Annotated in this window: 202 protein-coding genes and 1 tRNA gene (2 of these 203 running past the window's edge); 119 read left to right on the top strand and 84 right to left on the bottom strand. The window is 70.7% G+C overall.

Annotated elements, in window-relative coordinates:
- Positions 1–267, top strand: the end of a protein-coding gene (locus tag ACFC1W_RS14470; protein WP_375993863.1) for an ATP-binding protein. It extends 1059 nt beyond the left edge of the window; only the last 267 of its 1326 coding nucleotides appear in the window; its start codon lies beyond the left edge, outside the window; the stop codon is at positions 265–267.
- 67 nt (positions 268–334) lie between these two features.
- Positions 335–1015, top strand: coding sequence for a PepSY domain-containing protein (locus ACFC1W_RS14465; protein ID WP_375993860.1), 681 nt, complete (start codon positions 335–337; stop codon positions 1013–1015).
- 181 nt (positions 1016–1196) lie between these two features.
- Here the strand turns inward: ACFC1W_RS14465 and ACFC1W_RS14460 are convergent, their stop codons facing one another.
- Positions 1197–2399, bottom strand: coding sequence for a pyridoxal phosphate-dependent aminotransferase (locus ACFC1W_RS14460; protein WP_375993858.1), 1203 nt, complete (start codon positions 2397–2399; stop codon positions 1197–1199).
- 189 nt (positions 2400–2588) lie between these two features.
- On the opposite strand from ACFC1W_RS14460, the gene ACFC1W_RS14455 reads away from it, so the two are divergent.
- The 4 genes from ACFC1W_RS14455 to ACFC1W_RS14440 are packed head-to-tail and all read left to right on the top strand — an operon-like array spanning position 2589 to position 6184.
- Positions 2589–3470: an ABC transporter ATP-binding protein gene (locus ACFC1W_RS14455; protein WP_375993855.1), complete on the top strand. Its 882-nt coding sequence runs from the start codon at positions 2589–2591 to the stop codon at positions 3468–3470.
- Positions 3467–4300: an ABC transporter permease gene (locus tag ACFC1W_RS14450; RefSeq protein WP_375993852.1), complete on the top strand. Its 834-nt coding sequence runs from the start codon at positions 3467–3469 to the stop codon at positions 4298–4300. Before ACFC1W_RS14455 ends, ACFC1W_RS14450 begins: the two co-directional genes overlap by 4 nt.
- Positions 4301–4325: 25 nt before the next feature.
- Positions 4326–5552, top strand: coding sequence for a sensor histidine kinase (locus ACFC1W_RS14445; protein WP_375993849.1), 1227 nt, complete (start codon positions 4326–4328; stop codon positions 5550–5552).
- Positions 5549–6184, top strand: a complete 636-nt coding sequence (locus tag ACFC1W_RS14440; RefSeq protein ID WP_375993846.1) for a response regulator — start codon at positions 5549–5551, stop codon at positions 6182–6184. Before ACFC1W_RS14445 ends, ACFC1W_RS14440 begins: the two co-directional genes overlap by 4 nt.
- 63 nt (positions 6185–6247) lie before the next feature.
- Here ACFC1W_RS14440 and ACFC1W_RS14435 read toward each other — a convergent pair whose 3' ends face one another.
- Complete coding sequence (locus ACFC1W_RS14435; RefSeq protein WP_241111977.1) at positions 6248–7843, bottom strand: isocitrate lyase; 1596 nt, start codon at positions 7841–7843, stop codon at positions 6248–6250.
- Positions 7844–7868: 25 nt separating this feature from the next.
- The gene (gene aceB, locus ACFC1W_RS14430) at positions 7869–9509 is read right to left on the bottom strand and encodes a malate synthase A (RefSeq protein ID WP_375994011.1); all 1641 of its coding nucleotides are present in this window, start codon (positions 9507–9509) and stop codon (positions 7869–7871) included.
- 230 nt (positions 9510–9739) lie between these two features.
- Between aceB and ACFC1W_RS14425 the strand changes: the two genes are divergently transcribed.
- The 3 genes from ACFC1W_RS14425 to ACFC1W_RS14415 all read left to right on the top strand — a co-directional run bounded on the left by ACFC1W_RS14425 (position 9740) and on the right by ACFC1W_RS14415 (position 14015).
- On the top strand, positions 9740–11218 hold the full coding sequence (locus ACFC1W_RS14425; protein WP_375993843.1) for a helix-turn-helix domain-containing protein: 1479 nt from the start codon (positions 9740–9742) through the stop codon (positions 11216–11218).
- Between the two features lie 590 nt (positions 11219–11808).
- Entirely contained in the window at positions 11809–13362 is a 1554-nt protein-coding gene (locus ACFC1W_RS14420; RefSeq protein WP_375993840.1) for a glucoamylase family protein, read from the top strand.
- Complete coding sequence (locus ACFC1W_RS14415) at positions 13359–14015, top strand: TetR/AcrR family transcriptional regulator (protein WP_375993838.1); 657 nt, start codon at positions 13359–13361, stop codon at positions 14013–14015. The genes ACFC1W_RS14420 and ACFC1W_RS14415 overlap by 4 nt, the downstream gene beginning before the upstream one ends.
- 235 nt (positions 14016–14250) lie before the next feature.
- Here the strand turns inward: ACFC1W_RS14415 and ACFC1W_RS14410 are convergent, their stop codons facing one another.
- The 6 genes from ACFC1W_RS14410 to ACFC1W_RS14385 form a co-directional block, all read right to left on the bottom strand.
- Complete coding sequence (locus ACFC1W_RS14410; protein ID WP_375993835.1) at positions 14251–15402, bottom strand: glycoside hydrolase family 1 protein; 1152 nt, start codon at positions 15400–15402, stop codon at positions 14251–14253.
- 52 nt (positions 15403–15454) lie between these two features.
- Positions 15455–16408, bottom strand: a complete 954-nt coding sequence (locus ACFC1W_RS14405; RefSeq protein ID WP_375993832.1) for a carbohydrate ABC transporter permease — start codon at positions 16406–16408, stop codon at positions 15455–15457.
- 1 nt (position 16409) lies between these two features.
- Positions 16410–17345, bottom strand: coding sequence for a carbohydrate ABC transporter permease (locus tag ACFC1W_RS14400; RefSeq protein ID WP_374200459.1), 936 nt, complete (start codon positions 17343–17345; stop codon positions 16410–16412).
- 11 nt (positions 17346–17356) lie between these two features.
- Positions 17357–18661 carry a sugar ABC transporter substrate-binding protein gene (locus tag ACFC1W_RS14395; protein ID WP_375993830.1) on the bottom strand — a complete coding sequence of 435 codons (1305 nt, stop codon included), beginning with the start codon at positions 18659–18661 and terminating at the stop codon, positions 17357–17359.
- 342 nt (positions 18662–19003) lie between these two features.
- Complete coding sequence (locus ACFC1W_RS14390) at positions 19004–20395, bottom strand: NAD(P)/FAD-dependent oxidoreductase (protein ID WP_375993828.1); 1392 nt, start codon at positions 20393–20395, stop codon at positions 19004–19006.
- Positions 20396–21166: 771 nt separating this feature from the next.
- A complete protein-coding gene (locus ACFC1W_RS14385; protein ID WP_375993825.1) occupies positions 21167–22696 on the bottom strand; it encodes a PucR family transcriptional regulator in 1530 nt (509 codons plus the stop codon).
- Positions 22697–22790: 94 nt separating this feature from the next.
- Here ACFC1W_RS14385 and gabT point away from each other — a divergent pair, with 94 nt between their 5' ends.
- The 5 genes from gabT to ACFC1W_RS14360 all read left to right on the top strand — a co-directional run bounded on the left by gabT (position 22791) and on the right by ACFC1W_RS14360 (position 29478).
- Positions 22791–24149, top strand: coding sequence for a 4-aminobutyrate--2-oxoglutarate transaminase (gabT, locus tag ACFC1W_RS14380; RefSeq protein WP_375993822.1), 1359 nt, complete (start codon positions 22791–22793; stop codon positions 24147–24149).
- Between the two features lie 132 nt (positions 24150–24281).
- Entirely contained in the window at positions 24282–25643 is a 1362-nt protein-coding gene (locus ACFC1W_RS14375; protein WP_375993820.1) for a flavin monoamine oxidase family protein, read from the top strand.
- Complete coding sequence (locus ACFC1W_RS14370; protein ID WP_375993818.1) at positions 25640–26521, top strand: universal stress protein; 882 nt, start codon at positions 25640–25642, stop codon at positions 26519–26521. The genes ACFC1W_RS14375 and ACFC1W_RS14370 overlap by 4 nt, the downstream gene beginning before the upstream one ends.
- A complete protein-coding gene (locus tag ACFC1W_RS14365; protein WP_375993815.1) occupies positions 26518–28074 on the top strand; it encodes an APC family permease in 1557 nt (518 codons plus the stop codon). Before ACFC1W_RS14370 ends, ACFC1W_RS14365 begins: the two co-directional genes overlap by 4 nt.
- A gap of 39 nt (positions 28075–28113) precedes the next feature.
- Positions 28114–29478: an NAD-dependent succinate-semialdehyde dehydrogenase gene (locus ACFC1W_RS14360; RefSeq protein ID WP_375993812.1), complete on the top strand. Its 1365-nt coding sequence runs from the start codon at positions 28114–28116 to the stop codon at positions 29476–29478.
- A 115-nt stretch (positions 29479–29593) separates the two neighbouring features.
- Here the strand turns inward: ACFC1W_RS14360 and ACFC1W_RS14355 are convergent, their stop codons facing one another.
- Positions 29594–30208 carry a hypothetical protein gene (locus ACFC1W_RS14355; RefSeq protein WP_375993810.1) on the bottom strand — a complete coding sequence of 205 codons (615 nt, stop codon included), beginning with the start codon at positions 30206–30208 and terminating at the stop codon, positions 29594–29596.
- A 64-nt stretch (positions 30209–30272) separates the two neighbouring features.
- On the opposite strand from ACFC1W_RS14355, the gene ACFC1W_RS14350 reads away from it, so the two are divergent.
- From ACFC1W_RS14350 to ACFC1W_RS14300, 11 genes are all read left to right on the top strand, one after another.
- Complete coding sequence (locus tag ACFC1W_RS14350) at positions 30273–30710, top strand: pyridoxamine 5'-phosphate oxidase family protein (protein WP_375993808.1); 438 nt, start codon at positions 30273–30275, stop codon at positions 30708–30710.
- A 143-nt stretch (positions 30711–30853) separates the two neighbouring features.
- Positions 30854–30926 (top strand) — tRNA-Trp (locus ACFC1W_RS14345).
- 94 nt (positions 30927–31020) lie between these two features.
- Positions 31021–31284, top strand: a complete 264-nt coding sequence (secE, locus tag ACFC1W_RS14340) for a preprotein translocase subunit SecE (protein WP_191765528.1) — start codon at positions 31021–31023, stop codon at positions 31282–31284.
- Positions 31285–31363: 79 nt separating this feature from the next.
- Entirely contained in the window at positions 31364–32389 is a 1026-nt protein-coding gene (nusG, locus tag ACFC1W_RS14335) for a transcription termination/antitermination protein NusG (protein ID WP_375993806.1), read from the top strand.
- 100 nt (positions 32390–32489) lie between these two features.
- Positions 32490–32921, top strand: a complete 432-nt coding sequence (gene rplK, locus ACFC1W_RS14330) for a 50S ribosomal protein L11 (RefSeq protein ID WP_055959966.1) — start codon at positions 32490–32492, stop codon at positions 32919–32921.
- A 14-nt stretch (positions 32922–32935) separates the two neighbouring features.
- The gene (gene rplA / locus ACFC1W_RS14325) at positions 32936–33625 is read left to right on the top strand and encodes a 50S ribosomal protein L1 (RefSeq protein ID WP_375993802.1); all 690 of its coding nucleotides are present in this window, start codon (positions 32936–32938) and stop codon (positions 33623–33625) included.
- Between the two features lie 336 nt (positions 33626–33961).
- Positions 33962–34291 (top strand): hypothetical protein, encoded by a 330-nt coding sequence (locus ACFC1W_RS14320; RefSeq protein ID WP_375993800.1) that lies wholly within the window; start codon positions 33962–33964, stop codon positions 34289–34291.
- A gap of 9 nt (positions 34292–34300) precedes the next feature.
- Complete coding sequence (locus ACFC1W_RS14315) at positions 34301–35362, top strand: NAD(P)H-dependent flavin oxidoreductase (protein WP_375993797.1); 1062 nt, start codon at positions 34301–34303, stop codon at positions 35360–35362.
- A 106-nt stretch (positions 35363–35468) separates the two neighbouring features.
- Entirely contained in the window at positions 35469–36272 is an 804-nt protein-coding gene (locus ACFC1W_RS14310) for an amino acid ABC transporter substrate-binding protein (protein WP_375993794.1), read from the top strand.
- A 71-nt stretch (positions 36273–36343) separates the two neighbouring features.
- Positions 36344–37075, top strand: a complete 732-nt coding sequence (locus ACFC1W_RS14305; RefSeq protein ID WP_375993791.1) for an amino acid ABC transporter permease — start codon at positions 36344–36346, stop codon at positions 37073–37075.
- Entirely contained in the window at positions 37062–37880 is an 819-nt protein-coding gene (locus ACFC1W_RS14300; protein ID WP_375993788.1) for an amino acid ABC transporter ATP-binding protein, read from the top strand. The genes ACFC1W_RS14305 and ACFC1W_RS14300 overlap by 14 nt, the downstream gene beginning before the upstream one ends.
- A gap of 103 nt (positions 37881–37983) precedes the next feature.
- Here the strand turns inward: ACFC1W_RS14300 and ACFC1W_RS14295 are convergent, their stop codons facing one another.
- Positions 37984–38259 carry an acylphosphatase gene (locus ACFC1W_RS14295; protein ID WP_375993786.1) on the bottom strand — a complete coding sequence of 92 codons (276 nt, stop codon included), beginning with the start codon at positions 38257–38259 and terminating at the stop codon, positions 37984–37986.
- A gap of 60 nt (positions 38260–38319) precedes the next feature.
- On the opposite strand from ACFC1W_RS14295, the gene ACFC1W_RS14290 reads away from it, so the two are divergent.
- Positions 38320–38673: an iron chaperone gene (locus tag ACFC1W_RS14290; RefSeq protein ID WP_375993783.1), complete on the top strand. Its 354-nt coding sequence runs from the start codon at positions 38320–38322 to the stop codon at positions 38671–38673.
- Between the two features lie 11 nt (positions 38674–38684).
- Here the strand turns inward: ACFC1W_RS14290 and lysE are convergent, their stop codons facing one another.
- Entirely contained in the window at positions 38685–39338 is a 654-nt protein-coding gene (gene lysE, locus ACFC1W_RS14285; protein ID WP_375993781.1) for an L-lysine exporter, read from the bottom strand.
- A 70-nt stretch (positions 39339–39408) separates the two neighbouring features.
- Between lysE and ACFC1W_RS14280 the strand changes: the two genes are divergently transcribed.
- Positions 39409–40299: a LysR family transcriptional regulator ArgP gene (locus tag ACFC1W_RS14280; RefSeq protein WP_375993780.1), complete on the top strand. Its 891-nt coding sequence runs from the start codon at positions 39409–39411 to the stop codon at positions 40297–40299.
- 30 nt (positions 40300–40329) lie between these two features.
- Here ACFC1W_RS14280 and ACFC1W_RS14275 read toward each other — a convergent pair whose 3' ends face one another.
- From ACFC1W_RS14275 to ACFC1W_RS14265, 3 genes are all read right to left on the bottom strand, one after another.
- Positions 40330–41361: an NADP-dependent oxidoreductase gene (locus ACFC1W_RS14275; protein ID WP_375993777.1), complete on the bottom strand. Its 1032-nt coding sequence runs from the start codon at positions 41359–41361 to the stop codon at positions 40330–40332.
- 129 nt (positions 41362–41490) lie between these two features.
- Positions 41491–41967, bottom strand: a complete 477-nt coding sequence (locus ACFC1W_RS14270) for a MarR family winged helix-turn-helix transcriptional regulator (RefSeq protein ID WP_375993775.1) — start codon at positions 41965–41967, stop codon at positions 41491–41493.
- A gap of 11 nt (positions 41968–41978) precedes the next feature.
- Entirely contained in the window at positions 41979–43616 is a 1638-nt protein-coding gene (locus ACFC1W_RS14265; protein WP_375994008.1) for an MDR family MFS transporter, read from the bottom strand.
- Positions 43617–43891: 275 nt separating this feature from the next.
- Between ACFC1W_RS14265 and ACFC1W_RS14260 the strand changes: the two genes are divergently transcribed.
- Entirely contained in the window at positions 43892–44395 is a 504-nt protein-coding gene (locus tag ACFC1W_RS14260) for a 2'-5' RNA ligase family protein (protein ID WP_375993773.1), read from the top strand.
- A 24-nt stretch (positions 44396–44419) separates the two neighbouring features.
- Here ACFC1W_RS14260 and ACFC1W_RS14255 read toward each other — a convergent pair whose 3' ends face one another.
- Both ACFC1W_RS14255 and ACFC1W_RS14250 read right to left on the bottom strand, forming a co-directional pair.
- Complete coding sequence (locus ACFC1W_RS14255; protein WP_375993770.1) at positions 44420–45082, bottom strand: YqaJ viral recombinase family protein; 663 nt, start codon at positions 45080–45082, stop codon at positions 44420–44422.
- A 63-nt stretch (positions 45083–45145) separates the two neighbouring features.
- Complete coding sequence (locus ACFC1W_RS14250) at positions 45146–46582, bottom strand: helix-turn-helix domain-containing protein (RefSeq protein WP_375993768.1); 1437 nt, start codon at positions 46580–46582, stop codon at positions 45146–45148.
- Between the two features lie 122 nt (positions 46583–46704).
- On the opposite strand from ACFC1W_RS14250, the gene ACFC1W_RS14245 reads away from it, so the two are divergent.
- Positions 46705–48588: a phosphoenolpyruvate carboxykinase (GTP) gene (locus tag ACFC1W_RS14245; RefSeq protein ID WP_375993765.1), complete on the top strand. Its 1884-nt coding sequence runs from the start codon at positions 46705–46707 to the stop codon at positions 48586–48588.
- A gap of 131 nt (positions 48589–48719) precedes the next feature.
- Here ACFC1W_RS14245 and ACFC1W_RS14240 read toward each other — a convergent pair whose 3' ends face one another.
- On the bottom strand, positions 48720–50690 hold the full coding sequence (locus ACFC1W_RS14240; protein ID WP_375993763.1) for an ABC transporter ATP-binding protein: 1971 nt from the start codon (positions 50688–50690) through the stop codon (positions 48720–48722).
- A gap of 26 nt (positions 50691–50716) precedes the next feature.
- Positions 50717–50932: an AsnC family protein gene (locus tag ACFC1W_RS14235; RefSeq protein WP_241112440.1), complete on the bottom strand. Its 216-nt coding sequence runs from the start codon at positions 50930–50932 to the stop codon at positions 50717–50719.
- Between the two features lie 231 nt (positions 50933–51163).
- Here ACFC1W_RS14235 and ACFC1W_RS14230 point away from each other — a divergent pair, with 231 nt between their 5' ends.
- The 3 genes from ACFC1W_RS14230 to ACFC1W_RS14220 are packed head-to-tail and all read left to right on the top strand — an operon-like array spanning position 51164 to position 53843.
- Positions 51164–52105: an ABC transporter ATP-binding protein gene (locus ACFC1W_RS14230; protein ID WP_241112439.1), complete on the top strand. Its 942-nt coding sequence runs from the start codon at positions 51164–51166 to the stop codon at positions 52103–52105.
- Between the two features lie 32 nt (positions 52106–52137).
- Positions 52138–53022: an ABC transporter permease gene (locus tag ACFC1W_RS14225; protein WP_375994006.1), complete on the top strand. Its 885-nt coding sequence runs from the start codon at positions 52138–52140 to the stop codon at positions 53020–53022.
- Positions 53019–53843 carry an ABC transporter permease gene (locus tag ACFC1W_RS14220; protein ID WP_375993760.1) on the top strand — a complete coding sequence of 275 codons (825 nt, stop codon included), beginning with the start codon at positions 53019–53021 and terminating at the stop codon, positions 53841–53843. The genes ACFC1W_RS14225 and ACFC1W_RS14220 overlap by 4 nt, the downstream gene beginning before the upstream one ends.
- Positions 53844–53952: 109 nt before the next feature.
- On the opposite strand, the gene ACFC1W_RS14215 is transcribed toward ACFC1W_RS14220, so the two are convergent.
- The 7 genes from ACFC1W_RS14215 to ACFC1W_RS14185 all read right to left on the bottom strand — a co-directional run bounded on the left by ACFC1W_RS14215 (position 53953) and on the right by ACFC1W_RS14185 (position 60859).
- Positions 53953–55410 (bottom strand): MFS transporter, encoded by a 1458-nt coding sequence (locus tag ACFC1W_RS14215; protein ID WP_375993758.1) that lies wholly within the window; start codon positions 55408–55410, stop codon positions 53953–53955.
- Positions 55411–55653: 243 nt separating this feature from the next.
- Positions 55654–56007 (bottom strand): Fe-S protein, encoded by a 354-nt coding sequence (locus tag ACFC1W_RS14210; protein WP_375993755.1) that lies wholly within the window; start codon positions 56005–56007, stop codon positions 55654–55656.
- Between the two features lie 118 nt (positions 56008–56125).
- Positions 56126–56605: a 6,7-dimethyl-8-ribityllumazine synthase gene (ribH, locus tag ACFC1W_RS14205; protein WP_375993753.1), complete on the bottom strand. Its 480-nt coding sequence runs from the start codon at positions 56603–56605 to the stop codon at positions 56126–56128.
- Positions 56602–57882 (bottom strand): GTP cyclohydrolase II, encoded by a 1281-nt coding sequence (gene ribA, locus ACFC1W_RS14200; RefSeq protein ID WP_375993750.1) that lies wholly within the window; start codon positions 57880–57882, stop codon positions 56602–56604. Before ribA ends, ribH begins: the two co-directional genes overlap by 4 nt.
- Positions 57879–58565, bottom strand: a complete 687-nt coding sequence (locus ACFC1W_RS14195; RefSeq protein ID WP_375993747.1) for a riboflavin synthase — start codon at positions 58563–58565, stop codon at positions 57879–57881. Before ACFC1W_RS14195 ends, ribA begins: the two co-directional genes overlap by 4 nt.
- Positions 58565–59590, bottom strand: a complete 1026-nt coding sequence (gene ribD / locus ACFC1W_RS14190; protein ID WP_375993744.1) for a bifunctional diaminohydroxyphosphoribosylaminopyrimidine deaminase/5-amino-6-(5-phosphoribosylamino)uracil reductase RibD — start codon at positions 59588–59590, stop codon at positions 58565–58567. The genes ACFC1W_RS14195 and ribD overlap by 1 nt, the downstream gene beginning before the upstream one ends.
- A gap of 309 nt (positions 59591–59899) precedes the next feature.
- Complete coding sequence (locus ACFC1W_RS14185) at positions 59900–60859, bottom strand: sugar-binding transcriptional regulator (protein ID WP_375993741.1); 960 nt, start codon at positions 60857–60859, stop codon at positions 59900–59902.
- 95 nt (positions 60860–60954) lie between these two features.
- On the opposite strand from ACFC1W_RS14185, the gene ACFC1W_RS14180 reads away from it, so the two are divergent.
- Both ACFC1W_RS14180 and glpK read left to right on the top strand, forming a co-directional pair.
- A complete protein-coding gene (locus ACFC1W_RS14180; RefSeq protein WP_375993739.1) occupies positions 60955–62670 on the top strand; it encodes a glycerol-3-phosphate dehydrogenase/oxidase in 1716 nt (571 codons plus the stop codon).
- Between the two features lie 78 nt (positions 62671–62748).
- A complete protein-coding gene (glpK, locus tag ACFC1W_RS14175) occupies positions 62749–64344 on the top strand; it encodes a glycerol kinase GlpK (RefSeq protein ID WP_375993736.1) in 1596 nt (531 codons plus the stop codon).
- 50 nt (positions 64345–64394) lie between these two features.
- Here glpK and ACFC1W_RS14170 read toward each other — a convergent pair whose 3' ends face one another.
- Together ACFC1W_RS14170 and ACFC1W_RS14165 are read right to left on the bottom strand one after the other, a co-directional pair.
- Positions 64395–65267: an Fpg/Nei family DNA glycosylase gene (locus ACFC1W_RS14170; protein WP_375993734.1), complete on the bottom strand. Its 873-nt coding sequence runs from the start codon at positions 65265–65267 to the stop codon at positions 64395–64397.
- Positions 65268–65400: 133 nt separating this feature from the next.
- Positions 65401–65967 (bottom strand): GNAT family N-acetyltransferase, encoded by a 567-nt coding sequence (locus ACFC1W_RS14165; RefSeq protein ID WP_375993731.1) that lies wholly within the window; start codon positions 65965–65967, stop codon positions 65401–65403.
- 242 nt (positions 65968–66209) lie between these two features.
- Between ACFC1W_RS14165 and ACFC1W_RS14160 the strand changes: the two genes are divergently transcribed.
- Positions 66210–67076: a type IV toxin-antitoxin system AbiEi family antitoxin domain-containing protein gene (locus tag ACFC1W_RS14160; protein WP_375993728.1), complete on the top strand. Its 867-nt coding sequence runs from the start codon at positions 66210–66212 to the stop codon at positions 67074–67076.
- Positions 67077–67354: 278 nt separating this feature from the next.
- Here ACFC1W_RS14160 and trpS read toward each other — a convergent pair whose 3' ends face one another.
- The 8 genes from trpS to sdhC all read right to left on the bottom strand — a co-directional run bounded on the left by trpS (position 67355) and on the right by sdhC (position 75473).
- Entirely contained in the window at positions 67355–68359 is a 1005-nt protein-coding gene (trpS, locus tag ACFC1W_RS14155) for a tryptophan--tRNA ligase (RefSeq protein WP_375993726.1), read from the bottom strand.
- A 92-nt stretch (positions 68360–68451) separates the two neighbouring features.
- Positions 68452–69300, bottom strand: coding sequence for an exodeoxyribonuclease III (locus ACFC1W_RS14150; protein WP_375993724.1), 849 nt, complete (start codon positions 69298–69300; stop codon positions 68452–68454).
- A 64-nt stretch (positions 69301–69364) separates the two neighbouring features.
- Positions 69365–70681: a YihY/virulence factor BrkB family protein gene (locus ACFC1W_RS14145; protein WP_375993722.1), complete on the bottom strand. Its 1317-nt coding sequence runs from the start codon at positions 70679–70681 to the stop codon at positions 69365–69367.
- Between the two features lie 9 nt (positions 70682–70690).
- Positions 70691–71935: an MFS transporter gene (locus ACFC1W_RS14140; protein WP_375993720.1), complete on the bottom strand. Its 1245-nt coding sequence runs from the start codon at positions 71933–71935 to the stop codon at positions 70691–70693.
- Positions 71936–71945: 10 nt separating this feature from the next.
- Positions 71946–72734: a succinate dehydrogenase iron-sulfur subunit gene (locus ACFC1W_RS14135; protein ID WP_241112422.1), complete on the bottom strand. Its 789-nt coding sequence runs from the start codon at positions 72732–72734 to the stop codon at positions 71946–71948.
- Positions 72734–74560 (bottom strand): succinate dehydrogenase flavoprotein subunit, encoded by a 1827-nt coding sequence (gene sdhA, locus ACFC1W_RS14130; protein WP_375993718.1) that lies wholly within the window; start codon positions 74558–74560, stop codon positions 72734–72736. The genes ACFC1W_RS14135 and sdhA overlap by 1 nt, the downstream gene beginning before the upstream one ends.
- 26 nt (positions 74561–74586) lie before the next feature.
- Positions 74587–75039 (bottom strand): succinate dehydrogenase hydrophobic membrane anchor subunit, encoded by a 453-nt coding sequence (locus ACFC1W_RS14125; RefSeq protein ID WP_375993716.1) that lies wholly within the window; start codon positions 75037–75039, stop codon positions 74587–74589.
- The gene (sdhC, locus tag ACFC1W_RS14120; protein ID WP_241112419.1) at positions 75039–75473 is read right to left on the bottom strand and encodes a succinate dehydrogenase, cytochrome b556 subunit; all 435 of its coding nucleotides are present in this window, start codon (positions 75471–75473) and stop codon (positions 75039–75041) included. Before sdhC ends, ACFC1W_RS14125 begins: the two co-directional genes overlap by 1 nt.
- Positions 75474–75709: 236 nt before the next feature.
- Here sdhC and ACFC1W_RS14115 point away from each other — a divergent pair, with 236 nt between their 5' ends.
- From ACFC1W_RS14115 to ACFC1W_RS14080, 8 genes are all read left to right on the top strand, one after another.
- Positions 75710–76825, top strand: coding sequence for a mannose-1-phosphate guanylyltransferase (locus tag ACFC1W_RS14115; RefSeq protein ID WP_375993713.1), 1116 nt, complete (start codon positions 75710–75712; stop codon positions 76823–76825).
- A gap of 151 nt (positions 76826–76976) precedes the next feature.
- Positions 76977–78104, top strand: coding sequence for a BMP family protein (locus ACFC1W_RS14110; RefSeq protein ID WP_375993710.1), 1128 nt, complete (start codon positions 76977–76979; stop codon positions 78102–78104).
- A gap of 99 nt (positions 78105–78203) precedes the next feature.
- Positions 78204–79724 carry an ABC transporter ATP-binding protein gene (locus ACFC1W_RS14105; RefSeq protein ID WP_375993708.1) on the top strand — a complete coding sequence of 507 codons (1521 nt, stop codon included), beginning with the start codon at positions 78204–78206 and terminating at the stop codon, positions 79722–79724.
- Positions 79721–81112, top strand: a complete 1392-nt coding sequence (locus ACFC1W_RS14100) for an ABC transporter permease (RefSeq protein ID WP_375993706.1) — start codon at positions 79721–79723, stop codon at positions 81110–81112. Before ACFC1W_RS14105 ends, ACFC1W_RS14100 begins: the two co-directional genes overlap by 4 nt.
- The gene (locus ACFC1W_RS14095; RefSeq protein ID WP_375993704.1) at positions 81109–82395 is read left to right on the top strand and encodes an ABC transporter permease; all 1287 of its coding nucleotides are present in this window, start codon (positions 81109–81111) and stop codon (positions 82393–82395) included. The genes ACFC1W_RS14100 and ACFC1W_RS14095 overlap by 4 nt, the downstream gene beginning before the upstream one ends.
- A gap of 53 nt (positions 82396–82448) precedes the next feature.
- On the top strand, positions 82449–82850 hold the full coding sequence (locus ACFC1W_RS14090) for a cytidine deaminase (protein ID WP_241112413.1): 402 nt from the start codon (positions 82449–82451) through the stop codon (positions 82848–82850).
- Positions 82847–84139, top strand: coding sequence for a thymidine phosphorylase (locus ACFC1W_RS14085; protein ID WP_375993701.1), 1293 nt, complete (start codon positions 82847–82849; stop codon positions 84137–84139). Before ACFC1W_RS14090 ends, ACFC1W_RS14085 begins: the two co-directional genes overlap by 4 nt.
- A gap of 55 nt (positions 84140–84194) precedes the next feature.
- The gene (locus tag ACFC1W_RS14080) at positions 84195–85310 is read left to right on the top strand and encodes an adenosine deaminase (protein ID WP_375993699.1); all 1116 of its coding nucleotides are present in this window, start codon (positions 84195–84197) and stop codon (positions 85308–85310) included.
- A gap of 631 nt (positions 85311–85941) precedes the next feature.
- Here ACFC1W_RS14080 and ACFC1W_RS14075 read toward each other — a convergent pair.
- From ACFC1W_RS14075 to ACFC1W_RS14025, 11 genes are all read right to left on the bottom strand, one after another.
- Positions 85942–86898: an SDR family oxidoreductase gene (locus ACFC1W_RS14075; protein ID WP_375993696.1), complete on the bottom strand. Its 957-nt coding sequence runs from the start codon at positions 86896–86898 to the stop codon at positions 85942–85944.
- Between the two features lie 85 nt (positions 86899–86983).
- Positions 86984–88081: a bile acid:sodium symporter family protein gene (locus ACFC1W_RS14070; RefSeq protein ID WP_375993694.1), complete on the bottom strand. Its 1098-nt coding sequence runs from the start codon at positions 88079–88081 to the stop codon at positions 86984–86986.
- Positions 88078–89442, bottom strand: coding sequence for a flavin-containing monooxygenase (locus ACFC1W_RS14065; protein WP_375993691.1), 1365 nt, complete (start codon positions 89440–89442; stop codon positions 88078–88080). Before ACFC1W_RS14065 ends, ACFC1W_RS14070 begins: the two co-directional genes overlap by 4 nt.
- 108 nt (positions 89443–89550) lie before the next feature.
- The gene (locus ACFC1W_RS14060; RefSeq protein ID WP_375993688.1) at positions 89551–90273 is read right to left on the bottom strand and encodes a TSUP family transporter; all 723 of its coding nucleotides are present in this window, start codon (positions 90271–90273) and stop codon (positions 89551–89553) included.
- A complete protein-coding gene (locus ACFC1W_RS14055; RefSeq protein WP_375993685.1) occupies positions 90270–91070 on the bottom strand; it encodes an alpha/beta hydrolase in 801 nt (266 codons plus the stop codon). Before ACFC1W_RS14055 ends, ACFC1W_RS14060 begins: the two co-directional genes overlap by 4 nt.
- A 68-nt stretch (positions 91071–91138) precedes the next feature.
- Positions 91139–92296 carry a mannitol-1-phosphate 5-dehydrogenase gene (locus ACFC1W_RS14050; protein ID WP_375993683.1) on the bottom strand — a complete coding sequence of 386 codons (1158 nt, stop codon included), beginning with the start codon at positions 92294–92296 and terminating at the stop codon, positions 91139–91141.
- A complete protein-coding gene (locus ACFC1W_RS14045) occupies positions 92296–92733 on the bottom strand; it encodes a PTS sugar transporter subunit IIA (RefSeq protein WP_375993680.1) in 438 nt (145 codons plus the stop codon). Before ACFC1W_RS14045 ends, ACFC1W_RS14050 begins: the two co-directional genes overlap by 1 nt.
- A 93-nt stretch (positions 92734–92826) precedes the next feature.
- A complete protein-coding gene (locus tag ACFC1W_RS14040; protein WP_375993677.1) occupies positions 92827–94509 on the bottom strand; it encodes a PTS mannitol transporter subunit IICB in 1683 nt (560 codons plus the stop codon).
- Positions 94510–94550: 41 nt separating this feature from the next.
- Positions 94551–96224, bottom strand: coding sequence for a phosphoenolpyruvate--protein phosphotransferase (ptsP, locus tag ACFC1W_RS14035; protein ID WP_375993674.1), 1674 nt, complete (start codon positions 96222–96224; stop codon positions 94551–94553).
- 3 nt (positions 96225–96227) lie between these two features.
- The gene (locus ACFC1W_RS14030; RefSeq protein WP_375993671.1) at positions 96228–96503 is read right to left on the bottom strand and encodes an HPr family phosphocarrier protein; all 276 of its coding nucleotides are present in this window, start codon (positions 96501–96503) and stop codon (positions 96228–96230) included.
- A gap of 18 nt (positions 96504–96521) precedes the next feature.
- On the bottom strand, positions 96522–96911 hold the full coding sequence (locus ACFC1W_RS14025; RefSeq protein ID WP_375993669.1) for a PTS sugar transporter subunit IIB: 390 nt from the start codon (positions 96909–96911) through the stop codon (positions 96522–96524).
- A gap of 176 nt (positions 96912–97087) precedes the next feature.
- Between ACFC1W_RS14025 and ACFC1W_RS14020 the strand changes: the two genes are divergently transcribed.
- Positions 97088–99013 carry a BglG family transcription antiterminator gene (locus ACFC1W_RS14020; RefSeq protein WP_375993666.1) on the top strand — a complete coding sequence of 642 codons (1926 nt, stop codon included), beginning with the start codon at positions 97088–97090 and terminating at the stop codon, positions 99011–99013.
- Between the two features lie 453 nt (positions 99014–99466).
- On the opposite strand, the gene ACFC1W_RS14015 is transcribed toward ACFC1W_RS14020, so the two are convergent.
- The 4 genes from ACFC1W_RS14015 to ACFC1W_RS14000 form a co-directional block, all read right to left on the bottom strand.
- Positions 99467–100051, bottom strand: a complete 585-nt coding sequence (locus ACFC1W_RS14015) for a GNAT family N-acetyltransferase (RefSeq protein ID WP_375993664.1) — start codon at positions 100049–100051, stop codon at positions 99467–99469.
- 36 nt (positions 100052–100087) lie between these two features.
- Positions 100088–101464, bottom strand: a complete 1377-nt coding sequence (locus tag ACFC1W_RS14010; RefSeq protein ID WP_375993661.1) for an MFS transporter — start codon at positions 101462–101464, stop codon at positions 100088–100090.
- Between the two features lie 197 nt (positions 101465–101661).
- Positions 101662–103353 (bottom strand): phospho-sugar mutase, encoded by a 1692-nt coding sequence (locus tag ACFC1W_RS14005; RefSeq protein WP_375994003.1) that lies wholly within the window; start codon positions 103351–103353, stop codon positions 101662–101664.
- Between the two features lie 68 nt (positions 103354–103421).
- Entirely contained in the window at positions 103422–104255 is an 834-nt protein-coding gene (locus ACFC1W_RS14000; protein ID WP_375993658.1) for a purine-nucleoside phosphorylase, read from the bottom strand.
- 95 nt (positions 104256–104350) lie between these two features.
- Between ACFC1W_RS14000 and ACFC1W_RS13995 the strand changes: the two genes are divergently transcribed.
- A complete protein-coding gene (locus ACFC1W_RS13995; protein WP_375993656.1) occupies positions 104351–105799 on the top strand; it encodes an NAD(P)H-quinone dehydrogenase in 1449 nt (482 codons plus the stop codon).
- Between the two features lie 222 nt (positions 105800–106021).
- Here ACFC1W_RS13995 and ACFC1W_RS13990 read toward each other — a convergent pair whose 3' ends face one another.
- Both ACFC1W_RS13990 and ACFC1W_RS13985 read right to left on the bottom strand, forming a co-directional pair.
- The gene (locus tag ACFC1W_RS13990) at positions 106022–107788 is read right to left on the bottom strand and encodes an acetyl/propionyl/methylcrotonyl-CoA carboxylase subunit alpha (protein WP_375993653.1); all 1767 of its coding nucleotides are present in this window, start codon (positions 107786–107788) and stop codon (positions 106022–106024) included.
- Between the two features lie 90 nt (positions 107789–107878).
- Complete coding sequence (locus tag ACFC1W_RS13985; protein WP_375993650.1) at positions 107879–108589, bottom strand: Maf family protein; 711 nt, start codon at positions 108587–108589, stop codon at positions 107879–107881.
- A 23-nt stretch (positions 108590–108612) separates the two neighbouring features.
- Here ACFC1W_RS13985 and ACFC1W_RS13980 point away from each other — a divergent pair, with 23 nt between their 5' ends.
- The 4 genes from ACFC1W_RS13980 to ACFC1W_RS13965 are packed head-to-tail and all read left to right on the top strand — an operon-like array spanning position 108613 to position 112983.
- Positions 108613–110004 (top strand): class I SAM-dependent RNA methyltransferase, encoded by a 1392-nt coding sequence (locus ACFC1W_RS13980; protein ID WP_375993648.1) that lies wholly within the window; start codon positions 108613–108615, stop codon positions 110002–110004.
- Positions 110005–110013: 9 nt separating this feature from the next.
- A complete protein-coding gene (locus tag ACFC1W_RS13975; protein WP_241112391.1) occupies positions 110014–110685 on the top strand; it encodes a response regulator in 672 nt (223 codons plus the stop codon).
- A complete protein-coding gene (locus ACFC1W_RS13970) occupies positions 110675–111919 on the top strand; it encodes a sensor histidine kinase (protein WP_375993644.1) in 1245 nt (414 codons plus the stop codon). The genes ACFC1W_RS13975 and ACFC1W_RS13970 overlap by 11 nt, the downstream gene beginning before the upstream one ends.
- On the top strand, positions 111916–112983 hold the full coding sequence (locus ACFC1W_RS13965) for a hypothetical protein (protein WP_375993641.1): 1068 nt from the start codon (positions 111916–111918) through the stop codon (positions 112981–112983). Before ACFC1W_RS13970 ends, ACFC1W_RS13965 begins: the two co-directional genes overlap by 4 nt.
- Before the next feature lie 599 nt (positions 112984–113582).
- On the opposite strand, the gene ACFC1W_RS13960 is transcribed toward ACFC1W_RS13965, so the two are convergent.
- Together ACFC1W_RS13960 and ACFC1W_RS13955 are read right to left on the bottom strand one after the other, a co-directional pair.
- Entirely contained in the window at positions 113583–113813 is a 231-nt protein-coding gene (locus ACFC1W_RS13960; protein ID WP_375993639.1) for an acyl-CoA carboxylase subunit epsilon, read from the bottom strand.
- On the bottom strand, positions 113810–115408 hold the full coding sequence (locus ACFC1W_RS13955; RefSeq protein ID WP_375993637.1) for an acyl-CoA carboxylase subunit beta: 1599 nt from the start codon (positions 115406–115408) through the stop codon (positions 113810–113812). Before ACFC1W_RS13955 ends, ACFC1W_RS13960 begins: the two co-directional genes overlap by 4 nt.
- 191 nt (positions 115409–115599) lie before the next feature.
- On the opposite strand from ACFC1W_RS13955, the gene ACFC1W_RS13950 reads away from it, so the two are divergent.
- The 28 genes from ACFC1W_RS13950 (at position 115600) to ACFC1W_RS13815 (ending at position 147957) form a co-directional block, all read left to right on the top strand.
- Positions 115600–117831, top strand: a complete 2232-nt coding sequence (locus ACFC1W_RS13950) for a serine hydrolase (protein WP_375993635.1) — start codon at positions 115600–115602, stop codon at positions 117829–117831.
- A 22-nt stretch (positions 117832–117853) separates the two neighbouring features.
- Positions 117854–118651: a biotin--[acetyl-CoA-carboxylase] ligase gene (locus tag ACFC1W_RS13945; RefSeq protein WP_241112385.1), complete on the top strand. Its 798-nt coding sequence runs from the start codon at positions 117854–117856 to the stop codon at positions 118649–118651.
- A 67-nt stretch (positions 118652–118718) separates the two neighbouring features.
- The gene (locus tag ACFC1W_RS13940) at positions 118719–119285 is read left to right on the top strand and encodes a PH domain-containing protein (RefSeq protein ID WP_375993632.1); all 567 of its coding nucleotides are present in this window, start codon (positions 118719–118721) and stop codon (positions 119283–119285) included.
- 60 nt (positions 119286–119345) lie between these two features.
- Complete coding sequence (locus ACFC1W_RS13935; RefSeq protein ID WP_375993630.1) at positions 119346–120482, top strand: 5-(carboxyamino)imidazole ribonucleotide synthase; 1137 nt, start codon at positions 119346–119348, stop codon at positions 120480–120482.
- 113 nt (positions 120483–120595) lie between these two features.
- Positions 120596–121063 carry a 5-(carboxyamino)imidazole ribonucleotide mutase gene (gene purE / locus ACFC1W_RS13930; RefSeq protein WP_241112474.1) on the top strand — a complete coding sequence of 156 codons (468 nt, stop codon included), beginning with the start codon at positions 120596–120598 and terminating at the stop codon, positions 121061–121063.
- Positions 121060–122502 carry an LCP family protein gene (locus tag ACFC1W_RS13925; protein WP_375993628.1) on the top strand — a complete coding sequence of 481 codons (1443 nt, stop codon included), beginning with the start codon at positions 121060–121062 and terminating at the stop codon, positions 122500–122502. The genes purE and ACFC1W_RS13925 overlap by 4 nt, the downstream gene beginning before the upstream one ends.
- A gap of 1 nt (position 122503) precedes the next feature.
- Positions 122504–123622 carry a glycosyltransferase gene (locus tag ACFC1W_RS13920; protein WP_375993625.1) on the top strand — a complete coding sequence of 373 codons (1119 nt, stop codon included), beginning with the start codon at positions 122504–122506 and terminating at the stop codon, positions 123620–123622.
- A 133-nt stretch (positions 123623–123755) separates the two neighbouring features.
- Complete coding sequence (locus ACFC1W_RS13915; protein ID WP_375993622.1) at positions 123756–126596, top strand: LGFP repeat-containing protein; 2841 nt, start codon at positions 123756–123758, stop codon at positions 126594–126596.
- A gap of 31 nt (positions 126597–126627) precedes the next feature.
- Entirely contained in the window at positions 126628–127623 is a 996-nt protein-coding gene (locus tag ACFC1W_RS13910) for a GDP-mannose 4,6-dehydratase (protein ID WP_375993619.1), read from the top strand.
- The gene (locus ACFC1W_RS13905; protein WP_375993616.1) at positions 127620–128777 is read left to right on the top strand and encodes a LegC family aminotransferase; all 1158 of its coding nucleotides are present in this window, start codon (positions 127620–127622) and stop codon (positions 128775–128777) included. Before ACFC1W_RS13910 ends, ACFC1W_RS13905 begins: the two co-directional genes overlap by 4 nt.
- Positions 128774–129937 carry a UDP-N-acetylglucosamine 2-epimerase gene (gene neuC / locus ACFC1W_RS13900; protein WP_375993614.1) on the top strand — a complete coding sequence of 388 codons (1164 nt, stop codon included), beginning with the start codon at positions 128774–128776 and terminating at the stop codon, positions 129935–129937. Before ACFC1W_RS13905 ends, neuC begins: the two co-directional genes overlap by 4 nt.
- Positions 129934–131031, top strand: a complete 1098-nt coding sequence (locus ACFC1W_RS13895) for an N-acetylneuraminate synthase family protein (RefSeq protein ID WP_375993612.1) — start codon at positions 129934–129936, stop codon at positions 131029–131031. The genes neuC and ACFC1W_RS13895 overlap by 4 nt, the downstream gene beginning before the upstream one ends.
- A complete protein-coding gene (locus ACFC1W_RS13890; protein ID WP_375993609.1) occupies positions 131024–131662 on the top strand; it encodes a NeuD/PglB/VioB family sugar acetyltransferase in 639 nt (212 codons plus the stop codon). The genes ACFC1W_RS13895 and ACFC1W_RS13890 overlap by 8 nt, the downstream gene beginning before the upstream one ends.
- A complete protein-coding gene (locus ACFC1W_RS13885) occupies positions 131659–132705 on the top strand; it encodes a nucleotidyltransferase family protein (RefSeq protein WP_375993607.1) in 1047 nt (348 codons plus the stop codon). The genes ACFC1W_RS13890 and ACFC1W_RS13885 overlap by 4 nt, the downstream gene beginning before the upstream one ends.
- On the top strand, positions 132702–133400 hold the full coding sequence (locus tag ACFC1W_RS13880; RefSeq protein WP_375993605.1) for a cytidylyltransferase domain-containing protein: 699 nt from the start codon (positions 132702–132704) through the stop codon (positions 133398–133400). Before ACFC1W_RS13885 ends, ACFC1W_RS13880 begins: the two co-directional genes overlap by 4 nt.
- Positions 133401–133471: 71 nt before the next feature.
- Positions 133472–134854: a hypothetical protein gene (locus ACFC1W_RS13875; RefSeq protein ID WP_375993603.1), complete on the top strand. Its 1383-nt coding sequence runs from the start codon at positions 133472–133474 to the stop codon at positions 134852–134854.
- A 106-nt stretch (positions 134855–134960) separates the two neighbouring features.
- The gene (locus ACFC1W_RS13870) at positions 134961–135866 is read left to right on the top strand and encodes an ABC transporter permease (protein ID WP_375993600.1); all 906 of its coding nucleotides are present in this window, start codon (positions 134961–134963) and stop codon (positions 135864–135866) included.
- On the top strand, positions 135863–136600 hold the full coding sequence (locus tag ACFC1W_RS13865; protein WP_375993597.1) for an ABC transporter ATP-binding protein: 738 nt from the start codon (positions 135863–135865) through the stop codon (positions 136598–136600). The genes ACFC1W_RS13870 and ACFC1W_RS13865 overlap by 4 nt, the downstream gene beginning before the upstream one ends.
- Positions 136597–138558: a DUF6541 family protein gene (locus tag ACFC1W_RS13860; protein ID WP_375993594.1), complete on the top strand. Its 1962-nt coding sequence runs from the start codon at positions 136597–136599 to the stop codon at positions 138556–138558. The genes ACFC1W_RS13865 and ACFC1W_RS13860 overlap by 4 nt, the downstream gene beginning before the upstream one ends.
- A 32-nt stretch (positions 138559–138590) precedes the next feature.
- On the top strand, positions 138591–139325 hold the full coding sequence (locus tag ACFC1W_RS13855) for a glycosyltransferase family 2 protein (RefSeq protein WP_375993591.1): 735 nt from the start codon (positions 138591–138593) through the stop codon (positions 139323–139325).
- Positions 139322–139777, top strand: coding sequence for a DUF2304 domain-containing protein (locus tag ACFC1W_RS13850; protein WP_375993588.1), 456 nt, complete (start codon positions 139322–139324; stop codon positions 139775–139777). Before ACFC1W_RS13855 ends, ACFC1W_RS13850 begins: the two co-directional genes overlap by 4 nt.
- Complete coding sequence (locus tag ACFC1W_RS13845; RefSeq protein ID WP_375993585.1) at positions 139774–140961, top strand: glycosyltransferase family 4 protein; 1188 nt, start codon at positions 139774–139776, stop codon at positions 140959–140961. The genes ACFC1W_RS13850 and ACFC1W_RS13845 overlap by 4 nt, the downstream gene beginning before the upstream one ends.
- Positions 140962–141025: 64 nt before the next feature.
- Entirely contained in the window at positions 141026–141637 is a 612-nt protein-coding gene (locus ACFC1W_RS13840; protein ID WP_375993582.1) for an acyltransferase, read from the top strand.
- Positions 141634–142731, top strand: coding sequence for a DegT/DnrJ/EryC1/StrS family aminotransferase (locus ACFC1W_RS13835; protein ID WP_375993579.1), 1098 nt, complete (start codon positions 141634–141636; stop codon positions 142729–142731). Before ACFC1W_RS13840 ends, ACFC1W_RS13835 begins: the two co-directional genes overlap by 4 nt.
- A complete protein-coding gene (locus tag ACFC1W_RS13830; RefSeq protein WP_375993576.1) occupies positions 142731–143717 on the top strand; it encodes a Gfo/Idh/MocA family oxidoreductase in 987 nt (328 codons plus the stop codon). Before ACFC1W_RS13835 ends, ACFC1W_RS13830 begins: the two co-directional genes overlap by 1 nt.
- 3 nt (positions 143718–143720) lie before the next feature.
- On the top strand, positions 143721–145502 hold the full coding sequence (locus tag ACFC1W_RS13825) for an ABC transporter ATP-binding protein (protein WP_375993573.1): 1782 nt from the start codon (positions 143721–143723) through the stop codon (positions 145500–145502).
- A 14-nt stretch (positions 145503–145516) separates the two neighbouring features.
- The gene (locus ACFC1W_RS13820; RefSeq protein WP_375993570.1) at positions 145517–146731 is read left to right on the top strand and encodes a glycosyltransferase; all 1215 of its coding nucleotides are present in this window, start codon (positions 145517–145519) and stop codon (positions 146729–146731) included.
- A 65-nt stretch (positions 146732–146796) separates the two neighbouring features.
- Positions 146797–147957, top strand: a complete 1161-nt coding sequence (locus tag ACFC1W_RS13815) for a hypothetical protein (protein WP_375993568.1) — start codon at positions 146797–146799, stop codon at positions 147955–147957.
- Between the two features lie 42 nt (positions 147958–147999).
- On the opposite strand, the gene ACFC1W_RS13810 is transcribed toward ACFC1W_RS13815, so the two are convergent.
- Together ACFC1W_RS13810 and ACFC1W_RS13805 are read right to left on the bottom strand one after the other, a co-directional pair.
- Entirely contained in the window at positions 148000–148440 is a 441-nt protein-coding gene (locus tag ACFC1W_RS13810; protein WP_375993566.1) for a hypothetical protein, read from the bottom strand.
- A complete protein-coding gene (locus ACFC1W_RS13805; RefSeq protein ID WP_375993563.1) occupies positions 148437–149792 on the bottom strand; it encodes a glycosyltransferase in 1356 nt (451 codons plus the stop codon). Before ACFC1W_RS13805 ends, ACFC1W_RS13810 begins: the two co-directional genes overlap by 4 nt.
- Positions 149793–149904: 112 nt before the next feature.
- Between ACFC1W_RS13805 and wecB the strand changes: the two genes are divergently transcribed.
- Positions 149905–150984, top strand: coding sequence for a non-hydrolyzing UDP-N-acetylglucosamine 2-epimerase (gene wecB, locus ACFC1W_RS13800; protein WP_375993561.1), 1080 nt, complete (start codon positions 149905–149907; stop codon positions 150982–150984).
- Between the two features lie 95 nt (positions 150985–151079).
- Positions 151080–152375, top strand: coding sequence for a nucleotide sugar dehydrogenase (locus ACFC1W_RS13795; RefSeq protein ID WP_375993558.1), 1296 nt, complete (start codon positions 151080–151082; stop codon positions 152373–152375).
- Between the two features lie 88 nt (positions 152376–152463).
- Here the strand turns inward: ACFC1W_RS13795 and ACFC1W_RS13790 are convergent, their stop codons facing one another.
- Positions 152464–153690, bottom strand: a complete 1227-nt coding sequence (locus tag ACFC1W_RS13790) for an FG-GAP-like repeat-containing protein (RefSeq protein ID WP_375993556.1) — start codon at positions 153688–153690, stop codon at positions 152464–152466.
- Positions 153691–154016: 326 nt separating this feature from the next.
- Between ACFC1W_RS13790 and glf the strand changes: the two genes are divergently transcribed.
- Genes glf through ACFC1W_RS13775 form a run of 3 tightly spaced genes read left to right on the top strand, consistent with a single transcriptional unit; the run spans position 154017 to position 156728 of the window.
- Positions 154017–155153, top strand: coding sequence for a UDP-galactopyranose mutase (gene glf / locus ACFC1W_RS13785; protein WP_375993554.1), 1137 nt, complete (start codon positions 154017–154019; stop codon positions 155151–155153).
- Positions 155154–155175: 22 nt separating this feature from the next.
- Positions 155176–155982, top strand: coding sequence for an ABC transporter permease (locus ACFC1W_RS13780; protein ID WP_375993552.1), 807 nt, complete (start codon positions 155176–155178; stop codon positions 155980–155982).
- Complete coding sequence (locus ACFC1W_RS13775) at positions 155982–156728, top strand: ABC transporter ATP-binding protein (protein WP_375993550.1); 747 nt, start codon at positions 155982–155984, stop codon at positions 156726–156728. The genes ACFC1W_RS13780 and ACFC1W_RS13775 overlap by 1 nt, the downstream gene beginning before the upstream one ends.
- Here ACFC1W_RS13775 and ACFC1W_RS13770 read toward each other — a convergent pair.
- From ACFC1W_RS13770 to ACFC1W_RS13755, 4 genes are all read right to left on the bottom strand, one after another.
- Complete coding sequence (locus ACFC1W_RS13770; protein ID WP_375993547.1) at positions 156713–157717, bottom strand: glycosyltransferase; 1005 nt, start codon at positions 157715–157717, stop codon at positions 156713–156715. The genes ACFC1W_RS13775 and ACFC1W_RS13770 overlap by 16 nt on opposite strands.
- Complete coding sequence (locus tag ACFC1W_RS13765) at positions 157714–159624, bottom strand: glycosyltransferase (RefSeq protein ID WP_375993545.1); 1911 nt, start codon at positions 159622–159624, stop codon at positions 157714–157716. Before ACFC1W_RS13765 ends, ACFC1W_RS13770 begins: the two co-directional genes overlap by 4 nt.
- A 104-nt stretch (positions 159625–159728) precedes the next feature.
- Positions 159729–161051, bottom strand: coding sequence for an O-antigen ligase family protein (locus tag ACFC1W_RS13760; RefSeq protein ID WP_375993543.1), 1323 nt, complete (start codon positions 161049–161051; stop codon positions 159729–159731).
- Positions 161048–162448 carry an O-antigen ligase family protein gene (locus ACFC1W_RS13755; RefSeq protein WP_375993540.1) on the bottom strand — a complete coding sequence of 467 codons (1401 nt, stop codon included), beginning with the start codon at positions 162446–162448 and terminating at the stop codon, positions 161048–161050. The genes ACFC1W_RS13760 and ACFC1W_RS13755 overlap by 4 nt, the downstream gene beginning before the upstream one ends.
- Positions 162449–162526: 78 nt before the next feature.
- Here ACFC1W_RS13755 and manA point away from each other — a divergent pair, with 78 nt between their 5' ends.
- From manA to ACFC1W_RS13735, 4 genes are all read left to right on the top strand, one after another.
- Entirely contained in the window at positions 162527–163690 is a 1164-nt protein-coding gene (manA, locus tag ACFC1W_RS13750) for a mannose-6-phosphate isomerase, class I (RefSeq protein ID WP_375993537.1), read from the top strand.
- Positions 163691–163872: 182 nt separating this feature from the next.
- Positions 163873–164196 (top strand): WhiB family transcriptional regulator, encoded by a 324-nt coding sequence (locus tag ACFC1W_RS13745; protein ID WP_241112346.1) that lies wholly within the window; start codon positions 163873–163875, stop codon positions 164194–164196.
- Positions 164197–164283: 87 nt separating this feature from the next.
- Positions 164284–167139 carry a glycosyltransferase gene (locus ACFC1W_RS13740; RefSeq protein WP_375993533.1) on the top strand — a complete coding sequence of 952 codons (2856 nt, stop codon included), beginning with the start codon at positions 164284–164286 and terminating at the stop codon, positions 167137–167139.
- Positions 167136–168554, top strand: a complete 1419-nt coding sequence (locus tag ACFC1W_RS13735) for a DUF5719 family protein (protein ID WP_375993530.1) — start codon at positions 167136–167138, stop codon at positions 168552–168554. The genes ACFC1W_RS13740 and ACFC1W_RS13735 overlap by 4 nt, the downstream gene beginning before the upstream one ends.
- A 10-nt stretch (positions 168555–168564) precedes the next feature.
- Here the strand turns inward: ACFC1W_RS13735 and ACFC1W_RS13730 are convergent, their stop codons facing one another.
- Entirely contained in the window at positions 168565–168915 is a 351-nt protein-coding gene (locus tag ACFC1W_RS13730; protein ID WP_375993527.1) for a metallopeptidase family protein, read from the bottom strand.
- A 188-nt stretch (positions 168916–169103) separates the two neighbouring features.
- Here ACFC1W_RS13730 and ACFC1W_RS13725 point away from each other — a divergent pair, with 188 nt between their 5' ends.
- The 5 genes from ACFC1W_RS13725 to ahcY all read left to right on the top strand — a co-directional run bounded on the left by ACFC1W_RS13725 (position 169104) and on the right by ahcY (position 174210).
- Positions 169104–169310 (top strand): DUF3499 family protein, encoded by a 207-nt coding sequence (locus ACFC1W_RS13725; RefSeq protein ID WP_241112342.1) that lies wholly within the window; start codon positions 169104–169106, stop codon positions 169308–169310.
- A 67-nt stretch (positions 169311–169377) separates the two neighbouring features.
- On the top strand, positions 169378–170250 hold the full coding sequence (gene rfbA / locus ACFC1W_RS13720; protein WP_375993524.1) for a glucose-1-phosphate thymidylyltransferase RfbA: 873 nt from the start codon (positions 169378–169380) through the stop codon (positions 170248–170250).
- On the top strand, positions 170247–171257 hold the full coding sequence (gene rfbB, locus ACFC1W_RS13715; protein ID WP_375993521.1) for a dTDP-glucose 4,6-dehydratase: 1011 nt from the start codon (positions 170247–170249) through the stop codon (positions 171255–171257). The genes rfbA and rfbB overlap by 4 nt, the downstream gene beginning before the upstream one ends.
- Positions 171247–172674 carry a dTDP-4-dehydrorhamnose reductase gene (gene rfbD / locus ACFC1W_RS13710; protein WP_375993519.1) on the top strand — a complete coding sequence of 476 codons (1428 nt, stop codon included), beginning with the start codon at positions 171247–171249 and terminating at the stop codon, positions 172672–172674. The genes rfbB and rfbD overlap by 11 nt, the downstream gene beginning before the upstream one ends.
- A 60-nt stretch (positions 172675–172734) precedes the next feature.
- Entirely contained in the window at positions 172735–174210 is a 1476-nt protein-coding gene (gene ahcY, locus ACFC1W_RS13705) for an adenosylhomocysteinase (protein WP_375993516.1), read from the top strand.
- Between the two features lie 4 nt (positions 174211–174214).
- Here ahcY and ACFC1W_RS13700 read toward each other — a convergent pair whose 3' ends face one another.
- A complete protein-coding gene (locus ACFC1W_RS13700; RefSeq protein WP_375993514.1) occupies positions 174215–175060 on the bottom strand; it encodes an RDD family protein in 846 nt (281 codons plus the stop codon).
- A gap of 16 nt (positions 175061–175076) precedes the next feature.
- Between ACFC1W_RS13700 and ACFC1W_RS13695 the strand changes: the two genes are divergently transcribed.
- From ACFC1W_RS13695 to katG, 3 genes are read left to right on the top strand one after another with little or no spacing between them, the layout of a single operon-like run.
- The gene (locus tag ACFC1W_RS13695) at positions 175077–176072 is read left to right on the top strand and encodes a stage II sporulation protein M (RefSeq protein ID WP_375993511.1); all 996 of its coding nucleotides are present in this window, start codon (positions 175077–175079) and stop codon (positions 176070–176072) included.
- Positions 176073–176120: 48 nt separating this feature from the next.
- On the top strand, positions 176121–176561 hold the full coding sequence (locus tag ACFC1W_RS13690) for a Fur family transcriptional regulator (RefSeq protein WP_375993509.1): 441 nt from the start codon (positions 176121–176123) through the stop codon (positions 176559–176561).
- Between the two features lie 33 nt (positions 176562–176594).
- Positions 176595–178904 carry a catalase/peroxidase HPI gene (gene katG / locus ACFC1W_RS13685; RefSeq protein WP_375993507.1) on the top strand — a complete coding sequence of 770 codons (2310 nt, stop codon included), beginning with the start codon at positions 176595–176597 and terminating at the stop codon, positions 178902–178904.
- A gap of 65 nt (positions 178905–178969) precedes the next feature.
- Here the strand turns inward: katG and aqpZ are convergent, their stop codons facing one another.
- From aqpZ to ACFC1W_RS13655, 6 genes are all read right to left on the bottom strand, one after another.
- The gene (gene aqpZ, locus ACFC1W_RS13680; protein WP_375993504.1) at positions 178970–179758 is read right to left on the bottom strand and encodes an aquaporin Z; all 789 of its coding nucleotides are present in this window, start codon (positions 179756–179758) and stop codon (positions 178970–178972) included.
- Between the two features lie 124 nt (positions 179759–179882).
- Positions 179883–181184: a DUF58 domain-containing protein gene (locus ACFC1W_RS13675; RefSeq protein WP_375993501.1), complete on the bottom strand. Its 1302-nt coding sequence runs from the start codon at positions 181182–181184 to the stop codon at positions 179883–179885.
- 9 nt (positions 181185–181193) lie between these two features.
- Complete coding sequence (locus tag ACFC1W_RS13670; RefSeq protein ID WP_375993498.1) at positions 181194–182183, bottom strand: AAA family ATPase; 990 nt, start codon at positions 182181–182183, stop codon at positions 181194–181196.
- On the bottom strand, positions 182180–183394 hold the full coding sequence (locus ACFC1W_RS13665; RefSeq protein ID WP_375993495.1) for a DUF4350 domain-containing protein: 1215 nt from the start codon (positions 183392–183394) through the stop codon (positions 182180–182182). The genes ACFC1W_RS13670 and ACFC1W_RS13665 overlap by 4 nt, the downstream gene beginning before the upstream one ends.
- A complete protein-coding gene (locus ACFC1W_RS13660) occupies positions 183391–184089 on the bottom strand; it encodes a DUF4129 domain-containing protein (protein WP_375993492.1) in 699 nt (232 codons plus the stop codon). Before ACFC1W_RS13660 ends, ACFC1W_RS13665 begins: the two co-directional genes overlap by 4 nt.
- Entirely contained in the window at positions 184086–185390 is a 1305-nt protein-coding gene (locus ACFC1W_RS13655) for a glycerophosphoryl diester phosphodiesterase membrane domain-containing protein (protein ID WP_375993489.1), read from the bottom strand. The genes ACFC1W_RS13660 and ACFC1W_RS13655 overlap by 4 nt, the downstream gene beginning before the upstream one ends.
- A 232-nt stretch (positions 185391–185622) precedes the next feature.
- Between ACFC1W_RS13655 and mtrA the strand changes: the two genes are divergently transcribed.
- From mtrA to hpf, 5 genes are all read left to right on the top strand, one after another.
- Positions 185623–186303 carry an MtrAB system response regulator MtrA gene (gene mtrA / locus ACFC1W_RS13650; RefSeq protein WP_191763466.1) on the top strand — a complete coding sequence of 227 codons (681 nt, stop codon included), beginning with the start codon at positions 185623–185625 and terminating at the stop codon, positions 186301–186303.
- A gap of 7 nt (positions 186304–186310) precedes the next feature.
- Complete coding sequence (gene mtrB, locus ACFC1W_RS13645) at positions 186311–188026, top strand: MtrAB system histidine kinase MtrB (protein WP_375993485.1); 1716 nt, start codon at positions 186311–186313, stop codon at positions 188024–188026.
- On the top strand, positions 188023–189705 hold the full coding sequence (locus ACFC1W_RS13640) for an LpqB family beta-propeller domain-containing protein (protein WP_375993483.1): 1683 nt from the start codon (positions 188023–188025) through the stop codon (positions 189703–189705). Before mtrB ends, ACFC1W_RS13640 begins: the two co-directional genes overlap by 4 nt.
- A 91-nt stretch (positions 189706–189796) precedes the next feature.
- Positions 189797–190495 carry a ComF family protein gene (locus tag ACFC1W_RS13635; protein ID WP_375993480.1) on the top strand — a complete coding sequence of 233 codons (699 nt, stop codon included), beginning with the start codon at positions 189797–189799 and terminating at the stop codon, positions 190493–190495.
- Between the two features lie 88 nt (positions 190496–190583).
- Positions 190584–191243, top strand: a complete 660-nt coding sequence (gene hpf / locus ACFC1W_RS13630; RefSeq protein ID WP_375993478.1) for a ribosome hibernation-promoting factor, HPF/YfiA family — start codon at positions 190584–190586, stop codon at positions 191241–191243.
- Positions 191244–191309: 66 nt separating this feature from the next.
- Here the strand turns inward: hpf and ACFC1W_RS13625 are convergent, their stop codons facing one another.
- The 3 genes from ACFC1W_RS13625 to ACFC1W_RS13615 form a co-directional block, all read right to left on the bottom strand.
- Complete coding sequence (locus tag ACFC1W_RS13625; protein ID WP_375993475.1) at positions 191310–192662, bottom strand: hypothetical protein; 1353 nt, start codon at positions 192660–192662, stop codon at positions 191310–191312.
- Between the two features lie 126 nt (positions 192663–192788).
- Positions 192789–194558 carry a DEAD/DEAH box helicase gene (locus ACFC1W_RS13620; protein ID WP_375993473.1) on the bottom strand — a complete coding sequence of 590 codons (1770 nt, stop codon included), beginning with the start codon at positions 194556–194558 and terminating at the stop codon, positions 192789–192791.
- Positions 194559–194867: 309 nt separating this feature from the next.
- Positions 194868–195470 (bottom strand): PadR family transcriptional regulator, encoded by a 603-nt coding sequence (locus ACFC1W_RS13615; protein WP_375993471.1) that lies wholly within the window; start codon positions 195468–195470, stop codon positions 194868–194870.
- Positions 195471–195664: 194 nt separating this feature from the next.
- On the opposite strand from ACFC1W_RS13615, the gene secA reads away from it, so the two are divergent.
- From secA to ACFC1W_RS13600, 3 genes are all read left to right on the top strand, one after another.
- Positions 195665–198496: a preprotein translocase subunit SecA gene (secA, locus tag ACFC1W_RS13610; protein ID WP_375993468.1), complete on the top strand. Its 2832-nt coding sequence runs from the start codon at positions 195665–195667 to the stop codon at positions 198494–198496.
- Positions 198497–198740: 244 nt separating this feature from the next.
- On the top strand, positions 198741–199967 hold the full coding sequence (locus ACFC1W_RS13605) for a pyridoxal phosphate-dependent aminotransferase (RefSeq protein ID WP_375993465.1): 1227 nt from the start codon (positions 198741–198743) through the stop codon (positions 199965–199967).
- Between the two features lie 69 nt (positions 199968–200036).
- A complete protein-coding gene (locus ACFC1W_RS13600) occupies positions 200037–200390 on the top strand; it encodes a hypothetical protein (RefSeq protein WP_375993462.1) in 354 nt (117 codons plus the stop codon).
- A gap of 61 nt (positions 200391–200451) precedes the next feature.
- Here ACFC1W_RS13600 and ACFC1W_RS13595 read toward each other — a convergent pair whose 3' ends face one another.
- Positions 200452–200892, bottom strand: a complete 441-nt coding sequence (locus ACFC1W_RS13595; protein ID WP_241112317.1) for an Rv3235 family protein — start codon at positions 200890–200892, stop codon at positions 200452–200454.
- A gap of 129 nt (positions 200893–201021) precedes the next feature.
- Here ACFC1W_RS13595 and ACFC1W_RS13590 point away from each other — a divergent pair, with 129 nt between their 5' ends.
- Positions 201022–201627 (top strand): hypothetical protein, encoded by a 606-nt coding sequence (locus tag ACFC1W_RS13590; RefSeq protein WP_375993460.1) that lies wholly within the window; start codon positions 201022–201024, stop codon positions 201625–201627.
- Between the two features lie 68 nt (positions 201628–201695).
- On the opposite strand, the gene ACFC1W_RS13585 is transcribed toward ACFC1W_RS13590, so the two are convergent.
- The gene (locus tag ACFC1W_RS13585) at positions 201696–201977 is read right to left on the bottom strand and encodes a helix-turn-helix domain-containing protein (RefSeq protein ID WP_375993457.1); all 282 of its coding nucleotides are present in this window, start codon (positions 201975–201977) and stop codon (positions 201696–201698) included.
- 98 nt (positions 201978–202075) lie between these two features.
- Between ACFC1W_RS13585 and ACFC1W_RS13580 the strand changes: the two genes are divergently transcribed.
- From ACFC1W_RS13580 to ACFC1W_RS13570, 3 genes are read left to right on the top strand one after another with little or no spacing between them, the layout of a single operon-like run.
- The gene (locus tag ACFC1W_RS13580; protein WP_375993455.1) at positions 202076–202705 is read left to right on the top strand and encodes an SAF domain-containing protein; all 630 of its coding nucleotides are present in this window, start codon (positions 202076–202078) and stop codon (positions 202703–202705) included.
- Positions 202702–203973 (top strand): CpaE family protein, encoded by a 1272-nt coding sequence (locus ACFC1W_RS13575; RefSeq protein WP_375993453.1) that lies wholly within the window; start codon positions 202702–202704, stop codon positions 203971–203973. The genes ACFC1W_RS13580 and ACFC1W_RS13575 overlap by 4 nt, the downstream gene beginning before the upstream one ends.
- Before the next feature lie 9 nt (positions 203974–203982).
- A complete protein-coding gene (locus ACFC1W_RS13570) occupies positions 203983–205470 on the top strand; it encodes a sensor histidine kinase (protein WP_375993450.1) in 1488 nt (495 codons plus the stop codon).
- 240 nt (positions 205471–205710) lie between these two features.
- On the opposite strand, the gene ACFC1W_RS13565 is transcribed toward ACFC1W_RS13570, so the two are convergent.
- Entirely contained in the window at positions 205711–205959 is a 249-nt protein-coding gene (locus ACFC1W_RS13565; protein WP_018171995.1) for a WhiB family transcriptional regulator, read from the bottom strand.
- 252 nt (positions 205960–206211) lie between these two features.
- On the opposite strand from ACFC1W_RS13565, the gene ACFC1W_RS13560 reads away from it, so the two are divergent.
- On the top strand, positions 206212–206619 hold the full coding sequence (locus tag ACFC1W_RS13560) for a histidine kinase (RefSeq protein ID WP_375993447.1): 408 nt from the start codon (positions 206212–206214) through the stop codon (positions 206617–206619).
- A gap of 70 nt (positions 206620–206689) precedes the next feature.
- On the opposite strand, the gene bcp is transcribed toward ACFC1W_RS13560, so the two are convergent.
- Genes bcp through aroA form a run of 3 tightly spaced genes read right to left on the bottom strand, consistent with a single transcriptional unit; the run spans position 206690 to position 209640 of the window.
- A complete protein-coding gene (bcp, locus tag ACFC1W_RS13555) occupies positions 206690–207166 on the bottom strand; it encodes a thioredoxin-dependent thiol peroxidase (RefSeq protein ID WP_375993444.1) in 477 nt (158 codons plus the stop codon).
- 9 nt (positions 207167–207175) lie between these two features.
- On the bottom strand, positions 207176–208267 hold the full coding sequence (gene rsgA, locus ACFC1W_RS13550) for a ribosome small subunit-dependent GTPase A (RefSeq protein WP_375993441.1): 1092 nt from the start codon (positions 208265–208267) through the stop codon (positions 207176–207178).
- Entirely contained in the window at positions 208264–209640 is a 1377-nt protein-coding gene (gene aroA, locus ACFC1W_RS13545) for a 3-phosphoshikimate 1-carboxyvinyltransferase (protein ID WP_375993439.1), read from the bottom strand. Before aroA ends, rsgA begins: the two co-directional genes overlap by 4 nt.
- 153 nt (positions 209641–209793) lie before the next feature.
- Here aroA and ACFC1W_RS13540 point away from each other — a divergent pair, with 153 nt between their 5' ends.
- Both ACFC1W_RS13540 and ACFC1W_RS13535 read left to right on the top strand, forming a co-directional pair.
- Positions 209794–210393 (top strand): sigma-70 family RNA polymerase sigma factor, encoded by a 600-nt coding sequence (locus ACFC1W_RS13540; RefSeq protein WP_375994001.1) that lies wholly within the window; start codon positions 209794–209796, stop codon positions 210391–210393.
- Positions 210390–210632 carry an alpha-ketoglutarate decarboxylase gene (locus tag ACFC1W_RS13535; protein WP_241112306.1) on the top strand — a complete coding sequence of 81 codons (243 nt, stop codon included), beginning with the start codon at positions 210390–210392 and terminating at the stop codon, positions 210630–210632. The genes ACFC1W_RS13540 and ACFC1W_RS13535 overlap by 4 nt, the downstream gene beginning before the upstream one ends.
- A gap of 28 nt (positions 210633–210660) precedes the next feature.
- On the opposite strand, the gene ACFC1W_RS13530 is transcribed toward ACFC1W_RS13535, so the two are convergent.
- Both ACFC1W_RS13530 and ACFC1W_RS13525 read right to left on the bottom strand, forming a co-directional pair.
- A complete protein-coding gene (locus tag ACFC1W_RS13530) occupies positions 210661–211581 on the bottom strand; it encodes a diacylglycerol kinase (RefSeq protein WP_375993437.1) in 921 nt (306 codons plus the stop codon).
- On the bottom strand, positions 211578–213230 hold the full coding sequence (locus ACFC1W_RS13525; protein WP_375993434.1) for an FAD-binding oxidoreductase: 1653 nt from the start codon (positions 213228–213230) through the stop codon (positions 211578–211580). Before ACFC1W_RS13525 ends, ACFC1W_RS13530 begins: the two co-directional genes overlap by 4 nt.
- 34 nt (positions 213231–213264) lie before the next feature.
- Here ACFC1W_RS13525 and ACFC1W_RS13520 point away from each other — a divergent pair, with 34 nt between their 5' ends.
- From ACFC1W_RS13520 to ACFC1W_RS13510, 3 genes are all read left to right on the top strand, one after another.
- Complete coding sequence (locus ACFC1W_RS13520) at positions 213265–213843, top strand: TetR/AcrR family transcriptional regulator (protein WP_375993432.1); 579 nt, start codon at positions 213265–213267, stop codon at positions 213841–213843.
- A complete protein-coding gene (locus ACFC1W_RS13515; protein ID WP_375993429.1) occupies positions 213843–215441 on the top strand; it encodes a glycerol-3-phosphate dehydrogenase/oxidase in 1599 nt (532 codons plus the stop codon). Before ACFC1W_RS13520 ends, ACFC1W_RS13515 begins: the two co-directional genes overlap by 1 nt.
- A gap of 74 nt (positions 215442–215515) precedes the next feature.
- On the top strand, positions 215516–216910 hold the full coding sequence (locus ACFC1W_RS13510; RefSeq protein WP_375993427.1) for an APC family permease: 1395 nt from the start codon (positions 215516–215518) through the stop codon (positions 216908–216910).
- Here ACFC1W_RS13510 and ACFC1W_RS13505 read toward each other — a convergent pair whose 3' ends face one another.
- Positions 216911–220633: a multifunctional oxoglutarate decarboxylase/oxoglutarate dehydrogenase thiamine pyrophosphate-binding subunit/dihydrolipoyllysine-residue succinyltransferase subunit gene (locus ACFC1W_RS13505; protein WP_375993424.1), complete on the bottom strand. Its 3723-nt coding sequence runs from the start codon at positions 220631–220633 to the stop codon at positions 216911–216913. It lies immediately after the preceding gene.
- Positions 220634–220811: 178 nt separating this feature from the next.
- Between ACFC1W_RS13505 and ACFC1W_RS13500 the strand changes: the two genes are divergently transcribed.
- Positions 220812–222269, top strand: coding sequence for a GuaB1 family IMP dehydrogenase-related protein (locus tag ACFC1W_RS13500; RefSeq protein WP_375993421.1), 1458 nt, complete (start codon positions 220812–220814; stop codon positions 222267–222269).
- A 146-nt stretch (positions 222270–222415) separates the two neighbouring features.
- On the opposite strand, the gene ACFC1W_RS13495 is transcribed toward ACFC1W_RS13500, so the two are convergent.
- Positions 222416–223372 (bottom strand): hypothetical protein, encoded by a 957-nt coding sequence (locus ACFC1W_RS13495; RefSeq protein WP_375993418.1) that lies wholly within the window; start codon positions 223370–223372, stop codon positions 222416–222418.
- Between the two features lie 561 nt (positions 223373–223933).
- Between ACFC1W_RS13495 and ACFC1W_RS13490 the strand changes: the two genes are divergently transcribed.
- Together ACFC1W_RS13490 and ACFC1W_RS13485 are read left to right on the top strand one after the other, a co-directional pair.
- A complete protein-coding gene (locus ACFC1W_RS13490) occupies positions 223934–225265 on the top strand; it encodes a hemolysin family protein (RefSeq protein WP_375993416.1) in 1332 nt (443 codons plus the stop codon).
- Positions 225262–226320 carry a hemolysin family protein gene (locus ACFC1W_RS13485; RefSeq protein ID WP_375993414.1) on the top strand — a complete coding sequence of 353 codons (1059 nt, stop codon included), beginning with the start codon at positions 225262–225264 and terminating at the stop codon, positions 226318–226320. The genes ACFC1W_RS13490 and ACFC1W_RS13485 overlap by 4 nt, the downstream gene beginning before the upstream one ends.
- A gap of 102 nt (positions 226321–226422) precedes the next feature.
- Here ACFC1W_RS13485 and ACFC1W_RS13480 read toward each other — a convergent pair whose 3' ends face one another.
- A complete protein-coding gene (locus ACFC1W_RS13480; protein WP_375993411.1) occupies positions 226423–227487 on the bottom strand; it encodes an NADH:flavin oxidoreductase/NADH oxidase in 1065 nt (354 codons plus the stop codon).
- 31 nt (positions 227488–227518) lie between these two features.
- On the opposite strand from ACFC1W_RS13480, the gene ACFC1W_RS13475 reads away from it, so the two are divergent.
- The 4 genes from ACFC1W_RS13475 to ACFC1W_RS13460 form a co-directional block, all read left to right on the top strand.
- A complete protein-coding gene (locus ACFC1W_RS13475) occupies positions 227519–228352 on the top strand; it encodes an NAD(P)H-hydrate dehydratase (RefSeq protein ID WP_375993409.1) in 834 nt (277 codons plus the stop codon).
- 96 nt (positions 228353–228448) lie between these two features.
- Entirely contained in the window at positions 228449–229666 is a 1218-nt protein-coding gene (locus ACFC1W_RS13470) for a hypothetical protein (RefSeq protein WP_375993406.1), read from the top strand.
- Positions 229667–229682: 16 nt separating this feature from the next.
- Entirely contained in the window at positions 229683–230009 is a 327-nt protein-coding gene (locus tag ACFC1W_RS13465) for an MTH1187 family thiamine-binding protein (protein WP_375993404.1), read from the top strand.
- Between the two features lie 30 nt (positions 230010–230039).
- On the top strand, positions 230040–230686 hold the 5' portion of the coding sequence (locus tag ACFC1W_RS13460; RefSeq protein WP_375993402.1) for an NUDIX domain-containing protein. The gene runs 106 nt beyond the window's last position; the window shows 647 of its 753 coding nt (coding positions 1–647); the start codon lies at positions 230040–230042; its stop codon lies beyond the right edge, outside the window.

Below are 230686 nucleotides of genomic sequence, written 5' to 3'. Positions count from 1 at the left end.
TCGGGTCGCATCACGCTGTCGACGGCGCTGGCCGACGGGATGGCTGCGGTCGTGGTCGAGGACGACGGGCCCGGCGTGCCGCCGGCCGAGCGGGAGCGCGTGTGGGAGCGGTTCGTGCGACTCGACGAGGCGCGGTCGCGGGATGCCGGCGGAAGTGGCCTCGGGCTGGCGATAGTGGCGGAGATCGCGCGGGCGCACGGCGGGAGCGTGCGGCTCGACGACGCCGCCCTCGGCGGCGCGCGGTTCACGCTCAGCCTGCCGGCATGATCTTCGCCGGCTTCAGGCTGGCTTCAGCATCCACTCGCGAAGGTGGAGTCCTACCCAGGAGGACACCATGCGAAAGAGCGCCATCATCATCACGTCCGCGGCGGTCGTCGCCTCGCTGGCCGGCGGAGCAGCGGCATTCGCCGCGAGCACCGCGCCGCGGGCGACTCTCGCCACCACCAGTGCGGCGACTCCCGGCGCCACCCCCGACACCGACCCGCTCGGGGGCGCGACCCCGGGCAGCGGATCCGTCGGCGTGACATCGGGCGACCCGGCTGATCTCGACGCCGCCATCGCGGCCGCTCTCGAAGAGACCGGCCCCGGGACGGTCGTCGAGGCCGACATCGACGACGACCCGACCCACGCCTACGAGATCGACATCCGCCTCGACGCCGGCGGGTTCGTCGAGGTCAAGCTCGACGCTGACTTCGGCATCGTCTCCGTGATGTCCGACCACGGCTCCTCCGGCGACGGCTCCTCCGACCACGGCTCCTCGGACGACGGCTCCTCGGACGACGCGTCGGGCGACGCGTCGGGCGAGTCGACGGGCGACGACCAGCCGGTCACGGACGAGGCGGTCCGCACGAAGGCGGCCGACGCGGCACTCGCCGCAGTCGGCACCGGAACCGTCACCAGCGTCGAGTTCAGCGACGACGCCGACCACGAGTACGAGGTCGAGATCGACCTCGGCAACGGCGAGGACGCCGACGTCGAGCTCGACGCGGCCTTCGTCGTCGTGAAGGTCGACTGACTCTCCCCGGGGAGTCGGAACCGCCCACCGCCCCGATGCGGCGGGCGGTTCCCTCTTGCGGGCGCTCACTCGCGGGCGGCGAGTTGCCGGTTGTGGTGGGGACAACTGCTGCAGACCCGCCACCAGTGGCAACTCGTCGGGTTACGGCGCGGAACCGCCCCGGGCAGCGGGGTGCCTCGGCCTACGAGGCGAAGAGCTGCTGCAGGCGCTGGACGCCCTCGAGCAGGGCATCGTCGCCGAGGGCGTACGACAGCCGGAGATAGCCGCTCGGGCCGAACGCTTCGCCCGGGACGACCGCGACCTCGGCTTCTTCGAGGATCAGATCTGCGAGCTCGAGCGTCGTCGTCGGAGTCTTGCCCCGCCATTCACGGCCGAGCAGCCCGCGCACGTCGGGGTATACGTAGAACGCGCCGAGCGGGTTCGGCACCGTGACGCCCTGGATCTTCGACAGCTCGGCGACGATCAGGCGACGCCGGCGGTCGAACGCGAGACGCATCTGCTCCGCCTCGTCCTGCGGCCCAGACAGCGCCGCGAGCGCCGCGCGCTGCGCGATGTTGTTGACGTTGCTGCACAGGTGCGACTGAAGGTTCGCCGCGACCTTGATGGCGTCCTTCGGCCCGACCATCCAGCCGAGACGCCAGCCGGTCATGGCGTAGGTCTTGGCCACGCCGTTCACGAGGATCGTCTGGGCCGCGGCATCCGGAACCGCCTCCACGATCGAGACGGCGCGCACGCCTTCGTAGACGAGGTTCTGGTAGATCTCGTCGGTGATGATCCAGATGCCGTTCTCGACGGCCCACTCGCCGATCGCCCGGGTCTCTTCGGGCGTGTAGACCGAGCCGGTCGGGTTCGAGGGCGACACGAAGACGAGCGCCGTCGTCCTGTCGGTGCGCGCAGCCTCGAGCTGGTCGACCGTGACCTTGTAGTCCTGCTCCGCGGGCGCGAAGACCTCGACGGGGACGCCGTCGGCGAGGGCGATCGCCTCGGGGTAGGTCGTCCAGTAGGGAGCGGGCAGCAGCACCTCGTCACCGGGGTTCACGACGGCTTGGAAGGCCTGATACACGGCCTGCTTGCCGCCGTTCGTGACGATGATCTGCGACGGGTCGACCTCGAGACCCGAATCGCGCAGCGTCTTGGCCGCGATCGCCTCGCGCAGCACGGGAAGGCCGACGGCGGGCGTGTAGCGGTAGTTCGCGGGGTCGTGCAGCGCCGCGGCGGCGGCGTCGACGATGAACTGCGGCGTGGCGAAGTCCGGTTCGCCCGCCGCGTACGAGATCACGGGGCGGCCGGCGGCCTGCAGTGCTTTCGCCTTCGCGTCGACCTTGAGGGTCGCGGACTCGGCGATGGCGGAGAGCTTGCGGGAGAGCGGGGCGCGGTCTGTCACGCCTACGAGCGTAGTGCGAGCCGGCGTTCTGCACTGTCCGGAATCGGTGGGCCGCCCGACAGTCCGTGGACCGCACGACGGTGTGTGGACGCCGGTCTGCCGGTCGACGCCGGCCTCCACCGAATGGGGGATGCCTCCTCCTGCGGACGACGGCTGGGGCGGCCTCCTCGCCGGCGCGAGGCTGGAGGCATGAGAACTCCAGCAGTGCAGGTGCGCAACCTGCGGAAGACGTATGACGGCCGTGCCGTCGTCGACGGCGTGAGCTTCGACATCGAGCGCGGCGAGACGTTCGCCCTGCTCGGCCCCAACGGCGCCGGCAAGTCCACGACCGTCGAGATCCTCGAGGGCTACCGCCGTCGCGGCGGCGGCGAGGTGAGCGTGCTGGGGGTCGACCCTGAGCAGGGCGGCCTCGAGTGGAAGGCGCGCCTGGGCATCGTGCTGCAGACGTGCGGTCAGAGCGGCCTGCTCACCGTGCGCGAGCAGCTCAAGCAGTACGCCGGGTTCTACCCCGATGCGCGCGATGTGGACGAGGTGATCGCCGCCGTGGGCCTGACGGCGCAGGCGAAGATGCGCACCTCGAAGCTGTCGGGCGGGCAGCAGCGCCGGGTCGACGTCGCCATGGGCATCATCGGACGACCCGAGCTGCTGTTCCTCGACGAGCCGACGACCGGTTTCGACCCCGAGGCGCGGCGCGAGTTCTGGGAGCTGATCCGCGGACTCAAGGCGGAGGGCACGACGATCCTCCTCACGACCCACTACCTCGACGAGGCGGCGCAGCTCGCCGACCGGGTCGCGGTCATCGCCGACGGCCGGCTGCAGGCGCTCGGTCCGGTCGACACCTTCGGCGGCCCGGATGCGCGCGTGCCCGTTGTGCGCTGGTACGAGGGCGGCGTGCAGCGCGAGGAGCGCTCCACCACGCCTCTCGCTCTCGCGGGCGAGTTGAGCGCTCGGCTGGGCGGTGAGCCGGAGCGGCTCGAGATCGTCCGGCCCAGCCTCGAGGACATCTATCTGGAACTGGTCGCGCGCGCATCGGGCGCGGCGGCCGAGCTGGCGAAGGAGACCGTGCGATGAGCATGACAGCGATCAAGGTGCCCGGCATCGTCCCCACCGGGCTGTGGCGGGCGCGTTTCGAGCTGACGCAGTACTTCCGCTCGGGCGACACGCTCTTCTTCACCTTCCTGTTCCCGGTCTTCATGCTGGGGCTGTTCAGCGTCGCCTTCGGCGCGGACGGTGATGTGCAGATGGCACCCGGTCTGCCGGCACTGCCGATGGCGCAGCTCTATCTGCCGGGAATGATGGCCGCCGGACTCCTGCTGTCGGGCTTCCAGAACCTGGCGATCGACATCGCGCTGGAGCGCGCGGACGGCACCCTCAAGCGACTCGGCGGGTCGCCGCTCTCGCCGGTGAGCTACTTCCTCGGCAAGATCGCGCAGGTGCTGGTCACCGGCGTGCTGCAGGCGGCGCTGCTGCTCGCCGTGGCCGGGCTCGCCCTGGGAGTGCCGCTGCCCACCGAGCCGTCGCAGTGGTTCACCTTCGCGTGGGTCTTCGTGTTCGGCATCGCGACCTCGGCGCTGCTCGGCATCGCCCTGTCGGCCCTGCCCCGCAGCGCGAAGAGCGCCACGGCCGTCGTGATCCCGATCGGGCTCGTGCTGCAGTTCATCTCGGGGGTGTACTTGATGTTCTGGCAGCTCCCGGAGTGGCTGCAGAACGTCGCCTCGCTGTTCCCGCTCAAGTGGATGGCGCAGGGGATGCGCGCGGTGTTCCTCCCCGAGGAGTACGCGGCGCTCGAGCCGGGCGGCGAGTGGAACCTGGTCGGCGTGGCGGCGGCCCTCGGCATCTGGCTCGTCGTGGGGCTGATCATGTCGCTCGTCACCTTCCGGTGGATCCGCCGCAACGCGTAGCCTCACCAGGAGGACCAGGAGGATCATGCTCGACAAGCGCTGGTGGGACATCGCGGTCGTCGCCGGATCGGCGTCGATCGCGATGGCCATCGCGTTCGGCCTCGGACCAGGAGGCGCAGCCGAGCGCGCGGTCGCGTATGCCGCGATCACGGCGTTCGCTCTGGCGTACTTCCTGATCGCGCGGCCGGCGCTCGGGACCGCGTCGACTGTGCGGTTCGCGACGTTCCTGACGATCACCGCCGTCATCCTGGCGATCGGGACCGCGTCGACCGAGTTCCTCGCCACCCTGCAGGTGCTCGCGTACCCGCTGGCGTGGGTGCTCGGCGACACGCGCCGTCGTGGGGTCATCGGATCAGCCGTCATCGCCCTCGCGGTGATGGTCGGCTACACCTTCGGCGGGGGCTTCAGCATCGGCGCGTTCGTGGCCGGGGTGACGACCGCCGGGTTCTCGTTCGCGTTCGCCACCGCGTTCGGGCTCTGGATCTCGGGGATCGCAGAGTACGGGGAGGAACGGGCGCGTCTGCTCGATGAACTGACGGCGGCCCAGGCCGAGGTGCGCGCGCTGAGTCATGAGCGCGGCGCCTCGGAGGAGCGTGAGCGACTGGCGCGCGACATCCACGACACCCTCGCCCAGAGTCTCGCCGGCCTCGTGATCCTCGCGGAGCGCGCCGGGCGGCAGTCGCGGGAGGGGGCAGCGGATGCTGCGACCGCGACCCTGGCGACCGTCGAGCAGGTCGCGCGCGACGCGCTGGACGAAGCCCGTGCCCTCGTCGCGCGCACGGCAGCCGTGCCCGACGAGGCGGCGCTCGGCGCGGCGATCGAGCGGTTGGCCGAGCGCTTCCGCGCCCAGTCGGGAGCCGCCATCGACGTCTCCGTCGATGCGACCGCCGAGGCGCTCGACCGCGACCGTCAGGTCGTGCTGCTGCGCTGCGCGCAGGAGGGGCTGTCCAACGTCGCCCGGCACGCGCAGGCGACGCTCGCCACGGTGGCGGTGCGCGTGGCCGATGGAGCCGCGACGCTGGAGATCACCGACGATGGGCGTGGGTTCGACCCCGCAGCCAGCGGCACCGGGTTCGGCATCGACGGCATGGGAGATCGCGTCGCGCTCGCGGGCGGCACGTTCGAAGTCGACTCGGCGCCGGGCGCCGGCACGACCGTGCGGGTGCGGCTTCCGCTGAGCTCGGGTGCGGTCGCGGGCGCGGTCGCCGGCAGCGCGCCGGCGGACGAGGCGCGCACGGAGGTCACGCCATGATCCGGCTGCTCATCGCCGACGACCATCCCGTCGTGCGCGCGGGTCTCGCCGGACTGCTGTCCGACGAACCCGGCTTCGAGGTCGTGGCCGAGGCATCCGACGGCGACGAAGCGGTCACGCTGGCGCGGGCGACCTCGCCCGACGTCGTGCTCATGGACCTGCGCATGCCCCGGGTCGACGGCGTCTCGGCGACCGCGCGGATCGCCGGGGGCGAGGCGGGCAGCCCGCCGCCGCGGGTGCTGATCCTCACGACGTACGAGTCGGACGACCAGATCCTCGCCGCGATCGAGGCGGGAGCCTCGGGCTACCTGCTCAAGGCGGCGCCGCAGGCTGAGATCGTGGCGGGCATCCGCTCGGTCGCCGCCGGTCAGTCGGCGCTCTCGCCGCAGGTCGCCGTGCGCCTCGTCGAGCGGATGCGGCGGCCCGGACCCGACGCGGTCGCGCTCACGGCGCGCGAGCTCGACGTGCTGCGGCTGGTCGCCACCGGACACAGCAACAAGCAGATCGCGGTGACGCTCGGCATCGGCGAGTCGACGGTCAAGACGCACCTGCTCAAGGTCTTCGACAAGCTCGGCGTCGCCGACCGCACCAGGGCGGTCACCCTCGCCATGGAGCGCGGCCTGCTGCCCTGACGCCGGATGCCGAAGACGACGGATGCGCGGACCGTGCGGCCCGCGCATCCGTCGTCATAGAGATCAGCCGAACTGGTTCATCGTGTTGTCCTTGCCGCCGGCCTTCAGGGCCGCGTCGCCGGCGAAGTACTCCTTGTGGTTGTCGCCGATGTCGCTGCCGGCCATGTTCTGGTGCTTCACCGTCGCGATGCCCTCGCGGATCTCGCGGCGCTGGACGCCCTTCACGTAGGCGAGCATGCCCTCGTCGCCGAAGTAGCCCTTGGCGAGGGTGTCGGTCGACAGCGCCGCCGTGTGATACGTCGGCAGGGTGATCAGGTGGTGGAAGATGCCGGCGCGCGCCGAGCCGTCGGCCTGGAACGTGCGGATCTTCTCGTCGGCCAGCTGCGCCAGCTCGGTGTCGTCGTACTCCACGCTCATCAGACTGCTGCGGTCGTATGCCGAGACGTCCGCGCCCTCGGCTGCGAGCTGGTCGTAGGCCTGCTGGCGGAAGTTGAGCGTCCAGTTGAACGACGGGCTGTTGTTGTAGACCAGCTTCGCGTTCGGGACGGCCTCGCGGATGCGGTCGACCATGCCGGCGATCTGCTCGACGTGCGGCTTCTCGGTCTCGATCCACAGCAGGTCGGCGCCGTTCTGCAGCGACGTGACGCAGTCCAGCACGACGCGATCCTCGCCGGTGCCGGGACGGAACTGGTACAGGTTGCTGGCGAGGCGCTTCGGGCGCAGCAGCCGACCCTCGCGACGGATCACCACGTCGCCGTCGCTGAGCTCGGACTCGGAGATCGTCTCGACGTCGAGGAACGCGTTGTACTGGTCGCCCAGGTCGCCCGGCTCGCTCGAGACGGCCAGCTTCTGCGTCAGTCCGGCGCCGAGCGAGTCGGTGCGGGCGACGATGACGCCGTTGTCGATGCCGAGCTCGAGGAACGCGTAGCGCACCGCGTTGATCTTCGCGAGGAAGTCCTCGTGCGGCACCGTGACCTTGCCGTCCTGGTGGCCGCACTGCTTCTCGTCGGAGACCTGGTTCTCGATCTGGATCGCGCAGGCGCCCGCTTCGATCATCTTCTTCGCCAGGAGATACGTCGCCTCGGGGTTGCCGAAGCCGGCGTCGATGTCGGCGATGATCGGCACGACGTGCGTCTCGTGGTTGTCGATCTGCGACTGGATGAACTCGACGGCGGTCTCGTCACCCGCGCGGCGCGCGTCGTCGAGCTGGGTGAAGAGCAGATCGAGCTCACGGGCGTCGGCCTGGCGGAGGAACGTGTACAGCTCTTCGATGAGGGCCGGCACCGCCGTCTTCTCGTGCATCGACTGGTCGGGCAGCGGGCCGAACTCCGAGCGGAGCGCCGCGACCATCCAGCCCGAGAGGTACAGGTACCGCTTGTTCGTGCTCTTCAGGTGCTTCTTGATCGAGATCAGCTTCTGCTGCCCGATGAAGCCGTGCCAGACGCCGAGCGACTGGGTGTACAGCGACGAGTCGCCGTCGTACTCGGCCATGTCGCGACGCATGATGTCGGCCGTGTACTGCGCGATCTCGAGTCCGGTCCTGAACCGGTTCTGCGCGCGCATCCGGGCGACGTACTCGGGGTTGACGGCATCCCAGGGAGATCCGTACTGCTTCTTCAGGGCCTCGACGGCCTCGATGTCATCGGTGTAGGTGGTCATGTCGTTGTCCTTCGGTGGAGATGCGTCAGTCGGTCTCGACGAGGAAGCGCGCGTAGGCGGGCAGGGTGAGGAAGGCCGGGAAGTCGGTGCCGAGGGCGACCTCGCGGAACACCTCGGCCGCGTCGTCGAACCGGTCGCCGTCGCGCCGCTCGACCTCGTCGAGCACCTGCGCGATGAGCCTCTCGACGTAGTCGCGCGTGATCGGCGTGCCGTCCTCGGTGGAGCGGTCCTGGTGGATCCACTGCCACACCTGCGAGCGCGAGATCTCGGCGGTCGCGGCATCCTCCATGAGGTTGTCGATCGCCACGGCGCCGAGGCCCCGCAGCCAGGCTTCGATGTAGCGGATCGCCACCGACACGTTGCCGTGGACGCCCGCAGCCGTGATCGGACGCCCGATGTGCACGTCGATCAGGTCGGCCGCCTTCACGTCGACCTCGGGGCGCTGGCGGTCCAGCTGGTTCGGCCGGTCGCCGAGCACTGCGTCGAACTCGGCGCGGGCGACGGGGATCAGGTCGGGGTGGGCCACCCACGTGCCGTCGAAGCCGTCGCCGGCCTCGCGCTTCTTGTCGGCGGCGACCTTCTCGAACGCGCGCTGGGTCACCTCGGGGTCGCGTCGGTTCGGGATGAAGGCGCTCATGCCGCCGATCGCGAAGGCGCCGCGCTTGTGACACGTCTGCACGAGCAGTTCGGTGTAGGCCCGCATGAACGGCACGGTCATCGTGACCTCGCTGCGGTCGGGGAGCACGAAGCGAGCCCCGCGGCCGCGGTAGTTCTTGATGATGGAGAAGATGTAGTCCCAGCGGCCGGCGTTGAGGCCGGCGCAGTGGTCGCGCAGTTCGAAGAGGATCTCCTCCATCTCGAACGCCGCAGGCAGCGTCTCGATGAGCACGGTCGCGCGGATCGTGCCGTGGGGGATGCCCACGTACTGCTCGCTGAACGAGAAGACGTCGTCCCACAGCTTCGCCTCTTCGCTCGACTCGAGCTTGGCGATGTAGAAGTACGGTCCGCGCCCGTTCGCGATGAGCTGCTGGGCGTTGTGGAAGAAGTACAGGCCGAAGTCGACGAGCGAGCCGGATGCCGCCATCGTGCGGCCGGTGCGGTCGGTGAAGCGGATGTGGTGCTCGGTGAGGTGCCAGCCGCGGGGTCGCATCACGATCGTGGGCGTCTCGGTCGCCGTCACCTCGTACCGCTTGCCCTCGGGGCTCGTGAACGAGAGCTCGCCGCGGATCGCGTCGCGCAGCGACAGCTGGCCCTCGATGACGTTCCTCCAGGTGGGGCTGGTGGCATCCTCCTGGTCGGCCAGCCACACCTTCGCGCCGGAGTTCAGCGCGTTGATGGTCATCTTCGGGTCGGTCGGACCGGTGATCTCGACACGGCGGTCCTCGAGGCCCGGGCCTGCACCGGCGACGCGCCACTCCGCGTCCTCCCGGATGTGGCGCGTGTCGTCGCGGAATTGCGGGTCGTGCCCGTTGCCGACCTGGAACCGCCGGCGCATGCGGTCGGCCAGGCGGTCGTGACGGCGGGCACCGAACCGGTGGTGCAGCTCGGTGAGGAAGGCGAGCGCCTCCGGAGTGAGGATCTCGTCGTAGCGAGGGGCGAGGCGTCCGGCGACCTCGATCGCCGGCTCGTGGATCTGCGTGGGGATGGGGCCGGTGCGCGTGCGCATCGGGGTGGCGGTTGCAGGTGTCATATCCCTGTCTTCCTGTGAACGAATGTGAAGTGCCTCTGGGGGATGCTCCGACCCGACGTGTGCGTCGGTTCCGGCATCCCGAGATCTGCGTTCTGGATCAACCGGTGGTGGTCGTGTGTCCACTCTGGGGTGAAGATCACCCCTTCGCCTGACCAATTCGACTGTGAAGTTTTCGCTTATTTCTGCTTTCGTGACAGAATCGCGCCATGACGACGTCCTTCACCCACGATTCCGTCGCAGAAGTCTCCGACCATGAAGACGTGGACTCCCTGACCATCGGCCGCCGCATCCGGCAGCTGCGCGCCGAGCGCGGCATGACGCTGGAAGAGCTCGCGGCGGCGGTCGATCGGGCGCCGAGCCAGCTGTCGATGATCGAGAACGGCCGGCGCGAGCCGAAGCTCACGCTGTTGCAGGCGATCGCCCGCGCGCTGGGCTCCTCCCTCGACGCGATCCTCGAGTCCGAGCCGCTCGACGAGCGTGCGACCCTCGAGATCTCGCTCGAGCGGGCGATGCGCGGGCAGACGTTCCAGGCGCTCGGCATCCCGCCGTTCCGGATCGGCAAGACCATCCCCGATGAAGCGCTCAAGACGATGCTGGCGCTGCAGTCCGAGATCGAGCGGCTGCGCGACGAGCGGGCGGCGACGCCGGAAGAGGCGCGTCGCGCCAACGTTGCGCTGCGCCGGCTCATGCGCACGCAGAACAACTACTTCGCCGAGCTCGAGGAGCACGCGCGTGCGGTGCTCGACGCGGTCGACCACCCGGGCGGCCCGCTCACGCAGCGCACCGCATCCGACATCGCCGCCCATCTCGGATTCACGCTGCACTACGTGCCAGACCTGCCCCAGACCACCCGCAGCGTCGCCGACCTCAAGCACGGGCGCCTCTACCTGTCGAGCCGCGTCACGGCCAAGGGCGACCCGCGCGCGGCGGTGCTGCAGGCGCTGTCGAGCCGCATCCTCGGGCACCGCGAGCCCACGTCTTACGCGGAGTTCCTGCGCCAGCGCGTCGAGACGAACTACCTCACCGGTGCGCTGCTCATCCCCGAGCAGCACGTCGTGCCGTTCCTGCAGGAGGCCAAGAAGGACCGTGCGATCTCGATCGAAGACCTCCGCGACGCGTACTCGGTCTCGTACGAGACGGCCGCGCACCGCTTCACCAACCTGGCGACCGTGCACCTGGGCATCCCGGTCCACTTCCTCAAGGTGCACGAGTCGGGCACGATCACGAAGGCGTACGAGAACGACGACGTGAACTTCCCGACCGACCGCATCGGCTCGATCGAGGGCCAGATGTGCTGCCGCAAGTGGACCTCGCGCGCGGTCTTCGACGTCGACGACCACTTCAACCCTTACTACCAGTACACCGACACCGGCAACGGCACCTACTGGTGCACGGCCCGCGTCGAGCAGTCGAGCGAGGGCGCGCACTCGGTGAGCGTGGGTGTTCGCTTCGATGACACCAAGTGGTTCCTCGGGCGCGACACCCCGCACCGCGGCGTCTCGACGCACTCCGTGGAAGCGTGCTGCCGGCGCGCGCCGGCCGATCTCGAGGCCGCCTGGCGCGACAATTCCTGGCCGAACGTCCGCACGCCGCGCACGCTGCTCGCGACCCTGCCGACCGGTGCCTTCCCCGGCGTCGACACGACCGACGTGTACGAGTTCCTCGCCGCGCACGCCCCGCGCTGACGGCTGAGCCGCCCGCTCGTCGCCGGCGGTGCCGGGGCCGCTGGCCGGCTCCGGTCGCCGGGCGTCCCCGGCTCGCCGGCCGCGGGTCTCTGGGTCGCAATCCGGGCGTCCCCGGGTCCAAGCCGGGCGTCCCTGGGGCCAAGCCGGGCGTCCCTGGCTCGTCGGCCTCCTGCTCGCCTGTCACGAAGTGCTGGGGCGGGCGGCGTGTCGTGACAGGTGAGCGTTCCCCGGTGTTGAGCCCTCCTGCTCGCCGGTCACGAAGCGCTGGGGTGAGGGGCGTGTCGTGACAGGTGAGCGTTCCTCGGTGTTGAGGCATCCTGCGTTCCTCGGGGTCGCCGGCCTCCTGCTCGCCTGTCGCGAAGTGCTGGGGCGGGCGGCGTGTCGTGACAGGTGAGCGTTCCTCGGGGTTGAGGCCTCCTGCTCGCCTGTCACGAAGTGCTGGGGCGGGCGGCGTGTCGTGACAGGTGAGCGTGGGTGCGTGAGAGACGCGTGAGAGAGCGGATGCCGGGGTTCCGCCAATACCTGGCAGGTGTTAGGTTTTCCGGACCGACGGCTCCGCCCGCGGAGCCGCTTTCGACGAGGAGAGCGCGATGAGACGATGGCTGAGCACGGCGACCGTGGCGGGATTGATAGCGGCAGGAGTGGCGCTGGCGCCACCGGCGGCGGCGACCGTCGGTCCGGGTCACGGCAAGCCCGGCAACGAGACCCTGCAGCGCTACGCCGAAGACACCTGGGCGTCGCTGGACGCGATGACCGATGAAGCGACGGGCCTGCCGTCCGACAACGTCACCGGCGACCTGGTCACCGCTGGCGCGTACACGTCCCCGACGAACATCGGCGGCTACCTCTGGTCGACGGTCACGGCGCGCGATCTGGGCATCATCTCGAAGGGCGATGCCCGCGATCGCATGGCGACGACGCTCGACACCCTCGAGGATCTCGAGCGCAACGATGCGAGCGGCATGTACTACAACTGGTACGACCCGGCCACGGGAGCGCAGCTGACGACCTGGCCGGACTCCGGCGACCCGGTGTACCCGTTCCTCAGCACGGTCGACAACGGCTGGCTCGCAGCATCCCTCCGCATCGTCCGCGAGGCGGAGCCGAGCCTTGCCGAGCAGGCGGACGCCCTGTACGACTCGATGGAGTTCTCGGCGTTCTTCAACCCGGAGGGCGCGCCCGGTCTGCCGGCCGGAACGAATCGCGGCGGGTTCTGGGAGGCGCCGCCGCCGGACTGCAGCGTCGAGGCGCCGATGTACAACGGATCGGGTGAGACGGCGTTCTACACCTGTCACCACTACGACACGACCGTGAGCGAGAGCCGGATCGCGACCTACCTGGGCATCTCGAACGGCGAGATCCCGGCGACCGCGCTGTACGGCACGCACCGCACCATGCCGCCCGGCTGCGACTGGGCGTGGCAGGAGCAGCTGCCGACCGGCACCTACCGCACGTACCAGGGCTTCGAGGTGTGGGAGGGCGTCTACACCTACGCCGGCATGAGCTTCGTGCCGAGTTGGGGCGGCAGCATGTTCGAGGCGCTCATGCCCGACCTGCTGGTGCCCGAGACGACGTGGGGGCCGCGGTCGTGGCGGCTGAACCATCCGATCACCGTCGCGGTGCAGAAGCACCACGGGCTCGAGGACGCCGGCTACGGTGCCTGGGGCTTTTCGCCGGCGAGCAACCCGTTCGGCGGCTACGCCGAGTACGGCGTCGACCTCGCGGGTATGCGCTCCGACGGGTACACGTCGGACGTCGAGAAGACGGATGTCGACATCGACCGGCCCGGATGCAGCGAGGGCACGAACCCCGATCCCGAGTTCGGCGACGGGGTCGTGACGCCGCACGCGAGCTTCCTCGCCCTGCCCTACGACCGCCGCGGCGTGCTCGAGAACCTCGCCCACCTCGAGGACGATCTCGGCGCTTACGGACCCGGTGGATTCTACGACTCGGTGGCGGTCGGCAGCGGCACCGTCGCCGAGCGCTACCTCTCGCTGGACCAGTCGATGATCATGGCGGCCATCGGCAATGAGCTGACCGGCGATACGCTGAAGCGGTACTTCGTCGACAAGGAGATGGAGAAGCGCCTGCGGCCGGCGATGAAGGCGCAGGTGTTCAGCTCCGAGGAGAAAGCGCGCGAGTGAGCAGCGAAGCCGCCGAGACCGCAGCCGGGGCACCCACGTCGGGTGCCCCGGCTCGCGGTGCACGCGCGCGGCGCGGCAGCTACGCCAAGGGCCAGGCGCGCCGCCAGGCGATCGTCGATGAGGCGCTCATCGTCTTCGGCCGCAGCGGCTACCACAGCGGGTCGCTGCGCGAGATCGCGAAGCGCGTCGGGCTCACCCCCACGGGACTCATGCACCACTTCGCCAACAAGGAGGAGCTCTTCACCGAGGTGCTCCGCCAGCGCGACGAGGCGATCCGCGCGGCCGCAGGCGACCCTGCCGAGCACACGCTGATCGAGCAGGCGACCAAGGTCGTCGCCTACAACCAGGAGTCCCGCGGCCTCACGTCGCTGTACGCCACGGTGTCGGCCGAGGCGACCGATTCGGAGCACCCCGCGCATGCGGAGTTCGCGCGGCGGTACCGCGACGGCGCCGAGAGCGCGACGCCGATCCTCGTCGCCGCACAAGCCGACGGCGAGGTGCGGGCCGACATCGACCCCGCGCTCGCCGCACGTCTCATCAGCGCGGTGATGGACGGGATCCAGCAGCAGTGGCTGCTCGACGACACCGTCGACATGAACGCGCTGTTCGCCGAGTTCGTGCGCGGGTACCTGCTGCCCCGCGACGACGCGTAGGGCGGCGCTGCGACGACGCGTAGGTCGGCGCTGGGACGACGCGTAGGGCGCCGCCCCGCGACGACGCGTAGGGCGGCGCTGGGACGACGCGTAGGGCGCCGCCCCGCGACGACGCGTAAGGCGGCGGGCGCGGGTCGCACCGCCCGATCTCGGCCCAGAGTCAGGAGACACTCCGTCGCAGCCGCCCCGAGGCGCCCGGTGCGCGACGTGTCTCCTGACTGTGGCGCGTCCGGCGTCAGAGGGCGTTCGCGCGGGCCACGTCGCCGAGCCAGGCCAGGCTGGGCTTCGGGCGGCGTTCGAACGTCTCACGGTCCCATGCGATGAGTCCGAAGGTCGGCCGGTAGCTGCCCCACTCGTAGTTGTCGAGCAGGCTCCAGTGCAGGTAGCCCCGCACGTCCACGCCCTCGGCGATGCACGCGTGCACCGCCTCGAGCGCCCCGCGCGTGTAGTCGATGCGCCGGGGGTCGTCGGCCGTGGCCATGCCGTTCTCGGTGATGTAGACCGGCGCGCCGGCCCGGGCCCAGGCGTTGCGGATGCCGTCGCCCACGGCGGGCGGGTAGTACTCCCACCCGGTCAGCGTGCGCTCGGCGTCGTCCGGGATGGGCAGCGGGCCGTCGGGGCCGATCTTCGTGCGCGTGTACGCCTGCACGCCCACCCAGTCGTCGCCGGTCGCGGCGTCGAGGAACACGTCCTCGCGCGAGGCGCCGTACTCGGCCGCGACGGTCTCGCCGCCGTCGACCGGCTGGTACGCCTGGGTCGCCACCGACCACCCGGCGCGCCCGCCTGCGCCGCGCACGAGCTCGACCGCGCGCTTGTGCGCGTCGACCAGCCGGTCGGTGACCGCCGGGACCCCCGGAGGCAGCCCGATCGACGGGAACCCGACCTCGGGGTCGGCGAGCACCGACACCATGTTCGGCTCGTTGATCGTGCACACGAGGTCGACACCCTCGAGCACCGGCAGGGCGGCTTCGACGTACCGGGCGAACCGGTCGGCCGCGGCATCCGAGTGCCATCCTCCCTCACGGGCGAACCACACCGGATTCGTGAAGTGGTGCAGGGTGATCATCGGCTGCAGCCCGAGTTCGCGGGCGGTCGACACCATCCGGCGGTAGTGGTCGATCGCCGCGCGCGAGACGAAGCCTTCCTCCGGTTCGATGCGCGCCCACTCGATGCTGAAGCGGTAGGTGTCGAGCCCTGCATCGGCGAGGAGCGCCATGTCCTCGCCGTAGCGGTGATAGCTGTCGGCGGCATCGCCGGACGGTGTCTCGACGGGGGCACCGGGCAGGTGCCCCCACTCGCGCTGCCACCAGTCCGAGTTGACGTTGCCGCCCTCGATCTGGTGCGCCGCCGTCGACGCACCCCACAGGAAGCCTTCGGGGAAGTCCATCGTTCGATGGTCCTTTCTGTCGGAGGATCGGATGCCGCGGCATCCGCTCAGGTCATTTGATGCCGGTGAGCGCGATGCCCTGCACGAAGTAGCGCTGCAGGAAGAGGAACAGCAGCAGCATCGGCAGCACGACGACCACGGCGCCGGCCATCATCAGGCCGTACCGTGCCGCGTTCTGGCCCACCGAGTACAGAGCGAGCGCCACCGGGAGGGTGTACATGTCCTCGGTCGTGGCGACCACGAGGGGCCACAGGAAGTTGTTCCAGCTCGCGAGGAACGTGAGGATCGTGAGCGTCGCGACCGCCGGACCGCACAGCGGCATGATGACGCGCAGGAAGATGCGCCACTCGCTCGCACCGTCGATGCGGGCCGCTTCGATCAGCTCGTCGGGCAGGCTCAGCATGAACTGCCGCATCAGGAAGACGCCCAGCGGCGAAATGAGGAACGGCAGGATGAGACCCGGATACGAGTTGACGAGGCCGAGGTTGGCGGTCAGCACGAACAGGGGCACGAACGTCACGACGCCCGGCACCATGAGCGTGCCGATCACGATGACGAACAGCAGCTTCTTGCCGCGGAACTGCAGCTTCGCCAGTGCATAGCCGATCATCGAGCAGAACACGATGTTGCCGAGCGTCACGAAGACCGCGACCACGATGCTGTTGATGAAGAACGTGGTGAAGTCGAGCCGGCCGAACAGCGTCTCGAAGTTCTCGATCGTCGGCTGCTCCGGCAGGAAGCCCGTCGGGTTGCGGCGGATCTCCGCGTCGGTCTTGAAGGCGCCGAGGATCATCCACACGAAAGGCATGATCATGGCGACCAGGCCCACCGTCAGGACGATGTACAGCCACCAGCGGGGGCGCTCGCCGCGGCCTCGGCGACCGGCGGGGTGAGGGTCCCGCTCGATCACGTCGGTGTCGGCGACCGACGCCGAGGCGAGCACGGGTCCGAGGCGCCGCGGCGGTTCGCCGGGTGCGTCCGCGGTGCGCGGGGGAGTGACGGTCATGTCAGTCCCTCCTTCCGAGGAACCGGAACTGGATGAGCGACAGCACCACGATCGCGAGGAACAGCACGTAGCTCGCCGCCGACGCGTAGGCGTAGTTGCCGAAGCCGAACTGGTCGTAGGTGTACATCGCCGTCGACAGGGTGGCGTCGAGCGGTCCGCCCTGAGTCATGACGTACGGCTCCTCGAAGAACTGCAGGAACCCGATGCCGGTGATGACCGCGGCGAACAGGATCGCCGGGCGCATCGCCGGCACGGTGATGTTCCAGAAGCGCTGCCAGGCGTTCGCGCCGTCGACCATCGCGGCCTCGTGGTGCTCGCGGGGCACACCCTGGAGCGCGGCGAGGAAGATCACCATGATGGTGCCGATGTTGCGCCAGACCGCCATGACGATGAGCGACGGCAGTGCCCAGGTCGTGGACTGCAGCCAGTCCGGACCCTGGATGCCGAAGATCGCGAGGAACCCGTTGAGCAGGCCGTCCGGCTGCAGGATGAACCTCCACACCAGCGCGATCGCGACGATGCTCGTCACGACCGGGGCGTAGTACCCGACGCGGTACACCGTGCGGAAGCGACGGATGCCCTTGTCCAGTGCCAGCGCGACCGCCAGGGCGAGCGCGATCGTCAGCGGCACCGCGACGATCACGAAGGTGAAGGTGTTCAGGAGCGATCGCAGGAAGCGGGGATCCTGGAACAGCCGGAGGTAGTTGTCGAACCCGACGACGTTCACCTGGAACGGCGTCTGCAGGTCGCGGGTCGTCATGTCGGTGAAGCTCATGAGCAGTGACCCGATGATCGGGCCGGCCATGAAGATCACCCACAGGATCACGAACGGCGCGGCGAAGAGCCAGGCGTTGCGTGTCATGCGGCGCTCCCGCCGCGTCGCCTTCACACGGGGTGCGGGGCGACGCGGCGGGGCCGCGGGAGCGATGGCGGTCATCGGAGGGTCGCTTACTGACCCGTGCCGATCGACGCGGCCTGCTGCTGGATCGTGGCGATCGCGTCTGCCGGCGTCGTGTCGCCGCGCGTGGCCTTCTCCAGCTCCTGGTCGATCACGGCGGACACCTGCGCCCACGTGGGGATCGCGGGCGGCGCCTTCGAGTCCTGCAGCTGCTCGCCGAACACGCTCAGGTACGGGTCGTCGCTGAAGGTCGGGTCGTCCCACGCTTCCTGCACGCTCGGCAGGTCGGTCGAGATCTCGTACCAGGCCAGCTGCGTCTCGGGCTGGCTCAGCCAGCGCACGAACTTCCACGACGCGTCGCGGTTCTCGGCGTCGTCGAACACGGCGAGGTTGCCACCGCCGGTGAAGCTGGTGCGGCTGTCGGCACCCGGCACCATTGCGACTCCGAACTTGTCGGCGAACTCCTCGCCGCCCTGGTCGAGGAGCAGCCCGACGTGGAACGGGCCGCTGTAGAACGCGCCGACCTCACCCGTGATGAAGGCCTGCTCGATCTCGCCGCCCTCCAGGCGCCGGGGCTCGGCGATGCCGTCCTCGAAGAAGCTGGTGTAGAAGGAGAACGCCTCCTCCCACTCCGGGGTGTCGAAGGTGAACTCGGTGCCCTCCTCGTTGAGGATGTCGCCGCCCTGCTGCCAGGCGAGCGGGGTGACGTACTGCCACGAGTCGAAGCCGCCCGGCGGGAGCGAGACGCCCCACTCGGCGCCGGCCTCCTGAAGGCCCTTCGTGAACGCGGTGTACTCCTCCCACGTCGCGGGCGGCTCGAGGCCGGCCTGCTCGGCGAGGTCGGTGCGGTAGTAGAGGACGCGGGTGTCGACGTACCACGGCACGCCGTAGGCGACCCCGTCGACGACGGCGGTCTCCCACGAGCCCTCGAAGAACGAGGACTCGTCGACGAGGCCGTCGGGGGTGGGCTCGAACGCGCCGGTCGCGGCGAACTCGCCGACCCACGTGGTGCCGAGCATCGTGACATCCGGCGTCTGGCCGCCTGCGATCGCCGTGGCGATGCGGTCGTGGGCGCTCTCCCACGGCACGGCGGTCACCTCGATCGAGACGTCGGGGTTCTCCTCCTCGAACTGGGCGGCGAGCTCGTCGAGGACTTCGCCCTCGTTGCCCATCGCCCATACCTCGACCGTGCCGCTGGCGGGCGAGTCGTCGATGGCGTCGCCGCCTCCGCCGTCGCCGCCGCCGCCCGTGGGCGCGTCGCTGCGCCCGCAGCCGGCGAGCACGAGCGCGCCGACGAGCGTCAGCGCTCCGGCCGCAGCCCATCGGGAGGTTCTGCGTGTGAATGTTCTGGTCATCGGTCTGACGCCTCCATCGGTCGTCGCCGCCTCCGTGGCGGCCCTGCCTCGGCTGTGTTCGCGACGCGGGGGCGTCGCGGTCCTCGACTGTACGCCAAAAACCTGACACATGAAAGGTATTGGCGATGAGAGTCATCTCATCGACGGCAGGATGCCTCTCGACAGGAGTGCAGCCAATGACCTGGCGCGGGCCTCGTCGAAGTGCTACCCGAGGAGTGCGGAAGCGGCGGCACGGCGCGCGGAAGCGGCCGGCACGGCCCCGCGGAAGCGGCGACACGGCGCGCGGACCGCCGCTCCGGGCCAGCAGGCGAGCGGCGCCGGGCGGGGAGCGGATGGAGCGCGTCAGTGTCGCCCGGCGACGAAGTCGGCGACGTGCGCGGGCCACGCCGTGCCGCTGCCCGACCCGGATGCCTCGAACCGATCCGCCGTGCGGTACGCGGCATAAATCGCGTTCACCGCGAGCCAGCGCAGCGGTTCGGGCTCCCACTTCTTGGCCCGATGACCCACCCAGGGCAGACGCACCAGGTCGGTGTCGCGCCCGAGCACGAGGTCGGCCAGCGTCCGGCCCGCGAGGTTGGTCGCGGTGACGCCGGTGCCGACATATCCGCCCGCCCAGCCGAGTCCGGTGGCGCGGTCGAGGCCGACGGTCGCGGCCCAGTCGCGCGGAACGCCGAGCACGCCCGCCCAGGCGTGCGCGATCGGCACGTCCGCCGCATCCGGGAAGAAGCTCCGCAGCAGGTCCGTCAGCGACGCGATCGTGCGTTCCTGCGTCGTGCCGTCGGCGTCGACGCGCGAGGCGTAGCGGTACGGCACTCCGCGCCCGCCGAAGGCGATGCGGTCGTCGGCGGTGCGCTGGGCGTACATGTACACGTGGGCGAAGTCGCCGAGCGTCTCGCGGCCCTCCCAGCCGATCGACGCCCAGGCCGCCGCGGGCAGCGGGTCCGTGACGATCATCGACGAGTTCATGGGCAGCCACGTGCGGTGCTCGCCCCGCAGGTCGGCGGTGAATCCCTCGGTCGCGCGCAGCACGTGCGTCGCGCGCACCGTCCCGCGGTCGGTGAGTGCGCGACCCGGCGCGATCTCGGAGACGTGCGTCTGCTCGTAGATCGTCGCGCCCGCGCGCTCGACGGCGGCGGCGAGTCCTGCGACGAGCTTGGCGGGGTGCAACCGGGCGCAGTGCGGATGCCACATGCCCCCGAGTGCGCCGTCCACGGCGATGCGGGATGCCGCGGCCGAGGCATCCAACTCCTCCACATCGGTGTGCGGCCAGGACTTCTCATCCGCCACAGCGGCACGCAGCCGCGCGAGCTGCGACGGTGTGCGGGCGACGCCGAACTCGCCCCCCTTGACGATGTCGGCCTTGATGCCTTCGCGGGCGGCGACGGCGATGACCTCGTCGACCGTCTCATTGAGGGCGCGCTGCTGCGCGATCGCCGCGTCGCGGCCGTGGGATGCCGCGTACCTGTCGCGTCCGCCGGTGACGGTGTTCGTCAGCCAGCCGCCGTTGCGACCCGACGCGCCGAATCCGGCGAACCGCTGCTCGAGCACCGCCACGCGCAGATCGGGCTGCAGGGTCGTCAGGTAGTACGCCGCCCACAGTCCGGTGTAGCCGCCGCCGACGATGGCGACGTCCACGTCGAGGTCGCGGTCGAGCGGCGGACGCGGCGACGGCGTGCCGCCGAGCTGCCTCCACCACCATGAGACGTCTCCGTTGGGCACGCGCGCATCCGCCATGCGTCCATCCTCCCGGTGACGGGTTGGAGGCGGTGCGGGCGATCTGTCCCGAACCTGGTCGCGCCCCGGCGGATTCGCCCGGGCGCTGCGGCGCAGCGACGGAGATCGTGCGCGACGCGCGGGGAGCGGATGCTGCGGCTCGGCGTGTCGCCGGAGATCTCCGATTCTGCGACGCGAGGCCGCCCCCGACGTCGGTCGAGGGTGCTCAGCGGCGGCGCGGGGCTCTTCGCCCGGGCGCCGCGGCGCAGTGTCGGAGATCGTGTGCGACGCGCGGGGAACCGGATGCTGCGGCTCGGCGTGTCGCCGATGATCTCCGATTCTGCGACGCGAGGCCGCCCCGAGGCGTCGGTCGAGGGCGCTCAGCGCCGGCCCGGAGCTCTTCGCCCGGCTGCCCCGGTGCAGTGTCGGAGATCGTGGGCGACGCGCGGGGAGCGGATGCTGCGGCTCGGCGTGTCGCCGATGATCTCCGATTCTGCGACGCGACGCCGGCCCCAGACGCCGGTCGAGGGTGCGCAGCGCCGGCTTGGGGCTCTTCGCCCGGCCGCTGCGGTGCAGTGTCGGAGATCGTGTGCGACGCGCGGGGAGCGGATGCTGCGGCTCGGCGTGGCGCTGCGGCGCAGTGTCGGAGATCGTGTGCGACGCGCGGGGTGCGGATGCTGCGGCTCGGCGTGTCGCCGAAGATCTCCGATTCTGCGACGCGACGCCGGCCCCCGAGGCGTCGGTCGAGGGCGCGCAGCGCGGCCCAGGGCGACGCCACCCGCCCCCGGACGGTCAGTCGAGGGCGCGCAGCGCGGCCCAGAGCTCGGCGCGCGTGGCGAACGACGACAGGTCGCGCCCGAGCACGCGCTCGGCCTGAGCCAGCCGCGTGCGCACGGTATGCCGGTGCACGCCGAGAGAGCGAGCGGATGCCTCGTGCGAGCAGTCGTTCTCGAGCCACGCGCGAAGCGTCTCGACGAGCCGCGTGCCCTCATCGGCGTCGTGCGTCGCGAGCGGCGCGAGCTCCGCCCGGGCCAGGGTGCGCGCTTCGTCCGTCAGCGCCGAGAGCACGCCCGAGCGGGCGATTTCGGCGAACGCCGTGACGGGTCCGGCGCCACGGTCGCGTGCGACACGCGCCTGGCCGATGGCCGCGGCGAAGCCGTCGTAGCCGGTCGGGTCGGACACCCCGATCCTCACTCCGAAGCGCTCGGCGAGCTCGTCGACGGGCGCGTGCTCGCCCGCCGGCACCACGAGCACGAGCCCGTCATCGCCGCGTCCGAAGAACAGCGAGCCGCGCCGCTCGTCGACGCGCAGCTCGAGGACCTCGGCGATCGCGTCGACGCGCGACGCCGCGGCATCCGTCACCGCCACCTGGATCGGTGCCGCCGGAAGCGGCCCCCAGACCTCCCGCGCGATGCGGCGCGCGAGCGACGGCTCATCGGTCATCAGGGTGTGGAGCAGCCCGGCCCGCAGCGCCCCGCGGGCACGGCCGAGGCCCTGCTGCTGCTCGAGCGCGAGCCCGGCCATCGCGATCACCGAGGTCACGACGCCCCGGCCCTCCTGGTCGAGGTCGCCCGCCGCGATGGCGATCACCCCGCGAAGGTGCCCGCCGCGGCCGAGGGTCTGCAGAGTGAACGGGGTCTCGTCGATCCGCAGCGACGATCCGGCGCGCGCCCCGCGGTTGAGCACTCCGGTGACCTCGTGGCGCAGGGCGGCGGCCGTCGCCGCGCCGAGTCCGCCGACGGGATGCTCGCGCGACAGCTCGCCCGCCGCGTCGAACATCCCGACCCAGGTGTCGAGCTGCTTCGCGAGCTCCGAGACGGTGGCGCCCAGGCCGTCCGGGCGCAGTGCCGCGAGCGCGATCGCGCGCTGCGCCGCGAGGGCCCAGCTCCGCCGCGCGTAGGCCTGCGCGGCGATGGCCTCGGCGTTCGCCCGCGCCACGGCGATGAACGGCGTGCGGTACGGCACCTCGAACAGCGGCATCCGCTCGTCCCGGCAGGCCTGGGCAAGCGCCGGCGGCAGACCCGCGCGCACCACCTCGGTGCCGAACCCGAGCCCGACCACCCCGCGGGCCGCGAGGCGGTGCACGTACGCCCGGTACGGCGCGACGTCGTCGCTCGTGTCGGTGAACTGCGTGCCGGTGGTCAGCAGCACCAGGCCCTCCGAGAGGAATGGGGTGGGGTCCGACAGATCCGAGCTGTGCACCCAGCGCACCGCGCGGTCGAGCGCCGCGGGGTCGAGACCGTCGTCTTCGGCGAGCGTCAGGCGGAGGTCGCCGCGGGTGAGGAGCGCGCGCAGGGTCGGGGCGTCGGCGGGAGCGTTCACGGGTCCTCCGGGATATACCACCTGTACAGCGGGCTAGGGAGAATGTACAGCGAGGAGGGTGCGGGCGCGCGAAGCCAGCGCCTACGCTCACCCCATGATCCCCGTCGACACCGTTGCCACCACGCCCCTGGGCGGTCCGTCCCTGCCGCAGGAGCGGCGCCTGGTCACCAGCATCCCGGGTCCCCGCTCGCAGGAGCTCATCGATCGCAAGGCGTCGGCCGTCGCCGCGGGGGTGGGCCACACGGCTCCGGTCCACGCTGTCGCCGCGGGCGGCGGTGTGATCGTCGACGCCGACGGCAACTCGCTCATCGATCTGGGCTCGGGGATCGCCGTCACGACGATCGGCAACGCGCACCCCAAGGTGGTCGCCGCGGTGCAGGAGCAGGTCGCGCAGTTCACCCACACGTGCTTCATGATCGCCCCGTACGAGTCGTACGTCGGCGTGGCCGAGGCGCTCAACCGGATCACGCCCGGCGACCACGCCAAGAAGAGCGCGCTGTTCAACTCCGGCGCCGAGGCCGTCGAGAACGCGGTCAAGATCGCCCGCAAGTTCACCGGCAAGCAGGCGGTCGTCGCGTTCGACCACGGCTACCACGGCCGCACCAACCTCACGATGGCGCTCACCGCCAAGTCGATGCCGTACAAGAGCGGCTTCGGCCCGTTCGCGTCCGAGGTCTACCGCGCGCCGCTGTCGTACCCGTTCCGCGACGGGCTGAGCGGAGCGGATGCCGCCAAGAAGGCCATCTCGGTCATCGAGAAGCAGGTCGGCGCCGACAACCTCGCAGCGGTCATCATCGAGCCCATTCAGGGCGAGGGCGGGTTCATCGTGCCCGCCGACGGCTTCCTGCCGGCGCTCGTCGAGTGGTGCCGCGCCAACGACGTGGTCTTCATCGCCGACGAGATCCAGACCGGTTTCGCACGGACCGGCGAGATGTTCGCGAGCGATATCTTCGGCATCGTTCCCGACCTGATCACGACCGCCAAGGGCATCGCGGGGGGCCTGCCCTTGGCGGCCGTCACCGGGCGTGCCGAGATCATGGACGCGTCGCACGCCGGCGGTCTCGGCGGCACGTACGGGGGCAATCCCATCGCCTGCGCTGCCGCGCTCGCCGCGATCGACGTGTTCGAGAACGACGGCATGGTCGAGCGCGCCCGCGCGATCGGCGCGGTCCTGAAGGACCGTCTCGGCGCGCTGCAGGCGTCCGACCCCCGCGTCGGCGACGTCCGCGGGCACGGCGCGATGATCGCAGCCGAGTTCGTCGACGCCGAGACCGGGGAGCCGGATGCCGCGCTCACCGCCGCCGTGGCGAAGGCATGCATCGCCGAGGGCGTCATCGTGCTCACCTGCGGCACCTACGGAAACGTGATCCGCTTCCTCCCGCCGCTGTCCATCACCGACGATCTGCTCCACGAGGGCCTCGACGTCGTCGCCGCCGCGCTCGCGGCTCACTGACCGCGTTCCGTCGCGCTCCGTCCGGTCGAGACCGAGAAGTCGCCGACCGGGCGAGGACGAGCGAGACGAAAACGCCCCGAAACCTGACGCGATCGCGCGACGCGCGCGGAGCGAACGAGACGAAGGAGTCCCATGACCGAGCTGACCCGTGACGTCGTCATCGTCGGCGCCGGCGCTGCCGGCCTGACTGCGGCGAACGAGCTCAAGAAGGCGGGGCTGTCGGTCGTCGTGCTCGAAGCCCGCGACCGCGTGGGCGGGCGCCTGTGGACCGATGTGGTCGACGGCGCGATGCTCGAGATCGGCGGACAGTGGGTCTCGCCCGACCAGGAGGCGCTCAAGGAGACGATCGCCGAGCTCGGGCTCGAGACGTACAGCCGCTACCGCGAGGGGGAATCGGTCTACATCAACCGCGACGGCGATCTCACCCGCTTCACGGGCGAGATCTTCCCGGTGCCGCCGGCCACCGAAAAGGTGATGGTCGAGCTGATCGAGAAGCTCGACGCGATGGTCGCCGAGGTGGATCCCGACCGGCCGTGGGAGCACCCCGACGCCGAGGCGCTCGACCGGATCTCGTTCGAGGCATGGCTCGAGCAGCAGACCGACGACCAGGAGGCCCGCGACAACATCGCGCTCTTCATCGCCGGCGCGATGCTCACCAAGCCCGCGTACGCGTTCTCCGCACTCCAGGCGCTTCTCATGGCCGCGAGCGCCGGCAGCTTCTCGAATCTCGTCGACGCCGACTACATCCTCGACGAGCGCGTCGTGGGCGGGCTGCAGCAGGTTCCACTGCTCCTCGCCGAGCGGCTCGGCGACGACGTGCTGCTCGGGCAGCCGGTCATCGAGGTGCGCACCGACGACGACGGCGTGACGGTCGTCACCGACGACGGGGTCACCGTGCGGGCCCGGTTCGTCATCCTGGCGCACGCTCCGATCCTCTACCCGTGGATCGACTTCGACCCGCCGCTGCCCCGCCTCAAGCAGCAGATGCACCAGCACCTCTCGATGGGCTTCGTCATCAAGGTGCACGCCGTGTACGACCGCCCGTTCTGGCGTGAGCACGGGCTCTCGGGCACGGCGTTCAGCCCGTACGAGATCTCGCACGAGGCGTACGACAACACCAACCACGGCGACGAGCGCGGCACCCTCGTCGGCTTCGTGTCCGACCGCAACGCCGATGACCTCTTCCGCGTCTCCGCGGAGGAGCGCAAGGCCCGCATCCTCGAGTCGCTGTCGCACTACTACGGGCCCGAGGCGCTCCACCCGATCGTGTACTTCGAGAGCGACTGGGGCGCCGAGGAATGGACGCGGGGCGCCTACGCGGCGAGCTTCGATCTCGGCGGCCTCGCCCGCTACGGCGCAGACCTGCGCACCCCCGTCGGCCCGATCCACTTCGCGTGCAGCGACATGGCGGGTGCGGGCTATCAGCACGTCGACGGCGCGATCCGCATGGGTCGCCTCGTCGCTGCGAACATCGTCGAGGAGACCCGCGCATGAGCTCTCGCATCGTCGTCGGCTACACCGCGACCGACGCCGGGGCCGACGCCCTGGCACTCGGAGCGCGTCTGGCGCTGGCATCCGATTCCTCCCTCCACGTCGTCGTGGTGCTGCCCGGGGAGGAACGCAGCGTCATCACGCCGCCCGACGCCGGCTATGACCGCTACCTGCGCGAGCAGGCCGAGGAATGGCTGGCGCAGGCCGCGGCCGCCGTCCCCGACGCGGTGCGCGTGCGCACCCACGTGCGCTTCGGCGAGTCGTTCGCCGCCGGCCTCCTCGACACCGCGCACGACGTCACCGCCTCGCACATCGTCGTCGGCGCCGCCAACGGCGGCCGGCGCGGGCGTCACCGCCTCGGCACGGTCGCGAGCGAGCTGCTCCACTCGGCCGACGTGCCGGTCGTTCTCGCTCCGGAAGGGGCGCGACGCATCGACCCGACCAGCGGAATCACGCGCATCACCGCGGCGATCGGCCTGCGCCCGGGCGCCGACCTGCTGCTCGAGGAGAGCGTCGCGCTGGCGGCTGCCACCGGAGCGGAGCTGCGCCTCGTCTCGCTCGTGGCCATCGACCTTCCGGCAGGCATCGCCGGCAACGAGTCGGCCGCGTCGCACGCCGACGAGGTGTTCGTGCATGCCCGCCGCAGCCTGCCGAAGGGTGTGGACGCCGAGGCGGTGGTCGGACTGGGCGACAGCGTCGAGGACGCCGTCGCCCACCTCAGCTGGGAGCCGGGCGAGATCGCGGTCGTCGGCTCGAGCCGGCTCGCGCGGCCGCGGCGACTGTTCCTCGGGTCGACGGCGGCGAAGATGTTGCACGAGCTGCCCGTTCCCATGATCGTCGTGCCGCGCACGCGGAAGAAGAAGAAGGGGGCAGAAGCATGAGCGAGCAGGATCGTGACGCCGCTGTCTTGACCGGCGAGCCTCTGACGGGTGGCCTGTCCAAGAAGGGCCTGAGCGCCGGCACCATCGGCCTGATCGGTGCGGTGGTCATCGGGATCTCGTGCATCGCCCCCGCCTACACCTTCACGGCGGCGATCGGACCGACGGCCTCCGTCGTCGGGCAGCAGATCCCCGCGATCATCCTCATCGGGTTCATCCCGATGCTCCTGGTCGCCTTCGGCTATCGGGAGCTCAACAACCGGATGCCCGACGCCGGCACATCGTTCACATGGGCCAGTCGCGCGTTCGGCCCCTGGGTCGGCTGGATGGCGGGCTGGGGACTCATCGTCGCGACGATCCTCGTGCTCTCGAACCTCGCCGGCGTGGCCGTGGACTTCCTCTTCCTGCTCATCGCGCAGATCACGGGCAACGAGGGCATCGCGGATCTCGCCGCGGTCACCTGGATCAACATCGCGGTCTGCCTCCTGTTCGTGCTCGGTGCCACCTACATCTCGTATCGCGACATGCAGACGACCCAGAAGCTGCAGTACGTGCTGGTGACCTTCCAGGTCGCGGTGCTGCTGTTCTTCGCCGTCGCGGCGATCGTCCAGGCACTGAACGGCCAGGCGTTCGATTTCATGCCGTTCGACTGGTCCTGGTTCAACCCCTTCGCGGTCACCTCGTTCGGAGCGGTCGCCGCAGGGCTCTCGCTCTCGATCTTCATCTTCTGGGGATGGGACGTCACCCTCACGATGAACGAGGAGACGAAGGATCCCGAGCGCACGCCCGGTCGGGCGGCGACGCTCACGGTGCTGACGATCGTGTCGCTGTACCTCCTCCTCGCCGTGGCGATGATCATGTTCGCCGGCGTCGGCACGGGCGAGCTCGGTCTCGGCAACGAGGACATCCAGGCGAACGTGTTCTTCTTCCTCTCCGGGCCGATCCTCGGACCGCTGGCGTTCCTGGTCTCCCTCGCGGTGCTCACCAGCTCCGCCTCGTCGCTGCAGTCCACGTTCGTCGGTCCCGCGCGCACGCTTCTCTCGATGGGTCACTACGGGGCGCTCCCGCCCGCCTTCGCCAAGGTCAGCCCCCGCTTCTTCACCCCCGGGTTCGCGACGATCGTCTCGGCGATCGTGGCCTCCGCGTTCTATGCGGTGATGCGCGTGGTGAGCGAAGACACCCTGTGGGACACGATCCTCACCCTCGGCATGATGATCTGCTTCTACTACGGCATCACCGCGTTCGCCTGCGTGTGGTACTTCCGCCGGCAGTGGTTCGACTCGGTGCGCACTGTGTTCTTCACGTTCCTCTTCCCGCTGGTGGGCGGCGTGATCCTGGCGGTCCTGTTCTTCACCACCCTCATCGACTCGATGGACCCGGCTTACGGCAGCGGCTCGCAGATCGGCGGCGTCGGCATCGTCTTCATCCTGGGGATGCTGATCATCGTCGTGGGCGTGGTGATCATGGTCTGGCAGGCGATCAAACGTCCGGCATTCTTCCGCGGCGAGACACTCGGGATGGATGCGCCGGAAAGCCTTCGACGTAAGCGCCGCTGAGCGGCAGACTGTCACCACCACCCGATCGGAGAGAACACCATGAGTGAGTACGCCGTCGTCAACCCCGCCACGGGCGAGACCCTGGCCACCTACCCGACGATCACCGACGACGCCCTCGAGGCGGTCGTCGCCGGAGCGGATGCCGCGTTCCGCACGTGGCGCACGACGCCCGTCGCCGAGCGCGCCGCGCGCATCCGGAAGGTCGCCGAACTGCACCGTGAGCGCCGCGACGAGCTCGCCGCCATCATCGTGCGCGAGATGGGCAAGCCGCTGGAGGCAGCCCTCGGCGAGGTCGACTTCGCCGCCGACATCACCGAGTACTACGCCGATCACGCCGACAAGATCACCGGCGACCAGCCGATCGACATCGAGGGAGAAGGCACCGCGGTCATCCGCCGCTCGGCGCTCGGGCCGCTCCTGGGCATCATGCCGTGGAACTTCCCGTACTACCAGGTCGCCCGCTTCGCGGCGCCGAACATCGTGATCGGGAACACGATCATCCTCAAGCACGCCGGTCAGTGTCCCGAATCCGCCGCGGCGATCGAGAAGATGTACGCGGATGCCGGACTCGGTGACGGCGTCTACACCAACGTCTACGCGTCCAACGAGCAGGCTGCGACGGTCATCGCCGACCGCCGCGTGCAGGGCGTCTCGGTCACCGGATCGGAGCGCGCGGGTGCCGCCGTGGCCGAGGTCGCGGGTCGCAACCTGAAGAAGGTCGCGCTCGAGCTCGGCGGTTCCGACCCGTTCATCCTGCTGTCGACGGACGACCTCGACGCGGCCGTGCAGGCCGCCGTCGACGCCCGCCTCGACAACACCGGCCAGTCGTGCAACGCGGCGAAGCGGTTCATCGTGGTCGACGGACTCTACGACGCGTTCGTCGAGAAGTTCACCGCGAAGATGACCGAGGCCAAGGTCGGCGACCCGTTCGCCGAAGACACGGTCCTCGGCCCGCTGTCGTCACTCACGGCGGCCGAGCGCCTCGCCGAGCAGGTCGACAAGGCCGTCGCGCAGGGCGCGACGCTCGTCGCCGGCGGCACGCGCGACGGCGCGTTCTACCCCGGCACCGTCCTCACCGACGTGACGCCGGAGATGGACGCCTACGGCGAAGAGTTCTTCGGGCCGGTCGGCATCGTCTTCAAGGTGGCCGACGAGGACGAAGCGGTGAAGATCGCCAACGACACGAGCTTCGGTCTCGGGTCGTACGTCTTCACGACCGACGAGGACCAGGCCGCCCGCGTAGCCGACAAGATCGACGCCGGCATGGTCTACGTCAACGTCGTGCTCGCCGACGAGCCGGGTCTGCCGTTCGGCGGCGTGAAGCGCTCCGGCACGTCGCGCGAGATGGGCCTGCTGGCCGCCGACGAGTTCGTGAACAAGAAGCTGATCCGCATCGGCGCCTGATCGTCCCTCGCCGGGACCGGGGATTCCCGTCGAGACCGGGGCACCGCCCCGGGTTCTCGCTGGGAATCCCCGGTTGCGCGTCCGTGCGCCGGCGTCAGCCCGCCGTGCGCCGGCGTCAGCCCGCCGGGCGCACTTCGGCGAGCGCCTCGTCGGCCCACCGGACCTGCTGCGGCGTGCCCCAGCGGATTGCGGCATCCCGAGCCTTCTCGAACTCCGATACGGCCTCGTCGGTGCGCCCCGCCTCGTGGTGAGCCCACCCGGCGTTGTTGTGCAGCGACACGGTCCACCGCAGGGTGCGCGGGTCGGTCGTGCCCTCGAGGACGTCCAGCGCACACGCGGTCCACTCCGCGGAGCGCGCGGGATCGGCGATCGCGAGCATGTGGAGCGCGTCGACGTGGAGGAACGTGAGATGAGCGGATGCCGCGGCCTCCGCAGCCAGCTCGAACAGTCCGACTGCGGCACCGGCGTCGCCGGCTGAGTTGCGCAGGCGCCCGCGTTCGAGCGTGACACGCACCGCGGCCTCGGCCGACGTGATCGGTGTCGTGCTGAGCACGGCCTCCGCGTCGGCGTACCGCTCCTGCAGGCCCAGGGCCCGCGCGACCTGCGTGGCGAGCTCGGCGCGGGTCGCGGCATCCGTCTCCGCCTCTGCCGCCGTCCGCAGGCGTGCCTCCGATCCGGCCGGATCGCCGAAGTCCCACAGCTCGTCGAGCAGCGCCTGCGAGAGTGCCATGACCGCATGGTAGACCCGGCATGCGGGGGTGTCGCCGGGCGGCCCGGCGCGAGAGGATGGAGGCATGGCAGACACACCGGATCCCGTCGTCGCACTGAGCGACGAACAGTGCTGGGAACGCCTGCGCACGCAGGAGCTCGGCAGGCTCGTGACCCACGTCGGCAACGTGCTCGACGTCTTCCCCGTGAACTACGTGGTGGACGACGAGACTCTGCTGTTCCGCACCGCGCAGGGCAGCAAGCTGTTCGAGCTGACGGTGAACGACGAAGTGCTCTTCGAGGTCGACGACCACACCGACACCGACGCCTGGAGCGTCATCGTGCGGGGCCGCGCGCACGCGCTCGACACGTCCGCCGAGGTCGAACGCGCCGATGGGCTGGGCCTTCGCCCGTGGATCCCCACGCTGAAGTACACCTACGTGCGCGTAGAGCCGACGTCGCTCTCGGGCCGCGCGTTCCAGCGTGCTCCGGAACCCGACCGCTACGGCGTGCAGCCGTACTGACCGATTCGCGGGGCTTCAGACCATGCCGTACACTGGAACGTGCAGTTGAAGTCTGCATTCTTTCGCCGTGCCCATCGTCGGTGCGGCTCCCTTTCGCTCAGGTGACGGGGGAGTGTGCGGGCATCCGAGGTCTCCGGACCTCTAGGGCGGTAGCTCAATTGGCAGAGCAGCGGTCTCCAAAACCGCAGGTTGCAGGTTCGATTCCTGTCCGCCCTGCGCGTCAGCGCAACGTCGACAAGCCAAGGTCGACGGTTGACAACACAGTGAGTCGGCCCACGCCGGCGCACGGAAGGTAAATCAGGTGGCATCGATGGTTCAGGACGAGCCGGGCGAGGTCGTCCCCGCGGGCGGCCCCCGCGAGAAGAAGCCCAACGTCTTCGCGCGGATCGCCATGTTCATCCGTCAGGTCTTCGCCGAGCTCCGCAAGGTCGTCACTCCGACGCGCCAGGAGCTGCTGAAGTACACGGCTGTCGTCCTCGGGTTCGTCGTCATCATGATGGCGATCGTCTACGGCCTCGACGTGCTGTTCGTGTGGATCACGGCGTACGTCTTCGGAGTGCCCGGCGCAGCCTGAGCCGCCTGACGGCCCCGATCAAGCTGGGGTCCCGCGGATGGGGTCTCAACCCACCGCACACGGAACGGAAGAGAACGCAGTGTCTGAAAGATTCATCGACGACGCCGACTGGGCGACGGCGGCTGAGCAGTCGTCCGAGGACGACGAAGCCCAGGAGGGCAACGTCCTCGCAGAAGAGGATGCCGCCAACACTCCCGCCGAGCACGTCGCGATCCACATCGTGGACGACGCTGCCGAGGACGACGCCGACCTGGACGACATCGACATCGACGACCCGGAGGCAGACGCCATCGTGAACGACGCCCTGAACCTGGACGAGGCCGCTGAGACCGAGGCTGCCGCCGAGGTCATCAACGACTCGATCGCCGAGGAGGTCGCCGAGCTCGAGGCCGAGGCCGCCGAGGAGGTCACCCCCTACGACGGCCCCGACGTGAACGGCGACGACGACGAGGCGTCCGACGACGACTCCGACGACGAAGAGGAAGACCCGTACGAGGCGTTCCGAGCCGAGCTGCGGTCGCTCCCCGGCAAGTGGTACGTCATCCACTCCTACGCCGGCTTCGAGCGCAAGGTGAAGGCCAACATCGAGCAGCGCAAGTCGACGCTCGAGGTGGAGGACGACATCTTCCAGGTCGAGGTCCCGATGGAGGACGTCGTCGAGATCAAGAACGGCCAGCGCAAGATGGTCACGCGCGTCCGGATCCCCGGCTACGTGCTCGTGCGCATGGACCTCAACGAGGACACCTGGTCGGTCGTGCGTCACACGCCGGGCGTGACCGGCTTCGTCGGCAACGCCCACAACCCCACCCCCCTCCGCTTCGAGGAGGCCTTCAACATGCTGAAGAGCCTCGTCGAGATCAAGGAGACGGCGCCCGCCAAGGCCGGTGCCGCGAAGAAGGGTGCTGCGGCTGCCGCGCGCGTCATCCCCGCCGAGGTCGACTTCGAGGTCGGCGAGACCATCACGATCAAGGAGGGCTCGTTCGCGGGTCTTCCCGGCACGATCAGCGAGATCAAGCCCGAGAGCGGCAAGCTCACGGTCCTCGTGTCGCTGTTCGAGCGCGAGACTCCGGTCGAGCTCAGCTTCGACCAGGTCACCAAGCTTTAAGACTTCCCGGGTCCGTCCCGGGGGAACCGCTGTCCGGAGATGCCGGATGTGCGGGAGAACGGATGCCTCGCGGCATCCGCTCGATTGAGAGGAAACAAGAATGGCACCGAAGAAGAAGGTGACCGGCCTGATCAAGCTTCAGATCAACGCCGGTGCAGCCAACCCGGCGCCGCCGATCGGCCCCGCGCTCGGTCAGCATGGCGTCAACATCATGGAGTTCTGCAAGGCGTACAACGCCGCGACCGAGTCGCAGCGCGGCAACGTCATCCCCGTGGAGATCACCGTCTACGAGGACCGCAGCTTCACCTTCATCCTGAAGACCCCGCCGGCCGCTGAGCTCATCAAGAAGGCCGCGGGCGTGCAGAAGGGCTCGTCGACTCCGCACACGACCAAGGTGGCCAAGCTCACCAAGGAGCAGGTGCGACAGATCGCCGAGACGAAGCAGCCCGACCTGAACGCGAATGACATCGAGGCCGCCTCGAAGATCATCGCCGGCACCGCCCGTTCCATGGGCATCACGGTCGAGGACTGAGGGGGAGAGTAACCATGGCAACCAAGTCCAAGGCCTTCCGGGCCGCTGCCGCCAAGATCGAGGCGGACAAGTTCTACACTCCCACCGAGGCTGTCGCGCTCGCGAAGCAGACCGGTTCGGCGAAGTTCGACTCGACCGTCGAGGTCGCGCTGAAGCTCGCCGTCGACCCGCGCAAGGCGGACCAGATGGTGCGCGGCACCGTCATCCTCCCGCACGGCACCGGCAAGACCGCCCGCGTCATCGTGTTCGCGACCGGTCCGGCCGCTGAGGCCGCGATCGCCGCGGGTGCGGACGAGGTCGGCGGCGCCGAGCTCATCGAGAAGGTCGCCGGCGGCTGGACCGCGTTCGACGCGGCCGTCTCGACGCCCGAGCTCATGGGCCAGGTCGGTCGCCTGGGTAAGGTGCTGGGTCCCCGTGGCCTCATGCCCAACCCCAAGACCGGCACCGTGACCCCCAACCCGGCCAAGGCCGTCGAGGAGATCAAGGGCGGCAAGATCGAGTTCCGCGTCGACAAGCACGCCAACGTGCACTTCGTCGTCGGCAAGGCGTCGTTCTCGGCCGAGCAGCTCGACGAGAACCTCAAGGCCGCGCTCGAGGAGATCGTGCGCCTCAAGCCGTCGAGCTCGAAGGGCCGTTACATCCAGAAGGGCGCCGTGTCGACCACGTTCGGCCCCGGCATCCCGCTGGACGTCAACTCCATCTGATCCACGGATCAGCACGAACGGGGCTCCACCTTCGGGTGGGGCCCCGTTTCCTGTGTGCGGCGCGGCGCGCGGCGCGCGGGCGGTTCGGTCGCAACGGCGGAGATCGTGGGGGACGCGCCGGTGTGGGATGCCGTGCCCCGGCGTGTTGCGGAGGATCTCCGATTCTGCGGCGCGGGCGCGCGCCAGCGCCTGGCGCGCCAGCGGCCAGCGGTCAGGGCCCCCGCCCGCACAGCGCCCGCGGCCTGCATCTGCATGGTTCTGCCCATGCCGGTCGCGGGGGAAGTTGGGCCATTCGGTCGACGCGACGGCTCGGCACCCGTTCGTAACGTGGGATGCATGGACGTCCCCCTGCTGGCGGGCACGATCGCGACGGTGGTCTTCGCGATCAGCAACCTGCCGATGCTGCGCAAGGCGCTGCGCACGCGGGACGTCTCGTCGTACAGCCTCCCGAGCATCGTCATGATCAACTCGGCGAACGCCGTGTACTCGCTCTACGTGTTCACCCTGCCGTTCGGGCCCATCTGGGTGCTGCACACGTTCTACGTCGTCTCCTGCGGGATCATGCTGGCGCTGTGCGTGCGGCAGCGTCGGAGCGCCGCGTCCCCGCCGAAAGCCGGCCCCGACCAGTCTCGACTCATCGGCGCCCGGCGGGCGTCCGGTGCGTAGCGTAGGAGCATGTCGCTCACACAGATGCTCGGGATCGATGCGCCGATCGTCCTCGGGCCCTTCGGCGGACTGTCCTCGGTCGAGCTCACCGCCGCGGTGAGCAACCGCGGCGGGCTCGGCTCATATGGGCTCTACGGGTACTCCGCTGAGCGCATCCACGACACGATCGGGGCGCTGCATGCCGCCACCGGCAAGCCGTTCGCGGTCAACGTGTGGCTGCCGACCGGCGACGAGGTCACTCCGTCCGACGTCGACCTCGAGCCCGCCCGTCACGTGCTGGCGCCGCTGTTCGAGGCTGCGGGCGTCGCCCTCCCCGAGGCGCCGGCCCGGTTCCTGCCCGATCCGGCCGAGCAGCTGGAGGCGATCATGGATGCTGCGCCCGCCGTGCTGAGCCTCGTGTTCGGCGCGCCCGACCCGCGCCTGGTCGAGACCGCCCACCACCGCGGCATCCGCGTCATCGGCACGGCCACGACGGTCGCCGAAGCGGTCGAACTCGAGCGCGCAGGGGTGGATGCCGTCGTGGCGAGCGGAGCGGAGGCCGGCGGACACCGCATCTCGTTCCTCGAGTCGGCCGAGCGGTCGCTCATCGGCACGTTCGCTCTGGTGCCGCAGGTCGTGGACGCGGTGAGGGTGCCGGTGATCGCCGCGGGCGGGATCGCCGACCGTCGCGGCGTCGCGGCCGCCTTCGCGCTGGGCGGCGCCGGAGTGCAGGTCGGGACGGCCTTCCTCCGCACGAACGAGTCGGCCGCCACCGAGGCTCACCGGCGCGCGATCGCCGGTGCGACCGACACCGACACCGTGCTGACCCGGGCGATGAGCGGGAGGCTGGCACGCGGCATCCCGAATCGTGCCCTCCGCGCGATCGAGGAGGCGGGAGTGATCCTGCCGTTCCCGGCGCAGAACTGGCTCACCGGGGTCTTCCGGGCCGCGGCGGCGAAGAACGGCGACGGCGACCTCGTCTCGCTGTGGGCGGGGCAGGCGGCCGGTCTCGCGACGAGGGATGCCGCGGCCGACGTGTTCGACGAGCTCGCCGCCGGACTGCCCGAGGGCTCAGGAGGCAATGCGGCGTAACGCGATGAAATTCCTGGCGGCGCTCCGTGTTGTACTGGGGAGTCCTTCCCGGGACCGCGGCGAACCCGCCGCTTCGTCCCCCGCACCGACCCACCAGGAACGCACCATGTCACGCCGCAGTCTCACCGCCATCGCCCTCGCCGCCACCGCCGCCCTCACCCTCGCGGCGTGCAGCTCCGCCGCGCCCGAGTCTTCCGAGCCGGCGGGCGGCGACGAGTTCGGGCTCGTCAGCGAGGGCACGCTGACCGTCGCGACCGAGGGCACCTACCGGCCGTTCAGCTTCCACGACGAGACCGGTGAGCTCGTCGGCTTCGACGTCGAGATCGCCGAGGCGGTCGCCGAGAAGCTCGGACTCGAGGTCGCCTTCGAGGAGACCCAGTGGGACGCCATCTTCGCCGGGCTCGACGCCGGCCGATTCGACGTCATCGCCAACCAGGTCTCGATCAACCCGGAGCGTGAGGCGAAGTACCTCTTCAGCGAGCCGTACACCGTCTCGCCGGGCGTCATCGTCGTGCCCGAGGAAGACGACTCGATCACGAGCTTCGACGACCTCGCCGGCAAGACGACCGCGCAGTCGCTGACGAGCAACTGGTACGAGCTCGCGCAGTCCAGCGGCGCCACGGTCGAGGCCGTCGAGGGCTGGGCCCAGGCGGTCGCCCTCCTGCAGCAGGGCCGCGTCGACGCCACCATCAACGACAACCTCACCTTCCTCGACTACGAGAAGACCGACGGCCCCACCGGCCTCAAGATCGCGGCCGAGACCGATGACCCCGGCTACAGCGCGCTCACGTTCACCCAGGACAAGGAGGAGCTCGTCGCCGCCGTCGACCAGGCCCTCGCCGAGCTGCGCGACGAGGGCGTCCTCGCTGAGATCAGCGAGAAGTACTTCGGCGCGGACGTCACGGAGTAGAACTTCCGACCAGCCCGCCATAGCGTGGGCGGGCGGCGGCGTGCGCCGCCGCCCGGTCGGAAGGATCATCCATGGATGATGTCTTGTCTCACCTGACGAGTGCGCTCGCCCTCGTGCCGGCCGGCGTCGGCGACGGCGGCGACGACACGTGGACGCTCATCGTCGACTCGTTCTGGCCGCTCCTGCTGGCAGGGCTCACGGCGACGATCCCGCTCGCGCTGCTGTCGTTCGTCCTCGGGCTCGTCATCGCGCTGGGTGTGGCGCTGCTGCGCCTGTCGCCCAATCCGGTGCTGTCTGGGATCGCGAGGTTCTACATCTCCGTGATCCGCGGAACGCCCTTGCTGGTGCAGCTGTTCGTGATCTTCTACGGCCTGCCGTCGATCGGCCTGGTCATCGATCCGTGGCCCGCGGCGATCATCGCGTTCTCGCTGAACGTGGGCGGCTACGCGGCCGAGATCATCCGCGCGGCGATCCTCTCGGTGCCGAAGGGCCAGTGGGAGGCCGGGCACACCGTCGGGTTCTCCCAGGCGCAGACCCTGACGCGCATCGTCCTGCCGCAGGCGACACGCGTCTCGGTGCCGCCCCTGTCCAACACGTTCATCTCGCTCGTGAAGGACACCTCGCTCGCGTCGCTCATCCTCGTGACGGAGCTCTTCCGGCGCGCCCAGCAGATCGCCGCGTTCACGTACGAGTTCATGATCATCTACCTCGAGGCGGCTCTGATCTACTGGATGTTCTGCCTCGTGCTGTCGGCCGGGCAGAACGCGCTGGAGAGGAGGCTCGACCGCTATGTCGCCCACTGACGTACCCGACGGCGATGCGCTCGCTCCGCCGGCTCCGGCCGACGACCTGCCGCTGCTGCAGGTCAGCGGCCTCACCAAGAGCTTCGGCACGAACACGGTGCTGCACGGCGTGGACTTCGAGGTGCGCCGCGGCGAGGTCGTCGCCCTCATCGGGCCCAGCGGCTCGGGCAAGACGACGGTGCTGCGCTGCCTGAACGGACTCGAGACCCCTGACAGCGGAACGCTCGAGTTCGAGGGCGGGCCGTCGATCGACTTCTCCCAGCCGGTGCCGAAGGCGACCCGCACTCAGCTGCGCGACCGCTCGGCGATGGTGTTCCAGCACCACAATCTGTTCCCGCATCGCACGGTGCTGCAGAACGTGATCGAGGGGCCGGTGCATGCGCACAAGGTCCCGAAGACCGAGGCGATCGCGCGGGCCGAGGCGCTCCTCGACCGAGTGGGGCTCAGCGAGAAACGCGACGCGTACCCGTTCGAGCTCTCGGGCGGCCAGCAGCAGCGGGTGGGGATCGTCCGCGCCCTCGCACTGCAGCCGTCGCTGCTGCTGTTCGACGAGCCGACGAGCGCGCTCGACTCGGAGCTGGTGGGCGAGGTGCTCTTGGTTCTGAAGGAGCTCGCAGAGGAGGGCTGGACGATGGTCATCGTCACCCACGAGCTCGCCTTCGCCCGGCAGGTCGCCGACGAGGTGCTGTTCTTCGACGACGGCGTGATCCTCGAGCGCGGCGCTCCGAAGGACCTCTTCACCCGACCGCAGCACGAGCGCACGCGCCGCTTCATAGACAGGATCCTGCGCCCCTTCGACGACTGACCCCGGCCTCCTGGGTTCGGTGTCCACAGATGCCGGGTGGGGACGGCTGCCGAACCCGCGTCCGTGGACACCGAACCAAGCGGGCGAAGGGAGATGAACCGGGTCAGCCGGTCGGGCGGACCTCGAAGGTCCCGCCACCGGAGGGTGCGGCATCCGTCACCGTCGCGTCCGCCACCCGCGACCCTGGTGGGCCTTCGGCCATCCATGCGAGCACCTCGTCGATCTGGTCGTCGGTGCCCTCGACCTCCGCCTCGACGGAGCCGTCGGCGCGGTTGCGCACCCAGCCGGTGACGCCCGACTCGCGCGCGATCATGCGCAGCGTGTAGCGATAGCCGACCCCCTGGACCTCGCCGCGCACGACGACGTGAACGCGCTTCATGCCCTCCATCGTGCCGTGGACGGGGTGCCGATCGCGAGCGGTCGATGACAGGATGCCTGCATGGGAACCGTCGACGACCTGCTGGCCGAGCTCGAACCCGCCGACCGGCGAGCGATCGCGCACGTGTACGACCTTGCGCGTGACGTGGTGCCCGACGCAGAGCAGGGCCTCGGCTACGGCATGCCTGCGCTCGTCTACCGGGGCAAGCCGCTCATCTCGATCATGCGCGCGAAGAAGCACATCGGCGTCTACCCGTTCAGCCCCGATGCCGTGAGCGCGGTCTCGGGCGCGCTCGCCGATCACCCTGGCATCGGACTCGACAAGGGCACCATCCGGTTCCAGCCCGAGCACCCGCTTCCCGACGACGTCGTGCGAGTGCTCGTCGCCGCCCGACGGGATCAGATCGACGGCTGACCTCGTCGAGGTCAGTGGGGGAGGACGAGGCTCACCCCCAGCCCGATCATGACGACCGCGATCACGGCATCGAGGATCCGCCACGCGCGCGGCGTGGAGAGCCAGCGCCCGAGGAAGCGTGCGCCGAGGGCGAGCCCGAAGAACCAGACGACGCTCGCGGCCATGGCACCGGCCGCGAAGAGCCAGCGCTGATCGCCGTGGGTGCTCGCGACGGTGCCCAGCAGGAAGACCGTATCGAGGTAGACGTGGGGGTTCAGCCACGTCAGCGCGAGGCAGGTGAGCACCACCGGCAGCAGACGGGTGCGGGTGGCGAGGCCGGCCCGGGTGCTGCCGGGAGCCGGGACGGAGTCGGCATCGTCGGACGCGTCGAGGCCCTGGTCGGATCCGCGCCACGCGCGTCGCGCGGCGAGCAGTCCGTACACGACCAGGAATGCGGCGCCGGCCCAGCGGACCACGTCGACGAGCCACGGCACCGCCTGCAGCACGAGCCCGACGCCCGAGACGCCCAGTGCGATGAGGAGCGCATCGGATGCCGCGCAGATCGCCGCGACGGCGACGACGTGCTCACGCCGGAGCCCCTGGCGCAGCACGAAGAGGTTCTGCGCGCCGATCGCGATGATGAGCGAGAGGCCGAGGCCGAAGCCTGAGAGGACGGAGGAGAGCACTCTTCGACGCTAGGCGTGCGCGCATCTTCAGTCCAGCTCACTATTCTTCAGGTGCATTAGCCTGGCTGATGTGAAGATCCCGTTCGAGCTGGCCGAGACCGTCGCAGCGGTCGTGGACGAGGGCACGCTCGATGCCGCCGCCCGACGACTGCACATCACTCCGTCCGCGGTGAGCCAGCGGATCAAGGCCCTGGAGGAGCAGCTGGGGCGCGTCGTGCTCGTGCGGTCCAAGCCGGTGCGCGCGACCGAGGCGGGCGCGGCGGTCATCCGCCTGGCCCGTCAGGCGGCGCTGCTCGAGCATGACACGCTCGCCGCGCTCGGTGCCGACCCGGATGCCGGCGGCCGCACGTCGGTCCCGCTCGCGGTGAACGCGGACTCCCTGGCCACCTGGTTCCTCGAGCCGCTCGCGCGGCTGTCGCAGCGGCATCCCGTCGTCTTCGAACTGCATCGCGACGACCAGGACTTCACGGCCGGACTCCTCGAGTCGGGCACCGTGATGGGGGCTGTCACGTCGCGGGCGACGCCGGTGGCGGGATGCCGCGTGAGCAGCCTCGGTGCGATGCGGTACGAAGCGGTGGCGACCCCCGCGTTCGTCGAGCGCTGGCTGGGCGGCGACCGGCGGACCTCTCTCGAGACGGCGCCGATCGTGGACTTCGACCGACGCGACGACCTGCAGAAGGAGTGGCTGGCGGCGGAGGGGATCGATCCGGCGCTGCCGCCGCGCCACTACGTGCCCGCGTCGAACGATTTCGCCACCGCTGTGCGCCTCGGCCTCGGCTGGGCGCTGCTGCCCACCTTCCAGTCCCACGCACCGCTCGCGAGCGGTGAGCTCGTGCGTCTCGGCGGGCGCCCCGTGGATGTGGCACTGCACTGGCAGCAGTGGAATCTGCGCTCGCCGCTCCTCGACGCCATCGCGGACGACATCGTCACCGAGGGCAGGCGGGTGCTCCGCCGGGCGTGAGCCCGCCGGGACTGCGCCGGCCACGCACCCTCAGTCGTCGCTGACGCGCAGCACGATCTTGCCGCGGGTATGGCCCTCCTCGAGCATGCGGTGCGCCGCGGCGGCCTCGTCGAGCGGGAAGACCCTATCGATGTAGACCTGCACCGCCCCGGAGTCGAGCAGCCGGGCGATCGTGGAGAGTGAGCCGCCGTCGGGGATGACCTTGTAGCTCGTGGCCCGCACGCCCGCCGCTGCGGCGGCCGCGGCATACTCCGGCCATGAGTCGGTCGCGACGACGACGTACAGGCCGCCGGGCCGCAGCACGTCGAGCGACCGACTGCCGGTGCTCGCGTGCACGTTGCCGATCAGGTCGATCACCACGTCGACGTCGGCGATGACCTCTTCGAATCGGGTGGTGGTGTGGTCGATGACGACAGCCGCGCCGAGCTCGCGCAGCCACGCGGCGTTGCGTCCCGACGCGGTCGCGGTCACGTGCGCCCCGAAGTGCGCGGCGAACTGCACGGCGAAGTGCCCCACGCCGCCGCCGCCGGCATGGATCAGGATGCGCTGTCCCTCGTGTGCATGGGCCGTCTCGACGATGAGCCCCCACGCCGTGAGGGCGGCCAGCGGCACCCCGGCCGCCTCGACGTGCGAGAGCGAGGCCGGCTTGCGCGCAACGGAGAGGGAGGGCACGACGGCGTACTCGCCGTAGGTCCCGCCGGACCGCGGGAAGGCGGTCATGCCGAAGACGGGCGTGCCCGGTGCGAGCGGGTGCGCCTCGTAGGGGCTCTTCACCACCACGCCGCTGAAATCGAAGCCGAGGGTCGATGGGTAGCCGGGGATCTGGGCCGACACCCCGGCACCGCGCCGCGACTTCGCATCGATGGGGTTGACCCCGGCGGCGACGATGCGCACGAGCAGCTCGCTGATCACCGGTGAGGGGACGGGAGCCTGCGCGAGGCGCAGCGCCTCCGGCTCGCCGGGAGAATCGAACACGACGGCGTTCATCGTGGTGGGCGGGGCGGTGACGGCCACCCGTTCGACATCGGAGGCAGAGGCTGATCGCAGCGGCCGGAATCTCATCGGACGCCCCCTTCGGCGCTACATCATCGTCGTCGGCACTCGCGGCCGCAGTCACGCCAGTCAAGCGCGAGATTGTCTCGCCCGTGTTACGCGGGTGCTACCACGCCGAGAAACCCCGCCGGGCGGATGTCAGGAGGTGGACGACTCGTCGGGCGTCACGCCCGCCGTGAGCGCGTGCAGCAAACGCGACAGATTGCGGATGTCGTCGAGGTCCCACTCCTCGAGCGCGGCCACGAGCGATCGCTCCTGCGGCGCCCGCGCCTCGGCGAGCCGCGTCAGACCCTCGGCGGTCGGCGAGAGCAGACTCGAGCGCCCGTCGTCGGGGTCGGGCGTGCGCTGGATGAGCCCGAGCTGCTCGAGCTCGCGGACGGTGCGGCTGATCTGGCCTTTGTCGGCCATGAGGCTGTCGGCGAGAGCGGACAGCGTGATCGACTCGCGGCGCACGATCGTCGTGAAGACCTTGTATGCCCCGGGAAGCATGCCGGGGCTGACACGGCTCGCGTTCTCGGAGATGACGCGCCGGAAACGGTTGATCAGCTCGCCGAACTCCGCCTCGAGGGCGCGCACCGCTTCGGTGCGCGCCTCTCGGGTCTCGTCATCCGTCATCGTGATCGACATTAGCGCCGGTGGGCGGATGCCTCGTCCGCGTGCGCCTCGGCGGTCTCGGCGGAGCCGCGCGGTGCGGCATCCGTCCTCTCCTCTGCTCCCGTCGCCTCGAGAGCCGACATGCCCTCGGCCGTCGTGATCGTGGCGAGGTCGGCCTCGCTCGCGGCCGCGCGCTCGCTGGTCGTCATGCGGTTCAGCGGGATGTTCGGCAGGAAGACGATCGCGATGAGGCTGATCACGGCCAGCGGCACGGCGATGAGGAACGAGTGGGCGATCGCCTGCGCGTAGATGTCCTCGACGATCACGCGGATCGACTCGGGCAGCTTCGACACCTGCGGGATGGTGCCCGACTGGAGCTGCTCCGCGATGGCCGCCCCCTTCTCGCCGAGCTTCGCGATGGCGGAGCCGATGTCTTCCTTCCGCACGCCGAACAGGTCGGTGGCCGACGTCGCGAGGGCCGCGCCCATGACCGAGACGCCGACTGTGCCGCCGAGGCTGCGGAAGAACGCGACACCGGAGCTGGCGACGCCGATCTCACTGGGCTTCGAGGTGTTCTGCACGATGAGCACCAGGTTCTGCATCGTCATTCCGACGCCCGAGCCGAGCAGGAACATGTACAGCGACACGAGCACGAAGTGGGTGTCGTAGTGGATCGTCGACAGCAGGTACGAGCCGGCGATGAGCAGGACGCCGCCGACGCTGAGGTACGGCTTCCAGTGGCCGTGACGGGTGACGAGGCCGCCGATGACGATGGAGGCGATCAGCAGGCCCGCGATCATCGGAATGGTCATGAGGCCGGCCTCGGTGGGGGTCGCGCCGCGCGCGAGCTGCATGTACTGGCTGAGGTAGACCGACGTGCCGAACATCGCGATGCCGATGGAGATCGATGCGATCACGGCGAGCGTGAACGTGCGGTCGCGGAACAGGGTGAGCGGGATGAGCGGCTCCGTCGAGCGCAGCTCGACGATGACGAAGGCGACCGCGGCCAGCAGCGCGCCGCCGACCATGAGGATCGTCTCGGTGCTCCACCAGTCGTAGTCCGAGCCGGCGTTGGTGACCCAGATGAGCACCAGTGAGACGGCGGTCGACAGCAGCACGATACCGAGGTAGTCGATGCGCGCCTTGGTCTTCGGGCGTACGGGCAGGTGAAGTGTGCGCTGGAGCATGATGAGCGCGGCGACGGCGAACGGCACGGCGATGTAGAAGTTCCAGCGCCAGTCGATCGTGTCGGTGATGAAGCCGCCGAGCAGGGGCCCACCGACGGTCGCGACCGCCATGACGGCGCCGAAGAGGCCCATGTACCGGCCGCGCTCACGCGGGCTGATGATGTCGGCCATGATGATCTGGCTGAGCGCCGCGAGACCGCCCGCGCCGATACCCTGCACCGCGCGGAACGCGATGAGCGTGCCCGGGTCCTGCGAGAATCCGGCGGCCGCCGTGGCGACGACGAAGATCACGATCGAGAGCTGGATGAGCAGCTTGCGATTGAAGAGGTCGGCGAGCTTTCCCCAGATCGGGGTCGAGATCGCCGTGGTCAGCAGAGTGGCGGTGACGACCCAGGTGAACGCCGCCTGGTCGCCGCCGAGGTCGTGGACGATGACGGGGAGCGAGGTCGAGACCACGGTCGATGCGAGCATCGACACGAACATGCCGAGCAGCAGGCCCGTGAGCGCCTGCAGGATGCGGCGGTGCCGGCGCACGTCGTCGGCGCCGGGTGCGCCGGGGGCGGTGTCGACCGATCCGGTCGCGGCAGGAGATGCCATGGAGAGTCCTTTTGTGCAGCGGAAGAAAGGGAGGTGTACGCGGCGCGCGACCGCGAATGGTTGACGGAAGTCAAAAGTTGATAAGAGTCAACTATACGCTTAATCGTTGATATCAGTCAACTATTCCCTGACGTGTGAGCCGAGACGGGGAGGATGGGGCCATGTTCAGTGTCGAACTGGTGCCGGATGCCGTGATCGAGGCCGCCGTCCGCGATGACTGGGCGCGGCTCCAGCATGCAGACCTGCCGAACTCGGGTCGCAACCCGTCCCCGAGCAACCGTCCTCACGTCACGCTCGCGGTCCGCGACGAGCTCGCAGCCGAGATCGTCCGCGGGGCGGAGGAGCACCTGCCGCTGCCGCTCGAACTGAGCGGGATCCTGCTCTTCCCGCGGCGGCGCGGAGTCGTCGTGGCGCGCCACGTGGTCGTCTCCGCTGCGCTCCTGGCGCTTCATCGAGACATCGCAGGGCGGCTGGGCGCCCCGCCCCCGCGCTACGCCAACACGGCGATCGGACGCTGGACCCCGCATGTCACCCTCGCACGCAGCGTGCCGCCCGCCGAGGTCGCGTCGGTGCTCGCCACGATCGAGGCCGAGCACGTCGTCGGCGAGGCGGTCGGTCTGCGCGTATGGGATGCCACGGCCAAGACGATCACGACCCTGCGCTGAGGCGTGGGCGGAGCCCCGGCGGCGCTAGTCGGCCAGGGCCAGCGCGCGGAAGGGCTGACGCGGAGCCGCGGGCTGCGGCATCCGCTCTCCCACCGGAGGGCGCGTCCTGGTCGTGCGGTGGTAGAGCTCGTCGATGAGAGCGGTCGCCAGCGTCACCAGCTTGGCGATCTCGGCCTCATCGCGGTCGACCCAGGCGCACCGCGGCTCATCGTCGACGGGGACGAAGCCGTCGTGCTGCTCCCACGCGACGAGGGTGCGCTCTGCGCCGAGCACATGCTGCTGCCACCACACCTGACGAAGATACGAGCGGGGGATGCTGCGCCAGGGCTTGTTCGTCGTCTTGATCTCGCTGAGGGTGACGCGCCCGCCGGCGTCGACGCCGATGCCGTCGGGCGTCGCGAGGTGGCGCTTCTCGACCACCGCGTGGAACAGCGCCGACGACGGCCGGATGCCGTGCGTCGCGGCGACCCACGCCGCGATCTCGGGCTCGCGCGCGCGCCCGTGGGCGGTGTAGGCGTTGCCCGAGAACCCCGACCCCATCAGCTTGGCGTCGGCGGCGCGGGCGATGGCCCGCTCGGATGTCAGGGCCGCGACATCGGTCGCCGTGATTCCGCGTGATCGCGCCCGCACCCAGGCCACCCGGTCGCGGGAGTCCGCGACGATGCGGGCGGCGAGTTCCGGGGTCACCACACGAGGCTACGCCGCCGGCGCGACATCCGCCGCCACGACCCGCGTCTGCGGCGAGGCTGGTCAGGCGTGGCGTTCGAGGAACGCGTAGACCTCGTTGTCGTCGACGCCGGGGAACGTGCCGCGGGGGAGCGGCGAGAACATCTGCATGTGCACGCGGGCGCTCGGCCAGGCCTTGCCCGCCCAGCGCTCGGCGACGTCGGCGGCGGGACGGCGGCAGCACGACTCGTCGGGGCAGGTCGACGTCGCGCGCTTTTGCGTCTCGCGGCCGCGGAACCACCGCGCGTCATCGAACGGGACGCCGACGGTGATCGAGAACTCGCCCTCGGACGTGGTGCCCGTCTGCGTGGAGCACCAGTACGTCCCTGCCGGGGTGTCGGTGTACTGGTAGTGCTCGGTCGTGCGGTTCTGCTCCGAGAACGCCGCCCGTGCCGAGAACTTGCGGCACGCGATCTGGCCGTCGACGGCCCCCGTGACGTCGGCCGGAAGCGGCAGGTCGTCGTTCTCGTACACGCGCGTGATGGCGCCTGAACCGTCGACGCGGAGGAAGTGCAGCCGGATGCCGAGGTGCTGCGTCGCGAGGTTGGTCAGGCGCATGCCCGCCGCCTCGTGCGTCACGCCGAACGCGTCGCGGAAGTCCTCGACCGCGAGGTTGCGGTCCTTCTTCGCCTGCTGAAGGAACGCGACCGACGCGGTCTCGGGCATGAGACAGCACGCCGCGTAGTAGTTGATCTCGAGGCGCTGCTGCAGGAAGTCGGCGTAGTCGGTGGGGCGCTTGTGGCCGAGCAGGCGGTGTGCCATCGCCTGCAGTGCCATCGAGCGCAGACCGTGGCCGCCCGGGATGGACGCCGGCGGAAGGTAGATGCGGCCGTGCTCGAGGTCGGTGACCGAGCGCGCCGAGTGGGGGAGGTCGTTCACGTAGATCAGCTCGAAGCCGAGCTTCTCGGCCATGATGCTGACGGTGCGATGCGTCAGGGCGCCCGACACGTGCCCCGCGGCCTTGAGCTGCTTCTCGGCCAGCTTCTCGATGTCAGGGAGGTAGTTGTCGAGGTCGCGCATCTTGAGGCGGAGCTCGGTGTTCGCGCGACGCGCCTCCTCGGGGGTCGCGATGGCTTCGCGCTCGCGGCGCTGCAGCTCGCGGTGGAGGCCGAGGATCGACTCGATGGTGTCGTCGGCCATGCCCTTGGTGACCTTCACGGGCGCGATGCCGAGCTGACGGAACACCGAGCTCGCCTGTGCGCGCTCCAGCTCGATCTCGAGCGCGGCCCGTCGGTTCGGGGGCTCGGACGACAGCAGATCACCGACCTCGACGCCGGTCGCCGTGGCGATCGCCTGAAGCAGGGAGAGCTTGGGCTCGCGCTTGCCGTTCTCGATCAAGCTGAGCTGACTGCCGGCGACGCCGACGCGCTCGCCCAGCTCATCGAGGGTGAAGCCGTGCGAGATGCGCTGATGCCGGATGCGGTGGCCCAGGGTCGACAGTTCGAGAGCGGTAGGGGGCATTCCTTGATGATAGCGAAAGAATCGAAAGTCTTGACATGCCTGACGCTGCGAAGACGTCATGTATTGCAACGAAAGTAGAGGAAGACCTCAGTTCTGAACGTCTCATCGAAGAGGAGCGACCCATGGCCCTTGCGGACATCTTCACCCGGCCCGAAGGTTCGAGCGCGACACGCCCTGATGCCGTGAGCCGCAGCTACGGTCAGCTGCCCACGATCCAGGGGCCCGGAATGGCCGAGCTGGCGGCGTGGGTCGACGAGATCACTGCGCTGACCAAGCCCGACCGGGTGCACTGGGTCGACGGCAGCCGCGCCGAGAACGACGCGCTCCTGCGCGAGATGGTCGACGAGGGCAAGCTGATCAAGCTCAACCCCGAGTGGCGTCCGGGCTCGTACCTCGCGAGGTCGCACCCCAGTGACGTCGCCCGCACCGAGGCGCGCACCTACATCGCCTCGGAGCGCGAGGAGGACGCGGGTCCCACGAACAACTGGGCCGCCCCCGACGAGATCCGCGCGACCATCACCCCGCTCTTCGACGGGTCGATGCGCGGTCGCACGATGTACGTGGTCCCCTTCTCGATGGGCGCCGTCGGCGGCCCGCTCTCGCACATCGGCGTGCAGATCACCGACAGCGCGTACGCCGTCGCCTCGATCGAGATCATGACGCGCGTGGGCACCGAGGTGCTGCGCGAGATCGCCGGAGGGGCCCCCTGGGTCAAGACGGTCCACTCGGTCGGCGCCCCGCTCGAACCCGGCGAGGCCGACGTCGCGTGGCCGTGCAACGACGAGAAGTACATCGTCCACTTCCCCGACACGCTCGAGGTGTGGTCGTACGGCTCCGGCTACGGCGGCAACGCGATCCTTGCCAAGAAGTGCTTCGCGCTGCGCATCGCCTCGGTGATCGGCCGCAACGAGGGCTGGCTCGCCGAGCACATGCTGCTCATCCGCGTCATCGATCCGGCCGGCCGTGCTTACCACCTGGCCGCGGCGTTCCCGTCGGCGTGCGGCAAGACCAACCTCGCGATGCTGCGTCCGACGATCCCCGGCTGGCGCGTCGAGACGCTCGGCGACGACATCGCGTGGCTGCGCCCCGGCGAGGACGGCCGCCTGTGGGCCATCAACCCCGAGGCTGGCTTCTTCGGCGTCGCGCCGGGCACCGGCGAGTCGACGAATGTCACCGCGGTCGAGACGCTGTGGGGCAACACGATCTTCACCAACGTCGCGCTCCGTCCGGACGGCGACGTGTGGTGGGAAGGGCTCACCGACGAGGCGCCGGCCGAGCTCATCGACTGGGAGGGCAACCCGTGGACGCCGGCATCCGGTCGACCCGCCGCCCACCCCAACTCGCGCTTCACGGTCGCTGCGGCCCAGTGCCCGCAGATCGCGCCCGATTGGGACGCGCCCGAGGGCGTGCCGCTCGACGCGATCCTCTTCGGCGGTCGCCGCGCCACGAACGTGCCGCTCGTCGTCGAGGCCACGGACTGGACGCACGGCGTCTTCCTCGGCTCGAACATCTCGTCTGAGCGCACCGCGGCCGCGGAAGGCACCGTCGGCGAGCTGCGCCGCGACCCGTTCGCGATGCTGCCCTTCTGCGGCTACAACATGGCGGACTACTTCGGCCACTGGCTGAAGGTCGGGCAGAAGCTGCGCTTCGACCGTGCTCCGCGGATCTTCCAGGTCAACTGGTTCCGCAAGGGCACGGACGGCCGGTTCCTGTGGCCGGGCTTCGGCGACAACTCGCGCGTCATCGACTGGATCATCCGTCGCCTCGACAACGAGGTGGGCGCCGTCGAGAGCCCGATCGGCCGCCTGCCCCGTTCCGAGGACCTCGACCTCGACGGCATCGAGGTGTCGCAGGCCGACCTCGACGAGCTGTTCGCGATCGACCCTGCACTGTGGCTCCACGAGGCAGATCTGACCGAGGAGTTCTACCGCACGTTCGACGGCCGTGTGCCGGCGCCGCTGTGGGCCGAGCTCGCCGCACTGCGGTACCGCCTGCAACGCGCCTGAGCGGTCTTGGAGGATGCCCCGGCCCCGCACCTGTGCGGCGGGTCCGGGGCATCCGCCTGTCCCGTGTCCGCTCCGGGGTGATCCCCACACTCAGCCGACCGCTCGAGGCGGGCGCAGTCGACCGAGACAGGTCACACCAGGAGCTGGTGCTTCGCGAGGTCGCGGTAGAGCGGCGTCGACGCGACGAGCTCGGAATGCGTGCCCTCTCCCACCACGCGGCCGTGCTCCATCACGACGATGTGGTCGCTGTCCACGACGGTCGACAGGCGGTGCGCGATCACGATGAGCGTTCGGCCGGTGGCCACAGCGTCGATCGCCTCGCGCATGCGCTGCTCGTTCAGGCCGTCGAGCGACGAGGTCGACTCGTCGAGCAGCAGGATCGGCGGCGCGGCCAGCAGCGCTCGCGCGATCGCGAGGCGCTGGCGCTCGCCGCCCGACAGCATCACTCCGCTCTCGCCGACCGGAGCGTCCAGGCCCAGGGGATTGCGGTCGAGCACCTCGCCGAGGTTCACCGCACGCAGCACCGCGTCGCATTCCTCGTCCGTCGCGTCGGGCGAGGCGAGGCGCAGGTTGTCGCCGATGGTTCCGGCGAGGGTCGGAGCGTCCTGCTCCACATAGCCGAGCCGGGCCCGCAGGTCCGTTCGGTCGAGGGCGCGCACGTCCGTCCCCTCGAGGAGGATCGCCCCACCGGTCGGGTCGTAGAAGCGCTCGATGAGCGCCAGCGTCGTGCTCTTGCCCGCGCCCGACGGCCCGACGAGAGCCACCCGGGCGCCGCGGGGCACCGAGAACGAGACGCCGCGCAGCACCTCGGCCGCGGCATCCGATTCCCGCCCTCCGTCGAGGGATGCGTCGTCGCGCACGATCGCGCGCGTGTCGACGTGCGCGTTCTCGAGCACCGCGAGGGCCTCGGTCTCGGCCTTGCGGCGGGCCGCCACGACGGCCTCGGGGTAGCGGAAGCGCACATCACGGAACTCGATCGCGGGGGTGTCGGCCGGGGACGCGGCATCCGTCGATCGCTCGATGGCGCGGGCGATCGCCGCGTCGTCCTGCGACTCGGTCGGGAGGTCGAGCACCTCCTGGATGCGCCCGAGCGCGCCGAGGGCCTGGTTGACCGAGGTGATCGCGCCGAAGAACGAGCCGAGCGGCGCGATCAGCATGAAGAGGAACATGATGAAGGTCACGAGGCTGGCGATGCCGATGGCGCCGGACGCGACGCGGTAGCCACCGAGCCCGATGACGACCAAGAGGGACACCTGCAGGGCGATGCCGGCGATCGGCACGACCAGCGCCGATACCTTCGCGATGCGCACGCCGACCCCGTAGGCCTCGGTCGCGCGCTCGGTGACCGCTGCGACCTCGCGCTCCGTCGCGCCCGAGGCGCGGACGGTGCGGATCGAGCCGACGGCGCGCTCCACGCCGGACGCCAGTTCGCCGACTTTCTCCTGCTGCTCGGTGGAGGCGGTGCGGATGCGTCCGCTCAGCGCCGTGACCGCGAGCACCGAGATCCCGATCACGAGCACGATCAGGGCGAGCAGCACCCAGTCGATGAGGGCCATCGCGATGAGGGCGCCGACGAAGAGCAGCGCGTTGCCGATCGCGTCGGCCAGCCCCTGGGTGAGCACTGCGTAGAGCAGTGTGGTGTCGCTCCCGACGCGCGACACGAGGTCGCCGGTGCGACGGGCGTCGAACTCGCTGACGGGCAGGTGGAAGATGCGCGCGATGAGCTTGCGCCGGCTCGAGTAGACGACGGCGGTGCCGGTGCGCTGCAACAGGTAGTGCTGCCAGCCCGAGATGAGCGAGGCGGCGATGACGAATCCGACGAGCGCCCACAGCAGCATCCCGAGCGGGAGGCTATTCTGCACCCGCTCGATCACGAGGCCGACGAGCAGCGGCTGCGCGAGCATGGCCACCGCGCTCAGCACGCTGAGCACCGCGACCACGACGAGCGTGCGCTTGTGCTCGAAGAGGAACGGCAGCAGCTGGCCGAAGGTCGCGCGCGGGCCGTCGTCCTTCGCGCGGCGGCGGCCGCGTCCGGGGCGGCCGCGGGTCGGCGCGGCCGAGGGTGCGGGCGCGGGCGCGTCGTCGAGTTCGGCGGAGGGCATGGCGGTACCTCGTTCGTGCGTGGGGGTCACCTTCGACCGTACTTCCTGTGGACGGCCTGCTTCGTCACGCCCAGGGCGCCGGCGATGGCCTGCCAGGAGTACCCGAGGTTGCGCGCCTTGCGCACCTGCACCTCTTCGGCGCGGGCCAGTTCACGGCGCACATCGGCGAGCCGGTGCAGCTCGGCGATGGGTTCGCGCTCGGGGGCCGAGCCGATGAGGATGCGCAGGTCGTCGCCGCTCACGGGTCTCCTTCGATGAGGGATGCCTCGGGGCGGGCGTCCCGCGTCAACAATAGTTGACAAGTTCCCGGGATGTCAACATACGTTGACGTCGGTGGGCGAGTGCGGCCGGGTCGCCCGTTCCACCATCAGGAGACACGCCGCGCGGGACCTTCGGGTGGCGCGCGAAGGTCGGCGAGTCGCCTGACTGCGGACCCGTGTGTGGGTGTCCGCGCGCGGGGTTAGGGTTGTCCGGTGCCTGCCCCCGTGATCGATGCGAAGAACCTCGTCAAGGCCTACAAGGTCAAAGGAAAGCCCGACTTCCTGGCTGTCGACGGCCTGTCGTTCGAGGTGGCTCCGGGCGAATCGTTCGGCCTCCTCGGGCCCAACGGAGCGGGCAAGTCCACGACGATGAAGATGATCGGCGCGGTGTCGACGCGCACCGACGGCGACCTGTCGATCCTCGGGCTCGACCCCGACCGCTACGGGCCCGAGATCCGGTCCCGGCTCGGCGTCGTGCCGCAGCAGGACAACCTCGACGGCGAGCTCAACGCCCGCGAGAACCTCTACATCTACGGCCGGTACTTCGGCCTGCCCGGAAAGGTCTGCGCACAGAAGGCCGACGAGCTGCTCGCGTTCGCCGCGCTCGAAGACAAGGCAAAGAGCAAGGTCGACGCACTCTCGGGCGGTATGAAGCGACGCCTGACGATCGCGCGCGGCCTGATCAACGACCCGCGCATCCTGCTGCTCGACGAGCCGACCACGGGCCTCGACCCGCAGGCCCGCCACGTGCTGTGGGACCGCCTGTTCCGGCTCAAGGAGCGCGGCACCACGCTCGTGCTCACGACGCACTACATGGACGAGGCCGAGCAGCTCTGCGACCGACTGATCGTGGTCGACAAGGGACGCATCATGGCCGAGGGCACGCCGGCCTCGCTCATCCGCGACCACTCCAGCCGCGAAGTGCTCGAGGTGCGCTTCGGCTCCGATCGCAACGAGCAGGTCGCCCCGCAGCTGCAGGGCATCGGGGATCGCGTCGAGGTGCTGCCCGACCGGGTGCTCGTCTACGCCGGCGACGGCGAGGCGGCACTCGAGCAGGTGACCCAGCGCGGACTGCATCCCGTCACGAGCCTCGTGCGCCGCTCGAGCCTCGAAGACGTCTTCCTGCGCCTCACCGGACGGTCGCTGATCGAATGAGCGGCGCACTTCCTCCGGATGACGGCGAGCGGATGCCGCAGCCGACGCACGCCGCTGTCACCACCGACGCGAGCCTCGACGAGCTTCGCGCCGAGGCGATGGAGTGGGGTCGCAAGCCCCGCGGCCTCGGCACGTTCTACGTCACCGAGCACATGGTGCGCGCGATGCGCGCCTACGGCTGGACGATCATCATCGGCGCGCTCGGGCAGCCCGTGCTGTATCTCCTCGGGCTCGCGGTCGGGCTCGCGGCACTGATCGATGCGCCCATCGACGTGGGAGGACAGCAGGTTCCCTACCTCGTGTTCGTGGCGCCGGCCCTGCTCATGACGTCCGCCGTCGCGGTGGCCTCCGAGGAATTCACGTATCCGGTCATGGCCGGGTTCAAGTGGCGCCGGTACTTCTACGGCTTCAACGCCTCGCCGCTGTCGTCGGGGCAGATCGCCAACGGCGTCGTCGCCGGCGCCGCCGCCCGCATGGGCGTGACGGTGGTGCTCTACTTCCTCTTCATCGTGTTGTTCTTCGCGTGGCTGCAGCCCGACGCGACGCGCCCCGGCACGGCGTGGCTGGCGATCTTCATCGCGCTGCTCGGCGGGCTCTCGTTCGGCACGCCGCTGTTGGCGTACGCCGCATCGATCGAAGACGACAAGGGTCAGTTCGCCCTCGTGCAGCGGTTCGTCTTCATGCCGATGTTCCTGTTCTCGGGCACGTTCTACCCGTTGAGCGCGCTGCCCGACTGGCTCGAGTGGATCGGCTGGGTATCGCCGCTGTGGCACGCGACCGAGCTCGGCCGCGTCGTGACCTACGGCCAGCCGTCGCCGCCGATCCTGATCGTCGCGCACGTGGGCTACCTGCTGGCCCTGGCGATCGGCGGACTCGTCGTCGGCCGCCGGCTGTTCGAACGGAGGCTCGCGAAGTGAGCGTGGCGACGGCGACCGAAGCGCCCATCCGAGCCGGCGGCGTGCGCGCGTTGTGGGCGGGCAACCCCCACTCCGTGGTCCAGCGGGGGCTCATCGCGGCGCGTTCGTCGAGCTGGATCGTCGTCCTCTCGGGCTTCTTCGAGCCGGTGTTCTACCTCGCGTCGATGGGGATCGGGCTGGGCTCGATCATCGGAGCCGTCGAGACGTCGAGCGGCGCCCAGGTCTCGTATGCGGCGTTCATCGCACCGGCGCTGCTGGCCGTCTCGGCCATGAACGGCGCGATCTACGACTCCACGTGGAACGTGTTCTTCAAGCTGAACTACGGCAAGCTCTACGAGGGCATGCTGGCGACGTCGCTCGGCCCGCTCGATGTGGCGCTCGGCGAGATCATGTACGCCTTGCTGCGCGGCCTGCTCTACGCGACGGGCTTCATGATCATCATGCAGATCCTCGGGCTGAACCTCGCGTGGACGGCCATCCTGGCGATCCCCGCGGTGCTCCTCATCGCGTTCGGCTTCGCGAGTCTCGGCATGGCGGTGACGAGCTACATGAAGACCTTCCAGCACATGGACTGGATCAACTTCGTGCTGCTGCCGATGTTCCTGTTCTCGGCGACGCTGTACCCGATCTCGGTCTACCCCGAGTGGATCCAGCACGTCATCATGGCGTTCCCGCTCTGGCACGGCGTCGAGCTCGTGCGCGGTCTCACGACCGGCATCCTCGCGCCCGAGATGTGGTGGCACGTGCTGTACTTCGTCGTCATGATCGGCATCGGCTTGGTCTTCACCACGAAGCGCCTGCGCGCCCTCTTCCTGGACTGACAGACGCGAGCGGATGCCGCGCCCGCGCGACTCGATCGAGTGAGAGAGGGATGCCGCGGGCCAGGCCCGCGGCATCCCTCCTTCACGAATCGTGGTGGACGAACGCCGCCTACAGCGAGCCGGTCTCGCCGAGCCCGAGGTTGTCGTCGTAGTCGACGTCCTTGGTCTCCTTCGACAGCGCCAGCGCGATGATCGTCAGCACGGCGGAGCCGGTGAGATAGACGCCGACCAGCCATGGCTGGCCGCCGGTCGCCGCCCACAGGGCGACCGCGACGATCGGTGCGAGCGCGGCGCCGAGGATGGACGACACGTTGTACGAGATCGCCGATCCGGTGTAGCGGACGTTCGTCGGGAAGAGCTCGGGCAGGATCGCCCCCATCGGGCCGAAGGTGGCGCCCATGAGCATGAAGCCGAAGATCAGGAACGCCTGCACGAGCGCGCCCGTGAACATCGGATCGAGCTGCGGCAGCAGGAAGACGTTGAACGTCAGGCCGAACACCGCGATCGCGGCCGTCACCCAGAGCAGGAGCTTGCGGCGCCCGATCGCGTCGGCGACGGGGCCGGACAGCAGCGTGAAGATGCCGAAGAACACCACGCCGACGATCTGCATGATGACGAAGTCGGTGTAGCCGAAGCCGAGTCCGGGAATGTACGTCGCGGCGTCGAACGGTGTGCCGGCGGCCTCGGCGGCTGCCCGGGCTGTCTCGGTCGCCGCCTTCGTGCCGTACGACAGCGTGAAGCTCGTCATCAGGTAGAAGAGCACGTACGTCGCCAGCATGATGAACGTGCCGAGGATGAGCTGCCACCAGTGCTTGCGGATGGTCTCGCCCAGCGGGAACTTGCGGATCGCGCCCTTCGCCTCGGCCTTCGTGAACGTCTCGGACTCGACCAGGCGCAGACGCACCCAGAGGCCGATGATCACCATGACGGCGGAGAACAGGAACGGCACGCGCCATCCCCACGCGAGGAAGGCCTCGGAGCGCTGCGCGGCGCCCTCGGGGTGCGGGAGGGCGAAGTTGATCAGCAGGAAGATCGTGTTGGCGATGATGAAGCCGAGCGGGGCGCCGAGCTGGGGGAACGTGCCGTACCAGGCGCGCTTGCCGGCCGGCGCGTTCTCGGTGGCGACCAGCGCCGCTCCCGACCATTCGCCGCCGAGCGCGAAGCCCTGCGCGAGGCGGAGGATGAGCAGGAGGAGCGCGGCCCAGAGGCCGATCTCGTTGAACGTGGGCAGAAATCCGATGAGGAAGGTCGCGATGCCCATCGTGAGCAGCGAGGCGACGAGCGTCGCCTTGCGGCCGAACTTGTCGCCGAAGTGCCCGAAGACGACAGCGCCCAGTGGGCGGGCGACCATGGCCGCACCGAACACGCCGAACGAGGCGAGCAGCGCGGTGGTCTCGTTACCGGTGGGGAAGAAGAGGATCGGGAAGACCAGCACGGCGGCGGTCGCGTAGACGTAGAAGTCGTAGAACTCGATCGTCGTGCCGACCAGGCTTGCGGTGATGACCCTCGAACGGGGATTCGCGGGGGTGGTCGTGGGGGAGGGTGCGGGTGCAGTGGGGGAAGACATTCAATACCTGTGGAGCGCGAAGCGGAGCATCCTCGTGGGACGAGTGGTGGGCAGGCGCTCGACGCAGGGTGACGCATCAGGCGGCTCTGCACTGGGTCACCGGGAGCAGGGACTGATCACCCGACTCCGAAGAACAACCCTAACCCGCGTGCATCGATACGAGGGGGCGGCTGCCACCGGAAGACAGCGATCGGATGCCGCGGCCGGGCCGCGACATCCGATCGATGGGTGTCTGCTTCCGGTTCAGCGCCAGAGCACGGCGATCGCGGCGTTGACGAGCGTGAGCAGGCCGATCGACCAGAAGATCACCGGCGGCACGGAGCCGCTCTTGCGCTGGCGGCCGGCACCGATGCCGAGCAGGGCGCCGATGATCAGCAGGATGACGAGCTTCACGCCGATCTTGGTGTAGTTCAGGTCGTAATCGATGCCCCACGGCGCGGCCAGGATGAGTCCGGCGACGCCGGCGATCGCAAGGCCCCAGTGCATCAGGCGCGTGATGCCCCGGTGCCCGTTGACGAGTTCGACGACCCACGCTCCGAAGAGGATCGCGAACCCGACGAGGTGGAACAGCAGGACGAGGTGGCGAAGGAACTCCATGGACGTCACGGTATGCCCGTCCTGCCCCGACCGCCAGCAAGGCGCGCCTCACCGGGGCTCACCGGTGCGGCATCCGAGCAGATCGATGCGCGACGGTGGTCGCCGGTCGACGGGCCGGTCAGCCCGCGCGCAGCTCGCGGAGCACCAGAGCCGTGCGGATCGCCGCATCCGCTGCTTCGTGGCCCTTGTCCTCCTCGGAGTCGGCGAAGCCGGCGCGCGCGATGCCCTGGGCCTCGTCGTCGAGCGTGAGCACGCCGAACCCGACCGGCTTGCCGGTGTCGAGCGCGACGCGGGTCAGGCCGTCGGTCGCCGCCGACGACACGAACTCGAAGTGGGGCGTGCCGCCGCGGATGATCACGCCGAGCGCGACGACCGCGTCGGCCCCCGCCTCGAGCGCGGTCTTCGCGGCGACGGGCAGCTCGAACGATCCGGGGACGCGCACGAGGCGCCACGTCGCCCCGGCGGCATCGAGAGCGCGCTTCGCGCCGGCGATGAGCCCGTCGGTGATCACGTCGTGCCACATGCCGGCGATCACGACGACGTCGAGACCGGAGGCGTCGACGGTCTCGACAGCCTGGGGAGCGCCCTTGCCGCTCATCGCTCTGCTCCTTCGTGCATCTGCGCCAGCGCGTCGGCGAGGTCGCCCTCGTCGATGAGGTGGCCCATCCGGTCGCGCTTGGTCTCGAGGTACTGGTGGTTGTTCGGTCCGACACCCACGAGCAGCGGCACCTGCTCGACGATGTCGAGTCCGAACTCGCGCAGCTGCTTCACCTTGTCGGCGTTGTTCGTGAGGAGGCGCACCTTGTCGACCCCCAGGTCGGCGAGGATCCCGGCGGCGGCCGCGTAGTCGCGCGCGTCGGCGGGCAGGCCGAGCGCGAGGTTCGCGTCGACGGTGTCGAGGCCGCGCTCCTGCAGCGAGTAGGCACGCAGCTTGTTGATGAGGCCGATGCCGCGCCCTTCGTGGCCGCGCATGTAGACGACCACGCCGCCGTCCTGCTCGATCGCGTCGAGCGCGGCGTCCAGCTGGGGGCCGCACTCGCACTTGAGCGAGCCGAATGCCTCACCCGTCAGGCACTCCGAGTGCACGCGCACGAGCGGTGCCTCGCTCAGCTCGCCCGACACGACGGCGAGGTGGTCGGTGCCGGTGATCCGATCCTTGTAGGCGAGGAAGCGGAACTCGCCGTGCGAGGTCGGCACGAGGGCCTCGGCGCGCAGGCTCACGCGCCGCTTGTGGGCGGCGTGCGCCGAGGTGGCGGAATCGCGCGGCTCGTGCTCGTTCAGGTAGGCGATGAGCTGCTCGATCGTGATGACGGGCACGCCGTCGCGTGCGCCGAGCTCCTGAAGCCCGGGCAGCCGCATCATCGAGCCGTCCTCAGCCACGACCTCGGCGATCGCGCCCACCGGCTGCACCCCGGCGAGGCGCATGAGCTCGACGGCCGCCTCGGTGTGGCCGCCGCGCTCGCGCACGCCGCCGTCCACCGCGCGCAGCGGCAGGATGTGGCCGGGACGGATGACGCTCGTCGGACCCGACTCCGGGTTCGCGAGCACGTTCAGCGTGTGGGCGCGGTCGGAGGCGCTGATGCCGGTCGACACGCGATCGGCGGCGTCGACGCTCACGGTGTAGGCCGTCGAGCGGGCGTCCTGGTTGACCTCGACCATCGGCGGCAGGTCCAGCCGGTCCGCCCAGTCGGCCGGCATCGGCGCGCAGATGAAGCCGCTGGACCAGCGCACGGTCCACGCCAGCCACTCGGGCGTCGCGAGCTCGGCGGAGAGGACGACGTCGCCCTCGTTCTCCCGGTTCTCGTCGTCGGCGACGATGACGGGCTTGCCGGCGCGGATCGCGTCCAGCGCCTCGGGGATGGTGGAAAGGCTCACTTCGAGCCTCCTTCCGTGGGTGCGGCGGCGGCCGCAGGGTACTCGGGGACGGCGGGAGCGGCCGGAGCCGCGGAGGCGAACGCGTGGAGACGCTGCACGTGGCGGGCGAGGATGTCGGTCTCGAGGTTGATGCGGTCGCCGGCGACCCGGCGGCCGAGCGTCGTCGCCTCGAGCGTCTCGGGGATGAGCGAGACCTCGAACCAGTGGATGCCGTCGGCCGGCGCCGCCGGGCTGGCCGCGCTCACGGTCAGCGAGACACCGTCCACGGCGATCGAGCCCTTGTCGACGACGAGCGGGGCGAGGTCGGCGGGGAGCGCGATGCGCAGGACACGCCACTGCGCACCCGGACGCACCTCGAGCACCTCGCCGGTGCCGTCGATGTGGCCCTGCACGATGTGGCCGCCGAGGCGGCCGTGCGCGACGGTCGCACGCTCGAGGTTGACGGGGCGCCCGGCCTCGACCGCGAGCAGCGTCGACATGTCGAGCGTCTGGCGCATGACGTCCGCGGTGAACCAGTCGGCTCCCTGGTCGACGACGGTGAGGCACACGCCGCTGACCGAGATGGAGTCGCCGTGCGCGGCATCCGACACCGCCTTCGGCGCGCGGACCGTGAGGCGCACCCCGTCGCCGGAGGCCTCGACCGCGGTGACCTCGCCGATCTCCTCGACGATTCCGGTGAACATCAACTGACTCCTTCTGTGGCAGGGGCGGCGACGACCAGCAGATCGTCGCCGAGCTTCTCGACGTCGCGCACGGCGAGGCGGCGCGCTTCGCCGATGGTCGTGACGCCGACGTCGCGCAGGGCGAGCATGTCGCCGCCGATCAGCGCGGGCGCGATGTAGACGAGGAACTCGTCGGCGAAGCCGGCGCGCACGAACGAGGCCGCGACGGCGGGGCCGCCTTCGACGAAGACGCGGTGCACGCCGCGCTTGCGCAGGTCGTCGAGCGCGGCGGCGAGGTCTCCCGGGTACTGCACGAAGGGGAGTGGATGCTGTCGCACGGCCGCGCCCTCGGGCACGGAGCGCTCGCCGAGCACGACCGGCAGGGGCTGATGCGCCAGCAGGGAGCCGTCGACGTCGCGCGCGGTGAGGGCGGGATCGTCGGCGAGGAGCGTGCCCATGCCGACGACGATGGCGTCGGCGGCCGCGCGACGCCGGTGGACATCCGCGCGCGCAACGGGTCCGGTGATCCACTTGCTCGTGCCGTCTGCCGCCGCAGCGCGGCCGTCGAGGCTCTGCGCCCACTTGACCGTGACGTGCGGTCGACCGAGGCGCTGGACGGTGAGCCATGAGTCGAGCAGTGCGTGCGCGTCGTCGGCGAGCACTCCCGACTCGACCGCGACGCCGGCGTCGCGCAGGCGCCGCGCGCCGCCGGATGAGATGTCGTTGGGGTCGTCGATGGCATAGACCACGCGTGCGACGCCCGCGGCGATGAGCGCCTCGGCGCAGGGGCCGGTGCGGCCGGTGTGGTTGCAGGGCTCGAGGGTGACGATCGCGGTCGCCCCGGCGGCGTCGCCCGGGGAGAGGTGCGAGAGCGCATCGACCTCGGCGTGCGGAGTGCCGGCGCCACGGTGCCAGCCCTCGGCGAGGATCTCGCCGGCGGGGGAGAGGATCACGGCACCGACCTGCGGGTTGATCCCGCGCGGGCCGCGGCGGGCGGCGTCGAGCGCCCGACGCATCGCGTCGTGCTCAGCCGGTGTCGCCGTCATCCGTGTCCTCCGTGTCGGTCGCGGTGATCCGGGGCACGGGAGACCGGCGACGCGCATGGCGTCGCCCGTGCTGCCTCCCATCCGGACTAGCGACAGATACCTGTCGCATCACCGTCGGTTCCGGATTTCCACCGGATCAGCCGTGGCGGCACCCGTTCGGGTGCTGATGCCGCGGCTCGCGGACTGTCACCGCCGGTTCGGATTCTCACCGACCCCGGAGCACGTTGATGCTCTCGAGTCTACTCAACGTCCCCGACGCGAGTTCATTCCATGTGTTCGCATGAAACGCTCCGTCACGCAGCAGGCAGGTCACTCGGTCAGCGCGCGTGCGACCGCCTCGTCGACGACGAGCTCGGTCGCAAGGCCGGCCGCGAGGGCTCCCCGCAGGCTGGCGAGCTTGGAGACCCCCGACACGACGCAGAGTCGTCGCGGCACCGCGCGCAGCACATCGAACCGCGGTCCGGTGGCGCGTTCGTTGAGCGGGATGCCGTCGCTCGAGCCGTCGGCACGGAAGAAGACCGTCGCCACGTCGCCGACGACGCCCTCGGCCTCGAGCGACGCGAGCTCCTGCGCCTCGAGGTATCCGCCCGAGTAGACGTGGCTGGGCACACGCGAGTCGGCGGAGCCGGTGCTGAACACCACGAGGTCCATGGCCGCCTGCATCGCGAGAATGCGCCGCGTGCTGCGCTCCCGCCACATCGCGCTCTTCGTGCGCGGGTCGTCGAAGAACGCGGGCACCGGGAACTGCTGCGCACTGCCGCCGTAGGCCGCGGCGAACCGGCTCAGGATCTCGCTCGCGTAGAGAAGGCCCGTCGTGTGCGTGTTGCCCGATCCGTTCAACTGCACGAACGTCGTGCCGTGCGCCGGCTTCGGCGCGAGCCGCCGGCTGATCGCTGCCGTCGTCGACCCCCAGGCGACGCCGATCGTCATACCCTCGCCGACGAGGTCTCCCAGCAGGTGGGCCGCGGCGACCGAGACGCGTTCGAGGCGCTCCACCTCGTTCGCGTCGTCCGGGACGGGAACGACGTGGGCGGCCACGCCGAAGCGCTCGGCCAGGTGCTCCTCGAGCAGCTGTGGCGCCGCGAACGGGGAGCGGATGCGGATGTCGACGATGCCGGTGGCGCGCGCCTGCGTGAGCAGCCGCGAGACCGTCGATCGCGACGTGCCCAGTTCGCGCGCGATCGCCTCCATGGTGCGGTCCTGCACGTAATAGAGGTGCGCGGCGGTCAGTGCCCGCTGAACCGTGCGGGCGTCGAGGATCTCTTCCACGTACCCATCGTTGCACATATGTGCATTCGACCTGCAAGGACGTCCAGCGATGCCATCATGGATGGACAGCCGGACGAACACGACGGGGGACGACGATGGGCTCACGCACCGCACCAGGATTCGACGCACTGGCCGAGCGCCCCTACGCCGACGTCCTGATCGTCGGCGGGGGCATCAACGGGCTCGCCACGTTCCGTGACCTCGCGATGCAAGGCGTAGACGTCGCCCTCGTCGAGCGCGACGACTTCATCAGCGGGGCGTCGGCGGCGTCATCCCACATGATCCACGGCGGCATCCGCTACCTCGAGAACGGCGAGTTCCGGCTGGTGCACGAGGCCGTCACCGAGCGCAACGCACTGCTGCGCATCGCCCCGCATTACGTGCGTCCGCTGCAGACCACCATCCCGATCTTCTCGACATTCTCGGGTGTGCTGAGCGCGCCGCTGCGGTTCCTGCGGCACGGCGGCGGGAAGCACACCGAACGCGGGGCGGCGCTGATCAAGATCGGCCTCGTGATCTACGACTCGTTCTCGCGCGGCGGCGGTCGCGTGCCGCGGCACGCCTTCCGCGGCCGCAAGCGCTCGCTGCAGGAGCTTCCCGCACTGAACCCCGACGTGAAGTACACCGCGACCTACTGGGACGCCTCGCTCCACGACCCCGAGCGGCTCGCGATCGACGTGCTCCGCGACGGCCGCCGGGCGGGTGGCGACCAGGCGCGCGCCGCGAACTACACAGCCGCGGTCGGGGTCCAGGACGGCCGCGTCGTGCTGCGCGACATGGTGTCGGGTGAGGAGCTGCCGTTCGCGGCATCCGTCGTCATCAACGCGTCCGGGCCGTGGACCGACCTCACCAACCTCGCCCTCGGCGACCCCACGAGCTACATGGGCGGCACCAAGGGCTCGCACATCGTGCTGGACAACCCCGAACTGCTCGCGGCGACCGGCGGGCGCGAGCTGTTCTTCGAGAACGCCGACGGCCGGATCGTGCTGATCTACCCGCTCAAGGGTCGCGTGCTCGTCGGCACCACCGACCTCGAGCACCGCATGGGCGACCCGATCGTGTGCACCGAGGACGAGGTGGACTACTTCATCGACCTCATCGGGCAGGTGCTGCCGGCGATCGGGGTGGACCGCTCGCAGATCGTCTACCGCTTCTCGGGCGTGCGCCCCCTGCCCGGCCACGGCGACCTCGCACCCGGATTCGTGTCGCGCGACTACCGCGTCGAGGCTGCGCCGCTGGTGGGAGGGGATGCCACGGTGCTGAGCCTCGTCGGCGGCAAGTGGACCACGTTCCGTGCGTCGGCCGAGCACCTCGCGGACCGCGCTCTCGAGTTGCTCGCGCGTCCGCGCCGGCGGTCGACCAAGGGCGTCGCCATCGGCGGCGGCAGCGGCTTCCCGACCACCGAGCGTGCCCGGCAGCAGTGGATCGCCGGGCATGCCGACGGGCTGCCCCCCGCTCGCGTCGCCACGCTGCTCGACCGGTACGGCACGGTGGCGGCGGACCTCGTCGCGGCGATCATCGACGACGCGGACGACACGGCGCTCGTGCACACCCCCGGCTACAGCAGCGCCGAGCTGCGCCACCTCGCGCTGACGGAGGACGCTGTGCACCTCGACGACCTGCTCATGCGGCGCACGAGCATCGCCTTCGTGGGCGGCGCGACCGAGGACGCCGTCGGCGAGATCGCTGCGGTCGTCGCGCCGGTGCTCGGGTGGGATGCCGCGCACACGGCGGCAGAGGTCGAGCGCGCGATCGCGAAGGTGCACGCGGCCGATCCGTCGTGGGCCGAGGCATCCGCCACCCCGCGATAACCTGACCGCAGCCGGACGCACGCGAGCACGCGCCGGCGATGCACGCGGGCGGTGCCGCCCGTGAGGAAGGAGCCGGCGTTGGCCGACCACGTTCTGGCGATCGATCAGGGCACGACCTCGACCCGGGCCATCGTGTTCGACTCGTCGGGGGCCGTCGTGTCGGTCGCCCAGCGAGAGCACGAGCAGATCTTCCCCCGCGCGGGGTGGGTCGAGCACGACCCCGTCGAGATCTGGACCAACACCGAATGGGTGATCGCTTCGTGCCTGTCGCGGGCGCGGGTCGCGGCATCCGATATCGCCGCCGTCGGCGTGACCAACCAGCGCGAGACTGCGATCGTGTGGGACCGCCGCACCGGACGCCCCGTGCACAACGCCCTGGTGTGGCAGGACACCCGCACGCAGCCTCGCATCGACGAGCTCATCCGGACGGGCGACGCGGGCGCTGCGGGTTCGAGTTCGGGCGAGGCTTCGGGCGAGGGCTCGGGCGAGGGCGCTTACCGCTTCGCCGAGACCACCGGGCTGCCGCTCGCGACGTACTTCTCGGCCTCGAAGGTCGCATGGATCCTCGACCACGTGCCGGGTGCGCGTGAAGACGCGGAGGCCGGTCACCTCGTGTTCGGCACGCCCGACACGTGGGTCATCTGGAACCTGACGGGCGGGGCTCGTGGCGGCATCCATGTGACCGATGTCACGAACGCCTCGCGCACGCTGCTGATGGACCTGCGCACGCTCGGCTGGTCCGACGATCTGCTCGCGGTATGGGGCATCCCGCGCTCGATGATGCCCGAGATCCGCTCGTCGTCCGAGGTCGTCGGCACCTCACAGCTGCCCGACGTCCTGCACGGCACGCCGATCGCCGGCATCCTGGGCGATCAGCAGGCCGCGACATTCGGGCAGGCGGCCTTCGATGCAGGCGAGTCGAAGAACACCTACGGCACCGGCAACTTCCTGCTGGTCAACACCGGTACCGAGATCGTGCGCTCCGGCAGCGGGCTGATCACGACCGTCGCGTACCGCTGCGGCGACGAACCGGCGCGGTACGCGCTCGAGGGGTCGATCGCCGTGACCGGATCGCTCGTGCAGTGGCTGCGCGACAACCTCGGCATCATCCAGCGCTCGGAAGACGTCGAATCGCTGGCCGCCACCGTCGACGACAACGGCGGCGCGTACTTCGTGCCCGCGTTCTCGGGTCTGTACGCGCCGTATTGGCGCCCCGACGCGCGCGGCGCACTCGTGGGCATGACCCGCTACGTCAACAAAGGCCATATCGCCCGCGCCGCCCTCGAGTCGACCGCGTTCCAGACGCGCGACGTCATCGAGGCGGTGGTCGCCGACACCGGCCGGGGGCTCGACGAACTGCGCGTCGACGGCGGTATGACGCGGAACGACGCGCTCATGCAGTTCCAGGCGGACATCCTCGGCATCCCGGTCGTGCGCCCGAAGGTCGTCGAGACCACGGCGCTCGGCGCGGCGTACGCGGCCGGGCTGGCGACGGGCGTGTGGAACACGCGCGACTCGCTGCGCGCCCACTGGCAGGAGGACGTGCGCTTCGAGCCCCGGATGACCGAAGACGAGCGCGAGCGCCGCTACCGCCTGTGGAAGAAGGCGGTGTCGAAGTCGCTCGACTGGGTCGACGACGACGCCCGCACGCTCATGGGCACGACCAACGGCTGATCACTTGAGCAGGCGCGACAGGCGACAGACGGTGCGCGTTCCCTGCCCGGCTACTTGAGCAGGCGCGACAGCCGCCGGTCCGCGAGGATCTTTCCGCCGGTCTGACACGTCGGGCAGTACTCGAGCGAGTTGTCGGCGAAGAACACGCTGCGCACCTCGTCACCGCACACCGGGCACGTCTCACCCCGTCGTCCGTGTACCTTCATGCCGCGACGCTTGGCATCCTTCAGCTCGGCAGGGGGCTTGCCGGAGGCCTCGGCCACCGCCTCGGCGAGGGTGTCGGTCATCGCCTGGAACAGGCGGTCGATGTCTGCGTCGTCGAGGCTCGACGCCAGGGCGTACGGCGACATCTTCGCGGCGTGCAGGATCTCGTCGGAGTAGGCGTTTCCGACGCCGGCGATCGTGGCCTGGTCGCGCAGCACGCCTTTGATCTGCGTGCGGCGGCCAGCGAGCAGGCCGGCGAGCGTCTCGCGCGTGAATGAGGGGTCGAGCGGGTCGGGCCCCAGCCGGGCGACGCCGGGGACGTCGGCCGGGTCGCGCACGACGTAGACGGCGAGCGACTTCTTCGTGCCCGCCTCGGTGAGGTCGAAGCCCGAGCCGTCGGAGAGGGCGACGCGCAGGGCGATCGGCGTCTTGCCGGGGCGGATGAGCGTCGTCGGCAGCTGGTCGTAGAACCTCAGCCACCCCGCCTTGGCGAGGTGGAAGACGAGATGGGGTGCGGCATCCGTCCCCGTCGTCGCCAGGTCGACGAACTTGCCGTGGCGCGCGACCCCGGCGATGCGGGCGCCGGTGAGGGCGTCGACCGGGGGGTCGTAGGTCTTCAGCGCCGCGATGTTCGCCACCGAGACGCGCGTGACCTCGAGTCCGGTCACGCGTCCGCGAAGGAACTCGACGAGACCCTGCACCTCGGGCATCTCGGGCATGGGGACATCCTGCCACGGGCGGCCGACGGGCGGGCCGGGGCTTGACGCCGACGCGCGGGGCTCGACGCTCGTCGCCGAGGAACGGCGTGGGTGATCGGCGCCACTCGTCTCGGACCGGCGTGCGTGCTCGGCGCTACTCGTCGAGGACCGGCCAGGGCTGCGGCATCCGCTCGTCCGTTCTGAGCAGTGCGGCGATCCAGCCGTCGTCGCGGTACTTCGCGTTCGCGAGCGCCTGGCGCAGCAGTCCCTCGTAGCGGAAGCCGAGGGTGCGGGCGACCCGCGCAGAGGCGATGTTGCCGACCACCGCGCGCCATTCGATGCGCGTCAGATCGAGGCCATCGGCGGCGAAGCCCCAGTCGATCACCGCGTTCGCGGCCTCGGCCAGCCGCCCGCCGCCGCGCGCCCACGGCGCCATCCAGAACCCGATCTCGCCGCTGCCGATGCCGTCGACGCGGTACATGCCGATCGTGCCGACGAGGGCGCCCTGCTCGCGCACGGCCCACGTCAGGTTCTTGCCCGCCTCCCAGTCCCGGGGCACCTGCGCGACGAAGCCCTCGGCGTGCGCGCGCTCATAGGGCACCGGCACGGGCGTGTAGCGCTGGATGCCGGCGTCCTGACAGGCCTCGAGGATGGCGTCGACGTCGGCCCCGGTCGGCAGCGACAGCTCGAGCCGCGCCGTGCGCAGCGTCACCGGTTCCATTGGCTCAGGCTACCCGCGGGCGGGGGTGACCGGTGTCTGTACGGGGACGGCGAGCTCCCACTCCGCCTGGATTGCGTCCCGGAGCCGGTTTCGAGGTCGATCGCGGCATCCGGCGCGATCGAGGCGGAGTTGCGGCACGGTGAGGTCGTCGCCGTTCCTCCCCAGCGACCCGCAGCGGCTGTCGGCGCACAGTACAGCGCTGGGTGACCGACGTTGCCGGCGCGGAGCCTCAGAGTCGCGACATGCTGAAGGAGCACGAGGTTGCCACCCGAGCCGAGCTGGCTGCACGGGGGATAACCCGTCGGAAGCTGTCTCGCGCCCTTGCCTCAGGCGAGATCGTTCGTGTGCGGCGCGACCGGTACGTGGCGGCCACCATGCCGGCGGACGCTGTGCAGGCGATCCGCGTCGGGGGCCGGCTCGCATGCCTGTCGGTTCTGCGCATGCTCGACGTGTTCGTGTTCCGGTGCGACCGCGTGCATCTTCATGTGCTGCGCGGCGCAAGCCGGCTACGCTCGCCGCTCGACCGGGCCGAGTGTCTGCCGTGCCGGTCGGAGCGAACCGTGCGCCTGCACTGGATGCCCCTCATACGTCCCGAGTCGGCATCGACCTCGCGTGTCGGAATCGTCGATGCGCTCGCGCAGTCGGTGCTGTGCCAGCTGCCCCGGCACGCGGTGGCGACGCTCGACAGCGCGCTGAACAAGCGGCTGATCGCACCGCGGCAGCTGGCGGAGGTGTTCGCTGCGCTGCCCCCTCGCTTCGCGGCGCTTCTGCCGATGGTGGACGGACGCGCGGAGTCGGGGCCGGAGACACTGGTGCGGCTCATGCTGCTCGCGCTCGGGTGCATCGTGGACCTGCAGGTGACGTTCGACGGGATCGGCCGGGTCGACATGGTCGTGGATGGATGGCTCGTCGTCGAGTGCGACAGCAAAGCGTTTCACGCGGGCTGGAAGCAGCAGCTGAATGACCGTCGACGGGATGCCGCGCTCGCGGCTCTCGGCTTCGTCACCCTCCGGCTGACCGCCGAGGACATCATGTACAACCCCCAGTTCGTGCTCGCCGCCGTGAAGGGGCTGCTGGCGTCGCGGTTGGCCCGACACGCGGTGCTGTAACTCCGCCCGCAGGGCGAAGTGTGCCGCAACCCCACCGGCAGGGCGAGGTGCGCCGTAACTCCGCCCGCCCGCCGCCGGAGCCGGGGCATCGGCCTGCAGCTCCGGGCTGCGCGTTCCAAGTCACGGCGGCGCAGGCGGAACTGAGGGACGCGACCGCGCTATCCCACCCGGACGCGGCGGGCCGGGGATCGGTGCGGCGGGAAGCCCGACACGACGTACAGGCGGAGTTACCGCACGCTCCGAGGCCGCACAGCCCGAAACCGGAGCCCGAGCCGCCCTCAGACCCGGCGGAGGAGGCCGACTCTGTCGTAGACGTCGCCGAGCGTGCGGTCGGCGACCTCGTCGGCCTTCGCGGCGTTCGAAGCGAGCACCCGGTCGAGCTCCGCCGGATCGTCGAGCATGTCGAGGGCGCGCTGGCGTACCGGACCGAACTCCTCGACCACGACCTCGGCGAGGCCCTTCTTGAAGTCGCCGTAGCCGCGGCCCGCGTACTCGTCCTCGAGGGCCGGGATCTGGCGCCCGGTGAGGGCGGCGTAGATCACGAGCAGGTTCGAGACGCCCGGCTTGTTCTCGCGGTCGTAGCGGACGGTGCCCTCACTGTCGGTGACGGCGCGCATGATCTTCTTCGCGTTCTTCGCCGGGTCGTCGAGCAGCCACAGCACGCCCGCGTCGGTCTCGGCCGACTTCGACATCTTGGCGGTCGGGTTCTGCAGGTCGTAGATGCGCGCGGTCTCCTTCTGAATCACGGGCATCGGCACCGTGAACGTCTCGCCGAAGCGGCTGTTGAACCGCTCGGCCAGATCGCGCGTCAGCTCGACGTGCTGCTTCTGGTCGTCGCCGACCGGCACGATGTCGGTCTGGTACAGCAGGATGTCGGCTGCCATCAGCACCGGGTAGGTGAAGAGGCCGACCGATGTGGCGTCGGCGCCGTAGCGCTGCGACTTGTCCTTGAACTGCGTCATGCGGCCGGCTTCGCCGAAACCGGTGATCGTCGAGAGGATCCAGGCGAGCTCGGCGTGTGCGCGCACGTGCGACTGCACGTACAGCGTCGACTTCGACGGCTCGATGCCGGCGGCGATGTACTGCGCGGCGGTGCGGCGCGTCTTCTCACGGAGGTGCTCCGGATCCTGCGCGACCGTGATCGCGTGGAGGTCGACAACGGAGAAGAACGCGTCGTACGCGAGCTGCAGGTCACGCCACTGCATGAGCGCCCCGATGTAGTTGCCGATCTGGAGGGAGTCGGCTGAGGGCTGCATGCCGGAGTACAGACGGGGTTTGCTCACCAGACAATCCTAGGGGCCGTCGTCGGCGGGCTTCCGGCAGCCGTCGGCGGAGCCGGCGAGCCACGACGACGGATGCCGCGGCCTGCGCCTCGTCAGACCCCGAGCGTGTAGTCGGCGACGACGGGGGAGTGGTCGCTCCACCGGGTGTCCCAGGAGGGCGCCCGGACGACCTGATAGTTCGTCGCGCGAGCTGCCAGCGCGGGGGTGGCGAGGTGGTAGTCGATCCGCCAGCCGCTGTCGTTGTCGAACGCGCGTCCGCGCATCGACCACCACGTGTACGGACCGTCGACGTCGCCGTGCGCGACGCGTCCGACGTCGACCCAGCCGAGGCCGGTACCCGTGGTTCCGTCCACGGCCGTGACCTGCTCGCCCGCGGCGCCGAGGAACCGGTCGAAGTACGCACGCTCGCGGGGGAGGAAGCCGGCCTTCTTGACGTTGCCCTTCCAATTGCGGATGTCGAGCTCGCGGTGGCCGACGTTGAGGTCGCCCATGATGAGCGCGAACGGGGACGCCTGCTCGAGCTGCGGCATCCGCTTCTCCATCGCATCGAGGAAGGCCCACTTGGCATCCTGCCGGGGCGTGTCGGCCTCGCCGGTGTGGACATACGCGCTCACGACCGTCAGGCGCTCGCCGTCGATGTCGAAGTCGGCCTCGATCCAGCGCCCGGCGGAGTCCAGCGGCTCGGGGCCGAGCACTCGGCGCACCTCGACGGCGGGCATGCGGGTCGCGACGGCGACACCCGCGCGTCCCTTGGCCAGCGCCTCGTCGTTGACGATCTCCCAGCCCGGAAGCACGGCCTGCATCTCATCGAGGGTCGCCCGCACCTCCTGCAGTGCGAGGACATCGACGTCGGCGGCGTCGAGCCACTCGATCATGCCCTTCCGGGTGGCGGCGCGAATGCCGTTGACGTTGACGGAGGCGATGCGAACTCGGCGGGGCACGCCCGCCAGCCTATCCGCGACCGCAGACACGATCGGCCGCGAAGCGACCCGTCCGGATCCGCGCTCAGGGAGGGCCCGGCTTCTCACCCTTCGCCGCGTCCGATGCCTTCGGAGAGCGCCTCGACGGCTTGCGCGGAACCTTCGGCGGCGGGGACGTCAGAGCCCTCGCCGCGTGTGGAGGAGGAGGTGGAGCGGATGCCTCGACCTGCCGCAGCTCCTCCGCCGCTTCGCGGACGGCACGGTCGGCGAAGGGACGGCGGAACCAGGATGCCTGCGCTCGCGCGTCCTTCGCGGTGCGCAGCCGCACGCGCGCCGCGAGGAGCAGCGCGGCATGCTCGGCCGCGATGCGCTCGGCTTCGGTCTGCGGAAGGATCGCGACGTCGCGGTCGCGGGCGGCGACGGCGACCCACGACGCGGCGACCAGCATGACGATGCCCATGAGCCGGAACCACAGCAGCATCCCGACGAAGAAGGCGAATCCTGCGAGCAGCGGATTCGACGGCGTGTAGCTCAGCAGCAGGCCCGCGCCGAGCTGCAGCAGCGAGAGCCCGATGCCGCCGATGATCGCGCCCGGCCAGATGCGCCGCCACGGCAGCTTCGTGCCGGTCAGGAACCGGAAGAGGCCGGCCAGCGCGGCCGACGTCACGGTGAATCCGATCAGCAGGGACCCGGCGCTGACGGTCAGCTCGGTGGCTCTGGTCGCCACCCCCCAGCCGATGAGCGACACCAGCCACTCGACAGCGTAGGCGCCGATCGTGCTCAGCGCGGCGCCGAGGATCAGCACGGCGCCGAACAGCAGCGCGGCGAGCAGATCGCGCGCTTTCAGCAGGAAGTAGCTGCGGCGGTCGGGCGGGATCGCGAACAGCTCGCGCACGGCGCGCCGCGTGTAGGTCACCCAGTCGATGGCCGTCCAGATGAGGACGCCGAGCGCGATGACGCCCGTCCAGCCGAGCACACCCGAGTTCTGGGAGGCGATCGCCTGCACCTGCTCCGGCGTCGCGAATGCGCTGTCCGGCGAGATGAGGTCGGGGATGTAGCTGTTGATCAGCGTGATGAGGGCGTTCACCGCCTCGGGGTTGCCGCCGAGCCACAGCCCCGTGATCGCGAACGCGAGGTAGATCGCGGCGAAGCACGCGAACAGCGCGACGTAGCTGACTCCGGCCGAGAGCAGGAAGCCGTTCTCGATGAGGAAGTTGCGCCAGACGCGCACGGGGAACCATGCCAGCGTCGCCTCGGTCAGCTGCGTAGCGCGACTGAGGGGAACATCGAACCGCTGCCGCAGGTGGGCTTCGGTCACCTCCCACCGCTCGCGCAGCGATTCCTCCTCGCGCTGGGCGGCGTCGGCCGCCGACTGCGCGTCCGGCGAGGGCGTCTGCGTCACGGTGTCAGATTAGCGACTGAGGCCGGTGCCGGTCGCCTGGGTGCCCGGCGATGCGACCTCTGCGACGTGCGAGGGGGAACGGAACCGCCGCACGGCCAGCAGGATCGCCGCGAGGGCGACGGCGGGGATCAGGAACGCAGGGCCGTAGCCGGTGACGTCGGCGAGCAGCCCCACGACGACCGCGCCCAGGATCGCGCCGGCGTAGTTGAACAGGTTCACGCGGGCGATGACCTGGTCGCTGTGTGCGGGGGAGAGCTCGCCGGCTGCGCCGAACGTCACCGGGATCAGCACGCCCGCGCTCACGCCCGCGAGCGCGAAGCCGATGATCGCCGCGACCGGGAGCGGCACCAGCGCGACCACGGCGCAGCCGATCGCCGACGTCACGGCGGCGATCGCGACGAGTCGCGGACGCCCGAGCGCCGGGATCAGGCGGTCGGTCACCAGCCGGGTGACCAGCACGACCGCCTGGTATGCCGCGTAGCCGAGCGGCGCGATCCACGCGAGCGTCTCGAGGTCGAGCTGGAGGTACTGGGTGCTCCAGGTGCTGACCGCCGAGTCGGCGATGAAGACCGCGAGGATGACCAGGCCGAAGATCCAGATCCCGGCGCGCGGCAGGTTCGCGCGCTCGCCGGGCGGCAGCGCCTCGTCGATCGGGACCTCACGGAGGAGGAATCGGATGCCGATCACGGCCGCGCCGAGGGCGATCACGGCCGCGCACATCAGCGCGATGCCGGCGGCCGTCGCGGTGAGGGCGACGGCGGAGACGAGGAGCGCGCCGGCGATCGCGGCGGCCGTCGCCGCGGCGAAGAACGAGCCGAGCAGGTGGCGCCCGTACGCGCGCTGCACCGCCACGCCCTGCATGGCGGCGGCGGCGTCGACGCAACCCAGGCCGACGCCGAACACGCCGAAGGCGCCGGCGAACACCGCGAACGGCGTCGGGAGAGCGATCACCGGCAGCGCGACGGCTTGGATGATCAGGCCGAGGGTCAGCGCGGTGCGGCTGCCCCACCGCACGGCGACCGCGTTGGCGATCACCGAGCCGAGGGCGGCCGCGACGGCCACGCCCAACACGAGGAGCGACACGATCGCGGCATCCCGGATGTCCTGTCGCTGCTGCAGCGCGGGCAGGGAGGTCACGATCACCGCGTAACCCAGGCCCTGCGCCACGTAGGCGGCCGTCACCGCACCGCGGGCGCGCCGGAGCGAAGGGTCGAGCGGAGCGGTCGGCGCGTCGTCGCGCAGGGGCTCTGTCACACAGGGAAGCCTAGGGGCGTCCGCGCAGAACCGCCTGCTTGACTTCGGCGATCGCCTTCGTCACCTCGATGCCACGCGGGCACGCCTCGGTGCAGTTGAAGGTCGTGCGGCAGCGCCACACACCCTCTTTGTCGTTGAGGATGTCGAGGCGGACGTCGCCGGCATCGTCGCGCGAGTCGAAGATGAACCGGTGCGCGTTGACGATCGCGGCCGGGCCGAAGTACTGGCCGTCGGTCCAGAAGACCGGGCACGACGAGGTGCACGCGGCGCACAGGATGCACTTGGTCGTGTCGTCGAAGACCTCGCGGTCGACGATCGACTGGATGCGCTCCTTGCCCGGCTCGGGCGTCGAGTTCGCGATGAGGAACGGCTGCACCTCGCGGTAGGAGGCGAAGAACGGCTCCATGTCGACGACGAGGTCCTTCTCGAGAGGCAGCCCCTTGATCGCCTCGACGTAGATCGGCTGCGAGATGTCGAGATCCTTGATCAGCGTCTTGCAGGCCAGGCGGTTGCGGCCGTTGATGCGCATCGCGTCGGAGCCGCAGATGCCGTGCGCGCACGAACGGCGGAAGGTCAGCGAGCCGTCGACCTCCCACTTGATCTTGTGCAGCGCGTCGAGGACGCGGTCGGTGGAGTACAGCTCGACGTCGTAGTCGACCCAGCGCGGCTCCTCGTCGACTTCGGGGTCGAAGCGACGGATGATGAACGTGACGAGGAACGACTGGATGCCGGTGTCTGCCGGTGTCTCGACCTGGGTGGGGGCGTCGGTGGACGCGTCCGCAGCGATGACGGTGGTCATCAGTACTTCCTCTCCATCGGCGGGTAGTTCAACTCGCCCTTGTCGTTCCGCGTGAAGACGACCGGTTTCCAGTCCAGCTCGATGTGGTCCTCGGCGTGGGACGAGTGCGGGTCGCCGGTGAGGTACGCCATCGTGTGCTGCATGTAGTTCTCGTCGTCGCGGTGCGGGAAGTCGTCGCGCATGTGGCCGCCGCGGCTCTCCTTGCGGTTGCGGGCGGTGACGACGACGACCTCGGCGATGTCGAGGAGGAACCCGAGCTCGACCGCCTCGAGCAGGTCGGTGTTGTACCGCTTGCCCTTGTCGTCGACGTGCACGTTCTTGAACCGCTCGCGCAGCTCTTCGATGACCTCGAGCACCTCGCCGAGAGACTCCTCGGTGCGGAACACCTGAGCCTTGCGGTCCATCTCATCCTGCAGCTGCTTGCGCAGGACGGCGATGCGCTCGGTGCCCTGGTTGTCGCGCAGCCCCTCGATGAGCCCGCGCACCTCGGCGGCGGGGTCGTCGGGCAGCGGGACGAAGTCGGCCGTCTTGACGTACTCGACGGCGTTGCGGCCGGCGCGCTTGCCGAAGACGTTGATGTCGAGCAGCGAGTTCGTGCCGAGGCGGTTCGACCCGTGCACCGACACGCACGCGCACTCCCCGGCGGCGTAGAGGCCGGGGACGACGGTCGTGTTGTCGCTCAGCACCTGTGCGTCGTTGTTCGTCGGGATGCCGCCCATGGCGTAGTGCGCCGTCGGCATGACCGGAACCGGCTCGACGACCGGGTCGACGCCCAGGTACGTGCGGGCGAACTCGGTGATGTCGGGGAGCTTCGTCTCGAGCACCTCGGCGCCGAGGTGCGTGCAGTCGAGCAGCACGTAGTCGCGATGCGGCCCTGCGCCACGGCCCTCGGCGACCTCCTGGACCATGCAGCGACTCACGATGTCGCGCGGGGCGAGGTCCTTGATCGTCGGGGCATAGCGCTCCATGAAGCGCTCACCCGAGGCGTTGCGCAGGATCGCGCCCTCACCGCGGGCGCCTTCGGTGAGCAGGATGCCGAGGCCGGCGAGACCGGTCGGGTGGAACTGGAAGAACTCCATGTCCTCGAGCGGCAGGCCCTTGCGCCAGATGATCCCGACGCCGTCGCCCGTGAGCGTGTGGGCGTTCGACGTCGTCTTGAAGATCTTGCCGAACCCGCCGGTGGCGAAGATGACGGCCTTCGAGTGGAAGACGTGCAGGTCACCGGTGGCCAGCTCGTAGGCGACCACGCCCGCGATCTCCGTCTTGCCGTCGGCATCCTTCACCGTGATCAGGTCGAGCACGTAGAACTCGTTGAAGAAGTTGATGCCGAGCTTGACGCAGTTCTGGAACAGCGTCTGGAGGATCATGTGTCCCGTGCGGTCGGCGGCGTAGCACGCGCGGCGCACCGGCGTCTTGCCGTGGTCGGCCGTGTGACCGCCGAAGCGGCGCTGGTCGATCTTGCCCTCGGGAGTGCGGTTGAACGGCAGACCCATGTTCTCGAGGTCGATGACCGCGTCGATCGCCTCTTTCGCGAGGATCTCGGCGGCGTCCTGGTCGACGAGGTAGTCGCCGCCCTTGACGGTGTCGAACGTGTGCCACTCCCACGAGTCCTCTTCGACGTTGGCGAGTGCGGCGGCCATGCCGCCCTGCGCCGCACCCGTGTGGGAACGCGTCGGATAGAGCTTCGAGATGACCGCCGTCCGGGCGCCCGGCCCTGCCTCGATCGCGGCTCGCATGCCGGCGCCGCCGGCGCCCACGATGACGATGTCGAACTGGTGGTAGTGGACGCCGTCCTTGACGTAGCTGTCCGGGGTCTGAGTGCTCACGTAAGAGTGCTTTCGTTCTCTGTCGGTCAGTTGGCGACGCTCTGGCACATCTCCCACAGCGAGCTGTCGGAGGTCACGCCCAGGCAGGGATCGAATGTGAAGACCACGAGCGTGCCGAGGACGATGAGGAAGCCCGCCGACAGCCACAGCGCCCACACCAGCACCTTGCGGGTGGTCTCGTGGCCGACGTAGTCGTTGACGATCGTGCGCATGCCGTTCGCGCCGTGGATGAGCGCGAGCCAGAGCATGATCACGTCCCACCACTGCCAGAACGGCGTGGCGAACTTCCCGGCGACGAAGGCGAAGTCGATCTGGTGGATCCCTGTGTTCGTCAGCAGGTTGATGAAGAGGTGCCCGAAGATCAGCACGATCAGCAGCACGCCCGAGACGCGCATGTAGATCCAGCCCCACTTTTCGAGGTTGGGCCCCTTGCGGCGGACGGTGGCGCGCGGGGCGCGCGGTTCGGCGATGGTGGTCATCAGTGTCCGCCTCCGATCTCGGCGAAGACGTTCATGAGGTGACGCGGAGCGAAGCCGAGCATCGTCACGGCCCAGAGTCCGAGCACGCCCCACCACAGCTGGCGCTGGTGGCGGGTGGCCCACGACCACATGTCGACCAGGATGATGCGCAGCCCGTTGTAGGCGTGGTAGGCGACCGCGCCGACCAGCGCGACCTCGCCGATACCCATCACCGGGTTCTTGTACGTGCCGATCACCGCGTCGTACGCCTCGGGGGAGACCCGGATGAGTGCCGTATCGAGGACGTGGACCAGCAGGAAGAAGAAGATCGCAATGCCGGTGATGCGGTGCAGCACCCACGACCACATGCCTTCGTTCCCGCGGTACAGAGTTCCGCGGGGGACTCGGGACGTGGTCTCGGATACCGACGGTGTGACGCGTGCTGGTGCAGACACGGCCGTCCTCCCTGAATCGAACATGGCGGGGCGGGAAACGTTGCCCCTGAGGTGGTCCGGCACTGGAGGCTCGGGCCATCGGCGTCACGCGGGCGCTTCTCCCATCCTATTGCCGGTTTGAACAGGGCGGCGACGAAGGGGAGCCTTACCGGCCGCCTTCCCGTGAGGTCCTTCCCAGGAAGAAAGAACCAAAGTTCTTTCGGACGCGCACAGCCGTCGCGGATACGCTGTTCGTCATGCCTGAACCCATCGAGGACTTCTACGCTGTGATCCCCGCGGGGGGCATCGGCAGTCGGCTGTGGCCCCTCTCGCGCGCCGATGCGCCGAAGTTCCTCCACGACCTGACCGGGTCCGGTCAGACCCTGCTGCGCGACACGTGGGATCGGCTGGAGCCGCTCGCCGGGCCCGACCGCATCGCGGTGGTGACCGGCCGCGCGCATCGCGCCGCCGTCGAGGGCGAGCTGCCGGGCATCCCCGATCTCAACGTCTTCCTGGAGTCGGAACCGCGCGACTCGACCGCTGCCATCGGTCTCGCCGCCGCGGTCCTCCTCCGCCGCGAGCCGGACGTCATCATCGGATCGTTCGCCGCCGACCATGTGATCCGCGTGCCCCACCTCTTCGACTGGGCGGTGCGCCAGGCCGTGGCCACAGCGCGCGCCGGCTACATCTGCACCATCGGCATCCAGCCGTCCGAGCCGTCAGTCGGATTCGGCTACATCCGCAAGGGGGCCGAGCTGGTCGTGGACGGCGCGCCCGAGGCGGCGCTCGTCGACAGCTTCGTCGAGAAGCCCGACCTCGACACGGCGAAGGAGTACTTCGCCGACCGCTCCTACCTGTGGAACGCCGGCATGTTCATCAGCCGGGCGGACGTGCTGCTCGGCGAGATCGCGGCGAACGAGCCCGAGCTGCACGCCGGGCTCATGGAGCTCGCCGAGGCCTGGGACGACCGCGAGCGCCGCGGTCCCGTCGTCGACCGGGTCTGGCCGGAGCTCAAGAAGATCGCGATCGACTACGCGGTGGCGGAGCCCGCCGCGGCGCGCGGCCGGCTCACCGTCATCCCGGGCCACTTCGACTGGGACGACGTGGGGGACTTCGCCAGCCTCGCCAAGCTCAACTCGCACGGACGCAAGAACGACCTGGCGATCCTCGGCGAGAATGCGCGAGTGCTGTCGGATGCCGCGAGCGGCATCGTCGTCAGTCAGACCTCGCGCGTCATCAGCCTGATCGGGGTGCGCGACATCGTCGTGGTCGACACCGACGACGCGCTGCTGGTCACCACGAGCGAGCACGCGCAGCGGGTGAAAGGCGTCGTCGACGCCCTGAAGCTCAACGGCCGCGGCGACGTCCTCTGAATCCCGCGGCGATCACGCCTCCGTCTCGCCACATTGCGTCTTTGTAACCATTCGGCACCGACCCCCCGCCGCGACTGCAAGCATCGCGTCACAGTGGGTAACTTTGTGCAGTCCCCGTGAAGGACGCGGGGCGATACAAGTGGAGGCTGAGTTGACCATCTCACGCACCAAGAAGCTCGTCGGCGTCGTCGCTGCCGCGGGCCTTCTCGTCGCCCTCGCGGGCTGTGGCTCCGCCCCGGAGGCGACCCCGACGAACTCCGAGTCCGAAGGACCCGTCGCGGTCGAGGGCTTCAAGCCCTGCCTCGTCTCGGACGACGGCGGCTTCAACGACAAGTCGTTCAACCAGTCCGCTCTGATGGGCATGGAGAAGGCCTCGGACGAGCTCGGCGTCGAGTTCATCGAGGTCGAGTCGGCTTCGGCGAACGACTACGCGCCGAACCTCGAGAACCTCGTCGCCGAAGGCTGCACGTTCATCGTGGCCGTCGGCTTCAAGCTCTCGGCCGACACGATCGCCTCGGCGACCGCGAACCCCGACATCGACTACGCGATCATCGACGACATCGCCGACGCCGACGGCGACGGCGCCCCTGACGCGGAGAACATCAAGCCGCTCCAGTTCGACACGGTCCAGGCCGCGTACCTCGGCGGCTACGCCGCGGCCGCCTGGTCGGCCGAGCAGGGCGTCAACAAGATCGGCACGTTCGGCGGCATCCCGATCCCGCCCGTCACGATCTTCATGGACGGCTTCGTCGACGGCGCCGCCAAGTACAACGAGGACAAGGGCGCCGCAGTCGAGACGTTCGGCTGGGACGTCGAGGCTCAGGAGGGCTCGTTCACCGGTGGCTTCGCCGCGAACGACACCGCCAAGCAGACCGCGCAGGGCATCCTCGACCAGGGCGTCGACGTCGTCCTGCCCGTCGGCGGCCCGATCTACCAGAGCGCCGCTGCGGCGATCACCGACGCCAGCTCGGACTCGCTGCTCATCGGCGTGGACTCCGACCTCGCCGTCGTCGACCCGTCGGTCGCCGACCTGGTGCTCTTCTCGATCATGAAGCGCATCGATGCGGCCGTGTACGACGCCACCATGCAGGCCGCGACCGGTGAGTTCGACGCGTCGCCGTACGTCGGCACGCTCGAGAACGAGGGCGTCGGCCTCTCCGGCTTCGGCGCGTTCGAGTCGGAGCTGCCCGAGGGCCTGACCGACGAGCTCGCTGCGCTGCAGGAGCAGATCATCTCGGGTGAGCTCGAGGTGACCTCGCCCAGCTCGCCCCAGCAGTGATCTCGGCGTAGTCGAACGACTGCTGACCGCGGCCGGGTGGATGAGTCCACCCGGCCGCGGTTCTTCCAGCCCGATGGAGACAGTGGATAAGGTGCACATATGAAGCTCGAGCTCCGTGGGATCACGAAGCGTTTCGGGTCCCTCGTCGCGAACGACCACATCGATCTGGTGGTCCAGCCGGGAGAGATCCACGCCCTCCTGGGCGAGAACGGCGCAGGCAAATCAACGCTGATGAACGTCCTCTACGGCCTGTACCAGGCCGATGAGGGGGAGATCCTCCTCGACGACGTCGTGCAGCACTTCCGTGGCCCCGGTGACGCGATGGCCGCCGGCATCGGCATGGTGCACCAGCACTTCATGCTCATCCCCGTCTTCACCGTCGCCGAGAACGTCATGCTCGGCCATGAGGACACCAAGGGCCTCGGCGCGCTCGATCTGCCCAAAGCCCGCCAGCACGTGCGCGACGTCGCGCAGCGCTTCGGCTTCCAGGTCGACCCCGACGCGATCGTCGGCGACCTGCCGGTCGGTGTCCAGCAGCGCGTCGAGATCATCAAGGCCCTCTCGCGCGACGCCAAGGTGCTCGTGTTCGACGAGCCGACCGCGGTGCTGACGCCGCAGGAGACCGACGAGCTCATGGCGATCATGCGCCAGCTGCGCGACGAGGGCACCTCCATCGTCTTCATCACCCACAAGCTCCGTGAGGTCCGCGCCGTCGCCGACCGCATCACCGTCATCCGGCTCGGCAAGGTCGTGGGCGAAGCGGCCCCCACGGCCACCAACGCCGAGCTGGCCTCTCTCATGGTGGGACGCGCGGTCGAGCTGACCGTGCACAAGGGCCCGCCGAAGGTCGGCGACGCCGGCGGTCTCGAGGTCAAGGACCTCCGCGTCCTCACGCCGACCGGCGCGGTCGTCGTCGACAACGTGAGCTTCGACGTCAAGCCCGGTGAGGTGGTCGCCCTCGCCGGCGTGCAGGGCAACGGTCAGACCGAACTCGTGGAGGCCATCGTCGGCCTCGCCGACCGCGCCTCCGGTTCGGTCACGCTCGACGGCGTCGAACTCATCGGCAAGAGCGTGCGCGGCATCCTCGATGAAGGCGTGGGCTTCGTGCCCGAGGACCGCACCGAGGACGGTCTCGTCGGCGGGTTCACGGTTGCTGAGAACCTGATCCTCGACCGCTCGGGCGACTCGGAGTTCGTGCGAGGCGGCACGGTCATGCGGGGCGTGCTGCACGAGTTCGCACAGGCACGCATCGCCGAGTACGACATCCGCACCCAGGGCCCTGACGTGCCCGCCGGCACGCTCTCGGGCGGCAACCAGCAGAAGGTGGTGATCGCGCGCGAGATGAGCCGCGATCTCAAGCTGCTGGTGGCTGCCCAGCCGACCCGCGGTGTGGACGTGGGCTCCATCGAGTTCATCCACACGCGCATCGTCGAGACGCGCGACTCGGGGGTGCCGGTGCTCGTGGTCTCGACCGAACTCGACGAGGTCGCCGCCCTCGCCGACCGCATCGCCGTGATGTACCGCGGCGCGATCGTCGGAATCGTACCGGGTGACACCCCGCGCGATGTTCTGGGACTGATGATGGCCGGCGAGACGCCGGGAGACGGGGTGGCCGCGTGAACGACGACGCCAAGGGGACGACGCCGGGTGCGCCGGACCCCACCAGCGGGCTTCCGCCCGAGCAGCTCCCGCCGATCTCCGGCCCGCTGACCGGGACTCCGGTCACCGCTGCCGCGCCCGTGACACCCGCGGAGTCCGCGACCCCCGCCACGGCCGACGGCGATGTTCCGCCGCCGCCGCGCCAGAACGCGTTCATCAAGGACCTGCTGCGCAGCAACTGGGTGACGACCGTCCTCGCGATCGTCGCGGCGATGATCGTCGGCGGCATTCTCATGGCCGTGACCGACGAGGACGTCCGCGCGGCATCCGCCTACTTCTTCGCCCGCCCCGGCGACACGCTCATCGCGATCTGGAACTCGGTGTACGGCGGCTATGAGGCTCTGTTCCGCGGTGCGGTGTTCAATCCGCGCGCCCCCGACTTCCTGACGCAGATCCGCCCCATCACGAACACGCTCGGCTTCGCGGCGCCGCTCATCGCCGCCGGCCTCGGTGTGGCTCTCGCGTTCCGCGTCGGCCTGTTCAACATCGGTGGTCGCGGCCAGATGCTCATCGCCGCCGCGGTGGCCGGTCTCGTGACCTTCAACCTCGACCTGCCGATGTTCATCCACCTCCCGCTCACCCTGGCCGCCGGCATCGCGGGTGGCGCGATCTGGGGTGGCATCGTCGGCGTGCTGAAGGCCCGCACCGGCGCGCACGAGGTGATCCTCACGATCATGCTCAACTACGTCGCGTTCTACCTGGTGACGTGGATGGTCCGCACTCCCGGGCTGCTGCAGCGCGCCGCCGAGGATCAGCCGATCTCGGATCCGACGCCGCCCACCGCGCAGTTCCCCGACCTCTTCGGGCCTCGCTTCCCGCTGCTCGACTGGGGCTTCCTCATCGTCATCGCCGCGACGGTGTTCGTGTGGTGGCTCGTCGAGCGGTCCAGCCTCGGCTTCCGCCTGCGTGCCGTGGGTGAGAACCCCCACGCGGCGCGCGCGGCCGGCATCTCGGTGCAGCGCATGTACATCTACGCGATGCTCTTCGCCGGAGGTCTCGCGGGTCTGGCCGCCATGAACCAGATCCAGGGCTCGGTGGTCAGCGGCTTCGACGGGTTCATCGACGCCGGCATCGGGTTCGACGCGATCACCGTCGCTCTCCTCGGTCGCAGTCGCGCGTGGGGCGTCTTCGCCGCCGGCATCCTCTTCGGCGCCCTGAAGGCGGGTTCGTTCACCATGCAGGCCTCGCAGGGCATCCCCGTCGACATCGTCCTCGTCGTGCAGTCGCTCATCGTGCTCTTCATCGCGGCCCCGCCGCTGGTGCGCGCGATCTTCTTCCTGCCGAAGACCGACGCCGAGAAGGCCGCCAAGGCGAGAGCCAAGGCCGCGAAGAAGGCGGTGGCCGCATGACCACGCTCGCCCCCGCCACCGCTGCCGACGGCACGATCCAGCTCGCGACCGTCAAGGTGCGCCACTGGAAGATGGCCATCAGCCTCGGCATCACCACGGTCCTGCTGTTCCTGCTGTTCCTCCTCGTGCCGCGCGACGGTGTGAGCACCTTCCGCCTGAGCGACCGGTCCTCGTCGCTGGAGATCCCCAACGTCAGCGTGCCGACGGCCGCCACCAGCTGGGGAGTGCTGGTGGTGCTCGTGCTGCTCACACTGTGGGCGGTCTGGAACGCCTGGTCCTACCGCCGGACGGGCGTGTGGCTGCCGATCGTCTACGGCGTCCTGGCGATCTTCGCCTTCCTCACCTGGGCTGCGGCCGGTGGTCTCGTGCCCGTCACCGGCCTGCTGTTCGGCGCCGTGTCGCTCTCGGTGCCGCTGATCTTCGGCGCGCTGGGCGGTGTCATCGGCGAGCGGGTAGGTGTGGTCAACGTCGCGATCGAGGGTCAGTTCCTTCTCGGCGCGTTCAGCGCGGCGCTGATCTCGAGCATCACGGGCAACCCGTTCGTGGGCCTCCTCGGTGCGATGGTCGGCGGTGTGCTGGTGGCGTTCGTGCTCGCCGCCTTCTCGATCAAGTACCTGGTCGACCAGGTGATCGTCGGTGTGGTGCTCAACGTGCTCGTGACCGGTCTCACCGGGTTCCTCTACGGCGCACTGCTCGTGCCGAACGAGGCGACGCTCAACCGCCCGATCCGGTTCACGCGCATGGAGATCCCGCTCCTGGGCGACATCCCGATCATCGGACCCGTGCTGTTCAACCAGACGTTCATCGTCTACCTGATGTACATCACGGTCGGTGTGGTGGCATGGGGCCTGTACCGCACCCGGTGGGGCCTGCGCCTCCGTGCCGTCGGCGAGCACCCGCAGGCCGCCGACACCGTCGGCATCAAGGTGAACACGAGCCGGTTCTGGAACGTCTCGCTCGCGGGTGCGATCGCCGGCATCGGCGGCGCGTTCTTCACCCTCGTGTCGGTCGGCCAGTTCACGAAGGAGATGACCGCCGGACTCGGCTTCATCGCCCTCGCCGCTGTCATCTTCGGTCGCTGGGATCCGATCCGTGCCACCCTCGCGGCGCTCCTCTTCGGATTCGCGACGAACCTGCAGAACCTGCTCACGGTCCTCAAGACGCCGATCCCGAGCGAGTTCATGCTGATGCTGCCGTACCTGGTGACCATCATCGCGGTGGCCGGATTCGCCGGGCAGATCCGCGGTCCCGCTGCGGCGGGCAAGCCCTACATCAAGGGCTGACCGAGGATGCAGGCATCCGACCCTCCTGATACCGCTGTAGAGAAAGGCCGTCCGTGACCGACATCGACTGGGATGAGCTGCGGGCGGCCGCGACCGACGCCATGAAGCGCGCCTACGCGCCGTACTCGCGCTACAAGGTGGGCGCCGCCGCGCTGGTGACCGACGGACGCATCGTGACCGGCTGCAACGTCGAGAATGCGTCGTACGGCGTGACGCTGTGCGCCGAGTGCGGGCTCGTGAGCGAGCTCGCGATGTCGGGCGGAGGCAGCCTGGTCGCGTTCGTGTGCGTGAACGGCGAAGGCCACACGATCATGCCGTGCGGGCGCTGCCGTCAGCTGCTGTACGAGTTCGCGATCCCCGGGATGCTGCTCGAGACGGTGTCGGGCATCCGCACGATCGACGAGGTGCTGCCCGACGCGTTCGGACCGCGCGATCTGGAGGAGGCCGCGCGATGAGCACGGTGGAGCCGTTCGACGCCGTCGATGTCATCCGGGCGAAGCGCGACGGGGGAGCAGTCCCCGGCGACGCGCTGCGCTGGATGGTCGATGCCTACACCCGCGGCTACGTGGCCGACTCGCAGATGGCCTCGTTCGCGATGGCGGTGCTCCTCAACGGCATGACGCGCGAGGAGATCCGCGTCATGACCGACGCGATGATCGCCTCGGGCGAGCGCATGAGCTTCGCCGGACTCGGCAAGCCCACGGTCGACAAGCACTCCACCGGCGGGGTCGGCGACAAGATCACGCTGCCCCTCGCTCCGCTCGTCGCGGCCTTCGGCGTCGCCGTGCCCCAGCTCTCGGGCCGCGGGCTCGGCCACACCGGTGGCACGCTCGACAAGCTGGAGTCCATCCCCGGCTGGACGGCCGCCCTTTCGAACGATGAGCTGTTCGCACAGCTGCGCGACGTCGGCGCCGTCATCTGCGCCGCCGGATCAGGGCTCGCCCCCGCCGACAAGAAGCTCTACGCGCTGCGCGACGTGACCGGCACCGTGGAGGCGATCCCGCTGATCGCGTCGAGCATCATGTCGAAGAAGATCGCCGAGGGCACCGACTCGCTCGTGCTCGACGTGAAGTTCGGCTCCGGCGCCTTCATGCGCGACGTCGACAAGGCGCGCGAACTCGCCCGCACGATGGTGGCCCTGGGCACGGACTCGGGCGTGGCCACCACCGCGCTGCTCACCGACATGAACACTCCGCTCGGCCTCGCGATCGGCAATGCGAACGAGGTGCGCGAGTCGGTGGAGGTGCTCGCCGGCGGCGGGCCGGCCGATGTCGTCGAACTCACCGTGGCCCTCGCGCGCGAGATGCTCGCGCTCGCCGGCCAGCCCGACGCCGACGTCGAGGCCGCGCTCAAGGACGGCCGTGCGATGGACGTCTGGCGCCGGATGATCCGTGCGCAGGATGGGGATCCGGATGCCGCGCTCCCCGCGCCGGCCGACACGCACACCGTCACCGCCTCCGAGGCCGGGTTCGTCACCGAGATGCATGCGCTGCCCTTGGGGATCGCCGCCTGGCGCCTCGGCGCCGGCCGCGCGCGGGCCGAGGATCCGGTCATGCACGCAGCGGGCATCGACCTGCACGTCAAGCCGGGCGACGCCGTGACCGTCGGCCAGCCGCTGTTCACGCTGCTGGGCCACGACGACACCCGGTTCGAGCGGGCGCTCGACGCGCTCGACGGCGCGTGGCAGGTAGGCGCCGAAGCCCCGGACGCGACCCCGCTCGTGCTCGAGCGCATCACCGCCTGAGCCGAGGCATCGGCCCCGACGCCCCACCCAGCCGCCCATTCCCGAGGAGACACACATGCCCATCGACCAGCACGGAGATGCCCTCCTCGACGGAGCCTCGATCCGCGACCTGCCGAAGGTCTCGCTGCACGACCACCTCGACGGCGGCGTGCGGCCGGCGACGATCATCGAACTCGCCGATGCGGCCGGGGTCGAGGTGCCCGAGTCCGACGCCGACGACCTCGCGGACTGGTTCGCCGAGAAGAGCGACTCCGGATCCCTGGTCGAGTACCTCAAGACCTTCGACCTCACGACGGCCGTGATGCAGACGCGCGAGGGGCTCACGCGCGTCGCGCGCGAGTTCGTCGAGGATCTCGCCGCCGACGGCGTGATCTACGGCGAGGTGCGCTGGGCCCCCGAGCAGCACCTGTCGCGCGGACTGTCGCTCGACGAGGTGGTCGCGGCCGTGCAGGAGGGGATCGAAGAGGGTGAGGATGCCGCGGAGCGCGCGGGTCGCGACATCCGCGTCGGCCAGCTCATCACTGCGATGCGCCACACCGACCGGTCGCTCGAGATCGCGAAGCTCGCCGTCGACTGGCGCACGCGCGGCGCCGTCGGCTTCGACATCGCCGGACCTGAGGACGGCTTCCCCGCCTCGAACCACCGCGAGGCGTTCGACTACCTCGCGTCGCAGTTCTTCCCGTCGACCGTGCACGCCGGTGAGGCTGCCGGGCTCGACTCGATCCGCTCGGCGCTGCTCGACGGTCGTGCCCTGCGCCTCGGTCACGGCGTGCGCATCGCCGAGGACCTCGAGGTCGTCTCGCGGGCCGGTGAAGAGGTGCTCGTGCAGTTCGGCGACCTGGCCCGCTGGGTGCGCGATCGCGAGATCACCCTCGAGCTGTCGCCGTCGTCGAACCTGCAGACCGGCGCGATCTCGGCGTGGGGCACGACGATGGAGGACCACCCCTTCGACCTGCTCTATCAGTTGGGGTTCTCCGTGACGGTGAACGTGGACAACCGCACGATGAGCCGCACCTCGCTCACGCGGGAGCTGGCCCTGCTGGCGGAGACCTTCGACTACGGCCTCGACGACCTCGAATCGTTCCAGCTCAACGCGGCCGCAGGCGCGTTCCTGCCGGTCGAGGAGCGCGAGGAGCTCATCGAACTCATCGCCGAGGGCTTCGGAGACTAGATGCCCTGACCCGCGGGCGGTTCGCCTGCCGCCGCCGCGCGCGGCTGCCGCCGCCGCGCGCCCGCCGCCGGCGCGGCGCGCGGCGTCGCGCGGCGTCGCGGTGCCGCGGGCCCTGGCCTGCCTTCGCCCAGATCAGGAGATCTGACGTACGCAGGACGTTCTGACGCGAAACGTCCTGTCTCCGCCAGATCTCCTGATTTCAGCGACAGCCGAGGGAAGGGATGCCGCAGCCCGGCGCCGGCCGCCCGGCGCCTGCCGCCGTCGCGCGCGGCGGCGCGCGGCGGTTGTGGCCCTCGCGGCCCTGGCCTGCCTTCGCCCAGATCAGGAGATCTCGCGTACGCAGGACGTTCTGACGCGAAACGTCCTGTCTCCGCCAGATCTCCTGATTTCAGCGACAGCCGAGGGGAGGGATGCCGCAGCCCGGCGCCCGGCGCCTGGCGCCTGCCGCGGCCCGTCGCGGTCGCCGCCGCCGCGGGCGGCGCCTGCCCCCGCGGGCGCCGCGGGCCCCGCCTGCCTTCGCCCAGATCAGGAGATCTGGCGTACGCAGGACGTTCTGACGCGAATCGTCCTGTCTCCGCCAGATCTCCTGATCTCAGCGACGGAGGAGGGGAAGGATGCCGCGGCCCGAGGCTCAGCGCCGCGCGACGCCGGGGTGCGTCTCGAGGTAGGCCTCGAAGGCCTCGGCCGAGGTCTTCGTCGGGGTGAAGCCGAAGTCGCGCTTGAGCGCTTCGTTGGCGAGCACCGGGCGGTAGCGGAGGAAGCCGACCTGTTCGGGTCCGTGGACGGTGAGGCGCAGCATCCGTCCCACGCGCAGCGCGAAGGCGAGGACGCCCGCCGGCACGGTGAGCAGCGGCTTGCCGAGTCGCCGGGCGATCTCGTGCACGGTGAGCTTCCCGTCGCCGGCGACGTTGTAGATGCCGGCGGGCCCGTCCGTCGCGGCGCGCACCATGGCGGCGGCGACGTCGTCGACCCACACGAACACGAAGGGCGAGTCCGAGCCGCGCACCGCGAGGACGCGCGGGCCGTCCCAGAGCGCCGTGATCTGGTTCTGCACGGTCGGGCCGAGGATCGTGCCGATGCGGAACACGACCTGCTCGAGCTCGGGAGCGATGCGCCGGCGCTCGGCGAGCATCTCCTCGACCAGGCGCTTGTGCTTCGAGTACGGGAACTCGTCGTTGCCGCGGATCGCGTCGGTCTCACGCAGCCACTCCGGGTTGTCGGGGTGGTAGCCGTACGCCGCGCCCGACGACGAGACGACGACGCGGCGAACGCCCGCCGCGACGCATGCGTCGAGCACGTGCTGCGATCCCTCGACGTCCACGCGGTATTCGAGGTCGTGGTCGCGGCCCGGGTTCACGATCGCGGCGAGGTGCACGACCACGTCGATGCCGTGGCGCTCCAGCAACGGCACGAGGCCCGACGCCCGGGTGACGTCGCAGTCGTCGTAGACGACTCCCTCCAGCGGATGCTCCGGCCGGCGCACGTCGCCGGCGACGACGAGCTCGACATCGGGGTGCGCCACGAGGGCGGCGGCGACGTTGGATCCGAGGAAGCCCGCTCCGCCGGTGACGAGGACGCGAACGCTCACGATGCCGGTCCCGCGGCGGCGTCGGGCGCGGCTGCGACGTTGGATCCGAGGAAGCCCGCTCCGCCGGTGACGAGCACGCGAACGCTCACGATGCCGGTCCCGCGGCGGCATCGGGCGCGGCGGCGTCACCCGCGGCGGCGTCACCGGCGGCGGCGTCACCGGCAGCGCCGTCACGCGCGGCGGCGTCACCCGCCGCGGTGCCCGCAGCGCCGTAACCCGCGGCGTGGTGAGCCGAGGCATCCCGGCCCACCGCGTGCCGGGTCGCGTCGCCCTTCGAGCTGCCGGTGCGCTTCCTCGTGTGCCGCGCCCACAGGGCGGCGACGATCAGGCCGGCGATGATGTCCCAGATGCCCCACCAGCCGGCCACGATGGCCATGCCGCCGAGTCCGCCGAAGAAGGCGAAGACGAGGCCGAGCCCGAGGCCGGCGTTGCGGATGCCGACCTCGAACGTCATCGCCTTGCGCTCGCGGGTGCCGAGCCCGCCCACGACCGCGGTGCTGTAGCCGATGGCGAGGGCGACGGCGTCGTGGATCGTCACGACGAGCACGATGATGCCGAGGAAGGCTACGAAATAGGCCCAGTTGCCGGCCAGCGCAGCGACGATGAAGCCGACGAGTGCGAGAAGCGAGAACCACTTGACGAACGGCTGCACGCGCACGGCGAAGCGCTCGAACCGGTTGCGGATGAGCAGGCCCGCCGCGAAGGGCAGCCCGATGATGAGGAAGATGTCGAGCAGCATCGCCCACGCGTTGAGCTCGACCGCCTCGAGCAGCGTCGAGGCGGTCGGGTGCAGCGAGCCCCAGAACGCGACACTGAGCGGCAGCGCGAAGATGTAGATCACGTTCGACACGGCCGTCATCGACACCGACAGGGCGACGTTGCCGCCCGAGCGGTGGGTGAGCACCTGCGAGATGTTGCCGGGCGGGCAGCACGCCACGAGGATCATGCCCAGCGCCATGGAGGGCGTCACCGGAAGGATCAGCGTCAACCCGAACGTGACGGCCGGCAGCACGAGCAGCTGCGCGAGGATCGCGATGACGAACGGCTTCGGCTTGCGGGCGACGACCTTGAAATCGTCGACCGTGGTGTCGAGCGCGATGCCGAACATGATCAGTCCGAGGACCACGTTCAGGATGACGAGGGTCCCGGGATTGAAGTTCAGGACGATGTCGTCGGGATTCATGCGGGCACCTTCTTCGACCGGCGACGAGATGAGCGGATGCCGCGCCCCGGCGCCGCGTCGCGTGCGTCGCCGCGGAGCGCGGTGGTCGCCGCGCGCACGGCGCGGCGGTAGGCGTCCTTGTTCACGTAGTACGACATGCGCTCGAGTCCGAGGTACTTGTAGCCGCCGGTGAGGTCGGGCCACGGCTCGCTCGTCGCGCGGCGGCGGAACTCTGCCGCGCGACCGGGGTCGCGCTCCAGCGCGGCGAGGTACTCCGCGATCAGCTCGGCCTGCTCGTAGCGGCCCTGCCAGCCGATGCCCGAGGCCTCGATCATGCCCATGACGTACAGCCCGTTGAACGACGGCGGGAAGACGTTGAGGAAGAGCTCGGGCGACCACCCGGTCCAGTGCAGCGCCCCGCGGTCGACGAAGGGGTAGTCGAGCGTGTAGCCGGTCGCGAGGAGCACGAGGTCGTACTCGCCGCTGGAGCCGTCGCGGAAGTGCACGGTGCGGCCGTCGAAGCGGTCGACGTCGGGGCGGATCCGCAGGTCGCCCTGGCCGAGGTGGTTGAGGATCAGCGTGTTGACGATCGGATGCGATTCGTAGAGCCGGTAATCGGGCTTCGGGAAGCCGAACCGCACCGGGTCGCCGGTGAACGCCTGCAGCACCCTCTTGTCCACGAACTGCTTGATCCGCGCGGGGAGGGGTCGCCCCTGATTGAGGGTGTCGCTCGGCTTGCCGAACAGGTACCGCGGCACGAAGTAGTACCCCCGGCGCACGCTCATGTCGACGGATGCCGCGTGGTGCACGGCGTCGACCGCGATGTCGCAGCCGGAGTTGCCCGCCCCGATGATGAGCACGCGCTTGCCGGTGAGCTGGCTCGCGGTCTTGTACGCGCTGGTGTGCAGCAGCTCGCCGGTGAACTCGCCGCGGAAGGTCGGGACGTTGGGCTCGGCGAGGGTGCCGTTCGCGAGGATCACGCCGTCGTAGCGCTCGGCGACAGGGCCGTGGGGGGAGTCGGCGCGCAGCATCCATTCGCCGTCATCGTCGCGCGTGAGCGAGGTGACCTTCGTCTCGAACCGGAACCGCTCGGTGAGGCGGAATCGGTCCGCGAAGTCGCGGAAGTAGCGGATGAGCGTGCGATGGCTCGGGTAGTCGGCGTCGGTGTCCATCGGGAACTCGGCGAACTCCGTGGTGGTGCGCGACGAGATGAGGTGCGCGGACTCGTACATGGTCGAGCGCGGGTTCTCGATGTCCCACAGGCCCCCGACGCCGCGGGATGCCTCGTATCCGTCGAACTCGATGCCCGCCTTCTGGAGGGCGCGCGCGGCGGACAGTCCCGATGGACCGGCGCCGATGATGGCATAGCGAAGCTCGCTCATTCGTCTCCCACACGTCATTGTGTCGGCGTGACGACGCCGACCCCAGCGAAGAAACACTAAACGTTAGTCGGCATTAACCGAAATCGGATCCGATCAGGGGCGATGCCGTCAGGACAACAGTGCCAGGATGCCGCGCACGAGCACCACCGTGGCGCCCGCCCACGCGATGGCGAGCATCGCCGTCCGTGCGATGCCCGGCGCGACGTGGCGACTCAGAATCGTTCCGATCGCGATCCCGCCGGCCGTGGCGGCCACGAGTGTCCAGACATCGGGAACGGGGGATGCCGGCAGCCCGCGCAGTGCGACCGAGACGACGCTGAACACGGCGAAGATCACCTGCACGCTCGCGGCGAACCGGCGTTGAGGCCACCCGTCGCCGACCGCGTATGCGGCGAGCGGAGGGCCGGACAGCCCGCTCGCGACGTGCATGAACCCCGCCGCCGAACCCGCGACGACGGCGCCCGTCCGGCCGCGCAGTGGGGCGGACAGCGCCGGCATCCGGCCGGCGAGCAGGGCGAAGTACGCCATGGCGGCGATGAGCAGGAGCAGTGCCGGCTCGGGCAGGACGCGCACGAGCAGGGCGCCGAATGGAGCGGCGAGCAGCCCCGGCCAGATGAGCCACCAGGCGCGACGCCATTCGATCTGCTTCCACACCAGAGGGATGGCCGTGAGCGACGCGACGAGCGCGAGCAGCACGCCGATCGTCACGCCCTCGAGTGGGCCGTAGAGCAGCACGATCGGCCCGACCAGCACCAGGACGAAGCCCAGCCCGGTGATGCGCTGGATGACGGCCGAGACGAACGCGGCGGCGCACGCGAGGACGAGCGTCACTGCGCGAACTCCTCCGCGAACGACACCAGCAGCGCCGACAGCGCGGCATCCATCTCTGCGTCCGAGATCGTGGGCGTGCCGTCTCCTGCCTGCGGGCCGTAGTCGCCGAAGGACGCGTGGCTGGCGCCGTCGATCACCTCCATGCGTGCGTCCTCGGGCAGGAGCGGCCGGGCGTCGGCGATCTTCTCTGGAGTGGAGAGGCCGTCCTCGCTTCCTGCGATGCTGATCACGGGCAGCCCGGAGTCGGACAGGTCGTTCGCGCAGTACGAGCCGAACAGAACGAGGGCCTCGGCATCGGTCGCGAGCTGGCAGGCGCGCACGCCGCCGAGCGAATGGCCCCCCACCGCCCACGTGTCGATCCCGGGCACGAGCTCGGTGAACGCCGACAGTGGCCGCAGGTCGAAGAACGCGAGGTTCAGCCACGGCTTCGTGATCACCACGGTGACGTTCGCCTCCTCGACCACGCCCGCGAGGTTGTTCGCGTACGCCCACGGATCGACCTTCGCGCCCGGCACGAAGACGAGCCCCGTGTCGGACGCGCCGGCGGCGGGCTCCATCACGATCGCGCCCGACGTGTCGGTGATCTCGATCGCGGCGTTCGCTTTCACTTCTGCGAGCGGCTCCGGCTCGGCCGCCATGACTCCGACCTGACTCCAGATCAGGATGCCGACGACGGCGAGCAGGAGCAGGGCGCCGACCGACCCGAGGATCCACCACAGCACTCGCAGCCCGCGCCGGCGCGAGCGTGGTGTCCCGGAGGGGGCGGCGGAGGAGTCGGGCGAGGACGAAGCGGTCACCAGAAGAGCGTAATCGCGCGCGGGGATCCCTCCGCGCTGCGCGGGCAGACGTGCGTCGGCGCGCCTCCTCAGCCCGCGCCGATCTCCGCCTGTCGAGCTTCGACGACGGCGACGACCTTCGCGAAGAGCGGATGCTGCGGCTCGAGGCCGGTCGCGGCCGCGGTGAAGCTCGCGGCATCCTGCTCGCGCAGCATCCGCTGCAGATCCACCGCCTGCGGATCCTCACTGTCGTCGAACGCCAGCAGCGCGCCGATCGCCGCGACGAGGGCGTCCACCGACAGGCCGCGCTCTGCCGCCTCCGCGGCGGGTCCGACGAAGCGCTCATGCCGGGAGAGCTTGCGCAGCGGCTGGCGTCCGACCCGCCACACCGTGTCGGGCAGCGCCGCGTTGCGGAAGCGGCCCAGGATGGTCACGCGGTAGCTCGCCAGGTCGGCGGCGTCGAGGCCGTGCTTTGCCGCGAGGAGCGCCGACGTCTCCTCCAGGGTCGCAGCGACGCGCGCGGCGATGGCCTCGTCGGACAATGCCGCCGCGATCGTGTCGATGCCCGACTGGGCGCCGAAGTACGCGGTCGCGGCGTGCCCGGTGTTCACCGTGAAGAGCTTCCGCTCGATGTACGGCGCGAGGTCGTCGACGAAGTGCGCGCCGGGAATGACGGGCGGTTCGTCGCCGAAGGGCAGGCGCTCGATGGCCCACTCGTAGAAGGGCTCGACGGTGACGTCGACGCCGGCGCCCTCCGGCTGGGCGGGGACGATGCGGTCGACCGCGGTGTTCGCGAACACCGCGCGGGCGGTGAGGGCCTCCCACGCGTCGCCGGCCGACTCCTTCATGAGGTCGCGCAGCACGTCGGTGGCGTTGATCGCGTTCTCGCACGCCATGATCTGCAACGGCGGAGACGAGGGGTCGCGCAGGGCGAGCCCGGCCACGATGTGGGGGGCGACGAACTTCAGGATCGTCGGCCCGACCGCCGTCGTGACGACGTTCGCCGAGGCGATCTCCTCGATCACCTCGTCGGGATGATCGGCGCTGTTGATCGCCCGGAAGCCGGTGACGACCGTGTCGCGGCCGCGATCGCCCACTTCGTGGACGGTGTAGGAGTCGACGGCGTTGATGGCGTCGACGAGCGGGGCTGCGACGTCGGAGAAGACGAGTTCGTAGCCGCCCTCGTGCAGCAGCAGCCCGACGAACCCGCGGCCGATGTTGCCGGCTCCGAAGTGGACGGCCTTCATCACACGCCCGCGGCGGAGACCAGCGCGAAGAGCTCCTCGGGCGTCTGCGCCTGCTTGAGCTTCTGCACCTCGTCTTCGTCGGAGAAGAGGATCGCGATCTGCGACAGGATCTCGAGGTGCTCGTCGCCCTTGCCGGCGATGCCGATCACGAACGTCACCGGCTCGCCGTCCCAGTCGACTCCGCCGTCGTAGCGGACGACCGACAGCGCCGAGTCGAGGATCGTGTGCTTGGTCTCGTTCGTGCCGTGCGGGATCGCGAGCTCGTTGCCCATGTAGGTCGACACGGTCTGCTCCCGCTGCTGCATCGCGTCGAAGTAGGCGCTGGTGACGGCACCGGCGGACTCGAGGATGTCGGCGGCCTCCTTCATCGCCTCTTCGCGCGTCGCGCTCCCGCTGTGGATCCGGACCTGTCCGATGCTCAGTACGTCACGTGCCATTTCGTTGCCTTTCGTGGTGGTGCGGATGCTTCTCACCGAAGACCACGGAGCCGGGGGCATCCCGCCGCCCGGCTCCGCAGCCGCCTATGCGCCTTAAGCCCCATCCTGGTGCTGGTCACGCACGAGGTCCACGACCTCGTCGTACTTCGGCGAGTTCATGAAGTTGTCCACCGACACGTGCACCGCGTCGGGCGTCTGCTTGCGCGCGCGGTCGGTGAGCTGGTTCTGCGTGATGACCAGGTCCGCCGAGGCATCCAGGTTGGCGATCGCCTTGTTGACGACCGTGACGTCCTCGATGCCCGCCTTCTTGATCTTGTTGCGCAGGACGCTCGCACCCATTGCCGACGAGCCCATGCCCGCGTCGCACGCGAACACGATGTTGCGCACGCGCTTGGTGGTGAGCACACCGCCGTCTGCGATGCCCGCCGTCTCGGCCTCGGTCTCGAGCTTGTCGACGGCCTCCTCGGCCTCGCGCACCGCTTCGCGGTCCTTTCCGTCCGAGGCACGCAGGGCGTCGAGCGCCGCCGACGACTTGCCCTTGTTCGCCTCGGTCTGGCTGATCGCGGCGCCGAACGTGTCGGCCTCGGCGAGGAGGTCGCGCTTGCGCGACGCCCGCAGGATGACGCCGGCGACCAGGAAGGTCACCGTGGCCGCGAGGGCGACCGAGAGGTAGACCACCAGGAGGTTGCCGATGCCGGGGCCGATCGCCGCGGCGGTCACCGCGATGATGCTGCCCGGAGCCGCGGGGAACGCGAGTCCACCGCCCAGCAGCATGTTCGTCGTGACGCCGGTCGCGCCGCCCGCGATCAGGGCGAGGATCGTCATCGGCTTGCTCAGCGCGTACGGGAAGTAGATCTCGTGGATGCCGCCGAAGAACTGGATGATGATCGCGCCGGGAGCGGACGCCTTCGCTGCGCCCACTCCGAAGAAGGTGAACGCGAGCAGCAGGCCGAGGCCGGGCCCGGGGTTCGCCTCGATGAGGAAGAGGATCGACTTGCCGGTCTCCGCCGCCTGCTCGATGCCGAGCGGAGTGAACACGCCGTGGTTGATGGCGTTGTTGAGGAACAGCACCTTCGCCGGCTCGACGATGATCGAGACGAGCGGCAGCAGGTTGAACTCGACCAGCCAGCCGACGGCGCCGCCCAGGACGGCGCTGATGCCGAGCATCACCGGGCCGAACGCGAAGAACCCGACGATCGCGAGGAGCATGCCGAGGATGCCCGCCGAGAAGTTGTTCACGAGCATCTCGAAGCCGGGCTTGATCTTGCCGTCCCAGATGCGGTCCATCCACTTCGTGACCAGCGCCGCGAACGGCCCCATGATCATCGCGCCGAGGAACATCGGGATGTTGGTTCCGACGATGACGCCGACGGTTGCGATCGTGGCGACGACGCCGCCGCGCTCGCCGTAGACCATGCGGCCGCCGGTGTTGGCGATGAGGAGCGGCAGCAGGTAGGTGACCATGGGCCCGACGAGACCCACGTAGGCCAGGAACGTCGCTCCGTCGGCCTCGGCGAGGGCCACCATGGAGCCCTGCCAGCCGATGATCGCCTGGTCGCCACCGCCGCCGATGATCTCCGAGACCGGATACCAGTGCCAGCCGAACGGGCTGTCCACGCCGAAGAACCCGGCGGGGATGAAGAGCATGGTGATGAATCCCCATGCGATGAAGGCCGCGATGTTGGGCATGATCATGCCGGAGAGGAAGGTGCCGAAGCGCTGGACTCCCACTCTCGCCTTGCTCATGCCCGATGCGGGCGCTGACGTCGTCGTCATTGCTGTGTCTCCCTTGTCGTTCAGGCGACCGCGCGTGCGGCCTATCGGGTGGCCGCGGCCTGCGCCGCGGTTCGGGCGGATGCCGCATCGTTCGCGGCGAGGGCGGCCTCGGCGATGACACGCGCATCGTCGAGGGTGTGCTGGAGCAAGGTGGCCCGCACGTCGGCGAGCGCCGTGGGGGCCATCGAGAGGCTGGTCGCGCCGAGGCCGACGAGCACGACCGCGAGGAGCGGGTCGGCGGCGGCCTCGCCGCAGATACCGACGGGCTTTCCGTGGACACGACCGGCGTCGCCCACCTCGCGGATCAGTCGCAGCACGGCAGGGTGCCACGGATCCTGCAGCGAGGCGACCGAGCCGAGCAGCCGGTCGGCGGCCATCGTGTACTGCGTGAGGTCGTTGGTGCCGATCGAGGCGAAGTCGGCGTGGGCGAGGATCCGGTCGGCGAGGAGAGCCGAGGACGGGACCTCGACCATCACGCCCGCCGTCCTGATGCCATAGTCGCGCGCGAGGTCGGTGAAGTACACGGCCTCCTCGAACGTAGCCACCATGGGGGCCATGACCCACAGATCGGCCGGCCCTGCGGGCGACTGCCGGGTCGCGGCATCCGCTTCCGCCAGCGCTGTCAGCTGCTCCCGCAGGATGTCTTCGCTCGCGCGCAGCGCACGGATGCCGCGGAGGCCCAACGCGGGGTTCTCCTCGTGCGCGTCGTTGAGGAAGGCGAGCGGCTTGTCGGCGCCGGCGTCGAGAACGCGCACGACGACCTTCTTGCCCGGGAAGGCGGAGAGGAGCTGCATGTAAGCCTCGCGCTGCTGCTCCACGGTCGGCGCCTGCGCCGAGCTGAGGAACAGGAACTCGGTGCGGAACAGGCCGACTCCCTCGGCGCCGAGGGCGACCGCGTCGGCCGCGGCTTCCGGCTTGCCGAGGTTGGCCAGCAGCGGGATCGGGGTGCCGTCCGACAGAGCGCCGTCGGTGACGGGCGCCGATGACGTAGCCGCGCGGTCCTCGGCGCGGCGCAGCGCGCGCTCGAGCTCATCGGAGGTCGGGTCGGTCGTGACGACGCCGGCCGCGGCATCCACGATCACCGTCTCGCCCTCGCGCAGGCCGCTCGCGTCGACCGCGCCGACCACGGCGACGATCGACTTCTCGCGCGCCAGGATCGCGGTGTGCGAGGTCGGGCCGCCTTCGCTCGTGACGAGCGCGAGCACCTTGTCGAGGTCGAGGAGGGCGGTGTCGGCGGGGGCGAGATCCTTGGCGACGAGGACGAACGGATGCCCCGGATCGGGCACTCCCGGAGCCGGTTCCCCGCGCAGCCGCGCGATCACGCGCTGGGCGACGTCGTCGAGATCGGCCGCGCGCTCGCCGAGGTAGCCGCCGAGCGCCGTGAGCTGGTCGCGGAACGAGGCGAAGGCGTCGAAGACCGCGAACTCGGCGGTCTTGCCTTGGTCGATCCGCGAGGCGACCTCGTCGGCGAGACTGGGGTCCTCGGCCATCATGGCCTGCGCCTCGAGCACGTCCTGCGCGGCGCCGCCGGCCTGCGCACCGCGCTGCTCCAGTTCGCGGGCGACCGCGGCGACCGCCTCGGTCACGCGCGCCCTCTCGTCGTCGGCGGTCATCGTGCTCGGCGCATCGCTCGGCGCCGGCAGCGGCTCGGCCATGCGGGCCACCGGTCCTTGGGCGACGCCGAGGCCGATTCCCACTCCACGCAGCTCGGTCATGGTTCAGGCCGCGTCGTGGTCGGTGGTCAGGAGCTCGGCGAGGGTGTCGAGCGCAGTCTCCGCGGTGTCGCCGTCGGCCGTCAGCGTGACGTAGTCGCCCTGCTCGACGCCGAGCGCGATGACCCCGAGGATGCTCGCCGCATTGACGGGCGTGCCGGAGTCCTTGGCGACCGTGATCGGGATGCCCGCCTCCTTCGCCGCCTGCGCGAAGAGCTTCGCCGGCCGGGCGTGCAGGCCGTGGGACGAGCCGATGCGGACGGTCCGTGAGATGGATGGCATGGTGTGACCTCTCTGTCGTCAGTCGCGGGTGGGGATCTGGTCGGCGGCCGGGGGCGCTGCGGTCGGCCCGGGCGTGCCGCCCGCGGTCGGAGCCGGCCCCCCGGCGGGTCCGACCGCGTCGCGGACGAGAGCGAGCGTCCGTGTGCCGTCCAGATCCGTGAAGATGTCGGGCGGCAGCAGCACCACCGTCGTGCCCCGGGCCGCGGCATCCCGCTCGATGCGTTCCACCGCATGGGCCAGATGCGGACCGACGAGCACGACATCCGCGGCGTCGAGGTCGATCGGAAGCGACTGCTCGGTGCCGGCGAAGGCGGAGTAGGGGAACCCGGCATCATGGGCCGCATGGCGCACGCGCTGGGCGACGAAGGTGCTCGACGCACCCGCTCCGCAGACCACGAGGATCCTCATCGACCCGCCTCCTCATGGCCATTCTTGTGAGTTCCCTGGGAGCGGACAACCAGTCCTTCTTCCGGTGGGGCGGAAAGAACGAGCGGATGCGGGCGCCGCGGCTCGCCTGCGCGCGACGCGTGGTTGACTGGCAGAACCCGGGCGTCGAGGCCCGCCGTCGAAGCAAGGACCCCCCCGTGACGAGAGCGCGACAGGACAGGCTGCTCGGCCTGCTCCTGCGCGACGGAGAGTGGGCGACGGCCGCGACCCTCGCCGACGCGCTCGGCGTCACGCCGCGCAGCATCCGCTCGTATGTGACCGCGGTGAACGCGCGCGTCGCACCCGGCACGGCGATCGAATCGGGGTCGCTCGGCTATCGTGCGGGAGCGGATGCGGCGGCTGCACAGCGGACGGCGGGGACGGATGCCGGCACCCCGCGTGATCGCCTGCACACCCTCGTGCGCGCACTGCTCGACGACCCCGAGGGCATCGACACGTTCGAGTTCGCCGACCGGCTGCACGTCAGCCCGGCCACGCTCGACGCCGACCTCGCGCGCGTGCGCGGCCTGCTCGGCGGAACCGAGCTGACCCTCGAGCGCTCCGCGTCGCGCGCGCGGCTGCGCGGCACCGAGATGGCGCAGCGGCGGCTGCTCAGCCGCCTGGCCCATGACGAGATGGACGCCGGGTCGTTCGACATCGTCGCCCTGCGCCGCACACTCGGTGAGGATTCCGTGGGTGCGGCGGCCTTCGGGCCGTTCAAGGCCGACCTCGTCGCCGAGCTCGGCGCCCAGGGCTACTTCGTGAACGAGTTCGGGATCGCCGACGTCGTGATGCACATCGCCATCGCCGCCGACCGGGTGTCGCAGGACCGCGGCCTCGAGCGCCCGACAGCCGGATCGAAGCCCGCGCAGGAGGAGGTCGCCGCGCTGCTCGGCCGGCTCGCCGAGAAGCATCTCGGCGTCGAGCTCGGGTCGGGCGACCTGCAGCATCTCGCGACGCTGGTCCTCACGCGCGTCGTCGCGCCCGGGGCCGAGGCTCCCGCGGATCACGCCCGATCACGACTGGACCCCGAGGTCGAGGCGGCGGTGCGCGATGTCGTCGGCACCGCGTCGGCCGAGTTCCTCGTCGACATCGCCCACGAGGACTTCATCCTGCGGCTCGCGCTGCACGTGCAGAACCTGCAGCACCGGGCGCGGGAGCAGGCGTGGTCGCGCAACCCGCTCACCCGGTCGCTCAAGTCGACGTACCCGATGATCTTCGAGGTGGCGGTGTTCATCGCGAGCCGCCTGCAGGAGCGCCTGGGCATCCCGCTGCCCGACGACGAGATCGCCTACATCGCGATGCACGTCGGCGGCCGCCTCGAGCGCAGCCGGCGCGCAGACCAGCTCCTCACCGCGACGATCGTGTGCCCCGGGTACTACGACCTGCACGAGCTGCTGCGGTCGAGCGTCGACCGGTCCCTCGGGCAGGCGATCGAGGTCGTCGGCGTCGAGACCCGCGTCGATCCCGACTGGGCGTCGATCGACACGGACCTCGTGCTCACGACGATCGACCCGGCGGTGCCGGGCGAGCGGATCGTCAAGATCCAGCCGTTCCTCACGGACGCCGACATCGAGCGCGTGCAGGCGGCTGCGGGCCGCATCCGTCGCAGCCGGCGACTCGCCCGGCTGCGCACCGAGCTCGAGCGCTACTTCGCACCCTCGGCCTTCGTGCGCGGGCTGGGGGAGGCCGGAGGCGAAGAGGCCGTCATCCGTCTGCTGGGTGACGCGCTCATCGCGCAGGGCGTGATCGACGAAGACTATGTCGCGCGCACGATCGAGCGCGAGAAGCTGTCCTCGACGGCGTTCACCGACGCGCTGGCCGTGCCCCATGCGCTCGGGATGACGGCGACCCGCACCTCCATCGCCATCGGCATCGCCGACCCGTCGATTCCGTGGGGCGAAGGGCGCGTGCAGGTCGTGGCGCTGGTGGCGTTCTCCGAAACCGACCGCGAGGCGTTCCAGACGGTGTTCGAGCAGTTCGTCGAGGTGTTCTCCGAGCGCGACAGCGTGCAGCGGATCGTCCGGCGCTCCGCCGACTTCGGCGGCTTCCTCGACGAGCTCGTCGCCGTCATCGACGGCTGAGCCGCGGCATCCACTCGTCGCGGCGCGGCCGTCACCCGCGGCGCGGCGTTTCCGCTGGCACTCCGAGTCTTCCCGGGGTTGCCCAGAACAGGTGATCTGGCGCAGACAGGACGTGATGCCGAGAATCGTCCTGTCTGCGCCAGAACAGGTGATCCGGCGCACACAGGACGCTATGCCGAGAATCGTCCTGTCTGCGCCAGACCTCCTGTTCTCGGTCGAAGGGACGGGCCCGAAGGGCCGGGACGCAAAGTTCACGGGCGACGCGGCGCTTGCCGCTGGCATCCCGAGTCCTCCCGGGTTGCCCAGAACAGGTGATCTGGCGCACACAGGACGTTATGCCGTGAATCGTCCTGTCTCGGCCAGAACTCCTGTTCTCGGCGAAGGCCCGGGCGCGAAGGCCGGGGCGCGAAGGGCGGGTGCCAAGGGCGGGGCGCGAGGGCTGGGGCGGAAACGTCACCCGCGGCGCAGGCGCTCCCGGAGACCGAGGCGCACCGCGGGCCACTCGGTCGGCAGGATCGAGAAGACCACGGTGTCGCGCAGCGTGCCGTCGGGGCCGAGACGGTGATTGCGCAGCACGCCGTCCTGTTTGGCGCCCAGGCGCGCGATCGCCGCGCGCGACTGCCGGTTGTGCCAGTGCGTGCGGAACTCGACGGCGATCGCGTCGCACGCCTCGAACGCGTGCCCGAGCAGCAGCAGCTTCGACGCCGTGTTCACGAACGTGCGCTGGGCCTCGAGGCCGATCCACGTGTGGCCGATCTCGACGTGCCGGTTGGCCTGGTCGATGTTGCAGAACGTCGTCTCGCCGATCACACGGCCGGTGTCGAGCCTGCGCACGGCCCACGCCGTCATGTGCCCCTCGTCCTGCCACCGCAAGCGCTGGGCCACGTCAGCCGCAACATCGTCCGGCTGGGGCACCGACGTGTACCACGCGTGCTCGTGCCCGACCGCCGAGGCGGCGAGGTCCGTGACGTGATCAGCGCTGAGCGGCTCCAGGCGGACGTGGTCGTTCTCGAGCGTGGTCGGCTGCGTGAGGAGCATCCTCCGAGCCTAGGACGCGGGGCGGGATGCCGCGGCTCACGGCTCCTTGCTGTGCATCGCCTCTTCGACCGCGGCCGCGGCCACCGCGGGGTCGCCCCCGGCGACTTGCGACGCCGCGCGTGCCGCCGCGATCGCGCGCTGCCCGGCCGGCAGCCATACCGCGAGCCCGATCACGACGAACGTCAGGATGCCTGCCGCGACCAGCAGCAGCTCGATCGGCAGGACGTCGGCGAGGGGCCCGAAGACGACCATGCCCAGCGGCATCGCGACCGCCATGACGATGCCCATGAACCCGAACACGCGCCCCTGCCGCTCGGGCTCGACCGTCTCCTGCAGGAGGGTCATCGACGGCGTCGAGAAGAACGGCACGGCGAGCCCCACGAGGAACATGAAGCCGAAGAAGATCCACACGTTGGGCGCGAGCCCGAGGCCGATCGACAGCACGCCGAACACGAGCGACGAAACGACGATGAGCCCGATCCGGCTGCGCTTGGCGAAGAACGACGCGACGAGGATGCCGCCGAGCATCATGCCGACGCTGAACGCGATCTCGAGCACCGCGAGGTTGACGACGTCCTGTTCGGCCCCCGCGGGGAACGAGCGCACGAGCATGAGCGGCGTGAGGTTCGAGGGCGCCACCGTGAGCACGAAGATGATCGCGAAGACGATCAGCAGCCACCGCACGAAGGCGTGGTGCACGACGTAGCGCACGCCGTCGACGAGGTCGGCGAAGTAGCCGGTCTGCACCTCGGACGCCTTGCGCACCGTGCCCACCGGGATGAAGGCGAGGATGCCGATGCCGATCACAGCGGTCGCCACGTCGATGAAGAAGATCGGGATGAGGGATGCCGCGGTCCCGCCCGTCGACGCTGACGACCACGCATAGATCGCGCCGGCCGCAGCCGGGGCGAGGAGCGCCATCGCCGACTGGATCGACCCGTTCACGCCGTTCACCCGGATCAGGTTGCGCGTGGGCGTGATCTGGGGGAGCAGGGCAGCGACCGCGGGCATCTGGATGCCGGCACCCGCCGAGCGCACCGCCATCACCGCGAACAGCAGCCATACGGCGTCGAACCCGGTCATCATGATGAGAGCCAGCGCGAGCGTCGACAGGGCGATCGCGGCGTCGGCGCCCATGATGAGGTACTTGCGGTTGTGCCGATCGGCCCACACCCCGCCGAAGATCGACACCACCGCCTGCGGCAGAAACCCGAACAGCGCCGCGAGCATCATGTAGACGCCCGACCGGTACTCGATCGTGAGGTACCAGAACACGGCGTACTGCACGAGCATCGAGCCCAGCAGGCTGATCGTCTGGCCGCTCAGGAACAGGACGACTTTGCGGAGCCAGTGAGGGGGATCGGATGCCTCGGCCGCGGCATCCGCTTCGTACTCGCCGTTCGCCACGGCCATCACCCGTCCTTGTATCGGTGTCGATCCCCCGGCGATAGCACGCACGCGCCGCGAAATGACGCGTTCACGATATATCGCGACCTGCACTTTAGCACGGGGTCCGGACACGCGCGGACCGGGAATGGATCGCCATCGCGGGCCCGCGCGGACCCGCGGACGGATCGTAACTGCCGCCCGCGGACCGCGAGGCTCGCGCCTCAGGCGCCGAGGTCGTCGAGCAGTCTCCGCGCGCCCGCGGCGAGTGCCGCGATGCGCTCGGCCGCGTCGCCCGACGAGTCTCCGCGCACGTCGAGGTACAGCTTCAGCTTGGGCTCCGTACCGCTCGGCCGCACGATCACGCGTGATCCGTCCACGAGCCACAGTCGCAGGACATCGCCTGGGGGGAGATCGTCGACGCCCTCGAGCAGGTCGTCGATCCGCTCGACCGCGACGTCGCCGATGGCGGACGGTTGTTGCGCACGCAGCGCCGCCATGATGCGCCCGATGGCGGACACGTCGTCGACGCGCACCGAGATCTGGTCGCTGGCGAAGGCGCCGAAGGTCTCGTCGAACTCGGCGAGCAGATCGGCGAGCGAGGCACCCCGCCCGCGGGCCTCCGACACCATGCCGAGCATGGCCACCGCGGCGGAGATGCCGTCCTTGTCGCGCACCGTCTCAGGGTTCACGAGGTAGCCGAGCGCCTCCTCGAACCCGAACACGATGCCGGGCGCGCGCGAGATCCATTTGAACCCGGTGAGGGTCGAGTGGAAGTCCAGACCGTAGTGCCGGGCGACGACCTCGAGGCCGGGAGACGACACGAGCGAGCACGCCAGAGAGGCGCCCTCGGTGGCCCCCGACTCGGCCGTGAGACGCGCCGCGCGCCAGCCCAGGAGCAGCCCGATCTGGTTGCCGGTCAGCCGGCGCCAGCCGTCGGGGGAGGAGGCGTCGGGCAGCGCGACCGCGAGGCGGTCGGCGTCGGGGTCGTTGGCGATGATCAGCTCGGCGCCGACCTCGCGGGCGCGCTCGAACGCGAGGTCCATCGCGCCGGGTTCCTCGGGGTTCGGGAACGCCACGGTGGGGAACGCGCCGTCGGGCTCGATCTGCGCGGTGACCGGCTCGGGCGCCGGGTAGCCGGCCGTCTCGAGGATGCGCGAGAACGTCTCCCAGCCGACGCCGTGCATGGCGGTGTAGACCCACGAGAGACCCGACGCGCCGGCGGGGGCGGGGGCGACGGCGGCGGTCGCCGCGACATAGTCCTCGACGATCGACTCGGGGGCGATCTCGTACCCGAGCGAGCGGGGCAGGGTGGAGATGTCTCCGAGCTCGGCCACGCGCTCGATGTGCGCGGCGATCTCGGCGTCGGCGGGCGCGACGATCTGCGACCCGTCGTCGGGACCGCCGAGGTAGACCTTGTAGCCGTTGTCGTTCGGCGGATTGTGGCTCGCGGTGACCATCACGCCGGCGGCGGCGCCGAGGTGGCGCACCGCATAGGCGAGCACGGGCGTGGGCAGCAGGCGCGGGAGGAGGATGGCGCGAAGGCCGGCCCCGGCGAAGATCTCGGCGGAGTCCTGGGCGAACACGTGCGAGTTGCGTCGCCCGTCGTAGCCGACGACGATCGTGGGGCTCTCGACGTCGCCCGCCCTCTCGCGCACGTACGCCGCGAGACCGGCGGCGGCCTGCGCGACCAGCACGCGGTTCATGCGGTTGCTGCCCGCACCCAGCTCGCCGCGCAGACCTGCCGTGCCGAACGCGAGCCGCGCGCCGAAGCGGTCGTCGAGGTCGGCAGCCGCAGCCGCGTCGCCGGAATCGGCCGCCGCGATCAGCGTGCGCAGCTCGGCGCGGGTCTCGCCGTCCGGGTCCTGCGCGAGCCACGCGCGAGCACGGTCGAGGACCGACGCCCCGTCCGCCACGCCGGCGGGCACCGATGCGGGCGCGGGCTCCTGGCGGTCTGGTGCGGCCGCCGGAACCTCCCTGTCGCTCACAGCGCGCCCACCACTCGGGCGAGGAGCGACGAGATCACCGGCTCCGCCTCTCGGCCGGCGTCGATGACCTCCTGGTGGCTGAGTGGGGTGGTCTGGATGCCGGCCGCCATGTTCGTGATGAGAGACATGCCCAGCAGCTCCATGCCCGCCTGCCGCGCGGCGATCGCCTCGAGTGCCGTGGACATGCCGACGATGTGGCCGCCGATCGTCTTGGCCATGCGCACTTCGGCGGGAGTCTCGTACTGCGGCCCGCGGAACTGGCAGTACACGCCCTCGTCGAGCGACGGATCGATCGACCGTGCGAGATCACGCAGTCGCAGCGAGTACAGGTCCGTCAGGTCGATGAATGTGGCGCCCTCGAGCGGCGAGTCCCCGGTGAGGTTGATGTGGTCGCTGATGAGCACCGGAGTGCCGGGCTTCCATGTGTGCTTGATGCCGCCGGCGCCGTTCGTGAGCACCATCGTGCGTGCGCCCGTCGCGGCGGCGGTGCGCACGCTGTGGACGACACGGCGCACGCCGTGGCCTTCGTAATAGTGGGTGCGCGCGCCGATCACCAGCACGCGGCGTCCCTTCGGGGTGACGACGCTGCGGAGAGTGCCGACGTGGCCCTCGAGGGCCGGCCGAGAGAAACCGGTGACCTCGGTCGCGGGGAAGGTCGCGGTGGTCTCTCCGATGAGGTCCGCTGCCTTGCCCCAGCCGCTGCCGAGGGTGAGGGCGATGTCGTGATGCTCGACGCCGGTGATGCGGGCGATGTCGGCCGCTGCGGCGGCTGCGACCTGGAACGGGTCGGCCGCGGGATCGTCGAGGGGATTGCCGGTGGTGTCAGACATGCCGACACTCTAGGAGCGCGGCGGGGGCGAGGGCCAGCCGGGGGCGGCCGTCGGGGTGTCGTGCCGACGCCGTCGCGCGGGAGAGAATGGATGCCATGTCCTTGAGCTTCGAGCGCACTCAGAGCGTCGCGATCATCGGTGGCGGCCCCGGCGGCTACGAAGCGGCGCTGGCCGCCGCCCAGCTCGGAGCCGAGGTGACCGTGGTCGAACGGGCGGGCATCGGCGGGTCGGCGGTGATCACCGACGTCGTTCCGTCGAAGACGCTGATCGCCACCGCCGACGCGGCCGTGGCGATCGCGGGAGCGAGCGACCTCGGCGTGCAGCTTTTCGCGAAGGGCAAGGACGGCAAGCCGCTCAAGCCGGAGATCGCGATCAACCTCGCCGCGGTCAACCGGCGCCTCCTGTCGCTCGCGCGGCAGCAGTCCGACGACATGCGCGCCTCGCTCGCCGAAGCGGGGGTGCGGATCATCTCCGGGCACGGCCGCCTCGAGGGCGAGAACGCCGTCGTCGTCTCGACGGGCGCCGGCGGCACCGACTTCGACCGCATCGAGGCCGACACCCTCCTGGTGTCGACCGGCTCGTCCCCGCGCGAGCTGCCGACGGCGAAGCCCGACGGCGTGCGCATCCTGACGTGGACCCAGCTCTACGACATGAAGGCCATCCCGGAGCACCTGATCGTCGTCGGCTCGGGCGTGACGGGCGCCGAGTTCGCCGGCGCCTACATGAACCTCGGCGCCAAGGTGACGCTCGTCTCGAGCCGCGACCAGGTGCTTCCGGGCGAGGATTCGGATGCCGCGGCCGTGCTCGAGCGCGTGTTCAAGCGCGGCGGCATGACGCTGCTGTCGAAGTCGCGCGCCGACAAGGTCGAGAACCTCGGCGACAGCGTGCTGGTGACCCTCAGCGACGGACGCACCGTCGAGGGCAGCCACTGCCTCGTCGCGGTCGGCTCGATCCCCAACACCGCGGGCATCGGCCTCGAGCAGGCGGGTGTGCAGATGACCGAGTCGGGTCACATCCAGGTCAACCGCGTCGCCCGCACGTCGGTGCCGAACATCTACGCCGCCGGCGACTGCACGACCTTCGTGCCGCTCGCATCGGTCGCGTCGATGCAGGGGCGCACCGCGATCTTCCACGCGCTCGGCGACGTGGTGATCCCGCTCGAGCGCCGCCGCATCACCTCGAACATCTTCACCGCCCCCGAGATCGCGACGATCGGCTGGCAGGAGAAGGACATCGCCGAAGGCCTGATCGACGCCGTGGTGCACAAGCTGCCCCTCGCCGCCAACCCGCGCGCGAAGATGATGGGCATCAAGGACGGCTTCGTGAAGCTCATCGCCCGCGAGGGCAGCGGCACCGTGGTGGGCGGCGTGATCGTCGGGCCGCGCGCATCCGAACTGATCTACCCGATCGCGATCGCCGTCGAGCGTCGCCTCACGGTCGACCAGGTGTCCCGGGTCTTCGCCGTCTACCCGTCGCTGTCGGGCAGCATCACCGACGCCGCCCGCGCGATGCACGTCGTCGACCACAACGTGTACGGCGGCTGATCGCCCGGATCGGGGGCTCGAGCGGGCGGCGGGCGGTCGCGACGGCACGCAGGCGTGGCGGCCGCGGCATCCGCTGCCCTTTGCTGCACTCGCGGTCCGCGCGAGCGTGCGCGACTGCAGGTTTCTACAGCGCGAGCGCAGCGGAACGCGCGATCGCGTTCAAGGAGACCGCGCGGCTGCCGGGTTCGACAGCGCGAGCGCGTCGACGTCGCGCGAGAAGCGTCAGGAGATGGTGAGCAGCTGGTGCCCGGCCGACACGGTGGTGCCGGCGTCAGCGTTGATCGCGCCGACGGTGCCGTCCTTGTGCGCCTGGATCGGCTGCTCCATCTTCATGGCCTCGAGCACGATGACGAGGTCGCCCTTGACGACCTGCTGGCCCTCCTCGACGGCGACCTTGACGATCGTCGCCTGCATCGGCGCCTTCACGGCGTCGCCCGAGGCGCCCGCGACCACGGTCGGCGCGTGCGACCGGCGCGACGGCGGAACCGCGGCAGGACGCCCCGCGACACCGGGCGCGGCGACCACGCGGTCGGGCAGGCTCACCTCGAGACGCTTGCCCGCGACCTCGACCACGACCGTGTGGCGGTGCTCGCTGGGCTTCGGGGCCTCGAGCTCGCCGTCCCACGGCGCGATGTCGTTGACGAACTCGGTCTCGATCCAGCGCGTGAAGACGCCGAACTCGCCGTCCTCGGCGGTGAAGGCGGGGTCGCGCACGACCTTGCGGTGGAAGGGCAGCACGGTCGGCATGCCCGCGACCTCGAACTCGTCGAGCGCCCGGCGGGAGCGCTCGAGAGCCTCGGCGCGGTCGCGGCCGGTCACGATGATCTTCGCCAGGAGCGAGTCGAACGAGCCGGAGATGGTGTCTCCGGCGGTGACGCCGGAGTCGAGGCGGATGCCGGGACCGCCGAACGTCTTGAAGACGTGGATCGGTCCGGGCTGGGGGAGGAAGCCGCGACCGGGGTCCTCGCCGTTGATGCGGAACTCGATCGAGTGCCCCTCGGGCGTCGGGTCGTCGTAGCCGAGCTCCTGGCCCTCGGCGAGGCGGAACTGCTCGCGCACCAGGTCGATGCCGGTGACCTCCTCCGACACGGGGTGCTCCACCTGCAGGCGGGTGTTCACCTCGAGGAACGAGATGGTGCCGTCGGCGCCGATGAGGAACTCGCACGTTCCCGCGCCGACGTAGCCGACCTCCTTGAGGATGGCCTTCGACGCGTCGTAGAGGGTCTTGTTCTGCTCGTCGGTGAGGAACGGCGCGGGCGCCTCTTCCACGAGCTTCTGGTGGCGGCGCTGCAGCGAGCAGTCGCGCGTCGAGATCACCACGACGTTGCCCGCGGCGTCCGCGAGGCACTGGGTCTCGACGTGACGCGGCTTGTCGAGGTACTTCTCGACGAAGCACTCGCCGCGGCCGAAGGCGGTGATCGCCTCGCGGGTGGCGGACTCGAAGAGCTCGGGCACCTCGTCGATGGTGCGGGCGACCTTGAGGCCGCGACCGCCGCCGCCGTAGGCGGCCTTGATGGCGATGGGGAGGCCGACCTGCTCGGCGAACGCGACGACCTCGTCGGCGCCGGCGACAGGACCGGGGGTGCCGGGGGCCAGCGGCGCGCCGACCTTCTCGGCGACGGCACGTGCGGTGACCTTGTCGCCGAGCGCCTCGATGGCCTCGGGACTCGGGCCGATCCAGATCAGCCCGGCGCTGATGACGGCGCGCGCGAAGTCGGCGTTCTCGGCGAGGAAGCCGTAGCCGGGATGCACCGCATCGGCGCCCGAGCGGCGGGCGACCGAGAGGATCTTGTCGATCGAGAGGTAGGTCTCTGCGCTGGTGGTGCCGTCGAGGGCGTACGCCTCGTCGGCGAGGCGGGCGTGCATGGCGTCGCGGTCCTGCTCGGCATAGACGGCGACGGAGGCCTTCCCGGCGTCACGGGCGGCACGGATGACGCGGACGGCGATCTCGCCGCGGTTGGCAACGAGAACCTTGGCGATCTGAGGCATGCGTGCCAGCCTACCCACGCACCGCGGTGGGGATTTGACTGGTTCGCACAAGAACACCGCCGAAACATGGGACGCCTCCCACAATGACGGTCAGGGCGCGGAATGCAGGTCCTGATCGGTGTGCTCGCCCAGATCGGCGTGCTCGAGAGAGGGGTCCGTGGTGCCCCACAGGGCGGTCCATTCGACGCCCAGCTCGCGCACGAGTCGTCGCAGCGTCGAGAGCGACATCCCCACGACCGTCGAGGGATCGCCCTCCACCCGCCTGATGAACGCGCCGCCGAGGCTGTCGACGGTGAAGGCGCCGGCGACGTGCAGAGGCTCGCCGGACGCGACGTACGCGTCGATCTCGGCATCCGACAGATCATCGGCGAAGGTGACGGACGCCTCGGCCACGGCGTGCACCTCGCGCGCCGGCTCGCCGGGGACCATGCGCACCACGGCATGGCCGGAGTGCAGCACGCCCGTCTGCCCGCGCATCGCGTGCCAGCGCGCGACCGCGGTGTCGGCCGTGTAGGGCTTGCCGAGCACCTCGCCGCCCAGCTCGAACATCGAGTCGCCGCCGATCACGATGCCGTCGAAGCCCGGGATGTCATCGGCCAGCCGAGCCGCGACGTCGGCGGCCTTGCGGCGCGCCAGCAGGAGGACATGCTCGTCCGGCGCGAGCGTGCGGCCCTCGGAGGCTTCGACGGCCGCGACGACGGCGTCCTCATCGACGTCGGGGGCGACGGTGAGGGGACGGATGCCGAACTGCTGCAGCAGCATGAGGCGGGCAGGCGAGGTCGAGGCGAGGCACACGCGCATAGGTCCACCGTAGGCTCTCCTTCGTGACCGACTCGACTGGCGACCGCGGCCCGATCCTCGAACTCGAGATCGGAGACGTGGCCCACGGCGGCGTGTTCGTCGCCCGGCACGAGGGGCGCGTGGTGTTCGTGCCCGACGTCCTGCCCGGCGAACGCGTGCTCGCGCGGGTCACCGACGCGAGCAAGAGCTCCTTCTGGCGCGCCGAGGCGATCGAGGTGCGGGATGCCTCACCCCACCGCCGCCCGCACGTGTGGCGCGAGGCCGACATCGCCGTCGCGCCCGAGAACCGGCCCGGCGGCGCCGACTTCGGGCACATCGCGCTCGAGCACCAGCGCGAGCTGAAGCTCACCGTGCTGCGCGACGCGCTGAAGCGATTCGGCGGGATGCCGGACCCCGACGTCTCCATCGCCCCCGCCGGCTCCGGATCCGACGCGGAGAGCGCGGACGGCACCGGCTGGCGCACGCGGGTCAGTCTCCACGTCGACGACGATGGCCGGATCGGCCCCTACGCCGCCCGCAGCCACCGCGTGATCGCGGTGGAGAGCCTGCCGCTGGCCACCCCCGACATCGAGCGGATCGCACTGAGCCTGGCGTCCGGCGAGCCCGGGCGCATCGATCTGGTGCAGCCGGCCGACGGGCGCGTGCGCGTGCTCCCGCGGCCCGAGACCGAGCGCGGTCGTCGACGAGGCGGACGGGGTCGCGGCGCCGGCGGCGCGGGGAGGAGCGGTGCCGGCGGCAAGGCGAGCAGCGGCGGCGCGGGCACGGGCGGTCCTCGCCCGGCGGCGCCCGAGGTGGTCGTCGAGCGCGTCGGCGACCGGGAGTTCCGGGTCGACGCCGGCGGGTTCTGGCAGGTGCACCGGCTCGCGGCATCCACCCTCGCATCGACCGTCGAGCGGACGCTGCGTGGTCTCGGCGACGCCGTCGGGTGGGATGCCGACGCGTGGCACCTCGATCTGTACGGCGGCGTGGGACTGTTCGCCGCCACGCTGGGCGAGGTCGGCGGCCCCGCCACGCGTGTGACGAGCGTGGAGTCCGACCCTCGCGCGACCGAGCACGCCGGCGAGAACCTCGCCGAGTGGGTCGGCGCGCGAGCCGAGACCGGCCGTGTCGACCGCTGGCTGGCCCGGCTCGCCGCCGAGGCGTCCACAGCCGAGCGCGAGCGGCTCTCGCGCGGCGTCGTGCTGCTCGACCCGCCGCGGGCCGGCGCCGGCCGGGCAGTGGTGGAGTCGGTGGCGTCGCTGTCACCGGCGGCCGTCGTGTACGTCGCGTGCGATCCGGTGGCCCTGGCCCGCGACCTCGCGACCTTCCGCGAGGCGGGCTACGACACGACGGGAGCGCAGGCCCTCGACCTGTTCCCGCACTCGCACCACGTCGAGGCCGTGGCGGCTCTCACTCCCGTCACGGGTCGGCGTTAGGCTGGCGGAATGACCCGGGTTGCGCTCATCGACGACCATGAGTCCGTCAGACTCGGACTCGAGGCCGCGTGCGCACGCGTCGGCACGAAGGACGTCGTCTTCTCGGGCAGCACCGTCACCGACTACCTCAAGTGGCGCACCGCCTCGGCGGCCGCGCCGGCCGACGTCGTGGTGCTCGACCTCACGCTGGGCGACGGCACGACGGTGACCGAGAACGTGCGCCGCCTCGTGCTCGACGGGTCGAGCGTGATCATCCACAGCGTCGCCGATCGGCCCGCTGCCGTGCGCGAGGCGCTCGCCGCGGGCGCCGCCGGCGTGGTCAGCAAGTCATCGCGCATCGACGACGTGATCGCCGCGGTGACCACGGTCGCCAAGGGCGAGCCGCTCAACAACGTCGAATGGGCGAGCGCCGTCGAAGGCGACCGCGAGTTCGCCGACGCGCAGCTGTCCGCGCGCGAGCGCGAGGTGCTGCGGCTCTACGCGGCCGGCCTGCCTCTCAAGGTCGTCGCCGACCGGCTCGGCGTCGCCTACTCGACCGCGAAGGAGAACATCACGCGGGTGCGGGTCAAGTACGTCGAGGTCGGGCGCCCCGCGCCGACCAAGGTCGACCTGCTGCGGCGGGCGATGGAGGACGGAATCGTCGAACCCGCCGACCAGGAGGACATCGCGCGTGGCGTCTGACGCACCGGCGGTCCTCGACAGCGCCTGGGGGCACATTCCGCATTCGCGGGAGGCCACCGCGGGCATCGGGTCGTTCACACGCACGCGCGTCGAGCGCATCATCTCGATCGTCGCCGGCTTCGGTTCGCTCGTGCTCGGGCTGCAGGCGTTCCTGAGCGCGATCGGACCGTCCGACGAGCAGCCGGGCTGGCACGAGCCGCTCGTGGTCGTCGTGTTCGCGCCGCTCGCCGTGATGATCATCGCGTGCTTCGTCGGGCGCGGCGTCCGGATCGCGGCGGGCGTCTTCGCGTTCGTCTACATGCTCGCGCTCATCGCGTGGCCGATCGCCACGGCCGGCAGCGACCCGCCTGCCACCCCGCAACCGTGGATCTGGTACCTCGTCAACATCGCCACCCTCGCGGCGGTGCTCGCCTTCCCCTTCCCGCTCCAGATCGTCTGGACGATCCTCGCGCCGCTGCTGTTCGGCCTGGTGCGCCTCATCCAGGGCGGATTCGCCACCGAGTTCTGGTTCGCGAACGGCCTCGACGTCTCGTTCGCGCTGATCCTCGGCGGCGTCATCCTCACGCTGGGCTGGGTGTTCCGGTCGGTCGCGGCGAACGTCGACGAGACCCGCGCCCGCGCGGTGTCGTCGTACGCGCAGGCGGCCGCGGCGGATGCTGCGGAGCAGGAGCGCATCGCGGTCGCAGCGCTCATGCACGACAGCGTGCTCGCAGCGCTCATCGCGGCCGAACGCGCCGACACGCCGCGCGCCCAGACGCTGGCCGTCGCGATGGCGCGTGAGGCCCTCACCCGCCTCGCGAACACCGAACAGGATGCGCACGAGGGGCCCGACGAACCGCGCGACGCCCATTCGATCGCCGATGACATCGATGCCGCGTCGCGCGAGCTCGGCGCCGACCTGCTGGTCGATCGCGACATCGTGGCCGACGGTCCGCAGATCCCCGGCCGGGTCGCACGGGCGCTCGTGCTCGCGGCGACCCAGGCCATCGCGAACGCGCTGCAGCACGCGGGCGGGGCAGGCCTGAGGGTGTCGGTCGAGGCATCCGGCGACATCGTCCACGTCGAGGTGCGCGACCTCGGAGAGGGATTCGACCTCGACGACGTGCCCGACGACCGCCTCGGCATCCGCGCCTCGATCTTCGCGCGGGTCGCCGCCGTCGGCGGATCCGCCGACATCGACACCGGCCGACACGGCACCACCGTGCGCCTCGACTGGGAGGGGAAGCCGGAGTGATCAGCGTCAAGAACGTCCTGGTCGCGCTCGCCGTCGCCTTCACGGCCTACCTCGCCGCCCGTGGCCTGTGGTGGACCGAAGCGGCCGTGCCCTACCCCCTCATCGTCGTCGCGACGCTCGGGATGTACCTCGCGACGACCTGGCTCTGCATCTTCTGGGACCCGGCACCGTCGAACGCGGCGCCGGGAGAGGAGCACATCGGCGATGTGCACCGCACGCGCGGCCGGCTCCCCGTGCCCGCGATGATCCTCGCGCTGGCCGCCGCGGTGGTGGTCCCGAGCGCGATCTCGTTCGCGGTGGGCCCGGGGTCGGTGACGTCCGGCTTCGCCACGTGGTACCTCGGCGGCATCGGTGCGCTCATGACGATCGTGATGGTGCGACGCCGGCCGTGGGCCGCGTGGACGGGCATCGTGATCCTCGCCGTCGGCTCGATGGCCTGGATGGGCCCCGCCAACGCGCTCGCTCTCGGGCTCGTCGGCTCGATCGTGTGGGTGACGTGTGCCCAGCTGCTGGTCGGATCCCTTGACCGCGCCGCGCGCGACACGTCGAGGCTGGCCCAGCTGCAGCGCGCTGCGTCGGCCTGGCAGGCATCTCAGGTCGGCCGCCAGCGCGAGCGCCGCGTGCAGGTGCAGCAGGCGCTCGCCGTGGCCGGCCCGGTCCTTACGCGCACGGTCGCCACCGGCGGTCGCCTGACCGACGATGATCGACTGGAGGCGCGGCTGGCCGAGGGCCGGCTGCGCGACGAGATGCGCGGCCCGCGCCTGCTCGACGACGATGTGCGGGCCGAGCTCGAGCGCGCTCGCCGCCGCGGTGCGAACGTGACGGTGCTCGACGAGGGTGGGCTCGAGGGAGTCGACGACGAGACGCTGTCCATCATCCGCGCACAGCTCGCCGAGGCGCTGCGCTCGGCCAGCTCCGACCGGCTCTACATCCGAACATCGCCCGATGCGCGCGTGGCTGTCACCGTGGTCGGCCGGTCGCCTTCGGTCGGCGGCCCGTCCGAAGAGGACGGCGTCGACCTCTGGCGCGAGATCCCGCACCCCGGCGCCGCCGAGGTGCGCTGACTCGAATCGTCGACGGCGAGGTCCCGGCGTGTGCGGCGGCGCGTGCGAGCGGCATGCACCCCGGGGACAGAATGCTCCCCGCCTCGATGGGGGAGGGGAACCGAGACGGGGAGCTGAATCTAAGGAGGCGAGGGGCGGCGAAGCCGCCCGCCCCTCGCCTGGCGGACTGTTACCCGAAAACAGTCCGCGTGGCCGAACTCGGGTCTTCCGCAAAGAGCGGAGAGCGAGTCAGCCGAACGCAGAAGCGTTCCAGCGATACAAGTATCTCCGGGCCGCAAGCCCCCCGTCTGTAGGTATTTCGGGGGACACTCGGGGCCTTGTCCGGTTGGAGGTGCAGCGTCGCGTGCGCCCCTGCGCAACATCGGGGATCGTGCGCGACATGCGGGAGACGAACGCCGCGGTCCGGCGTGTCGCCGGAGATCTCCGCCGTTGCGGCACGGTGGGGCGGGTGGCGCGAGGCGGGTGGCGCGAGGCGGGTGGCGCGAGGCGGGTGGCGCGGGGCGGGTGGCGCGAGGCGCGAGGCGGCATCAGCCGGTGCACGACGATTCGACACACCGCCCGCGGCGGCACTCGACAACCGGATTCGCGGCTGAGCACGCTCAGCCCGTGAATCGACCCCAGCCGAGCTCGCGGCGCAGGGGCTGCCGCAGGTTGCGCTGGGTCAGCGACCACGCCGAGCGCGGCGCGTCATCGGGGGCGACGGCCTCGGCCGCCTCGCCCGTGTACGCCTCGGTGACGACGGCGATGAGCGCCGCGAGCTCCTCCTCCGAGGCCTGGCCCCGCAGGATGTCGATCGTGACGCCCGGGGCGCCCTCGTCCGCCAGGCTCACAGCGGGATGTTCCCGTGCTTCTTGGGTGGCAGGCTCGCACGCTTGCCCCGCAGCGCCCGCAGCGCCTTCGCGATCGAGACCCGCGTCTGCGCGGGCTCGATGATGCCGTCGAGCTCGCCGCGCTCGGCGGCGAGGAACGGCGAGGCGACGTTGTAGGTGTACTCGTTCGCGAGACGGGCGCGCACGGCCGCGACATCCTCACCCGCGGCCTCGGCTCGCTTGATCTCGCCGCGGTACAGGATGTTCACCGCGCCCTGACCGCCCATCACGGCGATCTCGGCCGTCGGCCACGCCAGGTTGATGTCGGCGCCGAGCTGCTTCGACCCCATCACGATGTACGCGCCGCCGTAGGCCTTGCGCAGGATGACGGTCACGAGGGGAACGGTCGCCTCGGCGTAGGCGTAGAGCAGCTTCGCGCCGCGGCGGATCACGCCCGTCCACTCCTGGTCGGTGCCGGGCAGGTAGCCGGGAACGTCGACGAGCGTGACGATAGGGATGGAGAAGGCGTCGCAGAACCGCACGAAGCGGCTGGCCTTCTCGCCGGCCTCGATGTTGAGCGTGCCGGCCATCTGCGAGGGCTGGTTGGCGATGATGCCGACCGAGCGGCCTTCGATGCGGCCGAAGCCGATGACGATGTTCGGGGCGAACAGCGGCTGCACCTCGAGGAAGTCCTCGGCGTCGACGATGCCGCGGATGACCTGGTGGATGTCGTACGGCTGATTCGGCGAGTCCGGGATGATCGCGTTCAGGGCGCGGTCGGCATCGGTCGTCTCGAACTCGAAGCCCGACTCGTAGACCGGCAGCTCCGCCATGTTGTTGTCGGGCAGGAAGCCGAGCATGGTGCGCACGTAGTCGATCGCGTCGTCCTCGTCTTCTGCGAGGTAGTGAGCGACGCCGGAGCGGGTGTTGTGCGTGTGCGCGCCGCCCAGCTCCTCCATGCCGACGTCCTCGCCGGTGACCGTCTTGATGACGTCGGGGCCGGTGACGAACATCTGGCTCGTCTTGTCGACCATCACGACGAAGTCGGTGAGGGCAGGGGAGTACACGGCGCCGCCGGCGGCCGGGCCCATGATGATCGAGATCTGCGGGATCACCCCGGAGGCGCGGGTGTTCAGGCGGAAGATCTCGCCGTACTTGCCGAGCGCGACGACGCCCTCCTGGATGCGGGCGCCGCCCGAGTCGAGGATGCCGACGATCGGGATGCCGGAGCGCAGCGCGAACTCCATGACCTTGATGATCTTCTCGCCGGCTACCTCGCCGAGCGAACCGCCGAAGGTCGAGAAGTCCTGCGAGTACACCGCGACCGTGCGGCCGTGGATCGTGCCGACGCCGGTGACGACCGAGTCGCCGTACGGCCGCGACCTGTCCATGCCGAACGCGGTGGTGCGGTGGCGCACGTACTCGTCGAGCTCGACGAAGCTGCCGGTGTCGAGCAGCTGGTCGATGCGCTCGCGCGCCGTGCCCTTGCCCTTCGCGTGCTGCTTCTCCTTGGCGACCTCCTCGGGATCGAGGACGGCTTCCTGGAAACGTGCGCGGAGGTCGGCGATCTTGCCGGCGGTCGTGAAGAGGTCGGGCTGATCGGTCACGGGTTCCACCCTATCGGCGGCCCTCGTCGAGCGGTTGGAGGGTTTGCACAAGGGGTCACGATGATCACTGTCGGAAGAGGGGGTTCGGGATGCTGCACCCGGCAGCCGTCCGACGCGAATCTCATGTCGCTCTCACGCCCCCGAGTGATCTCGCAGGTAGGGTCGGGAGCACGGTGTCAGGTCGTTCACGGAATTTCAGGATGCGGTCGCTTCGAGCGGCCGCCGTCATCGTCGCGGCCGCTCTGATGGTTCCGCCCCTGGGCGAAGTCGCGGCGGGAGCCGCCTACGCGGACGTCCGAGACGACGCGCAGCAGCAGTCCGCCGTGGATCCTGCAGCGCCGACGCCCGACCCGACGCCGACCCCGACGCCGACGTCTTCTCCGGAGCCGGTTCCGACGGCGGCGCCGGACCCGGCGTCGACGGCGGAACCGACGCCGACGCCCGACCCGACGCCGACGCCTACGCCCGAACCGGCGCCCGATCCCACCCCGTCGCCGACGGAGCCCACCGACGAGGAGTCCGCGCCTGACCCGGCGCCCGACGCCGCGCTGCGGTCGCAGACTCTCGCCGCCGCGGAGGTTCCCGTGCCGGTGCCGTCCACGCGCAGGATCAACGCCGGAGCCGATGCGTACGCGGCCTCCGTGTCGGCGACGAAGGCGATGTTCCCCAACGGCGCGAGCACCGTGTACCTCGTTCCCGGCGCGTACCCGATCTTCGCCTCCGTCGCGGCTCCGCTGGCGGCAGAGCGCGGCGCCGCCGTCCTCTTCGTGCAGAAGACAGCCATCCCCGGTGCCGTGCTCACAGAGCTGCGCCGTCTGGCGCCGAGTTCCATCGTGATCGTCGGCGGCACGTCGTACGTGACGACGGCGGTCGGAACCGCAGCGCGCACCGTCACCCCCGACGTCACCCGACTCGGCGGCGCGAACCTCTACGAGACGTCGCGGCTCGTGTTCGGGCAGCAGGCGAGCGCCGCCGACACCGTCTACATCGCGGGTGGCCTGACCAATCACGATGCACCGCTCGCCGCCGTCATGGGCCGGGCGAAGAGCAAGAGGACCCTGGTCGTCAACGGCCATTCGGCCCCACTCGACAAGGCGACCATCGACCTCCTGCGGGCGGCAGGCACGCGATCGATCGTCATCGTGCGCAGTGCGGCGGCGGCGATGGCACCCGCCTACGAGCCGGCGCTGCGCGCCGCAGGCTTCGAGGTGACGCGCCTCGCCCACATCGATGCGCCGACCCTCTCGATGCTGGTCGCCAACCAGTCCGGAGGACGGCGGGTGTCCATGCTTGTGAATCCCACGCGGCCTGCGCACATCGGCATCGCCGGTGCGGCCGCCGCCGCGATGCACCAGCCGCTCTACTACCCGCGGGCGGAGTGCGTACCCGACGACATGGCCTCACGCCTGACTGCGGCGAACAAGCCGCTCTTCCTCGTGGGCGACACGAACGCGCTGAGCGCGAGAGTCGCGACCAACACCACGTGCTCCGCCGAGAAGACCCGCCTGCAGGGCGTGCTGACATCAGCGATCCGCTCGACGATGTCGAAGTACTCGGGCACGTTCAGCGTCACGGTCCGCGAGATCGGCGGTCTCGGGCAGATCTCGCAGGTGAGCGGCGGAACCCGGCGTGAGCCGGCGAGCATGCTCAAGATCTTCGCAGCGTGGGCGGCGTACAAGCGCATCGATCAGGGCCGGGCGACCCTGTCGACGCGCCTGCCCTCGGGCGTGCCTCTCGGCACCTGCATCCGGGTCATGCTCCACGTGTCCGACAACTACTGCCATACCGACATCGCGCACTGGATCGGCATCAGCAACCTGAACGCGATGATCCGCGGTGCGGGATTCACCAACACCACATACGGATCGGTGCCGCGCGGCACGAGCGTGCTCTACGCGGGCAACCGGTCCACGTCGAACGACCTCGCCCTGCTCGTGCAGAAGCTGTCGAGCGGGTCGATCCTCTCGAAGAAGAACTCCGACGCGCTCCTGTCGATCATGCGGACGCAGATCTGGCGATCCCGTATCGCATCGGGCATCCCTCCGGGGGTCGCACAGGCGAGCAAGCCGGGTGCGCTGTGGATCGCCTCCGGGCTCCTGCAGGGCGACACGGCGATCGTCTACGGCAAGCGGTCGACGTACGCGATCTCCATCATCGGTGACAACGGCCCTCCGCAGGCCGCTCTGCGGGCGATCTCGCGCACGGTGTACGAGCACTTCCACGGCACGTTCGGAACGGCCGCGAGCTATCCCGTCAAGCAGATGGCGACCACCAAGCCCGTGGGGCTGCGCAGTTCCCCCGCGGGCAAGGTCGTCGTGACCGTGCCCGGCGGAACGGCTGTGCAGGTGCTGGATGCGCAGCGGGAGTGGTATCAGCTCCAGTACGGCTCACGGAAGCTCTGGGTGTACTACACCGGACTGCGCAACCGGTGATCGCGCCGGTACCGTGAGACCCATGCCGATCGCATCCGAGGGCTATCCCCTCGCCGCCGCCGTCTCCCCGCGCGTCCAGGTCGTCGACACCACCGACTCCACGAACGCCGACGTGATCCGCCACGTCACGGAGGCGCCCGAGGAGTGGCCGCACCTGTCATTGCTGCTCACGACCGACCAGCGCGCGGGCCGGGGCAGGCTCGACCGCTCCTGGACGACGCCGCCGGGGACCGCGCTGGCACTCTCGGTGGTGGTGCGCGTCGGTGCGATCCCACCCGCCGCGCGCGGCTGGATTCCGCTCGTCGCCGGGGCCGCCATGACCCGCGCGGTCGCCACGCAGCTGCGCGGGACGGGTCACACGGCGCGGCTCAAGTGGCCGAACGACGTCCTGCTCGATGGGTACAAGGTGTGCGGCATCCTCGCGGAGGTCGTGCCGGGGCATCCCGACACGGTCGTCATCGGCTCGGGAGTCAACACGCGCATGCCGAAGACGGACCTGCCCGTCGAGACCGCGACGTCCTTCGAGGCGCTCGGCGTCCAGGCCGATGACGACGCACTCGTCGCGGACTACCTCACGGCACTCGAGGAGCACCTCGACGCGCTGATCGCGGCGCGGGGCAACGCGGCCGCCTCGGGCGTCCTCGCCGAAGTGGAGGCCCTCTGCTCGACGCTGGGCAGCGATGTGGCGGTGTCGCTCCCCGACGGGGATGTGCTGCGCGGACGTGCGCAGCGGATCGACGATGACGGACGGCTCGTCGTGCTGCACGACTCGGAGTTCGAGAGCGCGGTGTCGGCGGGCGATGTCGTCCACGTGCGCTGACATGCCCGCATGACGCGTAACGGCGGTGCGCGAGCGCGGTGTCGTCCGTGACGCGCACAATGGGAGCATGACGCAGCCGATCAGCTACGGCGGCCGGCCGCTGACGCCGGCACCGGGCGCACCGACCCCCGAGCTGCGGGTGGCGCGCTTCCGCGGGCATGCACGCCGGCTCTCGTGGTCGGCGATCGTGCTCATCGGCGTCGCCGCGGCCACCGGGTTCTTCTACGGCAACCTACCGGCGCCGCTGGAGAACTGGATGCTGCTGTCCGCCGCCGGTGTGGTCGTGCTGCTGCTCGTGCTCCTGCCGTTCCTGAGGTGGTGGAGCCACGTCTACACCATCACCACGCGCCGCGTGCTCGAGCGGAACGGTGTGCTCAACGTGCGCCACCGCGAACTCGATCACGTGCGCGGCTACACGATCCAGGTTCGACGCGGTCTGCTGCAGCGCATGTGGGGCGCCGGCACCCTGACCCTGTCGAACGGTGTCGACCCCGCACTCCGTCTCGTGAACATCCCGAGCGTCGACCTGGTCCATGAAGCCCTCGTCGACCAGGTCGAGGTCAACCAGATCCTCGCTCACCGCGACGCTCTGCCGCCGTTGCCGCCGCAGCCGCCGTTGCCGGCCGCTCGCTGACCGCTCCGCAGTCCCGCAGTGGTGCGGGATGATGGAGGTCGCATGAGAGAGGTGGGCGGCATGGCATTGCGAGTCGGAGTCGTGGGAGGCGGGCAGCTCGCGCGGATGATGATCGCGCCCGCGGTGGAGCTCGGGGTCGAGTTGCGCGTGCTCGCCGAGGAGCCCGGTATGTCGGCATCCCTCGCCGCCACCGCCGTCGGCGACTACCGCGACACCGGCACGGTCCTCGCCTTCGCGCGCGATGTCGACGTGCTCACGTTCGACCACGAGCATGTTCCGCAGGACGTCCTCGCCGCGCTGGTCGAGGCAGGTGTCGCGGTGCACCCCGGCCCCGGCGCCCTCGCCGTGGCGCAGGACAAGCTCGTCATGCGGACGCGGATGGCGGAGCTCGGGATGCCGCAGCCGGACTGGGCGGCGGTGACCGACGCGGAAGGGCTGCAGGCCTTCCTGGACGAACACGGCGGCCGGGCGGTCGTGAAGACTCCTCGCGGCGGCTACGACGGCAAGGGTGTGCGGGTCGTCGGCGCCGCTACGGAGGCCGACGACTGGTTCGCAACGCTCGCCGAGGATGCCCGGGGCGGGGCGCTCCTCGTGGAGGAGCTCGTCGACTTCTCGCGTGAGCTCGCACAGCAGGTGGCCCGGCGGCCCTCCGGCGAGGTTGCGGTGTACCCCGTCGTCGAGACCGTGCAGCGCGACGGCGTCTGCGCCGAGGTGCTCGCGCCGGCGCCCCACGGCAGCGAGAGGCTGCGCGCCGTCGCCGCAGACATCGGCATCGCGATCGCCGAGGGCCTCGGTGTGACCGGGATGCTGGCGGTCGAGCTCTTCGAGACGACCGACGAGCGGCTGCTCGTCAACGAACTGGCGATGCGCCCCCACAACAGCGGCCACTGGACGCAGGACGGCGCGGTGACCAGCCAGTTCGAGCAGCACCTGCGCGCGGTGCTCGACCTTCCCCTTGGCCGGACCGAGCCGACGGCGGCCTGGTCGGTGATGGTCAACGTGCTGGGCGGTCCGGCCGAGCAGCCCCTCGACGCGCGATTCGCGGCCGCGATGGCCGATCAGCCCGACGCCAAGGTGCACACATACGGCAAGGCGCCCCGGCCGGGGCGCAAGGTCGGTCACATCAACGTGAGCGGTGACGACCTCGACGACGTCGCCTACCGGGCACGGGCCGCGGCATCCTTCTTCCAGGACTGACCGCGATCGCACGGCGGACCGCGCCGTTGCGGGGTTCTTCCAGGCACGACCCCTAGCCTTGACGGGTGACTCGCCCGCTGCACTCTTCCGACGCGCCCCTGGTCGGCGTCGTCATGGGATCCGACTCCGACTGGCGGGTGATGAGCGACGCCTCGCAGCTGCTCACCGACTTCGGTGTCCCGCACGAGGTCGAGGTCGTCTCCGCGCACCGTACGCCCGACAAACTCATGCGGTACGGACGCGAGGCGCGCGGTCGCGGACTGAAGGCGATCATCGCCGGCGCCGGCGGCGCGGCGCACCTGCCCGGCATGCTCGCGTCCGTGACGGCCGTCCCGGTGATCGGCGTCCCCGTGCAGCTCGCGACTCTCGACGGGCTCGACTCGCTGCTGAGCATCGTGCAGATGCCCGCGGGGATTCCCGTGGCCACCGTGTCGATCAACGGCGCCAAGAACGCGGGTCTTCTGGCGGTGCGCGTCCTGGCGACCTCTGACGCTGCGCTCGCCGAGAGCGTCGAGGCATACGCCCGCACGCTCGAGAGCCAGGTCGAGGAGAAGAACCGGCGGCTCAAGGAGTCCCTGTGACCGTTGCCAGCCCGCCGCGGATCCATTCCGGGTACCGCGCGCCGCAGGTCGTCGAGGAGAGGCCCCTGCGCTATCCCGACGCGTCGTCCCGCGCCATGATGACGCGGCGCGGGTGGTGGCTCGTCCTGCTGAACTTCCTCCTTCCGGGCTCGGCGCAGGCGCTGGCCGGCAATCGGCGGCTCGGCCGGATCGGCCTCGGGGCGACGCTCGCGATGTGGCTGACCGCCGTGCTCTCCGTGCTGTGCGCGCTCCTCTGGCAGTCCGTCTTCCTCACGATCGCGACGAACTGGGTCGTGCTCGTCGCGGCGCAGGTGCTGCTCGTCGCTTACGCAGTGCTGTGGATCGTGCTCACCGTCGACACGCTGCGGCTGGTCCGGCTGGTCCGGACCGGTCGCGCCGCGCGCTTCGGCATCGCCGCGCTGGCGATCGCGCTGCTCGTCGCTGCGAGCGGCACGGCCGCGTACGCGGCGAACGTCGTCGGCAGCGCGCGTGACACGCTGGGCGAGATCTTCGGCGAGAGCGGCCCCGCCGTCGCGCCTTCCGACGGCTACTACAACATCCTCCTGCTCGGCGCCGACAGCGGCGCGGGCCGCGACTCCATGCGGTTCGACAGCATCTCGGTCGTGTCGGTGAACGCTGAGACGGGCGCGGCCACGATCACCGGCATCCCGCGCGACATGCCGCACTTCCCCTTCGCGGAGGGGCCGATGCAGGACCGCTACCCGGACGGTCATCAGGGCTTCTCCGACCCGACGTGCGGGTGGGGAAGCGGCATCAATCAGCTGCGCACCGAGGTCGAGGTCTGCCAGGACGGGAACGCGCTCTACCCGGACGCGGTCGGCAACGGGTCGGCGCCCGCCATCGAGGCGACGAAGGACGCGGCGGAGGGCATCCTCGGCGTCGAGATCCCGTACTACGTGTTCATCGACATGCACGGGTTCGCGGCCCTGATCGATGCGCTCGGCGGCGTGGACATCGACGTGGCCGAGCGGCTGCCCGAGGGCGGCGGCCCGTCCTACACCGGTCAGCCGGTCGACGAGTGGGCGACGGGATGGATCGAGGCCGGACCGCAGCACATGGACGGCGACACCGCGCAGTGGTACGCCCGGTCGCGCTACACGACCGACGACTTCGACCGGATGGAGCGTCAGCGCATCCTGCAGCAGGCGATCCTCGCGCAGTTCACCCCGCAGACGGTGCTGACCCGCTTCCAGGACGTCGCATCCGCCGGTGCCGACGTGGTGCAGACCGATCTGCCGCAATCGCTGCTGCCGTTCCTGGTGGACCTCGCTCTCAAAGCCAAGGAGCTTCCGGTGCAGACGATCGAGCTCACGCCCGCAGGCGGGATCGATGAGCACGATCCCGACTACGCGTACATCAAGGAACTCGTGCGCACCGCGCTCCACCCGCCGACCCCGACCGCGACTCCGGAGAGCTGACGTGGTCGCCACGCTGCGCGTCATGCTGGACCAGCTCGTGGTTCCCACCGAACCAGCGCTGGCCGAGGCATCCCGTGATCTCACTCGCGCCCTCATCGCCGGTGCGCCGCCCGGGTGCGAGGTCGAGGGGATCGCGCCCGCGGGCGGCGGCACCGCCGACGTGCCGGGTCTGGCCGGTCTGCGCAGGACCGCGCTCCCGCGCCGCGAACTCGCCGCTGCGCTCCAGATGGGCGCCGGGACCGGCATCGGCGGAGGGATGATCCACTCGCCCACGCTCCTGGCGCCGCTCGTGAAGCACGACCGCGTGCACGACCACGACCAGACCGTGGTCACCATCTGGGATCTGCGGCCGTGGGAGTCGCCCGGCGACCTGCCGCGCACTGCGGTGTCCTGGAACAGGGCCATGCTGAAGCGTGCGGTCAAGCACGCCGACGCGGTGGTCGTGCCCACGCACTCGATGGCCGAGCGCCTGTCGGCGATCGCCCGGGTCGGCGACCGGGTGCGCGTGATCGCGGGCGCCGCGCCCCTCGGCTTCGCCGTTCCCACCGATGACGTCGGTCGTCGCCGCGCGCTGAACCTTCCCGAGGGCTTCCTGATGCTCGCGGGCGGACCTGCGGCATCGGACGGGCTCGAGGTGGGCTTCCACTCCATCGCCGGATCGGGGCTCGATCTGCCCATCGTGGTGATCGACGTGGCGGAGGGCGGCGAGCCGGCGGTCGCGGACCTCGCCGCGGCAGCAGGCATCCCGGAGCGGAGGCTGCATGTGCGCGGCGCGCTGGACGCGGCCGACCGCGCAGCCGTGTTCGGGTCTGCGCTGGCGTTCCTCGCTCCGAGCCGGCGCAACGCCTTCCCGTGGCGTGTCGTCGACGCGCTCACGCTCGGTGTCCCCGTCATCGCCGCGGCATCCGAGGTGCACGACGAGGTGATCGTCGACGGCGGTGATCGGGTGGACGGAGTGGATGCCTCGTCTCTCGCCGACGGGCTGGCGCAGGCGCTGGCCGAGGCGCTGGCCAGCACCTCGGCAGCGGACCGGCTCGCCGTGCTGGCCGGCGATCGAGGTCGCGCGTTCTCGTGGCGGGAGGCCGCCGACAAGGTCTGGCACCTGCACGCCGAGCTCTGACTGTACGCGGACCGCGAGATCTCCGAGAACGGCGTGTTGCTCCTCCGATTCCGACCCGTGTGTTGTCAACATTCGGCACTTCCGTCACACTGGTCACATGGCGGGGGCTAAAAACGGTGGCGCGCGTGCGTCCATGAACAGGATCAGCGCGGCAGCGATCGCGGTCGTGGCACTCATCGCGGGGGTGCTGACCGCACCGCTCGCGGCGGCAGCGGCGCCGACGACGGGGTCGAGCGTATCGACGGGAATCGTGAAGACCGCCGACCTGAGCAAGTTCCAGGCCGGCAACATCATCAGCGATGCGGTCTTCTTCAACCGCTCCACCATGACCGAGGCTCAGATCCAGACCTTCCTGCAGTCGAAGGTGAAGAGCTGCCGGTCGGGGTACACCTGCCTCAAGGACTATTACGACACATCCCGCACCGTCACGGCCGACGCGATGTGCGGCAAGTACTCGGGCGGCACGCGCGAGCGCGCATCCCGCATCATCTACAAGGTCGCCCAGGCGTGCGGCATCAACCCGCAGGTGCTGCTGGTGATGCTGCAGAAGGAGCAGGGGCTGATCCTCTCCAACGCCCCCTCGGCGTACAACTACCGTGCGGCGATGGGACAGGGCTGCCCCGACACCGCCGCGTGCGACACCCGCTACTACGGCTTCTTCAACCAGGTCTACGGCGGCGCCTGGCAGATGAAGCGGTACGCGAACCCTGCGGGAACCTCGAAGTTCTTCACCTGGTACGCGCCCGGCAAGACGTGGAACATCCTGTACCACCCGAAGTCCTCGTGCGGGAAGTCGGCGGTGTACATCCAGAACCAGGCCACGGCGAACCTCTACTACTACACGCCGTACCGCCCCAACGCCGCCGCCATCCGCGCGGGCTACGGCACCGGTGACGCGTGCTCCTCCTACGGCAACCGCAACTTCTACCAGTTCTTCACCGACTGGTTCGGCTCGACCCAGGCGGTCGTCGCCGCGCCCGCAGCGTTCCCCGTGACCGGCGCGATCGCCACCGAGTGGAAGCGAAGGGGAGGTGCCACGGGCGCGCTGGGCAACCCGCTCGCCGCGGTGCAGACCGTCACCGATCCCAACGGCAACGGTCTCGCGCAGAAATTCACGGGCGGCTGGATCCATTCGTCGGACGCCGGCACGTTCTCGTCGCTCACGCCGATCATGGTGGCCTACAGCGCCGCCGGTTGGCTGCGCGGCGATCTCGGCTGGCCGGTCGCCCAGGCGACCTGCACCAGCGGTACCTGCACCCAGCCGTTCGCAGGCGGCATCATCTCGTATACGGGCAGTGGCGCGGCGACCTCGACGATGAACGTCTCTGCGGCCGCGATCTCCGCGGAGTACGCGGCTCAGGGCGGGGCCAAGGGGCCGCTGGGCGAACCGATATCGAGCGTGCAGGTCGTCTCGCACTCGAAGGGCAGCGGGCTGGCGCGCAAGTACGACGGCGGCTGGATCCACTCGTCGAAGGCGGGCACCTTCGCGACGTTGGCCGACGCGATGACGGTCTACAGCGCGGCTGGATGGGTTCGCGGCGCCTTCGGCTGGCCGACGAGCGACGACAAGGCAGTGTCGGGGACCGGCGGAAAGGGTCGCAGCCAGACCTTCCAGGGGGGCGCGATCCACTCGTCCACCCGCGGCATCTTCGCCTCCCCGGCACGGATCGCCACCGCGCACACCGCGGCCGGCGGCGTCGGCGGCGCCTTGGGCTGGCCGACCGACGCCCTGCTCTGCACGGGCACGGCGTGCGTACAGCGGTTCGTCGGCGGCATCGTCAGCTATGTGGGCAGCGACGCTGCGACCGCCTCCGTCGGGGTGGACGCCGCGGCCATCAACAAGGCGGCGGCGCAGCAGATCAGCATCACCGGCGCTCTCGGCAGCTCCCAGCTCGCACAGCTCGTCGCCGATCCGAACGGCTCGGGCCTGGCCAAGAAGTACGCCAGGGGCTGGATCTACTCGTCGGGGTTCGGGACGTTCGTGTCGTCGAACACGGTGATGGCCGCGTACAGCGCGACAGGGTGGCTGCGCGGGGGCCTGGGGTGGCCGACCGGCGCCGAGACCTGCTCGGCCACGCTGTGCTCGCAGTCCTTCGACGGCGGAATGATCGTCTACTCCAACGGCAAGCCCGCGGTGGCGATCCTCGACGCCGGACCGGACGAGCTGGCGGCGGTGCGCGCCGGGAGCACGACCGGCCTCGGAAAGGCCGCGGCGGCCGTGCAGACGGTGGCAGACCCCAACGGGAACGGACTCGCACGCAAGTACGCCCAGGGGTGGGTCCACGCCTCGGCGCGCGGCGCCTTCGCCTCGTCCGCCAAGATCATGACCGCCTACAGCGCCGCCGGCTGGCTGCGCGGCTTCCTCGGCTGGCCGCGCGCCGCGGAGCAGACCGTGACAGACCCCAACGGCAACGGCACGGCGCAGGCGTTCGACGGCGGGTGGATCCATTCGTCCGCCGCGGGCAGCTACGCGTCCTCGACGACGGTCATGACCGCCTACAGCGCGGCGGGCTGGCTGCGCGGCGAACTGGGCTGGCCGATCGGTCCCGAGACGTGCACCGGCAAGGCGTGCGTGCAGCCGTTCGACGGCGGCGTCATCGAGTACATCAAGGGCAAGGCGGCCACGGCGCGCGTCGGAGTGACCGCCGAGGCCATCGCGACCGCCGCGGCCGAGCAGACCGCGGTGACGACGTCGCTCGGCAAGCCGCAGGTCGCCGTCCAGGTGGTCGCCGACCTGAACGGGAGCGGGCTCGCCCAGCGGTTCGCCGACGGCTGGGTGCACTCCTCCGACCGCGGGACCTTCGTGTCGTCCATGACGGTCATGACGGCGTACAGCAAGGCGGGCTGGCTGCGCGGCAAGCTCGGCTGGCCGACCGGTGTGGAGAAGTGCTCGGGCAGCACCTGCTCGCAGACCTTCGAAGGCGGCACGGTGAGCTACGCGAAGGGCAAGCCTGCAACGGTGAAGCTCAAATGAGCCGTCATGCCGGCCGGGTAAACTGGCCGGCATGAAGGTACTGCTCACCGGAGCTGACGGATTCATCGGCTCGCACTTGGCTGAGCAGCTCGTTCGGGACGGGCACGACGTGCGCGCGCTCGTGCTGTACAACTCGTTCGACTCGCGAGGCTGGCTCGACGGGCTGGCGCCCGAGGTCGCCGCCGAGATCGAGTTCCTCCCCGGCGACGTGCGCGATCCCGCGTTGATGATGTCGGCGGTGCGCGGCCGCGAGGCGGTGCTGCATCTGGCGGCGCTCATCGCGATCCCGTACTCGTACGCCGCGCCCGACCTCTACGTCCAGACCAACATCCAGGGCACGGTGAACCTGCTCAACGCCGCCCGCGCGGCAGACGTCGGCCGCTTCATCCACACCTCGACGAGCGAGGTCTACGGCACCGCGCGGTACGTGCCGATGGACGAGGCCCACCCGCTGCAGGGGCAATCGCCCTACTCCGCATCGAAGATCGCCGCCGACCAGATGGTCAACGCGTACTACACCTCCTTCGCTCTCCCGGCCCTGACCATCCGTCCGTTCAACACGTTCGGTCCGCGGCAGTCCGCGCGGGCGGTGATCCCGACGATCATCAGCCAGCTCGCCGCGGGGAAGCGCGAGGTGCAGCTGGGCGCCCTCACCCCGACACGCGACTTCACCTATGTGCCCGACACGGTGGCGGGCTTCACCGCGGCGCTGACCAGCACGGCAGGCGTCGGCGAGGTCGTGAACCTCGGCGTGGGGTTCGAGGTGTCGATCGGCGAGACCTTCGACCTGATCGCGGAGGCGATGGGCGTCGATGCCACCGCGACGGAAGACCCGCAGCGCCTGCGGCCTGCGAACTCGGAGGTCGAGCGGCTGTTCTCCGACAACTCCCGCGCGAAGGAGCTGTTCGGCTGGCAGCCGCGGTTCGACGGCGTGGACGGCTTCCGGGACGGTCTGCGCGCCACGGCGGAGTGGTTCACCGACCCGGTGAACCTTGCTCGCTACCGGACCGACGCCTACATCGTATGAACGCTCCCGCAGAGGTCGTCGCCGCGTTGCGCGACATCGTCGGCGATGCGCCGTTCGTGGGACTGCACGTGCCCGACATCTCGCCGCTCGAGAAGGAGCGCGTGATGGAGTGCCTCGACTCGACGTTCGTGTCGAGCGTGGGCGCCTTCGTCACGCAGTTCGAGGAAGGGATCGCCGCATTCACCGGCGCAGGCCACGGGGTCGCCGTGTCGAACGGGACCTCGGCCCTCCAGGTCGCACTGCAGCTCGCCGGGGTGCGCCCCGGCGACGACGTCATCGTGCCCACGCTGTCGTTCGTCGCCACGGCCAATGCGGTCGCCCACGTCGGCGCGCGGCCCTTCTTCGTCGACAGCGACCCCGAGACGCTCGGCATGTCGGTGGAGGCGATCGCGCAGGTGCTGCGCGCGGCCTCCCCGTCGCCGGACGGCCCGGTCAACGCCGTCAGCGGCAGGCGGATCGGTGCCATCGTGCCGATGCACACGCTCGGTCACCCGATGCGCATCGACGAGCTCATCGCGCTGGCCGCGGACTACGACGTCCCGGTCGTCGAGGACGCTGCCGAGTCGCTCGGCAGCCGCGCGGGCGGTGTGCACACCGGGACCTTCGGCCGGCTCGGGATCATCAGCTTCAACGGCAACAAGATCATCACGACCGGCGGTGGTGGCATGATCCTCACCGACGACGTCGAGCTGGCTCGTCACGCGCGGCACCTCACGACGACGGCCAAGGTGCCGCACCGCTGGGAGTTCGAGCACGACGAGGTCGCCTACAACTTTCGGATGCCCAATCTCAACGCCGCCCTGGGGGTCGCGCAGCTCGAGCGGCTGCCCGCGCTCCTCGCCGCCAAGCGGCGTCTCGCCGAACGGTACCGGGAGCGGTTCGCCGATGTGCCGGGAGCGACGTTCGTGGGTGAGCCGGCGGGCACCGAGAGCAACTACTGGCTGTGCGCGGTGCGCTTCGACGCCGGGCGCGCCGTCCGCGACGACGTGCTGACGGCGACCAACGACGCCGGACTCCAGTGCCGTCCGATGTGGAATCTGCTGCACACCCAGGCGCCCTACCGCCACCTGCCGCACGCCGCGGTCCCCGCGGCGGAGGCCATCCATGCCGGGGTCGTGTGCATCCCCAGCTCGCCGGCGCTGGCGGCGGCATGAGGACGATCGCCGTGCTGACCGGCACGCGCGCGGACTACGGTCTGCTGCGCGGGCTGCTGCGGGAGATCGAGGCGCACGCCGAGCTGGAGCTTCAGCTGATCGTGACGGGCACGCACCTCAGCGAGGCGTTCGGACGGACCGCGTCGGAGATCGAGCGCGACGGCCTCGCGGTGGCGGCGTCGGTGCCGATCTGGTCGGGGTCCGATGACGCGCTGGGTGCCGCGGCCGATGTCGGCGCGGCCATCCCGCGCTACGCCCAGGTGCTCGCCCGGCTCGCCCCCGATGTGCTCGTCGTGCTCGGCGACCGACTCGAGGCGTACGCGGCGGCGACGGCGGCGACGATCCTGTCGGTCCCCGTCGCGCACATCCACGGCGGCGAGCTCACCGAGGGTGCAATGGACGACGCCCTGCGCCATGCGATCACCAAGATGTCGTATCTGCATTTCACGTCGACGGCCGACCACCGTCGACGCGTGATCCAGCTGGGCGAGGCGCCCGAGCGCGTCTACTTCCACGGCGCTCCGATCGTGGACGCCCTCGCGGCGCTCGACCTGCTGCCGCGCGCGGAGGTCGAGCGGAGGTTCGGCGTACGGCTGCCGGCCCGCACCGCGCTGGTCACCTTCCACCCCGCCGCGATGGATGTCGCTCCGCCCGAGCAGCTCGTCGGGGAGATGCTCGCCGCGCTGCGTGCCGTGGACGACCTTCACATCATCATCACCGGATCGAACTCCGACATCGGCACCGCGGACGTGCGCGCGCGAATCGCCGACTTCGTCGCCGAGAACCCGACGCGCGTCGACTACGTGGAGTCGTTCGGTCAGCTCGGGTACCTGAGCGCGATGCACGCGGCATCCGTCGTCGTCGGCAACTCCTCCAGCACCGTGCTGGAAGCCCCCGTGCTGGGGGTGCCGTCGGTGCTCATCGGTGACCGTCAGCGGGGCCGGCCGCTCGCCGAGAGCATCGCGACGCCGCGATCGAACCGCGCGGCGATCGAGGGAGCGGTGCGCGCGGCGCTCGACCGCCCGGCGACCGCCGGGGGAACGGACATCTTCGGATCTCCCGGCTTCGCCGCGCGCGTCGCACGCACGCTCGCCGACCACGAGATCCCTCGACCGCCGCGCAAGACGTTCCACGACCTCGAAAGGAACGTGAGTCCATGACCGAACCCGTATTCGTCATCGCCGAGGCGGGGGTGAACCACAACGGCTCGCTCGACACCGCGAAGGAGCTCGTCGACCTCGCCGCCTCCGCGGGAGCCGACGCGGTGAAGTTCCAGACCTTCTCGGCCGACAACCTCGCGCTCGAGAGCGCTGCGATGGCCGACTACCAGCGGCGGTCGGACGATGACGCGCGGTCACAGCACGACCTGCTGCGCCAGCTCGAGCTGAGTCACGACGAGTTCCGCGCCCTGCGCGATCACTGCGACCTGCGCGGCATCCGATTCCTCTCGACGGCCTTCGATCTCGAGGGCCTCGACTTCCTCGTGAGCGATCTCGGGATCCCCCTGGTGAAGATCGCGTCGGGAGACCTCACGTTCGCTCCGCTGCTGGTCGCCGCCGGTCGCACGGGCCTGCCTGTGATCCTCTCGACGGGCATGGCGGATCTCGGCGAGATCGCCCGGGCCTTGCGGTTCCTCGCCGCCGGGCTCGCGCAGGCCCACGGAGTCCTCGAACGCACCGTGCGCCTCACGCCGGAGGTGCTCGAGCTGGCGTGGGCGCGGCGCGAGGAGTTCGTCGCGTTCGCCGAACACGTCACGATCTTCCACTGCACCACGCAGTACCCCGCGGCCGACGAGAATCTCGACCTGCGTGCACTGCAGACCATCGGCGCGACGTTCGGGCATCGCGTCGGATACTCGGACCACTCGCTCGGCTCGCTCGCGTCCGTGCTGGCCGTCGGTCTGGGCGCCGTCGCGGTCGAGAAGCACTTCACTCTCGACACCTCCGCCGAGGGGCCCGACCACGCGGCCTCACTCGATCCTGACGCGCTGCGAGCCTACGTCGCTGATCTGCGACGCGTGCCCACGATGCTGGGGTCCACCGAGAAGCGCCCACACCCCGTGGAGGAGGGCAATCGCGCGGTCGTCCGGCGCAGCCTCGTCGCCGCCCGCGACATCGACGCCGGCGCGACGATCGGCGAGGACGACCTCGTCTGCTTCCGCCCGGCGTCGGGGCGCAGCGCCTTCGACTTCTGGGAGGTCGTGGGCACCCCGGCCGGTCGCTCCTACACGCGCGGCGAGCTGATCGATGAGTGACCACATCCTGCTCGGCGCAGGCGGTCATGCGCGCTCTGTGCGAGCCGCCCTGGAGGCGCGGGGCATCACGCTCGCTGGCTACCTCGCCCCCGCACCGTCGACGGCGCTGCCCGGCCTGCCGCATCTGGGGACCGACGAGCGGCTGTCCGAGCTCGACGCGGCCGCCGTGCGGCTCGTGAACGGCGTCGGCACGACGAACTCCGTCGACGCGCGCCGCGCGCTGCACGAGGCCGTCGTCCGGCGCGGGTTCGCCGTGGCGCAGGTCGTGCATCCGCAGGCGCTCGTCGATCCGGGCGCTCGGCTCGCCGAGGGCGTCCAGGTCCTCGCCGGCGCGATCGTGAACGTGGGGGCGGATCTCGGCGAAGGGGCGCTCGTCAATTCGGGGGCGATCGTGGAGCACGACGCCCAGGTCGGGGCGCACGCGCACATCGCCCCGGGTGCCGTGCTGGCGGGCGGCGTGCATATCGGGGAGTCGGCGCTGATCGGGCTCGGTGCGCGCATCATCCAGGGCGTGACCGTCGGGCCGGGCGCCGTGGTCGGCGCCGGCGCCGTCGTCGTGCGGGACATCCCGGCGGGGGCTACCGTGGTCGGCGTTCCCGCCCGCGTCCGAGGAGAGGGGCCGACACAGTGATTGACATCGCACAGCTCACGGTCCGGCCGGACGTCAGCATCCGAGACGCCCTGGTGCGCCTGGACCGCAGTCGTCTGCAGGTCGTGTTCGTCGAGGATGCCGACGGCCGGCTGGTCGGCGCGGTGAGCGACGGTGACGTGCGACGAGGCCTGCTCGCCGGTGCGGGCCTCGACGACCGCGTGGCCGCCGTCATGAACCCCTCGCCGGCGACCGTCGGCCCGACCGCCACGCAGGATGACGTCGACGCGCTCAAGTCGGCTCGGGGCATCCGCATCGTCGCGGTCGTCGACGGCGATGGTCGCATGATCGATGTCGTGGGGGAGGGAGAGCGCATCGCGACGCCTCTCGAGACGCCGGTCGTGCTGATGGCCGGCGGGCGGGGGCAGCGTCTGTACCCCCTCACGAAGGACATCCCCAAGCCGCTCGTGCCCGTCGGCGACGCGCCGATGATCGACATCATCCTCGGACGCCTGCAGGCTCAGGGCTTCCGGCGGGTGCACATCTCGGTGAACCACCTGGGCCACCTCATCGAGGAGCACCTCGGCGACGGCTCGCGGTTCGGCCTCGAGGTCTCGTATCTGCACGAGACCGCTCCGCTGGGCACCGCCGGCGCTCTCGCCCAGCTGAAGGACGCGGTGCGGTCCGAGTTCGTGGTCATGAACTCCGACCTGCTCACCGAGGTCGACCTGCGGCGCATGCTCGACTTCCACCGCCGGACGAACGGGACCGCCACGATCGGGGTACGCGAGTACGGCTTCGAGATACCGTTCGGCGTGGTGCGACGCGACGGCGACCGCGTCACGGCGCTCGCCGAGAAGCCTCTTCACACCGAGCTCGTCAGCGCGGGGATCTACGTGCTCGAGCCCCCCGCGCTCGCCTCGCTCGAGGTGGACGAGTACTGCGACATGCCGACACTGCTCTCGCGGCTGATCGCCGAGCGACGCCGCGTCGGCGCCTTCGAGATCCACGAGGAGTGGATCGACGTCGGGCGTCCGGAAGACCTCGAGCGCGCCCGGCGGGCGCGGGAGCGGAGCGGGCGATGAGGATCTGCACCATCACCGTCCGTGCGGGGTCCAAAGGGGTGCCGGGCAAGAACCTCCGCGTCGTCGCCGGCCGACCTCTGTTCGCGCACTCCGTCGTGCAGGCGGTGCGATCCGGCCTGTTCGACGACGTCGTCGTCTCGAGCGACTCCGATGAGATCCTCTCGCTCGCACCCCGATTCGGGGCGACCGGCGTGGTGGTGCGGCCTGCCGAGATGGCCACCGACACGGCGGGCAAGGTGCCGGCCATCGCACACGCCGTGCGCGCCACCGAGGAGGCGACGGGCCGCACGTACAACGTCTGCGTGGACCTGGACGCGACCAGTCCGCTCCGCACGGTGGAAGACATCCGAGGCGCGGTGGCGACGTTCGAGGCGACGGATGTCGAGTCGCTCATCACCGGCACGGAGGCACGGCGCAACCCGTACTTCAACCTCGTCGAGGAACAGCCCGACGGCACCGTGGCGGTCAGCAAGACCCCCGGCGATGCCGTCCTCCGGCGCCAGGACGCACCGCGCTGCTTCGACATGAACGGATCGATCTACGTCTGGAAGCGCAGGGCCCTCCTCGAGGACCAGGTGGTGTTCTTCCCGTCGACCATCCTGTTCGAGATGCCTGCGGAGCGGTCGACCGACGTCGACAGTGAATTCGACTTTCGGGTGGTCGAGTGGCTCATGGTGCAGCGGAGCGACCTGTGACGGAGCCGTCCGACCACCTCCGGGCGCGGACCTCGAGCACGATGCGCCGGTTTCTCGAACTCGAGGATTCCGTGCCGGACGACCTCCTCGAGGTGCTGCCCGGCGCGACGGTGCCGTTCTGGGCACTGGTGCGGATGCAGATCTTCTGGATGCTGTCGGCCCAGCAGACGGGAAGCGTCGAGGTCGCCCGGACGAGCGAGTGGACGCGGGCGAAGGAGCTCCGCCGGATCGTGCGAGGTTTCCTCCCCGACCGATGGGACGCCGTACGGCGGGCACATCGACACGACGTCGCCTTCTACGTCTCGGGCAGCACGCTGTCGCAGGAGGGGACGAGGGCACGGAACTGGCTGGTCGACGACTTCGCCGATGCCGCCGGGGACGCGCTCGTCGTCCAGGTTCGCCCGCTGCCGGCATCGATCGGCGCACCGGCGTTCCGCCCGACGCTGAGCATGGAATCGGCGATCGCCCGGTCGCGCTGGCGGGCACGGGGGACGTCGCTCGCCCCCGCGACGATCCGGTCGATGGACCGGCTGCTCGATGCCTTCGCGCGGCACCTCGATCAGCCGGCCGGTGCTTTCTCGGCCGTCGGGCAGCGTGTCCGGGTGACCGAGCTGCAGCGCCCTCACCAGCTCGGCGAGCTCTCGCGGCTGCTCGAGCGCGTGAAGCCGCAGGTGGTGCTGTTCGACAACGGCTCCTACAGCTACCAGGGCGAGTGGGTGGGGCTGATGAAGGATGCCGGAGCCTGGGTGGCCGAGCCGCAGCACGGATGGATCGGCCCGTCGCACGCCGCGTACAACTACGGTGCGGTCTTCCGCGAGGGGCTGCTCCGGCGCGCACTGCCCGACGAGGTGCTCACGTTCGGGACCTACTGGTCGGACTCGATCCGTCACCCGGGCGTCGTCACCGCGATCGGCAAGCCGCACCTCGAGCGAGAGGCGGCCGCCGCCGAAGCGACCCGTCCCCGCAGCATCCTCGTGGTCTCGTCCCGCACGGATCCCGACGCCACCGATGCCTTCGTCATGGAGCTGCGGGCTGCGCTCGGCTCGACGTGGTCCCTCGTCTTCCGCCCGCACCCGGGCGAGTTCGCCGAGGCGGTGGAGCGCTACCCCCGGCTGTCGGCCGACCCCGGCATCGCGGTCGATCTCTCGCCCGACGTGTACGAGTCGCTGAAGCGGTCGGCCGTGGTGATCGGCGAGGCCAGTACCGTGCTCTACGAGGCGCGCGCCTTCGGATGCCATGTCATCGCCCGCGACAGCCCGTTCGGGGGCGATGTCGTCGGCGAGGCGTTCGGCCGGAGGGTGACCGATGTCGCCGATGCCGTTCGGCGGATCGAAGCGCTCGGGCATGGCCCGACGGTCGACGTCGCGACGGACCCGGCCATCTGGGCGCCCGACTCCGTCGCCGCCTTCCGGACCTGGCTCGGCACCCGCCGGGCGGGGCGACGTGCTGCCTGACCGGCCGTCGGGGGACGGCATCCGTCCCGACCGCTCAGGTTCGCTGTCCTAGAATGTGCTGGTCCCCGCGGCGTCCCCCTCGCTGCGTGCCGAATGAGTGAGGCCTGTGACCGATACCCGAGACCTCTTCAGCGCCGTCCCGCGTTCCGAGTTCGACACCCCCGGCAAGAGCCGAGGGCTGATCGATGTCGTGCGGTGGCGCTACCTGCTGCGCCTTCTCATCCGCACCGGCGTCACGACGCGCTACCGCAACTCGGTGCTGGGCTGGACATGGTCGTACGTGCGGCCTGCCGCGCAATTCCTCGTGTTCTGGGTCGTGCTCGGGCTGTTCCTGCAGATGGACCGCGGCATCGAGAACTACGCGGTCTACCTCTTCAGCGGGATCGTCGTCATCAACCTGTTCTCGGAGGGTTTCAAGAACGCGACCACCTCGATCGTGGGCAACGCCGCTCTTGTGCGCAAGGTGTTCCTGCCACGGCAGCTGTTCGCCGTGTCTGCGGTGGCGGTGGCCTTCGTCCACTTCCTGCCGCAGGTCGCGCTGCTGCTGGTGGTGTGCCTGGTGCTCGGCTGGATCGTCAACATCTCGCTCCTCTCCGTGCTGGCGATCTTCGCCGGCATGGCGATCGTGATGATCTTCGCGCTCGGTCTCGGGCTGCTGTTCGGCGCCATGAACGTGCGCTACCGCGACGCGGAGAACATCGTCGAGCTCCTGCTGCTGCTCGCCACGTGGGCATCCCCCGTGCTGTACGCCTGGTGGCAGGTGCAGGAGGCGATCGTGGACATGCTCGGATGGCCGCAGTGGGTCGTCGAGCTCTACATGCTCAACCCGATCACGCAGGGAGTCGAGCTCTTCCACTACGCCTTCTGGCGGCCGGTGACACCGGGTGCGTTCGAGATCCCGCCCGGACTGGCCTGGAACACCCTCGCGACCTTCATCATCGCCGTGGCGACCCTGCTGCTCGGTCAGCTGGTGTTCCGCCGCCTCGAGGGAAGGTTCGCGCAAGACCTATGACCCAGCAGACGGCGATCAAGCCCAGCATCATCATCGACGGCGTGCGCAAGCGCTTCACGCTCAATCACGCCTATTCGCTCAAGGACACCGTCGTGTCCTGGATCAAGCGGCGCAAGCTCACGAGCGAGTTCGAGGCTCTCAAGGGCATCGATCTCACCATCGGGGAGGGCCAGTCGGTGGCCGTCCTCGGCCTGAACGGCTCGGGCAAATCGACCCTTCTCAAACTGATCTCGGGAGTCATGGAGCCCGACGAGGGCGAGGTGCTCACGCGCGGACGCGTGGCGGGCCTGATCGAAGTGGGCGCGGGCTTCCACCCCGAGCTCTCCGGCCGCGAGAACATCTTCCTCAACGCCGCGATCCTCGGCATGAAGAAGAGCGAGATCGAGGCGCGCTACGACGAGATCGTCGCCTTCAGCGAGATCGAGGCGTTCATCGACCAGGAGGTCAAGCACTACTCCTCCGGCATGTTCATGCGTCTCGCGTTCTCGGTCGCCATCCACGTCGAGCTCGACGTTCTCCTGGTCGACGAGATCCTGTCGGTGGGCGATGCGCCCTTCCGTGAGAAGTGCCGCCTCAAGTTCGAGGAGCTCATCGCCGATCGCAAGACGCTGCTCATCGTGAGCCACGATCTCGAGATGGTCCGCGAGCTGTGCGACCGGGGCATCGTGCTCAACAAGGGCGAGGTGGTCTACGACGGTCCCATCGAGGGAGCGGTCCGCCTGGTGGAGTCGTGATCGCCGCCTGGGCAGGTGCATCGCCCGTACTCCTCGTCGCGTTCGCCGTCGTCTTCCTGCCGGGCCTCGCCCTCGGCGCCGCCGGGAGATTGCGTGGCCTGACGCTGTGGGCGCTCGCGCCCGTCCTCGGCGTCGCGGCATTCGCGGGGCTCGCACTCGTCTACGGCGCGGCGCGCGTCCCCTGGTCGGCGCTGACGATCGTCGCCGGCCTCGCGGTGCTCGCCGCAATCGCCTGGCTCGCCGGGCTTTGGCTGGGGCCGCGCCGAACCGAACCGAGGCCGGCAGGCCGCGGCATCCGCCTGCTCGCCGCCGGGCTGGTGATCGGCATCGCGCTGACGACCGTCCGCTTCGTGATCTACGTGCACGAGCCCGCGGCGATCTCGATGACGAACGACGCCGTGTTCCATCTGAACGCGGTGCGGCACATCCTCGAGACCGGATCGGCGTCGTCGCTCCAGGTGAGCTCCGTGGTCGGCAGCCGCGGCTTCTACCCGGCGGCGTGGCATGCTCTCGCGTCGGCGGTCGTGCTGTTCACCGGTGTGGAGATCCCGGTCGCGGCCAACATGGTGTCCCTCGTCATCGCGGCGGGGGTGTGGCCGGTCGGCGTCACCTGGCTCGCGCGGCGCATGGTGGGCGCAGGATCGATCGTGGTGCCGCTGACGGCCGCCCTCTCCGCCTCGCTCGTGGTCTTTCCGATGCTGATGTTCCAGTGGGGCGTGCTGTACTCGTTCGCCCTGTCGCTCGCGCTCGTGCCGGCGGTGGCGGCCCTGGTCGTCGGCTCGGCGGCGTGGATGACCGCCGATTCTCCTGTCGCCGGTCGCGCGCGCTCGGCCGTGCTGCTCGGCGTGCTCCTGCTCGCGGGGCTCGGCGCGATCGCGCTGTCGCAGCCCGCATCTCTGCTCACGTGGGCGATCATCGCGGTGTCGTGGTTCACCTGGTGGGCGGTTCCGGCCGCTTTCGCGACCACGGGCCGAACCCGCGGGGTCCTGCTCGTGGCCGCCGCCGCGGCGCTGGCCGTCTTCGTCGCGCTGTGGGTCGTGCTGTCACGCGCCACCTCCGGCTCTCACTGGCCGCCGTTCCGCACCAAGGTCGAGGCGGTGCTCGACGTGCTGCTGAACGGGCCGGTGCTCCTGCCGGTGATGGCCGGTGTCAGCATCCTCATGCTCGTCGGCGTGGTCGTCGCGGCCCTCCGCCGTGAGCTGCGCTGGCTCGCGACCGCCTGGGTGGTGCTCGCCGGTCTCTACGTGGTCGCCGCCTCGATCGGCAATCCGCTCCTGCGCCGGATGCTTCTCGGCGCCTGGTACGCCGACCCGTACCGCATCGCCGCGGCGTGCGCGGTCGTCATCGTGCCGCTCGCCGCCGTCGGCCTGGCATGGATCGCCGGCTGGGCGACCCGCGCCATCTCGCGCCGGCGAGGGGCGGAGGCCGACGCTTTCGGTGCGCGGTGGGCGCTGGTCGCCGTGGCGTCGCTCGGGGTCGCCGCTCTCATCGCCGCGCCGATGATCCAGATGCGGGCGGTCACGCAGGGCACCGTCGACGCCGAGTCGCGCTATGTCACCCCCGACTACCTGTCACCGGACGAGCGAGCGCTGCTCGAGCGGCTCGACGAGCACGTCGGCGAGGGCGAGCGAGTCATCGGCAATCCCTCCACCGGGATGGGATTCGGCTACATGCTCAGCGGCCGCGACGTCTTCCCCCGCACGTGGGCGCACCCGCGTACGCCGCAGTGGCAGCTCATCCAGAACGACCTCCGCGATGCCGGCACCGACCCGGAGGTCTGCGAGGCGCTCGAGACGTACGGGTCGCCGGACTTCGTGGTCGACTTCGGTCTGGGCGAGAGCACGCCGGGCCGCTACGAACTCCTGGGGATGACCGACTTCGAGGGCAGGCCGGGCTTCGAGCTGGTCGACCGCGAGGGCGACGCGTCGCTGTGGCGGATCACCGCATGCGAGCCGTGAGCGCGAGCCGGTCGCGACTAGGATTGCGTGATATGCCCGCCCCCGTGCAGAACCTGCTCGTCGTCGTTCCGGCGCTGAACGAAGAGGAGTCGGTCGCGGCGGTGGTGCAGAGCGTCCGTGAGGCCGTGCCCACCGCCGTCTGTCTCGTGGTGGACGACGGGTCGACCGACGCCACCGCCCGTGTCGCGCACGAGGCCGGCGCCGTCCTGCTCCGACTGCCGTTCAACCTGGGTGTCGGCGGAGCCATGCGCGCGGGCTTTCGCTACGCACGCGATCACGGCCATACCGTCGTGGTGCAGGTCGATGCCGACGGACAGCACGATCCCCGCTACATCCCCGAACTGATCGCCCGGCTCGACACCGCCGACGTCGTCATCGGCGCCCGCTTCGCGGGCGTCGGCGACTACGGCGCGCGGGGACCGAGGCGCTGGGCGATGCGGGTGCTGGCGCGCGCCGTCAGCCGCGTCGCCGGGCATCGCCTCGACGACGTGACGAGCGGCTTCAAGGCCAACGGTCCGGCAGCGGTGCGCCTGTTCGCCGACACCTACCCGGCCGAGTACCTGGGCGACACCGTGGAGGCGCTCGTGATCGGCGCCCGCGCGGGCCTTCGTCTCACACAGCTCCCCGTCGCCATGAGGCCGCGCCAGGCGGGAGCGCCGTCGCACCAGCCGTTGCGCGCCAGCGTATACCTGCTGCGCGCGGGCATCGCCTTCCTGCTCGCGCTCCTGCGCCCGCGTGTGCCGATTCCCGCCGAGGTGGCCTCATGAACCCGATGACGTACGCCTTCGGCATCGCCGCCGCACTGCTGGCTCTCGTCGCGATCATCGAGCTGATGCGGCGCGCGACCCTGCGCGAGCGCCACGCGGTCTGGTGGCTCGTCGGCGGCGTGATCGCCCTCGTCGTCGCCATCTTCCCGCAGACCTTGACGTGGGCGGCCAGGCTGCTCGGCATCGCCGTTCCGACCAACCTGGTGTTCTTCATCGCCATCGGGCTGCTGTTCCTCGTGAGCCTCCAGTACGGCGCCGAGCTCACGCGCGTGGAGGACAAGATCCGCACGCTGGCCGAGCAGAGCGCGTTCCACGAGCAGCGGCTGGCAGAGCTCGAGCGCGCAGGCCGCAGCGGCGCGGCCGACCCCGCGGCCACACCGGCGCCACCGGCGGCGCCGGCGGAGGGCGCCGCCGACGACACAGCGGACGATCGCTCGGACGGACGGCGATGACGGCATCCGCCACCGGCCGCCCCGCGGTCGTGATCGCGTCGCGCCTGTTCGTGCCCGAGGTGAGCGCGGGCGCGTTCCGGCTGGGAGCGCTCGCGCGCGGACTGTCGGATGCCGGTGCCGACGTCGCCGTCATCACCACCGTCCCGCCCCCTCACGCACCCGCGACGCCTGATCCGACCGGTGTCGCGGTCTCCCGCTGGCCCGTGCTGCGCGACCGCGGCGGGAACGTGCGCGGCTATGTGCAGTACGCGAGCTTCGATGCGCCGCTGGTCGTGAGAATCCTCTTCCGCCGCTGGCGCCTTGCGGTCGCGGAGTCGCCGCCGACGACAGGACTCGTGGTCGCCGTCGTGGCGGCACTGCGACGCCGTCCTTTCGCGTACTACGCGGCGGATGTCTGGACGGACGGCGTGAAGTCCATGGGCGCCTCGGGCCCGGTCGTCGCGGTGATGCGCTGGATGGAGCGCGCGGTGCTGCGGCGCGCAGCGGTCACGCTGTCGATCTCCGACGAGGTGACCGACAGGCTCGTCGCGCTGGGAGCCGACCGTGACCGGGTCGTCGTCGTCGGAAACGGCATCGACACCGCGGTGTTCTCGCCCGACCTCACGCCGGCCGCATACGACCGCTACTTCGTCTACACCGGCACGATGTCGGAGTGGCAGCGCCCCGACATCTTCGTCCGCGCCTTCGCCGCGATCGCGGACGAGCATCCGGACGTCTCGCTCCGCTTCTTCGGCCAGGGCGCCGTCGAGCGCGATCTCCGCGCCCTCGCTGAGCGGCTGGTGCCCGGGCGGGTGACCTTCGGCGGCGTGGTCAGTCCCGCCGACGCCGCCTCGTGGATCCGCGGCGCGACCGCCGCCCTCGTCAGCATCGCCCCGGGCATCGGGTACGACTTCGCCCGGCCGACGAAGACGTACGCGGCGGCGGCATGCGGCACCCCGGTGCTCTTCGCCGGTGCCCGATCGGGTCGTGAGCTCGTCGCGGAGGCGCAGCTGGGGGAAGCCGTCGGCTTCGACGCGGACGAGGTCGCCGAGGCGATGCGACGGCTGCTCGCGGCAGCCGAGTCCGGCGAGACGGACCGCCGGCGTCCCGAGCGCGCCCGCTGGGCTCTCGAGCATGTCTCCCTCGCGGCAGTGGGCCAGCGCGCCGCCCGGGCGGTGCTGTCGGCACTCAGCAGGCGACCATGACCGCCGGATACAATCGACCCGCACCGCACGCCGGCCTGCGGCCTGGTGCAAGGAGCCCCCTACCGTGACACACTCTTCCGCCGTGCGCATCGTCGACTCGGCCGACGTCTCCTCCGAGGCCACGATCGGCGACGGGTCGTCCATCTGGCACCTCGCCCAGGTCCGCGAACAGGCGGTTCTCGGTCGCAACTGCATCGTCGGCCGCGGTGCGTACGTCGGCACCGGCGTCGTGATGGGCGACAACTGCAAGCTGCAGAACTACGCCCTCGTCTATGAACCCGCGCGCCTCGGCGACGGCGTCTTCATCGGACCCGCGGTCGTGCTCACCAACGACACATACCCCCGTGCGATCAATCCCGACGGGTCGCTCAAGAGCGCGCACGACTGGGAGCCCGTGGGGGTCACCATCGAGACCGGTGCGTCGATCGGCGCGCGGGCCACATGCGTGGCGCCGGTCACCATCGGCGCCTGGGCGACCGTCGCGGCCGGCGCGGTCGTCGTGAAGGACGTCCCCCCGTACGCGCTGGTCGCCGGCGTGCCCGCGCGGCGCCTGGGCTGGGTGGGCAGGGCGGGAGTGCCGCTGACCCGCGACGAGCCCGACGGCCCCTGGATCTGCCCGGCGACGGGTGCCCGATACATCGAGTCCGACGGACTCCTGACAGAGGAGAACGCGTGAGCGAGTTCATCCCGCCCGCCAAGCCCATCATCGGTGACGAGGAGCGCGAAGCGGTCGACCGCGTGCTGCGCAGCGGCATGGTCGCGCAGGGTCCCGAGGTCGCCGCATTCGAGCGCGAGTTCTCCCAGCACTTCGTGCAGGGACGCCCGGTCGTCGCCGTGAACTCCGGCACGGCGGGCCTGCACCTCGGCCTGCTCGCCGCGGGCGTCGGGCCCGGCGACGAGGTCATCGTGCCGTCGTTCACGTTCGCCGCCACCGGCAACTCGGTGGCCCTCACCGGTGCGACCCCGGTCTTCGCCGACATCGAGCCCGAGACGTTCACCCTCGATCCCGCCGCGGTCGAGGCATCCATCACCGCCAAGACCAAGGGCATCATGCCCGTCCATCTCTACGGCCACCCCGCCCGCATGCGCGAGCTGGAGGCCATCGCGGCGAAGCACGGCATCGCGCTCTACGAGGACGCCGCGCAGGCGCACGGGGCGTCGCTCGACGGGCGGCCCGTCGGCACGTTCGGCGCGTTCGGCATGTTCTCGCTCTACCCGACGAAGAACATGACCAGCGGCGAGGGCGGCATGATCTCGGCGGCGGACGACGGGATCGCGCGCACCGCGCGTCTGCTGCGCAACCAGGGCATGGAGCGCCAGTACGAGAACGAGGTCATCGGCTTCAACGCCCGCATGACCGATATCCACGCGGCGATCGGGCGTGTACAGCTGACGAAGGTGGATGCCTGGACGGCGACCCGCCAGTCCAACGCCGCGTTCCTCGATGCGAACCTCAGCGGTGTCGTGGTGCCGCCGGTGCTCGACGGCGCCGTCCACGTCTACCACCAGTACACGATCCGGGTCGCCGAGGACCGCGACGGCTTCGTCGCCGCGCTCAAGTCCGAGCACAACGTCGGCAGCGGCGTGTACTACCCGATCCCGAACCACCGGCTCCCGTCGCTCGCGCACTTCGCGCCGGGGCTCGACCTCCCCGCAACCGAGACCGCGGCGCGCGAGGTGGTCTCGCTTCCCGTGCACCCCTCGCTCTCGCGGGGCGACCTCGAGCGCATCGTCGAGGCCGTCAACGCCGTCGCGGGAGCGGGCGCCTGATGTCGGCTCTGCGAGCCGGCCTGCTCGGCGTCGGCATGATGGGGCGGCACCACGCGCGCGTGCTGCGTGAGCTGGACGGCGTCGACCTGGTCGCGATCGCCGACCCCGGAGGAGACCCGCACGGGGTCGCGGGGGATCTCGCGATCCTTCCCGACATCGACGCGCTCATCGCGGAGGGCCTCGACATCGCCGTCGTCGCGGTCCCGACCCGCTTCCACGAGGCGGCCGCGCTCAAGCTCGCGGACGCCTGCGTGCATACGCTGGTCGAGAAGCCCATCGCCGACACGGTCGAGGCAGGGCAGCGCATGGTCGACGCGTTCGCCGCCGCCGGTCTCGTCGGCGCGGTGGGGCACATCGAGCGCTTCAATCCCGCGCTGCAGGAGCTCCGCCGTCGCATCGAAGCGGGCGAGCTCGGCGCGGTGTACCAGGTGGTCACGCGCCGGCAGGGGCCGTTCCCCTCGCGCATCGCGGATGTCGGAGTGGCCAAGGACCTCGCGTCGCACGACGTGGACCTCACCGCCTGGGTGGTGCAGAGCGACTACGAGCGCGTCTTCGCCCAGACGGCCTTCAAGAGCGGCCGCGAGCACGAGGACATGATCACGATCACCGGGCGCACCGCCTCCGGCGTCATCGTCAACAACATCGTGAACTGGCTGAGCCCGATGAAGGAGCGGGTCACGGTGGTCACGGGGGAGAAGGGCGCGTTCGTCGCCGACACGTCGACAGGAGACCTCACGTTCTACGCCAACGGCACCATCCCGCTCGAGTGGGAGTCGGTGTCGTCGTTCCGGGGTGTGTCGGAGGGCGACGTCACCCGCTACGCGTTCGCCAAGCGCGAGCCGCTGCGGGTGGAGCACGAGGCCTTCCGCGACGCCGTCCTCGGTGTGCCGACCGACGTCGTCACCATGGAGCAGGGACTGCGCACCCTCGCCGTCGTCGAGGCCTCGCTGGCTTCGGCGCGCACCGGCGAGTCCGTGCGCTTCTGACCGATGGTCCAGATCGTTCGCACCCTGCGAAGGCTGCTGCCGCTGCTTCCGGCATCGGCCAGCAGGTTCCTCCTGGTGTTCGGGATCGTCTCGGCGGTGCTCGCCATCATCGACGTCGCGGCGCTCATGACGCTGGCCGTGGTGCTGGCCGGCACCGTCGCCGGCGGCGTCCAGCTGCCGCTGGTGGGCGCGATCCCGCAGGACCAGGTCATCTGGCTCATCCTGGTGCTGGCGGGCGTGGTCATCGCGAAGTCGGCGGCCAACGTCTGGCTGCAGTGGATCGCGACCCGCCGCTTCGCCACCTACGAGCTGGCCGTCGGACAGGAGCTGTTCGGCGCGTACATCCGCTCATCGTGGACCGACCGGATCTCGCGCAACAGCGCCCAGATCGTCGCGATGACCGACAGCGCGATCGCCAACGTCGTCGCCGGGTTCCTCCTCCCGGTGACCACACTGCCCGGCCTGATCGTGACGGCGGTCGGCGTCGTCGCGATCATCGTCGTCGCCCAGCCCCTCACCGCCGTCATCACCACCGTGTACCTGGGCGGCATCGCGCTGCTCCAGTACCTCGTGCTGACGGGAAAGACCCGCCAGGCCGCTCGCGTCGCCCGGGACTCGTCGCTGCGCGTGGCTGCCCTGATCTCGGGGATGATCGCCTCTCTCAAGGAGATCACGCTGCGCGACAAGGCGGACGAAGTGGCGGACGTCGTGAGCGCGACGCGTCGCATGACCTCGCAGGCGCGCGCCAACGCGAGCTTCCTCTCGGCCGTGCCGAGGTTCATCTTCGACGCGGCGATCATCGGTGGATTCGTCGTGGTGGGCGGCGCCGCCTACATCGCCAACGGCGGCGACATGGACGCCACGATCTCGGCAGTCGCCCTGTTCGGCATCGCCGGCTTCCGCCTGGTGCCCTCGCTGACGGGCTTCCAGACCGTACTCACCCGGACGGTCACCGCCGGCCCGTACATCGAACTCGTCATCGCCGATGTCGAGGCATCCAAGAAGTTCCACGCCGACCGCGAGGAGCTCGGGCGTGAGCCGCTGCCGGCCGCTCCGCGGAAGCTGGAGCTCGACGACATCTCCTTCTCCTTCCCGGGCAGCGACATCCCGGCTCTTCGCGACGTCTCGGTCGAGATCCCGCTCGGCAGCAGCGTCGGCATTGCCGGCGCCTCCGGTGCGGGGAAGTCCACCCTCATCGACCTCATCCTCGGCCTGCTCACGCCGACGTCCGGGGTGATCCGCATCGACGAGCGGCCGCTCACCGACGTGCTGCGGGCCTGGCGTGAGCACGTGGGCTACGTACCGCAGGAGGTGACGCTGTTCGACGGGACCATCGCGCAGAACATCGCCCTCACCTGGACCGACGACTACGACCGCGCACGGGTTGAAGAGGTCGCACGGCGTGCCCAGCTGTGGAGCGTCATCGAGGGGCGGGCTGACGGACTCGACACGCGCGTGGGAGAGCGCGGGCTCAGTCTCTCGGGCGGCCAGCGCCAGCGCCTCGGCATCGCCCGGGCGCTCTACTCCGATCCCCTCATCCTCGTGCTCGACGAGGCGACGAGCGCCCTCGACACGAAGACGGAGTCCGACGTGGCCGAGGCGATCCGCGGGCTCCGCGGCGACGTGACGGTGATCGCCGTCGCGCACCGGCTGAGCACGATCCGCGAATCGGACCAGATCCTCTTCCTCAGCGACGGCGCGGTCGCCGCGCAGGGGACGTTCGACGAGGTCGTGGCCGAGAACCCCGACTTCGCGCACCAAGCGCGACTCGCCGGGCTCGCGTGAGGGGCGGGACGACGGTGCGGCGCCTCGCGGTCCGCGCTGCCCGCGCGGTGCTGGCGCTGGTGCCCGACCCGGTGCTCGGGCGGATCCTGCCCGGAAGGCTGGGCTGGCGCGTCCATCCGCTGCCGGTCTCGGAGGCGCCCGCCGGCGACGTGCGGCTGCTGATCGCGCCGGTGAACTCGGCTGGTCAAGGCTTCCGCTGGGCCCGCGCCGCCGAGACGCTTCCGGGGGTCGGTGCGGCCAACCTCGAGACCACCAGTACGGGGATGGCGGCCTTCGGGTTCCCGGCCGACACGTCGGTTCCCGAGGGGGCCTTTCTGTTCGCGCGCGGCTGGCAGCGCAGGCAGCGCCACGCGGTGCTCGGCGGGTTCACCCACGCCATGCTCGAATCCGGTCGTTACCTCTACGGCACCGACCCGGGCCGGACCCCCGTTCAGGTCGCCCGCGACACCGAGCGGCACGGCGTCCGCGTGGCGCTGCTCTGGCACGGCAGCGACATCCGCCTGCCCAGCGCGCACGCCGCGTGGGAGCAGGACTCGCCGTTCGGTGCGCGTGGCGCGTACCCGGCGGACTCCACGAGGATCCTGGAGTCCAACGCCCGCGCTCATCGTCGCATGATCGAGGACTCGGACTTCCCGGTCTTCGTATCGACGCCCGGCCTCCTCGACGTGCCGCGATCGCGGTGGCTCCCTGTGGTCGTCGACCCCGCGCGCTGGCGTGCCGAACACCCGCCGCTCACGGGCGGCGTGCCGGTCGTGGCCTACGTGCCGAGCAACTCGCCGCTGAAGGGCGGCCCGCAGGTCGACGAGCAGCTCGCGGCCCTGGAGCGCGAGGGACTCATCGTGTACCGTCGGCTCGAGCGCATCCCCGCCGAGCAGATGCCGGACGTGTACCGCCAGGCCGACATCGTCCTCGACCAGTTCCGCATCGGCGACTACGGTGTCGCGGCGTGCGAGGCGATGGCTGCGGGCCGGCTCGTGATCGGGCACGTCCACGCCGATGTCCGCCGCACTGTCGAACGCCTGACCGGGCACGAGCTGCCGCTCATCGAGACCCGCATCGATGAGGTCGGACCCCGCATCCGCGAGATCGTCTCAGACCCGGCGCGCTGGGCCGCCGTCGCCGCGGCAGGTCCCGCGTTCGTCGACGCGGTGCACGACGGAGCAGAATCGGCGCGCGCGATGCGGGAGTTCCTCCTCGGGGACTCGGCGGGTCGCCACGCCTCCCGCTGATAGGCTTCGACCTGGTCCGCGACCGCCCTTCCCGTCGTCGCGACGCGCGACAAGATCCTCTGGACATGCCCGTGAACGACAGCCCGCGCCCGCGGATCCTCTGCATCTCCTTCTCCGACATCCGCGCCGACGCGCGCGTGCTGCGGCAGCTCGACGTGCTCGCCCGGCATGGCGAGGTCACCACGCTGTCGTACGGGGAGCGGCCCGACGCCGCGCACGATCACCTGCAGATCGACAGCGCGCTGCCTTCGCTTCCGCAGACGATCCCGGGCGTGCTGAAACTCGGCCTGCGACGCTATCGATCGGTGGCGCTCGACGCCCCCGCCGTGCGGGCGGGGCGGGCGCTGCTGGCTGGCCGTGAGTTCGACATCGTCGTCGCGAACGAGGCCCGCGCGCTGCCGCTCGCGAGTGTCGTGGCCGGCGCTCCGCGCATCTGGTGCGACCTGCACGAGTGGGCGCCGGCAGAGCGCTCTCACGTACTGTCGTGGCGGCTGCTGGTGGCGCCGTTCATGGACTGGGTGTGCCGCACGTACCTCCCGCGGATCGATGCGAGCACGACGGTGAACCAGTCGATCGCGACCATGTACGAGGAGCGCTTCGGGGTGCGCATGGACATCGTGCGCAACGCGATCGCGTATCGGCCCGACCTCTCTCCGTCGCCTCTCGCCGCCGACCGGATCAGGCTCGTCCACAGCGGCGGCGCTGTCCCCGGGCGGAACATCGAGGCGATCATCGACGCGGTCGATCTGCTCGGTGACGCGTACTCCCTGGACCTGTTCCTGATCCCGTCCCGCCAGGGCGACAAGTACTGGCAGCGCCTCGTCGACCGCATCCAGGCCAGCCCCCGGACCACGCTTCATCCGCCCGTGGCGCCGGACGACCTACCGGACGCCCTCAACGCCTACGACCTCGGCGTGTTCATCCTTCCCCCGCACACCCCGAACCACCGGCTGATGCTCCCGAACAAGTTCTTCGACTTCGTTCAGGCCCGCCTGGGGATCGTGTTCGGACCGTCCGTCGAGACCGATCGCCTCATCCGCCGCCACGACCTCGGCGCCATCACGGCGGACTACTCCGCCGCCGATCTGGCCCGCACACTGCGTGGGCTGTCACCCGATGACGTTCGGCGATTCAAGCAGAACGCGAACGGCGTGGCGGAGCTTCTGTCGTCGGAGGCCGACGTGGCGGTGCAGGAGGGCATCCTCACACGCCTCGCCTCCGCCTGAGCGCAAGCCGCCGCCGGCATCCGGCGGGGAGGGCCGCGCGAGTCAGTCCGCGTGCGCGGCTCGGCCCTCCGCCATCCGACCCTGCGCGGCCGGCACACCGTAGACGGCGTGCGCATGGGCGCCGGCGCGGCGGGCCGCGTGCCACGCGGCGAGGATCCCGTCGCGCTCGAGTGCGACGATGAGGTCGGCCTCCGCGAGCTCCGTCCGCAGCCGGCCGGCACGTCGCGTCGCCCCTGCGAAACGCCGTCCCGGGTCGAGCGGTGTCAGGCGCAGGAGGTTGCGGCCCGCGACCGACCCGCCCAGCGCCGCACCGGCCCAGCGCGTGGCCGCGCGAAGCGAGGGCGTGAGGATCACGGTGCGCACGCCGGCGACGGTGTCGGGCGGACCGCCCGCGACGACCAGCACGTCGTCGCCGTCGCCGAGCGGCAGCTGATCGAGGGCTGACGCGACGGCACCTGACGGGGCGAAGACCACGACCTTCATCGTGCGACCTTCCGTTGCTCGACGAATGCGTGCAACGCGGCGATCTGCGGATCGAGCTGGCGCGCGCGCTGGAACTGCCCTGCCCAGACCCGCGCGGCCGCGCGCTCCTCGGGCAGCTGGGCCTTCGCGCGCTCGGCCGCGGCGATCAGAGCATCCGCGATGGCGTCGGGACTGTCGATGGAGGCCACCGGGTACCATGCCGGCGCGTCGCGGAGGACGTCGCTCGCGGCGTTACCCGGGTCGTGGACCGAGACGATCGGCAGGCCGGTGGCGGCGTACTCGAAGACCTTGCCGCTCGTGACGTATCGACCCGTGCCCAGGACAAGCAGAAGCGCGTCGAACCGCGAGTAGACGTGACCGACTTGCTGCTTCGGCACCGGGCCCCGGTACGCGATGCCGTTCTCGGCGAAGCCGGCCATCTGGCGGGACACGGCCTCGTTGGGGGTGCCGACGTGGTTGAGATGGCCCCACAGCTCGATGCGCGAGGCGGCGACGAGCGGCGAACGGCTGCGGGCGACCTTCCAGCCTTCGACGAGACGGTCGATCGGAACGGCGGATGAGATCGTGCCCAGATACCCGAAGACCAGTCCGTCGCCTTCGGTGGATCCGGGGTGGTCATCGGGAGCGCTGTCGTAGCCGTTCGAGACGACGCGGAATCGATCAGCCGCCTCCGGGTACAGCTCGGCGTGCCAGCGGAGGATCGGCTCGTTGACGAACCACACCGCGTGGGCGTCGGCGATCAGCTCACGCTCCCACTCCGCCACTGCGCTGTCGGCTGCGCTGAGGCGTGCGCCGGTGAACACGTCGAGCTGCCACGCGTCGCGGTAGTCCATGACATAGGGGATGCCGTGATCGCGGTGCAGGCGCAGACCGGGTGTGAAGTCCACGTGCGGGTTCGCGGTGCCGAGGACGAGGTCGACCGGATGCCGCGCGTGCACGTCGAGCGCGGCGGCCTCGAGTGCCGGCCGCCACAGGCCGTAGGTGCGCTCCGGGAAGGTGCGCTGCTCCTTGCGGGCGTTCAGGACGTTCCACAGCTCGGGGGCGGTCGCGCGCAGCCACGGCCAGCGCCGGAGGTCGTTCTGGAACGCCGCGGAGTCGAAGGGTACGCGCACGATCTCGATGCGCGGGTCCACGGTGCGCTCGAGCGACTCGTCGACGCCGGTCGACAGCGTGAACACCTCACGCGGCACGGTGAGCACGGTGACGTCCCACCCGGCGGCCGCGAACGCGTTCGCCGTCGCCCATGCGCGGTAGACGCCGCTGCCCCGGCAGGGAGGGAAGCCCCACGCGACGTAGAGCAGATGCGGACGGGGGGCGTCCTCCGTGCTCTCGGACGGTGTGGTGTCGGTCACGGCGCTGCGGCTCGCTCTCTCGTGCGGTACTCGATCCATCGTAAGCGGTGAGCTGCGGCCGGCCGTGCCGCACGCGGGCACGCGTGCGGTGCGCCACGTACACTGGCTGACCGTGAAGATCGTCAGCGTCGTCGGGGCACGCCCGCAGTTCGTCAAGCTCGCCCCGATCCACAAAGCCGCGCAGGCGGCCGGGGTCCAGCACGTGATCGTGCACACGGGACAGCACTACGACCCGATGCTGTCCGACGTCTTCTTCGATGATCTGGGCATCGGCGCACCTGACGTGCACCTGGGCGTCGGCAGCGGATCGCACGGAGTGCAGACCGGCGCGATGCTGGCCGCGCTCGACGCCGTGTTCGACGAGCATCGGCCCGACTGGGTCCTCGTCTACGGCGACACCAACTCGACCGTGGCCGCGGCGCTGAGCGCGGTGAAGATGCACATCCCCGTCGCGCACCTCGAAGCGGGCCTGCGCAGCTTCAACCGGCGCATGCCCGAGGAGCACAACCGGGTGATGACCGATCACGCCGCTGATCTGCTGCTGGCCCCGACCGCGGTCGCCGTCGACCACCTCGCGGCCGAGGGCCTGGCGTCACGCACGGTCCTGGTCGGCGACGTCATGACCGACGTGCTGTTCGAGGTTCGCGACGAGATCGCCGACGCGCCGTCGGCGCTCATGCAGGAGCTCGGCGTGGAGACGGGTGGGTTCTATGTGGCGACCATCCACCGCGCCGAGAACACCGACGACCCCGCGCGTCTCGCCGAGGTCGCGGCCGGTCTCGCTGCGCTCGACAAGCCCGTCGTCCTCCTCGCCCACCCGCGCGTCGTAGCGAAGGCGGCAGCGCACGGCATCGCTCTCACGCAGGGCTCACTGATCGCGCACGCACCGCTCGCCTACGCCGATCTCATCGCCGCGGCGCTGTCGAGCGCCGGCGTCGTGACCGACTCCGGCGGGTTGCAGAAGGAGGCGTTCCTCCTGCGCGTTCCCTGCACCACGGTGCGCACCGAGACCGAGTGGGTCGAGACCGTCGACCTGGGATGGAACGTCCTGGCGAACACGGCGGAGGAGATCGCCGCCGCAGTGACCCGCCCACGGCCGGTGGACACCCAGGCGGCCCCTTACGGCGATGGGCACGCGGCGGAGCGGGTCATCCGGGCGCTTCAGAACCCTGCGGGCGACGCGTCGTCCTGACGCCGCTCGTGCGCGGCGGCAGCGACCGTCCGCTCGTTGTGGGTGCCGACCACGCGCGCCTCTCGGCGGTCCTGGGCTCACCTAGACTGGAATCCATGCGCATCGCCGTCGTGGCCCTCGGAAAGATCGGTCTTCCCCTCGCCGTCCAGTTCGCCGACTCCGGTCACGAGGTGATCGGCGTCGATGTCAACGCGAAGGCGGTCGAGACCATCAACGCCGGCCTCGAGCCGTTCCCAGGCGAGGCGCATCTGCAGGAGAAGCTGTCCGAGCTCGTCCCCGCCGGCCGCCTGCGCGCGACCACCGACTACGCCGAGGCCATCCCCGACGCCGACGCCGTCGTGCTCGTGGTGCCGCTCTTCGTCAACGACACCACGTGGGAACCCGATTTCGCGTGGATGGATGCCGCCACCCGGTCGCTTGCGGAGCACCTGACGCCGGGCACGCTCGTGTCGTACGAGACGACGCTCCCCGTCGGCACGACCCGTGGTCGCTGGAAGCCGATGCTCGAGGAGGGCTCGGGTCTCACCGAGGGGACCGACTTCCACCTCGTCTTCTCTCCCGAGCGCGTGCTCACGGGCCGCGTCTTCGCCGATCTGCGCAAGTACCCCAAGCTCATCGGCGGCCTGTCCGAGGCCGGGGCCCAGCGGGCACGCGAGTTCTACGAGGCCGTGCTGCAGTTCGACGAGCGCGACGACCTGCCGCGTCCGAACGGTGTGTGGGACCTCGGCAGCGCCGAGGCGTCCGAGATGGCCAAGCTCGCCGAGACGACCTACCGCGACGTCAACATCGGGCTCGCCAACCAGTTCGGCCTGTTCGCGGCCGAGCACGGCATCGACGTGTACCAGGTCATCGAGGCCTGCAACTCGCAGCCTTACAGCCACATCCATCGCCCGGGCATCGCCGTCGGCGGCCACTGCATCCCGGTCTACCCGCGCCTGTACCTGTCGACCGACCCCGACGCCGACATCGTCCGCACCGCGCGTCTCCTCAACGCCTCAATGCCCGAGCGCCTCGTGGGCCAGGCCGCCGGCATCCTCGGCTCGCTTGACGGCACGCGTGCCGTCGTGCTCGGCGCGGCCTACCGCGGCGGCGTCAAGGAGACCGCGTTCTCAGGCGTGTTCCCCACTGTCGAGGCGCTGAAGTCCCGCGGGGCCGAGGTGCGCGTCCACGACCCGCTCTACACCGACGACGAACTGCGCGCTCTGGGCTTCGAGCCCTACGCCCTCGGTGAGGAGGTCGATCTGGCGATCCTGCAGACCGACCACGCGGAGTACCGCTCGGTCACCCCGGCCGACCTGCCCGGCATCCGCTTGATCGTCGACGGCCGCAATGCGACGGACGCCGCTGTCTGGACGGGCACGCCGCGCATCGTGGTGGGCGCAGCGTCCTGACGCCGCGCATCGTGGTGGGCGCAGCGTCCTGACGCCGCGCATCGTGGTGGGCGCAGCGTCCTGACGCCGCGCCCACGAGGACGGACCGTCAGCCGATGCCGACGAATTTCGTCCAGCCGCTGCCGATGACCGAGACCGTGCCCCACCCGCCCTTGCCGTTGCCGCGGTAGAGAACGAGCTTCCCGTCGCTGCGACGTGCGAGGACGTCGGGCTTGCCCGAGCCGTCGAAGTCGCCGGGGCTGAAGACCGCCGTCATCGAGCCCCACCCCGTGCCGATGCGCTTGGCGGTGCCGAACGAACCGGTCCCGGTGGTCGGGTAGAGCCACAGGGTTCCGTCCTTCTTGCGGGCGATCAGGTCGCCGCGGGTGTCGCCGTTGAAGTCGCCGGCGTAAAGGATCGCGGTCATGCTTCCCCAGCCCTTCCCGACGGTCCGCGCCTTCCCCGTGAATGTGCCCGAGCCGCTGCCGCGGTGGAGGATGAGCGCACCGGAGGAGTTCACCGCGAGGACATCGGGGCGGCGATCGCCGTCGACGTCGAGCCCGCCGATGACGCGGCGGTAACCGCCCCATCCGGTGCCGATGGCGGCCGGTGAGGCGTATTTGCCGGCGCCGGTGCCTTTGAGCAGCTCGAAGACGCCGTCCTTCCCCACCCTGCCGAGGTCGTTGATCCCGTCGCCGGTGAAGTCGCCGAGCGTGACCAGCTTGTCGTCCGGCGCCCAGCCCTTGCTCGCCGTCACGGAGCCGTTCCAGCCGCCCTTGCCGTTGCCGCGGTAGACCAGAACGCCCCCGTCAGAGGTCTGGGCGACCACGTCGGCGTTGAGATCGCCGCTGACGTCACCGGCGCCGGCGGGCGCCGCGGTCTTCGTCCAGCCGAAGATCTGCACCCAGTACGACGAGTGGCAGGTTCCCTTCGCATAGCCGATCCCGACACCCGTGTATCGCTTGTCGAGGATGTTCGCCTTGTGTCCTGGTGAGGCCATCCATGCACCGACGACCGCGCTGACGGAATAGCCGGCAGCGATGTTCTCGCCCGTCGCCGACCAGCCCGCCTTCGCGACGCGCTGGGCTCGCCACGTCGCGGTGCTGTGCTTGAAGGTGCACGACCTCGCGAGTGCCCGGGCCCACTCGGCGGCCGCCTTGTCGAGTGCGGGGTCGGAGATGAGCGGCTTGACGCCGGCCTTCGCGCGCTGGGCGTTCGTCTGGCTGAAGACCTTCGCTGCGTCGCCGGTGGCGGCGTGGGCGGGTGCGGCGGTCGCGACGCCCGCTCCCACGATGAGGATGACGGGCAGGAGGATGGACAGGGTTCGGGCGCGCATAACGGCCCTCCTTCGTACGCTGGGTCGTACATATGCAGGGCTTGGGGACGCCCGGGCGCTCGGAGCAACGCTTGCCCCTCACGGTAGCCGAGAGGTCGGTCGGACCAATAGCCGGGACGTGTCCCCTTTTTGGGGGACGAATCTCTCCGACACGGGCGTTTCGCGTGCATCCCGGGGTGGGAGATCGCTAAATTACCCGCCTCTCACCTTCTGCGCGTTCAGGGACGGCCAAGGGCGTCCCGGTAAACTGCACCTGCGCGGTGTGGCCTTCTGCCCGCCGCGTCGCCGTGTCTGCGGCACCCCGTCTCACGAAAGCGCACAACCGCATGGATCTTCTCGTCGTCGGCTCCGGGTTCTTCGGCCTCACGATCGCGGAGCGGGCCGCGGCATCCGGTCGCAAGGTGACGGTGATCGATCGCCGGCCCCACCTCGGCGGCAACGCGTACAGCGAGGACGAGGCGACGACGGGCATCGAGGTGCACCGCTACGGGGCTCACCTCTTCCACACGTCCAACCCGGGGGTGTGGGAGTACGTCAACCGGTTCACGAGGTTCACGGACTACGTCCACCGCGTCTACACCAACCACAAGGGCGTCGTGTTCCCGCTGCCGATCAACCTCGGCACCATCAACCAGTTCTTCCAGGCCGCCTACTCGCCCGACGAGGCGCGCGCGCTCGTGCACGAGCTCGCCGGCGAGTTCGACGCGAAGGACGCGGCGAACCTCGAGGAGAAGGGCATCGCCCTGATCGGGCGGCCGCTCTACGAGGCGTTCATCCGCGACTACACCGCGAAGCAGTGGCAGACCGACCCGAAGGACCTGCCTGCCGAGATCATCAGCCGGCTGCCGGTGCGCTACACCTACGACAACCGCTACTTCAACGACACGTGGGAGGGTCTGCCGACCGACGGCTACACGGCGTGGCTCGAGCGGATGGCCGACCACCCGAACATCGAGGTGCGCCTCGACACCGACTTCTTCGACGACTCGCAGCCCTTCCACAAGACGGCGACCGTCGGGCAGCTGCCGATCGTCTACACCGGCCCGGTCGACCGCTACTTCGACTACGCCGAAGGCGCGCTGTCCTGGCGGACGCTCGACTTCGAGCAGGAGGTGCTCGAGGTGGGCGACTTCCAGGGCACGTCGGTGATGAACTACGCCGACGCCGACGTCCCGTACACCCGCATCCACGAGTTCAAGCACTTCCACCCGGAGCGAGCCGACCGCTACCCGTCCGACAAGACCGTCATCATGCGCGAGTTCTCGCGCTTCGCGACACGCGAGGACGAGCCGTACTACCCGGTGAACACCCCCGACGACCGCGCGGGGCTCATCGCCTACCGCGAGCTCGCCAAGGGCGAGCATGGCGTCCTGTTCGGCGGACGGCTCGGAACGTACCAGTACCTGGACATGCACATGGCCATCGGCTCGGCGCTGTCCATGTGGAACAACCAGCTCGCCTGAGCCCCGGCCCTAGACTCGCATCGTGACCACCGCGGCTGTCGGCGCCCCCGGATCGCCGAGGCGATATCTCCACTCGCTGTGGCTGCTGTCCGGGCGCGACCTGAAGGTCCGCTACTCGACGAGCGCGCTCGGCTACCTGTGGTCCGTGCTCGATCCGCTCGTCATGAGCGCGATCTACTGGTTCGTCTTCACGCAGATCTTCCAGCGGACCGTCGGTCACGAGCCCTACATCGTCTTCCTCATCACGGCGCTGCTTCCCTGGGTGTGGTTCAACGCCGCGGTGTCCGACTTCACACGCGCGTTCAGCAAGGACGCCCGGCTCGTCCGCTCGACCGCGATCCCGCGCTCGATCTGGGTCAACCGCATCGTGCTGTCCAAGGGCATCGAGTTCCTGTGCTCGCTGCCGGTGCTCGTGCTGTTCGTCGTGGTCGCCTCGTTCGGCGACACCCCGGTCGAGCTCACCTGGGGACTGCTCCTGTTCCCCGTGGCCGTGGTGCTGCAGGCGGTGCTGCTCGTCGGCCTGGGGCTGCTCGTGGCCCCGCTCTGCGTGATCTGGACCGACCTCGAGCGCACCACGAAGCTCATCCTCCGGGCCCTGTTCTACGCATCCCCCGTCATCTACGGCGTCTCCGATCTTCCCGGGGTGTTCGAGACCCTGGCCGCCTTCAACCCGCTGTCCGGCATCTTCGCGCTCTACCGCGTCGGGTTCTTCCCGGAGGAGTGGGACCCGTGGGTCATCGGCATCGGCGCGGTGATCTCGTTCCTGATCCTCGCCCTGGGCCTGCTCGTGTTCCGCCGGCTCGAGCGCCCCCTCCTGAAGGAGCTGTGATGTCGGCATCCGATCTCGCCATCGAGGTGAAGGATCTCGGTGTGCGGTTCCGCCGGAACCGGCGCGGACGCCGCAGCATCAAGGATCTGTTCGCCGACTCGTCGCGCCGGTCGAAGCCGGGCGAGTTCTGGGCTCTGCGGAACGTCAGCTTCGACGTGCGTCCCGGCGAGTCCATCGGCGTGGTCGGTCGCAACGGTCAGGGCAAGAGCACGCTGCTGAAGATGGTCGCGGGCGTCCTCATCCAGGACGAGGGCAGCGTCACCGTCCACGGTGGCGTCGCCCCGCTGATCGAGATCACGGGCGGCTTCGTCGGCGATCTGACGGTGCGCGAGAACGTCCGCCTGACGGCGGGCCTGCACGGGATGCCGCGGGCCGAGGTCTCGCGGCGGTTCGACGGCATCATCGACTTCGCCGAGCTGCAGGACTTCGTCGACACCCCCTACAAGCACCTCTCCAACGGCATGAAGGTGCGCCTCGCGTTCGCCGTGGTCTCGCAGCTGGAAGAGCCGATCCTGCTCGTCGACGAGGTGCTCGCGGTCGGCGACAAGGCGTTCCGGGAGAAGTGCTACACGCGCATCGACGAACTGCTGGCCGAGGGTCGCACGCTGTTCTTCGTCAGCCACAACGAGCGCGACCTGCGGCGCTTCTGCACGCGCGGCCTCTACCTCGACAAGGGGCGCCTCGCGCTGGACGCGCCCGTCGGCGAAGTCCTCGACCGGTACAACGCCGACTACAACGCCGGCTGACCGCCCGGGGCGTCCGCGGCGGCGAGCGGCGGCATCGGCGTCCACGAGGTGTCGCGGGCGATGCGACGGCCGTCGCGGATCCCGCGGAAGAGGTTGCTCGTGCCGCGCACCTTGCGTTCAACGAACACGAGGCGGATCAGCTCCTTGGCGAAGGTGAGGCCCGAGCCCAGCCAGAATCGCACCGGGCGGTACGCGTCGTTCGCGATGAAGTAGTGCTTCATGTAGCCGCGGTTGCGCATGATGTAGTACCGGTAGGCGTCGCTCGAGGCGTTGAGGTGGCGCACGCCCATGTCCCACTGCTTGATCTCCCGCGTGCGGCGCAGCACGAACTCGTCCACGATGACCGCGGTGGTGCGCCGTGACGCCAGCCAGCCGTAGATCGAGTCGTCCCAGTAGATGAAGAACCGGGGATCGGGCAGGCCGATCTGCGCGACGATGTCGCGATGGATGAACATGCCCTCGAAGCATCCGGAGTTCATCTCGCGGTACCGCGACTCGTCGAAGCCGGCGGGAGCGAACGGGATCGGGATGCCGAACGGGATCGACAGGCGGTACTGCCAGTAGAACTCGCTGCCGTCGTAGTCGTAGCGGCGGCCCTGAATGCTCTTGAAGCGCGGCGCCCACGTCCCCATCTTCGCCAGGCCGTCGGGGATCACCTCGACGTCGTCGTCCATGAGCCAGATCCACTCCGACCCGAGCTCGAAGGCGACGCGCATCCCCTCGCTGAATCCGCCGGACCCGCCGGTGTTCTTCTCCATGCGGCGGTAGACGAGCGTCGCGCCGAGCCGTTCGCGGAACGACTCCACGACGTCCGTCGTGTCGTCGGAGGACGCGTTGTCGATCACGACGACGTGACCGGGGCGGGGGTCCATCTGGCCGATGCTGGTGAGCAGTCGGGTGAGCAGCGCCGAGCGGTTGAAGGTGACGATCGCGATCGTCGCCGACGCCGGGTCGAACGGCTCGCTGGTGGGATCGTTCGGCTGGGTCAACGGGACTCCTCGAAGGTGCGCTCCCACGCGGCGAGCGAGGTGAGATCTGCCGCGGCGGCGCGGTAGCGCGCGGCGAGCCTGGGCCACTCGCGGCGCAGGCGCCGGTGCAGCCGGAAGCTCTCGAGCAGCATGCGCCGGAACTGCCGGCGGTCGCGGGTGTAGACGTTCTTGCCCGAACCGTCGGCCGCGCTCACGAGCGCGCTGTCGTAGCGAGGGATGCGCCACCAGTGCGCGTCGCCCTTGCCGAACTCCACCTCGGGCTCGGCGACGTTCTCGGGTCGCGGCGCGTGGAACCAGTGGGAGACGAGCGTCGACAGGGTGAACCACCGCAGGCGCAGGCCGGTCGGGTTGTCGAGCTTGTGGACCGAGAGTCGCTTGAAGACCACGCGGCCGCGGCGCGAGCGCAACGGCACGCCGGCATCCTTGTAGATCACGGTCTCGGCGAAGTCGGCCGCGAGCGCTCGGGCGGCAGGCATCGCGGTGGCCAGGTTCGCCCGCATGTGCTCGGGGCCGGACAGGACGTCGTTGAGCGCTCGGTGCCGCAGCGCGACCGGGTAGTACTGCATCATCATCAGGTGCTTCAGGTCCATCCGGCGGCTGTGGCGGATGAGCGTGCCGCCGCGGGGGACCTGCGAGTGCAGCAGACCCGCCACGATGCGATTGCGCGCGTGGAAGTACGCCTGCCAGTCGATCGAATCGTCCTTGCCCACCCACGACACGTGCCAGAGCGCGACGCCGGGCATCGACACGGTCGGGTAGCCCGCCTCGCGTGCGCGCAGGCAGAACTCCGCGTCGTCCCACTTGATGAAGGCGGGGAGGGGGAGGCCGACCTCGCGGATCACCGTGACCGGGATGCTGCACATCCACCAGCCGTTGTAGTCGGCGTCGAGGCGCATGTGCAGCATCGGCGTCTGCCGGAGGTTGGCCACGCTGAAGTCGTGCGGCAGCTTCTCCTGGTAGAGGGCACGCCACATGAACGGCTCCTCGTCGACCACCTCGGCCCACGCGTGGAGCTTCGGCCGATCGAGCAGGTCGAACATGTGCGCGCCGACAATGGTGGGGACGGTGGCGAAGCGCGAGAAGATGATCGACCGGCGCACGGATTCGGGCTCGAGGCGCACGTCGTCGTCCATCAGCTGCACGAACTCGGTGTCGGGGCGCGCGAGGCTCTCGGCCATGACGCGCGCGAAGCCGCCCGATCCGCCGAGGTTCGGCTGCGTCACGATCTCGAGGGTCTCGCCGAGCGCTTCGGCCACCGCCGGGAACCCGGGCTGCGCGTCGACCCGACGGTCACCCTGGTCGACGATGAAGATGCGGTCGACGAGCTCGAGCACGTCGGGCGACTCCGACAGGTTGGTGAGCGTCCAGACGCAGTAGTCGGGCTTGTTGAACGTGGTGATGCCGATGGATGCCTTGCCTGTGCGCGCCGGCTCCTGCTCGGTCGACCACTCAGCGCCCTCGAAGAGCGCGTTCTTCTCGTCGGCGACGATGTCGAACCAGATGAACCCGCCGTCGCTGTACTGATCGAGGACGAGGTCGAAGGTCGTCGCGGCGGCGCCGTCGACCTCCTGCGTGTCGATGCGCTGACGGACGCCGGAGCCGTTCGACCGGTACACGAGGATCGTCGCCGGGCCGACCGTGCGAACGGTCAGGCGCACCTCCCGGACCGTGGTCCAGTGCTGCCAGTACGCGGCGGGGAAGGCGTTGAAGTACGTGCCGAACGACACGCGACGGCCGGCGAGGATGCGGGCGGACGTACGTCCGAGGATGTTCCCCAGGTGCGCCCGGCTCGACACGCGCACGGGCTCCTCGTCGATGACCGACCACGTCTCGGGGTCGACATACAGGGGGAGGAGGTCGGGATCGCGATCCGTCGGGAAGACGACGTTCTGAAGGATGTGGGTCACGTGAGGAGCTCCCGTATTGCAGGCTGGCGCGAGGCGTCGGGCCGAGAGTGAAGCTTACCCTGCCGATCCCCCGGCTCCCTGGGCGCCCAGGCTCGTGCGGTGCGTCAGAGGCGCTCGTCGTCGTGCGGCAGCCCGGACGTCTCGGAGGCGGCGTCGATGCGCTCGCGCCACGACCGCGACAGCCCGGCGCGCACCGCGCAGAGCACGAGCATCAGCCAGCCGATGCCCGCCAGCGTGAAGCTCTCGAACATCGAGTCGATGAGCAGGGCGATGAGGATGAGCGGCGTCCACGCGTAGATGACCGAGCGGCGTTCGCTCGCGGCCAGCCATGAGCGCACGAGGGCGGTGGCGGCGAGTGCGATGAACAGGATCAGTCCCATCCAGCCCAACTGGAGGAGCACGTCGAAGTACGCGTTCAGGCCGGTGGCGTGCGCCGACTCGAGGAAGTAGTTGATGAAGCTGAAGGGCTGCTCGGCCGGCGCCCAGGCGCCGTACCAGCCCCAGCCCTGCACCGGTCGCGAGCGCACCAGGTCGACCATGACGTTCCACAGGTCGACGCGCATCGAGAAGTCGGTGCCGGCGCCGAGCCACGCGATGATCGGGTGCCGCGCGAAGTATCCGACGGCGACGCCGATCACGACGGCTGCACCGAGCGCGAGCTGCAGGGCGCCGCGATGCTCGGGCCGGGTGTGCCGCACCCACGCGAGCGCGCCGACCGCCAGCCCGACACCGACCGCCAGCACGAGCACGGTGGGGGAGTCGCTCAGCGCCGCAAGACCGCCGGCGAGCACGACCGAGGCGATGGAGACGCCGGGACGCACGGACTGCGTGCGCCACTCGATCAGGAAGGTGATGAGCGCGAGGACGGCCACGAACCCGAGCATGTTGCGGGTGCCGAAGATGCCCTGCACCGGACCGAGCTGGGCGAGGTTGCCCTGAATCCCGAGGAATCGGAAGGGGAGATCGAGCAGGACGCCGGACAGCACCTCGACGCCCAGCGAGACGGCGAGCAGGACGCGCAGGACGTCGCCGAGCGCGCGCGCGGTCTGCAGCGTGTCACGGATGTGGCCGATCACGATCGCGAGGAACGCGAGCGCGGCGGTGGTGATCCAGCTCAGGAACGAGGTCGCGGCATCCGTGCTCCAGAACACGCTGATCAGCGACCACCCGACGAGGACGACGAGTGTCGTGGGCACGAGGCGGACCAGCGAGATCTCCTGCCGGCGCACGATGAGCACGCCCGCGCCGATCACGCACAGCCCCGCGATGATCGTGATGTAGGTCACGCGGCCGGCGAGCCGCTCGACCGCGAACGAGGCGAAGACAGCGCCGAGGACCGAGAGCGTGTAGGCGCGCGCGAACGACGCCGAGCCCAGCAGCGTGCTCAGCCAGCCGGCGTGGCCGGGCCGAGCCGGCGGCACCGTCACGACTCCTGCTTCTCGGGTTCGCCGCGCTCGATCGCCGCACTCTGCTCGGCGGGGCCTTCGCCGACGTGCGGCGACTGCTTGATCTTGGAGCCGAGCATCACGACGAACAGCCATCCCCACAGCAGCAGGGGAGAGGACTCGGCGAGGCCCTGCACCAGCACGATCGCCCCGACCAGCGTCGGCAGGAGCGTGAGCGACGAATACGGCCGGTCGTCGCGCAGGTCCCAGCGCGGCCGGTCGACCGCGAAGAACCACGAGCGCCAGATGAAGGCGAGGTAGAGCAGACCGAGCAGGACGACGCCGACGATGCCCAGCTGCATCCGGATGTCGACCCACATGTTGTGGGCCTGCAGCACGGTCTGGCCGTGGTCGATGATCCAGCCGTCGAACGCAGGATCCCACGGCGCCCACGGCGTCGCGTAGCCCCAGCCGACCCACGGGCGCTCGGACGCCCGCTCGAGCACCTTCTCCCAGATCGCCTCGCGTCCGGTGAGGTCGGAGTCGCGGCCCAGCGCGCTGAAGATCGCGGTGCGGAAGAAGTAGAGCACCGCCAGCCCGCCGAGACCGACCACGGCGTAGCCGATGTAGTACCGCGTGCGCTCACCCGGTCGCCGCGCGCGCCGCATCAGCAGCACCGTGGCCAGCACCACGAGCACGCCGGCGGCGGCGACGTACGCCGTGGCGGACGAGGCGCGGTAGAAGAGGTACGCCGACACGGCGATCCAGGCCCACAGCAGCGCGCGACGGGGTGCCCCCGCGGCGATGCGGATCGCGAACACGATGATCGCCAGGAGCGCCACCGGCCCGAGCAGGTTGGCGTTGCCCATGATCCCCTGGATGCGCGCGCCCCAGTCGAAGAGGTTGTTGCGCGACCAGTACTCGATGGGGTCATCGGCCTTGCCCACGACGAAGCCCGGCAGGACCGGGGCCTGCACGAAGACCGCCACCCACAGCTCGAACACGATCGACAGGGCGATCACCCATTTGAGAGCGGATGCCGCGGCCCTCACGAGCTCGCGCCAGGTGAGCACACTGCCGACGAAGAGCGCCTGGATGGTCGTGATCCACAGCAGCAGAAGGGTGAGCGCCGTCGTCTGCGGCCACGCGGACCAGACGAGTGAGAGCGTCGCGCACGCGACGTAGGCGACGACGAACCACGGCAGGCGCTGCCAGTGCACCGGCGGACGGATGACGAACCACAGGATGACCGACAGGATGCCGCCCGCGATCGTGATGGCCGCGGCGGTCAGCTCGCCGAACGCGTGCACCCAGGCCGTGCCCGACAGGGACATGAACATCACGAAGATGCACCATCCGCGCAGCATGAGGTGCCCCGTCTTCTCACGGACCGGGGGAGCCGGCGGCGCCGACGCCGGGTGCTTCGAGTGGACGGCCATCGCATCACAGGCTACCCCCGACCCCGTGCGGGATCTCGCGGGAACGGCCGTCGCAGGCACGCCGTCTACGCTGGATCCATGCTCGTTCCGTTGACGAACGATCCGCGGGCGTACGCCTGGGGATCGACCACCCTCATCCCCGACCTGGTCGGTCGCGCACCGTCCGGCGGTCCGGAGGCGGAGGTGTGGTTCGGCGACCATCCGGCCGACCCCGCCGTGACGGCAGACGGCCGTACCCTCGACGCCTGGCTCGCCCAGGACGGCGCCGCCACCGGGGCTCCGGCGCAGCTCCCCTATCTTCTCAAGCTGCTCGCCGCGGCATCCCCCCTCTCCATCCAGGTCCATCCGTCGAAGACGCAGGCACAGCAGGGGTTCGCGCGCGAGGAGGACGCGGGCATTCCGAGGGATGCTTCGCACCGCACCTACCGCGATGCGAACCACAAGCCCGAGCTCATCGTCGCGGTGAGCGATGAGTTCCACGCGCTCGCCGGGCTGCGCGACCTCACCTCCACGCGCCGGCTGATCGACGCCGTCGGACCCGGAGCCCGCCCCCTCGCGGAGCGGCTGGCGGCGGACGATTCGATGGCCGACGTGCTCGCCTGGGTGCTCACAGACGAGGCGGCACCCGACGTACGCGCGATCATCGACGCGGCGGCGGCAGCGGATTCGGAAGAGTTCGCCGCCGAGCTCGACCTCGTCCGCTCGATGGATGCCCAGTTCGCCGGGGATCCGGGCATCGTCGTCGCGCTGTTGATGAATCGCATCACCCTCCGCCGGGGGGAGGGGCTGTTCGTGCCCGCCGGAATGCTGCACGCGTACCTCAGCGGTCTCGGCGTCGAGATCATGGCCGCGAGCGACAACGTCGTGCGCGGCGGGCTGACTCCGAAGCACATCGCCATCGCGGAGCTGCTCGCCGTCGTCGAACCGCGCCCTGGTGCCGTCGATGTCGTCCATCCGCGCCCTGTCAGCCCTGGCGTGGACCGCTTCGACGTCCCGGTCGCCGACTTCTCGCTCGACCGCGTGCAGGCAGCGGGCGCCGGCGAGCGGCGCGTCCCGGTCGGCGGGCCGGCGATCGCGCTGGCAACCGCGGGGGAGCTGGTCGTCGTCGGGGCGACGAGCGGGGCGTCGCTCACGCTGGGACCTGGACAGGCTGCCTTCGTCACGCCCGACGAGGGATCGGTGCGTGTCACCGGCGACGGCGAGCTGTTCCTCGCGGCTCCGGGCCGTGCGGGTGTCGGCTGAGGTCGCCGGGGTCGAGTTCTCATCCGACCGTTACGAAGCGCGACACGCCGTCGGCGCGTCGCGAAACTTCAATCGGGACTTGAGGCTTTAGTATCTGCGACTTGACCTCGGTGAACTACACGGGTGTAATTACTCGTACACGCACACCGCGTGCAGGGGGATCTCCCGGGGGGAAGAACGAGATGACGGCATCGCAATACCGTTCAGGCGTTCCCGACAACTGGTTCGTCGATCCGGTGCAGCTCGGAGTTCCGGGCGTGCGCCGGCCCGTCGAGGGCGAGGACGACAATCCCCTCGCGTGGCAGACCGACGCTCTGTGTTCGCAGACCGATCCCGAGGCGTTCTTCCCCGAGAAGGGCGGCTCGACCCGCGACGCCAAGCGCGTCTGCGGTTCTTGCGACGTCCGGGGCGAATGCCTCGAGTATGCGCTGCAGAACGACGAGCGCTTCGGCATCTGGGGCGGTCTCAGCGAGCGCGAGCGCCGCAAGCTCAAGCGCCGCGCCTGACTTTCGCGAGCGCTGACCTGCCCGATCTCGCAGACCCGGCGCGTGCGTCGCCGGCCGGTCAGCCCCGCCGCTTAGGCTGACGGGGTCATGCCCGCTCGAGTCCACGCCATTCTCGTCGTGCGCCCCGACGGTCGCACGCCCGCCGCGTACCACTTGCGGCGAACGCTCGCCGCTCTCGCCGAGCAGACGCGTCCAGTGGACGTGCTCACCCTCATCCTGTGCGGCGGCGACGACACGCTCGCCGACGTGGCCGCATCCTCCGGGGCCGAGTCGGTCGTGACCGCGCCCGCGTCGACGGGGTACGCGGCCGCGGTCGCCCTGGTGTCTCCGCGGCTGGACGGCGACGCGGTCTGGCTCCTCGCGCAGGACACCGCACCCGAACGCGACGCGCTCGCCCGGCTCGCCGGCGCGCTCGAGCTCGCGCCGTCGGTGGCATGCATAGCTCCGAAGCTCGTCCGCTGGGACGACCGCTCCGAGATCGTGTCCCTCGGCGTCGGCATGACGCGCTTCGGCCGCGCGGTGGGCTTCGCCGACGGCGAGCTCGACCAAGGCCAGCACGACGGGCGCGACGACGTCCTCGGCGCGGATGTGCGTGGACTGCTCGTGCGCGCCGACGCCTGGCGTCAGCTCGGCGGGCTCGACCCCGCCCTCGCCGGAGCCGACGAGGGCCTCGATCTCGGCGTGCGCGCCCGCCTGGCCGGCGCACGCGTATCGCTCGCCCCGACGGCGATCGTGGCCACCTCCGGAGACGGCGTCGCCGGGCCCCCGACGCCCCTGACGCCTCAGCGCCGGCGACGGGCGACGTTCTCGGCGCGTGTCGCGCAGCTGCACCGGCGCCTCGTCTACGCACACGCCGCCGCGGTGCCGTTCCTGTGGCTCTCGATCCTTCCCCTCGCGCTCTGGCGCACCATCATCGATCTGGTCCGCAAAGAGCCGGGCAGCATCCTGCCCGAGTGGGGCGCGGCCATCCTCGTCATGGTCAGACCTGCCGCGGTGGCGCGCTCGCGCCGCCGCCTGGCCGGACCCCGGCGCGCGTCGTGGGCACAGCTCCAGCCGCTGCGCACGACGGGCACCGAGCTGAGCCAGCGGTTCGGCGACGAACCGGATCCAGGCCCCGCGGGTGCCCACCGTCGCGGTGAACTGCGCTTCTTCGCCGGAGGCGGAGCGTGGCTCGTGCTCGCGGCGCTCGTGGTGGGGGTCGCGGCGTTCCCGGCGCTGCTGGCATGGCCGGTGCTGGGCGGGGGAGCGCTCCAGCCGCTGCGCAGCACGGTCGGGCAGCTCTGGGCGGATGCGGCGTTCGGTCAGCGCGCGCTCGGCCTCGACACAATCGGACCCGCGGACCCGTTCGCCGCCGTCATCGCCGTGCTCGGATCCCTGTCGCCGTGGGAGCCGTCGCGCGCCCTCGTCGTGCTGTGGGTCTTCGCCCTGCCGCTCGCGGCGCTCGGCGGATGGTTCGTCTCGACCCGCGTCACCGACCGATCGCTGCTGCGTCTGGCGGGCGGTGCGCTCTGGGCGCTCGCGCCGACGTTCCTCATCGCGCTGACGCAAGGTCGCCCCACCGCGGTCATCGCGCACGTGCTGCTTCCCTGGCTCTTCCTCGCCGGGTCGGTCGCGCATCGGTCGTGGGCCGGCGCGGGCGCGGCATCCCTCCTCCTCGCCGCAGTCCTGGCGGTCGCCCCTTCGCTTGCCCCCGCCTTCGCCGTAGTGTGGGCCGCGTCCATCGTGCTCGCCGTGGTCCTGCGCGGCGGACGGGGCGTCGCACGCCTGATCTGGACGGTGGTGCCGTCCATCGTGATCTTCGCGCCGCTGGTGTGGACGACGATCCGCCGCGGTGAGGCCTGGGGTCTGCTGTCCGATCCGGGGATGCCGTGGGCCGGCCCCCAGGTGGCGGCCGACGCCGCCGGGCGCGCCCTGCTGGCGGCGGGCATCCCGACCTCCGATCTCGCCGGCTGGACGACCTTCGTGCCCGCCGACTTCCCGACGTGGTGGGTCACCCTGCTCGCCGCGCCGGTCGCGCTCCTCGCGCTCGCCGCCCCCCTCACGCAGCGGTGGGCAGCGGGCATCGTGCTGCTGGCGCTCACCGCCCTGGGGCTCGGCACGGCGTTCGCGGCCGTCGGGGTCGCCGTGTCATTCGAGCAGTCGATCCCGGTGGCGATCTGGGCGGGATGCGGGCTCAGCCTCGCGTGGCTCGGCGCCGTCGGCGGCGCCCTGGTCACGCTGGACGCCGGCCTCGCGCCGCGCCTCGCGATCGCACGGGGACTCGTCGCGGCGGTCGTGCTCGCCGCGGTCGCGCTGCTGGCGCTTCCCTCGCTCACCGCGCTGGCCAGAGGCACCGCGCTGCTCACGAACGGACCCGCCAGCACGCTTCCCGCGTACGTGGCCGCCGAGGGCCGCGACGATCCGGATGTGGGCACGATCGTGCTGACGCCGCAGAACGTCACGGGACTCTCCGCGCGTGTCGTGTGGGGCGGCAGTGAGACCCTGGGCGGCCAGACCACCCTGCTCTCGACGCGTTCCGAGACGTCGGCCGACGACTCCGTCATCGCCGAGCTCGCCGCCGACCTCGCGACATCATCCGCCGAGAACGTGGTCGCGGAACTCGCCGGCCACGGCGTCGGGTTCGTCCTCCTCGCGCCCGCGCTGCCGCCCGAGTCCGACGCCGCGCGAGCGATGCGGCTCTCGGTGACCACCTCGCTCGACCAGCGCGACAGCCTCGACTCGGTCGGTGAGACCGCCAAGGGCACGCTGTGGCGCGTCACGACGGAGGTGGCGTCCCGGCCGTCGGTCCCCGCCGCGGTGCACGTCACGGCCGGTCTCGTGGCAGGCGCGCAGCTCGCCGTGCTCGCCGCGGCGCTGCTCCTCGCCCTTCCGACGGCCGCGTCGCGGCGAGAGGCGCGGCGCATGCCGCGCGTCGTCGGGCCCTATTGGCAGGAGGGTCGATGAGCGACCGCCGCGTGTTCCACTGGGCGACCACCAGCACACGGCTGCTGGCCGGCACCGCCGTCTCGGCAGTGGCCGCAGTGGCCGTCGTCACCGCGGTCTCCGTCCCCTGGCCGACGCTCACCCGTGAGCCGCTGAGCATCTCCACGGTGCCCGCCCCGTCGGCGTCGGTCGCTTCGTGCGACGGCGGACTGCTCTCCCTCGGCCGCGACGTCGACGACGTCGAAGCGATCTCGCTCGTGAAGGGCCAGGTGCTCACCAGCGGCGTGAGCGAAGGCGCCGAGGACCCGCAGGAGCAGGTGCTGAACGTGCCCGGCCTACCTGAAGGCGACGGACCCACGGTCTTCACCTCTCCGCCGCGCGAGCGGGAGCGCGTGGACCTGGCAGCGGCCGGCGCGGCCACCGCGACCGACGACGACCTCGCCGGCTACGCAGCCTCGGCGTGCCGGCCGCCCCTGCTGGAGTCGTGGCTGGTGGGCGGCTCCGGCGAGACGGGCGCGTCCGACCTCGTGCTGCTCGCCAACCCCGGCGTCGTCCCCGCCCGCGTGCAGCTCACCGTGTACGGAGCCGACGGGCCCACGACGCCACCCGGCGGCACCGACCTGGTCGTTCCCGCCGGCGAGCAGCGCGTCATCCCGCTGGCCGGCCTGCTGATCGGCGAGGCCAGCCCCGTCGTGCGCGTATCGGCCGTCGGGGCGGCCATCCACGCCTCGCTGCAGGCGAGCATCACGCGCACCTTGACTCCCGGCGGCGTGGACCAGGTCGGCGCGGTGGCCGAGCCGCAGGCGGTCCAGACGATCACGGGCGTCGCGGTCACACGGAACCCGGGGGCCGACGGCGCCTCCGACGCCGCGACTGTGCTGCGCGTGCTGTCCCCCTCGACCGACACGACGGCGAAGATCACGGTCACCGCCACCGGGCGCGCCGAACCGTCCCTCGAGCCCGACGACGTCCCCCTCACCGCGGGGGAGCCGGTCGAGGTCGACCTCAGCGGCCTTGCACGGGGCACCTACACGGTGCAGGTGACCGCTGACGCTCCGCTGGTGTCGGCGGTCTGGCAGACGACCGGCTTCGAAGAGGGTGACGACTTCGCCTGGTACACCCCGTCGCCGCCCATCGGCGTGCCGAGCCTGTTCGCTGTGCCGTCCGGCCCGCCGCCCGCGCTGACGCTCGTCAATCCCGGCGACAAGCCAGCCGAGGTGTCGTTGACGTCCGCCGACGGCTCGTACAAGCTCGAACTCGCGGTGCCCGCGAACGGCAGCATGACCGCCCGGCTGTCCACCCGGACGGTCTACGTGCTCGATCCCGGCACCAGCGAGGTGCGCGCCGGGATCTCGCTGACCGGCAACCGTGCGCTCGCGGGCATTCCGGTCTGGCCGGCGGATGCCGCGGCCCCCGAGATCGTCGTCTACCCGTAAGAGCGCCCGGTCACAGGAAGCGGAACCGTTCGGGGCCGAGATCCCACGGGTCGCGGTCGAGGTACTCGGCGGCCGCGCGGAAGACGCAGCTCTCGACCATCATTCGGCGGTGGAGCTCGTCGTCGCGGTGAAGGTGGCTGAGTCGTTCGATGGGGAGCCGGTACACGATGATGCGCTTCGCGTCCGAGAGGACCGTCCACCGAGGGATGCCGTCCTCATCGGCCGCCTGCGGCATGTCGGCGATCTCGAAGCTCACCTCGCGCAGCTCGGGCCACGCCGAGCGGAGGAACTCCGCCGCCGTGCCGACGGCGAGGTCGAAGCGCTCGACGCGAGTGTCGAGCGGGGGGAGTGGTGGCCTCACGACCGGACTGCGCCCTTCGCGCCCGTGACGGCCGTGTCGCGGGGCGCGCCGATGCGTCGTCTCGGTGCTCCGGGTCCGCCGCCACGCCATGCGTCCATCCTAGGCTCGCGGATCGGAGCGCCAGCCGATCGGCGTCCGCCGGGCGCGGCATCCCGTCGCGGCGGCCTCCGGTGGATAGTGTCGTGCCGATGCGCGAGAGACTCTGCTCCAAGGTCGGATGCGCCCGCGAGGCCGTATCGACGCTGACCTACGACTACGGCGACCAGATGGCCGCCCTCGGGCCCCTCGGTGGAGAGGGCGATCCGCACGCGCACGACCTGTGCGCGATCCACACCGACCGCCTGTCCGTGCCCAAGGGGTGGGTCGTGGTGCGCCACGAGAGGTTGCGCGCCTGATCGCCCACGGCCCCGTGCCCGCCGCGCCGTCGCGCGTGAGTGCCGCCCGCCGTGACACAATGCACGCGTGAAGGGGATCATTCTCGCCGGGGGCTCTGGCACACGCCTGCACCCGGTGACGCTCGGCGTCTCGAAGCAGCTCGTCCCGGTGTACGACAAGCCGATGATCTACTACCCGCTGTCGACGCTGATGCTGGCCGGCATCCGGGACATCCTCGTCATCACCACTCCGCACGACCTCGAGCAGTTCCGCCGTCTCCTCGGTGACGGCTCCCAGTTCGGCGTCGAACTCAGCTTCGCCGTGCAGCCCACTCCGTCCGGTCTGGCACAGGCGTTCACCATCGGCGCCGATTTCATCGGAGACGACTCGGTCGCGCTCGTTCTCGGTGACAACCTCCTGTACGGGCCGGGGCTCGGAACTCAGCTGCAGCGCTTCGGCAGGATCGAGGGTGCCGCGATCTTCGCGTACTGGGTGGCACGGCCGGAGGCGTATGGCGTCGTCGAGTTCGACGGGGCCGGCCGGGCCGTCTCCCTCGAGGAGAAGCCCCGCGCACCGAGGAGCAACTTCGCGGTGCCCGGGCTGTACTTCTACGACAACGACGTGGTCGACATCGCCCGCGATCTCCGCCCGAGCGCGCGGGGGGAGTTCGAGATCACCGATGTGAACCTCGCGTACCTGGCACGGGATGCGCTCCGCGTCGAGGTCCTCCCGCGCGGAAGCGCCTGGCTCGACACCGGTACCTTCGATGACATGACCGATGCGGCGGACTACGTGCGCACGGTGCAACGGCGGACGGGACTGAACATCGGCGTGCCCGAAGAGGTGGCGTGGCGGCAGGGCTACCTCAGCGACGAGGCGCTGCACGCCCGTGCAGAGCAGCTGGTCAAGTCGGGGTACGGCTCCTACCTCCTCAAGATCCTCGGGGAGGGCAGGTCGTGAAGGACGTCCTGGTCACCGGTGGCGCCGGCTTCATCGGCTCGAATTTCGTGCACCATCTCGTCGCGCACACCGACGCCCACATCACGGTCCTGGATGCGCTGACCTACGCCGGCGACCGTCGCTCGCTCGCCGGCCTGCCCGAGAACCGCCTCGCCTTCGTCCGGGGAGACATCGCCGACTCCGCGCTCGTCGACGACCTCGTCGCCGGCGCCGACACGGTCGTGCACTTCGCCGCCGAATCCCACAACGACAACTCCCTCGCCGAACCGCGCCCCTTCATCGACACCAATGTCGTGGGCACCTACACGCTCCTCGAGGCAGCCCGGCGCCATGACCGCCGGTTCCACCACATCTCCACCGACGAGGTGTACGGCGATCTCGCCCTCGACGATCCCGAGCGGTTCACCGAGACGACCCCCTACAACCCTTCCTCGCCCTACAGCTCGACGAAGGCGGCGAGCGACCTGCTCGTGCGCGCGTGGGTTCGCTCGTTCGGTCTTCGGGCGACGCTGTCGAACTGCTCCAACAACTACGGCCCGCGTCAGCACGTCGAGAAGTTCATCCCGCGGCAGATCACGAACATCCTGCGCGGCATCCGGCCGAAGCTGTACGGCCGAGGGCTCAACGTCCGGGATTGGATCCACGTCGACGACCATTCGTCCGCGGTTCTCGCGATCATGGAGCGCGGGCGCGTGGGGGAGACGTACCTGATCGGCGCCGACGGTGAGCGCAGCAACGCCGACGTACTCGCCGACATCCTGCGGCTGATGGGCCAGCCGGACGACGCCTTCGATTTCGTGACCGATCGGGCCGGCCATGACCTGCGGTACGCCATCGACTGGTCGAAGTTGCGTGACGAGCTCGGCTGGGAGCCCGCGCGGCGCGACTTCGACGCCGGACTCGCAGCGACGATCGAGTGGTACCGCGCCAACGAGGACTGGTGGGCCGGATCGAAGGAGGCGACGGAGGCCTTCTACCGCTCCGTCGAGGAGCGACGTGAGCGCTGATCCGCTCGCCGTCCAACGGACGCCCATTCCGGGACTCCTCCTCGTGAGCCTGCCGCTTCACGGCGACGAGCGGGGATGGTTCAAAGAGAACTGGGAACGAACGAAGATGACGGCCGCGGGCGTCCCCGACTTCGGTCCCGTGCAGCAGAACATCTCGTACAACGAGCAGGTGGGAACGACACGAGGGATCCATGCCGAGCCGTGGGACAAGTGGATCTCGGTCGCGACGGGCCGGGTCTTCGGGGCCTGGGTCGATCTGCGGGACGGGCCGTCGTTCGGGACGGTCTTCACGGCCGAGATCGACCCGTCACGCGCGGTGTTCGTGCCCCGCGGAGTGGGGAACGCCTACCAGACGCTGGATCCCGGAACGGCATACTCCTACCTGGTGAACGATCACTGGTCGGCTTCCGCCGAGTACGTGTTCCTCAATCTCGCGGACGAGACGGCGGCGATCGCGTGGCCCATCCCCCTGTCCCGGGCTGTGATGTCGGCGAAGGACCGGGCGCACCCGCGCCTGGGTGACGTCATCCCGGTCGCGCCGCGGAAGGTCTTGGTGCTCGGCGCCAACGGACAGCTCGGGATCGCGCTGCGAAGGGTGCTCGGCGACCGTCGCGTCGAGTACGCCTCGCACGAAGACCTCGACCTGGGGGCGGATCTCTCCTCCGCGCGACCCTGGCGCGACTACGACACCGTCGTCAACGCAGCCGCCTTCACCGCGGTCGACGCTGCGGAATCTCCGCAGGGGCGGGCGACCGCCTGGCGGGTCAATGCCGAGGGCGCCGCCGCGCTTGCCCGGGTCGCGGCGGACCACGGGCTCACGCTCGTCCACGTCTCGACCGACTACGTGTTCGACGGGACCTTCGACGGCGAGTACCCCGAGGATCACGCGCTGAGCCCGCTCGGGGTCTACGGGCAGACCAAGGCCGCCGGCGACATCGCGGTCGCCGCGGCGCCGCGCCACTACATCGTCCGCACGTCATGGGTGATCGGAGCGGGCAGGAACTTCCTCCGCACGATGCACGACCTGGCGGCGAGGGGCGCATCCCCGTCGGTCGTCGACGATCAGCGCGGGCGTCTGACGTTCGCCGACGACCTGGCACGTGCGATCGCCCACCTCCTGGAGTCCCACGCACCCTACGGTGTGTACAACGTGACCGGCGCCGGTGAGCCGATGACGTGGGCGGAGGTGGCCCGCGAGGTGTTCTCCGCCGCCGGACAGGATCCCGACCGGGTCGCGCCGGTGTCCACCGAGGGGTACTCGGCCTCGGCGGGGTCGCCGACCGCCCCGAGACCGCGCAACAGCGTGCTCGCCCTCGGCCGCATCAGAGGTGTCGGGTTCGACCCGCCGGACCATCGCGAGTCCCTCGCCGCGTACCTGTCGGCGGAGCTGCCGGGCTGGCGCGCGGCTGCCGGCTGACGCGGCACGAGGCGGACCACTGCGCCGCGCGTGTCCCGCGCCGGGTGCGAGAATGGGCGCATGACGATCGAGTCGCCCGCCACCGCCGCCGTCCGCCCGCTCGACTTCGAGGTCGCCGACCTCGCGCTCGCCGAGGCGGGGCGGCACCAGCTGCGTCTCGCCGAGAACGAGATGCCCGGGCTCATGGCCCTGCGCGAGGAATACGGCCCGCAGCAGCCGCTCGCCGGAGCGCGCATCGCCGGCTCGCTCCACATGACGGTGCAGACGGCCGTGCTCATCGAGACCCTCGTGGCTCTCGGCGCCCAGGTGCGGTGGGCGAGCTGCAACATCTTCTCCACCCAGGACGAAGCGGCGGCCGCGGTCGTCGTGGGTCCGACGGGCACCGTCGACGCACCGGCGGGCGTTCCGGTGTTCGCGTGGAAGGGCGAGACGCTCGAGGAGTACTGGCGATTGGCCGACCGCATCTTCGACTGGTCGACCGAGGGGTTCGACGGGCCGAATCTGATCCTCGACGACGGCGGCGATGCCACCCTGCTGGTGCACAGGGGCGTCCAGTTCGAGCGGGAAGGAGCGGTGCCGGATGCCGCACCCGGCGACTCCGAGGAGTACGGCATCGTCCTCGACACGCTGCGAGCGAGCCTGGCGGCCGATCCGCAGCGCTTCACACGTATGGCGCAGGGGCTCATCGGCGTGACCGAGGAGACCACCACCGGCGTCCATCGTCTCTACGAGCTCGCGGCCGCCGGCAGGCTGCTCTTCCCCGCGATCAACGTGAACGACTCGGTGACGAAGTCCAAGTTCGACAACACCTACGGCATCCGCCACTCCCTGCCCGACGGGCTCAACCGGGCGACGGACGTGCTGATCGGCGGCAAGATCGCGTTCGTCGCCGGCTACGGCGATGTGGGCAAGGGCGCGGCCGAGGCGCTGCGGGGGCAGGGCGCACGGGTGATCGTCGGCGAAGTGGACCCGATCTGCGCGCTGCAGGCGGCGATGGACGGCTTCCAGGTGGCGCGGCTCGAGTCCGTCCTGGGCGAGGTCGACCTGGTGGTCACCGGCACCGGCAACACGCGGGTCGTCACGCCGGAGCACATCCTGGGGCTCAAGCACCTCGCGATCGTCGCGAACGTCGGCCATTTCGACGACGAGATCGACATGGCGGGGCTGGCGGCGATCGAGGGCGCCGAGCGGATCGAGATCAAGCCGCAGGTGCACGAGTGGCGCCTGCCGAATGGTCGCAGCGTCCTGGTGCTGAGCGAGGGCCGCCTCATGAACCTCGGCAACGCCACCGGCCACCCGTCGTTCGTGATGAGCGCGTCGTTCACCAACCAGGTGCTGGCCCAGCTCGAGCTGTACACCCGCCCGGACGAGTACCCGGTCGGCGTCTACACGCTCCCCAAGACCCTCGACGAGAAGGTGGCCCGGCTGCACCTCGCCGCGCTCGGCGTGGAGCTCACGATCCTCACACCGGAGCAGGCCGCGTACATCGGCGTTCCGGTCGACGGGCCGTACAAGCTCGACCACTACCGGTACTGACGCCTCAGCGCGCGGGGAAGCCCCTCGGCGCGGCCGGCGTCGTGCCGGTGAGCGCGGCGACCCGGTCGCGCTCGAGTTCGAGGGCGCGCAGCTCGCGCTGACGGCGGAGCGCGACGACGCCCATGATCAGCGTCTCGGGGTCGACCGCGGGCACGGGCGACACGTGCAGCGACGCCTCGGCGGCGAGGGATGCCGCGACCCGCGCCCGGGCCGACGGCTCCATGTTGCGCGCGGACTGGCCGAACTGCGCCAACCGCCGAGCGAGTCGCTCCGGCAGGCGTGCGACGTCGGCGGTCTCCGCCCATGCGATGAGCGGAGGCGGGGTCTCGAACGGCGCCGGCGGGAGGCGAGGGGTGCGCGTGCGCTCGGAGTAGGTGCCGGCCATCAGATCGCCCAGCCGCTGCGAGCGAGGCGTGAACGCCCCGACGAGCGCGGCCACGGCGCCGAAGGTGAACCAGAGCTCGAACACGCCGATGAGGGCGCGGATGAGCGCATGGCGGAATCCTGCGGCGCCGCCGTCGGCGCGGACGATGCGCCCGCCCACGGCGAGCTTGCCGAGACTGCGGCCGCGCGAGGTCGTCTCGACGAGGGTCGGCACGGCGACGGTCACCACGACGACGATCGCGATCGTCAGGATCGGCGCGGAGTCCGGAGGAAGCGCGCCCTGACCGTCGAGCCAGCCGACGATGAGCAGCAGCAGCAGGAACAGCGCCACGCCGATCAGCATGTCGATCAGCACACCCAGGGCGCGCAGGAAGTACCCGATCGGCTGCACGTCCAGCGCGACGGCTTCGCCCGTGAGCACCTCGTCCTGGTGGATGTCGATGATCGTCGGGCGGACGTCGGTCATGGGTACAGTGAAGCACATGGATCTCGACGCCCTGACCGCCGCGAGACGGGCGGAATGGGAGCGTCTCGACGAGCTCAGCCGCGCTCGGCGGCTGAGCGGGGCGGAGGTCGACGAACTGGTCGACCGCTATCGCGCTGCGTCGGCCGATCTGGCTGACGCGAAGACGTCGGCGGGGCGCAGCATCCAGGGAGACCACATCTCGACCATGCTGGCGCGTGCCCGGTTGCGGCTGACCGGGGCGCCGGAGAATGTGCTGCGACAGCTCCCGCGGTTCTTCGCGCTCCAGCTGCCCGCGGCGCTCTACCGCGTGCGGTGGGGGACGCTCGTGATCGCGCTCGGGTTCATCCTCGTGGGCACCGTCGTGGCGTTCTGGATCTCCGGCGATCCCGCGCTCGTCGCGGCACTGGGCAACCGGCTCCAGCTCGAGCAGTACGCCGAAGGCGACTTCACCGACTACTACAGCGAGAAGCATCCGGCGACGTTCGCGGGCACCGTGTGGACCAACAACGCCTGGCTCGCCGTTCAATGCGTGATCTTCGGCATCACCGGGTTCTGGCCGGTCATGGTGCTCGTGGCCAACGCCGTCAGCGTGGGAACTGCGGCGGCGGTCATGCTCGCATTCGGCCGCGGCGACGTCTTCGTGCTGTACATCCTTCCCCACGGACTGCTCGAGATGACGTGCCTGTTCGTCTCGGCGGCTGCGGGCCTCGGAATCTTCTGGGCGTGGGTCGCGCCGGGCCGTCGCACGCGCGGCGAGGCGATCGCTTCGGCCGGCCGCTCGCTCGCGTCGATCGCCATCGGCCTCGTGCTGTGGCTGGCCGTCGCAGGAGCCATCGAGGGCTTCGTCACGGCGCAGCCGTGGCCGTGGCCCGTGAAGATCGGCATCGGCGCCCTCGCGCTCGCGCTGTTCCTGGTCTACATGATCGTCATCGGGGGTCGCGCGCACCGCCGCGGTGAGACCGGCGACCTCACGGAGTACGAGACAGGGACTCCGACGCTCGTCGCCGGATGAAGCATCCTCCCCTTTTTTGAATCTCTCAAAAGAGGCTAGGATGGGTGCATGACCTCGCTTCCCTCCACCGCGCACGACGCGGGGGAGCGGATCCGCTCCGCGGGCCTGCGCGTGACGGACTCCCGCCGCGCTGTGCTCGACGCCGTGCGCGAGCGTCCCCATGCGAGCGCGGATGAACTCTTCGCGCTCGTCGCGATGACCGTTCCGAACACGAGCCTGCAGTCCGTGTACAACGCACTCGGCGATTTCGTGGACGCCGGTCTCGTCCGGCGCATCGAGCCGGCGGGCCGTCCGGGGCTGTTCGAGCTGCGCGTCGACGACAACCATCACCATCTCGTCTGCACCGAGTGCGGTGCGGTCGAGGACGTCGACTGCGCGGTGGGTCCGGCGCCGTGCCTCACGCCCTCCGACGCGCACGGGTACGCCGTGAGCGTCGCCGAGGTGACGTTCTGGGGTGTCTGCCCGGCCTGTGCCGCGGCATCCCACTGATCTCTTCATCCATCTGAACCAGGAAGGAAACCCATGGACGCCAACCATGAGGGCGCTGAGCCCATCGGCACCAACCCGACCGACGCCGACCAGGCGGTCACGCCGATCGACACCCCGGTCGAGGAGCGCGAGGACGGCGAGACCCGCCCGCGTCCGAACGAGGCCGAGGGATGCCCCGTCATCCACGGCGGCCAGCCGCACCCGACGAGCGGGAACGCGAACAGCGTCTGGTGGCCGAACCAGCTGAACCTGAAGATCCTGGCCAAGAACCCGGCTGTGGCCAACCCGCTCGACGAGGGCTTCGACTACAAGGCCGCCTTCGAGGCGCTCGACCTCGCGGCGGTCAAGGCCGACATCGCCGAGACGCTCACCACGTCGCAGGACTGGTGGCCCGCCGACTTCGGGAACTACGGCCCGCTCATGATCCGCATGGCGTGGCACAGCGCCGGCACCTACCGCGTCACCGACGGCCGCGGTGGCGGCGGCGCCGGCCAGCAGCGCTTCGCCCCGCTCAACAGCTGGCCCGACAATGTGAACCTCGACAAGGCGCGCCGTCTGCTGTGGCCGGTCAAGAAGAAGTACGGTCAGTCGCTCTCGTGGGCGGACCTGATGATCCTGGCCGGCAACGTGGCCCTCGAGTCGATGGGCTTCAAGACGTTCGGCTTCGCCGGTGGCCGCGCCGACGTGTGGGAGCCCGACGCCGACGTGTACTGGGGTCCCGAGACCACGTGGCTGGACGACGAGCGCTACTCGGGCGACCGTGAGCTCGAGAAGCCGCTCGCTGCGGTGCAGATGGGCCTCATCTACGTCAACCCCGAAGGCCCCAACGGCAAGCCCGACCCGCTGGCGTCCGCCCGCGACATCCGCGAGACGTTCGGCCGCATGGCGATGAACGACGAGGAGACCGTCGCGCTCATCGCCGGCGGCCACACCTTCGGCAAGACGCACGGTGCCGCGCCCGACACCAACATCGAGGAGAACCCCGAGGCTGCCGGGCTCGAGCAGCAGGGACTGGGCTGGAAGAACAACTTCGGCACCGGCCACGGCGACGACACCATCACGTCGGGCCTCGAGGTGACGTGGACCTACCACCCGACGCGCTGGGACAACGAGTTCTTCCACATCCTCTACGCGTACGAGTGGGAGCTCATGCGCAGCCCGGGCGGCGGCCACCAGTGGCGTCCGATCAACGGCGGCGGGGCCGACATGGTGCCGCTCGCGCACTCGGACGGCCGTCGCGAGCCGCGCATGCTCACGAGCGACATCGCTCTGCGCATGGACCCCGAGTACGACAAGATCTCGCGTCGCTTCAAGGACGACACCGCGGCCTTCGCCGACGCATTCGCCCGTGCGTGGTTCAAGCTCACCCACCGCGACATGGGACCGATCGACCGGTACCTGGGCCCGGAGGTCCCCGCCGAGGAGCTGCTGTGGCAGGACCGCGTCCCCGCGGTCGACCACGAGCTGATCGACGCGGCGGACGCCGCTGCGCTGAAGGCGCAGATCCTCGAGAGCGGCCTCACGGTGTCCGAGCTCGTCGAGACCACGTGGGCGGCGGCGTCGTCGTTCCGCGGCAGCGACAAGCGCGGCGGCGTCAACGGCGCCCGCATCCGCCTCGCGCCGCAGAAGGACTGGGAGGTCAACAAGCCCGCGCAGCTGGCCGCCGTGCTCGCCAAGCTCGAGCAGGTCCAGGCGTCATTCAACGACGGCCGCACCGACGGGAAGAAGGTGTCGCTGGCCGACCTCATCGTCCTGGCCGGCAACGCCGCGGTCGAGAAGGCGGCCCGCGACGCGGGCGTCGAGGTCGAGGTGGACTTCCACCCGGGCCGCACCGACGCGACGCAGGAGCAGACGGACGCCGCGTCCTTCGCGTTCCTCGAGCCGATCACCGACGGGTTCCGCAACTACTACGGCCCGCGTGCGTTCATGCCCGAGGAGCACCACCTGATCGACCGCGCGAACCTCCTCACGCTGAGCGCTCCCGAGATGACCGTCCTCGTCGGCGGTCTGCGCGTGCTCGGCACGAACTGGGACGGCTCCGACTACGGCGTCTTCACCGACCGCAAGGGCGTGCTCACGAACGATTTCTTCGTGAACCTGCTCGACCTCGGCACCACGTGGAAGCCGCTCGACCCCGGCTCGCACGCGTTCTCGGGCGCGAAGGACGGCTCGGGCGAGCCCGTCGGCATCGGCACGCGCGTCGACCTGCTGTTCAGCTCGAACTCCGAGCTGCGCGCCGTCGCCGAGGTGTACGCCTCGGACGACGCGAAGGAGAAGTTCGTGCGCGACTTCGCCAAGGCCTGGGGCAAGGTCACCGAGCTCGACCGGTTCGACCTCGTCTGACCGCACGGCAACACGAAGCGGCCCGTCCCCGAGGGGGCGGGCCGCTCCGTCGTATCGGGCGGGCGCTACTTGACGCGCGCCTCCTTGGGGGCGGGCGGCACCGAGCCCTTGGGCTCGAACAGCGCGCGGTGCAGGAAGCCCGCGAGCAGACCGCCGACGAGCGGGAACACGATGAACACCCACAGCTGGCCGAGTGCCGCCGGGCCGCCGTAGATGGCGGTGGCGATGGATCGCGCCGGGTTCACCGAGGTGTTGTCGATCGGAATCGACGCCAGGTGGATGAACGTGAGGGTGAGGCCGATCGCCAGCCCAGCGAACCCTGCGGTGCCGCGCTGCGGGTGGGTCACGCCGAGGATCACGAGCAGGAAGACCGCTGTGAAGAGGATCTCGGCCACGATGGCGGCGCCCAGGCCGAAGCCGCCGGGCGACTGCTCGCCGAAGCCGTTGCTCGCGAACCCGCCGTCCTGCGCGGCGGCGAGCCAGCCCGTGGGTCCGAAGATGCCGATCAGCACGATGAGCGTCGTCGCCAGCGCGCCACCGACGATCTGCGCGATCAGATACCCGGGGGTGTCCTTCCACGGGAAGCGCCCCGCGGCGGCGAGCCCGAAGGTCACTGCCGGGTTGAAGTGCCCTCCGGAGATCGGACCCCACGTGTAGATGCCGGCGAGCAGGGTCAGGCCGAAGGCCAGCGAGACGCCGATGAAGCCGATGCCGAGCGATGAGCCGTTCGACCCGGTGCCGAAGTCGGCCGCGAACAGGGCCGCGCCGATGGAGCCGAAGACGAGCAGGAACGTCCCCAGCGCCTCCGCGACCAGCTTGTTCGCGGTGGTAGGCGTGGTGGTGGTGTCGGACATGGACAGACCCCTTTCCTCGTCGCGAGGGTACCGCCACTGTCAGGTGATTCCCAGGAAGGGGAGGCGGAGTGTCCTCGGGTGCGCCGCGTCACGGAGCGGTGGCGCGGGGAGCGGTGCGTTCGGATCAGAGCCGGCCGGCCGCCTTCAGGGCCAGGTAGCGGTCGGCGATGCGCGGGGGGAGCAGCTCCGGGCTGTCGGCGATCGCCTCGGCGCCCGTGCGCGCGATCGCGGCGGCGACGGTCGCGGCATCCTGAGCGGTCTTCTGGGCGGCTGCGTCGCGGTAGACGGATGCCGCGTCCGGCCGCTGCTCGCGGGACGAGGCCTCCTGGGTGACGGTGCCCACGAGCACGTGGGCGCGCGCGGTCAGTCCCGGCAGCGACCCGAGGAAGCCGCGTGCGGCGTCGGCGGCGTCCTGCGCGGTGAGGAGCACGACGAGCGACGGACGCGACGTCAGCGCGCGCACCTGGGCGAAGGCGCCGTCCCAGTCGGTGTCGATGAGCTGCGGCTCGACCGGTGCCATCGCATCGACGAGCGCCGGCAGCAGGGCCGGGCCGTCCACCCGGGTCACGCGGGCCCGGATCACCCGGTCGAACATCAGCAGGTGGGTATGGTCACCTGCGCGGTTCGCGAGCGCCGCGAGGAGCAGCGCGGCCTCCATCGCAGCATCCAGGCGCACGCCGTCCCCGACGCGTGCGGCCGACGTGCGTCCGGTGTCCACGACGATCACGACGTGGCGATCGCGCTCCGGGCGCCACGTGCGCAGCATCGTCGTCGTCGAGCGCGCCGTCGCGCGCCAGTCGATTGCGCGCACGTCGTCGCCGCGGACGTACTCGCGCAGGCTGTCGAACTCGGTGCCCTGGCCGCGCACCTGGACGCTGGTGTTGCCGTCGAGCTCGCGCAGCCGGGCGAGGCGCGAGGGCAGATGACGGCGGGCGGTGAACGGCGGCAGCACCCGGATCGCTCCCCGCGCGTCGATCTTCGCCTGACGCCCGGCCAGGCGCAGCGGTCCGTCGGAGCGGATCACGACGAACGCCGTCGTCAGCTCGCCTCGGCGCCGGGGGATCAGGGGGATCGTCGCCATGCGACGCTCGCCGGGAGGGATCACGACGGGCACGCGTTCGGCCGGCGCGCCCGCGGTGGGCTGCCACGCGTCGCGGAAGCGCCCGCGCAGCGTGCGCGACCCCGTGTTGCGGAGACCGACCTCGGCGACCGCGGGCTCGCCGAGCAGCACGCGGCGCGGCATCCGTCGCTCCACCGTCACCTCACGCGGGTCGGGCGCGAGTGCGGCGTCCGCCAGGACGGCGATCACGCAGACCGCCAGCCACGCCGACGCCGCGAGCCACGCGTCCACGCCGGCCAGCGAGAGCAGTACGACGGGCACGGCGCCGACGGCGACGAGGAGGGGGGTGCGTCCGGTGAGGTACATGGGTGGGACTCAAATGGGGACGCGGGTCTGCTGCACCACCGAGCCGAGGACCGCGTCGACCGAGACGCCCTCGAGCTCGGCGTCGGGGCGCAGGCGGATGCGGTGGCGCCACGTCGGCAGGAGCATCGTCTGCACGTGGTCGGGCGTGATGGCCGGGTACCCGCCGAGCCAGGCCCACGCCTTCGCGGCGGCCAGCAGCGCGGTCGCGGCACGAGGGCTCACCCCGAGCTGCACCGACGGGCTGCGGCGGGTCGCCTGCGCGAGGTCGACGACGTAGCCCAGCACGACGTCCGACACGGTGACGGATGCCGCGGCCCGCTGCGCCGCGCGGATCTCGCCCGCTGTCACGGCGCGCTCGAGCCCCGCCGCGGCGAGGTCGCGCGGATCGAACCCGCTCGCGTGACGCCGCAGCACCGCGAGCTCCGCGTCGCGGGCGGGCACGTCGACGATCAGCTTGAGCAGGAACCGGTCGAGCTGGGCCTCGGGCAGGGTGTACGTGCCCTCGTGCTCGATCGGGTTCTGCGTGGCCGCCACGAGGAACGGATCGGGCAGCGGTCGCGTGACGCCGTCGGCCGAGACCTGGCGCTCCTCCATCGCCTCCAGCAGTGCGGCCTGGGTCTTCGGCGGAGTGCGGTTGATCTCGTCGGCCAGGACGACGTTCGTGAAGACCGGCCCCTCGCGGAACTCGAACTCGCCCGAGCGTGCGTCGTAGATGAGCGAGCCCGAGACGTCGCCGGGCATGAGGTCGGGCGTGAACTGGATGCGCTTGGTGTCCAGGCCGAGCGCCGTCGAGAACGCGCGTACCAACAGCGTCTTGGCGACACCCGGCACGCCCTCGAGGAGGACGTGGCCGCGGGCGAGGACCGCGATGAGCAGGCCGGTCACGGTGCCGTCCTGCCCGACGACCGCCTTGCCCACCTCGACGCGCACCCGGTTCATGGCCTCGCGCAGCGCGGCGTCGTCGGCGGCGGCCGTGTCGATCGGGGGAGTGTCGGTCATCGAGGGTTCCTTTCCGGACGGACGGCCGCGTGCACGGCGTCCTCGAGGTGGCGCAGCTGCAGGCTGAGGGAGACGAGATCGGCATCCGTGATGGGGATGTCGTCGAGGAGGATCCGGCGCGCGGCGCCCGCGTCGATCCCCGCACGCGCAGCGGCGGCGTCGGAGATCTCGGGCGCGGAAGCGGCGGGACCGAGGCCGAGCGCACGGCCCAGGCGACCGAGGGTGCCGATGCGCAACTGGTCGGCGGCGTGCAGGGCGTCGCGTGACTGGGCGTAGAGCCGTGCGCGACCTTCCGTGGTCTCGGACGCGCGCACCGTCACGGGGAGGCGCTCGGCCACGAGCGGACCGAACCGGCGTCCGCGCCAGATCCCGGCGGCGATCCCGGCGACGATGAGGAGCACGATGACGGGGCTCACCCACGGCGGGGTCAGCTCGCCGAGCGACAGGTCGGTGTCGGCGATGTCGGTGTCGCCCGTGCCGGGCTGATACCAGACGACAAGCGGATGCCGCCCCATCAGGTTGATCGCGAGTGCCGCGTTAGCGTCCTCGGCGAGACGCGCGTTCGTGAAGAGGTCGGTGCCGTCGATCGCGGTCGCGCGACCGTCGCCGTGCGGCCCCGCGACCAGCCCGTAACCGTCTCCCGCCGGGTAGCACGCCGAGATGTCGCTTCCGGCGCCCGCGTCCGCGTCGGGCGGCGCGAGCACGATCCCTGGCTCGATCGCGCCCGAGCGCACCGCGTCACCCAGGTCGCAGTCGGGACCGGTGGTGCCGAAGGGGGCATACCCGGCGGTCTCGGTTCCAGGAAGCAGGAGGTCGAGCGATCGCGCACGCGGTTCGATGAGCACGACGTCGGCCGCTCGGTCGACGAGGTCCTGCAGGCCCTCGTCGGAGAGCGCCGGGGTGTCGGGGAGCACGAGCGTCGCCGCGGCGCCGTCGAGCGCGGAGCCCGCGTCGACGTGGTCGCGCACCACGCGCACCTCGACGCCCTGGTCACGGAGCACCTCGACGAGCGCGCGGGTACCGCTCGGACCGGCCGACTGGGGATCGAGCGCGTCGCGCTGCGCCCACTCGCCCGCCGCGGCGATCACGGTGCCGATGCCGCCGATAGCGAGCAGCGCCACGGCGATGACGATCCATGTCGTCACACGCCGAGCGCGCCCCGGGGACGCCGGCAGTCCGGCGGTGACCGGTGGCGCCGCGACGGCCGTCATGCCGGGACCTCCGTCGCGACGAGCGGCTTCGCGGCGGCGACGGCGCCGTCGGTCTCGGCCACCTGCCGGTACAGGGCGGCGGTTCCGGGACGCCGCAGGTAGCGCACGTCGTCGAAGGCGGTCGCGGACCGCTCCAGCTCGTCGGCGAGAGGGGGGAATACGCGGGCGGCCGCGCGCGCGAAGGCGTGGACCGTCGCGCCGGGAGGCGTGTCGACGACCCCGCGTTCGCTGCATCCCCGTGCCAGCGCGCGGAAGTGCAGCACGATCGCCGCGTCCCATTCGGCCTTGCGGGCGTGGGACTCCGCTGCCGACCGGAGCTCGGCGGCGGAGCGGATCTCGGCCTCGCCGAACAGCGAGGACGACGGGACCTGAGCACGACGCGAGGAACGGGGGATGCCCCAGATCGCGAACGCCACCCCGATCAGGATGAGCACGACGATCGCCGCCACGACCGCGACCGCGGGGCCCCATTCGCCGGAGAGCTCGGTCGCGAAGAGCCGCTCGAAGAAGTCGGCGACACCCCGGGCGATCCGGTCGAAGGGCGTCGGCTCGGCGACGTCGTAGACCGGGTCGGACAGCTCCTGCTCGGCCCAGCGCCGCGCCTCGTCGCCTTCGGGCGTCAGCGGACCGGCGTGGGTGGCGCGGCTCAGCGCGCCGGCGGTCACCACGGCGCCGAGCGAGAGGCCGGCGCTCAAGCCCACGGCGACTCTCGGTCGACGCCGTCGGCCGGAGTGCCGGGGGCGGTCCAGGCGGTCGGTGCGGGTGCGGGATGCTCCTCGGTCGGTGCCGGCTGCGGTGCCGGCCGCGGTGCAGGCGTCGGCTGCGCCGCGTACGGGGGCGTCACGGGGGCTTGGCCGTAGGGCGGCACCTGACCGTAGGGCGCTGCGGGCGCCTGGCCGTAGGCGGGCGGGTAGCCCGGGGGCACGGCATACGCGGGCTGCGGCAGACGCGGCGCGATGGCGCGGCCGATGTGCTCGCGATACGGGTCGGGCAGAGCCGTGGCGCCGGCGTCGCGCCGCTCGACATAGGCGAGCAGGTCGAGGTCGAGTCCTTCGTGCCGCATGCGGCAGTCGATGTAGATGATCGCGGTCGCCGTCGACTGAACGACCACGGCCACCGACTGCAGCAGCAGCGTGACCACCTGGGTGAGCAGCAGCACCACGATCATCGCGATGATCGCGGAGGGCTCGGGGTCGCCGGTCGGGGCGATGACGGTGGTGAGCCCGGTGCTCAGGAAGCTGAACGGCACGCTGACGATCTGGGCGACGAACCCGAAGACCAGCGAGATCAGGATGATCACGCCGAGTGCGGGCCAGAAGCGTCCGCGAGTCAGCCGCCAGGAGCGGGCGACCGCCTGGCCGATCGTGGCGTGCTCGAGGATGATCGCCGACGGCGCGAGCAGCAGCTTGATCATCAGCCACAGCGTGAGCGGGATGGCGGCGAGGATCGCCATCACCGTGAAGAGGATGGCCAAGGGGCCCGCCGCGATCGCGATGCCGACGATCGCCGCGACGACGGCACCCGTCACGATGACCACCGCGAGCGTGAGGAGCAGCGTGTACCCGATGAGCCGCCACACGACCGGCCTCAGCTGTCGCCACAGCGCGGACAGCCTCAGCTTCTCGGCGACCGCCGCATGGGCGACCTCGATCACCACGATGCCCTGCACGACGACACCGAGCGCACCGGCGGCGAGCCCCAGCACCAGGCCGGCGATCATCGTGATCGCGATCGACCCGGCCATGACGGCCTCGAACTCCTCGGTGCCGAACCGCAGCGTGTCGAGCCGTGTGAACGACGCCCACGCGACACCCACGATGGCGGCCGTCACGATGAGGTAGGCGAGCGTCTGCACGACGAGGGCGAACCCGAGCAGCACGCGCGGGTTCTGGCGGAGGGCCGAGAACGAGCGGCCGAGGATCGTGCCGAACGGCAGCGGGTGGAGGGGGATGATGCCCGGGCGGGATGCCGGTGTCCAGGCCGGATAGGCGGTCACGGTCTCCCTCTCTGGATCGGGCTGTCCGCATGGGGCGGAGCGCCTCGCTGGCTGATCCCTATCGTGTCACATCCGCCGAGGGCTCCCAGGGCGTTCATCCCCGGCGTTCGGCGGTGTCACGGTTCGTCTTGGGCCCCTCCTCAGGCGGGGTCCACTACTCTGTGGGGAGCGCAGGGGGACGGCGCCGAACGCGCCGTGCCCTGCGTGCCCGACAAGAAGGACGAACCGCGCGATGACTTCACGCATCCTGGTGGTCGACGACGACACCGCCCTCGCCGAGATGATCGGCATCGTGCTGCGCACCGAGGGGTTCGACACCGCGTTCTGCGCAGACGGGGCGAAGGCCGTCGACGCGTGGCGCACCGAGCGGCCCGATCTCATCCTCCTCGACCTCATGCTCCCGGGCATGGACGGCATCGAGATCTGCACCCGCGTGCGCGCCGAGTCCGGCATCCCGATCATCATGCTGACCGCGCGCACCGACACCGCCGACGTCGTGAAGGGCCTCGAGTCGGGCGCCGACGACTACATCGTCAAGCCGTTCAACCCGAAGGAGCTCGTCGCGCGGATCAAGACGCGGCTGCGCCCCGCGAGTCAGCCCGCGAACGACCACCTGCGCATCGGCGACCTGACCGTCGACGTCGCCGCGCACGAGGTGCGTCGCGGCGACACCCCCATCGCTCTCACACCGCTCGAGTTCGAGCTGCTCGTCGCGCTCGCGTCGAAGCCGCAGCAGGTGTTCTCGCGCGAGATGCTCCTCGAGCAGGTCTGGGGGTACCACTACAAGGCAGACACGCGTCTCGTGAACGTCCACGTGCAGCGTCTGCGCGCGAAGGTCGAGCTCGACCCCGACAACCCGAAGATCGTGACCACGGTGCGCGGCGTGGGCTACCGCGCCGGTGCCGTCGTCTGAGGTCACGATGACGGCCCCGATCACGGGGGTGACGGCCACCCGCACACCGCTCACGGGGTGGCGTGACTGGCGTGCCTGGCCGGGCAACATCGCCGCGCTGTGGCGACGGTCGCTGCGGTTCCGCACGATCCTGGTCACGTTCGGGCTCACCGCGCTCGCCGTGATCGTGGCGTGCGTGTGGATGGCGCTCGCGATCCAGAACGACCTCTTCGTCTCGCGCAAGGACCAGGTGCTCCAGGACGCGCTGCGCGGATCGTCCGCCGCGCAGACGACGCTCGACAGTGCGACCGCGCAGAGCGACAGCGTGCAGCTGCAGAACGTGATGATCCTCGTGCAGAGCACGCTCGCCGCGCAGTCGTCCAGTGACATGCGCGCGGCGTTCCGCATCGGTCCGCCGGCGCCGTCGGCACCCCAGGACTTCACCAGCAATCTGCGTTTCGAGGACTCCATCAGCGAGTCGCTGCGCGAGGCGGTGAGGGCGAGCGCGGACCGGCAGGTCTGGCAGTCGATCGCCATGCCCACCGACGACGGCTCCACGGTGCCCGGCATCGTCGTAGGCCAGCAGCTGACCGTCCCGGGCGTGGCCGCGTACGAGCTCTATCTCGCGTACGACCTCGAGAACGCGCCGCAGACGCTCAGCTTCGTCCAGAGCACGCTGTGGATCGTCGGCATCGGGCTGGTGCTGCTCATCAGCGGGATCGCCTGGTTCGTCCTGCGCTCGGTGACGACGCCGATCGGCGAGGCGGCCGACACCAGTGCGAAGCTCGCGGCGGGCGAACTCGGCGTGCGACTGCCGGTGCGCGGCGAGGACGAGCTGGCGACGCTGGGGCGCTCCTTCAACGCGATGGCCGACAGCATCGAGTCGCAGATCAAGGAGCTCGCCGACCTCTCGCTCGTGCAGCAGCGCTTCGTGTCGGACGTGTCGCACGAGCTGCGCACGCCGCTCACGACGATCCGTCTCGCCGCCGACATGATCAATGACCAGCGCGAGGACTTCGATCCGGCCACCGCGCGCGCCGCCGAGCTGCTCAACAACCAGGTGCAGCGGTTCGAGACCCTGCTGACGGACCTGCTCGAGATCAGCCGCTACGACGCCGGCTCGGTGCAGCTCGAGCTGGAGGCGACGAGCCTCGCCCACCTCGCCGAGGACGTGATCGCCTCGATGGAGCAGCTCGCCGAGCAGCACGGCAGCGACGTGCGCCTCGTCGCCCCGGGCGGGTACTCGCCGGTCGACATGGACCCGCGACGCGTGCGCCGCGTGGTGCGCAACCTCCTCGGCAACGCGATCGAGCACGGCGAGGGTCGCCCGATCGTCGTCACCGTCGACAGCAACCAGCAGGCGGTGGCGCTCGGCGTGCGCGACTACGGCCTCGGCATGAAGCAGGACGAGGTGGAGCGGGTCTTCGACCGGTTCTGGCGGGCCGACCCCTCGCGCACGCGCACGATCGGCGGCACGGGCCTCGGGCTCTCGATCGCCCTCGGCGACGCACGGCTCCACGGCGGAGAGCTGGCCGTGTGGTCGGAGCTCGGGCGCGGCACGAACTTCGTCCTCACGCTGCCCCGCAGCGGCGGACCGCTGATCGGCCCCTCGCCGATCCCCCTGGATCCCGGCGACGACTCCGTCGGCGTGGTCGAAGACCTCGGGCTCACGCAGCCCATCCAGGTTCACCGCCAGGACGCGACGGGAGCTCGGGATGGCGCGACCCGGGGAGGTGCGTCATGACCCGGCGCCGCAGCATCCCGATCGCCCTCATCACGCTGCTCGCCCTGGTGCTGACCGCCTGCGCGGGCCTGCCCACGAGCGGCCGCATCAATTACGGACTCGGCACGGCGGATGCGCCCGACGACGAGGAGATCTCGTTCCTCCTGCCCGACAGCCCGCAGCCGGGCGCGACCCCGGTGCAGATCGTCGAAGGATTCGTGCGGGCGGGCTCCGGGCCGGGTCTCGGGGCGAGGTGGGACCGCGCCCGCGAGTTCCTGACCGAGGAGTTCGCGAGCGTCTGGAATCCCGAAGCGGCCGTGACCGTCGACGTCCTCGAGGATCGCGTGCCGACGGAGACGCCGGAGGGCGACGTCGAGCTGGCGATCACTGCGCTCGCCACGGTCGACGACCTCGGCACATACGAGCGCGCCGCGGTCGGTGAGCGCGTGCTGCCGTTCGAGCTGGTCCAAGAGGACGGCGAGTGGCGCATCAGCCTCGCCCCCGACGGTGTCGTCCTCGATGAGAACGTGTTCCCGCGCGTGTTCCACCGCTACGGCGTCATGTACTTCGATCCCTCGTGGCAGTACCTCGTGCCCGATGCCCGATGGTTCCCGACCACTAACTCGGCGGGCCGCGTCGCCCGTGCGCTGGTGAACGGGCCGCCGAGCGACTGGCTCGCGGAATCGGTCGAGTCCGCGTTCCCCGAGAGCGTGGAAGTCGTCGCGGCCGTGCCGGTGACGGGCAACGTCGCGCAGGTCGACCTCAACGAGGCTGCGCTCTCGGCCGACCCGCAGACCCTGGACCGCATGTACACCCAGCTGCTCGAGAGTCTGCGCACGGCCAACATCACCGACGTCGAGCTCACGGTCGAGTCCGTGCCCATCGACGCCGAGGCCGTGCGGGTGCGCTCCACGCGGGTGCCCGGCGCGCCGCTCGTCCTGACCGCCGACGGCTTCGGCTTCATCACGGGCGGTGACACCCTCGACCCGGTGCCCGGCATCTCGCCGCTGGTGGAGCAGTACACGCCCGTCGCGCTGCAGCTCGCCCCCGACCGTGAGGTGGCCGCTGCGCGGCTGGAGACGGGCGAGGTGATGCGCTTCCGCGAGGACGAGACCTTCGAGGTGGTCGACTCCCGGCCGGGTCTGGTCGATCCGTCGATCGATCCCTTCGGCATGGTCTGGAGCGTGCCGCGCGAAGAGCCGGCCGCGGTCAGGGTCATCCTGCCGGACCTGAGCGCCGTCGACGTCGCCGACGCGTGGCCGGGAACGACCTCGATCACCGCGATGGCGGTGTCGCGCGACGGCAGCCGAGTCGCCGCCATCGTGTCGGCGGGGGGCCGCAGCGGGCTGTGGGTCGCAGGGATCGTGCGGGGGACCGATCGGGTTCCCGTTCGTCTGGGCGCCCCGGTGCAGCTCGCCGAGGTCGCGAACGGGATCGGACTCGCCTGGCTCGACGACGGTTCGGTCGGGGTGCTCTCGGGCGACGCCGAGGGCTCCGCGATCCTCGAGCAGGTCGTGGGCGGCGCGGGGACGCGGAGCTCGGCCGCGGCGGGGATGGTGACCATCGCCGGCGGCACGTCGCTCTCGAGCGCCCGACTGCGCGCCGACGACGGCACGCTCTACGTCAAGCGCGGCACGGGCTGGCAGCCGACGGCGTCCGATGTGCTCCTGCTCGCGACGCAGCAGGGCGCGCCCGAGTAACCGCTCCTCCCCAGCCAGCTCCGGTGCGGGGCGGTCCCCGGATGCGCGGCGCGGCCGGCACGGCATCCCGATCCTCGTCACAGTCGACCGCATGACGTCGCATCTGCCGGTGCCGGCCCTCGTGGGCGAGGCGCTCGCCGGCGCGCTCGCCCTCCTCCTCCCCGTCGTGTGCGCGGGCTGCGGTGCGCCCGATGCCGACGTCTGCGAGCAGTGCCGGCTCGCGCTCGCGCCACGGGTCGACACGCGGTGGGTGGACGCGGTCGGCGGCGCAGTCCCGGTGTGCAGCGGCCTGCGGTTCGAGGGCGTGACGGCGCGGATCGTGCGAGCGGTCAAGGAAGAGGGCCGCACACCGCTCGCGCGTGCGCTCGCTCCGGCACTCCGTGCGGCCGTCGCGGTGCTGGAACAGCCCGACGCCGTCCTCGTGCCCCTGCCGACCTCGCGCGCCTCGTTCCGCCGCCGCGGCTACCGTGTGCCCGACCTGCTGGCGCGGCGTGCGGGGCTGCCGGTGCGGCACCTGCTGCGGGCGGTGCGGCGCACCGCCGATCAGCGCGGGCTCGGTCGCGACCAGCGCCGCGCGAACGTGGCGAAGAGCATGATCTCGAGGGATGCCGCGTCCCTCCGCGTCATCGTGATCGACGATGTCGTGACGACCGGCGTCACGCTCGCAGAAGCGGTTCGGGCGCTCCGCGAGGCGGGCGCCGACGTGGTCGGAGGCGCCACGGTGGCCGCCACTCCGCGCCGGATGAACGGTGGGACACGCGGGTCCGTCGCATCGGAAACTCACAGGTGACAGGTGCACCCCGCCGGGATAGCGTGGGAGGGACAAGGCGACTGATGGTCCGCCCTTGGCCGGGTGGACCGGAACAAGGAGGTCAGGGATGGAAACCAGCATCGTCGGCGTGGGAGTGGGGATCACGGATCGCTTCCGCTCGGTCGTCGAAGACAAGGCCGCCCGCATCGAACACCTCGCTCCGCGCGCTCAGCGCGTGGACGTCAAGGTCACTCACCGCGCGTATCACAACGGACGTGTGGAGGACGACACGGTCGAACTGACGGTCACCGGAAAGGGTCCGATCGTTCGGGCCGAGGCCACTGACGGTGACAAGTTCACTGCGCTCGATCTCGCGGTCGACAAGCTGTGCGAGCAGCTGCGACGTGCGAAGGACAAGCGCGTGGACGCTCGCAACCACCCGCGAGGCGCGAAGCTCGACAAGGGAAGCGGCGCCATCCAGGGGATCGATCTGCAGCCGGCGTCCGTCGACGTGCTCCGCGCCGTCGCGACCGGCGAGATCCCCATCATCACCGGCAACGAAGAGGAGGAGGGCTACACGCCCGTCGTCATCCGCACGAAGGAGTTCGAGCCGGAATGGATGTCGGTGGAGGAGGCGGTCGACCGCATGGAGCTGGTCGGCCACGACTTCTTCCTGTTCGTCGACGCCCGCACCGACCACCCGAGCGTCGTGTACCGCCGCAAGGGCTGGGACTACGGCGTGATCTCGCTCACGACGCAGGCAGCCCCCGAGGCGGTCGCTTCGTAGGCGCACCCTGACGACGACGGATGCCCCGGCCGGAAGGCCGGGGCATCCGTCTCTTGTCGTGCGGTGTCAGTCGATGAAGCCGTCGAGGATGCTGCCGATCACGAGGCCGCCGAGGATGCCGCCCATGAGGTCGCTGCCGCCGCGGCGACCTCCGCCCCAGCCCTGCTGCGGGCCGCCCCACTGATCGGGGCCGCCCTGCGGGCGCGAGGAGTCGATGTCGCGCTGCGCGAGCTGCAGCGCCTCGCCGGCGAGGAACGCGACGCGGCGCGACATCGCCATGGCCTGCTCACGGTGGTCGTCGTCGATCATCGTCGCCGCGCTGGCCGACATGCCGAGGTAGCGGTCGAGATCGATCCGGATGCGTTCGGCTTCGGCCAGGCGCGTGCGCGCGTCGGCGCCGATCCAGCCGCGGTGCCCGGCGATGACGTCCCGCGCGACCGCGAGCTGCCGGTCGGCGTCATCGATCGAGTGACGGACGTGCTCGAACGGCGGGATCGGGCGGGCGGCGCGCTCGCGCGCCTTGGCGATCGCTTCGTCGAGTCCGGAGTTCGCCTCGCGCAGCCGCGACAGCAGGGTGAACGGGTCGGTGTTGACGCCCGCCGCCGGCAGCGACGCGAGAGCGTCCTGCAGCCTGGCGATCGCCGCGCTCACCTCGGGGTTGTGCGGCTCCTTCAGGGCGACGACGATGTCTTCGCGGGAGTCCTCGACGATGGCCGACAGCGTCGACTCGGCGCGGAGGGCCTCGACCTCGAACGTCTCCACGGCATCGATCAGCGTCGCCGCGCGGCGCGCGGCCTCGGTGCACGCCTCGAGCGCGAGGTTCGCCTGCTCGCGCTGACCCGCCTCGCGGCGCCGCTCCGAGATGCCGGCGCTGTGCTCGGCGAATCCGATCAGCTGCTCCGCCTCCGCGGGGTTGGCCTCGACCTGAGCGAGCGCTTGCGCCGAGTACCGCGCAGCGAGGCGCTGGATGGTCTCGCGGGCCTGGGGGAGTCGGCTGCGCAGCCGCTCGGCGTCCGCGCGCACGCCCGCGATGATCTCCGGAGCTCGGCGGGCCCGCTGGATGGGGGCGGCGAGCGCCTCGGTGCGGTCGTCGAGGAGCTCCTCGGCCCACTCGCAGAGCTGCACGATGCGCGCGTTGCGGGTGCGCAGCTCTTCGGGCGTGTCGGGGATCTCGTCGTGGTTGAGCTGGTGCAGGTGGAACGCCTCGGACATGTGAGTCCGCACGGCCTCGAGGGCGTCGCGGAGGTCCTTGGTGGGCTCGACGCCCAGCTCGATCTCGGCGAACGACAGCTCGTCGGTCGTCACCCGGATGCGCTCGTCGGCCGCGACGAGCGACGACCGGGCGCGGCGCGCCAGATCGGCGTCCTGCGCGGCGAGCTCGGCGTTGTCACGTTTGCGTCTGCCCCAGAATCCGGCCATGCCTTCGATCCTATGGGCGGTCGCGGGGAGCGGGCTGAGCGCCGCAGGGGCTGTGGACGCCACCCGCGGCGTCGGCGCGTCCGAGCCGGGACCCGGCAGCGCTCACTGCGCCCGCGGGCGCGTCCGTCAGTCGCGGTGACGTGGCTTGCGGGCGGGACGGTCGCCGTCGTCGCGGCGGCGTCCGGGACCGCCGGTGTCGAGCCGCAGCTCGATCAGTCGGCCCGAGATGCGCGTGTCGGACAGCCGGTCGAGCGTGCCGCGCGGAAGGTCGGCGGGCAGTTCGACGAGCGAGAAGTCCGGGCGGATCTGGATCGCGCCGAAGTCGTCACGGCGAAGGCCGCCCTCGTTCGCGAGCGCGCCGACGATCTGGCGCGGCTCGACGCGGTGACGCTTTCCGACGGCGATGCGGTAGGTCGCCATGCCCTCCCGCGGGGTGCGCTGGCGCCGCTCGGGGCGCTCGCCCCGGTCGTCGCGGTCGAACCGGCTGCCGCGCCGGTCGTCACGGTCGCGCGGCTCGTAGCGGGGGCGCTCGGGCTCGGGCTCGAGGAGCAGCGGGGTCTCGCCCTGCGCCACCACTGCGAGAGCCGCGGCGACGTCGACCTCGGGCACGTCGTGGTTGCGCACGTAGTGGGCGACGATGTCGCGGAAGCGATCGATGCGCTCGGTCTCGGCGAGGGCCGCGGTGATGCCGTCGTCGAAGCGCGAGAGGCGCGTGACGTTCACCTCATCGACGCTCGGCAGCTGCATCTCGGTGAGCTCCTGCCGGGTCGCGCGCTCGATCGCGCGCACCAGCCCCCGCTCGCGCGGTGTGACGAAGCTGATCGCGTCGCCGGAGCGGCCGGCGCGGCCGGTGCGGCCGATGCGGTGCACGTACGACTCGGTGTCGGTCGGGATGTCGAAGTTGACCACGTGCGAGATGCGCTCGACGTCGAGGCCTCGGGCCGCGACATCCGTCGCCACCAGGATGTCGAGCTTGCCCGACTTGAGCTGGTTGACGGTGCGCTCGCGCTGCACCTGCGCCACGTCGCCGTTGATCGCGGCGGCGGAGTACCCGCGGGCACGGAGCTTCTCGGCGATCTCCTCGGTCACGCTCTTGGTGCGGCCGAAGACGATCATGCCGTCGAAGTTCTCGACCTCGAGGATGCGGGTGAGCGCGTCCATCTTCTGCTGGAACGACACGATCAGATAGCGCTGCGAGATCGTCGCCGAGGTCGTCGTCTTGGTCTTGACGGTGATCTCTTCCGGATCGTGGAGGTACTGCTGCGACATGCGGCGGATCTGCGCCGGCATCGTCGCGGAGAACAGTGCGACCTGCTTCGTGTCGGGCGTCTCGGCGAGGATCGTCTCGACGTCCTCGGCGAAGCCCATCTTGAGCATCTCGTCGGCCTCGTCGAGCACGAGGTACGTCAGCTCCGACAGGTCGAGCGTGCCCTTGTCGAGGTGATCCATGATGCGGCCGGGCGTGCCGACGACGATGTGCACGCCGCGGCGCAGCGCTGAGAGCTGCACGCCGTAGCCCTGGCCGCCGTAGACGGGAAGGATGTGCACGCCCTTGAGGTGCGAGGCGTACTTCTCGAAGGCCTCGCAGACCTGAAGCGCCAGCTCGCGCGTGGGGGCGAGCACGAGCGCCTGTGGGTTCTTCTGCGACAGGTCGAGCCGGTCGATGATCGGCAGTGCGAAGGCCGCCGTCTTGCCGGTGCCGGTCTGCGCCAGGCCGACGACGTCGCGGCCGGCGATGAGCGGCGGGATGGTCGCGGCCTGGATCGCCGACGGCGTCTCGTAGCCGACGTCGCGCAGCGCCTTGAGCACCGCATCGCCCAATCCGAGGTCTGCGAAGGTCAGGGGGGCGGGCTCTGCTGGAGCGTCGGTCTCGGTCGTCTCTGCCGTTTCGGTCACGCTTAAGGGTAGTGCGTGCCGCCTGGGAGGCGACAGGACGCCGCGGGCGCGGCATCCGCTCGTCGTCTTCGGCCCGTGGGGGAGCCCTTCGCAACTCGCGCTGCGGGGGAGGCGAGCGCGCGCGGCGGGGTCAGCGCGGGCGGAGCGACTGAGCGGCGAGCTCGGTGATGTCGATGGGCTCGGTCGGGGGAAGGTGGATGGCGGCGGGGTCGATCGCGGGCACTGCGGTGGTCATGGCACGTCCTCTCCAGCGGTTCATCAGGGAGGTGTCCGCCGGGTCGGATCCGTCTCAGGTCTTCCCGACGGGGATCAGGCGACGGATGCCTCGGCCCTCGCCGGACGGCCGCGCTTGGGGCGCTCGGTTGAGAGCTCGAGGGTCAGTGCGTGATCGGGATGCCGCGCCAGGAGCTGCTCGGCGTGGTCGAGCCAGCGGGCCTCGGCCTCGGCGGCGAAGACCATCGAGTCGACGACGAGCGACCACGCCAGAGCCTCGGGACTGTCGCGGTCGGCGCCGGCGTAGGTTGCGCTGCGGAGCGACTCGAGCTGCGCGAGTGACGTACGGCGCTGCGTCCGGATGATCTCGCCCACGTCGACACCGGGCAGGGTGGCGGCGACCGAGAGCTTGATCGCGAGGGCGTCGCGCGTGCCCTGGGAGCGCTCGACGGGGGAGGCGAGCCACGTGCGCGCCTCGGCGGAGCCGGCATCCGTGATCTGCCAGTAGACGTGCCCGTGGGCGTCGACATCACCCTTCTCCACGAGTCCGTCGCGCTCGAGGCGGTCGAGCGTGTTGTAGATCTGGCCCACGTTGAGCGGCCACGTCGACCCGGTGCGCCGATCGAACTCTGCACGGAGCTGATAGCCGTAGCAGGGGCCCTGATCGAGGATGGCCAGCAGGGTCTGTCTCACCGACATGGACGGTCTCCGTTCAGGTGCATACCGCGTATGTAGTTGCCGAGCATATACATACGTGGAATGCAGACGGCGGTCATCGCTCACACCCAGCGCACACCAAGGTCACGGGTGGATAACATAGGCAGGTATGTCTGGGGCCATGCGCCCCGGCGGCACCGGCGCCGTTCGCGCCACACCCGACAGATGGAGACTCCGTGGCAAACCCGCTCGAGAAACTGCTTCGCGCCGGAGAGGGTCGCATCCTCCGACGGCTGCAGCAGGTCGTCAAGGCGGTCAACGCCCTCGAAGAGGACTACGCGCACCTCACCGACGAAGAGCTGCGGGGCGAGACCGCCGAACTCCGCGCCCGTTTCGACGCCGGCGCGACGCTCGACCAGCTCATGCCCGAGGCGTTCGCCGCGGTCCGCGAGGCCGCCAAGCGCACGCTCGGCCAGCGCGCCTACGACGTGCAGATCATGGGTGGCGCCGCGCTGCATCTCGGCAACATCGCCGAGATGAAGACCGGTGAGGGCAAGACGCTCACCGGCGCGTTCCCGGTCTACCTCAACGCGATCGCGGGCAAGGGCGTCCACGTCGTCACCGTCAACGACTTCCTCGCGTCGTACCAGGCCGAGCTCATGGGCCGCATCTATCGCGCCCTCGGCATGACGACGGGCATCATCGTCGCGGGCCAGACCCCCGAGGTCCGCCGCGAGCAGTACAACGCCGACATCACCTACGGCACGAACAACGAGTTCGGCTTCGACTACCTGCGCGACAACATGGCGTGGCGCAAGGAAGACCTCGTGCAGCGCGGCCACTTCTTCGCGATCGTCGACGAGGTCGACTCGATCCTCATCGACGAGGCGCGCACGCCGCTCATCATCTCGGGGCCGTCGTCGGGCGAGGCCAACCGCTGGTTCGTCGAGTTCGCCAAGATCGCCAAGACCCTCGAGGTCGGCGTCGACTACGAGGTCGACGAGAAGAAGCGCACCATCGGCGTGCTCGAGCCGGGCATCGAGAAGGTCGAGGACTACCTCGGCATCGACAACCTCTACGAGTCGGCGAACACCCCGCTGATCTCGTTCCTCAACAACTCGATCAAGGCGCTCGCGCTCTTCAAGCGCGACACCGACTACGTCGTGATGAACGACGAGGTCATGATCGTCGACGAGCACACCGGCCGCATCCTCGTCGGACGTCGCTACAACGAGGGCATCCACCAGGCGATCGAGGCGAAGGAGGCGGTTCCGGTCAAGGCGGAGAACCAGACGCTCGCCACGGTCACCCTGCAGAACTACTTCCGCCTCTACGACAAGCTCGCCGGAATGACCGGTACCGCCGAGACCGAGGCGGCGGAGTTCATGTCGACCTACCAGCTCGGCGTGGTGTCCATCCCGACGAACAAGCCGATGATCCGCAAGGACCAGCCCGACCTCGTCTACAAGAACGAGCAGGCGAAGTTCGCGCAGGTCGTGGAAGACATCGCCCAGCGCCACGCGAGCGGTCAGCCGGTGCTCGTCGGCACCGTCAGCGTCGAGAAGAGCGAGTACCTCTCGCGCCTGCTCGCCAAGAAGGGCATCAAGCACGAGGTCCTCAACGCGAAGAACCACGCACGCGAGGCCGAGATCGTCGCGCGTGCCGGGCGTCTCAGCGCCGTCACCGTCGCCACCAACATGGCCGGTCGAGGCACCGACATCATGCTCGGCGGCAACGCCGAGTTCCTCGCGGTGCAGGAGATGAAGGCGAAGGGGCTCGACCCGGTCGAGACGCCCGAGGAGTACGAAGCCGAGTGGGATGCCGTCTACGAGGCCGTGCGCGAGCGCGTGGCCGGAGAGGGCGCCAAGGTCGTCGAGGCCGGCGGCCTGTACGTGCTCGGCACCGAGCGCCATGAGTCGCGCCGCATCGACAACCAGCTGCGCGGTCGTTCCGGCCGACAGGGCGACCCCGGCGAGAGCCGCTTCTACCTGTCGCTCACCGACGACCTCATGCGCCTGTTCCAGTCCGGCGCCGCCGAGGCGATCCTCGCCCGCACCAACTTCCCCGACGACGTCGCGATCGAGTCCGGCATGGTCACGCGCGCGATCAAGTCGGCGCAGAGCCAGGTCGAGGCGCGCAACGCCGAGATCCGCAAGAACGTCCTCAAGTACGACGACGTCCTCAACCGGCAGCGCGAGGCGATCTACTCCGACCGCCGTCACATCCTGCAGGGCGACGACATCGCAGACCGCGTGCAGCACTTCATCGAAGACGCGATCAACGCCGTCATCGACGACCACACCGGCTCGGGTCACAACGAGAGCTGGGACTTCGACGCGCTGTGGACCGAGCTGAAGACGCTCTACCCGGTGAGCGTGACGATCGACGAGGTCGTGGCCGAGGGTGCCGGCCGCAAGGGCGGCATCACGGCCGACGGTCTCAAGCGCGAGATCCTCTCCGACGCCCGCATCGCCTACACCGCCCGCGAGGAGTCGCTCGGCACGGCGGCGACCCGCGAGCTCGAGCGCCGCGTCGTGCTGCAGGTGCTCGACCGCCGCTGGCGCGACCACCTCTACGAGATGGACTACCTCAAGGACGGCATCGGCCTGCGCGCGATGGCCCAGCGCGACCCGCTCATCGAGTACCAGCGCGAGGGCTACCAGATGTTCCAGTCGATGATGGGGCAGATCAAGGAGGAGTCGGTCGGCTACCTCTACAACCTCGAGGTCGAGGTTCGTCGCCAGGGCGAGGGTGAGGCCGAGGTCGACGCCAAGGGCCTCGGCGCGATCCCCGCGGCTCCGCAGGGCCTGGAGTACTCGGCCGCCAACGACGCCGGCGAGGTCGAGGTCCGCAACGACCGCGGTCAGGTGCAGCAGGCGGCGACGAACCGCCTCCGCCAGGCGGCGGCCGCGGCCGCCGCGGCTCCGGCGCAGGCGCAGGCGCAGGGCGCACCCGCCGCCGAGCCGCAGCGTGGGGCGTTCGGCCAGCGCACCGACGGCGCGGCCCCGGCGTCGCAGCCGGCGCCGCAGAACCGCGCGCAGCGCCGCGCCGCAGGCAACAAGAAGTGAGACGCGGTCGGGTCGATGCCGCGAAGCCGCGTTGACCCGACCGAGATCTCGATGCCGCGGCCCTGCGCCGCGGCATCCGCTCCTCCTTCTGCCCTCTGCTTTCTCGGAACAGGTGATCTGACGGAAACAGGACGATCTCGCGCAGATCGTCCTGTCTACGCCAGATCACCTGTTCTCGTTCGTACGCCCGGCACCGGCCACCGGCGGTCGATTGGCCCCGACGCCTCGCCGGTATCCTGATCCGATGACTCCCCTCCGCCCGCTCGACCAGTCCAGCAAGCTCAAGGATGTGCTCTACGAGATCCGCGGGCAGGCACTGGTCGAGGCCGACCGGCTGGAGGACGAGGGCCACACGATCCTCAAGCTCAACACCGGCAACCCGGCGGTGTTCGGCTTCGAGGCGCCGTTCCAGATCGTGCGCGACATGCTCGAGGCCGTGCCGCACGCGCACGGCTACAGCGACAGTCGCGGCATCATGTCGGCGCGTCGCGCGGTGGTGTACCGCTACGAGCAGGACCCGACGTTCCCCTCGTTCGGCCCCGACGACGTCTACCTGGGCAACGGGGTGTCCGAGCTCATCACGATGGTGATGCAGGCGCTCCTCGACGAGGGTGACGAGGTGCTCATCCCCGCGCCCGACTACCCGCTGTGGACCGCCATGACGAGCCTCGGCGGCGGCACCCCCGTGCACTACCTCGCCGACGAGCAGAACGGCTGGCAGCCCGACCTCGACGACATCCGCGCGAAGGTCACCCCCCGCACCAAGGCCATCGTCGTGATCAACCCCAACAACCCCACCGGCGCGGTCTACTCGCGCGAGGTGCTCGAGGGGATCGCCGGGATCGCGCGCGAGAACTCCCTGCTCGTGCTCTCCGACGAGATCTACGACCGCATCCTGTTCGACGACGCGACGCACATCCCGATGGCGTCCGTCGCACCCGATCTGCTGGTGCTTACCTTCAACGGCCTCTCCAAGACGTACCGTGTGGCCGGCTACCGCTCGGGCTGGCTCGTCATCACCGGGCCGAAGTCGCACGCCTCGGGCTTCCTCGAAGGGATCACGCTGCTGGCGTCGACGCGGCTGTGCCCGAACGTGCCGGCGCAGCACGCGGTGCAGGCGGCGCTCTCGGGCGTGCAGTCCATCGATGCCCTCATCGCGCCGACCGGGCGTCTTCACGAGCAGCGGGACGCCGCCTGGGAGGGTCTCGAGGCCATCCCCGGCGTCACGTGCGTGCGGCCGCAGGGCGCGCTGTACGCGTTCCCGCGACTCGACCCTGAGGTGTACGAGATCCGCGACGACGCGAAGCTGGTGTACGACTTCCTCGTCGCCGAGCACGTCCTGCTGGTGCAGGGCACCGGCTTCAACTGGCCGACGCACGACCACCTGCGCATCGTGACCCTGCCCGAGGCGCGCGTGCTCTCGGAGGCCATCGAACGGCTCGGGAACTTCCTGTCGTCGTACAAGCAGTGACGCAGGACGGGTGCCGCGGCATCCGTCAACCCCTCCCGCTGCCGCCCGTCTCGGACGTAGCGTCGCACCATGGCCATCGAACTGAATCAGCCCGCCCTGAAGCATGCGCGCGCGCTCGTCCGAGACGGCAAGGTCGTGCGCGACGACCGGGATGCGTGGTCGGAGGCGGCGCCGACCCCCGATGAGGAGAACGCGTTCATCGAGCGTGAGGGGTGGACCGAGTACTCGCACTGGCACCTCGGCATCGACAAGAGCGTGGATCGCCAGACCAAGGGCGCCTACTCGTTCCCGTTCGGGGACTTCCGCAAGGTGCATCGGTCGGGTGTCATCTCGGGCGAGAGTCGCGCCGGCCAGTACGACCACGATGAGATCCGCGACGCGCTCAAGGCGCTCCTCGACCTGATCGACCAAGACGAGAGCTGACGTCAGGGCCGGTCACGACGCTGTGACAGGCCCCGGCGTCGGTCTGAGGCGGGCGGGCGGACTACAGCAGCGCGAGCGAGGTCGCGCGCCAGCGGCCGTCCATGCCTTCGAGGCGCAGCGCGACGGCACGCGTGCGTGCGGGACCCTGCACGATCACGACCGACTCGACCACGCCGTCAGCGGGCGACGAGTGGTGCACCGAGAGGATCGCGTGCACCGGGCGCATCGCGGGCACGCCGCGGGCGCTGCGGGCACGCGCCGCGAGGTTGGATCTCGTGACGAGCTTGCGGTACGGCTCTTCGGTGAGCCAGCGCGCGAGCTGGTCGACTTCGCGCACCCCCGCGAGCACTTCGAGGACGCCTCGCGTGATGTTGCGGAGGAACGGCTCGGGCTCGGGGAGCGCGGTGGACGGCGTGCGCTGCGGCGCGAAGAACTCAGAGAGCTCGACGGCGCCGCCGGGCACGCGGAAGACGCGGGCGGAGCCCGCGGGCGTCATTGCCATGGGTGCCTATCTCGACAGGGGGGATGTCTTGCGGACAGTAGAACACACGGTCATCTCACAGGGAGAATCGGCAGCGGGCATTGTGGATAACTTGTGATCCACTCGTGATGATTCGCCTACTCTCGCTGGGTGCGCTGGGACCGGTTCTTCGACGATCTCGAAGATCAGCTCGCCTCCGAGTGGGAGGCGGAGCGCGCGGCCCTCGATACCGAGGCAGAGCGGCTGAGGCTGTCGCGGGTCGCCCTTCACGAGCGGCTGAGCCTGTTGACGGCGCGGGATGCTGCGGCCCCGGTCATATCGATCGAGCTGTCCGACGACACGACGCTGCGTGCCACCGTGACGGGGATCGGAGCGGACTGGGTGGCCCTGCACCCCGCCGAGGGCCGCCCCGGAGCCGTGGTGGTGCCCTTCACGGGGATCGTCGGGATCGGGATGCCGCACCACGACCTGCTGCGCAGTGCGCGCCCCGCGCCGGCGCGCTCCGCCGTCGCCGAGCGCATGACGTTCGGCTTCGTCCTGCGCGACCTCGTGCGTCGCCGCGCGGGGGTGGCTGTCCACCTCACCACGGGGCGTGCGCTCACCGGCACGATCGACCGCGCCGGCGCCGACCACCTCGACCTCGCGCTGCACGACCCCGGTGCGCCGCGTCGCGCGGACGCGATCGCCGGGCATCGGATCGTGCCATTCAGCGCCGTCGCGTGGGTGCGCGTCGAGGGGAGCGCGCCGATCGTGTGATCGCCCCGGTCAGTCCAGGCCGGAGGGGCGATGCGCCGGCGGCGGCGATGCCCCGGCGAGGCGGGGCGTCAGTCGGGGTGGCGGACCGAGCCCGTGCCCCACAGCTCGGGGAAGCTGGCGTTCTGCGCCTGCTGCCAGAGCGCCGTGCGCCGCGCCTCTTCGGCCTGGTCGTCGAGGTAGGCGCCGACGCTCGCCTCCTCCACACGCCAGCGCGCGGGGGAGCCCACGCGCATGCCACGCAGCCTGCCCTCCAGCACGAGCGCCATCACCTCGTCGACGGACACGCCGAGCACCTCTCCCACCTGAGCAGGAGCGAGCATACGCACGTCCGAAGTCGGGATCTCGGGCATGAGCCCATTATGGCCTCGCCCCGGTGCGGGGGGATCGGCGGCACAACGGCTGTGGATAAAGAATCCGGCCGATGCGCGGCCTGGGTGACGATGGGGAGATGACCGCCCTCGACACCGCCCGCACCCCTCGCCGAGCCTTCTGGGGTGACGCCCGATTCCTGCTCGGCGTGCTGCTCATCGTCGCCTCGGTCGCCGGCGTCTGGTTCGTCGTCTCGGCCGCGCGCCAGACGGCGCCCGCGTTCGCCGCGGCGCGCACGATCGTGCCGGGCGAGGCCATCACGGCCGATGACCTCCGCGAGGTCGATGTCGCTCTCGGCCCGATCGGCGGTGCGTACCTGACGCCCGAGCAGCTCGAGAGCGACGTCGTGGCGACGCGCACGATCGTCGAGGGCGAGCTCGTCCCCTCGGCGGCGGTGGGCGACGCGACCGGCTCGCGCACCACCCACGTCGTGGTGCGCAGCGCCGTCGAGGTGCCGTCCTCGGTCGACACCGGCTCGGTCGTCGAGGTCTGGGCGGCGCCGCTCGAGGAGACCGGCGACTACGCGAAGCCGCGGATCCTGGTGGCGGATGCGACCGTCGTCTCCGTCGCGCGCGACGACTCGATGATGGGCGGTGGCGCGTCAGCGGTGGAGCTCGTCATCCCGCGGGCGGACGTCGCGGCCACCCTGGCGGCGATGGCCGGCGAATCGGCGCTCTCGGTCGTCCCGACGGCGGGCGCAGGATCGTGAGAGTCCTCGTCGCCGTCGACGCCGGCGCCGCGCTGTCCGACGGGCTGCGCCGCGAAGGCGTCGAGGTGGTGGCGGTGATCGAGGCATCCGCTCTCTCCCTCCTTGCCGAGGACGGGATGCTCGGAGCCGCAGGCGAGCGGATGCTGCGGACGGTGGCCGATGCCGACGCCGTCGTGCTCGAGATCACCCGTGAGACCGTGACGGCCTCGGTGGTCGCGCTCTGCGATCGCGCCTCGACGCGCATCGTGCCGGTGTGCGCGGGCCCGGCCGAGGCGCGGCTGGCGGCGGCGTTCGGCCTCGAGCGGCCCGTCGGCGTCGACGTCGAGCCGTGGCGTCTCGCCGATCTGCTGGCCTCGACGCCGACGCCCGCGGGCGCGCCTTCGGAAGGCGCGTCACCGTCGGCGCCCCGGCTGATCGCGGTGTGGGGCCCGGCGGGTTCCCCCGGTCGCTCGACCGTCGCGATCGAGCTCGCGGTCGAGCTGGCGCGGGGCGGCCGTCATGTCGGGCTCGTGGATGCCGACACCCATGCGCCGTCCATCGCGCTCGCACTGGGGCTGGCCGACGAGGGCCCGGGGTTCGCGGCGGCCTGCCGCCAGGCGGAGCTCGGCGGACTCGACACGCGCGAGCTCACGCGCGTGAGCACGCCGCTCGGCCGCTCGGGCGTCGACGTGCTGACCGGCATCAACCGCCCGTCCCGCTGGCCGGAGCTCAGCGAGCGGCGCGTCGAGGGTGCCCTGACCGTCTGCCGCGACTGGGCGCACTTCACCGTCGTCGACGTCGCCGCATCGCTTGAGCGCGACGAGGAGATCGTGAGCGACCTCGACGGCCCGCGCCGGAACGCGGCCACCCTCGCGGCGCTGCGGTCGGCCGATCTCGTGGTCGCGGTCGCCGGCGCCGATCCCGTCGGCGTGTCCCGATTCCTGCGCGCGCACGCCGAGCTGCGGGCGACGATCGGGGCGACGCCGATCGCCGTGCTGGCCAACCGTCTGCGACCGGGGGCGCTCGGCATCGACGCGCGCGGACAGGTGCGCCGTACGCTCGACCGCTTCGGCGGCATCCAGGACGTCTGGTTCCTGCCGCAGGACCCGCGCTCGGCCGACGCCGCGCTGCTGGCGGCGCGGCCGATCGCCGACGTCGCGCCGCGATCGCCCTTCACGCTCGCGCTGCGACGATTCGTGGGGGAGGCCGTCGTCGCACCGCCCGCGGCGGAGCGGCCGTCGCGGCGCCGACGCGTCACGTCGACGGAGCGGCTCGCACGCGCCGTCTAGGCTGAGAGCGTGTCGACCCTCAGCGATCTCGTCTACGCCCAAGGCCGCTCGAGTGCGGAGGACGTGGAATGGCTCCACCGTCTCGCGGGCGACGGCCAGCTCCTCGCCGATCTGGCTTTCGCCGACATCGTGCTGTGGGTGCCGACATCCGACGACTCGTTCGTGGCCGTGGCGCACACACGCCCCAGCGGCGCCGCCACGCTCTTCTATCGCGACATCGTGGGTGACCGCGTGCGTCCGCAGTGGCGCACGCAGGTGCGCGACGCGTTCGCGACGGGTCGCATCGTCGACTCCGCCTCGCCGGACTGGTTCGAGGAGACCCCGACCCGCGTGCGCGCCGTGCCCGTCGTGCGGGTGGGCTCCGGCGACGACCGGCAGACCATCGGCGTGCTGACCCGCCACACCAACCTGGGCGAGGCGCGCACTCCGTCGCGGCAGCAGATCACGTTCAACGACTGCGCCGACGAGCTGTTCGGCATGGTGGCCACCGGCGACTTCCCCGACATGTCCGCGCCGACCTCGCCCCGCCGCGGCGCTCCGCGTGCCTCCGACGGCCTCGTGCGCCTCGACGTCGACGGCATCACGACATTCGCGAGCCCCAACGCGCTGTCGGCCTTCAACCGGCTCGGCTTCGACGACGAGCTCGAGGGAGAGTCGCTGGTGGAGGTCGTCACGCGCATCCTGCCGGACAAGCGCCAGTTCGACGAGTCGCTGCCTGTCGTGGTGACAGGCCGCGCGCCGTGGCGATCGGACATCGAGTCGCGCGGGGTGACGGTGTCGCTGCGCACCATCCCGCTCCGCGACAACGGCAAGCGCATCGGCGCGATCGTGCTCTGCCGCGACGTCACCGAGATCCGCCATCAGGAGCAGGAGCTCATCACCAAGGATGCGACGATCCGCGAGATCCACCACCGCGTCAAGAACAACCTCCAGACCGTCGCCTCGCTCCTGCGCATCCAGGCGCGCCGCTCCCACAGCGAAGAGGCACGCGAGGCGCTGACCCAGGCCATGCGCCGCGTCTCGGCGATCGCGGTGGTGCACGACACCCTCTCCGAGGGGCTCGCGCAGAACGTCGACTTCGACGAGGTGTTCGACCGCGTGCTCAAACTCGTCGCCGAGGTCGCCGCGGCGCCCAACACCCGCGCGAAGACTCACTCGACCGGCCGCTTCGGTACGCTACCGAGCGAGTATGCGACGCCGCTCGCGCTCGCCCTCACCGAGCTCGTCACCAATGCCGTCGAGCACGGGCTCGCCGGCCAGGAGGGCGACGTCGAGATCATCGCCGAGCGCACCGACGAGCGCCTCGAGGTGCGCGTGCGCGACACCGGCTCCGGACTGCCCGAGGGTCAGGTCGGTCGTGGGCTCGGCACGCAGATCGTCCGCACGCTCATCCAGGGCGAGCTCGGCGGCACGATCGACTGGCACACCATCATGGGCAGCGGCACCGAGGTCACGATCGACATCCCGCTGCGCTACATCGAACGCGCGCGCGACTGAGTCGCGGGAGGCCGCCGACGGCTTCGGGATGCCTCGGCCGAGGCATCCGCTGAATCCATCCGGCTCGCGCGCGACGTCGCTCGGGTCCCGGGCTGCGCACAGGTCTGGTCCTCTTGCCGAGAACAGGTGTTCCGGCGTGTACAGGCTGTTTCCCGGAGGATCGTCCTGCGTGCGCCAGACCACCTGTTCTCGGCAAACGGAATGTCGGCTCGGGGCGCGAGAAGCGGGGCCGCGGCGGCGTCAGGAAGCGCGGCGGGCGCGAGCGGCGCGGCGCTTGAGGGCGCGACGCTCGTCTTCGGAGAGACCGCCCCACACGCCCGAGTCCTGGCCGGTCTCAAGGGCGTACTGCAGGCAGATCTCGGTCACGGTGCAGCGGGCACACACCGACTTGGCCTTCTCGATCTGGTCGACGGCCGGCCCGGTGTTCCCCACGGGGAAGAACAGCTCGGGGTCGACAGTCAGGCAGGCGGCCTTATCGCGCCAGTCCATGGTGGTGCTCCTTGATACGAGAGGGTTCTGAGAGTGAGGACACCGAATTCGGGTCCGGTACCCTGTGGGGTGTGCGAGCGACTCGCTCGCCCCACGTCGCTGTGGGAGCACACGGCTTCACCAATCGTCCCATAGGGGTTTACCTGAATCAAGGGATGAGCGTCAGGATTCTGTGCAAGTTGCTGAGTATTCCCTTTGCGACATAGAGGGTTCGCACAATCTGCGGCCCGGTCACCGGAAAGAACGTCAGGTATGCGAACAAACACGATCGGACGCGTCGCCGCTCTCCTCGTCGGCCTCGAGGGACTCGGGCTGGTGGCGCTGACGGTGTGGCAGGTCATCGCCGTCTTCGCGGGCGACACTGCGGTGATCGACACCGCTCTCGCACTGCTGGTTCTGACCGCGGTCGGCGCGGCGATCGTGATCGCGTTCGCGGTCGCGAGCTGGCGGGATCAGTCGTGGGGCCGCTCGGGCGCGATCGTCCTGCAGCTGCTGATCCTGGCGGTCGCCCTCGGTGCGGCCACGGGGTCGTACGCCGAGCCCATCGTCGCGCTGTGGCTGGCTGTGCCCGCGGTCCTCGTGCTCGTGCTGGTCGTCCTCGCCGTACGCGATGCCGGCCGCCGAGCTCGCGCCGAGGCGTCGGAAGGCGAGCCCACCTGACCGCGGTCGGAAGGCGAGCCCACCTGACCGCGGGCCGCTGACCTCACCCTGCCGCGCGCGGACGCGGGGCTCAGGCCGCGTCGAGTCCGACGAGCTTGCGGACTCGAGCGACGTGGCCCGTCGCCTTGACGTTGTAGAGCGCGTGCTCGATGCGTCCGTCGGCGCCGATGATGAAGGTCGAGCGCAGCACGCCGGTGATCTTCTTGCCGTAGTTCAGCTTCTCGCCCCACGCGCCGTACGCCTCGTGCACCGCGTGGTCGGGGTCGCTCAGCAGGTCGAACGTGAGGGCGTCGCGCTCACGGAAGCGGCGAAGCTTCTCGGGTGCGTCGCGCGAGATGCCGAGCACCGTATATCCGGCGGCCTGCAGCGGGGCGAGGCTGTCGCGGAAGTCGCACGCCTCGGTCGTGCAGCCGGGGGTCATCGCCTCCGGGTAGAAGAAGAGCACCACGCCCCGGCCCCGCAGCGACGCGAGCGACACGGAGCGGTCGTTCTGGTCGACGAGAGTGAAGTCGGGTGCGGGGGAGCCGGGTTCGAGGCGCGTGGTCACGCCTCCAGCCTAGGCGCCGTCGCGCTGGGCGGTGGCGTCACGCTTGGCGAACGTCTCGAGCAGCCGCTGCAGCGAGTCCAGCCGCGCCTCGCCCCCAGGCCCGAGACGTCCGTCGGCGACCGCCTCGACGATCGCGCAGTCCGGCGCGTCGGTCAGGTGCGTGCACCCGCGTGGGCACTCCTCGGCGATCTCGGCCAGATCCGTGAAGGCCCGCAGGATGTTGGCAGGGTCGACGTGTCCGAGGCCGAACGAGCGCACGCCGGGGGTGTCGATGACCCATCCATTGCCGCCGTCGCCGCGGTAGCGCAGCGACACGGTCGAACTCGACGTGTGGCGGCCGCGGCCGGTCACCTCGTTCACGTGCCCGGTCGCGCGCCGGGCCTCGGGCACGAGCGCGTTGACCAGAGTGGACTTCCCCACCCCGGAGTGGCCGACGAACACGGTGGAGTGCCCGATGAGCGCGGCGCCGATGCGGTCGAGCGGCATGCCGGCCGCCGGATCGTCTTCGGTGCCGAGGGCGCTCGTGAACACCTCGAGGTCGAGCCCCTCGAAGTGCGCGAGGAACTCGGTCGGGTCGGCGAGATCTGTCTTCGTGACGACGAGGAGGGGACGGATGCCGGCATCCAGCGCCGCGACGAGGTAGCGGTCTACGAGCCTGGCGCGCGGCTCCGGATCGGCGGCGGCGACGACGACGAGCATCTGGTCGGCGTTGGCGACGATGACCCGCTCGACCTGGTCGGTGTCGTCGGCGCTGCGTCGCAGCAGCGACGTGCGGTCCTCGATGCCGACGATGCGTGAGAGTGTGCCCTGGTCGCCCGTCGTATCGCCCACGACCCGCGCACGGTCGCCGGTCACGATCGGGGTCTTGCGCAGTTCGCGCGCCCGCACCGCCGAGATCGCGCGCTCGCCGGGGCCGTCCTCGTCGATGAGGACGGTGTACCGACCGCGGTCCACGCCGAGCACGCGCGCGATGCGGGCGTCGGAGTGGGCAGGGCGGCGCTTCGTGCGGGGCCGGTTCGCCTTCGGGTTGGGCCGGACGCGCACGTCGGTCTCGTCGAACTCGGGTTCGTCGTCCTCGTCGGAATCGTCGAGCCAGCTCACGATGCCCGCATCGCCTCCGCGTGATGGCCGGCGGCCGAGCCGTCGTCGTCGAGCATGGCCTGCCAGAGCTCGGGGAACTCGGGCATCGTCTTGGCGGTCGTCCCGATGTCGTCGACCTCGACGCCCGGCACGACGAGACCGATCAGCGCACCTGTCGTCGCCATGCGGTGGTCGTGGTGCGCGTGCCACGCGCCGCCGTGCAGCGGCCGGGGAACGATGCGGATGCCGTCGGGAAGCTCGTCGGCCTCGCCGCCGAGACCGCGCAGCTCGCCGACGAGCGCCGCGATGCGGTCGGTCTCGTGGCCGCGGATGTGCCCGATGCCGTGCAGCGTCGACGGCGTCTCGGCGAACGCGGCCAGCGCGAAGATCGTGGGCGTGAGCTCGCCCGCCGCCGACAGATCGAGGTCGACACCCTGGATGCCGGCCGCCCCTGCCGTCACCGTGAGCGCCCCGCCACGGCGCTGAACGCGCGCGCCCATGAGGGACAGGATGTCGGTGAGCATCGCGCCGGGCTGCGTCGAGTGCGCCGGCCAGCCGGTGACGGAGACCGAGCCGCCGGCCACCATCGCGGCGGCGAGGAACGGGGCGGCGTTGGAGAGGTCGGGTTCGATCGCCACGTCCTTGCCGCGGACGGGCCCGGCGGGGACGATCCATTCGCCCTGCGCAGGCCGCTCGACGTGTACGCCGCGGTGCGCGAGGGCTTCGACCGTCATGTCGATGTGCGGGATGCTGGGCAGCCGGGCGCCCGAGTGATGAAGATGCAGGCCGACGTCGAAGCGGGGCGCGGCGAGCAGCAGACCGGAGACGAACTGGCTGGACGCGCTCGCGTCGATCGTCACCTCGCCGCCGCGCGTGTGGCCGTGGCCGCGGACGATGAAGGGGAGCGCCCACCGGCCGCCGTCGTCGATGTCGACGCCGACGTCGCGCAGTGCGGTGATCATCGCGCCCATGGGGCGGTGCAGCGCGCTCTCGTGGGCGGTGATCGTGACGTCGCCGCGGGCGAAACCGCCGAGGCCCGCCACGAATCGCATGACGGTGCCCGCCTGCCCGCAGTCGACGACGGTGTCGCCGCGCAGGGGCCAGACCGGCGTGACGATGATGTCGTCGCCGAAGCGGCCGGCGCCCGGCTCGAGGGTGATGCCGACTCCGAGAGCCTTCAGCGCTTCGATCATGCGCGCCGAGTCGTCGGAGTGCAGCGGCGAGATGAGGCGGCTCGGACCGTCGGCCAGTGCGGCGAGGATGAGCTCGCGGTTCGTGAGGGATTTCGACCCCGGGACCGTCACCGTGGCGTGCAGCGGACCCGCCGCCACAGGCGCGCACCAGGGGCCGCGCCCACCGGACGCGGCGGAAGGGGAATAGCCGCTGCCTGTCATCGGGTTCTACCCTACTGAACCCCGTCCCCACGGCCGGGAAAGACGTCACGGAAGCGGAGTCGGATGATCGCCACCCTGGAGCGCCTCGATACCGAGGCATCTCTGCCCGACCCCTCGGAGGACACGAGGTCCGTCGCCGTAGACTGGCGCGTGATGAGCGAGCCGATCGAGCAGGAGCAGGACGCGCGCGGACAGTTCGAAGAGCAGGCGCTGCCCTTCATGGACCAGCTGTACGCAGCCGCGATGCGCATGACGCGCAACCCGGCGGACGCGGCCGACCTCGTGCAGGAGACCTTCGTCAAGGCATTCGCCTCGTGGAAGACCTTCACGCAGGGGACCAACCTGAAGGCGTGGCTCTACCGCATCCTGACGAACACGTACATCAACACGTACCGCAAGAAGCAGCGCGAGCCCTACCAGGGCACGATCGACGACCTGGAGGACTGGCAGCTCGGCGGCGCCGAGTCGACCACGGCGACGAGCACCCGCTCGGCCGAAGCGGAGGCGATCGACCACATGCCCGCGTCAGTCGTCAAAGACGCGCTGCAATCCATCCCGGAGGACTTCCGGCTGGCGGTGTACCTCGCTGACGTCGAGGGCTTCGCCTACCAGGAGATCGCCGACATCATGAAGACCCCGATCGGCACAGTCATGAGCCGTCTGCACCGTGGCAGGCGGATGCTGCGTGAGCTGCTGGCCGACTACGCAAATGAGCGCGGCATCGATACTGCCGCCACGAGGAGCAAGAAATGACGGACTGCGGCTGCGAGAAGGCGCGGCGCGATCTGGAGGAGTACCTGCGCAACGAGGTGTGCAAGACGAGGCACACCGACATCGCGGAGCACCTCGAGAACTGCACCGAATGCCGTGACGAGGCACTCGTCGCCACCACCCTCACCGAGGTTGTGGCGCGCGCGTGCAAGGAGACCGCTCCCGAGGAGCTCCGAGACCAGGTCCTGGCCAAGCTCCGGGCCGTCCAGGCCACGCACTGACACGCCGAGCGGGCGCGCCGGCAGGACGTCAGCCGGCACCCGACTGCGCGGGGGGCGCGAAAACGGTGAGCGCCCGGGCCGCCACGTCGATCGTGAGCGGCAGCGCGCCGATCGGATCGCCGTCGGCGTAGGCGGTGACCCCCGGCGCTGACAGACGCGCCGACCGCACACGGCGCATCGTCACCTCGGGGATCGTCGCATGCGTGCCCGCGTACACGCGCGGCAGCAGTCGCAGCAGCCGCAGCCGCCCGGCGGGCCGCACGAGCACGACATCGAGCAGCCCGTCGGCCGGATCGGCGTCGGGACAGATCGGGATGCCGCCGCCATAGGTGCGGCCGTTTCCCACCGTCGCCATCACGAGGTCGCCGGCGACGTGCTCGCTGGTCCCGTCGGCCAGCTCGAGCTCGACCTCGTACGGGATCCCGGCGAGCGTCGCGAACTCCAGCAGCAGCGCGATGTTGTAGCGCGAGCCGCCGCGAGGCCAGCGCATGGCGTTCGCACGGTCGTTCACCTTCGAGTCGAAGCCGCTCGCCAGGACCGTGCCGAAGTATGCCGACGACCCGTCCTCCCGTGTCACGCGTGCGAGGTCGACCGTGCGCGTCGTCCCGGCGGCGATGGCGTCGGCGGCGGCAGTGACGTCGAGGTCCCGCAGTCCGAGCGCGGTGGCGAAGTCGTTGCCGGTGCCCGAGGGGATGATGCCGAGCGGGATGCCGGTGCCCGCGATCTCCTGGATCGCGAGGTTGACCGTGCCGTCGCCGCCTGCGACCGCCACCGCATCGGTGCCGAGCGAGATCGCGGCGCGCAGCAGCTCGGTGGATTCGGCCGCGCTGCCGCCGCTGATGATCGCCGTCTTCACGCCGTGGGCGCGGAGTCGGTCGGCGGCGTGCACGGCTGCGCCGGTGTGGGCCCCCGCGCGTGCCGCCGGGTTCACCAGCAGGGCGACGCTCACGCGCCGGAGTCCCGGTCGCCGGGAGGGATGAGCGCGCCGGGGTTCATGATGCCCGCGGGATCGACGACGCCCTTCACAGCGCGCAGGACCTCGACCCCGAGGGGGCCGATCTCGGCCTCGAGGTGATCACGGTGGTCGCGACCGACGGCGTGGTGGTGCGTGATGGTGCCTCCTGCGTCCATGATGGCGCGGGACGCGGCATCCTTCGCCCCCTCCCACTGCGCGAGCGGGTCGGCCGTCAGCGCGGCGACGACGGTGAAGTAGAGCGACGCGCCCGCCGGGTAGACGTGCGAGATGTGGCACAGCACGATCGGCTTGGTGCCGGTGCGCGTGAGCGCGTCGACGAGGGAGCTGGTCACCGCGGACTTCAGTGCCGGAAGCCCCGCCCAGGTGGTCGCCGTCTCGAGGGTCTCCGCGAGGATGCCGGAGTCCATCAGGGTGTCGCGCAGGGCCGGTGAGGCGAAGCGGCCGCGCTCCCACGAGCGAGCGGGATCCTCTCCCCGCGACGTGGCCCCGTGAGCAGCGAAGATGCCGTCGAGTGCGGCGCGCACGGTGTGCGCCTCGCCGGCGGTCGCGCCCTCGAAGGTCGCGATGGCGAGGCATCCGCGCATCCGCGTGATGTGCCCGCCCATCGCGGCGTTGACGCGTGTCTCGGTCTCGTCGCTCAGACGCAGGACAGTGGGACGGATGCCGCGCTGCGTGGCCTCCCGGAAGGCCGCCGCCCCGGACGCGAAGTCGGGGAAGCTCCAGGCGCCGTACTCGATCGCCGCCGGGATCGGGCGGATGCGCACGGTGACCTCGGTGAGCACGCCGAGCGCACCCTCCGACCCGAGGAACAGCTGCCGCAGGTCGGGACCCGCGGCGCTCGCCGGTGCCCGGCCCAGGCGGAGGTCGCCTGCGGGTGTCGCGACGCGCAGCCCGTGGACGAGGTCGTCGAATCGGCCGTAGCCGCGTGACGCCTGGCCGCTGGAGCGCGTGGCCGCGTACCCGCCGAGCGACGCGAACTCGAAGCTCTGCGGGAAGTGCCCGAGGGTGAGGCCGCGCGGGCGCAGCAGCTCCTCGGCCTGGGGGCCCGTTGTGCCGGCGCCGAAGGTCGCGAGCAGCGAGGTCTCGTCGAGATCGAGGAGTGCCGCGGTGCGGACGAGATCGAGTGCGACCACGGCGCGATGGGTGCCCGCGTCGGGGTCGACGCCCCCGACGACCGACGTGCCGCCGCCGAAGGGCACGACGGCGAGACCGAGTCGCGCGCATGCCGCGAGCACTGCGGCGACCTCGGCGTGGTCGGCGGGAGAGACGACCGCGTCGGGTGCGTTCTGCGGCTCGTCCAGCCGCCGACGCAGGAGGTCGGGCGTGCTCTTGCCGCCGAGATGCCAGGTGCGCACGGCATCATCCCGCGTGGCGTGGTCGCCGCCCACCACGTCCGCCAGAGCTGCGACGTCGGCGTCGCTCAGCCGTGACGGCGTGAGCACCGGGCGATCGCGTCGGGGGACGGGATGCGCCCTGCCCGGCAGGAGCGTCGCCATGATCGCCTTCGCGCCGGCCGGGAGCCGCGCGGGCTGAGCACCCCACGCGTCCCACGCCGATCGCGGGCGCGGCTCGGGGACCGCCAGGGGACGAAGGGGGGAACCCGGAGACGCCGACGCGGTCATGGCGACAGTATGACACATTATGTATGGTTGTCACATGGCCGGCGCAGCGAACGAGACCGAGACGGCGATCCTCGACGCCGCACTGGCAGAGGTGCTCGCGCACGGCATCCGCCGCACGACCGCCTCCGACATCGCGCGGCGCTGCGGCATCGCACGGCAGACCCTGTACCGGTACTGGCCCGACGCGCAAGCCATCTTCGCCGCGCTCGTGACGCGTGAGCTCGTCGCCGCCCTTCCGACGGATGCCGCCCCTCCCGCCGATCTCGCCGGGATGGTGGACCTGCTCGTCGAGACCGCCGACCGCATCCGGCGCATGCCGCTGGTCGACCGCCTGCGCGACACCGACCCCGAGCTGTTCGCGCGCTACATCCTGGACCGCTTGGGCACGAGCCAGCGGGCGATGCACGCCGAGATCGCCCGGCGGATCGCGGCGGGGCAGACGACCGGCGCCGTGCGCGGCGGCGATCCCGTCCGTCTCGCGGCGATGGTCCTGCTGATCACCCAGTCGGCCGTGCAGTCCGCGCCGCTGGTCGCGGAGTGGCTTCCCGCCGACGCCTGGCACGCCGAACTCGGCGCCGCGCTCCGCGGCTACCTCGCTCCGGGGCCGCGCTGATGCCGCGCATCGTCGGCCGCACCCCGCACCCGTCGGCGCTGAACGCCCGCCGGAGGACCCGCGAACTCGACGCGCTCGCCGCCGACCCGGTCGTCGATGTCCTCGTGATCGGCGGAGGCGCCACGGGCGCCGGAATCGCGTTGGATGCCGCGGCCCGCGGTCTGCGGACGGTGCTCGTCGAGCGCCACGACCTCGCTCACGGCACGAGCCGCTGGAGCTCCAAGCTCATCCATGGCGGCCTGCGCTACCTCGCCACGGGGCAGTTCGGCATCGCGCACGAGAGCGCCGCCGAGCGCCACCTGCTGATGACGCGCCTCGCGCCGCACCTCACGCGCCCGCTGGCGCAGATCGTCCCGCTGTACGCTCCCGGACACCTCACACGCGGGGCGTTCGTCGGCGCCGGCTACGGCCTCGGCGACGGCCTGCGGCGCTTCGTCGGCACACCCGCCGCCGTGCTCGCGTCGCCGAGCCTGATCGGCCCCGCGGAGACGCTGCGGCGCGCACCCGCGGTGCGCCCGGACGACCTGCGGGGAGGCGTGCGCGGGTGGGACGGGCAGCTCCTCGACGACGCGCGCCTGGTGGTCGCGATCGCCCGGACGGCGGCGGGCTACGGGGCATCCGTCTTCACTCGTGTCGAAGCGGTGTCCGCCGACGGCGACGGCGCCGTCGTGCGTGACGTGGTCACCGGGTCCGAGCTCACGGTGCGCGCTCGCGCCGTCGTGAGCGCGACGGGCGTGTGGGCGGGCGAGCTCGACCCCAGCGTGCGGCTGCGCCCGAGCAGGGGGACGCACCTCGTGGTCCCGTCGGAACGGTTCGGCGGAGCAGACGTCTCGCTCACGGTGCCGGTGCCGGGCTCGTCGAGCCGGTTCGTCTTCACGCTGCCCGCGCCGCACGGACGCACGTACATCGGCCTGACCGACGTTCCCGCCGGCGGTGCGCTGCCGGACGAACCGCAGGCGACCGACGCCGAGATCGACATGCTGCTCGCCACCGTCAACACGGTGCTGGCCAGCCCGCTCGGGCGCGACGACGTCATCGCGACCTTCGCGGGACTGCGACCGCTGCTCGCCGGGGACGCGACCGGGCGCGGTGATGCCCCGGGCGCCGACGACAGCGGGGACGACGGCGGGGAGACGAGCGACCTCTCGCGTCGCCACGCCATCCTCGAGGGGCCGTCGGGGGTGCTGAGCGTCGTCGGCGGCAAGCTCACGACCTACCGGCACATGGCCGAGGACGCCGTCGACGCCGTCGTCGCCCGGCGATTCGCGAGCGCCGCCCTGACCGGATCGACGACGCGGCGGATCCCGCTCGTCGGAGCGTGGCCCCGCGAGCGGCTGGCAGAGGTCACCGCGCCGGCACGACTCGTCCGCCGGTACGGCGCCGAGGCCCCGTTCGCCGCCACGCTGCCCGACGGAGCCGCCGCCGCGTGCGGGGTCACCGCCCAGGAGCTGCAGTGGGGCGTGGCCGTCGAGGGTGCGCTCGCCATCGACGATCTGCTCGACCGCCGCACCCGGCTGGGACTGGTCGCGACAGATCGGATGCGATCGACGGATGCCGCGGCCGCCGCCTTCGAACGCGCCGGCGTCGACCCGATCTGACGTTGGCAGGAATCCGCAGAACGACGTCCGATGCCCGCGAGCGCCGTGCCGGCGATCGGCGCAAGACTGGACGGATGACCTCGCCTTCCGCCGCTGTGCGCCCGCACGGCACCCTCGGCGTCGTGCAGGGCACCGCCCTCTACATCGCATCGGTGCTCGGCACCGGCCTGCTCGTGCTGCCCGGACTCGCCGCCGAGGCGGCCGGCCCTGCGAGCATCGTGGCCGTGCTCGCCGTGATCGGGCTCTCGATCCCGCTCGCCGGCACGTTCGCCGTTATCGCCGCGCGGTATCCCGACCCCGGCGGCGTCGCGAGCTATGTGCGTCGAGCCCTCGGCGGTACCGCGGCGCGGATGACGGGCTACTGGTTCATGTTCGGCGTGTGCGCGGGCGCACCGGTCGTCGCCGTGCTCGGCGGTGAGTACGTCGTCGCCGTGGCCGGGATCGACCGGGCGATGGTGCCCGTGATCGCCGGCGCCATCCTCGTGCCGCCGTTCGCCGCAAACGCCTTCGGTGTGCGCGTCGCCGGGTGGGTGCAGTTCGTGCTGACGGCGTTGCTGCTCGCCGTGGTGGTCGGCGTCGTCTCTCTCGCCGCCCCGGCCGTCGAGCCGCAGAACTTCGAGCTGTTCCTGCCGAACGGCTGGGCGGGAGTGGGCACCGCGATCAGCCTGTTCGTGTGGGCGTTCGCCGGGTGGGAGGTCGGCACGCACATCTCCGGTGAGTTCCGCAATCCGCGCCGCGCGATCCCGATCGGCACGGCGATCGCCCTCGTCGTGACCGGCCTCTGCTACCTCGTGCTGCAGATCGTGACGGTCGGCGCGCTCGGCGTGGCCGCAGGCGACGGCGCTGTTCCCCTCCTCGAGCTCGCCCGGCTGGGCTCGCCGGGTCTCGGCGCCGCGGCCGTGGGCATCATCGCCGGGATCGTGGCCCTCGGCGTCATGAACGCCTACCTCGCGGCATTCGCGAAGCTCGCGGCATCCCTCGCCGTCAACCGCGACCTGCCCCGCTGGTTCTCGGCCGGAGCCGAGGCCGGGGGAGTTCCGCGCCGGGCGCTCGCGCTCATCGGCGCAGTGGTGCTCGTCTACTTCTCGCTCATGCTGCTGTCCGGGCTCGAGCTGACCCCGTTCATCCTCGTGCACACGAGCAGCATGGTCGCGATCTACGCGGTCGGCATGGTCGCCGCGGTGCGGCTGCTGCGCCGGGGCACCGCCGGATGGTGGATGGCGGTGATCGCGGCGGTGCTGTGCGCGGGCATGCTCGTGCTCGCGATCGGCTCGCTGCTTCCGGCCGTCGTGCTCGCGTTCGCCGCCGTGATCGTCACCGTGGTGCGGCGTCTTCGTCGTGCACGGCCCGCGCACGCGCAGGACGCCGGTGCCGGGGTGAGGACGGCACCGCACGCCCTGGTGGGCGCCGGACGCACGTCGGCCCTGGAAGCGCGCGCTCCCAGGGCCGACGTGACCGGCGCGGACTGACTAGAGGGTCAGCGCCTCCTTCATGATCTCGGCCTGCTCGGCGGCGTGGACCTTCGGCGAACCCGTCGCCGTCGACGCGGCGGCGGCACGCGAGACGCGGCGGATCGTGCGGCCGTGGAGGTGCTTGCTCACCTCGAGGGCCATGAACGGCCAGGCGCCCTGGTTCTCGGGCTCGTCCTGCACCCACACCAGCTCGGCGCCGGGGTACTGCTCGATGACCGCGTTCAGGGCCTCGGCCGGCGTCGGGTAGAACTGCTCGAGGCGCACCAGGGCGATCTCGGGGTTGGGGTTCTTATCGAGCTCGGCCCGCAGATCCCAGTGGATCTTTCCGGAGTGCAGCAGCACGCGCTTGACGGCGGACTTGTCTATGCCGCGGTTGTCATCGAGCACCGGCTCGAAACGACCCGTCAGGAAGTCCTCGACCGGGCTCGTCGCGCCACGCAGTCGCAGCATCGCCTTCGGCGTGAACACGATGAGCGGGCGGCGCGGACGGGCGTAGGCCTGGCGGCGGAGCAGGTGGAAGTACGACGCGGGCGTCGACGGACGGGCGACCGTCATGTTGTCCTGGGCGCACATCTGCAGGTAGCGCTCGATGCGAGCCGACGAGTGGTCCGGCCCCTGGCCCTCGTAGCCGTGGGGCAGGAGCAGGGCGACGCTGGACTGCTGTCCCCACTTCTGCTCGGCCGACGAGATGAATTCGTCGATGACCGACTGCGCGCCGTTGGCGAAGTCGCCGAACTGCGCCTCCCACAGCACGAGCGAGTCGGCCCGCTCGACCGAGTAGCCGTACTCGAACGCCATCGCGGCGTACTCGCTCAGCAGCGAGTCGTACACCCAGAAGCGGCCCTGGTCGTCGGCCAGATTGGCGAGCGGGATCCACTCCTGCCCGTTGGCGCGGTCGTGGAGCACCGAGTGGCGCTGCACGAACGTGCCGCGGCGGGCGTCCTGGCCGGCCAGCCGGACGTTCGTCTTCTCGAGCAGCAGCGAGCCGAAGGCGAGCAGCTCGCCGAAGCCCCAGTCGATCGAGCCGTTCCGGCTCATGTCGAGGCGCTTGTCGAGCAGCTGCTGGAGCTTGGTGTGGACCGTGAAGCCCTCGGGCTTGTTGACGAAGGCGTCGCCGATGAGGTTGACGACCTCGCGCGAGACGCCGGTGGTCTCGGGCTCGCCCGCGGCGGGGCCTTCGTCTGCGGCATCCACGTCGATCACCGTCGAGGAGCCGGTCTCGGCGGCGTGCGTCTCGGCGAACGCGACCTCGAGACGGCCCTGGAAGTCCTGCTTGGCCTTCTCGTACTCCTCCTCGGTGATGTCACCGCGACCGACCAAGGCCTCGGTGTACAGGCGGCGGACGGAGCGCTTCGCCTCGATGAGGTTCGTCATGAGGGGCTGCGTCATCGACGGGTCGTCGCCCTCGTTGTGGCCGCGGCGACGGTAGCAGACCAGGTCGATGACGGCGTCGCGGTGGAAGCGCTCGCGGTAGGCGAACGCGAGCTGCGACACGCGCGTGACGGCCTCGGGGTCGTCGCCGTTCACGTGGAAGATCGGCGCCTGGATCGACTTGGCGACGTCGGTGGCGTACACCGACGTGCGGGCGTCGATCGGGGTGGTCGTGAAGCCGACCTGGTTGTTCACCACGACGTGCACCGTGCCGCCGGTGCGGTAGCCGCGCAGCTGCGACATCTGCAGCGTCTCGACGACCACGCCCTGGCCCGCGAACGCGGCGTCGCCGTGCACGAGGATCGGCAGCCACGAGAAGGTGCCGATGGGCTTGCGGTCCTGCTTCGCGCGGACGATCCCCTCGAGCACGCCGTCGACCGTCTCGAGGTGCGAGGGGTTCGCCGCCAGGTAGACGGGAAGCTGCGCGCCGCTGTCGGCGACGAAGGTGCCCTCGGTGCCGAGGTGGTACTTCACGTCGCCCGAGCCGCTCTTCGAGCCGATCGCGACCGAGCCCTCGAACTCGCGGAACACCTGACCGTAGGTCTTGCCGGCGATGTTGGTGAGCACGTTGAGACGGCCGCGGTGGGCCATGCCGATCGCGGCGCCGTCCAGGCCCGCCTCGGCCGCTCCCTGCAGGATCTCGTCGAGCATCGGGATGAGCGACTCGCCGCCCTCGAGGCTGAAGCGCTTCTGCCCGACGTACTTCGTCTGCAGGAAGGTCTCGAACGCCTCGGCCTGGTTGAGCTTGTCGAGGATGCGAAGCTGCTCGGCGTGGCCGGGCTTCTGGTACTTGACCTCGACGTTGTCCTGGAACCACTTGCGCTGCTCGGGGTCCTGGATGTGCATGTACTCGATGCCGATCGTGCGGCAGTACGAGTCGCGCAGCACGCCGAGGATGTCGCGCAGCTTCATCTGGCGCTTGCCGCCGAAGCCGTTCGTGACGAAGACGCGGTCGAGGTCCCAGAAAGTCAGCCCGTGGCTCTCGATCTCGAGGTCGGGGTGGGTGCGCTGGACGTACTCGAGCGGGTCGGTGTCGGCCATCAGGTGGCCGCGCACGCGGAACGCATTGATGAGCTCCTGCACGCGCGCGGTCTTGTCGACGCGCTCAGCGAGGTCGACGTTGATGTCGGCGGCCCAGTGGATCGGGGCGTAGGGAATGCGCAGCGCCGCGAAGATGTCTTCGTAGAAGTTGCGCTGGCCGATGAGCAGCTCGTGCACCTTCTTGAGGAACTCGCCCGAGCCTGCCCCCTGGATGACCCGGTGGTCATAGGTGCTGGTGAGGGTGATCGTCTTGCCGATCGCCATCTCGTTGAGCGTCTTCTCACTCGCGCCCTGGAACTCGGCCGGGTACTCGAGGGCGCCGGCGCCCACGATGCATCCCTGCCCCTTCATGAGGCGCGGCACGGAGTGCACGGTGCCGATGCCGCCGGGGTTGGTGAGCGAGATCGTCGTTCCCTGGAAGTCGGCGGCGGTCAGCTTGTTGTTGCGCGCGCGGGTGACCAGGTCTTCATAGGTGGTGAGGTACTCGCCGAACGAGAGCTGCTCGGCGCGCTTGATGCTCGGCACGAGGAGGGCGCGGGTGCCGTCGGGCTTCGGGAGGTCGATCGCGATGCCGAGGTTCACGTGCGCGGGGGCGACGACGGACGGCTTGCCGTCGACCTCGGCGTAGAACACGTTCTGGCTCGGGAACTCCTTGAGCGCCCGGATGATCGCCCAGCCGATGAGGTGCGTGAAGCTCACCTTGCCGCCGCGGGTGCGCGACATGTGGTTGTTGATCACGATGCGGTTGTCGATCATGAGCTTCGCCGGGACGGTGCGCACGCTCGTCGCGGTGGGCACGGTGAGCGACTCGTCCATGTTGGACGCCAGTGTCTTGGGCATGCCGCGCAGCGGCGTGACCTTGTCTTCTGCACCTTCCGTGACCGCGGACGGCTGCACCTTGGGCGCCTGCGCCGGGATCGGCTGAGGAGCGGCCGGGCGGGCCGTGGTGCGGGCGACGGGCTGGGCGCCGATCACGGGGATGGGTGCCGTGACGGGGCGGGGCTCGCTCGCCTGGGGAGCCGCAGCCGGAGGGTTCGCGCCCTCCGAGACGGGCTGGGTCGGCACGGACGGCGGCGGTGCGGCGCCCTCCTCATCGACGGGGTGGTACGCCTCGAGAACGGGCCACCATGCCTTGTCGACGGAGTTCCGGTCGATCTTGAACTGCTCGTACAGTTCGTCGACGAGCCATTCGTTGGCTCCGAACTCTCCCTCGTTCGAAACTCCGATGCCCGTCGTCTGGCTCGACACGCTCGATCGCCTGCTTTCATCGATGAAGATTGGGAAGCATCCGAGAGTCGCAATGCGCCCTCCCGCACGACTCTTAAGCGTAGCCCAGTCTGGGGCGGCGATATCGGGCGAGTGGGCTCGCAGGCTGAAAGAACGCAGATGATTTGCGGCACAGGAAGTGTCACTACTCTTGGCGCCTATGGAGTTCTACGGCGATCAGCCAGACGTCGACCTGACGTATTCCGATGTGTTCCTCGTCCCGCGGCGGTCGTCGATCACCAGCCGGCTGGACGTGGACCTCTCTCCGGGTGACGGGACGACCGCGACGATCCCGATCGTCTCGGCCAACATGAACTCCGTCACCGGCGCCCGTCTGGCGGCGACGCTCGCGCGCCGCGGCGGACTGGGCGTGCTGCCGCAGGACATGCCCCTGCAGGAGCTCGATGCCGCGATCCGGTGGGTCAAGGCGCAGCCCGTGCCGTGGGACACACCGCTCGTCCTCCCGCCCCACGCGACGGTCGCCGACGCGTTGCGCCTGCTGCCCGCCACCGACGGCCACGGGATCGTCGTGGCGGAGGCGTCGAATGACCCGATCGGCATCGACGACATCCTCGGCGTGGTGCCGGCCGCGCGCCTGGGCACCGCCCTGCCCGACGCGCGCCTCGGCGACCTCACCCGTGGGCGCACGGCATCCGTCGACGCGGTCGACATCGAGAATGCGCGCCACGCCTTCGATGTGATCGTCGCCGCCGATGCCGAGACGGTCTGCGTGCTCGACCACGGCCACCTCGTCGGCACGCTCTCCCGCCGCAGCGCGCTGCGCTCCACGCTCTACACGCCGGCCGTCGACGCGTCCGGCCGCCTCATCGTGGCCGCGGCGATCGGCATCAACGGCGACGTCGCGGCCAAGGCCCAGGCGCTCGCCGGTGCCGGCGTCGACGTGCTGGTGGTCGACACCGCACACGGACATCAGGAAGGGATGCTGCGCGCGCTGCGCGCCGTCGCGGATCTCGACCTCGGCATCCCGATCGCCGCCGGCAACATCGTGTCGGCCGAGGGCGTGCACGACCTCGTCACGTCCGGCGCCGACATCCTCAAGGTCGGCGTGGGCCCGGGCGCCATGTGCACGACGCGCATGATGACCGCCGTCGGCCGGCCGCAGTTCTCGGCCGTGCTCGAGACGGCCGAAGCGGCGCGCGTCATGGGCGCGCACGTCTGGGCCGACGGAGGAGTGCGCTACCCGCGCGACGTCGCCCTCGCGCTGGCCGCGGGCGCGGCATCCGTCATGATCGGCTCGTGGTTCGCGGGCACGATCGAAGCACCCGGCGAGCTGCACACCGACTCGGCCGGCCGCATCTACAAGGAGTCGTGGGGGATGGCCTCGACGAAGGCCGTGCACGAGCGATTCGGGCGGCTCGACCCGTACGAGCTCGCGCGCAAGGAGCTCTTCGCCGAGGGCATCTCGTCGTCGAAGATCTACCTCGACCCGCTGCGTCCGGGCCTCGAGGACCTGCTCGACATGATCACGTCGGGTGTGCGCTCGTCCTTCACGTATGCCGGGGCGTCGACGGTCGCCGAGTTCCACGACCGCGCGCGCGTGGGTCTGCAGTCCGCCGCCGGTTACGACGAGGGCAAGGCGCTCCCCGTCAGCTGGTAGGCCCGCTCGGGCGCTCCGGTCGCGCGACGACCTCGCGCGGTCGTTTCCGGCAACCGCGCCTGTCGCGCGAGCCGCGGGTGCGGGTTTCGGCCGCGCGAACGTGCCCGGCAGCTCCCGGCGGCGCGGGGCAGGGCAGGAGCGGGGGCTCACGGTCGAGGTCGGGAGCTCGGTAGGCCGTCGGCGGTGAGCACATCGTAGACGCGGCGTCCGTGATCGAGATCGGTGGCCTCGAGTCGGGAGAACCCGCGGACCTCGCGGCGGATCTCGTTCTCGCGATTCTTCTCATCGATCACGATGTCTGCCGGGTCACGGTCGTCCCCGAACTCGGGGGAGAGGTACTTGCCGCGCCCGTCGATCTCGAGCCAATGGTCGTGGTCAGGAAAGTAGCGATCGCCGAACACGAGTCGTCCACTCGCGAGGATGCGTCGCTCCTGCGGGCGCGACGGCGGGAATCCGAGCTGCGCCAGCACGACCCGAGCTTGCGTCTCGCGCACGTTGGCGGCGCCGCTCTCGGCTGCCTCGATGACGCGCCGCGCCCGCACATCGCCGCGCCGAGGATCGCCGGAGTCGAGCAGGTCGAGCAGTGCGGTCTTCGTCGCCAGTGGTCCGCCCGCGCGGTCATCCCACAGCGCCTGGTCGACGGCGGTCGACGCACGCAGGAACGGCAGCGTCCGCGCGAGATCGAGCGCCGTCTGAGCGGGCGTCGTGATCCGGTGGACGCCGAAGTCCGCGCACTCCACGCCATCGAGACCGAGGGCGTGACGCCGCACGGCACCTCCGGATCGCCCGCCCGAGGCGCGCTCGGTGCGCACGTCGACCAGTCGCGGCCAGGCTCCGAGCACATCGATGCCGTGCACCGCCGCCGCGGCGAGGTGCGAAACCACGGCGCCGGGGCTCAGCCGACGGCACACTTCGAGTACCCGGACGCGGTGGCGGTCGATCGGGCGGAGCGCGTTCCAGGGGGCCGCGCGCGCGTACGCTCCCGCCGTGACGCGCACCCACTCCCCGGAGCGGACATTCTTGCGCAGACGCCGATCGTCGACGGTGTCGAGCTGGTCGGCACGGCGGAGGACTTCGATGGGCGAGTCGAGCGTGGGCGGCACCCGCCCAGGCTCGCCCGGCGGGATGTTCGATCCGGCCGGCGCGGAGCGATCGGTGGACGGGAACCCGGTTCGCTGATTGTGGAGGAGCGCATGCCGCGGCATCCGCTCGATGCTCGTCTCGCGCATGCGGTCGAAACCGGCATGCGCGGCCGATTCCCACGGGCGCGGCTGCAGGTTTCGACCGCGCGAAACCCATACCCTCGCCAGGGGCGTTTCCGATCGCGCGGGCTGCGGGCATGCTGGACGGGAGCACGGATCGCCACCCATTCCTTCGCCAGGGGCGCCCGATCGGGCGCGGTTGCGCGGGCGCGGGGGCAGAAGCGGAGGAGCGGATGCCGCGGCATCCGCTCCTCCGTCGCCTCGCTCGCGCGGTCGAAACCGGCACGCGCGCCTGTCACGCGAAGCCGCGGGTGCGGGTTTCGGCCGCGCGTGGGTCGCACCCACACCCGCTACAGCCCGGGTGGGGCGCTGACGTAGACTTGTCGGCACAATGGACGACCCTCCTAGTTGCAGACGATCGCCCCACAGACCCTCCTCCCGTTCGATCGGGGGTGATGCGTGATGGATTACGTCATGTTGGGCGTGGGGCTCCTGCTCACGGTCGGGACCGGCCTCTTCGTCGCGAGCGAGTTCGCGTTGGTCAACCTCGACCGCGCCGACCTCGAGGCTCGTCAGGCGGCCGGGGAGACCCGGCTCTCGATGACGATCAACGCGCTGAAGATCACCTCGACGCACCTCTCGAGCGCGCAGCTCGGCATCACGCTGACGACGCTGCTCACCGGTTACACGATGGAGCCGGCGATCTCGAACCTCCTGCGACCGGTGTTCGAGGCGTGGGGGCTCCCCGAGGGACTCGTCAGCCCGCTCGCCGTCGTCATCGCCGTCTCGGTCGCCACGATCTTCTCGATGATCATCGGCGAGCTCGTGCCGAAGAACTTCGCCCTCGCGGTTCCGCGGCAGACCGCGAAGCTCGTGATCCCGTTCCAGGTCGCGTTCACCACCGTCTTCCGTCCGGCGATCGCCGTGCTCAACGGCTCGGCCAACGGCGTCCTGCGTTCGGTGGGGATCGAGCCGAAGGAGGAGCTCTCGGGCGCCCGCACGGCCGAGGAGCTGTCGAGCCTCGTGCGCCGCTCCGCGAGCGCGGGCGTGCTCGAGGAGGACACCGCCTCGCTGCTCGACCGCAGCCTCACGTTCGCGCGCCTGAGCGCCGCCGACGTCATGACGCCGCGGCCCAGCATCCACGCCCTCGCTGCCGAGGACTCCGCCGAGGACGTCATCCAGCTCGCCCGGCGCACCGGCCACAGTCGCTTCCCGGTCTACGACGACTCGATGGACGACATCACGGGCATCGTGCACCTTAAGGCCGCGGTCAGCGTGCCGCGCGAGCGCCGCACCGACGTGCCCGCAGCAGCGCTCGCCACCGAGCCGCTGCGGATCCCGGAGGCCGTGCACCTCGACGCACTCGTGTCTGAGCTGCGGGCCCGTGGATACCAGATGGCCGTCGTCGTCGACGAGTACGGCGGCACCGCCGGCGTCGTCACGCTGGAGGACCTCGTCGAGGAGATCGTCGGCGAAGTGCTTGATGAGCACGACCGCCGCCGCGCCGGGATCGTGCGCGCCGAGAACTCGGTCATCTTCCCGGGCGAGCTGCGACCCGACGAGGTGCGCGACCGCACCGGCATCCGGATTCCCGAAGGCGACGTCTACGACACGGTCGGCGGATTCATCATGAGCGAGCTCGAGCGCATCCCCGTCGTGGGCGACGCGATCGAGATCGAGGACGGGAGCATCGAGGTGCAGCGCATGGACGGTCGTCGCGTCGACCGGGTGCGCTTCACCCCGACGCCGATGCCGCACGACGAGGCGACGACGGAAGGGGGTGATCGCCGATGAACGATTGGGCCGGACTCGCATGGCTCGTGGTGCTGCTCATCGCGAACGCCTTCTTCGTCGGCGCGGAGTTCGCCGTCATCTCCGCCCGGCGCTCGCAGATCGAACCGCTCGCCGAGAAGGGCTCGCGGTCGGCCAAGACCGCGCTCTACGCGATGGAGCACGCGACGCTCATGCTCGCGACGAGCCAGCTCGGCATCACGATCTGCTCGCTGCTGATCCTGAACGTGTCGGAGCCGGCGATCCACCACCTGCTCGCCGAGCCCCTCGCGCTCACCGGCTGGTCCGAAGGAGCGGTCGACGCGATCGCATTCTTCGTCGCGCTGCTGATCGTGTCGTACCTGCACGTCGTGTTCGGCGAGATGGTGCCGAAGAACCTGGCGTTCTCGGTGCCCGACCGCGCGGTGCTGATGCTCGCGACCCCGCTCGTGTGGGTGTCGAAGGTGTTCCACCCCGTGATCGTGAGCCTCAACTGGATCGCGAACCACATCGTGCGGCTGTTCCGCGTCGAGCCGAAGGACGAGGCGGCCTCGACCTTCACGCTCGAGGAGGTCGCGACGATCGTGAATCAGTCGCGCATCGAGGGCGTGCTCGCCGACGCTGCCGGCACCGTCGCGGCCGCCGTCGAATTCACCGACAAGAAGGCCGCCGAGATCGCCGTGCCGCTCGCCGACCTCGTCACACTGCCGCAGACGACGACACCCGACGAGATCGAGAGAGCGGTCGCGAAGCACGGCTTCTCGCGATACGTGATCGTGGACGACGACGGCGCGCCGCTCGGCTACGTGCACCTCAAGGACATCCTGAGGGCCGCTGAGGGGCCGGATGCTGCGACCGACGTCGCGCGTGCGATCCCTGCGAAGCGCATCCACCACATGGTGCCGGTGCTCGAGACCACCGATCTCGAGGACGCGCTCGCGGTGATGCGTCGGGCGGGGCGTCACCTCGCGCAGGTCCGCAACGCCGAGGGCGACACCACCGCGGTGCTGTTCCTCGAGGACATCATCGAGGAGCTCATCGGCGAGGTGCAGGACGCGACCCGTCGCGGCCGGCGCTGACCCGAGCGACCCGGCGGGCGTTGAGCGGGCGCAGCGACACGCGCGCTCGCTCAACGACCGGGGAGCGTCAGGCCTGCGCGGTCGCTCAACGACCGGGGCGCCTCACACCCGCGCGCGGAGATACTGCTTCGGCCAGTAGTCGATGTCCGCGCCGAGCTCGGCGGCGGCGCGCAGACCGTAGTGCGGGTCGCGCAGCCACTCGCGCCCGGCCATGACCGCCAGCGCGTGTCCGTCGGCGACGACCTTCTCGGCATGCGCGGCGTCGTCGATCATGCCCACGGCGCTCACCGGTACCCCCGCCACCCGCGCGACGTGCGCGGCGAGGTCGACCTGGTAGCCGGGTCCGGTCGTGATCTGCTGGTGGGCGACGAGTCCGCCGCTCGAAATGTCGAAGAAGTCCACACCGCGGTCGGCCGCCCAGCGGGCGACCGTCGCCGTCTGGTCGGCGTCCCACCCGCCGTCAGCCCAGTCGGTGGCGGAGAAGCGCACCAGGAGCGGAGCGGCGGGCGCGGCATCCCTCACCGCATCGATCACCCGCAGCAGCAGGCGCGCCCGGTTCTCGAGCGACCCGCCGTACTCGTCGTCTCGGCGGTTCGACAGCGGCGACAGGAACTGGTGCAGCAGGTAGCCGTGCGCGGCATGGATCTCGAGCACTTCGAACCCGGCCTCGACGGCGCGGCGAGCAGCGGCGCCGAAGTCGCTGACGACCCGGTCGATCCCGGCCGTGTCGAGCGCGATGGGTGCGTCGAGGCCCTCGAACGCGAGCGCCGACGGGGCGACGGTCTGCCACCCTCCCTCCGCCGCGGGCACCGTGCCCCGGTGACCAGAGAACGGTGACCACGTCGACGCCTTGCGGCCCGCGTGGGCGAGCTGAACGCCCGCAACGGCGCCGCGGGCGCGCACCGCGGCGACGATCGGACGCCACGCGTCGCGCTGCGCGTCGGTCCACAGGCCGGTGTCCTCGGGCGAGATGCGACCCTCGGGCGAGACCGCGGTCGCCTCGGCGATCACGAGTCCCGCGCCCCCCGATGCGAACTGCGCCAGGTGGGTGTGGTGCCACTCCTGCGGCACACCGTCGACCGCGCTGTACTGGCACATCGGCGAGACCCACAGCCGGTTGCGCAGGGTGAGGTCGCGCAGCGACAGGGGCGTGAAGAGGATGCTCATCCGGGGAAGACTCCGCGAGTAGGGTGGCGCCATGATGCGGTCATGGACGATGGAGGACACGGGACGCGCCCTTCGGAGGCCAACGGCCGCAGATGACAAGTATTCCCGAGGCGTGCTGGGAGTCCGCACCGGCTCCGACGCCTACCCCGGCGCCGCCGTCCTCGGGGTGGAGGCCGCCTGGCGCACGGGGCTGGGCATGGTCCGCTACGTCGGCCCGGACCGCCCGACCTCGCTCGTGCTCGCGCGGCGCCCCGAGACGGTCGCGTCCGAAGGGCGGGTCCAGGCCTGGCTGATCGGATCGGGGACGGATGCCGCGTCCCGCGCCCCCGGCGAGACCGAGGCGTTGCGGGCCATCCTCCATGACACCGACCCCGTCGTCGTCGACGCCGGGGCACTCGACCTCGGCGCGGACGCCACGGCTCCACGCATCCTCACCCCGCACGACCGCGAGCACGCGCGGCTGAGGTCATCCCTCGGCCTCGCTCCGGGCGGTCCCGACCGCGTCGCCGCAGCCGTCGAGACGGCGGAGGTTACGGGCGCCGTCGTGCTGCTGAAGGGCTCGGCCACCATCGTCGCGACACCCGACGGGTCCGCGATCGAGGTCGCCGCGGGCACGCCCTGGCTCGCGACGGCGGGCACCGGCGACGTGCTGGCCGGCGTCATCGGCGGGCTCGTGGCCGGCGCGAACGCAGGAGAGCGGGGAACGGATGCCGCGTCGCTCGGCGCGCTCGCCGCCTCGGGTGCGTGGCTGCACGGCCACGCCGGCCGCCTTGCGGCGGCCGAGCACGGCGGCGGCCCGATCACGGCGCTCGATGTGGCCGAGGCGCTGCCGCGCGCCGTGGCCGAGGCGCTCGACGCGGTCTGACGCCCCGGCCCGGTCGGACACGGGCGGATGGGCCCCCGCCGCCCCGCGGAGCCGACGCCGTCGGGCGGCGTCGCCCCGGCGAAATAGGATGGCACGATGTCGAGGCGCGCCGTGCTGTGGATCGCATTCGTGCTGGTCCACCTCGTCGTCGCCGTACTGGGCTTCACCGAGCCGAACACGCCGCGGGGCGACGTGCCCCTCGTCTACGAGCCGTGGGCCCGCGCAGCCGTCGAGGGCTCGGCGATCATGGGCGTCACTCAGAGCTGGATCTACCCGCAGCTCGCCCTCGTCCCCATGGTTCTCGCGTTCGTCCTCAAGGGCCTCATCGGTTTCGAGTTCGCGTGGGTGGCGCTGGTGACGGTCGCGAACGCGCTGGCGTTCGCGCTCCTGGTCGGCCGCGGCCGCTCGCGCGGACGCACCCTTGCCGCGGCGTTCTGGCTGGCCTTCCTGCTCCTGCTGGGGCCGGTCGGCATGTACCGCCTCGATGGCATCACGGTCTCGCTCGGAATCGCCGGGTGCCTGTGGCTCGTGGGGCGTCCGCTCCTCGCGTCGATGCTGCTGGCTGCGGGCACCTGGATGAAGGTGTGGCCCGCCGCCCTGCTCGCCGCCGCATTGATCGCCGTCCGTCGCAGGCGGGCGGTGATCGGCGGTGCGCTCGTCGTGACGGCGCTCATCGTGATCGCGGTCGTCGTCGCCGGGGGCGGTGGGCACCTGCTCGGGTTCGTCTCGGGGCAGACCGATCGCGGTCTTCAGCTCGAGGCGCCGGTGGCGGCCTGGTTCCTGTGGCAGGCCGCGGCCGGCGTCGACGGCGCATTCGTGTACTACGACACCGAGATCCTCACCTTCCAGGTCACCGGTGCCGACGTCGACGCCGTGATCGCCGCGATGACGCCCGTGCTCGCCGTCGCGGTCCTCGCGATCGCCGCCCTCGGCGCCGTCAAAGCCTGGCGCGGCGCCGGCTTCGCCGCACTCTTCCCGTCACTCGGGCTCGCGCTGGTGCTGGCGTTCATCGTGTTCAACAAGGTCGGCTCACCGCAGTTCCTCACATGGATCATCGCGCCGCTCGTGATGGGCCTGGTGCTCGACCGCCGGCGGTGGACGGTGCCGGCCGTGGCCGCCCTCGCCGCGGCGCTCCTGACGCACCTCGTGTACCCGCTGCTCTACGCTCAGCTGATCCTGGCCGATGTCGTCGCCGTCGGTGTGCTCACCGCGCGCAACGTCGTGATGGTCGCTCTTCTCGTCTGGGCGATCGCATCCGTCGCCCGCGTGCCCCACCGCGTGCGCCCTCCTGCTTCCCTGTCCACCCACCCCTGATCCTCGGAGGTCTCCCATGCTCGTCGCCTTCTCCGTCGCACCCAGCGGCACCGGCAACGCCGACGGCTCGGTGCACGACGCCGTCGCCGCGGCCGTCCGTGTCGTCCGTGACAGCGGACTGCCGCACCGAACGACCTCGATGTTCACCGAGATCGAGGGGGAGTGGGACGAGGTCTTCGACGTCGTCCGGCGCGCGACCGAGGCGGTCCAGCCGTACGGGTCGCGCGTGTCGCTGGTGCTCAAGGCCGACATCCGGCCCGGCTACAGTGGCGAGCTCGACGGGAAGATCGAGCGCCTCGAGGCGGCGATCGACGAGCAGACGCCGGCGCCGCAGGGCGAGTGACCGCCCCGGACGCGCCCTAGAGTGAGGGGCATGTCCGAGCCGGCTCCGTCTCCTGATCGCGCGGTCCGTGCTCTCGCCGACGCCATCGGCACCTCGCGTCCGCGACGTGCCGACGACGCCGGCGATGACATCCCGGTCGCCGCGACCGTCGTCATCCTCCGTGATACCGCGGACGGCCCGCAGGTGCTGCTCATCGAGCGCCCCGATCGCGGTTCGTTCGCCGGAGCGTGGGTGTTCCCCGGAGGCAAACTCGACGACGCCGACCACCGGGCGGGCGACGCCGAAGAGGACACCGCCCGTCGCGCGGCCGTCCGCGAGACCGTCGAGGAAGTCGGACTCGTCGTCGACGCCGCGGACCTGGTCACCCTGTCGTGCTGGGATCCGCCGCCCGGGCTGAAGGTGCGCATCCGCACCTGGTTCTTCGTCGTGGCTGCGCCCGACGGGCCGCTGACGCTCTCGCCCGACGAAGCCGTGACCGGCGAGTGGGTGGCACCCGCCGAGGTGCTGGCCCGGCACGGCCGGGGCGAGCTGACGCTCTACCCGCCGACGTGGGTCACGCTGCATCACCTCGTCCACCATCCCGACGCGGGCTCCGTCCTCGACTCCGCGCGCCTGGGCGGCATACGTCGCTTCGAGACCGTCGCCCGGCGGGGTGCCGAGGGTCCGCTGCTGCTCTG

It is taken from the genome of Microbacterium sp. NPDC056003, from assembly GCF_042274785.1.
Classification (GTDB): domain Bacteria; phylum Actinomycetota; class Actinomycetes; order Actinomycetales; family Microbacteriaceae; genus Microbacterium.
This window is presented reverse-complemented; position numbering and strand designations above follow the sequence as displayed.

Coding starts and splice junctions, on each gene's coding strand:
- ACFC1W_RS14465 (WP_375993860.1), top strand. CDS start 335: ATGCGAAAGAGCGCCATCATCATCACGTCCGCGGCGGTCGTCGCCTCG.
- ACFC1W_RS14455 (WP_375993855.1), top strand. CDS start 2,589: ATGAGAACTCCAGCAGTGCAGGTGCGCAACCTGCGGAAGACGTATGAC.
- ACFC1W_RS14450 (WP_375993852.1), top strand. CDS start 3,467: ATGAGCATGACAGCGATCAAGGTGCCCGGCATCGTCCCCACCGGGCTG.
- ACFC1W_RS14445 (WP_375993849.1), top strand. CDS start 4,326: ATGCTCGACAAGCGCTGGTGGGACATCGCGGTCGTCGCCGGATCGGCG.
- ACFC1W_RS14440 (WP_375993846.1), top strand. CDS start 5,549: ATGATCCGGCTGCTCATCGCCGACGACCATCCCGTCGTGCGCGCGGGT.
- ACFC1W_RS14435 (WP_241111977.1), bottom strand. CDS start 7,843: ATGACCACCTACACCGATGACATCGAGGCCGTCGAGGCCCTGAAGAAG.
- aceB (WP_375994011.1), bottom strand. CDS start 9,509: ATGCGCACGCGCACCGGCCCCATCCCCACGCAGATCCACGAGCCGGCG.
- ACFC1W_RS14425 (WP_375993843.1), top strand. CDS start 9,740: ATGACGACGTCCTTCACCCACGATTCCGTCGCAGAAGTCTCCGACCAT.
- ACFC1W_RS14420 (WP_375993840.1), top strand. CDS start 11,809: ATGAGACGATGGCTGAGCACGGCGACCGTGGCGGGATTGATAGCGGCA.
- ACFC1W_RS14410 (WP_375993835.1), bottom strand. CDS start 15,402: ATGGACTTCCCCGAAGGCTTCCTGTGGGGTGCGTCGACGGCGGCGCAC.
- ACFC1W_RS14405 (WP_375993832.1), bottom strand. CDS start 16,408: ATGACCGTCACTCCCCCGCGCACCGCGGACGCACCCGGCGAACCGCCG.
- ACFC1W_RS14400 (WP_374200459.1), bottom strand. CDS start 17,345: ATGACCGCCATCGCTCCCGCGGCCCCGCCGCGTCGCCCCGCACCCCGT.
- ACFC1W_RS14395 (WP_375993830.1), bottom strand. CDS start 18,661: ATGACCAGAACATTCACACGCAGAACCTCCCGATGGGCTGCGGCCGGA.
- ACFC1W_RS14390 (WP_375993828.1), bottom strand. CDS start 20,395: ATGGCGGATGCGCGCGTGCCCAACGGAGACGTCTCATGGTGGTGGAGG.
- gabT (WP_375993822.1), top strand. CDS start 22,791: ATGATCCCCGTCGACACCGTTGCCACCACGCCCCTGGGCGGTCCGTCC.
- ACFC1W_RS14375 (WP_375993820.1), top strand. CDS start 24,282: ATGACCGAGCTGACCCGTGACGTCGTCATCGTCGGCGCCGGCGCTGCC.
- ACFC1W_RS14370 (WP_375993818.1), top strand. CDS start 25,640: ATGAGCTCTCGCATCGTCGTCGGCTACACCGCGACCGACGCCGGGGCC.
- ACFC1W_RS14365 (WP_375993815.1), top strand. CDS start 26,518: ATGAGCGAGCAGGATCGTGACGCCGCTGTCTTGACCGGCGAGCCTCTG.
- ACFC1W_RS14360 (WP_375993812.1), top strand. CDS start 28,114: ATGAGTGAGTACGCCGTCGTCAACCCCGCCACGGGCGAGACCCTGGCC.
- ACFC1W_RS14355 (WP_375993810.1), bottom strand. CDS start 30,208: ATGGCACTCTCGCAGGCGCTGCTCGACGAGCTGTGGGACTTCGGCGAT.
- ACFC1W_RS14350 (WP_375993808.1), top strand. CDS start 30,273: ATGGCAGACACACCGGATCCCGTCGTCGCACTGAGCGACGAACAGTGC.
- secE (WP_191765528.1), top strand. CDS start 31,021: ATGGTTCAGGACGAGCCGGGCGAGGTCGTCCCCGCGGGCGGCCCCCGC.
- rplK (WP_055959966.1), top strand. CDS start 32,490: ATGGCACCGAAGAAGAAGGTGACCGGCCTGATCAAGCTTCAGATCAAC.
- rplA (WP_375993802.1), top strand. CDS start 32,936: ATGGCAACCAAGTCCAAGGCCTTCCGGGCCGCTGCCGCCAAGATCGAG.
- ACFC1W_RS14320 (WP_375993800.1), top strand. CDS start 33,962: ATGGACGTCCCCCTGCTGGCGGGCACGATCGCGACGGTGGTCTTCGCG.
- ACFC1W_RS14315 (WP_375993797.1), top strand. CDS start 34,301: ATGTCGCTCACACAGATGCTCGGGATCGATGCGCCGATCGTCCTCGGG.
- ACFC1W_RS14310 (WP_375993794.1), top strand. CDS start 35,469: ATGTCACGCCGCAGTCTCACCGCCATCGCCCTCGCCGCCACCGCCGCC.
- ACFC1W_RS14305 (WP_375993791.1), top strand. CDS start 36,344: ATGGATGATGTCTTGTCTCACCTGACGAGTGCGCTCGCCCTCGTGCCG.
- ACFC1W_RS14300 (WP_375993788.1), top strand. CDS start 37,062: ATGTCGCCCACTGACGTACCCGACGGCGATGCGCTCGCTCCGCCGGCT.
- ACFC1W_RS14295 (WP_375993786.1), bottom strand. CDS start 38,259: ATGAAGCGCGTTCACGTCGTCGTGCGCGGCGAGGTCCAGGGGGTCGGC.
- ACFC1W_RS14290 (WP_375993783.1), top strand. CDS start 38,320: ATGGGAACCGTCGACGACCTGCTGGCCGAGCTCGAACCCGCCGACCGG.
- ACFC1W_RS14275 (WP_375993777.1), bottom strand. CDS start 41,361: ATGAGATTCCGGCCGCTGCGATCAGCCTCTGCCTCCGATGTCGAACGG.
- ACFC1W_RS14270 (WP_375993775.1), bottom strand. CDS start 41,967: ATGACGGATGACGAGACCCGAGAGGCGCGCACCGAAGCGGTGCGCGCC.
- ACFC1W_RS14265 (WP_375994008.1), bottom strand. CDS start 43,616: ATGTTCGTGTCGATGCTCGCATCGACCGTGGTCTCGACCTCGCTCCCC.
- ACFC1W_RS14260 (WP_375993773.1), top strand. CDS start 43,892: ATGTTCAGTGTCGAACTGGTGCCGGATGCCGTGATCGAGGCCGCCGTC.
- ACFC1W_RS14250 (WP_375993768.1), bottom strand. CDS start 46,582: ATGCCCCCTACCGCTCTCGAACTGTCGACCCTGGGCCACCGCATCCGG.
- ACFC1W_RS14245 (WP_375993765.1), top strand. CDS start 46,705: ATGGCCCTTGCGGACATCTTCACCCGGCCCGAAGGTTCGAGCGCGACA.
- ACFC1W_RS14240 (WP_375993763.1), bottom strand. CDS start 50,690: ATGCCCTCCGCCGAACTCGACGACGCGCCCGCGCCCGCACCCTCGGCC.
- ACFC1W_RS14225 (WP_375994006.1), top strand. CDS start 52,138: ATGCCGCAGCCGACGCACGCCGCTGTCACCACCGACGCGAGCCTCGAC.
- ACFC1W_RS14215 (WP_375993758.1), bottom strand. CDS start 55,410: ATGTCTTCCCCCACTGCACCCGCACCCTCCCCCACGACCACCCCCGCG.
- ACFC1W_RS14210 (WP_375993755.1), bottom strand. CDS start 56,007: ATGGAGTTCCTTCGCCACCTCGTCCTGCTGTTCCACCTCGTCGGGTTC.
- ribH (WP_375993753.1), bottom strand. CDS start 56,605: ATGAGCGGCAAGGGCGCTCCCCAGGCTGTCGAGACCGTCGACGCCTCC.
- ACFC1W_RS14195 (WP_375993747.1), bottom strand. CDS start 58,565: ATGTTCACCGGAATCGTCGAGGAGATCGGCGAGGTCACCGCGGTCGAG.
- ribD (WP_375993744.1), bottom strand. CDS start 59,590: ATGACGGCGACACCGGCTGAGCACGACGCGATGCGTCGGGCGCTCGAC.
- ACFC1W_RS14180 (WP_375993739.1), top strand. CDS start 60,955: ATGGGCTCACGCACCGCACCAGGATTCGACGCACTGGCCGAGCGCCCC.
- ACFC1W_RS14170 (WP_375993734.1), bottom strand. CDS start 65,267: ATGCCCGAGATGCCCGAGGTGCAGGGTCTCGTCGAGTTCCTTCGCGGA.
- ACFC1W_RS14165 (WP_375993731.1), bottom strand. CDS start 65,967: ATGGAACCGGTGACGCTGCGCACGGCGCGGCTCGAGCTGTCGCTGCCG.
- ACFC1W_RS14160 (WP_375993728.1), top strand. CDS start 66,210: ATGCTGAAGGAGCACGAGGTTGCCACCCGAGCCGAGCTGGCTGCACGG.
- ACFC1W_RS14135 (WP_241112422.1), bottom strand. CDS start 72,734: ATGACCACCGTCATCGCTGCGGACGCGTCCACCGACGCCCCCACCCAG.
- ACFC1W_RS14125 (WP_375993716.1), bottom strand. CDS start 75,039: ATGACCACCATCGCCGAACCGCGCGCCCCGCGCGCCACCGTCCGCCGC.
- ACFC1W_RS14115 (WP_375993713.1), top strand. CDS start 75,710: ATGCCTGAACCCATCGAGGACTTCTACGCTGTGATCCCCGCGGGGGGC.
- ACFC1W_RS14105 (WP_375993708.1), top strand. CDS start 78,204: ATGAAGCTCGAGCTCCGTGGGATCACGAAGCGTTTCGGGTCCCTCGTC.
- ACFC1W_RS14095 (WP_375993704.1), top strand. CDS start 81,109: ATGACCACGCTCGCCCCCGCCACCGCTGCCGACGGCACGATCCAGCTC.
- ACFC1W_RS14085 (WP_375993701.1), top strand. CDS start 82,847: ATGAGCACGGTGGAGCCGTTCGACGCCGTCGATGTCATCCGGGCGAAG.
- ACFC1W_RS14080 (WP_375993699.1), top strand. CDS start 84,195: ATGCCCATCGACCAGCACGGAGATGCCCTCCTCGACGGAGCCTCGATC.
- ACFC1W_RS14070 (WP_375993694.1), bottom strand. CDS start 88,081: ATGAATCCCGACGACATCGTCCTGAACTTCAATCCCGGGACCCTCGTC.
- ACFC1W_RS14065 (WP_375993691.1), bottom strand. CDS start 89,442: ATGAGCGAGCTTCGCTATGCCATCATCGGCGCCGGTCCATCGGGACTG.
- ACFC1W_RS14050 (WP_375993683.1), bottom strand. CDS start 92,296: ATGAAGGCCGTCCACTTCGGAGCCGGCAACATCGGCCGCGGGTTCGTC.
- ACFC1W_RS14045 (WP_375993680.1), bottom strand. CDS start 92,733: ATGGCACGTGACGTACTGAGCATCGGACAGGTCCGGATCCACAGCGGG.
- ACFC1W_RS14040 (WP_375993677.1), bottom strand. CDS start 94,509: ATGACGACGACGTCAGCGCCCGCATCGGGCATGAGCAAGGCGAGAGTG.
- ptsP (WP_375993674.1), bottom strand. CDS start 96,224: ATGACCGAGCTGCGTGGAGTGGGAATCGGCCTCGGCGTCGCCCAAGGA.
- ACFC1W_RS14030 (WP_375993671.1), bottom strand. CDS start 96,503: ATGCCATCCATCTCACGGACCGTCCGCATCGGCTCGTCCCACGGCCTG.
- ACFC1W_RS14025 (WP_375993669.1), bottom strand. CDS start 96,911: ATGAGGATCCTCGTGGTCTGCGGAGCGGGTGCGTCGAGCACCTTCGTC.
- ACFC1W_RS14015 (WP_375993664.1), bottom strand. CDS start 100,051: ATGCTCCTCACGCAGCCGACCACGCTCGAGAACGACCACGTCCGCCTG.
- ACFC1W_RS14010 (WP_375993661.1), bottom strand. CDS start 101,464: ATGGCCGTGGCGAACGGCGAGTACGAAGCGGATGCCGCGGCCGAGGCA.
- ACFC1W_RS14000 (WP_375993658.1), bottom strand. CDS start 104,255: ATGTCTGACACCACCGGCAATCCCCTCGACGATCCCGCGGCCGACCCG.
- ACFC1W_RS13995 (WP_375993656.1), top strand. CDS start 104,351: ATGTCCTTGAGCTTCGAGCGCACTCAGAGCGTCGCGATCATCGGTGGC.
- ACFC1W_RS13990 (WP_375993653.1), bottom strand. CDS start 107,788: ATGCCTCAGATCGCCAAGGTTCTCGTTGCCAACCGCGGCGAGATCGCC.
- ACFC1W_RS13985 (WP_375993650.1), bottom strand. CDS start 108,589: ATGCGCGTGTGCCTCGCCTCGACCTCGCCTGCCCGCCTCATGCTGCTG.
- ACFC1W_RS13975 (WP_241112391.1), top strand. CDS start 110,014: ATGACCCGGGTTGCGCTCATCGACGACCATGAGTCCGTCAGACTCGGA.
- ACFC1W_RS13950 (WP_375993635.1), top strand. CDS start 115,600: ATGCGGTCGCTTCGAGCGGCCGCCGTCATCGTCGCGGCCGCTCTGATG.
- ACFC1W_RS13945 (WP_241112385.1), top strand. CDS start 117,854: ATGCCGATCGCATCCGAGGGCTATCCCCTCGCCGCCGCCGTCTCCCCG.
- ACFC1W_RS13940 (WP_375993632.1), top strand. CDS start 118,719: ATGACGCAGCCGATCAGCTACGGCGGCCGGCCGCTGACGCCGGCACCG.
- ACFC1W_RS13935 (WP_375993630.1), top strand. CDS start 119,346: ATGGCATTGCGAGTCGGAGTCGTGGGAGGCGGGCAGCTCGCGCGGATG.
- purE (WP_241112474.1), top strand. CDS start 120,596: ATGGGATCCGACTCCGACTGGCGGGTGATGAGCGACGCCTCGCAGCTG.
- ACFC1W_RS13915 (WP_375993622.1), top strand. CDS start 123,756: ATGAACAGGATCAGCGCGGCAGCGATCGCGGTCGTGGCACTCATCGCG.
- ACFC1W_RS13910 (WP_375993619.1), top strand. CDS start 126,628: ATGAAGGTACTGCTCACCGGAGCTGACGGATTCATCGGCTCGCACTTG.
- ACFC1W_RS13905 (WP_375993616.1), top strand. CDS start 127,620: ATGAACGCTCCCGCAGAGGTCGTCGCCGCGTTGCGCGACATCGTCGGC.
- neuC (WP_375993614.1), top strand. CDS start 128,774: ATGAGGACGATCGCCGTGCTGACCGGCACGCGCGCGGACTACGGTCTG.
- ACFC1W_RS13895 (WP_375993612.1), top strand. CDS start 129,934: ATGACCGAACCCGTATTCGTCATCGCCGAGGCGGGGGTGAACCACAAC.
- ACFC1W_RS13890 (WP_375993609.1), top strand. CDS start 131,024: ATGAGTGACCACATCCTGCTCGGCGCAGGCGGTCATGCGCGCTCTGTG.
- ACFC1W_RS13880 (WP_375993605.1), top strand. CDS start 132,702: ATGAGGATCTGCACCATCACCGTCCGTGCGGGGTCCAAAGGGGTGCCG.
- ACFC1W_RS13865 (WP_375993597.1), top strand. CDS start 135,863: ATGACCCAGCAGACGGCGATCAAGCCCAGCATCATCATCGACGGCGTG.
- ACFC1W_RS13855 (WP_375993591.1), top strand. CDS start 138,591: ATGCCCGCCCCCGTGCAGAACCTGCTCGTCGTCGTTCCGGCGCTGAAC.
- ACFC1W_RS13850 (WP_375993588.1), top strand. CDS start 139,322: ATGAACCCGATGACGTACGCCTTCGGCATCGCCGCCGCACTGCTGGCT.
- ACFC1W_RS13845 (WP_375993585.1), top strand. CDS start 139,774: ATGACGGCATCCGCCACCGGCCGCCCCGCGGTCGTGATCGCGTCGCGC.
- ACFC1W_RS13830 (WP_375993576.1), top strand. CDS start 142,731: ATGTCGGCTCTGCGAGCCGGCCTGCTCGGCGTCGGCATGATGGGGCGG.
- ACFC1W_RS13825 (WP_375993573.1), top strand. CDS start 143,721: ATGGTCCAGATCGTTCGCACCCTGCGAAGGCTGCTGCCGCTGCTTCCG.
- ACFC1W_RS13815 (WP_375993568.1), top strand. CDS start 146,797: ATGCCCGTGAACGACAGCCCGCGCCCGCGGATCCTCTGCATCTCCTTC.
- ACFC1W_RS13810 (WP_375993566.1), bottom strand. CDS start 148,440: ATGAAGGTCGTGGTCTTCGCCCCGTCAGGTGCCGTCGCGTCAGCCCTC.
- ACFC1W_RS13795 (WP_375993558.1), top strand. CDS start 151,080: ATGCGCATCGCCGTCGTGGCCCTCGGAAAGATCGGTCTTCCCCTCGCC.
- ACFC1W_RS13790 (WP_375993556.1), bottom strand. CDS start 153,690: ATGCGCGCCCGAACCCTGTCCATCCTCCTGCCCGTCATCCTCATCGTG.
- glf (WP_375993554.1), top strand. CDS start 154,017: ATGGATCTTCTCGTCGTCGGCTCCGGGTTCTTCGGCCTCACGATCGCG.
- ACFC1W_RS13775 (WP_375993550.1), top strand. CDS start 155,982: ATGTCGGCATCCGATCTCGCCATCGAGGTGAAGGATCTCGGTGTGCGG.
- ACFC1W_RS13755 (WP_375993540.1), bottom strand. CDS start 162,448: ATGGCCGTCCACTCGAAGCACCCGGCGTCGGCGCCGCCGGCTCCCCCG.
- manA (WP_375993537.1), top strand. CDS start 162,527: ATGCTCGTTCCGTTGACGAACGATCCGCGGGCGTACGCCTGGGGATCG.
- ACFC1W_RS13745 (WP_241112346.1), top strand. CDS start 163,873: ATGACGGCATCGCAATACCGTTCAGGCGTTCCCGACAACTGGTTCGTC.
- ACFC1W_RS13740 (WP_375993533.1), top strand. CDS start 164,284: ATGCCCGCTCGAGTCCACGCCATTCTCGTCGTGCGCCCCGACGGTCGC.
- ACFC1W_RS13735 (WP_375993530.1), top strand. CDS start 167,136: ATGAGCGACCGCCGCGTGTTCCACTGGGCGACCACCAGCACACGGCTG.
- ACFC1W_RS13725 (WP_241112342.1), top strand. CDS start 169,104: ATGCGCGAGAGACTCTGCTCCAAGGTCGGATGCGCCCGCGAGGCCGTA.
- ahcY (WP_375993516.1), top strand. CDS start 172,735: ATGACGATCGAGTCGCCCGCCACCGCCGCCGTCCGCCCGCTCGACTTC.
- ACFC1W_RS13700 (WP_375993514.1), bottom strand. CDS start 175,060: ATGACCGACGTCCGCCCGACGATCATCGACATCCACCAGGACGAGGTG.
- ACFC1W_RS13695 (WP_375993511.1), top strand. CDS start 175,077: ATGGATCTCGACGCCCTGACCGCCGCGAGACGGGCGGAATGGGAGCGT.
- ACFC1W_RS13690 (WP_375993509.1), top strand. CDS start 176,121: ATGACCTCGCTTCCCTCCACCGCGCACGACGCGGGGGAGCGGATCCGC.
- katG (WP_375993507.1), top strand. CDS start 176,595: ATGGACGCCAACCATGAGGGCGCTGAGCCCATCGGCACCAACCCGACC.
- aqpZ (WP_375993504.1), bottom strand. CDS start 179,758: ATGTCCGACACCACCACCACGCCTACCACCGCGAACAAGCTGGTCGCG.
- ACFC1W_RS13675 (WP_375993501.1), bottom strand. CDS start 181,184: ATGTACCTCACCGGACGCACCCCCCTCCTCGTCGCCGTCGGCGCCGTG.
- ACFC1W_RS13670 (WP_375993498.1), bottom strand. CDS start 182,183: ATGACCGACACTCCCCCGATCGACACGGCCGCCGCCGACGACGCCGCG.
- ACFC1W_RS13665 (WP_375993495.1), bottom strand. CDS start 183,394: ATGACGGCCGTCGCGGCGCCACCGGTCACCGCCGGACTGCCGGCGTCC.
- mtrA (WP_191763466.1), top strand. CDS start 185,623: ATGACTTCACGCATCCTGGTGGTCGACGACGACACCGCCCTCGCCGAG.
- mtrB (WP_375993485.1), top strand. CDS start 186,311: ATGACGGCCCCGATCACGGGGGTGACGGCCACCCGCACACCGCTCACG.
- ACFC1W_RS13640 (WP_375993483.1), top strand. CDS start 188,023: ATGACCCGGCGCCGCAGCATCCCGATCGCCCTCATCACGCTGCTCGCC.
- ACFC1W_RS13635 (WP_375993480.1), top strand. CDS start 189,797: ATGACGTCGCATCTGCCGGTGCCGGCCCTCGTGGGCGAGGCGCTCGCC.
- hpf (WP_375993478.1), top strand. CDS start 190,584: ATGGAAACCAGCATCGTCGGCGTGGGAGTGGGGATCACGGATCGCTTC.
- ACFC1W_RS13625 (WP_375993475.1), bottom strand. CDS start 192,662: ATGGCCGGATTCTGGGGCAGACGCAAACGTGACAACGCCGAGCTCGCC.
- ACFC1W_RS13615 (WP_375993471.1), bottom strand. CDS start 195,470: ATGTCGGTGAGACAGACCCTGCTGGCCATCCTCGATCAGGGCCCCTGC.
- ACFC1W_RS13605 (WP_375993465.1), top strand. CDS start 198,741: ATGACTCCCCTCCGCCCGCTCGACCAGTCCAGCAAGCTCAAGGATGTG.
- ACFC1W_RS13600 (WP_375993462.1), top strand. CDS start 200,037: ATGGCCATCGAACTGAATCAGCCCGCCCTGAAGCATGCGCGCGCGCTC.
- ACFC1W_RS13595 (WP_241112317.1), bottom strand. CDS start 200,892: ATGGCAATGACGCCCGCGGGCTCCGCCCGCGTCTTCCGCGTGCCCGGC.
- ACFC1W_RS13585 (WP_375993457.1), bottom strand. CDS start 201,977: ATGCCCGAGATCCCGACTTCGGACGTGCGTATGCTCGCTCCTGCTCAG.
- ACFC1W_RS13580 (WP_375993455.1), top strand. CDS start 202,076: ATGACCGCCCTCGACACCGCCCGCACCCCTCGCCGAGCCTTCTGGGGT.
- ACFC1W_RS13565 (WP_018171995.1), bottom strand. CDS start 205,959: ATGGACTGGCGCGATAAGGCCGCCTGCCTGACTGTCGACCCCGAGCTG.
- ACFC1W_RS13560 (WP_375993447.1), top strand. CDS start 206,212: ATGCGAACAAACACGATCGGACGCGTCGCCGCTCTCCTCGTCGGCCTC.
- aroA (WP_375993439.1), bottom strand. CDS start 209,640: ATGACAGGCAGCGGCTATTCCCCTTCCGCCGCGTCCGGTGGGCGCGGC.
- ACFC1W_RS13540 (WP_375994001.1), top strand. CDS start 209,794: ATGAGCGAGCCGATCGAGCAGGAGCAGGACGCGCGCGGACAGTTCGAA.
- ACFC1W_RS13535 (WP_241112306.1), top strand. CDS start 210,390: ATGACGGACTGCGGCTGCGAGAAGGCGCGGCGCGATCTGGAGGAGTAC.
- ACFC1W_RS13525 (WP_375993434.1), bottom strand. CDS start 213,230: ATGACCGCGTCGGCGTCTCCGGGTTCCCCCCTTCGTCCCCTGGCGGTC.
- ACFC1W_RS13520 (WP_375993432.1), top strand. CDS start 213,265: ATGGCCGGCGCAGCGAACGAGACCGAGACGGCGATCCTCGACGCCGCA.
- ACFC1W_RS13515 (WP_375993429.1), top strand. CDS start 213,843: ATGCCGCGCATCGTCGGCCGCACCCCGCACCCGTCGGCGCTGAACGCC.
- ACFC1W_RS13510 (WP_375993427.1), top strand. CDS start 215,516: ATGACCTCGCCTTCCGCCGCTGTGCGCCCGCACGGCACCCTCGGCGTC.
- ACFC1W_RS13500 (WP_375993421.1), top strand. CDS start 220,812: ATGGAGTTCTACGGCGATCAGCCAGACGTCGACCTGACGTATTCCGAT.
- ACFC1W_RS13490 (WP_375993416.1), top strand. CDS start 223,934: ATGGATTACGTCATGTTGGGCGTGGGGCTCCTGCTCACGGTCGGGACC.
- ACFC1W_RS13485 (WP_375993414.1), top strand. CDS start 225,262: ATGAACGATTGGGCCGGACTCGCATGGCTCGTGGTGCTGCTCATCGCG.
- ACFC1W_RS13480 (WP_375993411.1), bottom strand. CDS start 227,487: ATGAGCATCCTCTTCACGCCCCTGTCGCTGCGCGACCTCACCCTGCGC.
- ACFC1W_RS13475 (WP_375993409.1), top strand. CDS start 227,519: ATGATGCGGTCATGGACGATGGAGGACACGGGACGCGCCCTTCGGAGG.
- ACFC1W_RS13470 (WP_375993406.1), top strand. CDS start 228,449: ATGTCGAGGCGCGCCGTGCTGTGGATCGCATTCGTGCTGGTCCACCTC.
- ACFC1W_RS13465 (WP_375993404.1), top strand. CDS start 229,683: ATGCTCGTCGCCTTCTCCGTCGCACCCAGCGGCACCGGCAACGCCGAC.